Genomic DNA, 204,858 nt, shown 5'->3' with positions numbered 1-204,858 from the left:
CGATCGGCTCGACGTCACCCTTTTCGGCAACCTCCAGACGCGCACTCAAATCATCAATCTTGCGCAGTGCCTCGGTGATGATCGCCCGACGATCCGACGGCGCAGCAGTCATCGCGCTCACCCCACCCCCCTACAACCGATAGTCGTCAACCTCGATCACCCAGTGCCGAAGCCCCGACTCGGCGGCCGTCGTCATACGCAGACATCCATACGGCTGAACTCGGCTTGTTGATAACGCTCCACGCACGCAGAACGACGCACCTTGCCACTCGTGGTGATCGGGATCGAACCTGGCGGCACGAACACCAGATCTGCGGCCCGCACGCCGTGCGAACGCGAAATTGCAGACGCCACCCTGCGTTTGACGTCTCGGATACGATCCCGCATCTCGTCCGCGGAGCTGTCCCGTGTCTTGAACTCGATGATCGCGACCAGTTGCTCGCTTCGCTCGCCTGGGACAGATATCGCGGCGACGCGACCTCCGGTGGTCTCTTGGATCGTGGCCTCGATGTCGTCGGGATAGTGATTGCGGCCATCGACTATCAGCAGGTCCTTGATCCGGCCGACGATGAACAGCTCACCGTCCGATATGACACCCAGATCGCCGGTCCGCAGCCAGGGTCCGTGGGGCGTTCCTACCGCAGGCTCTACTATTTGGCCGCCGAAGGTGCGCTCGGAGGCCTCTGGGTTATGCCAGTAGCCGGCAGCGATGTTGTCGCCGTGTACCCAGATCTCGCCGACCTTGCCCGCCGGGTTCTCCACCCGTGTCTCCGAGTCGACGATCCGCAACGTGGTGGCCCTCGGTGCACCGTAGCTGACCAGTTCCACCCCGCCTCCGCTGCTGCATCGCTTTGCATGTCCGGCCGACAACTTCTCGTAGTCAAACCACGCCGTCGTCGGGGGGCGCTCGGGTGCCAGCGACGTCACATACAGGGTCGCTTCGGCTAAGCCGTAGGACGGCAGCAGCGCGGTGCCGGGAAGGTTGAAGCGGGCGAATCGCTCGGTGAACCGTCGGATCGTCGCCGCGTGGATGCGTTCGCTGCCACTTATGATGCTCTGCACGTTGGCCAGGTCGCAGCCGGCCATGTCGTCGTCGGTCGTCCGTCGCGCTGCCAGTTCAAACGCGAAGTTCGGCGCTGCCGAGAACGACCGCGTATGCCCACCCAGCAGTTGGATCCACCGCGCGGGCTTCTGCAGAAACGCCATGGGGCTCGTCACTATCGCGTGTATCCCTGCCGCGACCGGCGCGAAGATACCCAGGAGCAAGCCCATGTCGTGGTAGAACGGCAGCCACGACACGGGTGTGATGTCGGGAGGTGGAAAGCCACCGAATGCCTCGAAGTAGTCGGAGAACACCTGGTCGAGGTTCGCGACGATGTTTCTGTGCGTCACGACGACACCGGCCGGCTGACGAGTCGAGCCCGAGGTGTATTGCAGCAGAGCGATTTTGGCTTGCGCGGCCCTGTTCGCGTTCAGCGTTGGCTGCGCCTCCAGGTCGAGGGCATCGATCTCGATCAGCGCCACCGTAGCCAGGTCTTGCTCGGCACGAGTGGACGCAATGACGTCACTGACGACAGCTGACGTCGTCAGAATCGCGACCGGCGAGCAGTCCCTCAGGGCCGCCGATACGCGTTCGTCGTGCGTGCCGGACATCGGGACGGACAGCGGGACCGCAACGTAGCCCGCCTCCATCGCCGCGAGGAATCCGACGATGTAGTCGAGGCCTTGCGGCGCGATGATCGCAACGCGGTCACCCGGCGCGCCGCACGAAGTTATTTCTGCTGCGAGCGACTGCACGCGCTGGTACACCTGGGACCAGGTCACGCTCTCGGCAAACCCCGCCGGGTCGAGTTCGTAGTCGATGAACGTGAAAGCATGCGCATCGGGTCGTCGCCGAGCCTGTTCTCGCAGTGCAGCGGGGATGGAGGATTCGATCACCGGCATCGCGACACCTTTCCGTTCTGATTGCTGGTCACGGAAAATGTCACGTTACAACGCCCTGGCGAATGTGTGTTGCCATTTTCTGAAATAGAAGTAGGCGCGTTCAGGCCAATTATTTGCATAGTGAAAAGCCGGAACAGAAGCCTTTGCAGCGCTCCCGTGAGATTTGATCATGTCAGGCGAAATTGCTGCAGGTCAAAGTGCTGACGGCGTTGCGCCGGGATGCTGCATGACGGCACATAATCTTTGCTAGCCTCTGCCATGTCGCGCATGGTGCTGCGAAGCGCCTCGGTGCGCGAGAGACGGGCCGCGCCCCCGATCGCGGCGGGCGGCCGCCACCGCATCCCACCCCTTCGCAGATGCGACCGCAACGTACTCCGCAGCGATACCGTAGCAGCGGCGCGGCGTACACTGCCACCTGTGCCGCGGCTAAACGCTGTTGCTAACTTTGGGTAGTTCGGCGCATCCTCCGATGAAAACTCTTAACTAACTGACGAGTAACGTTTGCTCAGGCACCAGAAGGATTGCCCACTCCACCGCCCGCCAACAGCTTGGCAACACAAGCGCTGGGTTAAGACAATCTCGACGCAGTGTCATCCCGACTTTGGCTCGTCCGTACGCCACAGTTCGTGACTCGGGATGACTAACCCTCTCCCGGTATCACGACAACATTCCCAATATTGGGATCGACCGATACTTTGCCAAATCGGCACGTCGGGGACTTTGCATCTGCGGAAACGGGACGTCGTATTAACGGCCGGCCCTCAGGGGCAAGCGCTTCTAAATACTAATGCGCGGAATTATGGTCCCGTATTTTAAAACGTTATTGACGTCGGCGTTGATTCGATTCAATAGTGGCAAAATCTTATTCGGTCAAATGGTCAAAGCCGCTGCACGGTGATCTTTCATTGACCGGCCGCGCGGTCTTTAGCTGGATGTATGTCGTGCAGCGGCGCAGGCGTGGTCGAGGTGAAGCGCGCCGATCGGCGGCGCCACCCAGATCGCGGGTAACGGCATTAACGTCGCGCTGATTGACCGTATCGGATGTCGGTGCCGTCAATTTGGGGACTTAGGCAATGCCACACGGATTCGCCACGGTCTTGAGGTAGTTGACAATCGCGACAATAAATTCAAAAGCTCAGATACGCGCGCGGCCAGCTATCGGCTATCGCAACACGACAGGATCTTCTCCTCGATGTCGCCGACCAACTGCGGCAAGTGGTCATCGAGATAGAAGTGGTGACCAGTGAATACCCGGGCGGTGAACTCGGCTGTCGTGCGCTCCGACCACGGCACCACCTTCTCGTAGGTGGCGACGTCGTCATTGTCGGCCAGATACGCGGAGATGGGACAGGACAAGGCAACATCGGGTGGGCAGTCATAGTTTGCTATGGCCCTCAGCCCGCGCAATGTGGGCAGGATCTTCGCCGCAAACTCCTCGTTCTCGAGGAACTCCGGGTTTGCGCCTGTCATCTCGCTGACCGCACTGAGCAGGCCGCGGTCGGACTCGGGGATGTAGTCATATCCGATCCGCCCCGGTGCGGCGCAGGCGGACACGAACAGAGCGCAAATCGGTGTTGCCGCCGCTTCGAAACGGCGCGCGACCTCGAACGCCAGCAGGGCGCCCATACTGTGGCCGAAGAAAGCGACCGGATCGTCAGAGCCTTTCGGTGCCGAAACCAACCGGCATGCCTGATCGGCGAGGTCCTCAATGCTCGTGAACGATGCGAGATCGTGCGTCCCGCGTTGTCCCGGATACTGCACCGCGATGCGTTGAACTTTGTCCGAGAACGTTTTCGCGAAAGGGACGTAATACTGTGCCGATCCCCCGGCATGCGGGAAGATGTACAGCTTCGGCTTTCCCCCGGTCACTCTGCACCCCCTACAGCAGATAGCGGTAGGCCGGCGAACCGGGCTCCAGCGTCTCGACGTGGATGTCGGAGGCCTTCATCCGCTCCAGCAGGCCCTCGAAGTCGGCGGCCGAGCCAAGCTCGATGCCGACCAGCGCCTCACCGGTGTCGCGGTTGTTGCGCTTGACGTACTCGAACAGCGTGATGTCGTCGTTGGGCCCCAGCACGGTGTCCAGAAAGCGCCGCAGCGCACCGGGTTCCTGCGGAAAGTCCACCAGGAAGTAGTGCTTGAGACCAAGGTGCACCAGCGAGCGTTCGAGCACCTCGTTGTAGCGCGAGACATCGTTGTTGCCGCCCGAAATCAGGCAGACCACAGTCGATTCCGGTTCGATGTCGGCTTCCATCAGCCCGGCCACCGACAGTGCGCCCGCCGGTTCGGCGATGATGCCCTCGTTCTGGTACAGGTCGAGCATCGCGGTGCACACCGCACCTTCGTCGACGGTGGTGATCGACACCATGTCGCCTGCCGCGGCCAGCGCCGCATACGGCCGTGCCCCCGCCCTGTTCACCGCCGCACCGTCGACGAACTGGTCGACGTGCTCGAGCGTGACCGGTTCTCCGGCGGCCAGTGCGGCGATCATCGCCGCGGCCCCCGCGGGTTCGACGCCCAACACCGATGTGTTCGTCGTCCGCTCGGCCAGATAAGTCGTGATACCCGAGATGCAGCCCCCGCCACCGACCGGGACGATCACCAAATCTGGCTCCTCGTCGAGTTGGTCGAGGATCTCGGCGGCGATGGTGCCCTGGCCTGCCATCGTGCGCAGGTCGTCGTAGGGCGGCACCAGCGTCGCGCCGGTCCTGGCGACATCGTCGAGCGCGGCAGCGGCGGCCTCGTCGTACGTCTTACCGATCGCGATCAGCTCGATGAACTCGCGGCCGTGGTAACAGATGCGGTCCCGCTTCTGTTTCGGCGTCTTCGCAGGCACATACACCCGGCCCTGGATGCCCATCGAGCGGCACGCCATCGCGAAGCCCTGGGCGTGATTACCCGCCGACGAACACACCACGCCGGCGGCGATCTCCTCGTCGGACAGCTGCATCAGCAGGTTGTGCGCACCGCGCAGCTTGTACGACCGGACTGCCTGGAGGTCCTCCCGCTTCAGGTAGACCGTCGCACCGGTGGCCTCCGAGAGCCGCTCGCTGTACTGCAGCGGGCTGCGCAGAACCACGCCGGAAATTCGCTGAGCGGCCTCGTCGATATCAGCCGCGGACAGCGGCGAGAACATGGGGCTACGGCTCAGTTCGGCGGACACCGAACAATAGTGCCACCAACCAGCGGTTATCCGGAAATCGGTGTCAGCACGAAGACCGGAATCTGCCGGTCCGTCTTGGTTTGGTACTCCGCATAGTCCGGCCAGGCCTCGACGGCGCGCTTCCACCACAGCGCCTTCTCGTCGCCGAAGACCTCGCGGGCCTCGTAGTCCTTGGTGATGTCGCCGTCTTGCAACTCGACGTGCGGATGCGCCTTGATGTTGTGATACCAGACCGGGTTCTTCGGTGCCCCGCCCAGCGACGCCACGACCGCGTACTGGCCGTCATGCTCGACCCGCATCAGCGGTGTCCTGCGGATCTTGCCGGTCTTGGCGCCGATCGTGGTCAGCAGGATGAGGGGCTTGCCCTTCATGTCGACACCATCGGTGCTGCCGGTCTCGGCGATCTTGTCGGCGTGCTCGCGCACCCAGTCCCACGGGCTTGGTTCATAGTCTCCGGAAAGTGGCATTCCGCCAGCTTAGACCCACTATCGAGGGGCGAATGCGGAGCGGCGTTTCGGTTGACCGAAAACTCACTTCCGAGCTATCGTCAAATGATGACCGTGCGGGACGAAGTCAGCATCGCCGGGGTGGCGTGGCCGGTGTACAAGCTGCTCGCGCTGGCGATCGCGTTGGTCGTCATGGTGATCGTCGCTGTCGCGACTAGCAGCGCCGCCCCATCTGTGCTGGCTGCCGCGGCAGCAGGCACCATGGTCTGGCTGACGCTGGGCGCGTTCCAGCGCCGTTAGGCCTCCACCAGCCGCCGCAGAGTTTCCAGGTCGGCCGCCACGGCCGCCACATCGGCATCGAACTGCTCATCGGTCATGCCGTCGCGCCGTCGCACGGTGAACAACACCTCACAGCGCGTCTCACCGACGCCGCCGGGGATCACCCGCAGCGGGTTGTACACCGCTTCGCCGGTCGGCAGCCGAACCACATGATCGAGCACGCCGAACGCGTTGGCCGGCGTGAACTCGACGGTCACTTGGCCCATCGGCGAGTCGGCGACCCAGCCGTCAGTGGTCTGCCGCAGTCCGCCTTCGGCAAGTCCCGCCGCCCACTTCGGCCAGGTCTGCGGGTCGGCGGCGAATTCATAGACGGTTTCGGGTCCGGCTTCGATCCATGTGCTCACGTGTCGCGACTCCATCTGTCCATCGTGGCGCACACACTGACCTGATGGACACCGCATCAGAACCGTCGAAAGCGGTCGACGAGTTGGTGACCCGCGCCGAACGCCTTGCTTCACACGCCGAACGCCACATCCCGTCGTGGCTGCGGCCGGGGATCCGGAGAGTCGGCTGCCGGTGCTTGCCGCCCTGATCGTCGCGATCACGCTGCAAATGGTGATCGCGAAGAGCTATGTGCTTGTGCCCAGGTGGCCGCTGGTCGCTGCCGAAGTTCTCCTGCTGGCCGTGCTCGTGGTGCTCAACCCGCTGCGCCTGACGCGTTCGACACTGCTCGGCAAGTACGCCACCTGGTTGCTTCTCGGCGCGATCACGCTGGATACCACGCTGTCAGCAATCGTGTTGGATGCCCGCATCATCTCGGGCGAGGTGAGCAATGACGCCGCCTTGCTGCTCGGCAGCGGTTCGGCGATCTTCGTCACCAACATCATCGTGTTCGGCATCTAGTACTGGGAACTGGACCGCGGTGGGCCGTTCGCGCGCCGCGCAGGCACCCGCCCGTACCCCGACTTCATGTTCCCTCAGATGGACCCCGACACCGCGAAGCTGGCCAAGCCCGGATGGCGGCCGACGTTCCTCGACTATCTCTACGTCAGCTTCACCAACGTGGTGGCGTTCTCGCCGACCGACACCATGCCGCTGTCGCGGTGGGCGAAGATGATGATGACCGTGCAGGCGATGGTCGCGCTGACCACTGCTGGGCTCGTAATCGCAAGGGCGGTGAACGTTTTGGGCTGACCGTTCAGCCGGAAAACAGGCGTAGGTTCACGGTCATGAGGATTGCAACCGCCGAACTGACGCCGCTCGAACAGACCGCTTTTCTCACCGAATACGCCAGGGCGCTGGACAGCCGGTCGCCGCGGCCCATTCTCGGCGACCGGCTTGCCGACGAGGTCGTCGGCAAAATCGATTACGACTTTGCCGGATTGGGCGTGCAGACCAGCGTGATCTGCCAAACGGCGTTGCGCGCGAAGATGCTCGACGACCGGGTGCGGGCCTTCATCCGAGAGCACCACGATGCCGTCGTCGTCGACCTCGGCGCCGGCCTGGACAGCGGGTTTCATCGGGTAAACCCACCTGACTCGGTCGACTGGTACAGCGTCGACCTGCCCGGTATTCTGGCGTTGCGCGACGAAGTGCTGCCGGCCGACCCGCATTCGCATGCGGTGCCGGTGTCGCTGGCCGAAAAGCATTGGCACGAAGAGATTCCGGCCGATCGTCCGGCGATGCTGGTGGCCGACGGGTTGTTCGCCTTTCTGTCGGAGGAGACGATCGTCGGGGTCTTCCGGGGGATCACCGAACACTTTCGGACGGGCGAATTGGCATTCAACGACTACGGCCGGATCGGCTGGGGCAGCAAGCTCGCGATCAGGTTCGCCCCGCAGAAGATGTTCAAGGATGTCGGAAGCCAGTAGGGCTATGCGGGTTTCAAGGATGCACACCACCCGCAGACGTGGAACCCGCGGATGACGCTCGTCGAGGAGGCCAGCCTGACCCACGCTCCCGAGGTCGACCTCTTTCCCGGCTGGATTCGCATCGCGACGAAGCTGTCCGGCAAGACCACGGCAGGTGCCCGCAAGGCCCGGATCCTGCGGTACGCGTTCTGAATAGCGCGCACGGAGGCGCTGAAACTACGGTTCTTGACGACTCCTCGGTGAAATTCGTCAGAAACCGTAGTTTCGACGGCGAACTAGCCGCCGAGGCAGCCCGGGCCCAGCAGTGCCTTGAGGTCGCCCATCAATGCCGACGACGGAGTCACCCGCAGCGAGGCGTCCAGTTCCAGTGTGGTGATCCGCTCACCGCTGATCAGTCGCAGATGCACCTGCGATGTGCCGGGGTGGCGGGCCAACACCTGTTTGAGCGCAGTCACCTTGTCGACGGTGCACTGCCGCGTCGGGAGGCTGACCGCCAGCGGCCGGTCCGCCTGCGCGCTGGAGAAGTCCGGCACCACGAGCTCATGTGCGATCAACGCGATGCGGTCATCGCGCGCGGCCACCTTCGCCTTCACGAGCACCACAGCGTCGTCGGTGATCTCGCCGCCGTACACCGAGTAGGTCTGGGGGAAGAACAGCACCTCGATGCCACCGGTGAGATCTTCCAATTGCGCTGAAGCCCAAGGCAAACCGTTCTTGTTGACCCGGCGGTTCACCGACGCGAGGATGCCGCCGACCACCACTTGGGCGTCGTTGGCGACGTCGCCGTCGAGGATGGCTGGAATCTGCGTGTCGACCTGCATGGCCAGCAGGTGCGCGACGCCGTTCAGCGGATGGCCCGACACATAGAGGCCCAGCATCTCGCGCTCGAGCGCCAACTTGTGCTTGTCCTCCCACTCCTCGTCGGGCACCTTGATGGTGAACACCGCGTCGGTCGCGGTGTCGGCGCCGCCGAAGAGGTCGAACTGGCCCATCGCCTCGGCCTTCTTGGTGCCGAGCACCGAGTCGACCGCATCGGTGTGAATCAGGAACAGCCCCTTGCGCGGGTGCCCCAGTGAGTCGAACGCGCCCGCCTTGATCAGCGACTCGGTCACCTTCTTGTTGCACGGACCGATGTCGATCTTGTTGAGGTAATCCGAGAAGTCGATGTACTTGCCCTTCTCGGTGCGTGTCGCGACGAGGGAGGAGACGACATTCGCCCCGACGTTGCGCACCGCCCCCAGGCCGTAGCGGATGTCCTCCCCTACCGAGGTGAAGTTCAGGCTCGACTCGTTGACGTCCGGCGGCAGCACCGTGATGCCCAACCGTCGGCAGTCGGCGAGGTAGACCGCGGCCTTGTCCTTGTCGTCGGCCACCGACGTGAGCAACCCGGCCATGTACTCGGCCGGATAGTTGGCCTTCAGATACGCGGTCCAGTAGGACACCAGCCCGTAACCGGCGGCATGCGATTTGTTGAACGCGTAGTCGGCGAACGGGAGCACGGTGTCCCACAGCGCCTTGATGGCCGCCGCCGAGAACCCGTTGGCCTTCATGCCCTCCGAGAAGCCCTCGTACTCCTTGTCGAGCACCTCACGCTTCTTCTTGCCCATGGCTTTTCGCAGAATGTCTGCTCGGGCGAGCGAGTAGCTGGCCACCTTCTGCGCGATGCGCATGATCTGCTCTTGATAGACGATCAGGCCGTACGTCTCGGCGAGGATCTCGCGCAGCGGCTCTTCGAGTTCGGGATGGATCGGCTTGATGGCCTGCTTGCCGTTCTTGCGGTCGGCGTAGTCATTGTGCGCGTTCATGCCCATTGGGCCGGGCCGATACAGCGCGATCACGGCGACGACGTCCTCGAACCCGGTCGGCTGCATGCGGCGCAGCAAGTCACGCATCGGCCCGCCGTCGAGCTGGAACACACCGAGGGTGTCACCGCGGCCGAGCAGTTGGTAGGTGGCCGGGTCGTCGAGCGGGACCGACTCCAGATCGAGCTCGATTCCCCTGTTGGCCTTGATGTTCTCCAGCGCGTCACCGATGATCGTCAGGTTCCGCAGGCCGAGGAAGTCCATCTTCAACAGGCCGATGGCCTCGCACGACGGGTAGTCCCAACCCGTGATGATCGCGCCGTCCTGGGGCCGTTTCCACAGCGGGATCGCCTCGGTGAGCGGCTCGCTGCTCATGATCACCGCGCAGGCGTGCACACCGGCGTTGCGGATCAGGCCCTCGAGCCCGCGGGCGGTTTCGTAGATGGTGCGGACGTCGGGGTCGGTGTCGATGAGCCCGCGGACCTCGGCGGCCTCTTTGTACCGCTCATGGCTGGAATCCGTGATGCCGGACAGCGGGATGTCCTTGGCCATGATCGGCGGCGGCAGCGCCTTTGTGATCCGGTCGGCGATCGCGAAGCCCGGCTGGCCGTAGTGGATGCGGGCCGAGTCCTTAAGCGCCGCTTTGGTTTTGATGGTGCCGAAGGTGATCACCTGGGCCACCCGGTCGCTGCCCCACTTGTCTGCGGCATAGCGCACCATCTCACCGCGGCGGCGGTCGTCGAAGTCGATGTCGATATCGGGCATCGACGCGCGCTCGGGGTTCAGGAACCGCTCGAACAGCAAGCCGTGCTCGATGGGGTCGATATCGGTGATCCGAAGCGCATACGCGACCAGCGACCCGGCAGCCGACCCGCGACCCGGGCCGACCCGGATGTCGACCGACCGGGCGTAGCTCACCAGGTCGGCCACGATCAGGAAGTAGGACGGGTACCCCTTGGCGCAGATGACGTCGATTTCGTATGCCGCGCGGTCGATGTAGGTCTGCGGCACGCCCGCCGGGAACCGCCGGGCCAGCCCCGCATCCACCTCGTGACGCAGCCAGGACGCCTGATCGTGTCCTTCGGGCACCGGGAAGATCGGCATCCGGTCGCGCAGCTCCCACACATCGGCGTACGACTGAACGCGCTCGGCGATCAACAGCGTGGAGTCGCAGGCGCCCGGGATGTCGTTGTCCCAGATCTGGCGCATCTCGGCGGCGGACTTGAGGAAGTAACCGTCGCCGTCGAATTTGAACCGGGTGGGATCAGACAGCGTCTTTCCGGTCTGCACACACAGCAGCGCCTCATGGTTGTGCGCGGCATCACGGGTGACGTAGTGGCAGTCGTTGGTGGCCAGCGGCGGGATGCCGAGCTTGCGGCCGATTTCCAGCAGCCCCTCGCGGACCCGGCGTTCGATGTCGAGGCCGTGGTCCATCAGCTCGAGGAAGTAGTTGTCGGCGCCGAAGATCTCACGCCACTTCGCCGCCGACTCCAGCGCCTCGCGGTCATGGCCCAGCCTCAGCCGGGTCTGCACCTCGCCGGACGGACAGCCGGTGGTGGCGATGATCCCCCGGGCGTGCTCGGCGATGAGCTCGGCGTCCATGCGTGCCCACTTGCCGAGCTGGCCCTCGAACGAGGCGAGCGACGACAGCTTGAAAAGGTTGCGCAACCCCGTCGCGTTCTCGGCCACCATGGTCATGTGGGTGTACGAGCCGCTGCCCGAGACGTCGTCGCTCTTCTGGCTGGGATCGCCCCACAAGATGCGCTTGGTCTCGAAGCGCGACCCCGGCGCGATGTAGGCCTCGATGCCGATGATCGGCTTGATGCCCGTCTCGGTGGCGGCGTTGTAGAACTCACTGGCGCCGAACATGTTTCCGTGGTCGGTCATCCCGATCGCGGGCATCTGCAGCCGTTGCGCCTCGGCGAGCATTGGCTTGACCTTCGCGGCACCGTCCAACATCGAGTATTCGGTGTGGTTGTGGAGGTGCACGAAGGAGTTCATAGGGACGCCAGTCTATGACCGGGGGCCGACAGATCTCGGCGTGTCGGCGTGCGTGTCTTTTGCCTCGGTTCGCTATTGCGGGAACCGGCGGGCGCCCGCCTCCAACGGCAGTCGCAGACCGTTCACCAGATAGCTCACCGTCCGGTAAGTGCCTGCCAACATGAGCAACTCCAGGATCGCTTCATCGCTGTGGCGCGCGGTCAATTGCTCCCAGATGTCGTCGGCGATCGCGCAGGTCTGCTGCAGGCTGTCACACAACCTGATGAGCACCCGGTCGTCGCCTGTCCAGCATGCGTCGTCGGGCCTGCCGCTCACCAGCGACGTGATCTGAGCATCTGTCAGCCCCGCCTTCGCCGCATACGCCGTCACGTGCACGCCCCACTCGTATTCGGCACCACACGAGGCTGTGACACGGTCGATGACGATCTCTCGTTGCCGGATGGTCAGATGCCCGCGGTCGAGAAGGCCGGAGTTGAAGAATTTGAAGAACAGGCGTCGATCACGAGCCATGACGAGGAACAGGAGCAGCGGCGGTGCTCCTCGCATGATCGCGTCGATTGCCTGGCGAATGTCGCGGTCGAGCGGCGAGGACGCCGGCGCGATCCTCGCGCTATGAGTTTTGTAGCGTGCCATGGCGGCACTCTACGCCGCGATGCTTCAAAAAGTGAAGCATGACTTCGCCGAGGATTGGTCCGCCGTCGTTCGCCGGTCGCGACGATGGTCAGTCGACCCGCGAGCGGCCGCGTCGAAACACCCGTTTGACCGTCGGCATTGGCCGCGATTCCCAACCGACCTGCGTGAGAATCCCGGCCGCGATGAAAGCAGCGACGAGGACTGCGAACCAGATGCCAACCATGCCAGGAACGCTATTGGCGCCCGCCAGGAAAGAAATCGGGTGTTTCCCTCGAAAAAGAGATCTTCCCTCGAGAAATATCTAGCACCGCCCCGTCCTGCGGCTGACCTGCGTGAAGAAGATCAGCCGGTCAGCCCCGGCCAGGTATGGCGCAGTTCATCGACGGGAACCGCGGTGGGCGCCGGCGGCGCGATGCTCAGCTGTCGGCCGTTCGTCTGGTGATCCAGCAATCCGCGCGTGATCAGTCGATGAAGTTGCTTGGCAACCATCGGCAAGTGGTTCTGATCCGCAATATATCCGGCGTAGAAACCCATTCCCAGAAATACAGCAAGCAACATGTTCACCACGGCGGGTGCATCCGTATCGACCGCGATCTCACCACGGGCGATGGCGTCGCCGACGATCGCGGTGTAGAAGGCGTGCACCGCCGACACCACGGGACCGGGTTGCCCCCGCAAGGTCGGACCGCGCTGCGATTCCAGCCTCGCGGTAATGGTGAACTGCAGCATCGACCGATCGGCGAACCCTGACCGGTGGGCCGAACTCACGAACCTGGACAGCTGATCAAGCAGCGTAGCTTCGCGTTTCGCTTGCGCAATGCAATCCGCGACAATCGAATACGTCTCCGCGATGAGGCAATCGTAGATCTCCTCGCGAGTGTGGAAGTAGTAGTGCATCGTCGGCCGGCTCAGCCCGGCACGAGAGGCGATCGCCTGAAAGTTGGCCGCCTCATAGCCTCTTTCGTTGATCACGTCGCGGGCCGCGCGCAGGATGCGCGCTCGTGTCTCTGCCGAATCGGCACCCACAGGGCGACCCCGCCCTCTGGCACCAGACAGCGGCTCCGCGTCAGACTCCACGAGCAAACGCTATGGCATAGCTACTCGCAGGTCAACCGGTCAAGTCTCGCAAACACCGCAAAAGGTAATTGGCCACCCCGGCGTCGGCGGTCAACGCGATGGCCCGGCGGAAGGCTTCCGCAGCCGCCGCGGGCATGCCGGCGGCGGCAAGCAGATGGGCGCGCGTCGTCCAGAACGGCTGGAAACCCTCGACGGCCGGGTCGTCGATCTTTTCCAGCGAGCGCAGTCCTGCTTCGGGTCCGTCGACCTCGCCGTCGACGGCCGCCGCGGCCACAGCCGCGCCGAGCGACGGCGCCACCCGCAACAGGGCGCGGTGCAGTTTTCTCAGCGCCGCCAGGTCGACGGTGCTGTGCACAGCCCTGGCGCAATGGGCGGACTGGATCGCCGCCTCGTACTGGAACCGACCGGGGGTGCCGTGCCGGTGCGCATACCGCAACAGCGCCTCACCTCGTGCGATCAACGCCGAGTCCCACCGCCCGGTGTCCTGTTCGTCGAGCGGAACAAATGAGCGGTCGGCGGTCCACCTAGCCGGTCGGCGCGCCTCCGACAGACAGACCAGGGCGGCCAGGCCGAGCACTTCCGGCTCCTCGGGCATCAACTCGACGAGCACCAGCGCCAGGTGTAGCGCCTCGGCGGCCAACGATTCGATTGGTGCGCCCTGTAGCGCAAGCTGCCAGTCGATCGAATATGCGCCGTAGACCGCCTCCAGGACGGCGGGCAGTCGCTCGGCGAGGTCGTCGCGCTCCGGAAGCACAAACGGGATGCCCGCATCACGGATGCGCTTCTTGGCGCGCACCAGCCGCTGCGCCATCGTCGCGGGCGGGACCGCGAACGCCCTTGCAATGGCCGCCGCCTCGACCCCGAGCACCGATTGCAGCATCAGCGCCGTCCGAACGTTCGGTGCGATCGCCGGATGAGCGCAGACAAGCATCAGCTCGAGCCGCCGGTCGGGGATTTCAGACATATCGTCGTCCAAAATCTCTGTCCGGCAGTCGGTTTCGGTCAGTACACGGGTCATCCGGTGGGCTGGAGACTTCCACAGGTCGCGCAACCGATTGCGCGCCACCGTCAGCACCCAGCCTTCGGGATTCGTCGGCATGCCGTCGAAGGGCCAGCGGGCCAGCGCGCGTTCGAGCGCATCCGCGAGCGCATCCTCGGCGGCGGCGATGTCACGCGTCGGCGCCACGAGGATGGCGAGCAGCTTTCCGTAGGAGTCCCGTGTCAGCGTTGCGACCCGGGCTCGCACATCGGCTGGCTCGGTCAGGGGGTGTACCACCCGCGATCGGCGGCGTATGTCCGCGCCACCGGACGGATCTCGATCCACCCCCAGCCGTTGGCGGGGTTGCGCTGCGCCCATTTGAGCGCCTCATCGAGGTTGTCGACGTCGATGACGAAGATGCCGCCGAGCTTCTCCTTGGTGTCGGCGAACGGCCCGTCCTGGATCTCCGGCGTGCCGGTATGTGCGGTCACGGTGGTGGTGGCGACGACGGATTCCAACACCTCGGTGTCGACGAGTACACCGGCGGCCGACAAGTCGTCGGCGTACTGGACGAAGGCCGCCATGGCCGGCGCCATGTCCTCCTCTGTCAACCCGATCTCAGTGCCCTCTTGGTAGTGCATCAGCAGGCAGTACCGCATGACTGGTTCCTTTCACCGAATCGAAGTCATCGCTGGCATGACGATTCAAGTGAGCGCCGATCGACACGCGCCCGCCACAACGCGTCGGCAGTGAATACGCCGAGCGCGACCCAGATCAACGCAAAGCCCAGCCACCTGGCCGGCGGCATCGGCTCGTGGCCGACCACCACGCCCCAGGTCAGCTGCATCGCCGGGGTGAGATAGAACAGCAGGCCCACCGTCACCAACGGCAATCGCTGGGCCGCCGCCGCGAACAGCAACAGCGGCACCGCGGTCAGCACGCCGGACAACACCATCAGCGCGATATGGCCTGCGCCATGGTTGGCGAACGTCGCGTGGCCGGTTGACTCCATGGCTGCGATGAACACCAGCGCCGGCGGTGTCGCGATCGCGGCTTCCACGCCCACGCTGACCCGCGGATCCACCGGCACCACCTTTTTGACCGCGCCGTACAGGCCGAACGACAACGCCAGCCCGAGCCCGATCAGCGGCGGTTCCCCCACTTCGACAGTCAGCACCACCACCGCCACTACCGCGACGGCCAGCGCCGCGAACTGCGCACGGTTGAGCCGCTCATGGAAGATCAGCAAGCCCAACGCGACGGTGACTAGCGGGTTGATGAAGTAGCCGAGTGCGGCGTCGACGACGTGGCCGTTGTTCACGGCATAGATGTAGATCACCCAGTTGACCGAGATCAGCGCGGACGCGAAGGTCAGCAACAGCCAGGTGCGGCCCGACATCGACCGAAGGTCCGCGAGTCGGCGCACCGCCGCGATGACCACCACCATCAACGCGAAGCACCACACGATGCGGTGCGCCAGGACTTCGAACGCTCCAGCGGGCTTCAGCAGCGGGAAGAAGGCCGGAAACAGCCCCCACGACGCGTATGCGCCGATACCGAACAACAACCCCGACCGACGTGACTTCTCTCCCGAGTCGCTTCGCTCCTGCCCTCCGAAGTCGCTCACAGTTCGTGGTTGCGCAACACGTCGAGCGCGTGCTGCAGATCGGCAGGATACGGGCTGGTGATCTCGACGCGGCGACCGTCGGCGGGATGGGCGAACGCCAGCGATCGCGCGTGCAGCCATTGACGTTCCAGGCCAAGCTTTTTCGCCAAGGTGGGATCGGCGCCGTAGGTGATGTCCCCCGCGCAGGGATGGTGCAGCGCCGCAAAGTGCACCCGGATCTGGTGCGTGCGCCCGGTCTCCAGTTCGATGTCGAGCAGACTGGCCGCCTGGTGCGCCTCCAGCGTGTCGTAATGCGTGACGCTGTGCCTGCCGTGTTCGGTGACCGCGAACTTCCAGTCGTGCCCGCGGTGCCTGCCGATCGGCGCGTCGATGGTTCCGCTGGACGGATCCGGATGCCCCTGAACCAATGCGTGGTAACGCTTTTCGACGGTGCGCTGCTTGAACGCCCGCTTCAGCACGGTGTAGGCGCGTTCAGAGAGCGCCACCACCATGACACCGGAAGTGCCCACGTCGAGGCGATGCACGATGCCCTGCCGCTCGTGAATGCCGGACGTGCTGATGCGGAAGCCCGCAGCGGCAAGACCGCCGAGCACGGTCGGCCCGTGCCAGCCGACCGTCGCGTGCGCGGCCACCCCCGGCGGCTTGTCGACGGCGACGATGTCGGCATCGGAATACAGGACCGTCATGCCTTCGATTTCGACCGGCGTATTCTCCACCGACGCGGGCGCTTCCGGTAGCCGCACCTCCAGCCATGCGCCCGCCGTGAGCCTGTCGGACTTGCCCGCCCGGGCGCCGTCCACCTCGACGCCCCCGTCCTCGGCCAGCGCTGCCGCCGCGGTGCGCGACAGCCCGAGAAGCCGCGCCAACCCGGCATCGACGCGCATCCCCGCCAGTCCCTCGGGGACTGGCATCGACCGACTCGTCACTCGGACGGGTCGGCCTTGCGACGGCCGACGGTGTCGAAGTCAAAACCGAAGAGCGACAAGGCAACCAACAGAATCGCTCCGCCGACCACCGACGGGTCGGCGACGTTGAACACCGGCCACCAGCCGATCGACAGGAAGTCGACCACATGTCCGCGCAACGGACCAGGTGAGCGGAAGAATCTGTCGACCAGATTGCCCATCGCACCGCCGAGGATCATGCCCAGTCCGATCGCCCACCACGGCGAGACCAGTCGTCTGCCCATCCAGATGATGCCGATCACCACACCGGTGGCGATCAACGTCAATAGCCAGGTGTAGCCGGTCGCCATCGAGAACGCCGCCCCGGAATTGCGCACCAAGGTCCAGGTGATGGTGTCTCCGACGATCGACACCGGCTGCCCCGGGGTCAGCAACCTCACCGCGAGGACCTTTGTGACGATGTCAAGGACAAGCACCACCGCCGCGACGCCGAGCAGCAGGCGCAGTCGCTTCCTGGCAGGCGGTGCCGGTGCGGCCGCGTCGGTCACGGGGTCCGCCGTCCCCGGCGATTCATCGGTCACTCCCCCATCATCGCAGGAGACTCGTTTTGCGATGATTTCCCCTATGGGTCGCCTGGTCGTCGTCACCACCGGAGGCACCATCGCCACCAGCAGCGGCGAGGACGGGATCAGGCGGCCGACCCGTAGCGGCGCGGATCTGACCGTCGGCCTCGACGTCGACGTGGTCGACGTGATGTCGGTCGACAGTTCGCAGCTGACACCCGCGCATTGGGATCGGATCCGCGACGCGGTGCTGTCTGCCTGCAAGGACGCCGGGGCCGACGGCGTCGTCGTTACGCACGGCACCGACACCATGGAAGAGACCGCCTTGTGGCTGGAACTCACGTACGACGGCGCGGTCCCCGTGGTGATGACCGGTGCGCTGCACAGCGCCGACGCGCCGGATGCCGACGGGCCTGCCAATCTGCGGGACGCACTCGCGCTGGCAGGCAGCCCGGAGGCCCGCGGTCTCGGCGTGCTCGTCACACTCGCGGGCACGGTATGGCACCCACTGGGCCTGCAGAAGGCCGTGACCGGTGACCTGCGGGGGTTCACGGGCGACCTGCTCGGCGCCGTCGTCGACGGGTGGTTCCTGCCCGAGCGCCGCAAAGAGCGGCCCTACCTCGGGCCGCTGTCCGGGGCCGAGGCGCCACGGGTCGACATCATCGCGGTGTATCCGGGCTCGGACGCCGTCGCGATGGACGCCTGTGTGGCGGCGGGCGCCCGCGGCATCGTGCTGCAGGCCGTCGGCTCGGGAAATGCGGGCGCGGCCGTGATCGACGGCGTGCGGCGGCACTGCCGCGACGGAGTGACGGTCGCAGTGTCCACCCGGGTGCCCGGCGGCAGGGTGAGCGCAGGCTACGGGCCGGGCAGAGACCTGGTGGATGCGGGAGCGATCGTGGTCCCCCGACTGCCGGCCTCGCAAGCCCGGGTGTTGGCGATGGCCGCGCTGGCGGCGGGCACACCCGTCGAGGGCGCCGTCGCCCGCTGGGGCTGACGGAACGGAGCAATGGAGGCCAGGTGCGTCCCTGGGAGACCTCCAACCACCACGGCTTCCCACGGCCGGTTCCTACGGCTGGTAGCGGCTCAGTTCGCTGATGTAGTCGGGCCAGTCGAGGCTGTCGACGGGATTGGCCCGCGCAATCCCCGACTCGTCGTCGGGAAGGGTGCGCGCGGGTCCCGGCCCGGTGCTGCGGGTCTCGAACCGCACCGTCATCACGCCGTGCCCGGCCCCCTGAATCCAGCCGTGGCCGTAGTCGATGTGCGAGACGTCGTCGCCGATCCGCCAAGCGGGCGCAGTGGCGGCGAGATCGGTGACCGTTGGCGGCAGGCTGGTGTTGTTCGACACCTCTTCGGCCGCCAGCTCGAGGTCCGGGAACAGCGACTCCTGGCGTACGTCGGATAGTCCCGAAAACCCAACGCCGACAAGGCGAATGGGGCCGATATCGACCGGATCGAGAAGCAGCCGCCTTGCCATCGCGATCAGCGTCGGTGCATCGGTTGTCGCATAGGGCAGCGTGGCCGAACGCGTCAGGATGCTCATGTCGGATTTCTTCAGCTTGACGGTGACGGTGCGCGCGCCGCGGCCGTCCTTCTCCAGTCGAGTGTGGGCATGCTCGCCGATGGGCCCCAGCGCCTCGCGCAACTGATCGAGCGTCGTCAGGTCTTCGGGAAACGTGGATTCGGCGCTGATCTGTTTGGCCGGCGCGTTCTCCGCGACGGGCCGGTCGTCGACGCCCTTGGCCAACCGGTGCAGCGCCCCACCAACAGCCGTGCCGAGGATGTTGGCGGCCTCGGCGTCGGTAAGCGCGGCGAGTTGACCGATGGTCTCGATCCCGAGCCGGTGCAGCTTCTCCTCGGCGACAGGTCCGATGCCCCACAGCCGACGCACCGGAAGGCCGTGCAGTAGACGGGTTTCCTCGTCGCGGCGCACCACCCGGATGCCGTCGGGTTTGGCCAGATCGGATGCGATCTTGGCGATCTGCTTGCCGGATCCGGCGCCGACGGAGGCCACGAGGCCGGTCTCTTCGTGGATCCTGCCCTTCAGATGCCGGCAGAACGCCTCGACGTCCCCGGCGTTCGCGCCAGCCAGTTCCGCGGGTTCGCCGAACGCCTCGTCGAACGACAGCTGTTCGAGGACGGGCACGAGCGTGCGCACCGTCTCGAACACGCGACGGCTCGCCACCCCGTAGACCACGCCGCGCGGCGGAAGAACAACGGCCGCGGCGCCAACGAGGCGGCGAGCCTGGTGCATGGGCATCGCAGACCGTGCGCCGTACACCCGCGACTCGTAACTGGCGCCGGCCACCACGCCACGTCCGCCGAGACCGCCGACCAGCACAGGGCGTCCGCGCAGGGTCGGCCGGGTCAACTGCTCCACGGACGCGAAGAACGCATCCATGTCGAAGTGCAGCACCCAGCGGTCCATGGCGCCGATGCTAAGTGGCCTCATCGACATTGTTTGGCCCCAGACCAGACTTATGCGACGCGAATGGCTCATTTGCGTGCCGTAAGCCTGATTTCGTCACGCCTTCTCGATCGCCACCCGCACGCTATCGCCGATTTGGGTGCCGTCGGCCGGCTCGCCGAATTCGAAGCTGGTGGCCAGAATCTCGCGGGCGATCAACTCGCTATGTGCCCGGGCCCACGGTTCGCGTTCGGGAGGCACCGCGATGGTTACCCGGATCCGGTCCGACACATCGAGTCCCGTCGACTTGCGCAGGTCCTGCAGTTCGCGGATGCGGTCCTTGGCCCAGCCCTCGGCCTCCAGTTCGTCGGTCACGGTGCCGTCGAGCACCACCAGTCCGGCACCGTCGGGCAGCGCCGCGGTGTATTCGGGGTCGGCGGCGACCAGCCGCGAGCTGTACTCGTCGGGGCGCAGCACCGCCGGACCCGCCTTCAGTGTCCCGTCGGGATTGGCCACCGCCTCGCCCGCCTTGACTGCCCTGATCGCGGCCTGCACGTCCTTGCCCAGCCGCGGCCCCGCGACCTTGGCGTTGACCGTCAACTCGAACCGGCCGTACGTGTCGATGTCATCCGTCAGCTCGACCGCCTTGACGTTGAGTTCGTCGGCCAAGAGGTCAACGAACGGCGTCAACCGTTGCGGATTGTCCACCGCCACAGTCAGTTTCGGCAGCGGCAACCGAACCCGCAGCTTCTTCGCCTTGCGCAGTGACGATGCCGCCGACGCGACCTCGCGAACCAGGTCCATGTCGGCCACCAGGTCCGGATCGGCGGGCACAACGCCCGCCTCCGGCCAGTCGGTGAGATGAACCGACCGCTCGCCGGTCACCCCGCGCCAGATCACCTCGGTGATCAGCGGCAGCAAAGGCGCCGCCAGCCTGCCCGTCACCTCGAGCACTGTGTGCAGGGTGTCGATCGCGTCGGGGTCTTCGTCCCAGAACCGCTGACGCGACCGCCGCACATACCAATTCGTCAACGCCTCGGTGAACTGCCGCAGGTGATCACACGCACCGAAGATGTCGCATACGTCCAGCGAGGTCGTCAGATCGTCGCGCAACTCGGCGAGCTTAGCGAGGATGTAGCGGTCCAGCACATGCGGCGAGTCGGTGCGCCAGGTGCCCTTCTTCGGCGCGTACAGCGCCAGGAACGTGTACGCGTTCCACAGCGGCAACAACACCTGCCGGACGCCCTCGCGGATGCCCTGCTCGGTGACGATCAGGTTGCCGCCGCGCAAAATCGGCGACGCCATCAGGAACCACCGCATCGCGTCTGAGCCGTCGCGGTCGAACACTTCGGTCACGTCGGGGTAGTTCCGCAGCGACTTGCTCATCTTCTGGCCGTCGTTGCCCAACACGATGCCATGTGCCACACAGGTTTTGAACGCAGGGCGGTCGAAGAGCGCGGTTGCCAGCACGTGCAGGGTGTAGAACCAGCCGCGGGTCTGACCGATGTACTCGACGATGAAGTCGCCGGGAAAATGCGTTTCGAACCACGCCTGGTTCTCGAACGGATAGTGCACCTGTCCGTACGGCATCGATCCGGAGTCGAACCAGACATCGAAGACGTCCTCGATACGCCGCATCGTCGAGCGGCCGGTTGGGTCATCGGGGTTGGGCCGGGTCAGCTCGTCGATATACGGCCGATGCAGGTTGTCCGGGCGAACCCCGAAGTCGCGCTCCAGTTCGTCGAGGCTGCCGTACACGTCGATCCGCGGGTACTCCGGGTCGTCGGATTTCCACACCGGAATCGGGCTGCCCCAGTACCGGTTTCGCGAGATCGACCAGTCCCGTGCGCCTGACAGCCACTTGCCGAACTGGCCGTCTTTGACGTGCTCGGGATACCAGGTGATGTCCTCATTGAGTGCGACCATCCGGTCCCGGAAGTCGGTGACCTTGATGAACCATGACGAAACGGCCCGGTAGATCAACGGGTTTCGGCATCGCCAGCAGTGCGGGTAGGAGTGCTCGTAGGTTTCGTGGCGCAGCAGCACCGCACCGTTGACCGCCGCCGCCCGTCCCTGGTTCTTCAGGTCGCGGATGATCTGCGGGTTCGCGTCGAACACATGCTGGCCGGCGTAATCGGGCACGGTCTTGTCGAAGCGGCCCCTGGCGTCAACCGGTGTGACGGCGGAAATCCCGGCAGGCTGCGTCGTCGCCATGTCGTCCTCGCCGTACGCCGGTGACATGTGCACGATGCCGGTGCCGTCGTCGGTGCTGACGAAGTCGGCGGGCAACACGCGGAACGAGTTCGGCGCGTCCATGAAATACGGGAACGGCGGCAGATAGTGGGTGTCAACCAGCTCTCTGCCGGTGTAGGTGGCCAGCACTTCTGGCTCTTCACCGAGTTCGCGGGCGTAGGCCGCCAGCCGTGCCTGCGCGAGCACGTAGCGCAGGCCGTCGGGACCATTGACAACGACGTAGGTGACGTCGGGACCCACCGCGACCGCCTGGTTCGACGGCAGCGTCCATGGTGTGGTCGTCCAGATCAACAGGTAGGCGCCCTCTAGCGGACCCTCGCTGATCTTGAAGCCGACAATGATCGCCGGGTCCTGACGGCTTTGATAGACGTCGTCGTCCATCCGCAGTTCGTGGTTGGACAGCGGCGTCTCGTCGTTCCAGCAGTACGGCAGCACCCGATTGCCTTCGTACGCAAAGCCTTTGTCCCACAGCTGCTTGAACGCCCAGATCACCGACTCCATGAAGCCGAGATCCAACGTCTTGTAATCGTTGTCGAAGTCGACCCAGCGGGCTTGGCGGGTGACGTACGCGCGCCATTCGTTGGTGTACTTGAGCACCGACTCGCGGCAGGCCTCGTTGAACTTTTCGATGCCCATCTCTTCGATCTGGGCCTTGTCGGCGATGCCGAGCTGGCGCTGCACCTCGAGTTCGGCGGGCAGACCATGGGTGTCCCAGCCGAACCGGCGCTCGACCTTGTAACCGCGCATCGTGCGATACCGGGGCACGATGTCCTTCACATAACCGGTCAGCAGATGCCCGTAATGCGGCAGGCCGTTGGCGAACGGTGGGCCGTCGTAGAAGACGTACTCCGGAGCGCCGTCGCGCTGCGCGATGCTCGCGCGGAAAGTGTCGTCCTTTTGCCAGTAGTCAAGGACGTCCAACTCGAGTTCCGGGAACTTCGGGGCTCCGGATGTCGGCTTCGGATATGCGGTCACTGTGGTGCGTTGTCTCCATGCCCAATGTGCGGCCTCCGGCTCGGACGCCAACTGTCGGCACGGGGACGACGTCGCGCCGGTGCGCGAGCGCCGCGGTACCACCCCGCTTGCGCACAGTCTTGTGCGCCGCTCAACTGCGGGCGATGACGGGCCCCACCCGTTCGGGTCTACTTGGCTGGTTCAGCTGTTCTTCCGAAGGCTCCCCGGTGATGGCCGGATCGACGCCGCTGACTCAATTCTAATGATCAGCGCAAATCGGCTATCCGGCGCGCGGCGTGAACGTGTAGGTCTCGCCGTGCGCGAGGTAGATGAACTCCGTGCTGGTCGCCGAATTCTCGGCGGCCTTCCTGAAGTCCTCGAGTCCCGAGCGGAACACCGAGAAGTCGTTGTAATGAATCGGGATCGCGGTGTGAGGTCTGGTGATCTCCACAGCCTGCACCCCCTGCTCTCCCGTCATCGTGACGACGGTGACGAGGAACGTCGTGCCGCCGGTGTGGATCAGGCCGAGGTCGATGTCGGGATAGCGGCGGGGAATCTCCTCGAGGCTGTCGACCAGCATGGTGTCGCCGGTGATGTAGAGCCGATAGAGGCGATCGCCGTTTCGGCAGAAATCCAGCATGTGGCCGTTGACCGGCATCAGCAGTTCCTCGACGGCGTCGTCGGTCGCATGTTTACCCGGCATCGCCGTGATCGTCACGCTGGCCTCGCCCTTGCGGACTTCAAGCGATTCCCAGGTCTCCAAAGGGTGCCCCCGCTTGAAGCCGAGCGCGCTGAGCTTGTCCACCGCGTCGGCCGTCGACACGATGGGCAGGTTCTTGTCGAGTTCCTCCGCGGCCACGTCGTCGAAATGGTCGCCGTGGTAGTGCGACAAGACGATCACATCGAGCGGGGGCAGATCGGCGATCTGGCAGGCGGGCTCCACCTCGCGCCTGGCCCAGATGCCGTGCCCGAGGTCGACGTGCTCACCCTTGTGCAGGAACGCCGGGTCGGTCAGGATGGTCAGCCCGCCGAAGCGGATCAGAACGGTGGCGTTGCCGATGAAATAGACATCGCCTTCGTCGAAGTTCGCCGTCGCGCCATCTGCCAGTTCGAGAGATGCCATAGTGGGTGCTCCTTTGCGAAGGTTTCTATGGCTTAGTGAACGCGCGGAGTGGCGTGAAGCGCTCGCAGGTTAGCCCGCGAACCCACGCAACGGGCCAGGCGGCAATTTCGTCAGGCCCGTTCGAGCAAGAAGTACAGGAACTTGCCGCTTGCGCGTTGCCGCTTGCCGTTCATGATCCCCATCAGCGTGTCGTCGTCGACCTTCTTGAAGTGATCGAGGACGGGTTGGCCGTCGTAGACCATGGTGGCGGTGACTTCGCCGCGGAACGCAACGTCCCACAGGCTGGCCCCGCCTCGACTCAACTCCTTGTTGGAGAACAGACGTCCTTCGTCGTCATAGCACACGATCGGTTCGACGTCGTCGACCGAGTTGAAGTGCTTGCCGTACCAGCGCGCTGCAGCCAGCTGGCCGTTCATCTTGTGCCCGGTGTGGAACTCGTCGCCCTTCCAACGGCCCAGAATGTCCACGGACCGGACGGTGGCCAGAGCCGATCAGATCTCGTCGAGTTGTGCCGGGTCCACGAGGCGTTCGCCGCGTAGTTCGCCGAACCGGATACGAGCCTTGTCGCGATCCATGGCGTCCCTTCCGTTGCCAAGCCACGTCGTTGGGCAACGGGACATTAGCAGTCACGCGCGGGCACGCGTCCAACCGCGTAGCGTCGCGACATGAGCGATCACACGTACCGAATCATCGAGATCGTCGGCAGCTCGCCGGACAGTATCGACGCTGCCATCCGCAATGGGATATCACGGGCTTCGGAGACGATGCGCGGCCTGGACTGGTTCGAGGTGCAGTCAGTCCGAGGGCATCTCGAGGACGGCGCCATCGGGCATTTTCAGGTCACGCTCAAGGTCGGCTTCCGCCTGGAAGATGCCCGATGACGTCACACCGGGGCGGCGGCGTCTGAAGTCATCTCGAAGAGCGCCCGCGGGAACTGCTCGGTGAGCTCTTCGATGGTGTACCGGTCGAACCTGGTGGTGTCGTACACCCAGTCCAGGTGGAGCAGACCTTCCGCGCGGTACACCCGCAGTTCGAGCGCGTAGCCCAGACCGGGCGGCGTCTCGTACGACGGGTCGGTGCCGTCGGCCAACTCGCCGATGCAGTTGAGGAAGACCTCCGACGACAAGGTTTCCAACGGTGCCTGCGACGCGTTGAGCATCCGGTGTACGTCGCGCAGCATGCCGGTCGGACTTGCTTGCTGATTGGACGCACACAACAGCGGGATCGCGTGCAGCAGCCAACGCCGTTCACCGGTGACGTCGACCGCGACGACGCCCTCACCGATGGTGCGAGCGATCGTCCGCCCGAGCGCGGCAAGCAAGAGCTCGTCGGCGGCCACGCCCAGCCATTCCGTTGCTCCGTCAACTTCCGCCGTCATCTCCTCGGAAGGAACCGTGCACAGTGTGTCGAGGACCGGGGCGGTGCCTTCGGCAATGTCATGGTCGACGACCCGCAACGTCGGCAAGGCCATGGTGTCGACTGGATACGTCAAGGGGCTGGTGTGATCAGCTACATACGGAGCAACCATGTAGCTAACCGTACACCGGTTTCCCAGAAATGGGAGAGTCCTCCCAAAACTGTGACGCCAGTGTCAATAACGGCTATTACCTCCGATTTGTGAACGTTGCTACCCAAACCCGGGACGCAGGCCTTATGGTGGAGGAATGCCACGGACCGATGAAAACGGTAGACAGCTCAAGGCGTTGCTTGACTATCTCCTCGATGGCGAAATTGATGCCAAGGACATTTATGACGCCCTTGGCATCTCGAGCAGCACCTATTACCGGCGAATCAAAGAAGCCGATTACCCCAATGCCGAGGAGCTTCGTCGAGTAGCGGATCGGTTCATGCTCAGCTATCCCGACCTGCAAATCCAATTCGGGTTGATGAGCCGCCAAGAGGTGTGGAGCTACATCGAATCGGCCCCGTTCACGATGACGGCCGTGCAGGACGCGGTCGAAACCAAGCAGACCACCCGCCCGCCGAAACTGTCCGAGATGAAGCCGAGGGCGGACGCGCCTCCACTTTAGGGCGGACAGGCCGTACACTTTGCTGAAAAGCTCAGTACTAAGGCATCTCTCATGGCTCTGGCAACTCTCATAGCGATCACCCTGGGGTGTATCGCGTGGAGTCTGTGGATCCGTCGCGTCACGTGGTCGTGCCGCTGGGAAGTCGCCGCCACGCTCAACATCGCCTTGCAAGGCATCGCGGTGATCCTGATGTCGCCATTGGCCTCGGAAACCCTCGGCCACTGGCTGCATGCTTTGACCGGCATGTGGAATCTCGAGGACTACATCGGGCACGACGCTTACATCGTCGCCGCCTCGGCCGTCGTCTACAACGCGCTGGGCCGACTCGCCGACGATCACGCGATGCAGACGTCATTCAAGCAGTACGTAGAGCGGCCGGCCACGTTGTGCATTCCGCTGCTGCTGGTGACGTTCTCGCTCGGCAACGGAGCCAGGGTGTACCGGCCCGACTTCTTCGAAGTGCCCACCGACTTCTGGCTGAACACGTACTGGCTGCTGCTCTGCGGCATGTTGATCTATCTGCTGACCTACGGCGCACGGGCGCTGCTGATCCTGCGCCAAGACCCGCGGTCGCGGAAGATCGCGAACATCTACCTGGTCGCCTCCGCGAGCGGCATCCTGGCCTGCATGGTGCGAATCGTCACCGCCTACGTGCCACCGCTTCAGACGGTCGAGGGCGGCACGCTGGTGTGGATCTTCGCCTGCGGCTGTGGCGCCGGGTTCGCGCTGACCTCGGCGCAGTCCTGGCGCATCAAGACCAAGTGGTTCACCCGCGCCAATAACTAGCCCGCGACGGGCCTCGGCATCTCGTATGGTGCGCCGAAGACGGGCGTGATCTGATAGCCGCGCTTGCGTGCCTGTGCGGCGTCGCGGCTGATCAGAGCGTGCAGTCCGGCGAACACCGCCTGGTCGAGGACCATCCGGGTGAGCAGGCGGTTGTGCACGAATCCGAACGACAGCCCTGACGCCGGATCGGCCCACCCCACCGAACCCGCGAGTCCTGCGTGCCCGAAGCCGGGCATCAGCCCCGGCGGGATGGGCAACGAGTGATAGCCGAGGTGGAAGCTCAACGGCATGAAAAGGTTGCGGTCAGGCAGGAAGCTTGGTTTGCCGGTGAGCCCCGCCGTGAGCTCCTTGGAAAGGAACTGGGTGCCGTCGATGCGGCCGCCGTTGGCGAGCGCCGCGTACATCTTGGCCAGGCTTCGCGCGGTAGCGACTCCGTTCGCCGCCGGGATCTCGGAGTCCAAGAACGGCGTGTCGCCCTGCACGACGGCTTTCATCCCGGGGAAGTACATCGACCCGAACCCCCCGGAGTACTTCAGTGCGGCGATCCGCGGCGCGACGAAGTTGAAGATCGGGTTGCTGAATGTGCCCTGCGGCGCGAGGATCTGCGCGGCGCGCGTCGGCGACTCGGCCGGCGGACGGCCGAGATGCAGCCCGTCGGTGTTCAGCGGCTCGGCGAGTTCCTCGCGGATCAGCACGCGCATGCTCTTGCCGGTGACGGCGCGGGCAAGTCCCGACATCAGCCAGCCGTACGTCAGCGCGTGGTACGCCGGTTTGCCGTAGAGCACCTTGTTCACCGACGCCGCCGCCAGGCGGGCCTCCATCGCATGATGGTCCAGCAGCTCGGCCTTGCTCACCCCGTTGAGCTGAGACAGGCCCGCGCGGTGGCGCATCACGTCACGGACAGTGATGTGGCCCTTGCCGTTGGCGGCGAACTCCGGCCAGTACTCGGCGACGGGAGTGTCGTAACTGATCAGCCCGCGGTCGGCGAGCCGGTGGACGACGGTCGACGCCAACCCCTTGGTGACCGACCACACCATCGCGCCGGTGTCGGCAGTCCAGTACTCAGTGCCGCGCCGGTCGGAATATCCGGTCCAGACGTCGACGACGGGGTCACCGTGCAAGTAGATCGCCAGCGCGCCGCCGCCGACCCGCTTACCCGGGAACAGCTGGCGAAACGCACGGACCGTGCAGGCGAAGTTCGAGTCGGCCGCACCCTGTATGCCGTGCGGGAGCGCCGCGCTGCGCCCGCCGTTTTTGACACCCGTCACGATATTGAATTTACCTGCAACCCCGGCAAATAAAAGAAGTGTTACCAATTAGTTAGATCTTGGCTCTTCAGCGGCGTCGAGCAGGCGCTGAGCAGCAAGCGCGGGCGTCAGTTCGCCTTCGCGCACCTGCCGTTCCACCTCCGCGCGAATTCCGCGAACGTCGGGGTGCGACAGGACGCGGTCCAGCACCGCGTCGCGCACCATCGACCATGTCCAATCCACTCGCTGCGCACGCCGACGGGCCTCGAACTCCCCGGCGTCACTGAGCACCTGCCGATGTTTTTCCACCGTGTCCCACAGCTCCGCCACGCCGCGGCCCTCCAACGCGCTCATCGTCAAAACCGGTGGGCGCCAAAGCGTTTCGCGTGGATAGATGAGACGGATGGCGCCGGCCAGTTCGCGGGCCGCCTTCTTGGCTTCGACCGCATGCTCGCCGTCGGCCTTATTGACCACCACGATGTCGGCGAGTTCCAGCACGCCTTTCTTGATGCCCTGCAGTTGGTCGCCGGTGCGCGCCAACGTCAGGAACACGAACGTGTCGACCATGTTGGCGACCGTCACCTCGGACTGGCCGACGCCGACGGTTTCCACCAGGATCACGTCGAAACCAGCGGCCTCGAGCAGGACAATCGTCTCGCGGGTGGCTTTGGCCACGCCGCCGAGCGTCCCCGATGTCGGCGACGGCCGGATGTAGGCGTCGGGGTGCACCGCGAGCTTGGCCATCCTGGTCTTGTCGCCGAGGATCGAGCCGCCGGTGCGGGTCGACGACGGGTCGACGGCGAGCACGGCGACGCGGTGCCCCTGTTCGATCAGGTACATGCCCAGCGCCTCGATCGCCGTCGACTTACCGACGCCCGGCACCCCGGTGATGCCGACGTGCAAGGACGATTCGGCGTTGCCGGCTTCACCCGTCAAGTCCAGCAGTAACTGTTGCGCCTGCTCGCGATGGTCGGGCCGGGTCGACTCCACCAGCGTGATGGCCCTCGGCAGCGCGGTGCGGTCACCGCTGCGGACGGCCGCGGCCAATTCTTCGACCGGGGTCATCTAGCTCAGGTGGTAGCCGAGCTGCTCGGCCAGCTTCTGCAGCAGGCCGATCGCGGCGTCGGCAATCACCGTGCCCGGAGGGAAGATCGCGGTGGCGCCCGCGGCGTACAACTCGTCGAAGTCGCCGGGCGGGATGACACCGCCGACCACGACCATGATGTCCGGCCTGCCCACTTCGGCGAGGGCGTCGCGCAGCGCGGGCACCAGGGTGAGGTGGCCCGCCGCAAGCGACGACACACCGACGACGTGTACGTCGTTGTCAGCGGCCTGGCGCGCGACTTCTTCAGGGGTGGAGAACAGTGAGCCCACGTCGACGTCAAAGCCGATGTCCGCGAACGCCGTTGCGATCACCTTCTGCCCGCGGTCATGCCCGTCCTGGCCCATCTTGGCGACCAGAATGCGCGGCCTGCGGCCGTCGGCCTCGGCGAATTTCTCGACGAGCTCGTTGGCTTGCGCTATGTTGCTGACCTTTCCGACTTCATCGCGGTAGACCCCGGCGATGGTACGGATTTCTGCCTGGTGGCGTCCCCAAACCTTCTCCAGGGCATCGGAAATCTCGCCGACGGTGGCCTTGGCCCGTGCGGCGTTGATCGCGAGCTCGAGCAGATTGCCTTCTTCGGTTTGAGCGGCGGCGCTGAGCTCGGCGAGGGCGGCCGCGACGGCGTTCGGGTCGCGGTCGGCGCGTAGCTGCTCGAGCTTGGCGATCTGCTCGGCACGCACCCGGCTGTTCTCGACCTTGAGCACCTCGATCTCGTGGTCCTCATCCACCTGGTACTTGTTGACCCCGATCACCGGCTGCTGGCCCGAGTCGATGCGGGCCTGGGTGCGAGCAGCGGCCTCTTCGATGCGCATCTTCGGGACCCCGTCGCTGATCGCCTGCGCCATCCCGCCGTGCTCGTTGACTTCTTTGATGTGCGCACGCACCCTGTTCGCGAGCTGATGCGTCAACCACTCGACGTAATACGAGCCGCCCCACGGGTCGATCGGCCGCGTGGTGCCCGACTCCTGCTGCAGCAGCAGCTGGGTGTTGCGCGCGATGCGGGCCGAGAAATCGGTCGGCAGCGCCAGCGCCTCGTCGAGCGCATTGGTGTGCAGCGACTGGGTGTGCCCCTGGGTGGCGGCCATCGCCTCGACGCAGGTTCTTGCGACGTTGTTGAACGGATCCTGCGCGGTCAGCGACCAACCCGACGTCTGCGAATGCGTGCGCAGCGAAAGGGATTTCGCGTCCTGGGGGCCGAACTCGGCGACCAGCTCACTCCACAGCAACCGGCCCGCCCGCAGCTTGGCGACCTCCATGAAGAAGTTCATCCCGATGCCCCAGAAGAACGACAGCCTAGGCGCGAACTTGTCGATGTCCAGGCCTGCGTCCAGCCCCGCCTTGATGTATTCCACGCCGTCGGCCAGCGTGTACGCCAGCTCCAAATCGGCTGTCGCACCGGCTTCTTGAATGTGATACCCGGAGATCGAAATCGAGTTGAACTTCGGCATCTTGGCGCTGGTGTAGCCGAAGATGTCGGAGATGATCCGCATCGACGCCTTGGGCGGGTAGATGTAGGTGTTGCGGACCATGAACTCTTTGAGGATGTCGTTCTGGATGGTCCCCGCCAGCTTCTCCGGCGGCACACCCTGCTCCTCGGCGGCCACCACATACAACGCCAGAATGGGCAGCACCGCGCCGTTCATAGTCATCGAGACCGACACCGACGACAGGTCGATGCCGTCGAACAGCTGGCGCATGTCGAGGATGGAATCGATTGCGACGCCTGCCATTCCGACGTCACCCTGTACCCGTGGATGATCGGAGTCATAACCGCGGTGGGTGGCCAGATCGAATGCCACCGACAGACCTTTCTGCCCCGCAGCGAGGTTACGCCGGTAGAACGCGTTGGACTCGGCGGCGGTGGAGAAGCCGGCGTACTGGCGGATGGTCCACGGCTGGTTGACGTACATGGTCGGGTAGGGACCTCGGATGTACGGCGGCGCACCGGGCAGGCTGTCCAGCGGGTAGCCGGCAGCAACGACGGCATCGCGGTCGGCACCGATGTAGACCGGCTTGACGGCGATGCCCTCCGGTGTCGCCCAGTCCACTTGGTCCGGCGAGTAGCCGTGCGCGGCGGCCGCGGCTTCGACCGCTTCGGCAACGGCGGCTTCGGTCGCCGGTTCGCTCTTGAGCTCACCGTGCAGGGGTACGTCGGCGAAGCTGCCGATACCGGTGGTCGCAGTCATCTCATGCCCCCAATCGGGTGAGCAGGTCGGAGAGCGTCGTGACCGCGTCCATCTTGGCGGTCAGGTAGCCGTCTGGTTTCGAATCTGCTTCGGCCACAGCCTTTTCCGGGCCCGCCAGCAGTACGTGTGACACTCCTGCGTTGCGGGCCGTGTCGACGGCGGCCGAGGCCTCGGTGGCGTAGCGGGCATCGGTGCCGCAAATCACCGCGATCGGGAAAGACTCGGCGCTCGTGTCCTGCAACACCGCCTCGATCCCGCCGGACGCCAGCAGATTGGTGGCGAAAGTCGTGCGGACGTTGTGTTCGGCCAGTGGGCCCAGTGGCAGCAGCAACACCGTCGGCCGCGATCCGGTCTTCTCCAGATACGCGTCCGACCGGTTCCGAAGTGCCTCGAACCCCGCGGCGTAACGCACCACCGCCTCGAGACCATCACCTTGTGGAAGCGGCGGTTCCGCGAGATTCGGATATTCGTTGACGCCGGTGATCGCGGTACGCCGGTGTGCGATGTCGTCGGCGCGGCGGTGGGCCACCTGGTTGATCTCGTTGACCACGTAGTCACGGGCCGCGTCGAAGCCGCCTCGAGATTCGATGTCCTGGAAGTGTTTCCACGCCTGCTCGGCCAGGCTCTTGGTGAGGTCCTCGACGAACCACGACCCGCCTGCCGGGTCGAGCACCCGACCGATGTGCGACTCTTCGAGCAGGAGCAGTTGGGTGTTGCGGGCGATGCGTCGCGCGAAACTCGGCGCCGTGCCGGGGAAGCCGCCGGGAATCGCGACGTCGAAGGGATGGACCAGCACGGTGTCCGCGCCCCCTGTACCGGCGGAGAACGCCGCCACCGTGGCGCGCAGCATGTTCACCCACGGATCCCGTTGCGTCATCATCGGCAGTGACGTGACCGCATGCAGGCGGGCTGCGCCTGCCTCGGGCTCCCCGACCACCTCGGCCACCCGCGCCCACAGTTGCCGGGCTGCACGCAGCTTGGCGATCGTCATGAACTGGTCGTCGTCGGCAGCGAAGCGGAAGCTGATCTGCCGCAGCGCATCTCGAGTTGTCAGACCACCGTCACCGAGCAGGCGCAGATAACTGACCGCGGCACCGATGCTCGCCGCCAGTTCCCACGATGCGCTGGCACCGAGATTGTGGAAGGCGGGACCGTCGACGGTGATCGCCCGCACACCGCCGCGGTATCCGGCCACCTTGGCCGCCGCTGCGACGACGTCGGCGACGCCGGGCGCCGGCTGCGCACTCAACGGCGCCGTCAACGGGTCGCCGCCCAGATCCACCGACAACCGCGACCGCTGATCGGCGTCCAGATCGGTCAACAGCGCGAGCACCGCGTCCACCGCGGCCTGGTAGTCGGCACCGGCATCGAGCACCACCGGTACAAGGTCGAGGAAGACGCCGTCGAGCAGCCGATCCAGGTCTGTCGCCGCGCCCGCGACGCGCAGCACCAGCGCGCTGACGCCCTCGGTCAGAGCCAGCAGCACGGCACCGTTCGCGTCTGCGGCGGTCGACCCGTTCGCGGGAAACGCCTCGGCCACCCGCCATCCGGCCTTGACGTCGCGTAGCGCGTCGCCGCCCCTGACGAACGGCCACTGCCCCGGCAGCGCGGCTTCTGGCAGCGCATCGAACGAGGTGTACAGCGGGCGGACCGGAAACCCTTCGTAGGTCGGCGAGTCCAGCAGCCGCTCGGGCTCGGCGAGCAAATCCGCCGGGTCGCGCCTGGTGCTCTTGGCCAGGACGCCGGCTACCGCCGTGCGCCACCTCGCGATATCGGAATCCGTAACGCCGGGTTTCTGCACAGCCATCAGGCTAAATGATCGCCATCACAGCGCCGCTCGCTGGTGGGTCGACTCACAGCGCCGCTGAGAGCGTGGCCGCTTCCCGCTGCCCGTAGTCTTGGTAGGCGTGAAACCCGTCGTCAGCACCCTGCGTGCGCTGCGTGCCGCTGTGCTGTCGACGGCGTCCTCGGTTTCGCCCCGCCGCTTCATCGCGATCCTCACAGCAATTGTGATTCTGATCGCAATTGCGGTACTCGTTCCGCTGCCGACGGCCCTTCAAGTGCGTGATTGGGCGACGTCGGCCGGTCCGTGGTTCCCGCTGGCCTTCCTCGCCGCCCACATCCTGGTGACGGTTTTCCCGTTTCCGCGCACCGTCTTCACGCTGACCGCCGGCCTGCTATTCGGCCCCTACCTCGGCGTCCCCCTGGCGGTGCTGGCCAGCACCGTCAGCGCCGTCATCGCGCTGCTGCTGGTGCGCGCCGCGGGCTGGCAACTGAGCCGCCTGGTCCAGCACGACCGGGTGGAATCCGTCGACGCCCGGCTACGCGAGCGAGGCTGGCCCACCGTGATCTCGATGCGGATGATCCCCGCGATGCCGTTCTCGGTCGTCAACTATGCGTGCGGCGCGTCGGCGGTGCGGGTGCTGCCGTACACGCTGGCCACGCTGGTCGGGTTGCTGCCGGGCACCGCCGCTGTGGTCATCCTCGGCGACGCACTCACCGGCAATGTCAGCCCGCTGCTGTTCGTGGTGTCGTTGTGTACTGCGAGCGTCGGTATCGCCGGGCTGATCTACGAGATCCGCACCCACCGGCGCCAGCACCGCGCCCGCCAACCCGAGTCGGCTCGAGACAACGCGCCTGCGACCACCTGTTAGCGATCGCAAATAGAGGCCAAAAGGCCGTAACCGTGCTCCCCCGCTGTGGGAACTCTGGGTCGTCGAGGGCCTGAGCAACGATCGATGGGCGATGCTGCTCAAGGAGCACCACTGCATCGCGGACGGGCTTGCCATTGCCCACATGGTCGCGGGCCTTGCTGACGGCGGATTGCGCAATAGCTCTGTGCTGCAATGCAATACAGAAGCGGAATCCGCTGCAGGCCCATCGCTGTCGGATCTGAACCCGGTCACGTGGCTGCGTGGACTCGCCCGTGTCTCGGCGGACCTTCTCCGGCCCTCTGCGCCGACACCGCTGTGCGGTCCCGGTGAGCAACCTGCGCCGGTACGGCGCAGCCAGTGCGTCGTTGAAGGACATCCGGCAGGTGTGCGACGTGTTCTCTGTCAGCGTCACCGATGTCGCGCTGGCGGCGCTCACCGACAGCTACCGCAAATACCTGATCGGCCGCGGTCTGCAACCGTCGCAGGCGATGCTGCCCCTTCTTCCTGTCGAGGAGGCAAACCCGGTTCAGCAACTCCGTGTTTGCACTCCCGCCTGGCCAACGCTGAACCGAAAAGCGGCACCATCGGATCAGCGGTCGACCGGGTGCCCTTTCCCGTCACGTCGTGGGCTCTGCGATTTCTGGCGCGGTTGCCGCGTCCCGGCGTCGCCCCCGTCACCGCCGGCGTGCCGGGGCGGTGCGATCCGCTGCAAGTCATGGGTCGACGAGTGGTGTCGGTGATCCCAACTCCCGGGCTCGCGACGGGTTCGCGCACAGGCGTGTCGGTGCTCAGTTATGCCGACGACGTGTATCGCGGCATCCTGACCGACTTCGAGGCGGTGCCTGACGTCGACACGCTTACTCGTGGGGTCGAGGCTGCGGTACGCCGTCTGATCGCAACAGCAAGCGGCGCAAGCCGATCCGCGATTACAGGGGACTGTCGCTGATCATCAGCGCATAGCTACAGCGAGTGCGCTCCCCCATCACGGGTGATCGGCGCGGTGGCTCCCGTCGGTGGCGGGGTCAACGACGGCGGCGCCGCGTAGCCCGGGCCGGCGACCGGCGTGCGCGCCTCGGCCTCCGCCTTCGCGACGGCCTGGGCGATCGCCGGATCGGTCTGCGTCGAGAACCAGTCGGCGACCTCGTCGGAGTCGTCCTCCGGCTTGGGCAGGTCGTCATCGACTTCAGACGGGGTGTAGCGGAACACGCCGTCCTCGCCGGGCGCGCCGAGCAACTTGGTGAATCCCTGTAGTGCCGAACCGAAGTCGCTGGGCACCAGCCACACCTTGTTGGCCTCGCCCTTGGCCATCTGCGGCAGCGTCTGCAAGTACTGATAGGCCAGCATCTCCGGGGTGGGCCTGCCGGCCTTGATGGCGGCGAACGTCTTCTCGATGGCCTTCGCCTGACCTTGGGCCTGCAGGTACTGGGCGGCGCGTTCACCCTGTGCCCGCAGGATCCGCGACTGGCGGTCGGCTTCAGCAGCCAGGATCGCCGCCTGCTTGGCCCCCTCCGCCGCCAGGATCTGCGACTGCTTCTGGCCCTCGGCCTGCTTGATCGAGGCCTCCCGGGTGCCCTCCGCGGTCAGGATCATCGCGCGCTTCTCGCGGTCGGCGCGCATCTGCTTTTCCATCGAGTCCTGGATCGACGGCGGCGGGTCGATGCTGCGCAGCTCCACTCGTGCGACGCGCAGCCCCCACCGACCGGTGGCCTCGTCGAGCACACCGCGTAGTTGGGCGTTGATCTGGTCGCGGGAGGTCAGCGTCTGCTCCAGGGTCATGCCGCCCACCACGTTGCGCAAGGTGGTCGTGGTCAACTGTTCGACGCCGACGATGTAGTTGCTGATCTGATACACCGCTGCCTGCGGATTGGTGACCTGGAAGTACACCACCGTATCGATGTTCACCGTCAGGTTGTCCTCGGTGATCACCGGCTGCGGCGGGAACGACACCACCCGCTCGCGCAAGTCCACTCGGGCGCGAATCTTGTCGATGAATGGCAACAGCAGCGTCAGCTGGCCCGACACCGTCTTGCTGTAGCGGCCCAGCCGTTCAATGACGGCGGCCTCGGCCTGCGGGATCAGCGCGATCGACTTGGCAACGATGATGGCGGCGAAAACCACCAACACCCCGACCAGAATGAGGCCGGCGACGGCACCTTCCATGCGGGTTCCTTCCCTAGTGTGTCCAGTGTTCTCTAGACGAGCTTTTGGACGACCGCGGTGGCGCCATCTATGTGCACGACGGTGACGTGGTCACCCGGTTCGTAGACATCGTCGTGGTTGTACGGGCGCGCCGTCCAGATTTCGCCGTCGAGTTTCACCTGGCCCTCATGGCGCGCCACCCGGTCCAGCACCAGCGCGCTCTTGCCTTCGAGCGCCTTCACCGGCTCGGGCAGACCCTTGCCCGACATGAAATGCCGCCTCAACGCGGGGCGCACCAGGACGAGCAGAAGCACCGAGACGACGAGGAACACCGCGCCGTGCACCCATAGATCATCGAAGACCAGGCTGGAACCGGCTGCGGCCAGCGCACCGCCGCCGAGCATGAGCAGAAACAGGTCGCCGGTGAGCGCTTCGGCCCCCGCCAGACCCACTGCGGCGATTAGCCAGATCAGCGCGACGGGCATGCCGTCAGCCTATCGCGTAGCCGACTCAATGAGCGGCTAACAACTACACTGCGAGGATCATGTGGTGCCCCAGTGTTTCCCTGTCCGTCTGGGCCAACGCCTGGCTTGCGGGCGCGGCCGCGCCCGACGATGTGCTCGATGCGTTATCGCAATGGGCACCAAAGCATTCGGTGACCGCCTACGACGCCGTTGCGGCCGGCCGCACCGGTTTGCCATGGCCCGACCTGAACGACGCGGGCGCGGTGTCGCTGCTGCAGACGGTGCGCACGACCGCGGGAAAGGGCTTGTCGGCACCGGCCATCGGCGTGGTGTTGCCGGTGCCCGGCGACGTGCGCGGGTTGCCGGCGGGCACCCAATTCCAGCGCGACGCGGTGACAGCCGGTGAGGCCGTGATCATCGGCCGCGACACGTCGACCGCAGTGGGTCTTGTCCCGGAATTCGAATACGACGAACTGCACGACGAGTCCGATTACGAGCCTGAACCCACATCATTGTCGTGGACCGTGTACTCCGTGTCGGCCGGAGTCCCCGACGAATACCACGACCTCGGTGACGCAGAACTCACACTGCGCAACGCCGTGCGGTCGGCGGCCGACGCGCTCGGGGCGATCCGCGCCGCGGGTTCCGATGTGGCCGACCCCCGTGGCCTCGTCGAGCAGGTGCTGGAAAGCAGCCGAGGCCACCGGGTGCCCGACCACGCGCCGTCACGCGCGGTGCGCGTGCTCGAGAACGCCGCCTACATCGACGCGATCGTCACGGTCAGTTCAGGGCTGATCCCGATCGGGCTGCAGACGTCGTCGGAGGTCCAGATCGCCAGCGACGCGTTGCGCCCGCTGTCATCAGTGGTGCGGTCCGCGCGGATGGCGGCGGTCAGCGCGATCCTTTACTCCGCCTGGCAATAGCGCTACGCGGCGCCCTGGTCGGCGTCGGCATGCTCGCCGTCGTTCGCGCCACCCGCATCGGGGTCCGCCGCGCCAGCGGGGTTCGAGTCAGCGGCGTCCGCATTCACGTGCGTGCCGACGTCGGGCGGCTGGGAATCCTTGGTGCCCGACGGATCTGCGGTGGCTTTCGTGTCGTCGAGTCGGCTGACCAGTGGGTTGACCTTCTTGACGTTGAGTCGCACGTGGCTGTTTTCCCGTTTCGCGGGCGCCTTGACCGTCGTCGTGCCCTGGTCGTCTGCTTCGACTGTATTCTTCTGCGCCGAAACAGGATTCGCGTCGTTGTCTGGCCTGGCGCCCTCGTCACCTGAATCCTTGCCGACGTCGGAGTCCGCCACCTTTGCGTCGGCGATCTGAAGGTTGACCACCCGAGCGTTATCCGTTTGGTCCACGACTTCGATACTGGATACCTCCTTCGCCTGCGCGGCCAACGGCGAGACGAACGGCGACGGGAAAACAGGTGCAGGCAGCGCATTCAACACCGCGGTCAACGCACCATCAAGCCCGTTCTTGACGGCAGCGACGACACCGCCGATCGGAGGCACGGCGGTCTTGATCACCCCGTCGATGAGGGGTTCGATCGCGAGCGAATAGATCGAGTCGATGGCCACGGGGTTCGAGAACGGATTTATCAAGCTGTACGCCAGATAACTGGCGAGCCCGGGAATGTCGGCAGGCGTGTTGATGGCGGACTGCGCGACGCTCAACAGCGTGTTCGGCGCTTGGCCGGCGAACATCAACCCGCCCCAAATTGACACGCCGACACTGTCAACCGCGGTCAGGAAGCCGTTCGTGAGGTTGTCGACGAGCGGTGAGAGCACTGCCGCATTGATGGCGTTGATCCCGGCCGTCGGATCGGGTAGCAGGCCGCCCAATCGGCCCGGATCAATGAATTGGAAGATCGCGGCGTAGGCGTCGGCGATGGGTTGACCCAACTCCGGCGGGAGCAGACCGGTAATCGTATTGATCAACGGAGACGGGATGTCGAAAAGATCGAGCAATTCCAACGTGACAACCGCACTTGCGATACTCGCTGCCAATCCCGGGTTGTCAATCAGCGCCCGCACCCAGCGCGCGTCGAAATTCGGCTCGACACCGACAAAGAACAATGCGTTGCTGATGGTCTCGCCGGTCGCATCCAAGGTGGCCGCGAAGCCATCCAGCAGATCGTTGATCAACGCCTTCTGCTCGACGGCTATTGTTCGCTCAGCGACCGCAACCGGCCGGCTGATATCGGGCGGCGAAATGACGACGGGAGCAGCCACGAGAGCGGCAGCACCAGCGATGACGATGCCATTGGTGACGTAGGGTTTGAGACTGAGTTGCATGATGATCCCCCGGCCGTTAGTTAGCTGACGATATGCCAGAAAGTAGCTGAACATCTGCTGTAAAGCGGCAATATCGACCGCAATCCCGTGCTTGGGCGCCCCCGGTAATTGCACAATCAAGTAATTGACGCGCGAAATAATTCGCTAAATTTGACGCACAGTGTTCGCGCAGATGGGGCGACCGACGCCGACCCGAATATTTCGCAATCACCGATTGCCGATCAAAAACAGCGAAACGGAGCGCATTCTTTGCCGACGCACAAAAGCAGCAATGCGCCCGGGTGGCTGTCGGGGCAATGGATGGTCGACCGCGAGTGACTCTCGCTGAATTGCTGCGCGGGCCGACCCAGCTCGCAAATTGTTATCCGCAGTGCGGCGTGCACACGACGCCGTCGACCGAAAAACCTTGTAGCGGCGGCGCGTCAGGGCCGAACACCCGCGCAGGTTCACTACCCGCACGGACCTCTTCGATCAACTCGGCGACAAGTCGGGCGAACCGAGGATCGGCGTTCGGCGTCGCCGCCCTCGCGAACGCGATACCGAGTTCCGATGCTTGCTGCGCCAATTCGTGGTCCAGATCCCACACCACCTCGATGTGATCGGACACGAAGCCGATGGGGCAGACGATCACCGCCGTGGTGCCGGCCTCGGCCAATTCCGCTAGGTGATCGCCGATATCGGGTTCCAGCCACGGCACCTGCGGCGGGCCTGACCGCGACTGCCACACCTGGTCGTAGTCGTCGTAGCCGGCAGCGGCGGCCACCAGACGGGATGCATGGCCCACTTGGCGGCTGTATAGGTCCGCGCCACAACGGTTTCGGGCAGCAAGTGGAATGGAATGCGCGGTGAACACCAGTCGGGCATTGTCGGGCACCGTGCTGGCTGCCGTCCTGATGCCTTCGGCGAACATCTCCACGAACAACGGGTGGTCGAAGTACTGTCGCAGCTTCACCAGGCCAGGCGCCCCCTCGCCTGCCGCGGCCCTGGCGCGTGCGATGTCCTCGACATACTGGGTGCAGCTGGAGTAGCCGCCCCATGCGGAGGTGGCGAAGACAGCGGCGTGGCGAATGCCGTTGTCCCGCATAATCGCAACCGTGTCCTCGACGTACGGCTCCCAGTTCCGGTTGCCGAAGTACACCGGCAGGTCGATCTCGGCTTCTATCGCGGTGATCAGCTCGCGATTGATGCCGTTGATCGGGGAGACACCGCCGAAATGCAGGTAGTGCTCGGCAACCGACGCCAGCCGTTCACGAGGGATGCCTCGGCCGCGGGTGACGTTCTCCAGGAACGGCATCACATGTTCGGGCGCCTCGGGTCCGCCGAAGGACAGGAGCAGAAGCGCGTCAAAGTCCGTTGCTCTTCGCGCAAGCGGCTCATCGGCGTGCATCAGAGCAACTGCGTGCTGGCGCCGCCGTCGGCGTAGATGATGGTCCCCGTGGTGGCGGGCAGCCAGTCCGAGAGCAGCGCGCACACCGTCTTGGCCACCGGCGTCGGGTCCTTCATGTTCCAGCCGATCGGCGCGCGCTGATCCCAGCCCTCTTCGAGCAGTTGCATCTGGGCGCCGGCCTCCTCGCCGAGTGCCCCGCCGACGATAGCGCTCATTGCCAGGGTGCGAATCGGTCCTGCCGCAACGAGATTCGACCGTACGCCATACTTACCGGCCTCACGTGCCACGAACCGGTTCACCGACTCCAGGGCACTCTTGGCCACGGTCATCCAGTTGTAGGCAGGCATCGCGCGCGTCGGGTCGAAGTCCATGCCGACGATGCCGCCGCCTGGATTCATGATCGGCAGCAGCGCCTTGGCCAGTGAGGCGTAGGAGTACGCAGAGATGTGGATGCCCTTGGCGACATCCTCATACGGCGCGTCGAAGAACGGGTTGATGCCCATTCCGGTCTGCGGCATGTAGCCGATGGAGTGCACCACGCCGTCGAGCCTGTTGCCGTCCCCGATCACCTCGGTCACGCGGTCGGCGAGCGTATTGAGGTGCTCATCGTTCTGCACGTCGAGCTCCAGCAGCGGCGCCTTGTGCGGCAGTCGGTCGGCGATGCGCTGGATGAGCTTCATCCGGTCGAATCCGGTGAGCACCAGTTCTGCGCCGGCCTCCTGCGCCACCTTCGCGATGTGGAACGCGATCGACGAGTCGGTGATGATCCCCGTGACGAGGATGCGCTTGCCTTCAAGAAGTCCTGCCATGTCCTGGTTTTCCTTTCTAGTGGCCCATGCCCATGCCGCCGTCGACCGGGATCACGGCGCCTGCGATGTAGCTGGCATCCTCTGACGCCAGGAAGCTGACGGCACCCGCGACGTCCTCGGCGGTGCCGACCCGCTTGGCAGGGATGAAGTCCAGGGCGCCCTCCTGGATCCGCTCGTCGAGCGCACGGGTCATCTCGGTGTCGATGTAACCCGGCGCAACCACGTTGGCAGTGACGCCGGCCTTGGAAAGCTCCCTCGAGATCGAGCGGGCCATGCCGATCAGGCCGGCCTTGGCGGCCGCGTAGTTGGCCTGGTTGCCGATACCCCACATACCGGACACCGATCCGATGAAGATGATTCGGCCGAACCGCTTGCGCTGCATGCTGCGCGACGCCCGTTGCGCCACCCGGAACGCGCCGGTGAGGTTGGCGTTGATGACCTCGGTGAAGCGCTCCTCGGTCATCCGAATGAGGAACGCGTCCTTGGAAATCCCTGCATTCGAGACGAGCACCTCAACCGGGCCCTGGTGCTCCTCGACCTCCCTGAACGCGCGGTCGACAGCCTCGCTGTCGGTGACGTCGCACACGACGCCGAACAGCCCGTCGGGCGCGCCGGACCCGCGGTGCGTGACCGCGACCTTGTGACCGTCGGCGGCCAAGCGCTGGGCGATGGCCAGTCCGATGCCCCGGTTTCCACCGGTGACCAGAACGGAACGGGGCACAAAATCAGCCATTGTTGTTTCTGCTCCTCGCGTCCGCAGTCATGCAGGCCAACTTAGTGCCTTGGACGCAAACTTAAGAAATCGCCTTAGTTAGTTCGGCAGCCGCCGGTTGATCACCAACGCCGCGATCGCGGCCAGCGCCAACACGAACGCACCCAGCCGCAGCCAGCCCGCACTCGCGTCACCCTTGCGCGTCTCGTAGCCGATCTGCTCCTGCAGGTTGGTGAAGACCTCCTTGAGCTGTTCCAGGCTGTCCGCGGTGTAGGACTGGCCATTCGACAGCTGAGCGACCTTCTTGAGCATCGCGTCGTCCACCGGCACGGGCGTGCGCTGATCGTTCATCTCGACATAGCCGTACGGGGTGCCGAAGGACACCGTCGAGATTCCCACCCCCTGGTCCTTCGCGGCGCGCGCGGCGGTGTAGGCACCCTTCGGGTTGTCCGGGTTCGACGGCACCGTCTCCTTGCCGTCCGACATCAACACGATGCGGGCCGGCGGCGGTGTGTCGCCACCTCCGATCACCGCGCCGACGGTGTTGATGGCCTGCAGCGCGGTGAAGATCGCCTCGCCGGTCGCGGTCCGGTCGGCGACCTGCAGCTTGTCGATCGCGTTCTTCGATGCATCACGATTGGTGGTCGGTGAGACCAGCACAGTGGCCGTGCCCGCATAAGAAATCAGCCCAAGGTTGATCCCCGGCGTCATCTGATCGACGAATTGCTTGGCCGCTTCCTGGGCGGCAGCCATCCGGCTTGGCGAGATGTCGGTGGCCCGCATCGACTGGGACACGTCGATGACCAACATCACCACAGCGCGGTTGCGCGGGATCCGCACGTCGTGCGTCGGACCCGCCATCGCGATCGTGAACGACACCAGCGACACCATCAGCAGGATCGTCGCCAGATGCCGCCAGCGCGAAGGCCGTTTGGGCGCAACACTTTCCAGCAATTCGGTGTTGGCGAACCGTTGCAGTCGCTTGCGCCGGGACCGCTGGACGCCGATATACAGCACGACGAGTCCCGCCACGACGAACAGGAACAGGAAGTACCAGACGTGGTCGAAGCCCGTCAGCGTCATCGGTCCGAGCAATGGAAGTGTCATGAGCCTCAGTTGGGTAGTCGGCGGTTGATCAGCATGGCTGTCAGCGCCGCCAGCGCCAGCACCAGCGCGCCCAGCCGCAGCCAGCCTGCGCTCGCGTCACCCTTGCGGGTCTCGTAGCCGATCTGCTCCTGCAGGTTGGTGAAGACCTCCTTGAGCTGTTCGAGGCTCGACGCGGTGTAGGACTCGCCACCGGACAATTCGGCGATCTTCTTGAGCATCTCGTCGTCGACCGGCACGGGCTGCCGCTGGTCGTTGATCTCGACGTAGCCGTACGGGGTGCCGAAGGACACCGTCGAGATCGGCACGCCCTGGTCCTTGGCCGTGCGCGCGGCGGTGTAGGCGCCCTTGGGGTTGTCCGGGTTCGACGGCACCGTCTCCTTGCCGTCCGACATCAACACGATGCGGGCCGGCGGCGGTTCATCGCCACCGCCGATCACCGCCCCCACGGTGGCGATCGCTTGCAGCGCAGTGAAGATGCCCTCGCCGGTTGCGGTGCGGTCCGCTAGTTGAAGTTTGTCGATCGCGGCCTTCGACGCCTCCCGATTGGTGGTCGGCGAGACCAGCACGGTCGCCGTGCCTGCGTAGGCGATCAAGCCCAGGTTGATGCCGGGAGTCAGCTGATCGGCGAATTGCTTGGCCGCCTCCTGCGCCGCGGCGAGCCGGTTCGGCGACACGTCGGTGGCTCGCATTGACTGCGACACGTCGACGACCAACATCACCACCGCGCGGTTGCGCGGTATCCGGACGTCGTGCGTCGGGCCGGCCATCGCCACGGTGAACATCAGCAGTGACAACACCAGCAAGATCGCAGGCAGATGACGCCAGCGCGAAGGACGTTTCGGCGCAACGCTTTCCAGCAACTCCATGTTCGCGAAGCGAAGCATCCGGCGGTGCCTGGCCAGCTGCACCAGGACGTACAGCACGACGATTGCGGCGACGGCGATCAGGAACAGAAAAAACCAGGCGTGTTCGAAACCCGAAAGCGTCATCGGGCCGAGCAACGGTAATGTCATGCGCCAGTTGTCATTTCGTTGGATTAACCCAGACCGGCGAGCGCTCCGCGGCGGCGGTTGGCAACGAAGCGGACGACGTCGGCGATCCAGTCTCTGTCGGTGCGCAGCGACAGCAACGGCGCGTCACAGCGTCGCAGCGTGCGGGCGACCTCGGCGCGATGCGCTGCCGCCGCCTTCTCGAAGTCCTCGCGCAGCTGCTCGTCGATGGTGAATTCCCGGGTGACACCGGTTTCGGTGTCCTGCAGGATGACATCGCCGACGGGCGGCAGTTCGACATCGCGCGGATCGAGAACCTCGATGCCGAGCATCTCATGCCTGCCCGCGATCGCCCGCAGCGGGCGCATCCAGTTGATCGGGCCGAGAAAGTCGCTGATGATCACCGCCATGCCGCGCCGGCGCTCAGGCCTGCGCAGCGCGTCGATCGCCGCGGCAAGGTCGCCGCGGACCCCAGGCGGCGCCTTGGGCATGGTGGCGATCGTGCGCAGCAGTTCCTGCTCGTGCATGCGGCCCGACAACGCGGGGACCCGACGCACCGAATCGCCGTTGGCGATGATCGCGCCGATCCGGTTGCCGCCGCCACTGTTGAGGAAAGTGATCGCCGCCGCCGCCGCTACCGCCAAATCGCGCTTCTCGCAGCCTGTGGTGCCGAAGTCCAGGCTCGCCGACATGTCGACCACCAACCACGTCTCGAGCTCGCGGTCGGCAATCATCTGCCGCACATGGGGATGGGTGGTGCGCGCGGTGACCGACCAGTCCATCCGCCGGACGTCGTCGCCTGGCTGATACAGCCGCGACTCCCCGGGTTCCGAGCCAGGGCCGGGAAGCAGGCCGAGGTGGTCGCCGTGCAGCACGCCGTCGAGCTTGCGGCGAACGGTCAGCTCGAGCTTGCGCAGTGCTGCCGTCAGCGCGGGATCACGGATCTCCCCGCGCTTCAACGACGGAAGATCGACCCCTCGTCTAGAGGTAGTCACCGATTACCGGCGGTGGCCGCTGCGGTCGGCATCACCGGCGGCACCGAATGTCCTTGCTGCGGAATGGCATTCACCTGCGGCAGCGCCACCGTCTGGAGGATCCGGTTGATCACGGTCTCCGCCGAGATCTCGTCGGCCAGCGCGTCGTAGGTCAGTACCAACCGGTGTCGCAGCACGTCGGGGATCACCTCGACGACGTCTTGCGGGATCACATAGTCACGGCCACGCACCAGCGCCAACGCGCGCGCCGCCGCGATGATGCCCAGCGATGCACGCGGTGAGGCCCCGTAGGCAATCCAGGCCTTCGCGTCGGGCATGCCGAATTTCTCCGGCGCGCGTGTGGCGGTGACGATGCGCACCACATAGTCGACCAGCGCGTGATGCACGAAGTTGTTGGCCGCCACGTCCTGAAGGCGCAGCAGATCGCCCGGGGCAAGGATCTGCTTGGGTTCCGGCGGCTTGACGCCCATCCGGTACACGATCTCGCGCTCCTCCTCAGGAGACGGGTAGTCGATGTTGAGCTTGAACAGGAAGCGGTCCCGCTGGGCTTCCGGCAGCGCGTAGACGCCTTCCTGCTCGATCGGGTTCTGCGTGGCCATCACCAGGAACGGCGCAGGCAGCGGGAAGGTCTTGCCGCCGATCGAGATCTTGCGCTCGGCCATCACCTCGAGCAGCGCCGACTGCACCTTGGCGGGCGCGCGGTTGATCTCGTCGGCGAGCAGGAAGTTGACCACCACCGGGCCGAGCTCGATGTCGAATTCCTCCTTGCCCTGCCGGTAGATGCGGGTACCGATGATGTCGGTGGGCACCAGGTCCGGGGTGAACTGAATGCGGGCGAAGGTGCCGCCGACCACCTTGGCGAACGTCTCGACGGCCAGCGTCTTGGCCACGCCAGGCACACCTTCGAGAAGGACGTGTCCCTTGGCGAGCAGTCCGACCAGCATCCGCTCGACCAGTTGGTCCTGTCCGACGATGATCCGCTTGACCTCGAAGATGGCGCGTTCGAGGGTGTGCACCTCCTGCTGGAGGCCTCCGTTGTTCGGCGGCGCGGCATGCGTGCCGGGGGTCCCGGGGTTGTAGGCCTGGGTGGGAGCCTGTCCGGAAAAGCCCCCAGCGCCCTGCGGTGGCCCACTCGGTGACGTCATCAACGGTCCTTCCACATCAATCAAGACGCTGGTCGCGGCGGCGCCGGCCGGAGTTGGCCACACGCTCGTCGTCAACTATTCCAGGCGCTCCGGAATCCGTCGACGTTGCCTAGCGAAGTGTCGGCACACAGAACAGCATTCATCAGAAGTGCTCAGGTTCAACTCAGGACGCGCTCAGGAATCGATCATGCGGGACAGGTGGGGCGACATTCCGGCGGTGCGCACGGGGCTGACCGTGACGTGGCCTGCGGCACTGGACGCCTCGAGCATCTTGCCGCCGCCGAGGAAGATGGCGACGTGCTGGCTGCCGCCGGGCCCGTAGAAAATCAGGTCACCGCGCTTGGCCTGCGACGGCGGAATGGGGCGCCCGGTGTTGTACTGGTCGCCCGAATACTTGGGAATCTGCACGCCGACCCCGGCGAAGGCATAGCGGGTCAACCCCGAACAGTCATAGCCGATCTTGCCCGCGTCCTGGTCCACCCCGGCGCTCGGCCCGGTCAACGACCCGCCACCCCACGAGTACGGCACACCCATCTGCGAACCGGCGCGGCGGATCACGTACTCGATCGCCTGGGGGCCCCGCACCCTTCCACCGGCAGGCATGGCCGCGGCAGCAGGACTTCCGCCAAGACCGATGCTGGCCAGGAACTGCTGGCCGAGATTCTGGGTGGTCTGAATGGCCAACTGGCTCACCGAGAACGCCGCGTTCGCCGCTGCAACCGGATCGCCGGGCGCACCCGAACTGATGATCTTCGGAAGCGTCGGATCCCACTGCCCGTCGTCGGGCGCGGCCAGCGCGGGGACGGCAACGCCGAGAAGCAGCGCGAGGGAAACCAGTAGTCCAATTGTTAAGCGGCGCAGGAGAATCACCATTCGATCATTCGGGTCACGTAGGGCGTCATACCGCTGGTGCGCACCGGCGAGACCTTGACGACGGACCCCGTGTACGGGGCCTCGAGCATCTGGCCATCGCCCAGGTACATCGCCACGTGCTGACTGGCGTTGGGGCCGTAGAAGATCATGTCGCCCCTGCGCATCTGCGAGGACGGCACTTTGCGGCCCGCGTTGTACTGGGAACCGGAGTAGTGGTCGAGCTTGATGCCGACTCCGGCGAACATGTAGAGCATCAATCCGGAACAGTCGAAACCCACTGTGTTGGCGCCGGAGTCGATTCCGCGGCTGGCGCCCGCGGCGTTGCCGCCACCCCACGAATACGGCGTGCCTCGCACCGCAAGGCCGCGGTTGATCACGTATTCGGTGGCCTGCCTGCCGTACACGCGCGGAATCGCGCCGTTGGTGTAGCCACTCGGTGTCGGCAGCAGACCGATCGACTGCAGGAAGTTGCGTCCCATCTGCTGGGTCACCTGCGCCGACGTCGACATGTACCCGAGGATCGTGTTGATGATCGCGATCGGGTCACCGCTGACGAAGGCACTCGGAATCGCGGGCAGCGTGGGATCCCACACCGAGTCCCAATTGCCTGCCCCCGCACGCGCACCCGGCGCGCGATCCCAGTTGGCGTTCGCGTCACCGACCGCCGCCGCGGCCGGTTGGGCGGCCGGCTTTGCAGTCGCAGGCGCCGACCAGTTTCTGGCTTCGTCGAGTTTGGCTTGCGCGGCCGCGCGTTCGGCCGTCAACCGGTCAAGGTCGCCCTGCTGGGATTTGAACGTCTGCTGGGCGTTGGTCAACGCCGTCACCGCGTTCTGCTGACTGGCCTCGGCATCGGTCACGGCCTTGTCCGCGTTCTGCTTGGCCAGTCGCGCGGCCGATTCCTTGTTCACCTGTTCGGTGCGGGCCCGCTGCAGGTTCGTCATCACCTGCTGCGCGCTGACCGACAACGTCTGCCCGGCGGCCGCGGTGTTGATCATGTCGACCGGATCCGCAGCGGTCAGGTACGAGTTCGACGGCCCATTGACATACGTTGCGGCAGCGAAGGTGTCGAAACGCTGCTGCGCGGCCGTGATCGCGGTGTTGGCGTCCGCAACGCGCTGTGCGCTGGCATCCACTTCCCGCTGAGCGGCGGCGGCGTTGTCCCTCGCCGCCTGCACGTCGACGATCGCCTTGTTGACGCTTTCTTGCTGCGCCTGAATGGCGGCGCCGAGTTCCTGCAGCTTCTGGTTCGCGTTGGCGACCGCCGCCACGAGCGCACCGACGGAGTCGGGACTACCCGGTTGCGCGACGGCGAGGCCGGGGGTCGCGAGCAGCATGCCGATGGCAAGCGTGACCGCGCGGACCCGAGGGGTGCGTCTCATTCGGCTCGTGTCTCCTATGGCTCACACGCGAACGTGTCGGCACATTTTGCGTGGGCAGCTGTGTGCAGTCACAAAATTCACAACTGCAACATCTGCCACCGAATGCACGCTACGTCACATCTGACGCTAAGGAAACTTTAGTAACAAATTACAAGTCTGTAATTGAATTAAGCGTTATGCCGCTGTGACATTTCCATTTGCCGAACCGGGGTCAACGCGGCCGAAGGTGCGGCCTGTCGGGCGCGTTTACGCCTGCTCGCGCTTCGCTTTGACTTGCAGTACGCGGGTGCCGACAACCGCGGCAATCACGGCCAACACGACGACAATCGTGAATGGCGTCCAGGGAAAATGCGATGTCGTCAACTCGCTGACGAAATTCTTCGACGACTGCACGGCATCCGGTGTCTTCGCGACGTCCTGACCGGCCTCCAGAGTGACCCGGTCGTACACCGGGCTGTAGGTGCCCGCCCAGCCAGGGCTGATCACCAACACGGTGGAACCCGGATACGCCTTGCCCACCTCAGTGGCGATGTCCCGCAATGGGGTGTCGATCGGCGGACTCTGGTCGAGTACCACGATCTTCAGATCGATGCCCTTGTGTTTGGCATCGGCGACGACGTCGGCCAGGCCGGCCTTGTTCTGACTCGGCGATGCACTCACACCGTCGTCTCGGACGTCGGCGAGCACCAGATCCATACAGGCGTCGGGCGGAGTCGAGGCGTCCTTGCCCACCGTCGCGCACACCTGGGGTGGGATGTACGTCGGCGGAAACGGAATCACCTGCTGTCCGGTCACACGGGCACGGTACGCGATGAGTGGGTATGCGGGTGACAGCACGCACCCGTGAGGACGAGACTGGAAAGACCCCTCGGGGGCATTGCAGGACAAGCGTACTGTTAAAGTTGTGAGCGCCGACGACACAGCCCGTCGCGGCGGTATCCAAGCCGGGAGTTGATGTGAGCAGCAAAGATTCGGTTAATTCGTCCTTGAACTCTTTTGGTGCCCGCGACACGTTGGAGGTCGGGGACAAGAGCTATCAGATCTACCGCCTTGACGCGGTGCCCGGAACCGAGAAATTGCCGTACAGCCTCAAGGTGCTCGCCGAGAATCTGCTGCGCACCGAGGACGGCGCCAACATCACCAAGGACCACATCGAGGCGATCGCCAACTGGGATCCGTCCGCCGAGCCGAGCGTCGAGATCCAGTTCACCCCTGCTCGAGTGATCATGCAGGACTTCACCGGGGTGCCCTGCATCGTCGACCTGGCCACCATGCGTGAGGCGGTCGGTGATTTGGGCGGCGACCCGGAAAAGGTCAACCCGCTGGCGCCCGCCGACCTGGTCATCGACCATTCGGTGATCGCCGACCTGTTCGGCCGCGCGGACGCCTTCGAGCGCAACGTGGAGATCGAATACGAGCGCAACGGCGAGCGCTACCAGTTCCTGCGCTGGGGTCAGGGCGCGTTCAATGACTTCAAGGTGGTCCCGCCGGGCACCGGCATCGTGCACCAGGTCAACATCGAGTATCTGGCCAGTGTCGTGATGAACCGTGACGGTGTCGCCTATCCGGATACCTGCGTCGGCACCGACAGCCACACGACGATGGAGAACGGTCTCGGCGTGCTGGGCTGGGGCGTCGGCGGTATCGAGGCGGAGGCGGCCATGCTGGGTCAACCGGTGTCGATGCTCATCCCCCGTGTCGTCGGCTTCAAGCTGACCGGCGAACGACCCGCGGGCGTGACCGCCACCGACATCGTGCTCACCGTCACCGAGATGCTGCGCAAGCATGGCGTAGTCGGCAAGTTCGTCGAGTTCTACGGCGAGGGTGTGGCCGAGGTGCCACTGGCCAACCGCGCCACGCTCGGCAACATGAGCCCCGAATTCGGTTCTACCGCAGCGATTTTCCCGATCGACCAGGTCACCATCGACTATCTGAAGATGACGGGCCGCAACGAGGAGCAGCTGGCACTCGTCGAGGCGTATGCCAAGGAACAAGGAATGTGGCACGACCCGAAGCGGGAGCCGAAGTACTCCGAGTACATTGAGCTCGACCTGGGCGACGTGGTGGCATCGATCGCCGGGCCGAAGCGGCCGCAGGACCGCATCGCGCTTTCCGACGCAAAGTCCGCCTTCCGCAAGGACATTCACAACTACGTCGAAGACAACATGCCCACCGAGCACACCAAGCTCGATGAGGCCGTCGAGGAGACGTTCCCGGCCAGCGACCCGGCGTCCAGCCTGGCGTTCGCCGACGACGACGCCATCGTGCCGTCGGCCGCCGTCGGTGCCAACGGCAGGCCGACCAATCCGGTCGAGGTGAAATGCGAGGGCCGCGGCGAGTTCGTGCTCGACCACGGCGCGGTGGTGATCGCGGCGATCACGTCGTGCACCAACACCTCCAACCCCGAGGTGATGCTCGGTGCGGCGCTGTTGGCCAAGAAGGCGGTCGAGAAGGGCCTTACCTCCAAGCCGTGGGTGAAGACCACGATGGCGCCCGGTTCGCAGGTCGTCACCGACTACTACGACAAAGCAGGGCTATGGCCGTACCTGGAGAAGCTCGGCTTCTATCTGGTCGGCTACGGCTGCACGACGTGCATCGGCAACTCGGGCCCGCTGCCCGATGAGATCAGCAAGGCGATCAACGACTGCGACCTCTCGGTCAGCGCGGTGCTGTCGGGTAATCGCAACTTCGAGGGCCGCATCAATCCCGACGTGAAGATGAATTACCTCGCGTCGCCTCCGCTGGTCATCGCCTACGCGCTGGCGGGCACGATGGACTTCGACTTCGAGAGCGAGCCGCTCGGTAAGGACACTGATGGCAACGAGGTGTTCCTGAAGGACATCTGGCCGTCGCAGAAGGACATCAACGACACGATCGCCTCGGCGATCAACACAGAGATGTTCACCAAGAACTACGCGGACGTGTTCAAGGGCGACGACCGGTGGCGCAATCTGCCCACTCCGAGCGGCAACACCTTCGAGTGGGCCGACGATTCGACGTACGTGCGCAAGCCTCCGTACTTCGACGGGATGCCCGCGGAGCCCGAGCCGGTGACCGACATCAAGGGCGCCAGGGTGCTTGCGCTGCTGGGCGATTCGGTGACCACCGACCACATCTCCCCCGCCGGCAGCATCAAGCCCGGCACGCCTGCCGCGCAGTACCTCGACGAGCACGGGGTCGACAAGAAGGACTACAACTCGTACGGTTCGCGGCGCGGTAATCACGAGGTGATGATCCGCGGCACGTTCGCCAACATCCGGTTGCGCAACCAGCTGCTCGACGACGTCTCCGGCGGCTACACCCGTGACTTCACCAACGGCGGCGAGCAGGCGTTCATCTACGACGCCGCACAAAACTATGCGGCGCAGGACATCCCGCTGGTGGTCCTCGGCGGGAAGGAGTACGGGTCGGGTTCGTCACGCGACTGGGCGGCCAAGGGAACCAGCCTGCTGGGCGTGCGCGCGGTCATCGCCGAGTCGTTCGAGCGCATCCACCGTTCGAACCTCATCGGCATGGGTGTCATTCCGTTGCAGTTCCCCGAAGGCGAGTCGGCGGCGTCGCTGAAGTTGGACGGCACCGAGACGTTCGACATCACCGGCATCGAGGCGCTCAACGACGGGGAGGGCAAAGGCAAGACGCCGAAGACGGTGCATGTGAAGGCCACCAAGGAGGACGGCAACGCAGTCGAGTTCGACGCGGTGGTGCGCATCGACACGCCCGGCGAGGCCGATTACTACCGCAACGGCGGCATCCTGCAGTACGTGCTGCGCGGCATGCTGAAGTCGTAAGCGCTCACATGCCGCGGGTGACCGAAGACCATCTGGCGGCGCGCCGTCGCCAGATCCTCGACGGAGCCAGGCGCTGCTTCGCGGAGTACGGCTATGACAAGGCGACCGTGCGGCGGCTCGAGCAGACGATCGGGCTGTCGCGCGGCGCCATCTTCCATCACTTCCGCGACAAGGACACGTTGTTCTTCGAGTTGGCCCGCGAGGACGCGGAACGGATGGCCGACGTCGCGTCCCGCGAGGGCCTCATTCAAGTGATGCGTGACATGCTGGCCGCGCCCGACCAGTTCGACTGGCTGGCCACCCGGTTGGAGATCGCGCGCAAGTTGCGCAACGACCCGGCGTTCAACCGCGGTTGGTCCGAGCGGTCCGCCGAATTGTCGGCGGCCACCACAGCGAGGTTGCGCAGACAGAAGCAAGCGGGACGGCTACGTGACGACGTCCCGAGCGCGGTTCTGCAGACGTACCTGGACCTGGTGCTCGACGGACTTGTCGCGCGACTGGCTTCCGGGGACGACCCCGAAAGGCTCAGCGCCGTACTGGACCTCGTCGAGGCGTCAGTCCGGCAGCAACCGTCCTAGCTCGCTTTGCGGCTCCGATGGTTGGGGCCGCCACGGCTACGCATCGTCGTGCCCGACTCGCGCAGCATGCTGTGAATGGACCCGTACGAGCGACCGGTGGTGGCCACCAACGAACGAATGCTCGCGCCCCCCTCGTAAGCGCTGCGCAACTCGTCCAGCACTTGCTCCCGGGACTTGTTCATTTTCTTCATCGACATCTCCCCGCTGTGGATGCCCCGACGCATACCCAGCGTAGGAAGGCTTCACACACAGCGGGCGAAATTGGTGAAACGGTTCGCAATTCGACCACCAGAAGCGGCCGAGCAGCGCGGTACTGCTACGCCAACTCGATCAGGTCGCGATACTCGTCGGACCAGAAGTCCTCGGTGCCGTCGGGCAGCAGCACCACTCGTTGCGGGTCGAGCGCTTCGGCGGCACCGGGATCGTGCGTCACCAACACCACCGCGCCGGCGTAGCTGCGCAACGCGTCAAGCACTTGCTCGCGCGATGCGGGGTCGAGGTTGTTGGTCGGTTCGTCGAGCAGAAGCACATTCGCGGTCGACGCCACGAGGCCCGCCAGCGCGAGCCGCGTCTTCTCACCACCGGACAACGTACCCGCGGGCTGGTCAAGCTGCGCACCGCTGAACATGAACGCGCCCAACAGACCCCGCAGATCCTGTTCACCCGTGTCGGGTGCGGCGTGGCGGATGTTCTCCCACACCGTCGCCATGTTGTCGAGCGTGTCGTGCTCCTGCGCAAAGTAGCCGATCTTCATTCCATGGCCGGGTTCCAGCGCACCCGAGTCCGGCGTCTCGACGCCGGCCAGCAGCCGCAGCAGCGTGGTCTTGCCCGCGCCGTTCAGGCCGAGCACCACGACACGCGAGCCGCGATCTATCGCGAGGTCCACGCCGGTGAACACCTCGAGTGAGCCGTAATTCTTCGTCAGGCCTTTCGCGACCAGCGGGGTGCGGCCACACGGTGCGGGCGTCGGGAACTTGATCCTGGCTACCTTGTCGGCCACCCGTTCCTCGTCGAGGGCGGCCATCATCCGGTCGGCACGCCGCAGCATGTTCTGTGCGGCAACGGCTTTGGTGGCTTTGGCGCCCATCTTGGCGGCCTGGCTCCGCAGGGCTGAAGCCTTGCGTTCGGCGTTGGCGCGCTCACGGCGGCGACGCTGTTCATCGGTCGCGCGCGCGTCGAGGTACTTCTGCCAGCCCATGTTGTAGACGTCGACCTCGCCGCGGACGGCGTCGAGGAACCACACCCGGTTGACGACGTCGGCGAGCAGTTCGACGTTGTGGCTGATCACCACGAGCCCGCCGGTGTGCCCACGCAGGAAGTCACGCAGCCAGCCAAGCGAGTCGGCATCGAGGTGGTTGGTCGGCTCGTCGAGCAACAGCGTGGTATCCGAGCCCGAACCTGTGTCGCTCGCCGCGAACAGGATTCTGGACAGCTCGACGCGGCGGCGCTGCCCGCCGGACAGCGTGCGAAGTGGTTGCGTGAGAACACGTTCCGGCAGGCCGAGGCTGGCGCAGATTCGGCCCGCCTCGCTTTCGGCGGCGTACCCGCCGAGCGCGGCGAACCGTTCCTCCAGTTGGCCGTAGCGGCGCACCGCACGGTCGCGGGTGGCGTCGTCGGCCACCTCGGCCATCAACGCCTGCTGCTTCTCGAGGTCGGCAAGCAAAGTGTCAAGGCCGCGTGCGGAAAGCACCCGATCACGGGCCAGCACCTCGAGGTTGCCCTCCTTGGGATCCTGTGGCAGGTAGCCGATTTCCCCGCTGCGGGCGATCGTGCCCGCGTACGGTTCGCCCTCGCCCGCCAGGATGCGCATGGTCGTGGTCTTGCCCGCGCCATTTCGGCCGACGAGCCCGATCCGGTCACCGGGTTGCACCCGCAACGCCGTGCCGTCGGTGGACAGCAGCGTGCGCGCGCCGGCACGGACCTCCAGGTCCGTCGCGGTGATCATCGGCGCCACTCCTCCTCATCGCTCCGCGATGCATCGTCGCTTCGCGAGGCACCGTCGCTCCGCGATGCATCGTCGCCGGCGGTGATCATCGGCGCCACTCCTCCTCATCGCTCCGCGATGCATCGTCGCCGGCGGTGATCATGCGCTGCTGCTCCCCTACTTACTTGTCGTCGGTGAAAACCGGCGCCCGATTCTCGGCGCGCGCCGCGACGGCTTCTTCGAAGTTGCCGGTGAGCAAACGGACGAAGAGCTGTCCCAGGCCCTCGGCCTGCATGTGCCCCTCCAGGCTAGCGGCGTCCAGTCCACTCCAAAGTGTGCGCTTGGTCAACTCGATTCCCGGCCGCGAGAATGCCGCGATCTTCTCCCCCAATTGGTAGCAAACGTCGAGCAGTTCGTCGTCGCCGACGGTTCGAGACACCAGCCCGATACGCTCGGCCTCGTCGGCGTGAACGTCGCGTCCGGTCAGCATCAGTTCGAAAGCCCTCGACGTGCCGATCGCGCGCGGCAGCAGATACGAGAGCCCGAGTTCGCTGGCGGTAAGGCCGTTGTTGATGCCCGCAGCGCGGAAATACGCCCCGGCACCTGCGACTCGAATGTCGCAGGCAAGTGCCAGACACAACCCCCCGCCGATCGCCGCGCCATTCACTGCGGCGATCACCGGCTGGTGCATTTTGCGCAGTGCCAGAATCACGTCGTCGAGGACCTCCATCGACCGGAGCGCGAACGTCGGCCGGGTCAGCCCGTCGATATGGGGAACGGAACCGGCCGATTTGTGATCGGCACCCGACGAGAACCCTCGACCCGCACCTGTGAGCACGATCACCCGGGTGTCGTTGTCATAGGTCAGCTCGTCGAGCGCCTTCTTGAGCGGAACCATGACGTCGAACGCCATCGAGTTCATCCGCTCCGGCCGGTTGAGTGTGACCAGTGCGACGTGCGGGCGCGGCTTATCTACTAGGACGAAGTTCACCCGTGCACGCTATCGCGCGCACTGTTTCAGTTTGCTTCGTCGTTGTTTTGCGCGGCGATCGCGGCGTCGATGTCGAACTCTTTGACCCGCTGCACCAATTCCTCGAGTGCGGCAGGAGGAAGCGCACCTGGCTGGTTGAACACCAGCTTGCCCTTCTTGAACGCCATCAGCGTCGGGATCGACCGGATATCCGCAGCAGCGGCGAGCTGCTGCTCGGCCTCGGTGTCGACCTTCGCGTACACCACATCCGGGTGCTCCTCGGACGACGCGGCGAAGGTCGGCGCGAACGCCCGACACGGGCCACACCAGGACGCCCAGAAATCCACCAGCACGATTTCGTTGTCGTTGATGGTGTCGTTGAACTGTTCGGCGGTGATGTCTCGCGTAGTCACGATGTTCCTAACGCTGGGGTAAATCTGGATGTTCCCACGATATGGGCGGTGCAAACGACTCGATGTCGATCAGCGGAAGTCCGCTCAGCGTCGTCGGTCGCATCACAACTCCATCTGGCCGCGCCGGAAAAACTCGGCGATATGCGCTGTGAGCGTGTCGACGTCGTGCGCGGGGTCGAGCGGGTAGACCGCCCCGAACGGCGCGTTCCAGAACGGACCTGTGCGCTGGGTCCACGGACTGACATAGGCGTACGGCGTCGGGTGGTAATCGTCGCCCACGGACACGCCGTAGTTGACCTCGTCGTCGGTGGCGGCCACATCGAAGTGTTCGGGCCAGAGCACCGGATGCCGGTCGGGTAAGACGGTTTTGATCGCGTGCCCGCCCGCGTAGTGACTCCGGCAGATCCAGCCGGCCGCATGGCCGTCGATGTCGAGGACCGCGTCTGCGGGCAGGGCGTCGACGATCTCGTACGCCCCGTCGGGCGGCGCGGCATGTACGCCCGCAGCCTTCGCCAGCGCGTCGACCCGGCCGGCGAGCGCGGCCGCACCGTTGGGCCAGACCAACTCAGCGCCGCGCACGGAAAGCGGAATCGCCACACCGGCGAAACCGTCGGGACGCACCGCTAGCCGGATGGTGCCCGCAGCACGATACTGCGGCCCGGCGATCAGGCTCTCCGCGATTCCACGCAACTGCCGGCGGGTTTCGACGTAGACCTTGCCGAAACCGTCAGACATAGTGACCCCTCTCGGCCGTGTCGTACCAAAATCTCGCCTCAACGCTACAGCCGGTTCTCAGCAAACGAGAAGCAAAGGCGCAGAAGCGAACTGGCTGACCGGTTTACGATCTACACGTGGGGGTTGACCGGCGTACGGTGTTGGCCGCGGTCGCCACAGGGGTGGCCGCCGCGATCATCCGGCCACCAATGGCGCGCGCCGCCGGGGCGCCCGTTGGGGTGGTGATGCGGTTGCCCGGTAACGGCAATCAGATGGCATTGACCGTCGACGACGGGGCGAACAGCGCGGTCGTCGCCGCTTTCGGTCAATTTTGCCGCGACACCGGAACCCGGCTGACCTTCTTCGTCAATGGCGCGAACCCTTCGTGGACCGACAACGCCGCCGCGCTGCGCCCGATGGTGGATTCGGGTCAGATCCAGGTGGGCAACCACACCTGGTCGCATCCCTACCTCAACCGCATCAGCCTGGCGGCGGTCCGTGACCAGATCCAGCGCAACGCCGACTTCCTGCGCAGCACCTTCGGCGTCGACGGCACTCCGTACTTCCGGCCGCCCTATGGTGTGCATACCGCCGACACCGACCGGGTGGCCGCGGACCTCGGCTACCCGACGATCACGCTGTGGAGCGGCACCATCGGCGACTCGCTGCCCGAGACCGCAGCCAACCTGATCGCAAGCGCAGCGCAATCATTCGCGCCGCAGCAGATCATCCTCGCGCATGCAAACCTGCCGACAGTCACGCGTTGCTTCACCCAACTCAGTCAGCTGATCGCGAGCCGCAACCTGCAGACCGTCACGCTCAACGACGCGTTCAGCTGAGCGGCTTCTCGAACCAGTGATGGGCGTACGGCTCGTCGTTGAACGGTTCGACCTCGCGGTAGCCGGAGGTCTCGTACATCCGGATGGCTTCCGGCAGCTCGTTGCGAGTCTCGAGGCGCATCAGACGAACACCTTCGGCTCGCGCACGGGCCTCCAACTCGTAGAGCAGGCGGCGGCCCAGCCCGAGACCGCGGACAGCGGGCGCCACCCACATCCGCTTGACCAGGCCGACGGCGTCAGGGTGGAAGATCAACGCGCCGCAACCGACCGGCTGGCCGTGTATGGAGGCGACGAGTAAAAGCCCTGCGGGCGGCGTCATTTCGGCGTCGGCAACCGGGCTGACGGCCGGGTCGTATCCGTCGCTGAACCGGACCGCGAGTTCGGCGTAATAGGTCTGCAGGCAGTGCCTGGCGTCGCGGTGGCGCGGATCGCACTGGTGAACTTCGACCGTGGATGCGGTCAGCAGACGCTCGACTTCCGCCATGGCGGTGACGAGTTTTGCGCGCTGCCCGTCGTTGAGGGGTTGCAGAATCGCCGCTGCCGCGTCGTTGGACCGTCGGTCCAGCGCGGCGAGTTCACGACGCCCAGCAGCGGTGAGTCGGGCGATCCGGATGCGGCCGTCGGCCGGGCTGGGTTCGACGACCACGTGGCCCGCGGCCTCCAGCGCGCGCAGCAGGCGGCTGACGTAACCGGAGTCGAGGTCGAGGCGTTCCCGCAGGGACCGGACGTCGCATCCGTCGACGCCGATCTCCCACAGCAGCCGGTTCTGGCCAAGTGAGCGGTCACTGGCCAGGAAATTCTCGTTGAGCACTCCAATCCGCTGTGTGACGGTGCGGTTGAATCGCCTGACCTGTGCGACCATCTCCGTCGTCATTTCTCTGACCTTAGTCAGAGACCTCTCGGATGGCCACAGCCTTTTCGCACCGCCTCCCGAGGTCGGCACAAGACCGGCCGTCGATCGTGACAGTCATGCGATACGCCGTATGCGCCCTTGTCGCTGTCATTGTGTTGGCGGTGGCGGGCTGCGGTTCGTCGACGGACGGGGCCGCATCTGCCACCTCGTCTGCACCACCACCGACCTCGGCCCCGGCCGCAAAAGCCAAAGATCACGTCGCAGGGATGGTTTCGTCATTGTCCGGCACCGCAATTCAGGTCATACAGCAAAACGGCGGTACGACAGTCGATTTCACCACCTCAACCAAGATCTGGTCGATATCTCGCGGACAACTGTCCGATGTCTCGGCGGGCGGGTGCGTCATCGTCCGCCCGACACCCGACACCCGACAGCGACACCGGCAGCGGCACGGTGACCGCGGCGGCCGTGCAGATCATCGCATCGTCGAACGGCGGCCAGTGTCCAGATCCGCGCGGACATCGGCGGGTGGCCGGCGCGGTCGCCACCATATCCGGCGACACTTTCACGTTCGCGGCGACCGGCACCGCGGCACAGATGTCGGTGTCGGTCACGGACATGACCCGATACGTGAAGCGTCTGGCTGCGGACGCTCAGGCGATCAGCCCGGGGTGAGTGCTTGTCCGCCATTGGAACCAAGGACAGCGCCGGGGCGTTGCAGGCATCATCGATCACGGTCAGGCCTGCGCGGCAGGGTTCGTGCCCTGCTCCGCGAGGATGACCCTGGCGGCCTCGGCCGCGCGGCCGCCGTTGGCGAGCAACTCGTCTCGCCGTTTGGGCCACCAGAACATCTCGACCGACAGCGCCACCAGGTAGATGAAGGACGCAATCGCGTTTCCCCATGAGCCGTTGACGGCGTCCCACGCTGTCAGTGCCACCGCGACCACCAGAACGAGCGGCAGCACCCATCGGAACGCGCGCGCCTGCTCGGCCGCTTTGCGCATGCCGACGCTGTAGTCGATGACCGGCTGGGCCAGCAACGCGTCGACGGTGCGCTCCCCGCCGCGCGCGGTGCGTACCACAGTCACCCGATCCTCACCCGAGAGTTGCTCGGCGCCAGGCCAATAACGCGCCATCCGGCGGGGCAGCCAGATGGCGTAGATCAGCCCGATGACGACGAAGCCGATGATCGCGGCCAGCAGCATTCCCGAGTCGATCCACGACATCACGGCCAACATCAGGCCGACTCCGCCGCCGAGGATCATCGCCCGGCGGAAGTAACCGCCTCGCCAAACGAAAGCAGGGACCGTGACCACGGGTCGATTGTGACCGGCAGAGCGGCCGCCGAAGAGCGGATCGACGCGATCAGGTCAGACGGTGAAACCCAGCGCCCGCAACTGTTCGCGACCGTCCTCGGTGATCTTGTCCGGACCCCACGGCGGATTCCACACCCAGTTGATCCTGATCTCATCGACAAGTCCGGCACCGACCAGCGCCGTGCGCGACTGATCCTCGATCACATCGGTCAGCGGGCAGGCCGCCGACGTCAGCGTCATGTCGATCAACGCGACGTTGCCTTGTTCGCCCTTCTCGACATTCAGGTCGTACACGAGGCCGAGGTCGACGACGTTGATGCCGAGTTCGGGATCGACGACGTCGCGCATCGCCTCCTCGAGGTCGGCGAGCAGTTCGTCGTTAGGCACTGCAGTGTCGCTCATCCGCGGTCTCCTCACTGGCTTGCGCAAGCGCGTCCTTGAAAGCCATCCAACCCAGCAGGGCGCATTTCACCCGGGCCGGGTACTTCGCGACACCGGCGAATGCGATGCCGTCTCCGATTACCTCTTCGTCGCCCTCGACCGTGCCGCGCGAGGACACCATCTCGGTGAACGCCGCTACGGTCTTCATGGCATCGCCGACGCTCTGCCCGATCACCTGGTCAGTCAGCACGGAGGTGGAGGCCTGGCTTATGGAACAACCCTGGCCGTCGTACGAAATGTCGGTCACGGTGTCGCCGTCGTCGCTCAGCGTCACCCGCAACCGGACCTCGTCACCGCACGTGGGGTTGACCTGAAAGGACTCCGCGTTGAAGGGATCCCGTAGCCCGCGATGATGCGGTCGCTTGTAGTGATCGAGGATCACTTCCTGATACATCTGCTCGAGTCTCATGCGAAGAACTCCACGGCGCGCTTCACGCCTGCCACCAAACGGTCGACCTCGTCGAGGGTGTTGTAGACGGCGAACGACGCGCGCGCAGTCGCAGCGATGCCGAACCGGCGATGCAGCGGCCATGCGCAGTGGTGGCCGACCCTCACCGCGACACCGTCGTCGTCGAGCACCTGACCGACATCGTGGGCGTGCACACCGTCGAGCACGAAAGACACCGGCGAGCCTCGGTTCTCGAGGGATGTGGGCCCGATGATCCGCACCCCGTCGATGCCGGACAGGCCGGCCAGGGCAGCAGCCACCAACTCGTGCTCATGTGCCTCGACGGCCGCCATCCCGATGTCGTGCAGATACCTGGCCGCGGCGGCCAATCCGACGACCTGCGACGTCATCGGGGTGCCTGCTTCGAACCGTTGCGGCGCAGGCGCGTAGGTGGTCTGCTCCATCGTCACGGTCTCGATCATCGAACCGCCGGTGATGAACGGCGGCATCGCGTCGAGCAATTCGCCACGGCCGTACAGCACGCCGATGCCGTTGGGACCCAGCATCTTGTGCCCGGAAAACGCGCCGAAGTCGACTCCGAGTGCGTGGAAGTCCACCGGTTGGTGCGGCACCGACTGGCACGCGTCGAGCAACGTCAGCGCACCGACCGCTTTGGCCCTGGCGACCAGGTCGCTCACCGGTGCCATGGCGCCGGTGACATTCGAATGATGACTGAAGACAACCACTTTCACACGGTCGTCAAGCACAAGCGAATCGAGGTCGATGCGGCCGTCGTCGGTGACCGAGTACCACTTCAGGGTCGCGCCGGTTCGCCGCGCCAGTTCCTGCCATGGAATCAGGTTCGCGTGGTGCTCCAACTCGGTGGTGACGATGACGTCGCCAGGTCCTACCGCGTACTCGAATCGGTTGTCGCCCAGCACGTAGGCAATTAGGTTGATTGCCTCGGTGGCGTTCTTGGTGAACACCAATTCGTCGGGCGCGGCGCCGACAAACGCCGCGATGTCGGTGCGGCCCTGCTCGTAGGCGTCGGTGGCCTCTTCCATCAGTTGGTGGGCGCCGCGATGCACCGCGCCGTTCGACGTGGTCAGGAAATCACGTTCGGCGTCCAGCACCTGCACCGGGCGCTGAGACGTCGCACCGGAGTCCAAATACGCCAACTGGCTTCCGCCGCGCATCACCCGCTTCAAAATCGGGAAGTCAGCCCGGATCCTGGCGGTGTCCACAGCGGTCATTGTCAGGCTCCGACCGCCTGGGTGAAGCGCACGTACCCGTTCTCTTCGAGTTCATCCGCAAGTTCCGGCCCGCCGGACTCGACAATGCGTCCGCCGACGAAGACGTGCACGAACTGCGGCCGGATGTATCGAAGAATGCGGGTGTAGTGGGTGATCAGCAGCACGCCACCGTTCTCGGCTTCGGCGTAGCGATTGACGCCCTCGCTCACGACGCGCAGCGCGTCGACGTCGAGGCCGGAGTCGGTCTCGTCGAGAATCGCGATCTTGGGCTTCAGCAGCGACAGCTGAAGGATCTCGTGGCGCTTCTTCTCGCCACCCGAAAAGCCTTCATTGACACTGCGTTCCGAGAACGACGGGTCGATGTCGAGACCCTCCATCGCGGCCTTGACCTCTTTGACCCAGTGCCTCAGCTTCGGCGCTTCGCCGCGGACCGCGGTCGCCGCGGTGCGCAGGAAGTTCGACATCGACACACCAGGCACCTCGACCGGGTACTGCATCGCGAGGAACAAGCCCGCGCGGGCCCGCTCGTCCACGCTCATCTCCAGAACATCCTGGCCGTCGAGCGTGATCGAACCGGACGTGACCGTGTACTTCGGATGCCCGGCGATCGCATACGACAAGGTGGACTTGCCGGAACCGTTGGGCCCCATCAACGCGTGCGTCTCCCCCGAATTCACGGTGAGGTCGACGCCCTTGAGGATCGGGATATCTGTCCCGTCTTCCGCGGAGACGACGCTGACGTGCAGGTCCTTGATTTCCAGTGTGGTCATTACGCAGTGATTCCTTCGGTTAGCTCAAGTTCGTGTTCGATGGCCGCGGTGAGGCGTTCGCGCACTGCGGGCACGGCGATCTTGGCGATGATCTCGCCGAAGAAGCCGCGCACCACCAGGCGTCGGGCCTGGTCCTCGGGGATGCCGCGGGCCTGCAGATAAAACAGTTGCTCATCGTCGAAACGCCCGGTGGCACTCGCGTGTCCGGCGCCGACGATCTCACCGGTCTCGATCTCCAGGTTCGGCACCGAGTCGGCGCGGGCGCCGTCGGTGAGTACGAGGTTGCGGTTGGTCTCGAAGGTGTCGGTACCGGTGGCCTCTGCGCGGATCAACACGTCGCCGATCCATACCGTGTGTGCGTCGGGCTTCTTCGAGTCCGGATCACCTTGCAGCGCACCCTTGTACGTGACGTGCGAGCGGCAATTCGGCTGCGCATGGTCGACCAGCAGTCGCGATTCGAAGTGCTGGCCGTCGTCGGCGAAGTACAGGCCGAGCAACTCGGCGTCGCCGCCTGGCGCACAGAACCGCGTTCTGGCAGTCAACCGCACCAGGTCACCGCCCAGCGTCACCGCGACGTGGCGCAGCACCGCATCTCTGCCGAGCGACGCGTGATGGGTGCTGACGTGCACCGCATCGTCGGCCCAGTCTGCGATGGAAACGACCGTCAACCTCGCGGCGTCGCCGACGACGAATTCGACGTTGTCGGCGTAGGTTCCGCTGCCGCGCTGGTCGATGACCACCACCGCATCGGCGAGTTCGCCGAGCCGGATCTGCAGATGCCCGTACGCAGTCGCGCCTTCGCCGGGGCCGGTCACGGTGATCTCGATCGGTTCCTCGACAACTCCGTCGACCGTGACCAGTGTCGCCTGGTTGAACGACGAGAATGCCTGCGCGGCAACCCGGTCGGCCGGCACGCCGGCCTGGCCGAGCCGTTCGTCGCCGCGGCGCACAACCTCCGTCGTCACGCCGGGACGCTCGGTGACGTCGATGGTGGCGGCTCCGGTCGCGGCGGCCGAGCCGTCGTGCAGCCCGCGCAGCCGCCGCAGTGGGGTGAACCGCCAGATCTCGTCGCGGCCGTGCGGCACCTCGAAGGCGTCGACATCGAACGACGAGAACAGCTCTCCCTTGTTGATTCCCTCGACAGCTGTTGTCAGGTCCTGTCCCACTAGATTTCTTCCCGTCGCTTTGCTCGCCCCACTAGCCGACCGCGCCTTCCATCTGCAGCTCGATCAGCCGGTTGAGCTCCAGCGCATACTCCATCGGCAGTTCCTTGGCGATCGGCTCGACGAAGCCGCGCACCACCATGGCCATCGCCTCGTCCTCGGTCATGCCGCGGCTCATCAGGTAGAACAGCTGGTCCTCGCTGACCTTCGACACCGTGGCCTCGTGACCCATCGTGACGTCATCCTCGCGGATGTCGACATACGGGTAGGTGTCGCTGCGGCTGATCGTATCCACCAGCAGCGCATCGCATTTCACGCTCGAGCGGGAACCGTGTGCGCCCTTGTTGACCTGGACCAGGCCACGGTAGGACGCGCGACCGCCTGCCCGGGCCACCGACTTGGACACGATGTTGCTCGACGTGTTGGGCGCGAGGTGCAGCATCTTGGCGCCGGTGTCCTGGTGTTGCCCCTCACCCGCGAACGCCACCGACAACACCTCGCCCTTGGCGTGCTCGCCGGTCATCCACACCGCCGGGTACTTCATGGTGACCTTGGAGCCGATGTTGCCGTCGACCCACTCCATGGTGGCGCCTGCCTCGGCCCGGGCTCGCTTGGTGACCAGGTTGTAGACGTTGTTCGACCAGTTCTGGATCGTCGTGTAGCGGCACCGGCCACCCGGCTTGACAATGATCTCGACGACCGCGGAGTGCAGTGAATCGCTCTTGTAGATCGGTGCGGTACAGCCTTCGACGTAGTGCACATAGGCGCCTTCGTCGACGATGATCAGCGTCCGCTCGAACTGGCCCATGTTCTCGGTGTTGATCCGGAAGTAGGCCTGCAGCGGGATGTCGACGTGCACACCGGGCGGCACGTAGATGAATGAACCGCCCGACCACACAGCGGTATTCAGGGCGGAGAACTTGTTGTCGCCTGCCGGGATCACGGTACCGAAGTACTGCTTGAAGACCTCCGGATGTTCCTTGAGCGCGGTGTCGGTGTCGAGGAAGATCACGCCGAGCGCTTCGAGATCCTCGCGGATCTGGTGGTAGACCACCTCGGACTCGTACTGCGCGGCAACGCCGGACACCAGGCGCTGCTTTTCCGCCTCGGGGATGCCGAGCTTGTCGTAGGTGTTGCGGATGTCCTCGGGCAGGTCATCCCATGTCGCGGCCTGCTTCTCGGTGGAGCGCACGAAGTACTTGATGTTGTCGAAGTCGATGCCCTCGAGGTTCGAGCCCCAATGCGGCATCGGCTTCTTGTCGAATGTGCGCAGCGCGCGTAGCCGGGTCTCGAGCATCCATTCCGGCTCGTTCTTCTTGGCCGAGATGTCGCGCACCACCGCTTCGGACAGCCCGCGCTGCGCGCTGGCGCCCGCCTCGTCGGAGTCCACCCAGCCGTAGCCGTACCGGCTCAGCGAGGCGATGGCCTCATCCTGGCTGAGCGGTTCGCCCACCTTGTGGACCTCGGGGGTGGTCGTCATGTCGACGCTCCTTGCTTGCTCGTGGTTTTTCCGACGCGGGCTGTGCGCCGGACCGATCTTGGCTTCTCTGGTGTCAGCGGGACGTGAGTGGTGCAAGCGCAGTCGCCGTTGACGATGGTCGCCAGCCGCTGCACGTGGGTGCCCAGGATCTCGGCGAACGCCTCCCGCTCCGTCTCGCACAGCTCGGGAAACTCCTCCGCGACGTGCGATACCGGGCAGTGGTGCTGACACAGCTGGATACCGTGGATCGGCCCCTCCACCGGCGTCACCGACGTCACTGTCGTCACGTAACCGGCGTCGGTCAGCGCCGTCGCGACCCTGTTCGCCTTCGTCTCAACGTCATCAGGGCCGTCGGTTACTCCCGACAGGATGCTGTCGATCCTGCGGCGCGCGAACGTACGGACGGCGTCGTCGCCGCCCAACTCGCGCAATTGGCGGATCGCGGCGACAGCGAGATCGTCGTAGGTGTGCTCGAGCTTCGCCCTGCCCTGGGCCGTGAGCCGGTACCGCTTGGCAGGCCTGCCACGTCCGTGGTGCTGCCAGGCCGCGGCCGCACTGGACTGCGCGTCGCCCGCCTCCATCAGGGCGTCCAGATGTCTGCGTACACCGGCGGCGGAGATGCCGAGACGGTCGCCGATCTCACCGGCGGTGATGGGTCCGGATTCCAGCAAAAGCTGGACGATCGCGCCACGCGTGCGGCCATCGCTGGATGTCGCCGCCGTCGCGGCTCCGTCAGCTTCTGGACCGAATTTCACAACACTATTGTGACGGAATTCCGAAACCCGGTAAAGCAAGGGTCCCCTTACGGTGACGGGAACCATACCGGTGGCGGTTACGCTGCTGGGATGGCGTGGCGCCTGCGGTCTCTCAGCACGTCGATTGCCGGATGGCACGGCGACGAACGCGCTGTCGGCTCCCCGCTCAACGACGCCGAGTTGATCGCCTTCCGGCGGACCCGGCTGTTCGGGGCCACCGGCACGGTGTTGATGGCGATCGGTGCCCTCGGCGTCGGTGCTCGACCCGTGGTGCAGGATCCGACGTTCGGGGTTCGGCTGCTGAACCTGCCGTCGCGCATCCAGACGGTGTCGTTGACGATGACCACCACGGGCGCCGTGATGATGGCGTTGGCCTGGCTGATGCTCGGTCGCTTCACCCTCGGCGACCGGCGGATGACGCGAAGTCAACTCGACCGCACCCTGCTGCTGTGGGTGCTGCCGCTGCTCATCGCGCCGCCGATGTACAGCAGGGACGTGTATTCGTATCTGGCGCAGAGCGAGATCTCGTTGCAGGGCCTCGACCCGTATCGCGTCGGACCCGCACCGGGGCTCGGCCTCGACCACGTGTTCACGCTGTCGGTGCCCAACATGTGGCGAGACACCCCTGCGCCCTACGGGCCGCTGTTCCTGTGGATCGGTCAGGGCATCTCGGCGCTGACGGGCGAGAACATCGTCGAGGCGGTGCTGTGTCATCGGCTCGTGGTGCTGCTCGGCGTCGGCATGATCGTCTGGGCCGTGCCACGGCTGGCCCGCCGCTGCGGCGTCGCCGAAGTGAGCGCGCTGTGGCTCGGTGCCGCCAATCCGCTGCTGATCATGCATCTGGTCGCGGGCATCCACAACGAGGCGCTGATGCTCGGCTTGATGCTGGCGGGTACGGAGTACGCGTTGCGCGGCGTAAACGCGATCAACCCGCTGCTGCCGAAACCGTGGGCATGGCCCCGCGACCACGACGGCTGGGCCCGGTGGCTGCCAATGGCGAACCTTCTGGTCGGCATCGTGCTGATCACCCTGTCGTCACAGGTGAAGTTGCCCTCACTGCTGGCACTCGGCTTCGTCGCGATGGCGCTGGCCTGCCGTTGGGGCGGCACCGTCAAGGCGTTCCTGATCGCGGGCGGATCCCTCACCGCGGTCTCGGTGGCCGTGATGGCGTTGATCGGCTGGGCCAGCGGACTGGGCTTCGGCTGGCTGTTCACCCTCGGCACCGCCAACGTGGTCCGCAGTTGGATGTCGCTGCCGACCCTGTTGGCGCTTGGCACCGGCCAGGTCGGGATCCTGCTCGGTCTCGGCGACCACACGACCGCAGTGCTCGGCCTGACCCGTGCGATCGGCGTGTTCACGATCGCGATCGTCGTCAGCTTCCTGCTGCTCGCCGTGCTGCGCGGCAGACTTCATCCGGTCGGCGGACTCGGCGTCGCCCTCGGCATGACCGTGCTGCTGTTCCCGGTGGTGCAGCCGTGGTACGTGCTGTGGGCGGTGATCCCGCTCGCCGCATGGGCCACCCGGCCGCCGTTCCGCACCGCCACCATCGTCGTCACCCTTGTCGTCGGCATCTTCGGTCCGACGGCCAACGGTGACCGCTTCACCCTGTTCCAGATCCTGCTCGCGGTCATCGCGAGCACGCTGATCGTCGTCATCCTCATCGGCATCACCTACTACCGCCTGCCGTGGCGAAAGCTCCCCGACGCGGGCCCCGCGCCGGTGCCACGACCAACCGACATCGTCGAACCGGCAATACCGGCAGCGCAGCTTGCCAAGCCCGGCGCTTACGCTGAATCCCCGTGACCTCCGAGTCCAGTGCCGTTGGCTCCCCGCGCGAGCGCTCGTCGGCCGTGCCCGTGCGTCTGCGCGGTGTGATCAAGCGGTACGGATCGACGACGGCTGTGTCCGAACTCGATCTCGACGTACACGCTGCCGAGGTGCTTGCCCTGCTGGGACCCAACGGCGCGGGCAAGACCACCACGATCGAGATGTGCGAAGGCTTTCTCAAGCCCGACGCAGGCAGCATCGAGATTCTCGGGCTGGATCCCGTCGCCGACAACGCGCGGGTACGCGAGCGCATCGGCGTGATGCTGCAGGGCGGTGGCGGCTATCCCGCCGCAAGGGCGGGCGAGATGCTGAACTTGGTCGCGTCGTACGCGGCCAACCCGCTGGATACGAAGTGGCTGATGGACACGCTCGGCCTGACCGAAGCGGCACGCACCACCTACCGACGGCTTTCCGGCGGACAACAGCAGCGACTGGCCCTGGCGTGCGCGGTGGTAGGCCGCCCCGAACTGGTGTTCCTCGACGAGCCCACCGCAGGCATGGACGCGCACGCGCGAATCGTGGTGTGGGAGTTGATCAACGGCCTGCGCCGCGACGGCGTCACCGTGGTGCTGACCACACATCAGCTGACCGAGGCAGAGGAACTGGCCGACCGGATCGTGATCATCGACCACGGCGTCGCGGTGGCCACCGGCACACCCGCGGAGTTGATGCGCAGCGGCGCCGAGAACCAGTTGCGGTTCCGCGCGCCGCGGATGCTCGACCTTTCGCTGCTGATCTCGGCGCTGCCAGAAAGCTACAAGGCCGCGGAGACCTCCCCTGGTGAGTACCTGGTCGAGGGCCACATCGATCCTCAGGTGCTTGCCACCGTCACCGCATGGTGCGCGCGGCTGGACGTACTCGCCACCGACATGCGCGTCGAGCAGCGCAGCCTCGAGGACGTCTTCCTCGACCTGACCGGAAGGGAGCTGCGATCGTGACCAATCTGTTTGCACCAGGCACGTTTTCGCCTGACCCCCGGCCCGCGACCGTGCAGAAGATGCTGGCCGCGCAGTTCGGCCTCGAACTCAAGCTGTTGCTGCGCAACGGCGAACAACTGCTGCTCACCATGTTCATCCCGATCACCCTCTTGATCGGGCTGACGCTACTGCCGCTCGGCTCGTTCGGGCCGAACCGGGCAGCCACCTTCGTACCGGCGATCATGGCGCTGGCGGTCATCTCGACGGCGTTCACCGGACAGGCCATCGCGGTCGCGTTCGACCGGCGCTACGGGGCGCTCAAACGGCTGGGCGCCACGGCGCTGCCGGTGTGGGGCATCATCGCAGGCAAGTCGCTGGCCGTGGTCACCGTGGTGTTTCTGCAGTCAATCCTGTTGGGCGCCATCGGGTTCGCGCTCGGCTGGCGGCCGCACATTTTGGGCTTGGCGCTTGGCGCGGTGATCATCGCGCTCGGCACCGCGGGATTCGCGGCACTCGGTCTGCTGCTCGGCGGCACACTCAAAGCGGAGATCGTGCTGGCCATCGCCAACCTGTTGTGGTTCATCTTCGCCGGATTGGGTGCGTTGACGCTTGAAGGTGGGATGGTGCCGCACGGCGTGCAGTGGGTGGCCCGGTTGACGCCATCAGGCGCGTTGACCGAAGCATTGTCGCAAGCGATGGCGCTGTCGGTGGACTGGTTCGGCATCGCCGTGCTCGCGGCGTGGGGCGCTGCGGCAGGGCTGTGCGCGCTGCGCTGGTTCCGCTTCACCTGAGCTCGCGAAATGCACCTTTTGCAGGCCTCTACTCGAACTTCTTCTGCAAAACGTGCGTCTCGGCGGCCGGATGACCCGCTACTACGGGCTGTAGTTGCCGTCCTCTACCATCGGAACGTGCGACGCGCATTTCTGCGAGTGGTCGACCTGCTGCCCATGCCGAGCCTGCGGGTCCAGCGCGTGATCGCCGCTGCCGTCATCCTGACCCAGGGCGGTATCGCCGTGACGGGTGCCATCGTGCGCGTCACGGCATCGGGTCTGGGGTGCCCGACGTGGCCGCAATGCTTCCCCGGCAGCTTCGTGCCCGTCCCCCACGCCGAGGTCGCGGTCGTCCACCAGGCTGTTGAGTTCGGCAACCGGATGATCACCTTCCTGGTGGTGTTGACAGCCGTGCTGGCGGTGCTGGCCGTGACCCGTGCCCGCCGTCGCCGTGAAGTGCTGATCTACGCGTGGCTGATGCCGGCGTCGACGGTGGTGCAGGCCGTGATCGGCGGCATCACCGTGCTGACCGGATTGTTGTGGTGGACGGTCGCCATTCACCTGCTGGCGTCGATGACCATGGTGTGGCTGGCCGTCCTGCTGTACGTCAAGATCGGCGAACCCGACAACGGCGTCTCGACACCCGTGGCGCCGAAGCCGCTGCGCCAGTTGACCGTTGTGACTGCCGTTGTGCTGGCCGCGCAACTTGTCAGCGGCACGCTGGTGACCGGCGCGGGCCCGCACGCCGGCGACAAGAGCATCACCCAGCCGGTGCCTCGGCTACACGTCGAGATCACCACGCTGGTGCACATGCACTCGTCGCTGCTCGTCGGGTACCTGGCGCTGCTCATCGGCCTCGGCTTCGGCCTGCTCGCAGTGCACGCGCCGCGGCCCGTGATGCTGCGGCTGGGGGTGCTGCTGGTGCTGGTCGTCACACAGGGGGTCGTCGGCACCGTGCAGTTCTTCACCGGTGTGCCCGCCGCGCTGGTGGCCGTGCACGTGCTCGGTGCGGCGGCCTGCACCGCGGCCACCGCCGCGCTATGGGCGTCGATGCGAGAGCGGGCCGAGCCCTAGCCGCTCCAGGGCTGACTCCACCCCGACTGCGAACTCGCGCTGCTGTCGTGTCCGCGTAATCGCGTCCAACTGTCGCCAGCCCAGCGACGGCTCGACCAATTCCACCTCGAGGACATGCGCGTCGCGTCGGTCGCCGATCACGTCCACGCGTGCGTACAGCAAATCAGCGACTCCGATGCCGAGATGGGCGGCCGAGGCGGCCAACGCGGCATGCCCGAGGTCCCACAGCTCGAAGTCGGGATCGGCGGGCGTCAGCGTCTCCTGGGCGTACGTGCCGGACTCGTCGAACACCGGAGCACGGCCGGGCGCACGCAGGATCGGGCCCTTGGTGAAGGCGTGCGACTGCCTGCCACCGATGAACACCAGCGCGGTTTCGCCGTGCTCGACCCTGCGGTCGTAGGGCTGCACCAGCACCGTGCGGCCCTCGGCGTGCAGCGCCGCAGCATGTGCGCGCGCCTCATCGTGGTCCGAAAACCGAAGCGTATCAACCGATCCCGCGCCGATCGCGGGCTTGACCACCACTTCGCCCGCCGGCAACGCCACCCCATCCCCCGGCGGGAAGAACCGGCTGGGCACCGCTGGAACGCCTGCCGCCGCGAGGTCGGCGAGATAGCGCTTGTCGGTGTTCCACTGCACGACCTGCGGCGGATTGAGCAGATTGCGTACCTGCCGCGTCCAGGCCAGGAATTCGTCGAGGCGGTCGATGTAGTCCCACGCCGCGCGCAGGATCACCAGATCGGCCTTCAGTGTCTGCGTGTCGTCCCACGACAGCCAGCGGGCATGCAACCCGCGGTGGCGCAACGCCTCGACCAGCCCGTCGTCGTCGCCGTCGCCCTCCGGCAACGCCGGGCACGCGGCCAGCACGATGCGCGGATGGAACACGTCGGGCTTGGCGAGCTTCACCTTGGCAGGATAGAGCGCATGAAGGCCATTGAAGTCGCCGAGACCGGCGGACCGGAAGTCCTGAACTACGTCGACACCGACAAGCCCTCCCCGGGACCGGGCGAGGTGGTGATCAAGGCCGAAGCCATCGGCGTGAACTTCATCGACACGTATTTCCGGACGGGGCTGTACCCGCGCGAGCTGCCGTTCGTGCTGGGCACGGAGGTGTGCGGCACCGTCGAGGCGGTCGGCGAGGACGTGGCGGCGTTGAGCCCCGGCGACCGCGTCGTCACCGCGCAGGCCGTGGGCGCGTACGCCGAATATTGTGTCGCCCCTGCCGATTTCTGCGCCTACGTGCCGGAAGGGGTCGGTGCCGACGTGGCCGCCGCGTCGCTGTTGAAGGGGATGACCGCGCACTACCTGATCAAGTCGACGTACCCGGTCCAGGAGGGCGACGCGGTGCTGGTGCACGCAGGTGCCGGCGGCGTCGGACTGATCCTGACCCAATGGGCCACCAGCCTGGCCGTGCGGGTGATCACCACGGTGTCGACGCCCGAGAAGCGGGAATTGTCGCGCAAGGCGGGCGCCGTGGAGGTGCTCGGTTATCCCGATGACCCGGAGGCGTTCGGCGCCACGATCAAGGACCTCACCGACGGCGGTGTCGCCGCGGTCTACGACGGTGTCGGCGCGGACACCTTCGAGGCGAGCCTTGCCAGTTGCCGGGTCCGCGGCACGGTCGCATTGTTCGGCGCGTCCAGCGGTCCGGTCCCCCCATTCGATCCGCAGCGGCTCAACGCGGCGGGTTCACTGTTCCTGACCAGGCCCACACTTGTGCACCACACCCGGACACCTGACGAATTCGCTTGGCGGGCAGGAGAATTGCTCGACGCGATCGCCTCGGGCACCATCAATATCATGGTCAGCGAGCACTATCGGCTCGAGGACGCCGAGCAGGCCCACCGCGACCTGCAGGGCCGCAAGACCGTCGGCTCCGTGGTTCTAGTGCCCTAGCAGCCTCGGCAGCGCCAGGGCCGAATCCACCGCAAGCGCAAGGAACACCACGGCGAGATAGTTGTTCGACTGCAGGAACAACCGCAGCGGCTTCACCGGCTCACCGCGACGCACACCGGCGTAAAGCTGATGCGCCATCACCAGGAACCAGGCGCCTGCCAGGATGGCCACCGACGCGTACAGCCAGCCCGTCGCCAGCGCGAGCGCCAGCGTCGCAAGCACCGTCAACCAGGTGTAGACCAGGATCTGCTTGGTGACCTGCCGCTCGGTGGCCACGGCGGGCAGCATCGGCACCCCGGCCGCCTGGTAGTCCTCCTTGTAGCGCATGGCCAGCGCCCAAGTGTGCGGCGGGGTCCAGAAGAAGATGATCGCGAACATCACCAGCGCCGGCCACTGGATGGTCCCGGTCACCGCCGACCAGCCGATCATCACCGGCATGCAGCCTGCGGCTCCGCCCCACACCACGTTCTGCGAGGTGCGCCGTTTCAGCAGCAGGGTGTAGATCAGCACATAGAACGCGATGGTCGCGCCTGCCAGATGCGCGGACAGCATGTTCGTCGTCCACCACAGCCAGAAGAACGACCCCACCGACAGCGCGAGCCCGAACACCAGGGCATGGCTGCGCGGCACCGTGTCCCTGGCCAAGGGTCTGCGGGAGGTGCGCTTCATCTTCTTGTCGATGTCGGCGTCGGCCACGCAGTTGAGCGTGTTGGCGCCCGCCGCGGCCAGCAGGCCGCCGAACAAGGTGTTGAGGATCAACAGCGGATCGACCGTACCGCGGTGCGCCAGCAGCATCGCGGGAATCGTGGTGACGAGCAGAAGCTCGATCACCCGCGGCTTGGTCAACGCCAGGTAGCCGGCAAGCGTGGTGCGGATGCGATTCGGCGTCCCTTGGACAGGACCGCCCTCGCGAACTCTCACGCACTTACTCCTCAGGATCACCGCGGCTGCGCGGCTTCTACTACAGACGATGGTAGACCGCGTGTAAACGCCTTCCTAATCGTCCCCCACGCCCCTGCATCGGATGACTATCCCGCACTAGGGTGTTTTTTAGACAAGCAGTTCGCGGAGCCCCGCCCTCGATAAGGAGTTCGCCACGTGACCACTCTCGACGAGATCTCTGCCCTGACCCGCCCGAACCACCCCGATGACTGGACCGAGCTGGACTCCAGGGCTGTAGACACCGTCAGAGTGTTGGCGGCGGACGCGGTGCACAAGGTGGGCAACGGTCACCCCGGTACGGCGATGAGCCTCGCCCCGTTGGCGTACACCCTTTTCCAGCGCGAGATGCGCCACGACCCCAGCGACGTGCACTGGCTGGGCCGTGATCGCTTCGTGCTGTCGGCGGGCCACAGCAGCCTGACCCTCTACATCCAGCTGTACCTGGGCGGTTTCGGGCTCGAGCTGTCCGACCTCGAGTCGCTGCGGACCTGGAAGAGCAAGACCCCGGGCCATCCGGAGTTCCGCCACACCAAGGGCGTGGAGATCACCACCGGACCGCTCGGTCAGGGCTTGGCGTCGGCGGTCGGCATGGCCATGGCGTCGCGCTACGAGCGGGGTCTGTTCGACCCCGACGCCGCGCCGGGCACCAGCCCGTTCGATCACTACATCTATGTGATCGCCTCGGACGGCGACATCGAGGAAGGTGTCACCAGCGAAGCGTCGTCGTTGGCGGGCACCCAGCATCTCGGCAACCTGATCGTGTTCTATGACCACAACCAGATCTCGATCGAGGACGACACCAACATCGCCTTGAGCGAGGACACCGCCGCGCGTTACCGCGCCTATGGCTGGCACGTGCAGGAGGTCGAGGGCGGTGAGAACGTCCTCGGCATTCAGGAGGCCATCGAGCAGGCCAAGGCCGTCACCGACAGGCCGTCGTTCATCGCGCTGCGCACCGTCATCGGCTACCCGGCGCCGAATCTGATGAACACCGGCAAGGCGCACGGCGCCGACCTGGGCGCCGACGAGGTCGCCGCCGTCAAGAAGATCCTCGGGTTCGACCCGGACAATTCGTTCGACGTGAGCGACGAGGTCATCGAGCACACCCGCAAGCTGGTGGACCGCGGTAAGGAGGCCCACGAGAAGTGGCAGAGCGAGTTCGACGCGTGGGCGCAGCGTGAGCCCGAGCGCAAGGCGCTGCTGGACCGGCTGACCGCACAGGAGCTGCCCGAGGGTTGGGACGCCGACCTGACCCATTGGGAGCCGGGCTCCAAGCCGCTGGCCACCCGAGCCGCGTTCGGTCAGGTTCTCAACGACGTAGCGCCGAACTTGCCCGAATTGTGGGGCGGCTCAGCGGATCTCGCGGGCAGTAACAACACCACCATCAAGGGTGTGAAATCGTTCGGCCCGCCCTCGATCTCCACCAAGGAGTTCAGCGCCGATCCGTACGGGCGCGTGCTGCACTTCGGCGTCCGCGAGCACGCCATGGGTGCGATCCTGTCCGGCATCGTGCTGCACGGACCCACCCGCGCGTTCGGCGGCACGTTCCTGCAGTTCTCCGATTACATGCGGCCCGCGGTGCGGTTGGCGTCGCTGATGGACATCGACACCATCTACATCTGGACGCACGACTCGATCGGCCTCGGCGAGGACGGTCCCACCCACCAGCCGATCGAACATCTGGCGGCGCTGCGGGCGATCCCGAACCTGTCGGTGGTGCGACCGGGCGACGCGAACGAGACCGCCTATGCGTGGCGCAGCATCCTGGCCCGCGGTAACGGCAGCGGTCCGGTTGGTTTCATCTTGACCCGGCAGGGCATCCCGGTGCTGGAGGGCACCAGCGCCGAAGGGGTGGCCAAGGGTGGATACGTACTGGGCGGCACTCCCGACGAGGATCCCGACGTGGTGTTGATCGGCACCGGATCGGAACTGCAAGTGGCGGTGGGCGCACAGAAGATTCTGGCGGACAAGGGAATCACCGCGAGCGTGGTGTCGATGCCGTGTGTCGAGTGGTTCGAGTCGCAGCCTGCGGAGTACCGCGACAAGGTTCTCCCCCCGGCCGTGTCGGCACGCGTCGCCGTCGAGGCCGCCGTGGCGCAGAGCTGGTACAAGCTGGTCGGCGACACGGGCGAGATCGTCTCGATCGAGCACTACGGCGAATCCGCCGACGACAAGACGCTGTTCCGCGAATTCGGCTTCACCCCTGAGGCTGTGGTTGCGGCCGCGGAGCGAGCACTGGACAACTGACTTCAGACAAGATGTGAAAGGCAACACAATGGCTCAGAATCCCAATCTTGCAGCCCTGTCCGCCGCGGGTGTCTCCGTGTGGCTGGACGACCTGTCGCGAGACCGGCTCCAGACCGGCAACCTGCAAGAGTTGATCGACACCAAGAGCGTGGTGGGCGTGACCACGAATCCTTCTATCTTCCAGGCGGCACTGTCCAAGGGCACCGCCTATGACGCGCAGGTCAAAGAACTGGCCGAGCGCGGCGCCGACGTGGATGCGACCGTCCGCACCGTCACCACCGACGACGTCCGCAACGCATGCGATGTGCTGGCCAAGCAGTACGAGCAGTCCGATGGCGTCGACGGCCGGGTGTCGATCGAGGTCGATCCGCGACTGGCGCAAGATACCGACAAGACGATCCTCCAGGCGATCGAGCTGTGGAAGATCGTCGACCGGCCCAACCTCTTCATCAAGATCCCGGCCACCCAGGCAGGCCTGCCCGCGATCACTGCTGCTCTGGCAGAAGGTATTTCGGTCAACGTGACCTTGATCTTCTCGGTCGAGCGGCACCGCGCGGTGATGGACGCGTACTTGGCAGGTTTGGAGAAGGCCAAGGAAGCCGGACACGATCTGTCGAAGATCCATTCCGTGGCCTCGTTCTTCGTCTCGCGCGTCGACACCGAGATCGACAAGCGGCTGGAGAAGATCGGGAGCGAGGAGGCGTTGGCTCTGCGCGGCAAGGCCGGTGTGGCCAACGCCCGGCTGGCTTATGCGGCATACGAAGAGGTGTTCGTCGGCGGTTCGCGCTTCGAGGCCCTTGCGGCCGACGGCGCGCGGGTACAGCGGCCGCTGTGGGCGTCGACCGGGGTCAAGAACCCGGAGTACTCCGACACCCTGTACGTCACCGAGCTGGTGGCACCGAACACCGTGAACACCATGCCGGAGAAGACGATTGACGCGGTGGCCGACCACGGCGTCATCACCGGCGACACCGTCACAGGGACGGCGGACGCGGCCCAGGCTCTGTTCGATCAGCTGGCGGGAGTCGGCATCGATCTACCGGACGTGTTCAGGCTGCTCGAGGACGAGGGCGTGGAGAAGTTCGAGAAGTCGTGGCACGAATTGCTCGACGCCACGCAAGGTCAGCTCGACGCAGCCAAGAAATGAGGGATTGGCAGAATCCGCTGCGCGACAAGCGCGACAAGCGGATGCCGCGGATCCCTGGGCCCTGCGGGGTGGTGATCTTCGGCGTCACAGGAGACCTCGCCCGCAAGAAGTTGATGCCCGCGATCTACGACCTCGCGAATCGCGGATTGTTGCCCGCGACCTTCGCACTGGTCGGGTTCGGTCGAAGGGACTGGACCCACGACGCGTTCGCCGACGTCGTGTTGGAAAGCGTCAAGCAACACGCCCGTACGCCGTTCCGCCAGGAAGTCTGGGACCGCCTGGCCGAGGGCATCCGGTTCGTGCAGGGCAACTTCGATGACCCCGCGTCGTTCGGCAAGCTCGCCGAGCAGCTCGACAAACTCGACGCCGAACGAGGTACAGGCGGCAATCACGCGTTCTATCTGTCCATCCCGCCGAAGGCCTTCCAGGAGGTGTGCGAACAGCTGCAGCAGTCAGGACTCGCTCGTCCTCAGGAGGGGCGCTGGAGTCGCGTCGTCATCGAGAAGCCGTTCGGCCACGATCTGGACAGCGCGCGTGAACTCAACGAGGTGGTCAACAGCGTCTTCCCCGAGGAGGCGGTGTTCCGCATCGACCACTATCTGGGCAAGGAAACTGTTCAGAACATTCTGGCGCTGCGGTTCGCAAACGAGTTGTACGAGCCGATCTGGAACAACAACTACGTCGACAGTGTGCAGATCACCATGGCCGAAGACATCGGCCTCGGTGGTCGTGGCGGGTATTACGACGGCGTCGGGGCGGCCCGCGACGTGATCCAGAATCACTTGATCCAGTTGATGGCGCTCACCGCGATGGAGGAGCCGGTCAGTTTCAGTCCGCATGAACTGCAGGCGGAGAAGATCAAGGTGCTTTCGGCGACCCGCCCGATGCAGCCGTTCGATCAGACCACCGCACGCGGTCAGTACTCCGCAGGTTGGCAAGGCAGCGAGAAGGTGGTGGGGCTGCTCGAGGAGGACGGGTTCTCGAAGGACTCCACCACCGAGACGTACGCGGCGATCACCCTCGAGATCGACACCCGCCGTTGGGCCGGCGTGCCGTTCTTCCTCCGGACCGGAAAACGGCTGGGGCGCAGGGTCACCGAGATCGCACTGATCTTCAAGCGGGCGCCGCACCTACCGTTCGACAAGACGATGACCGAGGAACTCGGCCAGAATGCGTTGGTGATTCGGGTACAGCCCGACGAGGGCATCACCACGCGGTTCGGTTCCAAGGTCCCCGGTAGCGCCATGGAGGTCCGCGACGTCAACATGGACTTCTCGTATGGTTCGGCGTTCGCCGAGGACTCGCCTGAGGCTTATGAGCGGTTGATCCTCGACGTCCTGCTCGGTGAGCCGTCTCTGTTCCCGGTGAACCGGGAGGTCGAATTCTCGTGGGAGATACTGGATCCGGTACTCGACTACTGGGCATCGAACGGCAAGCCGGACGCATACGAGTCAGGCACGTGGGGCCCCGCGTCGGCTGACGAGATGATGCATCGCATGGGCAGGGAATGGAGGCGGCCGTAAATGATTGTCGACCTGCCCGATACGACAACCAACGACATCAACAAGAAGATCACCGGCCTTCGCGAGGAGGGTGGCGCCATCACCTTGAGCCGCGTGCTCACGCTGGTGATCTCGTTGCATGCCGACGACCTCCTTGAAGATTCCATCGAAGCGGCGAACTTCGCGAGCCGCGAACACCCGTGCCGCGTGATCGTTGTCGTCCCCGGTGACCGCAATGCCGCCGAGTCGCGACTCGATGCGCAACTCCGGGTGGGCGCGGATGCCGGTGCCGGTGAGGTGGTAGCGCTGCGTCTGCACGGTGCGCTCGCCGACCACGCCAGCAGCGTGGTGCTGCCGTTCCTGCTTCCCGACACCCCGGTGGTCGCGTGGTGGCCAGCCGGCGGGCCGGATGTTCCGGCTCAGGACCCGTTGGGCCAGTTGGCGGTTCGCCGGATAACCAACGCAACGGATTGTGCCGACCCGATGGCCGCCATCAAGAGCCGGCTGCAGGGCTACACGTCGGGTGACACGGATCTGGCGTGGGCGCGCATCACGTACTGGCGTGCGCTGCTGGCATCGGCGGTGGACCAGGAGCCTCATGAGCCGATCACCTCCGCGCTGGTGTCGGGTCTGAAGGAGGAGCCGTCGCTCGACGTGCTGGCGGGCTGGCTCGCCGAGCGCATCGACGGTCCTGTGCAGCGTGCGGTTGGCGAGCTGAAGGTGGAACTGGTCCGTCACAGCGAGACGATCACGCTGCGGCGGCCGCAGACGGGTGTCACCGCGACCCTGACCCGCAGCAGCAGGCCGGAGGCGCGAATTCCGTTGGCGCGCAGGGAAGCCAAGGAATGCCTCGCCGAGGACCTGCGCAGACTGGACGCCGACGAGATCTACCACGAGGCACTGCAGGGCATCGAGAAAGTGCAGTACATATGAGTGTGTCGGTACACAGATACCCGGACGCCGACGCGCTCGTCGCGGCGGCCGGCGACCGACTGGCCCAAGAAATCACGTCGGTGATCCAGTTCCGCGGTCGAGCGTCGATCGTCTTGACGGGCGGCGGCACCGGCATCGGATTGCTGAAGCGCCTCGCCGAACGTGGCGACCAGATCGACTGGTCCAGAGTGCACTTCTACTGGGGCGACGACCGGTTCGTGCCGGAAGACGACGATGAACGCAATGACAAGCAGGCCCGTGAGGCGCTGCTCGACCATATCGACATCCCGGCCGCCAACGTGCATCCGATGCCTGCCAGCGGTGCTGCGTTCGGCGATGATCTGGACGCGGCCGCGCGGGACTATGAGCAGGTCCTCGCGGCGAACGCCGAAGCGGGAGAACCCGCACCGGTTTTCGACGTACATCTGCTGGGCATGGGGCCCGAGGGGCACATCAACTCGCTGTTCCCCGACACGCCTGCGGTGCGCGAAATCGACCGACTGGTGCTGGGCGTGCCCGACTCCCCCAAGCCGCCCCCGCGCCGAATCACGTTGACGCTGCCCGCTATTGCGCGGTCGCGGGAGGTCTGGTTGGTGGTGTCTGGTGCGGGCAAGGCCGACGCGGTCGCGGCGGCCATCGACGGCGCCGACCCGGTGGACGTGCCCGCTGCCGGAGCCGTCGGCAGAGACCAGACGGTGTGGCTGCTCGACGAGGACGCCGCCTCCAAGCTCTAGGCCCGCCGAGACCACGCAATATGACGGATTTCGAGGGATTGGCGTCATAATCCGTAGTCTCGCGGCGGGTTGTCCGCGTCGTCGCTCTGGTGGGTTTGCGCGTCGACGTATCCCTCGAGGTAATCGCTGATACGTCGGCTCACCTCAGCGCCGACTACACGGGGATTGTTACCACACTGCATGCTGATTCAGACGACGACTTCGCTTCTGCGGTTCCATCGGTGTGGTCATAATGACCTTCATGGCAGACAAGGGCGGCAAGCCGGTTCGTACCGGGCCCGAACGGATCCGCAAGCTTGCCCAGGCGGCGCTGAACGCGGATGTCACGGTGGAGCAGGTCGACACCATCCTGGAGGGCTTGGGCGAGACTCTGATCGACTTGAACAACTCGACAGCCACCCTTGACGCCACGCTGGAGCGGTTCAACGAGACGATCAATCAGATCAACGAACTCGCGCCCCGCCTGTTCGCGATGGTCGATCGGTTGGAAGGCATTGTCGCCCGCGTCGAGCGCATCGTTGATCTCGGTGAAGCCGCGGTCGCACCGATCGCCGCGACCGAGTCCGCGGTGCGTGGCGTCGTCAATCGGGTGCGCCGCTCCGCCGGGCTGTAACGGGCAGGCTCATAGCGCATTCTTGACCACCGCGCCGTCCTTGACGATTACGGCGATGTTCTTCGCAGGGTCTGACAACAACCCGAGATCCGCTATGGGGTCGCCGTCGATCAGTAGCAGGTCTGCCCATGCGCCCACGCTGATCTCGCCGAGCCTGGCCGCCTTGTACGGGTCGCGTTCGCCGGCGAGCCGAAACAGGCTGGCATTTCCCGACGTCACCATCTTGAGCGCTTCGACGTTGCTCATGTAGTCGCCGAGTCGGGTCAGCATCTCGCTCTGCCTGCCTGTCAGTTCGGGTTCGAAGAGCAGATCGGTTCCCCACGCCGTCTTGACGCCGTGCTTGCGCGCCCAGGCGTACAGCTGATCCGTGCCCGCGCAGATCTCGCGGTTCTTCTCGGCGTTCTCCGGGTTGGGGAAAGTGTGGTCGTGTTCGGCGAACGGTTGGGTGGACAGCCAGACATCGCGCTCGGCGAGCATGCCGACAGTCGGTTCGTCGGCCAGGTGGCCGTGCTCGATCGACTTCACCCCCGCCTCGACTGCACGGTGAATTCCCGCGACGGTGTACACATGGGTGGCGACGTAGGTGCCGTAGTCCTTCGCGGCATCGACGGCCGCACCAAGTTCTCGCGGGGTGAATTGCATCGTGTACAGCGGGTCATATGCCGACGCCACGCCGCCGCCCGCCATGAGCTTGATCTGCGAGGCGCCTTGGCGAAGCTGCTCACGAACGGCAGCCAGGACGCGGGTCTCGCCGTCGGCGACCCGCATCATTCCGATCTGCTCGGCCCGGGACTCCTCGCCACCCAGCGCGGTGGGCCTGGTAGACCATCCCGAAGTCGCCGTGCCCCGCGGTCTGTGAGATCGCGGCCTGACTGGGATAGATGCGTGGTCCGAGGGCGGGCTCGCTGTCGATCACGTTCTTGATGCCCGCGGTGTCGCCTGCCATGTCCCGAACCGTGGTGAATCCGCGGAGCAACGTTTCCTTGGCGCGGGCGAGGGTGCTTGCGATCAGCTGAGATTGGGACGCCAGCATCATGTCGAACATGGTGTTGGCCATCCCCATCAGGTGCACGTGGGCGTCGCTCATGCCGGGCATCAACACCCTGTCGGTGCCATCGATGACGACGGTGGTCGAGTCTTCCGCGATCGGCGATGTCTCGACCGCGGCGACCTTCGTTCCCTCGATCAGGACGTGGCCCGCGAAGTGATGGTCGGTCAATCCGTCGAAGATTCGGACATTCTTGATCAGCAGCCGAGCCATGACTCCCGAGGTTAGCCGCTGTTTCGCAACGCGGTGGCCAACCCGCTCATGGTCAGCAGGATGCCGCGCTTGACCAGATCGTCGTCATCCCCAGACCGGTACCGCCGCAACAATTCCACCTGCAGATGGTTCAGCGGTTCCAGATAGGGGAAGCGGTTGAACACCGACCGAGCCAGCGCCGGGTTGTCGGCAAGCAAGTCGTCGTGGCCGGTGATCAGCTTGTGCATACGGATGGTGCGGTCGTGTTCCTCGACGATCTTGTCGAACACCCTCTTGCGCAGCGCCACGTCATCGACCAGTTCGGAGTAGCGCGCCGCCAATCCCATGTCCGCCTTGGCCAACACCTGTGCCATGTTCGACAGCACGGTGCGGAAAAACGGCCACCGGCGATAGAGGTCCTGCAGCACTTCCAATCGGCCGTCGCCTTCGGCGATCCAGGTCTCGAACGCGGTTCCGGTGCCGTACCAGCCGGGCAGCATCACCCGCGACTGGCTCCACGCCAACACCCAGGGGATGGCCCGCAAGTCGGAGATCGACGTCGTCGGCTTACGCGACGTCGGCCTGCTACCGATGTTCAGCGCCCCGATCTCGCTCACCGGTGTCGATGCCTTGAAGTACTCGACGAAACCCGGTGTGTCATGGACCAATTCAGCGTAGGCGCGTTGGGCCCTCGCGGCCACGTCATCTAGCACCTCGTAGGCCGGCCCGGCGGCATCGCCGAGCCCTTCGACGTCGAGCAGCGTGGCCTCAAGCGTCGCGGCCAACAGCGTCTCGAGGTTGCGGTGCGCAATCCGCGGTTCGGCGTACTTGGCGGCGATCACCTCGCCCTGTTCGGTCAGGCGCAGCGATCCGTTCACCGCGCCAGGTGGCTGGGCCAGGATGGCGTCGTAGCTCGGCCCGCCGCCGCGACCGACCGTTCCCCCGCGACCATGGAACAGCCGCAACCGGATTCCGGTCTTGCGCGCCGACTCTACCAGATCCAGCTCGGCACGGTACAGCGCCCAGTTCGCGGCCAGGTAGCCGCCGTCCTTGTTGGAGTCGGAATACCCGAGCATCACTTCCTGGCTGTCGCCCCGGGAGCTCACCACCGCGCGATACAGCGGAATGTCAAGCACCGATTCGAGAATGGTCGAACCGCGTTGCAGATCGTCGATCGTCTCGAACAACGGGACGATGCCGACAGGCGCGTACGGCGTGTCACCTGAGGCGTCGAGCAGCCCGACCTCCTTGAGCAGAATCGCCGCCTCGAGCATGTCCGAAACCGACTGGCACATCGAGATGATGTAGTTCGGCACCGCCTGCGGTCCGAACACACCGACCGCATGCGAAGCGGCGGCCACGATGTCGAGTTCCTTGCGGGCCAACTCCGACAACCCGGCGTCGTCCCTTGTCAGCGGTCTGCGAGTGGCCAGTTCGGCGACCAGCAGCTCGACGCGGTCCGGTTCGGGAAGCGAGCGATAGTCCGGATGCACACCGGCCCACGCCAGAAGTTCGGCGACAACTTCTTCGTGCACATCGGAGTTCTGCCGCAGGTCGAGGCCGGACAGGTGAAAGCCGAAGACGTGCACGGCTTCCCGTAGCCTGGCCAGTCGATCATCGGCGAGCACCCCGCTGCTGTTGCCCCGCAATGATTGATCGATGACGTCGAGGTCGGCGAGCAGTTCGGCAGGAGTCGAGTAGCGCTGGAGGCCCAGATCGAGTTCGTGCTCGGGTTGGCTGTCCAGTATCTCTGCCGCCGTCGCGGTGAGTCGGCCGTGGATCACCCTCAACGCGCGACGGTACGGTTCGTCGGCGCGGACAGGCTCGTCGCAGTCGCCCGCCAGTGCGTTGAGCTCGTCGCTGATGTTCACCAGTCGCGCCGACATCGACAATTCCTGTTCCAGCGCGGTGATTTCGGTGAAGTAGTGCTCCAGCGCGGTATAGGCGGCCCTGCCGGTGGCCAGCCGGACCACGTCGCCGGTGACGTTCGGATTACCGTCGCGGTCACCACCAATCCAGGACCCTGGCCGCAGAATCGGCTGCTCGAGCAGGTGCGCGTCGGGCCAGCGCGCCTGCAGCGCCGTGCGGACCTCGGCGTTGACCTTCGGGATGACGTCGAGGAACGCCGCCTGGTAGTAGCGCAAGCCCGTTTCGATCTCGTCTTGGATCTTCAACCGCGACAATCGATTCAGCGCGGTCTGCCACAGCGTGAAGATGTGCCGACGCAGCTCCCGATTGATGTCGCGGCCATCATCGGTCTCACTGTGCCCGTGCAGACGCAGCCGCATCAATTCAGTGATTCGGTGTTGAGCGTCGAACACCGTGCGGCGCCGCGTCTCGGTGGGATGCGCGGTGATCACCGGCGACACCAACGCTCCCTTGAGCGCTTCGGCGACCGTGGCCGAGTCGAGATCGGCGGAATCGAGTTTGAGGTAGGTGGCGGCCAGGCTGCTGTTTTGCGGTGGCTCCCCCGCGGCGACGTGCGCGGCTCTGCGGCGTTCACGGTGGATGTCCTCGGCGACGTTGGCCAGCAGGGCGAAGTGACTGAACGCCCGGATGACGGGGACGGCCATGCGGATGTCGATGCCGTCGAACATCCGCGCCAGTTCGGCGCGGTCGATCTCCGACCGCCGTACCCGAAACGATTCCACGCGCGCCCTCTCGACGAGGTCGAACACCTCCTCGCCGTTCTGCTCCCTGACCGTGTCGCCCAAGATGGTGCCCAGCAGCCGGATGTCCTCCCTCATCGGCTCGGTCGCCTCGCGACCGACCTGGGTGCGCCGCACCGAACCGATCGGGGCGAGCGCGACGTCCGGTCCTTCTGCCATCCCTCAAGTATCGACGTGCGCGCAGGAGCCTGCATGGCGAGGCCCTAATGCTGCGGCAGCACGATTGGAGTCGGTGTGGCGCTGGTGCTCGTCGTCACTTTTACCGGCGCGGGCTTCTGTCCGTACGGCATGACGATCGGCGTCGTCGATTTGGTGTCGCTGTCCTTGGTGTCGCTGTCCGAATCGGACTTCAATTGCGGCGGCCAGTCCACCGATGTCGGCGGCCAGCTTTCCGCGTTGCCCGATCCCGACTGACCGGGAGGTGAGCATCCGGCGCCGGCCCCGAAATCACCAGCCGTGGTGCAGTCGGCGTTGGCGATCGCGATGGGAACGCAGCCGGCGATGACCGAAAGTGCTACTGCCGCAAGCCAAATCCGCAAGGCCCTCATATCGTGAGAATGTCCCCGTAGGTGTTCACGCTGTCGTCGGATTTGTCCGTGTCGATCATCGCCGTCGCGAAGAACCGCACGGCCACCTGCCCACCGCAGCCATCCACCTTGACGTGGGCGTCGTGCACGACGATCTCGCCGGAGCGGCCCTTGAGTTCCTTCTTGCCCAACCCGAGATTGGTGATGTTGCCGGGCAGCAGGTTGATCGAAGCGTTTCCACCGATATCCGCGTACGGGCCAACGATATTCAGTAGGTTGCCGCCGTTGAAGCCGGGGCTGACGCCCGCGTCGGCGTCGAACCCCACACTGCCGCCTTCGCTGAGGTCCACCTGACACCCCAACTGAAGACCGAAGACCAGCGTTCCCGAGTTCACCGCCGAGTTGCCGTTGCCGTCGATGGTCGCCGCGGCTTTGCCGGTGACGAAGCCCTCCCTGGTGAACGCGGTGGCGGCCATGTTCGGCACGGAGTTGATGGTCATTCTGGTCAGCGCGGCACTCAGGTGCCAGCCGTCGTCGGTGACCGCGGACTGCGTGACGTCGGCAACCGGCAGCGGGTCCGCCGCCGCCATCCCGTCACTGAGGCAGAGAAAGCCAACACCGACCGCGCCAGCACGGAGAAGTCTGAGCACGGCGCGATCCTAGGGACGGGTCCTGAAGGGTTCCTGTCATCCGCCTTACGCAGCGGCGATGAACAGGATCGCGATCAGAAGCAGACAGCTCCCGACGAGGATGACAACGGGCCAAACGCCGTTGTAGCGCTGCGGCGGTGGGCCGAGCGAACCCCGGCTGAACGTGAATATCGGCGCCCGGTATTCGAGCTCGACGTACGCACCCGGCGGCACATCGACGGTGTAGTCCGCGGGGCCGGTTCTGCGTGGAAAGAAGTACTTCGTGTGCACATGCACGTGGTGGCTGCCTGTCGCGGCGGGCACCGCTGTGCGGCCCCACCCCGCGACGGAAGCCTCGACACCGTCAACGAAGATCCGCGGTTCGAAGAAGTCGAAGAACGTACCGAAGGCCCTGTTGTAGACGGCGGTGACCGCGACACCCTCGGGAGCCGCGTAATAGGACCGCGGCGCGGACATCGCCTAGCTGTATTTGATCAGCAGCGCGACGGCGACGATCGACACCAGCCAGATGCCCGTCACGAAAAGCGTCAGTCGGTCGAGGTTCTTCTCGACGACGGTCGACCCGGACAAGCTGGACTGAACGCCGCCACCGAACAGGGTGGACAGGCCACCGCCCTTGGCGCGGTGCAGCAGGACCAGGAGCACGACCAGCACACTGGTCACGATCAGCGTGATCTGGAGGGCCAATTCCATGGCCGCCAGACTACAGGCCGCTCAGGCCACCTCAGGGCAGGGGGCCACCAGCGGCGATGGCCGACAGCGTGGCGAACTGCTCACCGTCCAGCGACGCCCCGCCGACCAGCGCGCCGTCCACATCCTCCTGCGCGACGATTTCGCCGACGTTCTTGGCGTTGACTGAGCCGCCGTAGAGCACCCGCACGCTGGCCGCGGCCTGTGGTGACGCCAGCCTGCCCAGTTCGTCGCGAATGGCCTTGCACACCTCTTGCGCGTCGGCCGCGCTGGCCACCCGGCCGGTGCCGATGGCCCACACCGGCTCGTAGGCGATCACGGAGTTGCCGATCTGCTCGGCCGTCAGCCCCGCCAGCGAGCCCCGCAGCTGAGTCACGCAGTACTCGACGTGGTTGCCCGCCTCGCGGATGTCGAGCTGCTCGCCCATGCAGATGATCGGCGTGAGGCCGTGCTTGAACGCCGCAGCGGCCTTGGCCGCCACCAGCGCGTCGTCCTCGTGGTGATAGGTGCGCCGTTCCGAGTGCCCGACGACGACGTAGGTGCAGCCGAGCTTGGCCAGGAAGGCACCGCTGATCTCGCCGGTGTACGCGCCGGCGTCGTGCTGCGAAACGTCCTGTGCGCCGTAGGTCAACCGCAGCTTGTCGCCGTCGACGAGGGTCTGCACGCTACGCAGGTCGGTGAACGGCGGCAGCACTGCGACGTCGACCTTGTCGAAGTACTTGTCCGGCAGCGAAAACGCGATCTTCTGCACGAGTGCGATCGCCTCGAAGTGGTTGAGATTCATCTTCCAGTTGCCGGCGATCAGCGGCTTACGGCTCATGTTCTCGAGGCCTTTCAGTCGTCCAGAACTGCGATACCGGGGAGCGTCTTGCCCTCAAGGTATTCCAGCGAAGCCCCGCCGCCCGTGGAAATGTGCGAGAAGCCGTCCTCGGGCAGGCTGAGCTGGCGTACCGCGGCCGCGGAGTCTCCGCCGCCGACGACGCTGAACGCACCCTTGCCAGTGGCAGCGATGATCGCCTCCGCGACGCCTTTGGTTCCCGCGGCGAACGCAGGGAACTCGAAGACACCCATCGGGCCGTTCCAGAAGATCGTCTTGGCGTTGGACAGCAGCGTGGTGAACCGCTCCACCGAGCCGGGTCCGATGTCCAAGCCCATCTTGTCGTCTGGAATGCGGTCTGCGGGAACAGTCTCCGACGGCGAATCGGCTTTGAACTCGTCGGCGACAACGATGTCCACCGGCACATGGATCACGTCGCCGTAGTCCTCCAGCAGCTTGCGGCAGGTGTCGACCATGCCCTCTTCGAGCAGCGACTTGCCCACTGAAACACCCTGGGAGGCAAGGAAAGTGAAGCACATGCCACCGCCGATGACGACGCTGTCCGCCTTGGTCGCCAGGTTCTCGATGACGGCCAGCTTGTCCGACACCTTCGAGCCGCCGAGCACCACCGCATACGGCCGCTCGGTTGAGCTGGTCAGCTGTTCGAGTACTTTGATCTCGGCAGCCACCAGCGTGCCTGCATAGTGGGGCAGCAACGTCGCGACATCGTAGACCGACGCCTGCTTGCGGTGCACGACACCGAAGCCGTCGGACACGAAAGCACCGTCATCCCCGACCAATTCGACCAACGCCTTGGCCAGTGCAAGCCGCTCGGCGTCGTCCTTGCTGGTCTCCCTGGCGTCGAAGCGGATGTTCTCCAGCAGCAGGATGTCGCCGTCGGTCAGGCCTTCGGCCCGGGCCAGCGCGTCGGTTCCGACCACGTCGCCCGCCAACTGGACGTGCCGACCGAGCTTCTCCCCCAACGCTTCCGCAACCGGTGCGAGCGAGAACTGCGGGTCCGGTCCGCCCTTCGGCCGTCCGAGGTGCGCGGTGACGATCACCTTGGCGCCCGCGTCGGACAGCGCCTGCAGCGTCGGCACCGAGGCGATGATGCGGCCTGGATCGGTGATAGTGCGGTTGTCGTCGAGCGGAACGTTCAGGTCGGAGCGTACGAGCACGCCCCGACCCGAAACCCCTTCTGCGAGTAGGTCGGAGAGGTTCTTGATCGAAGACACTGCCACTGGTTTACAGCGACTTGCCGACCAGCGCGACCAGGTCGACGAGGCGGTTGGAGTAACCCCACTCGTTGTCGTACCAGGACACCGTCTTGGCTTGGTTGTCGATCACCTTGGTCAGCCCGGCGTCGAAGATCGAGCTGTGCGGATCGGTGACGATGTCGCTGGACACGATCGGGGCGTCGTAGTACTTGAGGATGCCCTTGAGCGGGCCGTCGGCGGCGGCCTTGAACGCCGCGTTGATCTCGCCGGCGGTGGCCGACTTGGACAGTTCCGCGGTCAGATCGGTGCACGAACCGGTCGGGATCGGCACGCGCAGTGCGTAGCCGTCGAGCTTGCCCTTCAGTTCAGGCAGCACCAGGCCGATGGCCTTGGCGGCGCCTGTCGAGGTCGGCACGATGTTCAGCGCGGCGGCGCGGGCGCGGCGCAAATCCTTGTGCGGGCCGTCCTGCAGGTTCTGGTCCTGGGTGTAGGCGTGCACGGTGGTCATCAGGCCCCTGACGATGCCGAACTCATCGTTGAGCACCTTGGCCAGCGGGCCGAGGCAGTTCGTGGTGCACGAGGCGTTGGAGATGATGTTCTGGCTGCCGTCGTACTTGTCGTCGTTGACGCCGAGCACGATCGTGATGTCCTCGTCGGTGGCGGGCGCGGAGATGATCACCTTCTTGGCGCCGGCGTCCAGGTGGCCCTTGGCCTTGGCGGCGTTGGTGAAGATGCCGGTGGACTCGACGACGACGTCGACGCCCAGGTCACCCCAGGGCAGGGCGGCTGGTCCCTCTTTGACCTCCAGCGCCTTGATCTTGGCGCTGCCGATGACGATGGTGTCCTCACCCTCGAGGCTGATCTCCTCGGGGTAGCGGCCCAGGATCGAGTCGAACTTGAGCAGGTGCGCCAGGCTGGCGTTGTCGGTGAGGTCGTTGACGGCAATGACCTCGATGTCGGTGCTCTTGCCCTCGGCTTTCTGTGCAGCCAGGGCCCGGTAGAAGTTGCGTCCGATGCGGCCGAAGCCGTTTACGCCGACACGGATGGTCACTTTGTGTCTCCTCTTAGTCGCCTTATCGCGTTGCCCAGCCTAGTGGTGTGATAACCGCCACGCGCGGGCTGGTCAGTGCACCGCCGAACTCTGGTCGGCATCGGGACTGCCCAGCCATCTCCGGCGCAAGTGCGGCAACGTCCCGTTCTGCTCGAGCTCCTCCTGCGCGACGCTGATCCGAGCGAGCAACGCCTGGTCAGCCAGGCCGACCGCGATCGCGATGGTTTCCACGGTGATGCCGCGCTGGACCACCTCGACACCGGGAATCGGTTTGACCAGTTCGGTCAGGACCGGTGCGAGCTTCATGACCGCGTCGCAGTCGCCGGAGGTGAGGTCGGTCAGTGCGGTGCGGATGCTGCCGTAGTCGTAGACACGGACGGCGGCCGCCTTGCCGCCGGCGACGAGTTCGTCGGCGATGGCCTGGCTGGTGTTGCCCTGCTGGACGCCGATGGTGAGGCCGTGCAAGTCCTCGATGGTCTTGACCTCGGGTAGCCGCCTGGTGTCGACGGCGAGCGACTGCCCGGAGATCAGGTAGGGCGGGACGAACTGCGCCTTGGCCTCGCGGTCGGGGGTGACGGTGGTGCCGGCCGCGACGCAGTCGTACGCCGAACCGATGCCGGCGAAGATGCCGTTGAAATCTGCGCCTTCATACGAAACGAATTCAACTGTGGCGCCTAGGGCTTCGGCGATCGCGGTCATCAGGTCGATGTCCAGTCCGCCGTTGCCCGGCATGCCGTTGAACGGCGGATCGGGAAAGGCTGCGCCGACCCTCAGCGTCTCCATGGCCTCAATCTTCACCGAGCGTGGAGTTATTGCACGCTTTTCCACGGGAAGCGTGCGTTAAGTGGCCACTGCCCGCCACGCTCAGGCGTCTTCGAGCAGATCCGGCGTCACCGCTGATTCAGTGTCCGGGATGCCGTCCTGCTTGGCCTTGCGATCGGCCATCGACAGCAACCGCCGGATACGTCCTGCCACAGCGTCTTTCGTCATCGGAGGGTCGGCGAGCCGACCCAGCTCCTCGAGCGACGCCTGCCGGTGCTCGACCCGCAGCTTGCCCGCCGCGGCCAGATGATCAGGAACGGTGTCGCCCAATATCTCCAGCGCCCGCTCGACCCGAGCGGCCGCAGCCACCGCCGCCCGCGCCGACCGCCGCAGATTGGCGTCATCGAAGTTGGCCAACCGGTTGGCCGTGGCGCGCACCTCGCGGCGCATCCGGCGCTCCTCCCAGGTCAGCCGGGTGTCCTGCGCGCCCATCCGGGTCAGCAATGCCCCGATCGCTTCCCCGTCGCGCACTACCACGCGGTCGCTCCCGCGCACCTCGCGCGCTTTGGCGCTGACTCCGAGTCGGCGCGCCGCGCCGACCAACGCCAACGCCGCCTCCGGTCCGGGGCAACTCACCTCCAGCGCCGACGACCGTCCCGGCTCGGTCAGCGACCCGTGCGCCAAAAACGCTCCGCGCCAAGCTGCTTCGGCGTCAGCCACGCTGCCGCCGACCACCTGTGCCGGCAGCCCTCGCACCGGCCTGCCACGCAGATCGAGCAGGCCTGTTTGCCTCGCCAATGCTTCCCCGTCTTTGGCCACCCGCACCACGTAGCGGGTGCTCTTGCGGATGCCGCTCGCCGACAACACGTGCACGACCGCGTTGTAGCCGTACAGGTCATAGATGTCCTTGCGCAGCCGCCGCGCGATGATCCCGAGGTCCACCTCGGCCTCGACCACCACCCGGCCGGACACGATGTGCAGGCCGCCCGCAAACCGGAGCAGGGACGCCACCTCGGCGCGGCGGGCGCTCACCGAATTGACCACCAAACGGCTCAGCTCGTCCTTGACCTCGGCCGTCATCGCCACGGGTCGTCACCTCTCGGTCCGTTCACTGTCGGTGTGGGCATGGTCGGCTCCTGGATGTCGCGGGTAGGCGCCATGCCACGGACACGCACACCTTCCAAAGCCGCGGCCAACCTCGCCGGGTCATGTAAAGGTGTACCAGGTCTAGACACCTCAGCAAACTCAACTTCGGCATTCAGAATCAGTGCCGTCCGTCGCAACTGATCGCGCTCGCGCTCGCTGGGCACCCTGCTGGAATCGACGATGATGTCGTTGACGGAGAACCCGGGCGCGTGCTGAGCCAGCACGTGGATATGCCGTTCCACGGAGAATCCTGCGGTCTCCCCCGGCTCGGCTACCAGATTCAGCACCAGGGCGCGGCGGGCCGTCGTGGCCTGTAGCGCCGCAGCCAGTTGGGGCACCAGCACATGCGGAATCACACTGGTGAACCACGAACCTGGGCCGAGCACCACCAGATCGGCCGCCATGATCGCGTCGACCGCCTGCCGGGTGGCGGGCGGATCGGCGGGCAACAGCCGGACCCGTCGCACCTGACCCACCGTGGTGGCGATCGCCACCTGGCCGCGGATCACCCGGAACATCCGCGGATCGGATTCGAGGCCGGACACATCGGCCTCGATGCCCAGCCCCATCGGGCACATCGGCAGCACCCGGCCCTTGAGGCCGAGCACACGGCCCAGCTCATCGAGTGCTGCCACCGGATCCGCCAGCACCTCGTTGAGCCCAGCCAGTATCAGGTTGCCGATGGGGTGCCCGGCAAGCGCGCCGCTGCCGCCAAACCGGTGCTGAATGATGGTGGCCCACAGGCGGCCATGTGGACTGTCAGATGCCAATGCTGCCAACGCCATTCGCAGGTCACCCGGCGGCACTACATCCAGCTCGCTGCGCAACCGCCCGGACGATCCGCCGTCGTCGGCGACCGTGACAATCGCAGTGACGTACGGAGTGAGCCTGCGCGCAGCCGACAGCGTGGCATAGAGCCCGTGCCCACCACCCAGTGCGACGATCCGCGGGCTCATCTGTCCTCCTCGCGTGTGGAGAAGTTCATTCGCGGCCCAGATCCCGGTGCAGCACCCGCACCGTGAGTTCATCGTCCTGCAGTTTCGACGCCAGCGCCTCGGCCATGGCGACACTGCGGTGCTTGCCGCCGGTGCAACCGATGGCAACGGTCATGTAGCGCTTCCCTTCCCGCCGATAGCCGTCGATCACCACATCGAGCAGCTGATGGTAGGTATCCAAGAACTCCGCGGCACCCGGCTGCCCCAACACGTAGTCGCGCACGGCGGGATGCTGACCCGTGTGCGGCCGCAGTTCGTCTACCCAGTGCGGGTTCGGCAGGAACCTGACGTCCATCACGGTGTCGGCGTCCATCGGCAGCCCGTATTTGTAGCCGAATGACTCGACAGTGACGCTGGTCTGGGCAACGGCCTCGCCGCCGAACGCACGCTCGATGCTTTCTCGCAGCGCGGGCACGGACAGCTTGGACGTATCGATCACCAGATCGGCCACCGCGCGCAACGGCGCGAGCAACTGCCGTTCTGCGGCGATGCCCTCGGCCAGAGTTTGATCTCCCTGCAATGGATGACTACGTCGATTCTGCTCGTAGCGGCGCACCAGGATGTCGTCGGACGCCTCAAGGAACAGCACCCGAGGGGAGATGTTGCGGGTGGCCAGATCGTTGCGCACCCAGTCCAGATCGCCGGTGAATCCACGCGATCGAACGTCCATCACCACCGCGAGTTGCGTGATGCGCGAACCGGCCGCCAGGCCGAGCTCGACCATCTGCGCGATGAGCTCCGGCGGTAGATTGTCCGCGACATACCACCCGAGGTCCTCGAGTACCTTCGCCGCGGTGCCGCGCCCTGCGCCGGACAGCCCGGTGACAAGCACCACGTCAATGCCGGATTCGGCCCTGTCCTCGCCCGCGCTGTCGCGCAGTTCCTCTTGCATGTGTTCTGTCATCCCGATGCTCTGGTCTGATCATTGCCGATAACCGGGTCCGGCGCTTCGGAATCGGGCGGTACACCGAGCGCTTCCAGCACCGCCTTGGCGGTTGCCACGCCGATCCCCGGCACCGCGGTGATCTCATCGACGGTGGCCTGCTTGAGCCGAGCCAAGGAGCCGAAGTGGGTGACAAGCGCCTTACGCCGGTGCTCCCCCAGTCCGCGGACCGAGTCCAGCGCCGAGGCCGTCATCCGCTTCGAACGCTTGCTGCGGTGGTAGGCGATCGCAAACCGGTGTGCTTCGTCACGTACCCGTTGCAGCAGGTAGAGTCCCTCGCTGTTGCGGGGCATGATGACGGGGTCGGGTTCGGACGGCACCCAGACCTCCTCCAGCCGTTTCGCCAGCCCGATGACGGCAACGTCGGACACACCGAGATCATCGAGCACCGCCTGTGCCGCGTTGACCTGTGGCGCGCCACCGTCGACCACGTAGAGGTTCGGTGGGTACGCGAACTTTCGCGACTTTCCTTCTGGCGCAAGCTCAGTCGGATGCTGCGTATCGTGCAGGTGGCGGTAGAACCGGCGTCGCGTGACCTCGGCGATCGACGCCACGTCATCGGATCGGCCCTCGCCTGCCGCCTCCCGGATGGCGTAGTGACGGTAGTCCGATTTGCGCGGCAACCCGTCCTCGAAAACCACCAGCGACGCGACCACGTCCGTGCCCATCACGTGGCTGATGTCGACGCACTCGATGCGCAGCGGCGCCTCGGCCAACCCGAGCGCGTCCTGGATGCTTTGCAGCGCAGCGGTTCTCGCAGTGAAGTCGCCTGCCCGCTTGAGCTTGTGCTGATTGAGCGCATCCTGGGCGTTGCGCTTCACGGTTTCGGCGAGTGCGCGTTTGTCACCGCGCTGGGCCACCCGCAGCGACACCCGCGAACCCCGCAGTTGCGACAGCCAGGTGGCCAGTTCGTCGGCGTTTTCCGGCAGGCACGGCACCAGCACCTGTCTCGGCACCGGGTTGAGCGATTCGTCGGCAGCCCCGTCGAGTTCGGCCTGGTCGCCGTAGAACTGCGTCAGGAACTGCTCGACGAGTTGACCCTCGCCCGATTCGCCTGGCTCGCCTGACTTTTCGACGATCCACCCGCGTTGGCCTCTCACGCGTCCGCCACGGACATGGAACACCTGGACCGCCGCTTCCAGTTCGTCGTCGGCGAACGCCACCACGTCGGCGTCGGTTCCGTCGCCGAACACCACCGCCTGCTTCTCGAGCGCCCGCTTCAGCGCGGAGATGTTGTCGCGCAGCCGGGCCGCGCGCTCGAAATCCAGTTCCGCGGCGGCCGCGTTCATCTGCTGCTCCATGTCGCGGGCCAACCGGTCGGTCTTGCCCGCGAGGAAGTCGCAGAAGTCGTTGACGATCTGCCGGTGTTCGTCGGCAGTCACCCGCTCGACGCACGGCGCCGAGCACTTGTCGATGTATCCGAGCAGGCAGGGGCGCCCGATCTGGCTGTGCCGCTTGAAGACTCCCGCAGAGCACGTACGTGCCGGAAAGACTCGGGTCAGCAGGTCGAGCGTCTCGCGGATGGCCCACGCATGGGAATACGGCCCGAAGTAGCGCACGCCCTTGCGTCGCGCGCCGCGGTACACCATCAGGCGGGGGTACTCCTCGTTCAGCGTGACGGCCAGCACCGGGTAGGACTTGTCGTCGCGGTAGCGGATGTTGAACCGCGGATCGAACTCCTTGATCCAGTTGTATTCGAGCTGCAGCGCCTCGACTTCGGTGGTCACCACCGTCCACTCGACGCTGCCCGCGGCCATCACCATCTGTCGGGTGCGAGGCGCAAGCCCGGCGATGTCGGCGAAGTAGGAGTTCAGCCGGCTGCGCAAGCTCTTGGCCTTGCCGACGTAGATCACCCTGCCGTGCGGATCCCGGAACCGGTAGACACCGGGCTCGACGGGAATCGACCCGGGGGCAGGCCGGTACGTCGCTGGATCGGGCACGGATTCCAGGTTACTGCCGCCGTCATACGGCTCCGATGAACTACCGTCTAGTGATGCGGATCCTGGCGCCGCTCGCAGCTGTGATCTTGGTCCTTGCCGGTTGTGCCGCCGAGCAGAACGCGTCACCACCCGCCCCAGCCAGGCCGTGCGCGATCGTCGCCAACGGGACGCCTGCCCCCAAGACGTCGGCAGCGCCCGCGGCTGGGCCTGCCACGACGTCCAAGAACGTCTCCACCAACCCCGAGGTGGCCACTGGCTACCGCAAGGACATGACACCGGTACGGACGTCCCATTTCGCGGTGGTCACCGCCAATCCGCTGGCCACGCAGGCCGCCTGCGAAGTGCTGAGCAAGGGCGGTACCGCCGCCGACGCCCTGGTCACCGCACAGGCGGTGCTCGGCTTGGTCGAGCCCCAGTCCTCCGGCATCGGCGGCGGGGGCTTCCTGCTGTACTACGACGCCGCAGCGGGGTCGGTGCAGGCCTACGACGGCCGCGAGGTGGCGCCGAAGGCGGCCACCGAGAACTACCTACGCTGGATCTCCGACTCCGACCGCACCGAGCCCAAGCCCGACGCCCGCGCGTCCGGGCGGTCCATCGGGGTGCCGGGCATCCTGCGGCTGCTGCAGGACGTCCACACCGAGCACGGCAAGACGGCGTGGCGCGACCTGTTCGCCCCCGCGGTCGCGATGGCCGACGACGGCTTCGACATCAGTCCGCGGCTGGCCGCCGCGATTGTCGACGCCGCCCCGCAGCTGAAAGTCGACCCGAACGCGTCGGCGTACTTCCTCAACCCCGACGGCTCCCCGAAGTCATCTGGCACCAAGCTGACCAACCCCGCATACTCAAAAACCCTGGGAGTCATCGCATCCGATCCGCAGTCCTTCTACACCGGCGACATCAGCCGTGACATCGTGGCCGCGGCTGTGGACACCAGCGGCGGACGAACCCCGAGCTTGATGACGCTCGACGATCTGTCCGGCTACGCGGCCAAGAGCCGAGAACCGTTGTGCACGCCGTACCGCGGTAAGGAGATCTGCGGTATGCCACCGCCGTCCTCGGGCGGCATTGCGGTGGCGGCAACGCTGGGCATGCTCGAACATTTCCCGATGGCCGATCACAAACCCACCAACGTCGACCTCAACGGAGGCAGACCCACGGTGATGGGCGTTCACCTCATCGCGGAAGCCGAGCGCCTGGCCTACGCCGACCGCGACAAGTACGTTGCCGACACCGATTTCGTGCCTCTACCCGGCGGTTCGCCCGACACCCTTCTCGGAAGTGACTACCTGGCGGGACGGGCGGCCCTCATCTCGACCCAGCGCACCATGGGCACCGCGAAGCCAGGTGAATTCGGGCCGCCCGCGCCACCCGCGCCGCCGACACCCGAACACGGCACCAGCCAGATCAGCATCGTCGACGGGCAGGGCAACGCGGCCGCGCTCACCACCACCGTGGAGTCGGCATTCGGCTCGTTCCACATGGTGGACGGGTTCATCCTGAACAATCAGCTCACCGACTTCTCCGCTGAGCCGGAGAAGGACGGAGTGCCGGTAGCCAATCGGGTCCAGCCGGGAAAGCGCCCACGCAGTTCCATGGCGCCGACATTAGTGTTCACGCAGACAGATGCGGTCCAGTCCAAGCGACAGCTATACGCAGTGCTGGGTTCACCCGGCGGTTCGGTGATCATCCAATTTGTCGTGAAAACACTTGTCGGAATGATCGATTGGGGTCTGGATCCTCAACAGGCGGTGTCGGCAGTGGATTTCGGAGCCGCGAATTCACCCAAGACCAACGTCGACGGTGAGCACCCCGCTATCGACACGTCCGGCCCGCCGGGACAGGCGGGGGATCGCGATCCACTGGTGCAAGGTCTGCGGCGACTCGGGCATCAGGTCGACATCGCCGATCAGTCCAGCGGCTTGTCAGCGATCTCGCTGGACAGACCCGGCTGGATCGGTGGCGCTGACCCCCGCCGCGAGGGCCTCGTCATGGGCGATACCCGGTGACAAGTGTGGCGGCCCGCGTCGCCAGACTGACCGAGTCGGACTGGCGCGTGTTCGCTGGAGTGCGGTTGCGCGCGTTGACCGATTCCCTCGGCGAAGGAGACCCGCAGTTCCGGCAGGAATCGGCGTTCACCGCCGCGCAGTGGCGCCGCAGGCTCCGCGAGCACGCCCAATTCGCTGTGTTCATCGGCGACCGGCCCGTCGGGCTGATCGGTGCGCAGCAGGAAAGCGCGGACACGGTGTACCTGTATTCCCTGTGGCTCGATCCCGCGGTCCGCGGTCAGCGCCTGGCGCGTCCACTGGTAGCTGCGGCGGTGGAGTGGGCCCGCGACCGAAGTGCTCGCACCGTGACCCTGCGCGTAGCACAGGACAATACGGTGGCCCGTGGGGTGTACGCGGGCCTCGGCTTCACCCTGGAGGCAGGCGAAAGCCCAAGCGAGCGTGGCGAAGTCTCGATGTCACTCAGAATGAATTGATGTCCGGCCGGTAGCGCACCAAAAGCTCGCGCACCCTGTTCATCGCATCGACGGCGCGCTCCTTGTCAACGGCTTGGATTGCCATCACCGGGATGTATTCGTCGTCAGGCAGGTCGACCCTGGCCCAGCGCGCGCCACGAGGAAACGAGACGTCGACCACTTCAGACCACGGAATCAACCTGTAGCTGAGCAGGTTTCGGACCGCGACGCCGGAGGCGCCGACGCGAAGCCGCGGCCGGGCGAACAGCAAAACGGCGCATGCGATCACGACCCCGAGCAGCGCGATCGCCACCTGGTCCGCGGTCTGGAACACCACACCCGTTGAGGAAATCTTCAGCAATGCCCCGACGGCGACGTGGGCGATCACTATCAGTGCGGCCGCCCCGTATGCGAAATACGGTGTCAGATGCGGCCGTATCTCCACATCCCAGTGCTCGATGCCTCGGCTCATGTCCTCAGTTCGCGCAGCGTCAGCGCCGTCGACAACGCAGCGGCCGCGGCCTGCGCGCCCTTGTCCTCAGCAGAGTCCGGCAGCCCCGCCCGGTCAAGAGCCTGCTGTTCGGTGTTCGTCGTCAGCACGCCGTTGGCCACGGGAGTCGACGCATCCAGCGACACCCGCGTCAGACCTTGAGTGACCGCGTCGCAGACGTAGTCGAAATGCGGTGTCTCGCCGCGGATTACCACACCGAGTGCCACCACGGCGTCGTGGTCGGCAGCCAACGCCTGTGCCACCACTGGGATCTCGATCGCTCCTAGTACCCGCACTACGGTGGGGTCGTCGATGCCCGCGTCAGCGGCCACCTTTCGAGCGCCGTCTAGCAGCGCATCGCAGATCGTCTCGTGCCATGTGCTGGCGACAATGCCCAGCCTTATGCCCGATGCGTCCAGATCCGGCAGATCGGGGACGCCGGTACCACTCATAGCGCTCCGCCGAACTCGCCGGGCACCGCCTCGTCGTAGTCGTCAAGACCGGTCAGGTCGTGACCCATCCGGTCGCGTTTGGTCATCAGGTACCGGATGTTTTCGGCGTTGGCCCGGACGGGCAGGGGCACCCGCTCGATGATGTGCAGGCCGTAGCCGTCGAGGCCGACGCGCTTCGCGGGGTTGTTGGTCAGCAACCGCATGGACCGCACGCCGAGGTCGACCAGGATCTGGGCGCCGATGCCGTAGTCGCGGGCGTCGGCGGGCAGGCCCAGCTTGAGGTTGGCGTCGACGGTGTCCTCGCCGGCGTCCTGCAACTGGTACGCCTGCAGCTTGTGCATCAGTCCGATGCCGCGACCCTCGTGGCCGCGCATGTACAGCACCACGCCGCGGCCCTCGCGAGCCACCATCGCCAGCGCCGCATCCAGTTGCGGGCCGCAGTCGCAGCGGCGGGACCCGAAGACGTCGCCGGTGAGGCACTCGGAGTGCACGCGTACCAACACGTCATGGCCGTCGCCGTGCGGTCCGGCGATGTCACCGCGAACCAGGGCCACATGCTCGACATCGTCGTAGATGCTGGTGTAGCCGACTGCGCGGAATTCACCGTGCCGGGTCGGAATGCGCGCCTCTGCGACGCGTTCGATGTGCTTCTCGTGCTTGCGCCGCCATTCGATCAGGTCGGCGATCGAGATCAGCGCGAGGTCGTGTTCGTCGGCGAAGATCCTCAGCTCGTCGGTCTGGGCCATCGCGCCTTCGTCCTTCTGGCTGACGATCTCGCAGATCGCACCTGCAGGCTGAAGGCCCGCGAGCCGGGCGAGGTCGACGGCCGCCTCGGTGTGGCCGGGCCTGCGCAGCACTCCGCCGTCCTTGGCCCGCAGCGGCACCACGTGGCCGGGCTTGGTGAAATCCTCAACGGCGCTTGACGGATCGGCGAGCAGCCGCATGGTCGTGGCGCGGTCGGAAGCCGAGATACCGGTCCCGACACCGTTTTTCGCGTCAACCGTGACCGTGTATGCGGTGCCGTGCTTGTCCTGGTTGACCGCGTACATCGGCAACAACCCGAGTCGGTCGCAGATCGCGCCGTCCAGGGGCACACACAGATAGCCGGAGGTGTAGCGGACCATGAAGGCGACGAGTTCCGGAGTCGCCTTCTCCGCGGCGAAGATGAGGTCGCCCTCGTTCTCCCGATCCTCGTCGTCGATGACGACGACGGCCTTGCCCGCGGCGATATCGGCAACCGCCCTCTCCACGGAGTCCAGCCTCGTCATCACAACAGTATGAACCACGACGGCGGAATAGTTATTGCCGCTCCCCTGACCTGCGCTTTGGCCTAAATCGTCAGAGTGATCGGCACGTTGCCGCCATGCCCGTCGGACATGGTGACCACGAAGGTCTTGCCACCCTCGGCGAGCAGGCTGACGAGGGTGACGGTGTTGCCGAGGACCACCGGCAGGTTCACCAGCCCGCCCGACGGCAGCGACGTGACGGCCAACGTCAGCGGGTCGTCGTCGGCGTCGGACATGCCGTTGATCGTCCACGTCTTCGTCAGGCCGAGGAGGCCGCCGGTTGACTTGGTCACGCTGGTGTAGGTCGGGGCGTTGTTCTGGGGCGTGATGGCGAATGCGCCGCTGCTGAATGTCTTGATGCCGCCGTGGCCGTCGTCGACGGTGATGGTGATGGTGTCCTGTTTGACGGCGGTGCTCGCGTTGTCGGCGGCCGCCGCATGGCGGGCCTCCAACGTCGGCGTGTAGGTGAAGGTGGTGCCGTCGAAGGTGACCATGCCCTTGCCTGCGGTGCCGGAATAGGTCAGGGTGTCGCGGTCGGCATCGGTGATCCCCGTCACAGCGCCTGAGATGATGCCATTTCCGTTGGCACTGGGGAACGTCGCGCTACCACCCTGCGGTGCGCTGTTGAGAGACAAGATGTTCACCGACACGGTCGCGACCGTGATCGACCGGCCGTTGGCGTCGGTGCCCTTGATGGTGAACGAGTCCGTCTTGTCCGCGGCCGTCGCGTTGGTCGCCGCTGCGGCGTGACGCGCCTCGGGCGTCGGCGTGTAGATGAAGCCGCCCGTCGGCGTGACGAACACAGTGCCCTTCGACGACGGTCCGGTGCCGATCGAGTAAGTCAGCAGTCCGCTGTCGCCGGCGGGGATGTTCAGCCCCCCGCTATAGGCGCCGTTGGCCGGATTGGTGCCCGCTCCCGTCACTTCGATCCCGAGGTCAGCGCCGACCGACACCGTGGTCTGGACCGCGCCGTGCACGCCGTCGTCGACGGTCACCACGAAAGTGTCTGTGCGGTCCGGAATTCCGAGGATGTTGTGGCCGGAGACCGCAGGGATGTAGGTCCAATCTCCTGTCGTGGTGTTCAGGCTGACGATGCCGCCGAGGCTGGTGAACGCCGACGTCGTGGTCGCGCCCGCGGTGTTGCCGTTCGCGAGGCTGAACGTCCGCCCGGCGACGCTGTCCCCGAATCCGCCGCGCACCACACCGATGCTGTCCCGCGCGCCCACGATCGCGTTGGGCACGTCGAGATTGACTGTGTAAGAGGTGGTGTGGCCGTTGGGGGCGTAGAAGTGATCGCCGACGCCGGTGTCGTCGAAGGTGATGGTGAATGAATTCGGTCCGCCGCCGCCGAGTAGAGGTGGGGTGTAAACGTACGTGTACTGGTTGGTCAGCGGCACGTTCGTCACCACGACGAGGCCGCCGTTGGTCGGCTGCGTGTAGGTGAACGTGAGCGGATCGCCGTCCGGATCGGTTGCCACGAGGGTGCCGGTGATGGTGCCCAGCACCGGAACCTGCAGCGCCGGAGTCGGTTGCGTGACGACCGGAAGGTGGTTCAGCGCAATCTCGGTGAGCCGCTGATACGCCGCGACCAGCACCATGTAGATCGGGATCGCGATCGGGTTGGGCACCGGTCCGGACAGCGCCATTTGAAGCGCCCGGCCCAACACGACGACGACGGCGACGGCCACCCTCGTCGGTGACACGCCGGGGATGGTGGGGTACGGCGGCAGCGTCACCGTCGGAAGTCCCAGAGTGCTCAGTGCCGTCGGTGGTGACGCGGCCGTCGTTCGAGCCGCGGGCGCTGACGACGTATCCGTGGTTTTCGGCTCAGCTGTCAGTGCCGCGGCATCGACCGTTGCACCGGTGTCGGGCTCTACGGCCGCGATCTTCTCGTCCGACACCGTCCGCACTGCGGCCGTGGACGACTTCTGCTTGTCGTCGGGTGCCGCCGTCGCTTCTGGCGTGGGAGTCGTTGTCTCCAATTGGGTTTCGTCGTGTTCGACCGGCTTCGGGTTCTCCGAAGTCGGCTCGCCGGTCTGCGTTGGCGTCGTGGTTGACGAGTTTTCGTTGGTGACTGTGGTTCCCGAACCACCGGAGGCGCTGACCGTCGATGTCGGTCCATCACCGGAAGTCGTGCTCGTCGTGGTCTGCGACCCCGGCGACCCCGAAGAAGAGGATGTCGTGGTGCTCGTGGTGGTCGCCGTCGATGGCCCCGACTGCGTTGCTGTGGTGGCGCCGGAGACCCCTGTTGCACCGGACGCCGTCGTGTCGGAAGGTGTTGTGCCCGAATTGGATGCAGTCGTCTCTTTGGCGCCGGTGTCGCTATCCGGTGAGCCCGACGTGGAGTTTTCGTCGGTGGTGGCGGACGCGACGCCGTGGCCCGTGGTGGCCACCGCGATGCCGAGGCCGACGGCGACCGCTAACCCGCTGGTGCGCCCGGCTCTGGCGCGGCGCTTCGCGTGCCTGCCACGCTTAGCTGCAGACATGTCATGCTCCCGACTCCCCCGAGTGACGGTTCATTTGGCCCGGAGGCCGGTACATGAATTTTCAAATTAACTGCGACGGAACTTAACATGCGCGTCAATAACTGGCAAGGATCGTTCGCAAACCGTACTACCGTGTCGAGCCGGTCCTGCTCTCCGTCGATTTCTGCGCAGTGAGCTGGGACGACGCCGCAGAACTTGCGGTTTCCCGGTGCCCGAGGGCAAATCGACTTCCAGGTAGCGGCCAGTGGGTTCAAGCCCAAATCAGGTCACGCGCGAACAGGCATAGCGAGACGGTTGCCCCGGTGCGACCTCGCGACACCGGAAGCTGAAAAGACGGCTGTCAGGTGTTGCCGGTGGCACTGCCTTCATCGGTCGAACCGAGCAGGCGCTCCACATACTTCGCGATGATGTCGACCTCGAGGTTGACCCGGGTGCCGACCTCGGCCCTGCCAAGTGTGGTGAGTTCCAGCGTCGTCGGGATCAACGACACCTCGAACCAGTCGTGGCCGAGACCGGAAACCGTGAGCGAGATTCCGTCGACAGTGATCGACCCCTTATCGACCACGTAACGAGATAGCGCTGTGGGCAACGCAATCCGGATGACGTCCCAATGTTCGGACGGGGTCCGCCCGACGACGTGTCCGGTCCCGTCGACATGGCCCTGCACGATATGCCCGCCGAGGCGGCTGTTGAGCGCCGCCGCCCGCTCCAGGTTCACGTGGCTGCCGACGCCGACGCCGCGCAGGCTTGACCGGTTCAGGGTCTCCCCTATCACGTCCGCGCTGAAGGCGCCGCCCGGTAGCACTTCGACGACGGTCAGGCACACCCCGTTGACCGCGATCGAATCACCGTGCCCGGCGTCGGAGGTCACGACGGGACCGCGGATGACAAGGCGAGCCGAGTCGCCGAGTTCGTCCTTGCTGAGGACCTCGCCCAGCTCTTCGACGATTCCGGTGAACACGAGGCCAGAGTAACCAGCTGCACAGCTGTGTCGAAAGTCCAGTTCGGAAGCCACGTTTCCACTTCGACCGGCAGCACGCGGAACGCGTCGGTGTGAACGCACCCTCTACGATGCAGTCATGCAGACGCGCCTCTTGGCCATCTCCGCCGCCCTTTTCGCCGCCGTCGCCCTACTCGCAGGGTGCTCATCGAGCTCGCAGGACTCGTCCAATCTGCCCGACGCGGCCACCCTGCTGAAGCAGTCCAGTGAGACCACGAAGGCCCAGACGAGCGTGCACCTGAAGCTGTCAGTGCAAGGCCAGATCCAGAACCTGCCGATCGAGACACTCGAAGGCGACCTGACCAACAAGCCCGCCGTGGCCGCCCAGGGCACCGCCAACATCATCTTCCTGGGCCAGCGCCTCGAGGGCGTCGACTTCGTGGTCGCCGACGGCAACCTGTTCGGCGCCATCACCAAAGGCAGCTTCCAGGACTTCGGTCCGGCCGCTGACATCTACGATGTGTCGGCACTGCTGAACCCCGACACCGGCCTCGGCAACATCCTGGCGAACTTCTCGAACCCGAAGTCCGACGGACGCGAATCCATCGGCGGTGTCGACGCAGTCCGCATCAAGGGCGACATCAGCGCCGAAGCCGTCAACAAGATCGCGCCGCAGCTCTCGGCTACTGGGTTCGTTCCTGGCACCGCCTGGGTCCGCGAGGACGGCGACCACGAACTGGTGCAGGTCAAGCTGGAGGCTTCGCCGAACAACAGCATCACGATGACGTGCAGCGATTGGGGCAAGCCGGTCAGCGTCACCAAGCCCACGGTCTGATCTGATGCGCGTTTCGCCCCAAGTCGCTGCGCCGGCAACGTCCGGCAGGCGGGTCGCGATCAGCGCAGGCAGCCTCGCGGTGCTGCTCGGCGCCCTGGACACCTATGTCGTGGTCACGATCATGACCGACATCATGAAAGACGTCGGCATCGGGATCAATCAGATCCAGCGAGTCACCCCCATCGTCACCTGGTATCTGCTCGGATACATCGCGGCCATGCCGCTGCTCGGCCGGGCGTCGGACCGGTTCGGGCGCAAACACGTCCTACAGATCAGCCTGGCCGGGTTCGCAATCGGCTCGGTGGTCACCGCGCTGTCGAACGACCTCTTGCAGCTGATCATCGGACGCGCGATCCAGGGCGTGGCGAGCGGCGCGCTACTGCCGGTGACACTGGCGCTGGCCGCCGATCTGTGGTCAGCCCGCAACCGGGCGGCAGTTCTCGGCGGGGTGGGCGCCGCCCAGGAACTCGGCAGCGTGCTGGGTCCGCTCTACGGCGTTGCGGTGGTCTGGGCGCTCAACACCTGGCGCGACGTGTTCTGGATCAACGTTCCGCTCGTCGTGATCGCGATGGTGATGATCCACTTCAGCCTGCCGTCGAAGGAGGAGTCGGAGCACCCGGAGAAAGTCGACGTGATCGGCGGCGTGTTGCTCGCCATCACCCTGGGCCTGGCCACTTGGGGTCTGTACAACCCGTCGCCCGATGGCAAGCAGGTGCTGCCGAGTTACGGCCCGCCGCTGCTGATCGGCGCGCTGGTGGGGTGCGCGGCGTTCTTCGTGTGGGAGAAGGTCGCCCGCACCCGGCTCATCGAACCGGCGGGTGTGCACTTCCGACCGTTCCTGTGCGCACTGGGCGCCTCGCTTGCCGCAGGCGCGGCGCTGATGGTGACGCTGGTCAACGTGGAACTGTTCGGGCAGGGCGTGCTCGGCCTCGACAAGAACGGCGCCGCCGCGCTGCTGCTGCGGTTTTTGATCGCGCTCCCGATCGGCGCCCTGCTGGGCGGCTGGATCGCGACCAAGATCGGCGATCGGATCGTCGCCTTCGTTGGCCTGATCATCGCCGCAGGCGGCTACTGGCTGATTTCCAAGTGGCCCGTCGACCTGCTGGCCGCTCGGCACGACCTCGGGCTGCTCAGCGTGCCGGTGCTCGACACCGACCTTGCCATCGCGGGCCTGGGACTTGGCCTGGTGATCGGCCCGCTGACATCGGCAACCCTGCGGGTGGTGCCCGCCGCACAGCACGGCATCGCGTCGGCCGCGGTCGTCGTCGCCAGGATGATCGGGATGCTGATCGGCATCGCGGCGCTGAGCGCCTGGGGGCTGTACCGCTTCAACCAGCACCTGGCCAGCCTGCCCGCCGGAACCGGCAACAGCCTTGCCGAGCGACTGGCCGCCCAGGCCGCCCGCGTCCGCACGGCCTACGTCATGCAGTACGGCGAGATCTTCGGGATCACGGCATTGGTCTGCGTCATCGGAGCGCTGCTGGGCCTGCTGATCAGCGGCAGGCATGAGCGCGCCGACGAGCCCACTGTCGAGGCGGATGACACGGAAATCACCACGCTCACAAGTGAGCCGCCGCCCGGCAAGCACCGGGCGCCCTAGGCGGTCAGCAGCGCTCGACTCCCCTGCGGATCAGCTGGGGCTCCTGGGTCTTAGCCTGCTCATCGGTTGTCAGGTTTCGCAGCACGTCGCAAACGATTCCCTTGAGGCTTTTCGGGTCTACGGGCCGAGTACTGAGCCAGTCCTGCAGTGCAGTCATGCTCGTCGTCCTTTGTTAGTGCTCACCAGGCGGCAACTCTCGTCGGTGAAAGCGCATTGGCACGAGTGTACCGATGAGAGTCCCTGATTGGTCGGTTGCCGCGCCGGGTAAGCGTGCGAAGGACAACCATTTGAGGAGGCAGAATTCATGGCAACTTCACTGAATGGCAAGACTATTGCGTTTCTGGTAGCGCCCGAGGGTGTCGAACAAGTTGAACTGACGCAACCTTGGCAGGCCGTCAAAGAGGCAGGCGGCACACCCGAATTGGTCTCGACCGAGGTGGGCAAGATCCAGGCGTTCAACCATCTGACACCGGCGGACACGTTCGAGGCGGACAAGTCGGCCGACAGCGTTTCCTCCTCCGATTACGACGGGCTGGTGCTTCCCGGTGGCGTGGCCAATCCTGACTTCCTGCGTACCAACGCGGCGGCGGTTGCGTTCGCGAAGGGTTTCTTCGATGCGGGCAAGCCGGTCGCCGTGATCTGCCACGGACCGTGGACGCTGATCGAAGCCGACGCCGTGCGTGGCCGGACGATGACGTCGTGGCCGAGCGTGCAGACCGATCTGCGCAATGCGGGCGCCAATTGGGTCGACGAAGAAGTGGTCGAATGCTCTCGGGGGCCAAACACGTTGGTGTCCAGCCGCAAGCCCGACGACCTGCCCGCGTTCTGCCGAACCCTGATCGGAGCGTTCGCGAAAGGGAAGTCATAACTTGAAACTCCGCCCGTAAGTGTTGAGGCGTCGGTAACCTCGCGGACATGCTGATCGCCGCACTGCGCGATATGCAGTGGCGCAAACGGCGCTTCGTCATCGCGATCCTCTCCACGAGCATCATCTTCGCGATGACGCTCGTGTTGACGGGGCTGGCGAACGGGTTCCGGGTGGAAGCCGAGCAGACTGTCGACTCGCTTGGCGTCGACCAATTCGTGGTCAAGGCGGGTGCCTCTGGCCCGTTCGTCGGTGCCACCCCGTTCGCCCCCGTTGACGTACGGCGCATCGCGGCGAGTCCCGGTGTGGTGGCGGCTGCCCCGCTCGTGTACGCGGGCGGCACAGCCACCATCGGTGACACGACGCGCAATGTCGACATCTTCGGCGCACCCGAGCGCGGTCCTGGCATGCCGGCGGTGTCTAAAGGTCGGCCTGCCTCGACGCCCGATGAGGTCGCGGTATCCAGCACACTGGACCTCGATGTCGGCGATGACATCGAAATCGCTTCCCGCACACTGCGTATCGTCGGTATCGTGGAGAACTCGACGGCGCTGGCCAACCTGCCGAACGTGTTCCTCAGCACCGAAGGCGCGCAACGACTCGTGTACGGCGCCCAACCGCTGGCGGCCTCGATCGGTGTTCGCGGCACGCTGGCCCAGGTGCCGCCCGGCTATCACATCATCGACCGCGACGGCGCCATCGCCGACCTGCTCCGTCCGTTGAAGGTCGCCGTGAACTCGATCACGATCGTTGCGATCATGCTGTGGGTGGTCGCGGCACTCGTCGTCGGATCCGTCATCTACCTCTCCGCGCTTGAACGGATTCGAGATTTCGCGGTTTTCAAGGCAATTGGCGTACCCACCCGCAACATCGCGGCCGGCCTGGCGATGCAGGCCGTGGTGATCGCGTTGCTTGCCGCGCTCGTCGGAGTCCTGCTTTCGATGGCCCTCGGCCCGCTGTTTCCGATGAAGGTGATCGTGCCGGCGGCAGCCTACGCGGCTTTGCCGATGATCGCGGTCGTGGTCGGGTTGATCGCCAGCGCCAGCGGATTGCAGCGCGCGGTCTCGGTGGATCCCGCCATCGCGTTCGGAGGTCCGTGACCGTGGGGGATCTCAGCATCCAAAACCTCGTGGTCGAGTACCCAAGCGGCGCAGACACAGTCCGCCCGATCGACGGGTTCGACCTGGACGTGGCGGCAGGCTCACTGGTGATCCTGATGGGTCCGAGCGGCTGCGGAAAAACAACACTGCTGTCCTGTCTGGGCGGGATCCTCCGACCGAGCGGCGGAGCCATCAAGTTCGGCGACGTCGACGTGACGGCGCTCGATGCTCGCGGCCTGTCGACATACCGCCGCCAGACCGTCGGCATCGTATTTCAGGCATTCAACCTCGTGCCGAGCCTGACCGCGGCGGAAAACGTGATGATCCCGATGCTCGCGGCGGGCATGTCGCGTCGCGCCGCCTTCAAGAAGGCCGAACAAATGCTGTCCCGGGTCGGTCTGCAGGACCGCATGTCGCATCGGCCCGGCGACCTGAGCGGCGGACAGCAGCAGCGCGTCGCGGTCGCCCGCGCTATCGCCCTCGACCCGCCGCTGATACTGGCCGACGAACCGACCGCACACCTGGACTTCATCCAGGTCGAGGAGGTGTTGCGGCTGATCCGCGAACTCGCGTCAGGCGATCGCATGGTGGTGGTCGCCACCCATGACAGCCGCATTCTGCCGTTGGCGGATCGAGTCGTCGACCTCGTACCCGATTTCATCTCGATGGACCGGCCGGGCGACACCGTGAAACTGCCCGAGGGCGACGTGTTGTTCGAGCAGGGCACCATGGGCGATCTGATCTACGTGGTATCCAGCGGCGAACTCGAAATCGTGCGCGAATTGCCGGGCGGCGGTGAGGAACTGCTGAAGACGGTGACGAAAGGCGACTACTTCGGCGAGATCGGGCCGCTGTTTCACCTGCCCCGTAACGCGACGGCCCGCGCACGCTGCGATGCGACGGTGATCGGGTACACGGTGCAGGCCTTCAGGGAGCGACTCGGCGCGGGCGGTGTGCGCGACCTCATCGAACACCGTCCGCTGGACGCCGATGAAATCGCTTCGCCTACGCAGGGATGAGGCTGAGCCGCAGATCCGGCCCGATCGGCTCGATGCCGTCGAATCGCCAGCGCTGCGCGTGCGCGATCGACAGAACGCCCACGTCGTCGACGGCGGTAATAGGTCCGCCCAACAGAATTGGTGCCACGTAAGCGAGAATCCGGTCGATCGTGCCTGCCCGCAGGAACGCGCCCGCCAGGGTCGGTCCGCCCTCCAAAATCACGTCGGTGCGGTCCGACAACGCCTTGATCACTTCGTGGGGATCGCGGGTGCGGATCACCATCGTCCGCGAGTCGTCGTTGAGAACCCTTGCCTCAGAGGAGATCTCGCGTTCTCCGACGACGACCCGAAGCGGCTGACGCACCGCGAGGGAACCGTCTGGCAGCCGCGCGGTCAGCACCGGGTCGTCGACGAACACCGTCCCGGTGCCGACGATGATCGCGTCCGCGGCGGCCCGCCGCCGATGCACGTCGGCACGCGCGGCCTCACTGGTGATCCATTGACTGGTGCCGTCGGCGGCGGCGCTGCGGCCGTCCACGCTGGTGGCGTATTTCCATGTGATGTGCGGCATTCCGGTCCGCTGCTTGTGCAACCACTCCCGAAGCGGACCACCCGCAACCAGCTCGGTCAGCAGACCCGCCTCGACCTTGATGCCGGACTGAGCAAGGCGCGCCGCACCACCCGCTGCTTGTGGGTTCGGATCGGCGACAGCGAAGGCCACCCGCGAAATCCCGGCAGCGACAAGGGCGTCCACACACGGCGGCGTCCTGCCGAAGTGGTTGCACGGCTCCAGTGTCACCACGGCGGTGCCACCGACGGCACGTTGCCCGGCCCTGCGCAACGCCACCACCTCGGCGTGCGGACCACCGGGCGGTTGCGTTGCTCCGACGCCGGCGATCTCGTCATCGCGGTCCAGGATGACCGCGCCAACCGGCGGATTCGGATACGTGGTGCCCTTGACCCGGTCGGCCTGCTCGACCGCGAGCCGCATCGCGGAGTCCAGGTTCATAACCGCAAATGCTTGGACGCCGAGGCGGCCTGCCTGCGCAGCGACTCCACCGCCGCGGCGGGATCCTCTGCGCTGTACACAGCCGACCCCGCGACGAAGCAGTCCACCCCTGCCAGCGCCGCCTCTTCGATGGTGTCCTCGTTGATGCCGCCGTCGATCTCGACCACGATCGTCAACTCACCGGAATCGACGAGCCTGCGCACGATGCCGACCTTGGGCAGCACCTCCGGAATGAACTTCTGCCCGCCGAAACCCGGTTCCACCGACATGATCAGCACCGTGTCGAAGTGCGGCAGTATCTCGAGATACGGATCGATCGGCGTGCCGGGCTTGACGGAAAGGCCGGCCTTGGCCCCCGCGGCGCGGATATCCCTCGCGACGCCGACGGGGTTGTCGGTGGCCTCGGCGTGGATTGTGACGTTGTACGCGCCCGCCTCCGCGTACGGGGGCGCCCATTTGTCGGGGTTCTCGATCATCAGATGGCAGTCCATGGGGATGTCGGTGCGCTTGAGCAACGCCTCCACGACCGGCAACCCGATGGTCAGGTTCGGCACAAAGTGGTTGTCCATCACATCGACGTGCAGCCAGTCGGCGCCCGTCACGGCCGCGGCTTCGTCACCGAGCTCGGCGAAGTCGGCGGCCAGGATCGACGGCGCGATGAGGGGTCCTGCCATGGCGCTACCTTATCGTTGGCTCTTCGCGCGAGCGCTCATCGCTATCGTTGGCTCTTCGCGCGAGCGCTCATCGCTATCGTTGGCTCTTCGCGGGAGCGCTCATCGCTCCACCAAAAGGGCGGCCGCGAACATCGCATCGGTGCCGTGCCGGTGCGGCCAGAGCTGCACATAGGGGCCGTCGCCGAGGTTGTCGACCGGATCGAACAGCGGACGGGTGTCCAGCGCCCTGACGGGATGGCGGCGCAGCGCGTCGGCGACGATGCCGACCGTCTCGGCCAGATGCGGTGAACACGTCGCGTACAGCACCACCCCACCGGGTCGGGTGAGCCGGATCGCCGAGGCCAGCAGCTCCCGCTGCAGCCTGGCCAGCATCGGCACGTCACCCGGTTGCCTACGCCAGCGGGCCTCCGGCCTGCGCCGCAGCGCACCAAGCCCGGTGCACGGGGCGTCGACCAGCACCCTGTCGAAGCCGGGCTCGAGCCCCGGATCGCGGCCGTCGACGCGCAGCACCTCGACCGGTAGGCCGCGGGTGTTCTCCTCGACCATGTCGGCGCGCCTGGCGGCGGGTTCGACCGCCGTCACTCGCGCATCCTCGCCGAGGGCGGCGAGCAGCGCCGTCTTGCCACCGGGGCCCGAGCACAGGTCGAGCCAGCGGCCGGTGTCGGGGCCATCCAGCTCGGCCAGGGTCAGCGCCCTGGCCACCAGTTGGCTGCCTTCGTCCTGTACCAGCGCGGCGCCGTCACGGACCGGATCCAACCGGCCCGGGTCGCCACCGGGCAGGTAGACGGCATACGGCGAGTAGCGCCCGACGGTGCCGTCGACCTGCGCGGCCAGCTCCTCGGCGGTCAGCACACCGGGGCGCGCGGCCAGGTGCACCGACGGCCGGTCGTCGTCGCTGGCCAACAACGCATCCAACTCCCCCGCGGACACGCCGAGTGCGTCGGCGAAAGCCTGGGCAACCCAGCGAGGATGCGCATGGACGAGCGCCGCATGGCCCACCGGGTCGCTGCCAGCGGGCGGGGCGAGTTCGGCAACCCACGACGCCTCGTCGCGCCCGGCGATGCTACGCAGCACGCCATTGACGAAACCCGCCCGCGCTGAGTCGAATTCGATGCCCGCCTGCTCGACGGTGGTGGACACCGCGGCGTGCTGTTCGACCCTGGTACGCAGCAGTTGATAAGCGCCAAGGCGCAACAAGTCCAGCAAAACGGGGTCGATCTTCTCGGGTGGCCGGCCGGCAGCCGCGGCGATGATCGCGTCGAGCAGGCCGCGGGTGCGGCATGTGCCGTAGGCGAGTTCGGTGGCGAATGCGGCGTCGCGGCCTGTGATTCCGCGCTCACGCAACAGTGCGGGCAGCGCGAGGTTGGCGTAGGCGTCTCGCTGCGAGACCGCGCGCAGCACGTCGAAGGCTGCACGGCGGGCCGGATCCAGCGGTTTGCGTCGCGGTGGGCGTTTGTCGCGTGGCTTGGTCATCGCGCCTTGGTCGTTTCGTCGAGGCGAGCGCCGCGAGCCCAGTCGGCGGCGTTCATCATCTTCTTCCCCGGTGGCTGAATCTGCCCAAGCCGCACCGACTGTGATCCGGTGCCGACGTACACTCCAGCACGCTCGACCCGAATCGTGCCGGGCGACAAGCTTTCTGATGCGTCACCGACGGTGACGGGGCCGACCTTGATGCGCAGGTCGCCGATCATGGTCCATGCGCCGGGGTTCGGCGTGACGGCCCGGATTCGACGATCGACGACGTGCGCGGGCAGATCCCACCTGATCCGTGCGTCTTCGACGGTCACCTTGGGTGCGACGGTGACGCCGTCGGCGGGTTGCGGCACCGGAGTCAGCGATGCGTCGGCGATGCCGTCGAGCGTCGTCTCCAGCAGCGCGGCACCGGAAACCGACAGCCGCTCGAGTAGATCGCCCGCGGTGTCCGTGGGTCGCACGGTCTCGGTCACCACGCCGTAGACCGGACCGGAATCGAGCGCGGGTTCGATCTGGAAGGTCGTGGCCCCGGTCACCGTGTCGCCTGCCGCAATGGCCGCCTGCACGGGTGCGGCGCCACGCCACGCGGGCAGCAGCGAGAAGTGCAGATTGACCCAGCCATGCGCAGGCACCGCAAGCAGTCGCTCGGACAACAGCGCGCCGTAGGCCACCACCCCGCAGACGTCGGGAGCCAACCCTGTGAGCTCCGCGATGAACTCCTCGGAGTTCGGGCGGGGTGGCCGCAGCACCGGGATGTCGTGTTCGGCCGCCAGTTGCGCCACCGGCGACGGCGTCGGCTTGCCGTGCCGACCCTTCGCGGCGTCCGGGCGGGTCAGCACCGCGACCACCTCGTGACGCGGCGATTCGATCAGCCGGCGCAGCGACGGCAGCGCCGGCTCTGGGGTGCCTGCGAAGACGATGCGCATCGCGCCAAGTGTAGGGAGGCTACTTCAGCAGCTAGCGAGGCGTCTGGTAGTACTCGCGCTCCGACACGCCCGCCATCGGTGCCACGAACATCCACGGGATGGTGGTGATCAACCGGTTCAGTGTGGCCACCGCGTCGTTGTAGTACTGGCGCGCGAACGCCAGCTTGTTCTCGGTGTCGGCGAGATTGTCCTGCAGGTTCAAAAAGTTGTTCGACGAGTTCAGCTGCGGATAGGCCTGCCCGAGCGCGAGCACCGGCGCCAGCGCCGTATCGAGTTCCTTCTCCGCCTCGCTGCGCTGCGCCACCGATTTCCCTGCCGTCGCCGATGTCAACGCCGCACGCGCATCGGTGACATGGTCGAGGATGCCCTTCTCGTGTGCTGCGAACGTCTCGACGATGTGCACCAAGCTTTGAATCAGCGACGCGCGGCGGGTCAACTCGACGTCGATGCCGGAGAGCGCCTCGGCGACGCGGACGTCGGCCGTCCGGATCTTGTTGTAGCCCAACACGAACCCGATCAGCACGAGCAGCGCGAGCGCCAGCACGAGAATCAACAGGAAGCTCACCATGATCCACCCCCTCCGCCACCGCCGCCGCCTCCGCCGCCGCCACCGCTCGAGCCACCACCTCCGCTGCTCGAGGAGGACGACGACTGGGACGCGGTGTACGCGCCGATCGACGACGACAACGCCGACTCGAAGCTGTCGAAACGCGGGCCGCTGGAACCACCGCTGAAGCCTGCCGAGGTTCCCGACGACGAGTTGTACCAATCCGGTTGCGGCGCGGGCGCTCCCATCGTGGTCTCATACTTCTTCGCCCACAGCGCCGCCACGCCGGCCGCGACGGCGAACGGCACATACGCGGTGTACAGGTCCTTGCGCGCGCCGAAGTCGAATCGGGCTTCAGCGGAGTCAGTGGCCAGCATGCGGTGGAATCCACCTGCCCGTGACCACAATTCGCGACCGGCGTCGGTGCGCCGGGTACCGACGCCGTCGGCCCATGCGCCGATGGACAACAGGAAAAACGCCGCGAAGGGCAGCCCCCACATGGTGGTCGGGAAGCCCCATCGAAAGAACGCGCACACCATCAGCAGGAACGCGACGGCATTGGCGGTGCGCACCCACATCTCGTTCTTGCGCTTGACCATCAACTCGTTGTCGAAGGCCCATTTCTTGACTGCAGCGGCCATGTCGGTCTTGGCCTTGCTGAGCCTCTGCCCCGATTTGGCGGTGCGCTTGGCCTCGAACTCACCGCCCCTGTTCATCACCCGCAGTGCCGACCCGACCGCGACGCTGACCGGATCGACGTCTGCCCATGCACTGCGTTCGGCGAGACTTCTTATTCTCCAGTGCTTCTCGTTGACCTGCTTGAGCTCGATCAGCCCGCGTTCGGCGAGATAGAACAACGTCGCAGTGAGACCGTTCTTGGCAACGGACTCGGTGCGGATGTATTCGGTCTGCACCGGCCCGAGGCCCGACGGCGGCGAATACTGCAACGGGAACCCGGGCGACGGTTCGACGGTGGTGCGGTACCACAGGACGGCGCCGAAGCCGAAAGCCGCTGTCAGGCCGAGCATCCAGACCACACCGGCGACCTTCTGGCCGAGGATGCGGTCCCAGGTGTACGACCACGGCAGGCTGATTCGCGGGGGCGTCGGGACGTCGACACCGGCACGCAGGGTGACCGGGGTACGGGGGTCGAGGTCGGTCGCGGTCAACCTGACCGTGTCGCCGTCGACGCTGAGGTCGCAGGTGCGGCCGACGCCGTAGCCGACCGAGCACTGGGCGCGGCCGACGCTGCCCGGCAACGTCACAGTGGCGTCGACGTGGCGGATCTCGTTGTTCCACGACGGTGCAATGACATTCCAGAAGAACACCGACGGCGACTCCGACGGAGCACCAGTGCCCGCGGCGAACGTTTTGTCCGCACCGGTGGAGCCGGGATCGAGCACGCCGCGGATGCGGTAGCGGATCTCGAACACGTGGGTGCCATAGATGAGGTAGCTGTCCGGATCGCCGATCTTGGCCACTCGGAAGCGTTCGCCGTCCTCCCAGAGCATTTGGTAGGAGGCAGGTTCGCCGTCGAGCACGACCGAAGTGATGTCCGGGGTCTGCCGCACCCGCGGGCTGTTCTGATTCGCGATATCCCAGTACCTGAAGAGGCCGTGGCGGCCGCTGGGAAATTCGGCGGTGATGGTCTCCACGGCGTCGAGGTCACCGTCGCTGTTGACGACGAAGTCGACCCGATAGTTGCTGAACACCACGGGATCGGAAACGTCGGATGCTTGCGAGCCGCCGTTGAACACCAGCGGCCACAACAACCCAAAAGTGATGAGCGCCAATGGGATCAGCCACTTGAACAGCCGCCCCATGGCCACCTCCCTGCCTGCGCGAGTCGCCGCGTCCGAACTACCCTATGTGCAACGGGTCGATTTGCACACGCGTTGGCTGTTGGTCGTGTCGCGCGCTGAGCACCCCGGTGGCCCTACGCATCGCGGCCGCAAGTGCCAGACCGCCGTCGCGGGGCATCCGTACCAGGGTCCTGCTCACCGGTTCGTCGGCGGCGACACCCGGCGGCCTGCGGGCGCCGGTCGGCAGGTCAACGGGGCCGAGCAGTTGCGCGGTGTCGGGTAGTTCCGCGGTGTCGAGGAGCGCGTCGACGGCTGCGGCAGTGCCGTCCACCGCGGCGATGTGCACGGCGGGCGGCAGCCCGACGTCGGCGCGCGCTTCGAATTCGGCGTCGGCGTGCCCCACCGGATCCCACCGGATCAGCGCCTGCACGGTCGGGATTGCCGACTCGGCCACTACCGCGACGGTCCCGCCCTCGCCGCGCGGGCGTACCAGCGCGGCCGCGGCCATCCAGCGCCGCAGCGTGTCCTCGGCGGCGCGCAGATCCTGGCGTCCCAGCAGGGCCCACGCGTCCAGCAGCAGCGCCGCGCCGTAGCCGCCCGCCGCCACCGGTTCGGCGCCCGGCGTCGCGACGACGACGGCGGGTTCATCGCCCACCGCCGCGATCATCGATTCACCGCCGGAGGTGATGACCGGCGTACCCGCGAACGCCCTTCCGAGTTCTTCGGCGGTGCGCCTGGCGCCGATGACCACCGCGCGCACGACGTCGGACCCGCACCGGACGCAGCGCAGAACGGGGTCCTCCCGGCCGCACCAGCGGCACACCGCGCCCGCGGTGTCCCGATCGGGCAGCGACAGCGGGCCGGTGCAATGCCTGCATCGGGCAACCGTGCGGCAGCGCGCACACGCCAGCGCGGGCACGTAGCCGCGTCGCGGCACCTGAACAAGCACCGGGAGGCCGGCGTGCAGCGCCGTGCGCGCGGCACGCAGCGCGACCGACGGCAGTCGTGCGGTGCGGGCCGCGGGATCGCGCTCTTGCTCGTGGCCGCTGTCATCGAGCGCCACCACGCGCGGCGACCGGGCACGCACGACGGGACGGGCCGCCACCAGGTCGTGGGCCCACCGACTACGCACCAGCGCCTGCGCTTCCGCGGTGCGGGCATAGCCGCCGATCAGCGCCGCACAACGCAATTGGTGGGCGCGCAGCATTGCCACCTCACGGGCGTGCGGATACGGCGCGCGGGGTTCGGACAGGGTGTCGTCACCGTCATCCCACACCATGACCAGGCCGAGGTCGGCAACGGGCGCGAACACAGCGCTACGGGTTCCGATCACCATGCGCGCGCCGCCGCGCAGCACCGAAAGCCACCGGCGGTAGCGTTGGGCGGGGCCGAGGCCGGCAGACAGTGCGGCCACCCGCTCCTCGTCGATCAACCGAATCGCACTGGCCGACAACGCATCCACGTCGCGTTGGTCGGGTACGATCGCCAGCACACCGCGACCGGAACTCACCGTCACCGCGGCCGCTTCTGCGAGCCGGTCGGTCCACTTCTCCCCCGGCAACGCCTGCCAGACGGCGCGCGCAGCGCGGCCGTCGCCGAGAGCGCCGAGGAACTGTTCGCCGCGTCCGTAACTCGACCACGAAGCACTGTCGACGGGTTTCACTGCGAGCGGCGCGAGTTCGGATACGACCTGCTTCTCGACGTTGGCGTGCCGCGGCGGCACCGCGAGCCGCAACACGTCGGCGCGCGTGCCCGCATACCGCGCTGCGACGGCGTCGACGAGACGACGGACATCCGGAGTCAGCACCTGTTCGGCAGAGACGACACGGTCCAGCCAGCCCAGCTTGCCGATATGGTCGGTGTCCGAGCGTCTTTCGAGCACGAATGCGTCAACCAGTCTGCCGTGGAAGCGGACTCGGACGCGCACCCCCGGCTGCGCGTCATCGGACTGGTCGGCCGACACCAGGTAGTCGAATTCGCGATCCAGATGCGGGACCGTCAGCATGGGCAGCACACGAGCGATGGGCTCGTGCTCGGCGTGCTGGCGGGTGCTCGTCACTTGCGACCGAAGAAGAAGCCTGCCGAGATGAGCACGATCGAGGCGGCGTAGGCCCACCAGATCGGCACGGCAAGCGCTTCCGTGTTTGTTGGTGCCAGCACGAACTTACCGATGCCGATCATTCCGTCGGACACCGCGAAGCACACCGCGCCGAGCGCCGTCCACGGCGTCGGCAGCCGCGCCAGCAGCGCGGCGCACACCATCGCACCGAGCACCGCGATGTAGACCGTCACGGGCACGGCCATGCCCTCGGCCAGCAACCGCGGCCAGAACCAGACCAGCAGCACAATGCAGGCCACCACCACGACGGCGGCTGCGGCCAGTCGCGGACCCGATCGGGCCACCAGTGGGATGAGCGCCGCGAGGAAGCACAGGTGGGCGAGTAGAAAGGCGGCGAGGCCGAACACGAACGACGGCTGCCACCACGGCAGCGCCAGCAGGAAGTCGCCGGCGGCGGAGCACAGCAGGGCGGCGAGCAGCCAGCGTCGTTCCCTGGTGATCGGGTGGGTCAGCGCGGCGGCCGCAAGCAGGACCGCGGTCAGCGCCTTGACTGCGGGCTGAAGGAAGAACTGGCCCGTCAGTTCGGCGCCCGACGGCACCCGCACCGCGATGGCGATCAGGAACACGCCGTAGCAGACACCAACGACGGCGGCCGCCACCCAGAACATCCGCGTTCGCACATGTGCGTACGGTGTTCCCGTGTCCGTTGCCAAGCCCGCGGTCGACGCCATCCTGCTGAAGGTACTAAAGGCCGTTCCGTTTCAGTTGACAACCGAGGGCGGCGTCGACGCCGCCCGGCAGAGGTTCCGCGACCTGCCGCGTCGGGCGGTGCATCCGGAGGTGCGCACGGAGGATCGCATCATCGACGGATCCACAGGCCCGGTCCCGATTCGGATCTACCGGCCGCCCACCACGCAGCAGACGCCACCGGTGGTCGTCTTCGTACATGGTGGCGGGTGGTGCGTCGGCGACCTTGACAGCTACGACGGCGAAGCGCGCAACCACGCGGTCGGCGCGGATGCAGTCGTGGTGTCGGTGGATTATCGGCTGGCCCCGGAACACCCGTACCCCGCCGCGGTCGAAGACGCTTGGGCTGCAACACAATGGGTGGCGGCGAACGCCGACGAACTGGGCGTCGATTCCGACCGGATGGCCGTGGCGGGTGACTCTGCGGGCGGTAACCTTGCGGCGGTGATGGCAATGTTGGCTCGCGATGCGAGCGGGCCGCCGATCCGTTTCCAGCTGCTGTGGTATCCGGCGACCACGTGGGACACCTCGCTGCCGTCGTTCACCGAGAACGCAGACGCGCCGCTGCTCGACCTCCGGGCGGTGACCGGGTTATCTCGTTGGTACATAGGCGATTTGAACCTCGCCGAGATGCCGGTGACGCTGGCGCCCGGGCGGTCCGAGGACCTGACGGGGCTACCCCCGGCATATATCGCGGTCGCGGGTCACGACCCGCTGCGTGACGACGGCGCCCGCTATGCCGAATTGCTCAGCGCGGCCGGTGTGCCGGTGGAACTACACAACGCGCAGACCCTGATCCACGGCTATCTCGGCTACGCGGGTGTGGTGCCCGCTGCCACCGCCGCAGCGGAACGGGGATTGTCGGCGTTACGCGGGGCGTTACATCCGTCATGACGCCAGCGCCCTGGTGGATTTGAACCTGTCGCGGTAGGCCTTCGGCGAGATGCCGAGCTGGCTGACGAACACCCGCCGCAACGTCTCGGCGCTGCCGAAGCCCGCCAGCCGGGCGGAATCGGTGACCGAGCGACCGGCGTCGAGCGCCGACCGCGCAGCATCGATTCGGATCATCTCCACATAGCGCGCCGGTGTGGTGCCGAATTCGCTCTGGAACAGCCGCGTCAGTTGGCGGGTACTGATAGCTGCTTGCGCGGCAAGGGTTTTCACGGTGTGATCGGCGCCGGGGTCAGCGGCTATCGCCTCGGTGACCGCGCGTAGCTGCGACCGCTCGGGCGGCCGTGACTCGACGAGCACGGAGAACTGCGATTGCCCGCCTGCCCGTTTCAAGTACACCACCAGCGAACGGGCCACATCGCGGACGAGGTCGGCACCGTGGTCGTCCTCGACGAGTGCCAATGCCAGGTCGATGCCCGCCGACACCCCCGCCGAGGTGTAGAGGTCACCGTCGCGGACGAAGATCGCGTCCGGCTCGACAGTGATTTGCGGGTATGCCCGCGACAGCAGCCCGGTCTGCCGCCAATGGGTGGTCGCGCGACGGCCGTCGAGTAGACCGGCTTGCGCAAGGATGAACGACCCCGTGCAGATGGACGCCATTCGGCGGGTGCGCGGGCACAATGCCTTCACCGCTGCGACGAGTTGCGGGTCGATCGGTCGGCCGACCAGGTCGTCACCGCCGGACACCACGACGGTATCGACGTTCTCCACCGCGCCGATCGCCGTCGACACCGCGAGCCGGCTGCCGACCGAGGTGACCACGTCGCGGCCGTCGACCGACGCCATCACCACCCGGTACGACGCCCCGAATCGGTTCGCCTCCGCGAACACCTCCGCGGGCCCGGCGACGTCGAGCAGTTTCATACCGTCGAACACCACGAATACGACGACGCGATCAGCTGGCATGCCACCAGCATATGTCGTTTTCTGTGGGAAAAATGGCTCAACGGACACTGCATGCCGGGGCCGCAGCGGACCAAAACTGAAGCCATGACAACACAGACCATCGCGGGGATCGCGATACCAGACACCCAACTCGTACGAGACACCACCGAATACATCCGCGACACGGAAAACGACCTGCTGTACAACCACTCCCGGCGCGTTTTCCTGTTCGGCGCGCTGCAGGGCAAGCGGCGCGGGCTCGATCCCGATCTGGAACTGCTGTACGTCGGGGCGATGTTCCACGACATCGGCTTGACGGAGGGGTACCGCGACTCGATGGTGCGGTTCGAGGTCGACGGCGCCAACGCGGCCGAAAAGTTCCTGCGCGATCACGGTTGCGACGATGCGACGGTGCGCAAGGTGTGGCTCTCCATCGCGCTGCACACCACACCAGGGATTCCCGAGTTCCTCGACCCTGAGATCGCCCTGGTCACCGCTGGCGTCGAGACCGACGTTCTCGGCATCGGCCGCGACGACCTGACGGCAGAAGACCGTGATGCGGTCACCGCGGCGCATCCGAGGCCGGACTTCAAACGACGCATCCTGCAGGCGTTCAACCAGGGCATGGCGCACCGGCCGGCAACCACGTTCGGCACCGTCAACGACGACGTGCTGGCCTATTTCGATCCAGCGTTCGTCCGCGACGACTTCGTCGAGATCATTCGCAACAACAGTTGGCCCGAGTAAGCTCCCGGCGATTCCGATTCGGAGGTTTACATTCGGTATATGTCCTCCGTGCCCGATTACGACACCGTCATTGTGGGCGCCGGTTTCTCCGGCATCGGCACCGCCATCAACCTGGACAAAGCCGGCCTCGGCGACTACCTGGTCGTCGAGGCGGCCGACGGGCCCGGCGGCACCTGGTACTGGAACACGTATCCCGGTATCGCGGTTGACATTCCGTCATTCTCCTATCAGTTCTCCTTCGAGCAGAGCCCGCGCTGGTCGCGGACCTACGCACCGGGACGCGAACTGCAGGCCTACGCCGAGCACTGCGTCGACAAGTACGGGCTGCGACCCAGGATTCGGTTCAAGACCAAGGTGCTCGGCGCGGACTTCGACGACAAGCACAACCTCTGGCACATCCGCATCGATCCCGGCGGCGAGGTGACGGCCAGGTTCCTGGTCAACGCCTCCGGGGTGCTGATCACGCCGAAACTTCCCGACATCGACGGAGTCGATTCGTTCGCGGGCGTCACCATGCACACCGCACGCTGGGATCACAGCCAGGACCTGACCGGCAAGCGCGTCGCGGTCATCGGCACCGGTGCGTCAGCGGTCCAGGTGATTCCCGAGATTGCGCCAATCGTCAAGCAGCTGACCGTTTTTCAGCGCACCCCGATATGGTGCTTTCCGAAGTTCGACGTGCCGTTGTCGGCGTGGACCAAGCGGCTGATGCGGCTGCCGGGCGGGCACACGGTGCAGCGGCTCCTCAGCCAGGCCTATGTCGAGCTCACGTTCACGCTGCCCGCGCAGTACTTCACCATCAACCCGATGGCCAAGAACATGGCCAAGGCCGGCGAGGCGTATCTGCGCAAGCAGGTCAAAGATCCTGAGGTGCGGGACAAGCTGACGCCGCGATATGCCGTCGGTTGCAAGCGGCCCGGCTTCCACAACACCTATCTGTCGGCGTTCAATCGCCACAACGTCCGGCTGGTCACCGAACCGATCGACAAGATCACCGGGTCCGGGGTGGCCACCGAGGACGGCGACAGCCACGACATCGACGTGCTGATCCTGGCGACCGGTTTCAAGGTCATGGACACCGACGAGCTACCGACATATCCGGTTACCGGTCCTGGCGGCCGGTCGTGGAGCCGCTACTGGGACGAGCACCGCCTGCAGGCCTACGAAGGCGTCAGCGTGCCCGGCTTCCCGAACTTCTTCATGGTGTTCGGGCCCTACGGTTATGTCGGAAACTCCTACTTCGCGCTGATCGAATCGCAGACGCACCACATCGTGCGATGCCTGAAACAGGCTCGGCGCAAGCACGCCAGCCGCGTCGAGGTGACGCAGGAGGCCAACGACCGCTACTTCGCCGAGATGATGCGTAAACGCCACCGACAGATCTTCTGGCAGGACAGCTGCAGGCTGGCCAACAGCTACTACTTCGACAAGAACGGCGACGTGCCGCTGCGGCCGGCCAGCACACTCGAGACGATCTGGCGCAGCCGCCGCTTCCCGCTAGCGGATTACGAATTCAGTTCCTAGCGCGAGCAGACGTAAAACTGCCCTATTTCGTCGACAAAAGGTCAGTTTTGCGTCTGCTCGGCAAGCAACTAGACGGCGGCCTTCAGTTCGTCGACCTTGTTGAGCTGCTCCCACGGCAGTTCGACGTCGGTGCGGCCGAAGTGGCCGTACGCCGCGGTCTGCGCGTAGATCGGGCGCAACAGATCCAGGTCGCGGACGATCGCGCCGGGTCGCAGATCGAACACCGACGTGATGGCCTTCTCGATACGGGCCGGGTCCACGGTCTCGCTGCCGAAGGTCTCCACGAACAGTCCGACCGGGGCCGCCTTGCCGATCGCGTAGGCCACCTGCACCTCGACGCGCTCGGCCAGGCCGGCTGCAACCACGTTCTTTGCCACCCAGCGCATCGCGTAGGCGGCGGAACGGTCCACCTTTGACGGATCCTTGCCGGAGAACGCGCCGCCGCCGTGGCGGGCCCAGCCGCCATAGGTGTCGACGATGATCTTGCGGCCGGTCAGGCCGGCGTCGCCCATCGGGCCGCCGAGCACGAACTTGCCGGTCGGGTTGACCAGCAATCGGAAGTCAGAAGTGTCCATCGTGTCGTGGTTCAGATCGGCCAGCACGGTGTTGACGACCTTCTCCCGGATGTCCGGGGTCAGGGTGGCGTCCAGGTCGATGCCCGCAGCGTGCTGCGTCGAGAGCACGACGGTGTCGAGACGCACCGGCGTCGTGCCGTCGTACTGCACGGTGACCTGTGTCTTGCCGTCGGGCCTCAGGTAGCCAAGCACGCCGTTCTTGCGCACCTCGGTCAGCCTGCGCGACAGGCGGTGGGCCAGCGCGATCGGCAACGGCATCAGCTCAGGGGTGTCCTTGATCGCGTAGCCGAACATCAGGCCCTGGTCGCCGGCGCCCTGGGCGTCCAGCGGATCGCCTGCGCCCTCGACGCGGGTCTCGTGCGCGGTGTCGACGCCCTGGGCGATATCCGGCGACTGCTTACCGATACCGATGTTCACACCGCAGGTCTCGCCGTCGAAGCCCTTTTCCGACGAGTCGTAGCCGATGTTGAGGATGCGGGCGCGCACGGTGTTGGTGATGTCGGCGAAGGCCTCCTTGGCCTGTGTGGTCACCTCGCCGACGACGTGTACCTGGCCGGTGGTGACAAGGGTCTCCACGGCGACCCGCGATTTCGGATCGTCGGCGAGCAACGCGTCCAGCACCGAGTCGCTGATGGCATCGCAGATCTTGTCGGGGTGGCCCTCGGTTACCGACTCACTGGTAAACAGCCGAGCATCGCTCACGGTTCGAACCCTTTCCGAAACTTAGTCAATCGAATTATATGCCTGCCTCGGTGCAGCCAAGCGTGCGCCTCCCGCTCGCGCAACCCTTGTCTGGAGCCTGAAGCTGCGCTCGCTTGTCCTGCCGCTACCCGCCGTTGTTGTGCAGGAAGGCCACGATCGCGTCCACAATACGGCTGGCCATCAGAGTCTTCGAACCGTGCTCCAGTGCCGATTCGGTTCCGTCCGACGCAAGCAGCCAGCCGTCGTTGCTGTCGACTTCGAACGCCCGATTCTCACCGACGGCATTGACCACGAGCAAATCGCAGCCTTTCCGTTTCAATTTCGAGCGGGCGTGGAAGAGCACATCGCCGTTCGTGTCGCCCGTTTCGGCAGCGAACCCCACGATGGCCCGCATGTTGGGCAGCTGGCCGTCGGCACGAGCCCGCACGGCACCGGCGAGCACGTCATCGGTGCGGGTCAGCTCGATGACGGGGGCCGCCGCATTGGGATCGGCGGACTTCTTGATCTTGCTGGTCTGCACGTTGGTCGGCCGGAAGTCAGCGACCGCGGCGGCCATCACCAGCACATGCGCATCGGGCGCGTGCTTCGAGACGGCGTCTTTGAGCTGTGCGGCGGAGCCGATGTGGACGACCTCGACACCAGCCGGGTCGATCAGCCCGGCCGTGTTGCCGGCGATCAGCGTGACCTCCGCGCCGCGCTGCGCCATCACCCGCGCCATCGCGTAGCCCTGCTTGCCCGAGCTGCGGTTGCCGATGAAACGCACCGGGTCGATCGTCTCGCGGGTGCCCCCGGCACTGACCAGCACCTTGACGCCGGCCAGGTCGTAAGGCAGCGCATCGCCGCGTTCGAGCAACAGCCCGGCGAGCGTGGTGATCTCCTCGGCCTCCGGCAACCGGCCAGCACCGCTGTCGGCTCCGGTGAGCCGGCCCGAGGCGGGCTCCAAAACGATTGCGCCCCTTCGCCTCAACGTCGCGACGTTGTCGACAGTGGCGGCGTGGAACCACATTTCGGTGTGCATGGCGGGTGCGAACATCACCGGACAGCGCGCGGTCAGAAGCGTCGCGGTCAGCAGATCGTCGGCGCGTCCCGCCACCGCGCGAGCCAGCAGGTCAGCGGTGGCAGGCGCCACCACCACGAGGTCGGCCTCCTGGCCGAAGCGAACGTGCGGCACCTGATGGACGTCATCCCAGACGCCGGTGTGCACGGGGTTGCCGGACAGTGCCTCGAACGTCGCGGCGCCGATGAAGCGCAGCGCAGACTCTGTCGGCACGACGCGAACGGAGTGTCCGGCTTCGGTCAGCTGGCGGACGACCGTGGCCGCCTTGTACGCGGCGATGCCACCGGCGACGCCGACGATGACCCGCTTGCGGTCCGTCACCGGATCGGTCGCTCTTCGCCCAAGTGGCTCATCGTCCGGCCCTAGCTACTCGCCCTCGGTGTGCTCGAGCAGGTCTTCGTGGATCTCGCGCATTGCGATGGACAGCGGCTTTTCCTGCAGCCCGGGTTCGACCAGCGGACCGACGTACTCGAGGATGCCGTCGCCCAGTTGGTTGTAGTAGTCGTTGATCTGGCGCGCCCGCTTGGCGGCGTAGATCACCAGCGCATATTTGCTCGATGCGCGGGACAGCAGTTCGTCGATAGGCGGGTTGGTGATGCCCAACGGCGTGTCGTACGCGCTGGCTGTGATACCGCTGGACGGGTCGAGGTCGTCCACAGCGGCCAGTGGCGCGTCGGCGTGCGGGGTGCTCACGAAAAAATCTCCTGGGGTTTAGGTGGCTCTCGGGCGGGATGGCGTCCGGCGACGGGCGCTCAACGAGTCCCGCCCACCAGCAAGGATACCAATTCGTTGCAGGCGGATTCCAATTCACTGTTCACCACGACGACATCGAAGTCGCCCTGCGCGGCCAATTCCGCCCTGGCGGTGGCGAGTCGGCGGGCCATCACCTCGGCCGATTCGGTACCCCGCCCCGTCAATCGGCTCTCCAGCTCTTCCCAGCTGGGCGGCGCCAGGAACACCGTGGTGACCTCCGGCATCGCCTCCTTGACCGCCCGCGCGCCGGCCAGGTCGACTTCGATCAGAACGGGCCAGCCCGCCGCCTTCGCATCGCGGACGGGTGCCGCTGGCGTGCCTGATCTATGGAGTCCGCCGTGGATTTCCGCCCATTCCAGGAGTGCGCCGTCATCGATCAGCTGCTGGAACCGCTCGGCGGTGACGAATGTGTAGTCCACGCCGTCGACCTCACCGGGACGGGGCGCCCTGGTGGTCACGGACACGGAGAAGTGCAGGTCGGGAATCCTTTCCCGCAGGCAGCGGACGACTGTGGATTTCCCGACGGCTGACGGGCCGGACAGCACCACGACGCGGCTCATCGCAGAACTCTGCTCTTCGCGCGAGCGCTCATCGCTGTCCGGCCCCCCGGCCGGGGTTCACTAGTCGCTGGTGAAGTCGAACTTCTCCAGCAGCGCCTTGCGCTGACGGTCGCCCAGGCCGCGCAGCCGGCGGGTCGGGGCGATCTCGAGTTCGGTCATGATCTCCTGCGCTTTGACCTTGCCGACCTTGGGCAACGCCTCCAGAAGCGCAGAAACCTTCATCTTGCCCAAGACCTCGTCGGTCTCGGCATCCTTGAGCACCTGCTTGAGGTTGGTGCCGCCGCGCTTGAGCCGATCCTTGAGTTCGGCACGTGCTCGACGTGCGGCAGCAGCCTTCTCCAACGCTGCCGCGCGCTGTTCGTCGGTCAACTGGGGAAGGGCCACGGGTTCCTCCGTCTCGTCACCATGATCTGTTTTGTCTCGGCTGACCTAGAAACTTCCTAGAACCAGCCAGCGTGGACGACCGTACCCACGCAATCTGACGAAAGCGAACCCCACCCCCTGGTTGTTGGGTCAAAAGCCCAGCGTGTAGTGCGCGCGCACGGGCTGCAGGCATCGGCGTTTCACCGACCCCGAAGGTCGGCGTTTCTCACAGGTTCAGCGGAAATCCCTGCATTTCAAGGGTTTTCGTGTTTTGTGTCGGCCGTCACAGTTTCGGCTGGGCCGTGAGCTGGCGCGCCGGCCCGGATCAGGCGGCCGGCGAAAAATAAATTTTCCCTGGTCATGGTGTGTCGGGCGTGTCGCAGCCGGTCGGTTGACAGGTAACCGGCGACGAGGTTGGGCATTCAAATAACATCGCTGTGACTTCTGCGCCGGGTGTGGCAGAAGTTGTCAACTGTGGCGGAATTTCCGCTCGTGGGGACTCCTCATTCGACAACTACAGTGCGTAGTAGATAGCTGGGGCGAGGCGTACTAGTCGGGGGACGACTCATTGCGACGGGCTTTTCGGGCATCGCCGGCACTGGTCAGCGAACCTGCACTGCCACCGGTCATGCTCGCCGCGGCCGATCGGGCACCGAACCGATCGGGTTTGTCTGTGCCAAACCCGTTGCCACGGTGCTGGTTACGCCAGGTATGCCACTGCATCGCGGTAGCGCTCGGCCGCGGCCCGCAGGGCGGCCGCATCCGGACCCGCCCGCAGCACGTCGCGTGACACCGCGGGCAGCAACTGCCCACGCTGGGCCCCGCCGAAGCCACCGAGCCGGTCGGGTTGCCCTCCCTGCGCACCGACGCCCGGCACCAACACCGGACCGCCGAGTGCGCTGAGGTCGGGCGGCGAGGTCAGCGTGGCGCCGACGACGACGCCGACCGAGCCGGGATCGGGCGACGACGCACGGTTGATCGCGGCGGCGCAGTCCACGATCGACTGCGCGACTGTGCCCGCGTCGGTCTTCGCCAGCTGGACGCCTGCGCCCTCCGGGTTCGACGTGGCGGCCAGCACGAACACCCCGCGGCCGTGCGCCGCCGCGGTGTCGAGAAGCGGCTGCAGTGAGTCGAAGCCGAGATACGGCGACGCTGTCACCGCGTCCGCCGCCAACGGTGAGTCGCCGGCCCAGGCGTCGGCATAGGCGGCCATCGTCGAGCCGATGTCGCCGCGTTTGGCGTCGGCAAGCACCAGCACACCCGACGACTGCAGCGCGGCGATGGTGCGCTCGAGCACCGCGAATCCTCTGGCGCCGAACGCCTCGAAGAACGCGACCTGCGGCTTGACGATCGCGAAATCGGCGAAGGCTCGCACACAGATGTCGCTGAACCTGGCCAGGCCGTCGCTGTCAGCCGACAGCCCCCACGCGTGCAGCAGTTCCTTGTGCGGGTCGATGCCCGGGCACAGCGGCCCGCGCCGCGACACGGCGTCGGCCAACCGCCGACCGAACCCGTCCACTACGGCCCTAGCACGCTGTGCAATTCCTGCAGTGACATCACACCGATGTCGCCACGAATGCCGGCCTCGATGCCCTGCACGGCCGCGGACGCGCCCTGCACGGTGGTCACACACGGGATGTTCATCGACACCGCGGCCGAGCGGATCTCATAGCCGTCGATGCGCGGGCCGGAGTTGCCGTAGGGCGTGTTGATCACCATGTCGACCTCGCCCGCCCTGATCGCGTCGACGGCCGACAGTTCCGGACGTCCCTCGCTGGGCTCTTCGAAGTGCTTGCGCACCTCGTCACAGGGAATGCCGTTGCGTCGCAACATCTCTGCGGTCCCCTCGGTGGCCAGCACCCGGAACCCGAGATCCGCCAGCCGCTTCACCGGGAACACCAGTGAGCGCTTGTCTCGGTTTGCCACCGAGACGAACACCGTGCCGTTGGCGGGCAGCGAACCGTAGGCGGCGGTCTGGCTCTTGGCGAACGCGCTGCCGAAGTCGTGGTCGATGCCCATCACCTCGCCCGTCGACTTCATCTCCGGGCCCAGCAGGGAGTCGACCTGGGCACCGTCGGTTTTGCGGAACCGGTTGAACGGCAGCACTGCCTCCTTCACCGCGACCGGCGCGTTGCGGGCAGTGGTGGCACCGTCGCCCGTCTTGACCAAGATGCCCTCGTCGCGCAGCTGCGCAATGGTGGCGCCAAGCATGATTCGCGCGCAGGCCTTCGCGAGCGGCACGGCCGTGGCCTTGGACACGAACGGCACCGTCCGGCTGGCACGCGGATTGGCCTCCAGCACATAGAGCACGTCGTCTTTGAGTGCGTACTGCACGTTGAGCAGGCCGACTACTCCGATGCCGTGGGCGATCGCCTCGGTCGCCCGCCGCACCTGCTCAATGTCGCTGCGGCCCAAAGTGACTGGCGGAAGCGCGCATGCCGAGTCACCTGAGTGGATGCCGGCTTCCTCGATGTGCTCCATGATGCCGCCGATGTACACCTCGGTGCCGTCGCAGAGCGCGTCGACATCGATCTCGATGGCGTCCTCGAGGAACCGGTCGACCAGCACCGGATGCTCGGGCGACAACTGGGTGGCGCGGGTGATGTAGCGCTTCAGGGTTTCTTCGTCGTAGACGATCTCCATGCCGCGACCGCCGAGCACGTATGACGGCCGCACCAGCACCGGATAGCCGATGTCAGCGGCGATGCGTCGCGCCTGCTCGAAGCTGATCGCCGTGCCGAACCGCGGCGCGGGCAGTCCCGCGTTGGTCAGCACTTCGCCGAACGCGCCTCGGTCCTCCGCCAAGTCGATGGCCCTAGGACTTGTGCCCACGATCGGCACGCCCGCCTGTTCGAGGCGTTCAGCCAATCCCAGCGGAGTCTGCCCGCCGAGTTGCACGATCACGCCGACGACGCCGGGCCCCTTCCTACCAGAAACGGATTCGGCGTAGTAGATCTCCAGCACGTCCTCGAACGTCAGTGGTTCGAAGTACAGCCTGTCCGCGGTGTCGTAGTCGGTGGACACCGTCTCGGGGTTGCAGTTGACCATCACGGTCTCGAAACCGGCCTGGCTCAACGTGGTCGCCGCGTGCACGCAGCTGTAGTCGAATTCGATGCCCTGCCCGATCCGGTTCGGGCCGGAGCCGAGGATCAACACCTTCGGTTTCTCGGCCTGCGGGGCGACCTCGGTTTCGGCGGCCGGGTCGAGTTCGTAGCTGCTGTAGTGGTAGGGCGTCTTGGCCTCGAACTCGGCGGCACAGGTGTCGACGGTCTTGAAGACCGGGTGAATGCCGAGCCGCTGGCGCAGCGCACGCACGCCCATTTCGCCCGCCAATTCTGGTCGCAGCGCCGCGATTTGGCGGTCCGAGAGACCGAAGTGCTTGCTGCGGCGCAACAGCGCCTCGTCCAACACGGGCGCGTCCAGCAGTTCGGCGCGCAGCGCGACGAGCCCGGCGATCTGCTCGACGAACCAGGGGTCAACGCCAGACGCCGTCGCCACCTGCTCGACCGTCGCGCCCAAGCGCAGAGCGAGTTCGATGTCGTACAGCCGACCGTCAGTGGGCGTCTTGAGTCGCTCGAGCAGCTCGTCGACAGACAGCTCGGGGTCGGGCGCGGTCCAGAACCCGGCGCGGCCGGTCTCCAGTGAGCGCATCACCTTGCCGAGCGCCTCGATGAAGTTGCGGCCCAAAGACATCGCCTCGCCGACCGACTTCATCGTGGTGGTCAACGTGGGGTCGGCGCCGGGAAACTTCTCGAAGGCGAACCGCGGCGCCTTGACCACGACATAGTCCAGCGTCGGCTCGAAGCAGGCCGGGGTTTCCTTGGTGATGTCGTTGAGAATCTCGTCGAGTGTGTATCCGATCGCGAGCTTGGCGGCGATCTTGGCGATCGGGAAGCCGGTGGCCTTGGAGGCCAACGCCGACGACCGCGATACGCGGGGATTCATCTCGATGACGATGAGCCGGCCGTCGGCGGGGTTGACGGCGAACTGGATGTTGCAGCCGCCGGTGTCGACACCGACCTCGCGCAGGATCGCGATGCCCAGGTCGCGCATCGTCTGGTATTCGCGGTCGGTCAGGGTCATCGCGGGCGCCACGGTCACCGAGTCGCCGGTGTGCACGCCCATCGGGTCGACGTTTTCGATCGAGCAGACGACGACCACGTTGTCGTGGTGGTCACGCATCAGCTCGAGCTCGTATTCCTTCCACCCGTAGATGGATTCCTCGATCAGTACGTTGGCGCTCGGCGACGCGGCCAGCCCGTCGCCCGCCATCCGGTCGACGTCCTCAGCGGAGTACGCCATGCCAGAGCCGAGTCCGCCCATGGTGAACGACGGGCGCACCACCACCGGGAGCCCGAGTTCTTCGACGGTCTCCCGGACTTCGTCCATGCTGAAACACACGCGGGAGCGCGCGGATTCGCCACCGACCTTGGCGACGATGTCTTTGAAGCGCTGACGGTCCTCGCCGCGCTGAATGGCCTCGAAGTCCGCGCCGATCATCTCGACGTTGTACTTCTCGAGCACGCCGTTCTCGTACAGGGCGACAGCGGTGTTCAGCGCGGTCTGTCCGCCGAGCGTGGCCAGGACGGCGTCGATCCTGTTGCCGCGCTCCGCTTGCTGCTTGATGACCTTCTCGACGAATGCGGCCGTGATCGGCTCGACGTATGTGTGGTCGGCGTACTCGGGATCGGTCATGATCGTCGCCGGGTTGGAGTTGACCAGGCTCACCTGTAGGCCCTCGGCGCGCAGCACACGGCAGGCCTGGGTGCCGGAGTAGTCGAATTCGCAGGCCTGGCCGATGACGATCGGCCCAGAGCCGATCACCAACACGTGGTTGAGGTCATTGCGCCTCGGCATCTAGTGCTCCCCTTGTGCGCGAGCGACCGTGTTTGTACACGACACGCCGTAGATTTCTGTACAAAAGCGGTCACTCGCCACGGGAATCATCGCCCTCCGCCCATCAGGTCGACGAACTGGTCGAACAGGTATTCCGCATCATGTGGACCGGCAGCCGCCTCGGGGTGGTACTGCACCGAAAACGCGCGGCCGTCAACGAGTTTGATGCCCTCGACGACGCCGTCGTTGGCGCAGGTGTGGCTGACCTCAGCGGCGCCGAACGGGGTATCAAACCGCTCCCCCGCCTCGCCCTCTAAAGCGAACCCGTGATTCTGCGCGGTCACCGCGACCCGCCCGGTGGCGTGATCGATCACCGGCACATTGATGCCGCGGTGCCCGAACACCATCTTGTAGGTCGACCGGCCCAGGGCCCTGCCGAGGATCTGGTTGCCGAAGCAGATGCCGAACAGCGGAATGCCCGCGCCGAGCACCTCGCGGGTGACGCCGACGATGTGGTCGGCGGTCGCCGGATCGCCAGGTCCGTTGGACAGGAACACTCCGTCGGGGTTGAGGTCGGCGATCTGATCGAACTCCACCGTCGACGACAGCACGTGGCTGCGGATGCCGCGTCTGGCGAAGTTGCGGGGCGTGTTGGTCTTGATCCCGAGGTCGATGGCGGCGACGGTGAACCGTTGCGCCCCTTCGGGTTCCACTGTGTACATGGTGTCGGTGCTGACCTCGCCTGCGAGGTTGGCTCCTAGCATCGAGGGCTGGTTGCGGACCCTGGCGAGCAGTTCATCAGGGTCGGCGAGCGCGCCACCGGAGAACACACCGGCCTTCATCGAACCCAGGCTGCGCAGGTGTCGCACCACGGCGCGGGTGTCGATACCCGCGATCCCGACGATGCCCTGCCGCACCAGTTCGTCCTCGAGCGTGCCGGTGGCCCGCCAGTTCGACGCGCGCGGTGACGGGTCACGCACCGCGTAGCCGGCCACCCAGATCTTGTCGCCGCGGCTCTCGGCGTCCTCGTGGTTCCATCCGGTGTTGCCGATCTGCGGCGCCGTCGCGACGACGATCTGCCCGTGGTAGCTCGGGTCGGTCAGGGTCTCCTGGTAGCCCGACATTCCGGTGGAGAACACGGCCTCCCCCAGCGTCTGCCCGACGGCGCCGAACGGGGCGCCGGTGAAGATGCGGCCGTCCTCCAGGACAAGCACTGCCTTGTTCGACGTCACGCGGCGCCCTCCAGCCACCGGTCGTACTCGCGGCGGTCGTCGGCGCGGAATCCGGTGTCGATCTGGGCGCCCGACGGCAACCGCCACCGAATAGCCAGGATTCCTTCGTGCGTCATCACCTTGCCGGCCAGGCCCTTCTCCGTGCGGATCGCCTCGATCGCGTCGTCGGGTATCCAGATGGGCCCGGCACCGGTGCGCTGCAACATGATTCCTTCGGGATAGCGGGTCAGCACTGCCTTGGCGCGATAGCCGAGGTCACCTACCGCGATGCGGTCCAGCCAGTTGGGCGTCAGCGTGCTGCCGACGTAGAGGCCCTTGGTCGCGGAAATCAGCGCCGGACCGACGGTATCCGGTAGCTGCGGCAACGTGCCAATCAATTGTGCCTGACGCTGGGCTCGATGCAGCCAGCCGCGCATCATCTGCCGGATCACCAACGCGATCAGCACGGCCAGCACCGCGGCGATCACCAGCATCGTGACGAGCGTGCCGGTGTTCATGCGCGATCCGCCTGCGCTACTCGCTGGGTGTTCATGCGCGATCCGCCTGCGCTACTCGCTGGGTGTTCACGCGCGATCCGCCTCCGCTACTCGCTTGAAGTTCATGCCGGGCTCTTCCCGTCCCGCGCGGTCACCTTGCCGCGCAGCATCGTCAGGGTGACGGTGGCCGGCAATTCCATCGATTCGAACGGCGTGTTGTCCGACCGGCTGGCCAGCGCGCCCCCCTCCACGGTCCAGGTGGCGTCGGGGTCGACGACGGTCAGGTTGGCCGGTTCGCCGATCTCCAGTGGCCGGCCCTGATCAGGCAATCCGACTATGCGCGCCGGGTTTTCACTCATCACCCGAGCGACGTCGCGCCACGTCAGCAGCCCGCTCCGCACCATCGTCTCGACCACCACGGACAGCGCGGTCTGCAGGCCGAGCATGCCGGGGCGCGCGTGCGCGAACTCACACATTTTTTCGTGTTCGGCGTGCGGGGCGTGGTCGGTGGCGACACAGTCGATCACGCCGTCGGCAAGCGCCTGGCGCAGCGCCGCGGCGTCTGAGGCCTCACGCAGGGGTGGGTTGACGCGGTTGCGGCCGTCGTAGGTGGCCAGTCGACCGTCGTCGAGCAGCAGGTGATGAGGTGTGACTTCGGCTGTGATCGAAATGCCTTGTGATTTCGCCCACTTGATGATCTCGACCGTCCCTGCAGTGGACGCATGGCAGATGTGCACCCGCGCTCCCGCGTCACGGGCCAGCAAGGCGTCGCGCGCGACGATCGACTCTTCCGCCGCGCGCGGCCAGCCGGCCAGCCCCAGCCGAGCCGCGTTGGGCCCCTCGTGCGCGACGGCCCCGACCGTCAGGCGCGGCTCTTCGGCGTGCTGGGCGATCAGCACACCCAGGCCGGTCGCATACTCCAGAGCGCGCCGCATGATCAGCGGGTCGTCCACGCAGATGCCGTCGTCGGAGAACATCCGCACCTGTCCGACACCCCCGGCCATCAACCCCATCTCGGTGAGCTGCTTGCCCGCCAGCCCCATCGTGACCGCCCCCACGGGGTGCACGTCGACCAGCCCGACGTGTTGGCCGCGGTGCCAGACGTGGTCGGTGACGACCGAACTGTCGGCGACCGGGTTCGTGTTGGCCATCGCGAAAACCGCGGTATAACCACCCAAAGCAGCTGCGGCCGAACCTGTTTCGATATCCTCGGCGTACTCCCGACCCGGCTCCCGGAGGTGGGTGTGCAGGTCCACGAAGCCAGGTAGCAGCACCTGGCCGGTGGCATCGAAGACATCGGCGTCGTCGGGCGCGGTCAGGTCCGGCCCGATGTCGGCGATCTGGCCGTCGGCGGCAAGCACGTCGACGCGGTCGCCGTCGCCGTAGAGTCGCACCCCTCGAATCAAGACACTCATACGCCGACCGCCTCCTCCGCGCCGACCAACAGATGGAACAGCACAGCCATCCGGATGTGCACGCCGTTGGAAACCTGTTGCAGCACAGCCGATTGCGTGGAGTCAGCCACCGAAAACGCGATCTCCATGCCGCGGACCATCGGCCCCGGATGCAGCACCACGGCGTTGCCGGGCAGCTTCGCCTGGCGTTTCTCGGAGAGACCGTAGAGCACCGAGTACTCGCGGGCGGACGGGAAGAAGCCGCCGTTCATCCGCTCCGCCTGCACGCGCAGCATCAGCACCGCGTCGGCGAGGGGCAGTTCGGCGTCGAGGTCGTGCGAGACGGTGACCGGCCAGTCGGTTACCCCGACCGGGAGCAGCGTTGGCGGCGCGACAAGCACCACTTCGGCACCGAGGGTGGCCAGCAGCAGCACGTTGGACCGTGCCACCCGGCTGTGCAGGACGTCGCCGACGATCACCACCCGCTTGCCCTCGATGCTGCCGAGTCGCTGCCGGATCGTCAGCGCGTCGAGTAGCGCCTGGGTCGGATGTTCGTGGGTGCCGTCGCCGGCGTTGATCACCACAGGACCCCCGTGCTCGCCGGCCGTCCACTCGGCAAGCTGCTGGGCCGCGCCGGAGGCGGGGTGGCGGATGATCAGCGCGTCCGCCCCCGCCGCCCGCAGGGTCAAGGCGGTGTCGCGCAGTGATTCCCCTTTGGCCACGGACGATCCCGACGAGCTGACGTTGATGACGTCGGCGCTCATCCACTTTCCGGCGACCTCGAATGACACCCGGGTGCGAGTGGAGTTCTCGTAGAACATCGTGATGATCGTCCGGCCGCGCAGAGTCGGCAGCTTCTTGACCTCGCGGCCGAGCAGTGCCTGGCTGAAGCGATCGGCGTCGTCGAGGATCGCTAGCGCGTCGTCGCGGGACAGGTCGCCGGCCGACAGCAGATGCTTCATGATTGTGTCCTCTTCGCGCGAGCGCTCATCAACGGGCCGGCCCTCCTTGGGGTGCCAGAGTGATGCCGTCGGTTCCATCTATTTCGGAGAGCCGGACCTTGACGTTCTCGCTGCGCGACGTCGGCACGTTCTTGCCGACGTAGTCGGCACGCAAGGGCAGCTCCCGGTGCCCGCGGTCGACGAGGACGGCTAACTGCACGGCGCGCGGCCTGCCGATATCACGCAGCGCGTCGAGCGCAGAACGGACCGACCGTCCGGTGTAGAGCACGTCGTCGACGAGGACCACCAGCGCACCGTCGATGCCGCCCTGGGGGATCGAGGTGTCTTCGAGCGGGCGTGGCGGCTTGGAGTCGAGGTCGTCGCGGTAGAGCGTGATGTCCAGCGCGCCGTGCGGAATGGTGACGTCCGCGAACTCTTTGATCTTGGCGGCCAGCCGGGTGGCCAGCGTGACGCCCCTGGTCGGGATTCCCAGCAGGATGACGTTCGGAGAACCGGCTGGATCATCCAGCGCGGTCTTTTCGATGATCTGGTGGGCGATGCGGGAGATGGTCCTGCCGACGTCTGCCGCGGACATCAATTCCCGGTCGGTGCCTGATGAGGCTGCACTAGAGCCCAAGTGACCCTGACCTCCTTCTCCGCCTCTCTGGACGGATCGTTAAAGGACGTCGAACTTCGCGGGCAGCTTAGCACCGGTGGTCGGTTACACCGCTATTGACCCGACCGTGACGGCATACATCTTTCCGTCGGCGTAGTCGGTCACGTAGACCGACCCGTTCGGGCCGACGGTGATGTAGCGGGCGAACGCGGGCACGAAGCCGGTCCAGTAGTCGGGAAGAATCACGATCGGGCTGCGGCCGCCGGTGGACTGGTCGGTGCTGAACCTTCCGACTGGCATGTTGGTCGTCCTGTCGATGACGGTGACGGTCATGTTGTCCGAATTCGCCACGTAGAGGTTGTTCCCACTGACCACCACATCCTGTGCACCGAGGGGCACCAGAATTCGTGCGATCTGCTTGTTGTAGTTGGGACTGGTCAGATCCGTGTCGATCACTGCCACTGCGCTGTAGCCGCCGGTGATCATCCAGTTCGATCCGGTGGAGTCGGTGAAGAAGGATCCGGAGGGCTGACCGCCGACGCCGCGCTGGGCGATCGTCACGCCGTACGTGACGTATGCGCGCTTGCCGTCGGGGCTCAGCGCAACGTTGCCGACGCTGTTCGTGTACTCCTGGTAGGAGCCGTCTCCGGTGAACACAGGGCCGACCGTCACATTGGTGGCCGACATCGTCGTCGTGTTGATGACAGTCAGACTGCCGCCCTGGGTTCCGTACAGGCGCGTGCCGTCTGGGCTGATTTCCAAATCGGTGAAGACCCCGAGTGGATTGGTACGCAGAAGGGTGTTGGCGTCGTTGGTGGTGTCGAACACGCTGATTGTGCCGTCAGTGGCATTGACGTAGAGGCGGTTTGGACTTGCGACCACCTCGGCGACCCGGTTCGGGTAGGTGAAGGTGTAGTCGTAGTAGCCGTCGTAGTAGCTGCCGTCCTGTACAGGCACGGTGATAGTGCTGATGACCGTATTGGTGTTCGGGTCGATCACCGACACCGTGTTGGACAGCGAGTTGGTCACGTAGACGCGCTGGCGTTGAGTGGTGTCCACCGCTGCGACGCTGATTGGACCAGAGCCCACGTCGATCGTCTTCACGACTTGCTTGGTCGCAGTGTCGATCACCGTTACGGAGTTGCTGTCATAGTTGACGACGTACGCATTGTTGTTCTTCAGAACGGCTACGCCACTTGGGCCGGTTCCGACGTCGACCGCGTTGTTCGTCGTCGGCGAGGTCGGCGGCAATGCAGCAGCGACTTGCACTGTGACCGTCGTGTTGACCGCCGCGGTCCCGTCGGTGACGTTGACGCTGAAGGTGTCGTAGTCCAACCCCGGGGTCTGGGCTGCCTGTGTCCGCGCCGCCTGGCTCGGGGTGTACGTGAAGTATCCGCTGCGTTGGTCAAACGTGACGGTGCCGCCTTGCGTCGGCGGCGATGCAACTGTGTAATTCAGCGTATCGCCATCGGCGTCTTGAACATTCACATACCCGGTAACGGTTCCAGTGACGGGGTCGACGGTGCGTGGAATCGTGCTACCCGGCACCCACGGTGCCCGGTTGGTCGTCTTCACGGACTGCATTATCGGAACCGTGAACGTGACGGAGTCGGAGGACTGCCCGTCACTGGCGATAACGGTGATGGTCGCAGAATCCCCACCTTGGGATGCGGCGGCGGCCGCACGAGCCGCCGCGGTCGGTGTAAAGGTGTAGCGCGAGCCCGAGAAGGTGACGGTGCCGCTGTTCGGCTGCACAGGGACGCTGTACGTCATCGGATCACCATCTGGATCAACGAAATTCAATGATCCGGAGACGGCACCCGACGAGTTGACGATGGTGTCCGCCGATGGCGTCCCGGCCACCGGCGCATGGTTGGGTGAGTTGGGCGGCAGGATCGGAACCGCGAACGTCACCGGTGTGGACAACTGACCGTCGCTTGCCACCACCGTGATACTCACCGCATCGGGGCCCTCCGAAATCGCCGCCGCATCGCGAGCGGCCTGATTGGGCGTGAACGTATACCTCGATCCGACGAGTGTGACGGTGCCGCTGGGGGGTTGTGTCGGGACACTGTACGTCATCGGATTTTGGTCGGGGTCAGTGAAATTGAGCAATCCCGAGATTGCGCCGGTAGTGCCGTTCTGCGTATCGATCGAGGGGGTTCCGGCCTGCGGCGCCCGGTTGGGCGTCGGCAGAACGGAAACAGTGATAGCGCTGGTTGTCACCGAGGCGCCGTAGGCGTCGGTGGCGCGGATGGTGAAGCCATCGGTTGCCGGCGTCTGGGCCGCGGCGTCGCGGGCCGCCTGTGTGGGCGTGTACGTATAGGTGCCCGCGGACGCGTTGAACGTGAGCGTGCCCTTCGTCGGTGCCGCGACGACGCTGTAGGACAGCGGATCACCGTCCCAGTCCTTGATGTTGACCGATCCGGTGATTGCGCCCATCGAATCTGCTGTGCCCACCGTTGGATTCGTGATTGCCACCGGTGCCGTGTTGCCCCGGTTGAGCTTGACTACCCGTACGGCTTTGTCGGCCATGTCGGTGATGACCAGGCTTCCGTCCGCGCGCACCGCGACGATGTGGTAGTTGGTCTCCGGGACGGCGTCGATCTGCACCGTGTTGATCACGGTGCGCGTCTTGGCGTTGATCACACTGAGCATGTCGTTGCCGTTGGCCACGTACAGCACACTTCCGTCCGTGCTGAACGTTATTCCCGCCGGTTTGGAGCCCACCGGAATCGCCGATCCCTCGAGCTTGTTGGTGGCGATGTTGATCACGGATACGGTATTCGACCCGCTATTCGTCACGTAGGCATAGCCATCGCGGATCGCGATCATCTCCGGCGTGGTCCCGACCTTGATCGAATCAACCGTTGTCGTCGATGGATTGGCGTCGATCAGCTTGTAGGTGTTGAGATCGACCACCGACACCGAATTGCCTGCGCGGCTGACCACATACAGCCGAGGCTGCCCGTTGACCGTGGTGAAAGCGATGCCGCGCGGATAGGCGCCAACCATGATCGCGTCGACGGCCGCGGTGGACGGATTCACGTCAACGACCTTGTTGGTGGTGGTATCGATCACCGAGACACTGCTGGACCCGTAGTTCGTGACATACAACCGAGTCCCTGTGTCGTTGAGCGCCATGAATTCGGGGCTCGTACCCACCTTGATCGAATCGACCGTCGCAGTCGACGGATTGACGTCGACGACTTTGTTGGTGGCGGTGTCAATCACCGACACCGTGCCGCTGGTTCGGTTGGTGACATAGACCTTTGAGCCGTCCGCGTTGGCGAGCACGCCGGTCGGCGCCGTACCGACAACGATCGCGCTGCCGACTACCGCACCCGTGGTGGTGTTGACGACCGTCACCGTATTGGTGCCCTGATTCGCCACATAAGCCAGATCACCCACCAGCGCAACGCCGTACGGATTCGCGCCTGTCAGGTTCGACGACGACGCCTGGTTCGCCAACACCGCCGGGAGTTTCGGCACGGTGACACTCACGGGCGTGACGCCGCCCTGGCCGTCATCGACGGTGACCGTGAACGTGTCGAAGTCCGGCGCCGACGTCGTCGCCGAAGCCAATCGGGACGCCACCGTCGGCGTGTAGCGGAACTGCCCGCCGCCCAAAGCCTCAACCGCTCCGCCCGTCGGCTGTCCGGACACGCTGTATGTCAGCGCATTGCCGTCGGCATCCGACGCGTTCAGAGCGACGACGACCGCTCCGGTGCCTTGATCGGGCGCACTCACTGCGGGAGCCGCCGTCGGCGCAGAATTCGGCACCGCGGCCGCCATCATCAAACTCGTCTGCGATGTATCGGCGGTTTTCGTCAACGTCCCGTCCTCGACCAAACCCTGTTTGGTCTGCCGACGCATCGCCGCGAGGCCGATGAGCGTGAGCGGCGAGTCACCCGGTATGGCCGGAGCGTCGCCGTCCGCCGCCGGCGCGAGACCGACGGCCGACAACAGGTCAGACTTCAACGGTGTCACATCAAAATCGGTCGCAGGCTTGACCTTCGGTGCATCCTGCACCGAAGCGATGCCCAGCGTCACCGACGTCGATACCGGCGCCGCGTCGGCGACCGACCCGACTGTGGATGCCGGATCGTTCGCCGGCTCAGACTGCGGTTTCGTCGGTTCCGCGCTGCGGGCGCTCGAATTCCCATCGGTGGAATCGGTGGTATTCGACTCGGTGCCGCTCGAGCGGACGCTTGACGCCTTCTTCTTCGGTTTCTTCGCCGAGGTCACCTCGTCCGATCTGTCGGTGCCCGCGTTTTTGCCTTTCGTAACGGCCGTTGTCGTGGATTTCTTGCTGTCGCCCGAGCCGTCGACGTCCTTGTGCACGACTGTGCCGGAGCCGCTGTCGGTGTCCCCTTCGTGCTCCCCGTCGGCTTCGTTCGACGCAGAGGACTGGGACGACTCGGAGGAGTCCGGTGACGACGGCTTTGCATCCGCCGGCGCTGACGACGACGAGTCCGTCGTGGAATCCGATGTGTCTGCCCACGCCGACCCGGGCGCTGTCGCGACCGCAACCCCGACTCCCAACGCCACTGCCAAACCACCAACCCGGCCGACGTACTTGGCGTAACCCATGCCGACACCCATCACGACCACCTCTTTGTCTCGAGCCGAAACAGCAGCTAGCGCCGCTTTACTATGGTCAGTCGCTGGCAGCGAACAGGATTAGGTAGTCGCATACTCGATTTCGCACTGGGTACGCTGACGCCGATGAAGCTCGACTCGAACCAGGCGTCCATCCGCGAGTCCATCGATGCCGGCCTACTGGCAGGCGCAGTCACGCTGGTCTGGCGCTCCGGCGAGGTGCTCCAGGTCAACGAACTCGGCCACCGCGATGTGCACGCCAACCTCCCGATGCAGCGCGACACGATTTTCCGGATCGCGTCGATGACCAAGCCCGTGACGGTCGCCGCGGCCATGTCCTTGGTAGACGAGGGCAGGCTGGCCCTCACCGATCCCGTCGCCAAGTGGCTGCCCGAGCTGGCGAACATGCGGGTGCTCGACACCCCCGGTGGGCCGCTCGACAAGGCGCATCCCGCGCGCAGACAGATCACCGTCGACGACCTGATGACCCACCGCAGTGGGCTCGCCTACTTCTTCTCGGTGACGGGCCCACTGGCGAAGGCGTATTCGCGGATCTCGCCGCGGCAGAACCCCGACCGCTGGCTGGCCGAGGTCGCCGCGTTGCCGCTACAGCATCAGCCGGGCGATCGCCTGACCTACAGCAACGCCACCGACGTTTTGGGCATTCTTCTGGAACGCATCGAAGGCAAGATCCTGCAAGATGTTCTGCGGGAGCGGGTGTTCGAGCCGCTCAAGATGGCGGACACCGCATTCTTCGTGGCGGCCCGCAATCGCGGTCGACTCGCCACGATGTACAAGCTCGAGGACGACGACGCCCTCAGTCATGACGCGATGGGTCCGCCGCCCATCGCCCCGCCGCCGTTCTGCATGGGCGGTGCGAATCTGTTCTCCACCGCCGACGACTATCTGCGGTTCGCTCGCATGCTGCTGGCCGGTGGCGAACTCGACGGTGTGCGCGTGTTGTCCGAGGCGTCGGTGCGATTGATGCGGACCGATCGGTTGAGCAGCGAACAGAAACAGCACCCGTTCCTCGGTATGCCGTTCTGGATCGGCCGCGGCTTCGGATTGAACCTGTCGGTGGTGACGGACCCGACCAAATCCCGTCAGCTGTTCGGGCCCGGCGGTCTCGGCACCTTCAGTTGGCCAGGCGCTTACGGCACGTGGTGGCAAGCGGATCCCAGCCAAGATCTCATCCTGATCTATCTGATTCAGAATCTGCCGAACTTCGGCGCCGAAGCCGCGGCCGCGGTGGCCGGAAATACCGCTTTGCTGAAACTTCAATCAACACAACCGAAATTCGTCCGCCGCACCTACCAAGCCCTTGACGTCTAGATGTCGTCCATTCTGATCAGTGGAGCCGGTATCGCAGGGCCCGCACTCGCGTTCTGGCTGACCAAACGCGGTCATCACGTGACCATCGTCGAAGTCGCCAACGGGATTCGCCCTGGCGGACAGACGGTCGATCTGCGGGGGGCGGGCGGCGATGTGGTGAACCGCATGGGGCTGATCGACCAGATGCGTCAGCGGTCGCTGGACCAGCGCGGTGTCGCCTGGATCAAAGCCGACGGCAGACGGCGCGCAGAGATGCCGGTCACCGCGTTCAACGGCAACGGCTTGGTGTCCAAGCTCGAGATCCTTCGCGGCGACCTGGTCGAGGTGCTGTACCAGGCCACCGAAGACCGGACGGACTACCGCTTCGGCACCCGTATCGACGAACTCAGCCAGACCGCTGATGCGGTGACGGCGGTGTTGAGCGACGGATCGACGATGTCCGTCGATCTGGTCGTCGGATGCGACGGCCCGCATTCCGCGGTGCGGCGGTTGGCATTCGGGCCCGAGGACCAGTTCGTCAAGCCGCTCGGCGGATACAACGCGTGGTTCACCGCGCGGGACACCGTCGGCCTCGACGGCTGGTATGTGATGTATCAGGCCCCAGGGCTGAACGCGTCCATGCGGCCGTCACACGACCCGGCGCTGTGCAAGGCCGGTCTTGCCTTCCGCTCCCAACCCATCACCTATGACCGGCGCAACGCTGAAGAGCAACGCACCTTGCTCGCACAGCATTTCGCGGGGGCCGGTTGGCAGTGCGACGCGCTGCTTGCCGCCGCCGCGACTGCCGACGACTTCTACTTCGACGCGTTCACCCAGGTGCACATGCCGACCATCTCGCAGGGCCGCGTCACGCTGGTAGGCGACGCCGGATACTGCGCCTCGCCGCTCAGCGGCATGGGCACCAGCCTCGCCCTGGTCGGCGCTTACGTGCTCGCAGGGGAACTCGGACCTGCCGAAACCCTTGACGCTGCCCGCATCGACGCAGCCTTGGGCAGCTACGCGGTAATCATGCGGCCCTACATCGACCGGTGTCAGGACCTACCCAACGGCATCGACGGCTACCTGCCTAAGTCTGCGAGCGATATTGCGATCACCGCACAAGTGATGAAGTGGATGCAACGCTGGCCGTTCCGCCCGGTGGCCGAGAGGAAATGGTTCACCACCGCCGACGCCATCGAACTGCCGGACTACCCGGCGGTCTGACCGCAGCCCTCCGCGGCAAGCAGCTTGGCCTCGGCGATCCGGTACACGCCGTCCAGGGCCGCCTCCTCGACACCCACGTATTCACTGACCACTTCGGGAGCGACGCCGGCATCCCTCAACCGCAGTGCCAGCGAGTACGGCAACGGCAGCTTGCGCAGAGCGCGCTCATGCGCAGTCAGTTCATCGTCCACCTCGTCAGCTTGCGCCGACTTCGTGGACAGGCAGTAGGTAGCCGCATACTCGATTTTCTCGGACGTCATTTCTGCACAGTCGCTAGGGCGGAGTGGCGCCGGTGGGCAGCATCGCGGCCAGTTCCTCCCGGTCGGCCGCCCCGGTCTTGCTCATTGCGCGGTAGATGTGGCCCTCGACGGTGCGCACCGAGAGCGTCAACCGCTCGGCGATCGCACTGGAGGACAACCCGAGGCCGATCAACGCCGCGATCTCGCGTTCGCGGTCGCTCAGCGGCAACGACGTGGTTGCCCTCCGAAGCGCTGGTGTGCTGGCGTCACCGCATCGGCGCGCCAGTTCATTGGCGCGCGCCGAACACGTCAACGCCGACCCCCTCCGGCCCGCGCGGCGATGGGCCAGCGAAGCGTGCGCCGCGGCATCCATCGCCGCGATGAGATCGCCGATCTTCTCGAAGTCCTCTGATACCGCGAACAGCTGGGCCGTATCATCGCCGGACAGCGCTTGAGCGAAGCGAGCGGCCAGTTCGGCACGCGGGCCCTCCACGATGTTCGCCAATTCGCTGAGACGCGGCCCGTGAGAGCAGTCCCCGAATTGCGTCGCGGTCTGCAGGCACATCACTTCGGCGCCGAACTGCGCATTGCGCCTTGCTGTTTCGGCTCCCGTTACCGACTCGCCGACGGCCGTGCTCACCGCCTCCTGCGCAGCGGCCACCCACGCCCGCGCGATCGAGTACTCATAGTCCAGATACCGCCAGGCGGGATGGCGTCGCTCCTCCAGCGCGGCCAACGCCCGGGATGCCTCTGCCGCCGTTCCACGCTTTGCGACCGTCGTTGTCCGCGAGATCTGACACCGATAGCCCCAGCCATTGGACATACCGGGGTAATTCTCGACCAACCGATCGTGAAGGAGGGAATGCGCCTCATCCAGCGAACCCGCGCCAAGCGCGGCACGCCTCGCGACGGCGCCGATGACCGCGATGTACGGCTGGGTGACCGCGAGGGCTTCCCCCGCCCTGCCGCGAATCAGATCCGCTACCTTCTGCGCTTCGGCTATCCGACCGGCCAACACCAGCGCGCTGACGTGCGCGTCGGCGATGATGACGAAGGAGCGCATCGGAATGGGATATCCGGCGACTGCGGCCGCCACCGCCTCGTTCGTGCGCCCCGCTTCACCGCGGGCCACGGTGACAGCCCAGGCCGTCGCCCGCGCCGCGACCGTGTCGGGCAGGCGGCCGAAATCCCAATCGTGTGTCGGGACGGCCACCGCCGTGATCTCCCCCATCGCGGCCGCATACAGACAACGAAAGGCCTCGATCCAACGGTGCGCTTCCGGCGGCACCGCATCTGACGCGTCGTCGATCAGTCGAAGTGCACCTTCGGGGTCTCTGAGAGCGAAAAGTCGGTTGAACGCTCGCAGGAAGGCGAGTCTGGCTCGGTCGTCGCCCGTCGCGTCGCGCGGTGGGATGTTTTTCAGTACCTCTTCGGCGTCTTCGCCGCGGCCGAGCCACGTCAGCGCGTATGCGCGAATGAAGTGCGCTTCAGCGCCGCCTCCCGCAGCAACAGCGGCGCGCGCCAGTCGATCGCCCCAGGATGCTGCGCTCGTGAGTTGGGTCGACGAGTCCACGCCGACCAGCCAAAGGGCGCCCCGCGCCGCTCTGACCAGAAGGTCCGCATCGGGGGGTAGATCGGATTCGAGGCTCAACGAAGCGCGGCGAACCAGCACCTGAATGTCGTCACGGTCCTCGCACGCGCGAGTTCGGCGGCAACCAGGCCGCGCAGCCGACGCAGCCGTGTGGCTGCCGCCCTGTTCCTGCGGACCTCACCGTAAAGGGGGTGCGCGATTCGAACCTCGATCCGGCCATCGATGTTGTTCAGCGTGATGAGGCCGCGAGTGTCCGCCTCTTCGACCGCTTCGGCGTCGGTGATCCTGGTCAACGCGCCGAGTTCGAGCGGTTCGCCGACGGCGATCGCGTCGACGACGTCACTGACCGCCGCCGGCAGGCGGCCCATCCGCGAATCGATCAGCTCGATGAGGCCCGGCGGTAGAACCGCGTCGCCGAACCATCGCCAGTCGCCGTCCCGCAGAGCCAGCCTGCCGTCCTCGATCTCCCGTTCGACGATGTTGCGCAGATACAACGCATTGCCACGGGTGAGCCGCCACAGTCGAAGCGCGGCTTCTGAGTCAACAGGGCCGCCCAGCATTGCGACCAGCAGCGCCTTCGTCTCCTCGAGCGACAGCGGCTGCAGGTCGAGACGATCAAACTGCGCTGCACGCGAAACATCTTGTACCGCAGCGGGGATCGGCTCACCGTCGCGCACGGTGAGGACCACTTTGGCGGCCCTTCGCTGGACTACCTGATGTATGACGAACGCGGACAAATCGTCGACGAGATGCGCGTCGTCCACCCCTAGCACCACGGGCGTGCCCGGCGGAGCGGCGGTCAGCGATTCGATCGCACCCCGAACAAGCTCCAGACTGTCGGTCGACGACGAATCAGCCCAGGCCGCCAACACACCCAGCGGCAGCGCCTTTGCCGAGGACGTCCCGACCGCCCACCGGACTTCGCATCCGTCGGCGGCGGCGGCTTGCAGTGCGTCCCGCGCGATTCGGCTCTTGCCGACGCCCGCCGCGCCGTGCACGACTATCCCGGCAACATCTGGTTCGGCGATCGCGGCTGCGATCGTTCGCATCTCCTCAGTGCGTCCTGTCAAGGGCCACGCAAAGCGCACAGATTTAGCCTAGAAGGCACCACTGGATTGCCGCACGACGTATATACAACATTCATGGACCGCAGTGCCATGGAACATCTGGTGTCGCGGCACATTCGCGCCGAGGGCGCGGGTGACGTCGACGCGGCGATCTCGGTGTATACGGATGACGTCGAACACGATGTCGTCGGGTTTCCCGGCAGTCCGCACCATGGGAAGGACGGCGCCAGGCTCTTCTACGAAGAGTTGACGGCAAATTTCCGCACGGAGGCAGAGGAAGTGCTGCACCGGTTCTTTGCCGAGGACACGATGATTCTCGAACAGAAAATGACGGGCGCGGTGATCGGTTCGATGCTCGGATTGCCAGGCCATGGTAGGAGGATCAGCTTCCGCATCTTGCATGTCTTCGAATTCCGCGACGGGTTGATCAGCAGGGAGAACGTCTGGCTCGACGGCGCGGCCATCGTCAACCAGCTCAGCTAGTGGCCAGGGCCTTGCGAGCGTAGGCACGGACATCGGCGTCACCGTCGTCGAGTGCGACCTGCAGTGCCTCGCGCGCCGCGGGTTCAGCCTGCGCCCATGCACTCAGGGTGAGCACCGCCGCTTTTCGCACGTCGAGGTGCTGATCGGTGAGCGCTGCTGCCAGTGTCGGCACGGCAACCGCGGGTGCCGCTCCAGCCAACGCTCTTGCGGCGCCCTCCCGCACCTGCCAAGCCGGCTCCACGAGCGCACGACACACCTCGGCCATATCGTCGTCGCCGCAACCCACGGCACCAAGGGCGGCCAGCGCCGCCGAGCGGACCAAGGGGTCATGGTCTCCAACCAACCGGCGTACCGCTTGCGCTCCCGCGCGCAGGGTGGCAAGCCCGTTGGCGGCCGCGATCCTGACTTCGCGGTTGTCGTCGCCCGCTGCGGTGGCCACCCCATCGGCATCATCGACGGAGACCAAAGCCCGCACGGCTTCAATACGCACCCGATGGTCCGGGTCGGCCAGCGCGCGCCTGTACTGTCGCTGCCCGCCGGCCCGGCGCGCGGCAAGCAGATACATCACGACGGCACGAACCACTGGATCGGACGAAAGCAACTGTTCGGCAATGTCTTCGGGTGACGGCAGCACCTCGACCAGTTCCCGTACGCTGTCGGCGGCGGTTCCGCGCACCCCGGCGTCGACGTCGCCGAGCGCAGTGAGCAGCGCATCCGCATAGCCGTCGGGGAGGTTTTCGACGAGCGTCGCGACGGCAGTCTTACGCACGCCCGAATCAGTGTCGGTGAGGAAAGTGGCCAGCTCGGCGACTGAGGGTGACTCCAGCGCAAGCACTTCGGCGATGCGCGGCGACGGCGGCTGGCTTGCACCGGCGGGCCGCAGCCGGGAAGCGGTGGTGGCAGGCGCCCGCCCAACTGCAAGCCCAGGCTGGTCGACGTGTTGCACCAGATCATCCGACGGCAGATGGTCGAGGCCGGGCACAGGTACGAAGTACGGTGCGACGGGCCGCTTCAGGAACTCCATCGAGCCGTCGACGCTCTTGCGCAGGTTCAGGTGGTAGCGCCAGTGCTCGTCGTCGCGGTCCGGTATGTCGGCGCGTTCGTGATAAAGCCCCCACCGCGACTCGGTCCGGGTGAGTGACGACCGGGCGGCCATCTCTGCACAGTCGCGGATGAACGACACCTCGACGGCGCGCATCAACTCGTGCGGCGTGGTGGCGCCCATGTCGGCGATCTCATTTGCCATCCGCTCGAAGGTCTGCACGGCGATGGACAACTTCGTCGCGGTCTTGGGCGGTGCGACATAGTCGTTGACGAACCGGCGCAGTTTGTATTCCACCTGTGGTTGCGGCGGCCCGTCGGGCTGGTGCAGCGGGCGGTAGACGAGTTCGTGTGCCTCTTTGAGTTGATCCTGCGGAAGTGCTTCAGGTGCAGGCACTTTCGCGACCGTCGATGCGGCATGTTCGCCGGCCAGGTCGCCGTAGACGAACGCCCCGATCATGTAATTGTGCGGTACGCAGGCCAGATCCCCCGCCGCATACAAACCAGGCACCGTGGTGCGGGCGTGTTCGTCCACCCATACGCCCGACGCGGAATGACCACTGCACAAACCGATCTCGGAAATGTGCATCTCGACATCGTGGGTGCGGTAGTCGTGTCCGCGGTTGGCGTGGAACGTGCCTCTGGTCGGCCGCTCGGTGGTGTGCAGAATGTTCTCGAGCGCGGTCAGCGTCTCGTCCGGCAGGTGCGAGACCTTCAGATAGATGGGCCCGCGCGCGGACTCGATCTCCCGTTTCACCTCGGACATCATCTGACCGGACCAGTAATCCGAGTCGACGAACCGCTCCCCGAGCGCATTGACCTGGTAGCCGCCAAACGGATTGGCGACGTATGCGCACGCCGGGCCGTTGTAGTCCTTGATAAGCGGGTTGACCTGGAAGCACTCGATCCCCGACAGTTCGGCGCCTGCGTGATACGCCATCGAGTAGCCGTCACCGGCGTTCGTCGGGTTCTCGTACGTGCCGTACAGGTAACCCGATGCGGGCAAGCCCAGCCGGCCGCACGCACCGGTCGCCAGGATGACCGCCTTGGCCGCGACGGCGACGAACTCCCCCGTGCGGGAGTTCAGCGCGGCCGCACCGACTGCTCGACCCTCCTGCGTCAGCACACGCACCGGCATCAATCGGTTCTCGATAGTGATCTTCTCGCGCATCGACCGCTGTCGAAGTACCCGATACAACGCCTTCTTGACGTCCTTGCCCTCCGGCATCGGCAGCACGTAGGACCCGGACCGGTGCACGCGACGCACCGCGTACTCGCCGTGCTCGTCCTTTTCGAACTTGACACCGTAGCGTTCGAGGCGCTGCACCATGGCGAAGCCGCGCGTCGCGGTCTGATAGATGGTGCGCTGGTTGACGATTCCGTCGTTCGCGCGGGTGATCTCCGCGACGTAGTCTTCGGGGCTGGCCTTCCCGGGGATGACTGCGTTGTTCACCCCGTCCATGCCCATGGCCAGCGCACCCGAATGTCGCACATGCGCCTTCTCCAGAAGCAGGACTCGGGCACCGTTCTCGGCGGCGGTCAGTGCGGCCATGGTGCCCGCGGTGCCGCCGCCGATCACCAGCACATCACAGTCCAGCCGGGCCGTGTCGGCCAATTCGGGCATCTGCATCATGAGTGATCCAATGCCGTGATGATCTCGGCCCGGAGCGCTTGACGCCCAACGTCGCCGGTGCGTGGATCTGGCACGTCGATGAGTGCGCGCACGGGCTTGCCGACACGGCCGAGCACGGCGACACGGTCACCGAGGATCAGGGCCTCGTCGACGTCATGGGTGACGAAGACGATCGTTGTCGGATGAGCCCGCCAGGTGTCGATCAGCAACCGCTGCATCGCTGCGCGAGTCTGAGTGTCCAGGGCGGCGAACGGTTCGTCCATCATCACGGCCCTGGGCGCGCCCGCCAGCCCTCGGGCCAACTGCACACGTTGGCGCATACCGCCAGACAGGCTCTTCGGTAGGTAGTGACCAAACCCAGTCAGGCCCACTTCCTCGATCCAGTGTTCGGCCTGTCTACGCCGACCGGCACGCGGCACACCGCGCAGTTGCAGCGCCAGTTCGATGTTGGAACGCACTGTGCGCCAGGGCAACAACGCACTGTCCTGAAACACCATGCCGCGGTCGCGGGACGTGGTGGTGACTTCTTGCCCGTCGGCCAGCACCCGACCGGAGTCCGGTCGGAGCAGACCGGCCAGGGTGCGCAGCACGGTCGACTTACCGCATCCCGACGGGCCGGTGAGTACCAGGATCTCGCCCGGTTCCACCGTGAGGGTCAACCCGTCGACGACCGGCGCCCCGGTATACGACAGCCGGACGCCGTCGATTTCCAGCCGCAAGCCTTGCGCAACAGCTGTCGTCATCGCACGTTCTCCTCGCCACGGGGAAGCCAGCGGGTGGCACGCCTGCCGATCACTTCGACGGCGGCGGCGGTGCCGAAGCCAAGCACGCCGATCGTGATGATGCCGACGAACACGTCGGGGTAGTTCAGCACCGTGTAGGCCTGCCAGGTCCGGTATCCCACTCCCAGTCGCCCCGAGATCATCTCGGCGGACACCACGCAAATCCACGCCACTCCCATGCCGACCGACAACCCGCCGAACAGGCCGGGCAGGATCCCGGGTAACACGACCCGGCGCAACACATCCCAGCTGTTGCCGCCGAATGTGCGAACCGAGTCCTCCCAGATCGTCGGCAGCGCGCGCACAGCGTGTCGAGTGCTCACCATGATCGGGAAGTACGCGGCGAGGAAGGTGATGAACACGATCCCCGCCTCATCGGTCGGAAACAGCAGGATCGCGACCGGAACCATCGCGATCGCCGGGACGGGCCGCGCCAGTTCGGTCAGCGGACCGAGTACGTCCGAGAACAGTGCCGAGCGGCCGAGCAGGATCCCTGTGACGACACCGATGGCCGCAGCGAGCCCGAATCCGGTCAAGATCCGGATCAGCGATTGCCCGAGATCGAGCCAGTACTCGTGCGTGCCAAGGCGATTGACGAACGCCGAGGCGATCTCGGTGACGGTCGGCAGAGTATCAAACCGCAACCACAACCTGGCGTGGTTGGCGGTGAGCACCTGCCAGAGCGCGATGGCTGCGATGACGCTGGCCAGCCGTACCAATCGACGCCGCCACTGCGAAGCCTGCCGCTGGCGGCGGATGGCAGGCGGCGCGGCTACCGCTGCTCCGAGCACCCCTGGAACAACGGCATCAGCGGTGGTCATACGGCGCCCACCAACGCCTGCTGGTAATCAACGGTGGCGCTGCCGGGGTGAGCCGCGACGTATCGCTGTGCGCCTACCGGGGTCCCGAACGGCAGATAGTTCTGGCCGTCACGCACCCACGCTGCCTTGTCGGCGAACCACCGCGTGCCCAATTCGGTGTCGGGCACATAGGCGGCTCGGATTTTCGAGCCCTTCGCGGTCGCGTCCCGCACGGCCTTCAGCAGACAGGTCGGATTCGATGCCGCTTGGGTGGCGGGCGCCCCGTCGAGCCACAGTTCGCTGGCTTTCGCGGGGTCGTCGACCGGTGAGTTGCAGACGGTGTCTGTCCCGCCGAGCGCCGACGGGTTCGCGGTCGCGGCGACGGCCTTGCCGTAGTCCTGGTTTCGTGCGGCGAATGCCGCTTTCAGTGGCGCGTCCTCAACGAATCCCGCGACGTCGAGGTCGGCGAAGTCGCCGATCGACTTCAGGTAGGGCACATCGCCTTTCAGCGCCTCGACGAGCGAGGGTTTGAGCGTGGTGTCAAACGATGTGCCGCCGGGCCCGTTGTACAGATAGACGACCTCCTGCGGCAGTCCGCTACCGTCGGCGACGATCTTGGCCGCCTCCAGCGGCTTGCTGTTGAGGAAGTCGGTCGCATCGAGCTGCGCCTGCAGGAAGGCGTCGAGCACCTCCGGATGCTCGGTGGCGTACGCACGGCGGGCGACGACCCCGTGCAGGGTGGGATAGTTCAGCTCGCCGCCGTCGTACAGCAGGCGGGCCTTACCCTGGAACACCAGCAACCCCGGCCACGCGACGAATTGCGAAAGTCCCTGCACCTGACCCGATTCCAGTGCCGACGCACCCACCTGGGGCTGCTGGTTGAGCACCTCGACAGCGGTCTTCGGATCGACTCCGGCCTTGGTCAGCGCCTGGACGAGCATGCCGTGGCCCGCGGAACCGACGCTGGCGGACACCTTCTGACCAACCAGGTCCGTCAGATTCTGCGAGGGCGAATTCGGCGCCACCACAACCATGTTCAGCGCGCCCTTGGGGTTGTATCCCGTCACCGACACCATCTCGGTGCGGGCGCGTTCGTTGGCCTGGGTCTTGGACCCGTTGATCAGCATCGGGTAATCGCCCATGGAGCCGATGTCGATCTTCTCGGCGACCATCTGTGCGGTGATCGGCGCGCCGGTGTCGTAGTCCTGCCACGTCACGTTGTACTTGGTGCCGGTGCGGGTGGTGATGTCATTGAGCCTGCGCTCGAGGTATCCCTGCGCGCGCAGCAGCGTGCCTGCCGTGACGGTGTTGATGGTCTTCGACTGGTAGCCGATGACGACGTTGACGACGTTGCCCGACGGTTGACTGGCCGAGTCGAGCGAGCAACCGGTGGCCGCGACCGCGAGGAGGGCAGCGATCGCGACGAGACGAACCAAGCGTTTCTTCATGTTCGGGGTCCTCAGCGGATCAGGTACGGCATGTTGACGGTGACGGCGCCGGTCGGACAACGGGCGGCACAGGGGCCGCAGTACCAACACTCGTCGACATGCATGTACGCCTTGCCGTTGTCGGGGTTGATCGCCAGCGAGTCGAGCGGACAGATGTCCACGCACAGGGTGCAGCCCTCGATACACAGCGACTCGTCGATCGTCACGGGCACATCGGCGCGTTGGTTCACCAGCGTCATGGTTTGCTCCTGATCAGGTTGCCGCGCATGGTGATTCGGTCACCGCGCATCCGGATGTATTCGAGGTCGACGGGCTTGCCGTCGTCGAGGCTGGTGAGCCGCTCCAGCATCAGCAGCGGTGCGCCGTCGGGCACCTGCAGGGTCGCCGCGGAATGCGGATCCGCCGAAACCGCCTCCAGTGCAAGCGTCGCCGCACCGAGGCGGTGCCCGCTGACCTGTTCGATGAGCGCGAACACGTCGTTGGTTTCCAGCGGATGCTCGAGCACCTCCGCGCCGAGTTCGGGTACAAGGTAGGTCAGGTCTAGGCTCAGCGGCAGGTCGCCGAGGTAGCGAAGCCGCTCGATGTAGACGACCTGCGCGCCAGGCGTGAGCTGCAGCCGTCGCGCGACGGCGGGCGGCGCTGCCAGGTGCAGCACCGCGCGCACCTCGTTGCGCACCTCGCCGTAGTCCTTGAACGTCTCCTTGAGCCCGACAAGCGCGTCGAGGCCGTGGTCGTATTTGCGGACCGCGACGTGCGTGCCGGTCTTGGGTCCGCGGTCGATGAGGCCCTCGTTCTTGAGCACGGTGAGGGCCTCACGAATGGTGTTCCTGGAGACGAAGAACTCCGCGGCCAACTCTGCTTCGGTGGGCAGTCCGTCGTCGTATGCGCCGGTGTGGATCTGATGGCGCAGCACATCAGCGACCTGGCGCGCACGATCGGCGCGGGGCCGCTTCATCGGCGTCGGCTCAGCTGACACGTCAAGCACGCTAAGAGGGCGGGCATGGCCGCCGCAGCACACGGATATCGACCTCGGCGCCGGCCGGCTGATTCCGCCACTGCGGGTCGACGGCTACCAGGCGAAAGAGCGGTCCCCGGCCGCCATTGCGCCAGTTGTCGGCACCGCGAACTTTACAATCGCGCTGAGCAGAACTCCCGGCTCCCTACCTCCCGCGAGCGTGCGGGTCTGCCCGCCAACACGCCGCAACTTGCGGACATTTCGCGCACGCTCATGCCGCCTGAGCGCGGCGCAAGTGCGCATCGATACGGGCAACGAACTCCCACGCTCGATAGCGGACGTCCTCGAACACGATCGACATGATGACCCACCCGGCAGCTTCCAGCGCCTCACGCCGTCTGCGGTCGCGTTTCATTGCGTCGGGCTGGCTGTGCCAGTCGAGCCCGTCATACTCGACGGCGAGGCGATGCTCGGGCCACGCGAAGTCGACGCGCCTGCGGTCGCCGTTTCCGTCGATGATCTGGTACTGCAGCTGCGGGACCGGCAGGCCACCGTCGATCATCGCCAGCCGCGCTTTGCTTTCCATCGGAGATTCCGCCAGCGGGTCGGACAATGGAATCAGCTCGCGCATGGCGACGATGCCGCGTCGCCCGGCCTGCGCGAGGGCCGCCCGCCACAATTCAGCGCGCCCGCACGCTCCGCTGCGTAACGCCGCGTCCAGGGTGGCCAACGCCCGTGGCCGCCGCAGCCCGCGAGCGACCTCTACGGCAGTCCACGGCGCAGACGTGGCGGACCTGCCGTCGACCGACACCAGCGGAGCGCCTTCGCGGCGATGCACGACCAGGCCATCCGCATTACGCAGCTGACCCCCCGCCGGATTCAGCACATGCAGGTCGACGGTGTTCTCGGTATCGAAGCCGTACGTCGCGGCCGCGGTACCCAGGCACAGGGACACGGTTGTCCCCGTTGACAGGTCGAGTCCACGCAGCCGAAGCTCGTCGGTCGGTTCGCCAAGGCAATAGATGCCTTGCCACATCCTTTCCAGCACACCGCGATTCACTGCGTTGTCGAACTGGCGTCTGGTGGTCAGTGCCAGTATCTGGCCGCTGGTGGCCACACCGCCCTGGGTTTCGAAGAGCTCCTCGATTGCCGAATTCATGCGTGCATCGTCGGGAGCGATCGACGGCCCGCGGTAGCCCCTCAACCAGCATCTGTGGATGGATGCGAGTTTGTGCACAACCGGTGCGCCGCGAATGTGCGCCAAATGCCCGCGATTCGCGGCGTGTCGGCGGGCAGACACGCACGCTCGCGGAAAGGAGTCAGCCCGTGACTACTGCATGCACCGGGACAGCACGCGACCGAACTGTAGGAGACGCTGCATCTGAGCCAGGCCACCGTTGCCGACCGACTTGTAGTAGCGGAACGACTCGCAATAGATGTCGGTTTCGGTGACGGACTTCTGCCGCGACCGGGTGACCAGTTGGGTGTACATCCGCAGCCGCACTTCGGACAGCCGGCGCGTGTCATCGCCGAGCACCTCGTATTCGGCCGTCAGCACGTGATCGGTGATCGTCGACAGCAGGATCGTCCGCACGGACGCATTGAGCACCCGCCGTTCCCGGTCCTCTGTACCCGCAAGCTCGTCGTCGGCCCGCCACATGATCAGCCGCTGGCCGTCGGTGAGCACAATCTCTTGCCAGAGCGCCTCGCCCCACGACTCGTCGCTGGACCCCCGCGACATGATGAACGACTTGATCGCGGAAAGGTCGACGACCGAACGGATTTGGTCCATCGCCAGCTCGGGATCGCGCAGGTACACGCGGGCTGCCTCCTCGAGACTGGAGTACGGTGCCCAATCCTGCGGTACGCCCATCAGCTGCCCGCTGTGTCTCCGCCGGCCCCGCGCATCGCTGCCGACGCCGCACGGATCTGCGGCGTCACCAGCATCACTTGGCCGAGTACGCCGTTGACGAAGCCAGGCGAATCGTCAGTCGACAACTGCTTGGCCAACTCCACCGCCTCGTCGACGGCGACCGGTTCTGGCACGTCTTCCGCGTGCAGCAGTTCCCACACCGCCACCCGCAGGATCGCCCTGTCGACGGCGGGCAACCGGTCCAGCGTCCAGCCCTGCAGATGCGACGAGATGAGGTCGTCGATGTGCGCCGCGTTCTCGGTGACGCCATGTGCCACCGTCACCGTGTACGCGTTGAGCGGAGACACGTCGGGTTCCTTGTCCGCCAACGCATTTCGCGCCTCAGCCACCTCCGCCGGGGTCAGCCCTCGCGCCTCGGCCTCGAACAGCAGGTCGACGGCACGCTTGCGGGCCTGATGGCGGCCACGGTCCGGCCGACCAGTGCGGCCACGGTCGGGCCGACCAGTACGGCCGGGGTCCCCTTTGCGGTCAGGCATTCACCCGGCCCAGATAGCTGCCGTCACGCGAGTCGATCTTCAGCTTGTCGCCGGTGTTGATGAACAGCGGCACCTGGATCTCGGCGCCCGTCTCGACGGTGGCGGGCTTGGTGCCCGCGCTGGACCGGTCACCCTGCAAACCGGGCTCGGTGTGGGTGACCTCGAGTTCGACGGTCACCGGCAGTTCCAGGTACAGCGGTGCGCCGTCGTGGAACGCGATCTGCACCGGCATGCTCTCCAGCAGGTATTTGGCGGCGTCGCCGACCAGCGTCTCGGGCAGGTGGTGCTGCTCGTAGTCCTGGGAGTCCATGAACACGAAGTCGGCGCCGTCGCGGTACAGGTAGGTGTGGTCACGCCGGTCGACCGTGGCGGTCTCCACCTTCACGCCGGCGTTGTAGGTCTTGTCGACGACCTTGCCGGACAGCACGTTCTTCAGCTTGGTCCGCACGAAGGCCGGCCCCTTGCCGGGCTTGACGTGCTGGAACTCGACGATCTGCCACAACTGGCCGTCGATCTGCAGGACGAGGCCGTTCTTGAAGTCAGCGGTCGTTGCCACTTGGGTTGTCTCCTCTAGAGGATCGCCAGTTCTTTCGGGAACCGGGTGAGTAAGTCTGGGGCCTTGAGGGGGTCGCTGCCAACGATCAGCGTGTCCTCGATTCGGACGCCGCCGTGGTCGGGCAGGTAGACACCTGGTTCCACGGTCACCGCAGAGCCAGCAAGCAGTGTACCGGCGGCTGACGCGCTGATTCCCGGCGCTTCGTGGATCTGTAGTCCGACGCCGTGGCCGAGTCCGTGGCTGAAGTTGTCGGCGTATCCCGCGTCGGCGATCACCTGCCGCGAAGCGGCGTCCACATCCCTGAGGGTGGTGCCGGGTGCAAGCGCGTCACGGCCCGCCCCCTGCGCCGCGGCGACCAGTTCATACAGGTCGCGCTGCCACTGTGCAGCCGGCGCCAGCACAAAGGTGCGCGTCATATCGGAGTGGTAGCCGCAGACAAGCGCGCCGAAGTCGATCTTGACGAAGTCGCCCGCGGCGAGCACCGCGTCCGTCGGCCGGTGGTGCGGAATCGCCGAGTTCGCGCCCGCCGCCACGATGGTTTCGAACGAGACCCCGTCGGCGCCGTGGTCGAGCATCAACGACTCCAGTTCACGGCCCGCCTCTTTCTCTGTGCGGCCTGCGCACAGCCCGCCGCGGTCGACCAGATCCGTCAGTGCGGCGTCGGCGGCTTCGCAGGCCAGGCGCAGCAGGGCGATCTCCCCGGCGTCCTTGACCTCGCGCAGCGCCTCGACGGTCCCCGCGGCCCGGACCAACTCGACGTGGTCGCCCGCGGCCTTGCGTAGCGTCGCGAACCCGTCGACGGTCACCACATGGCTTTCGAAGCCGACCCGACCGGCCCCGTCCTTGGCGGCGCGCGCGGCCAGATGCGGCCCGCAGGCCCGCTCGATCACGACCTCCGCGTCGGGGGCCTGCTGCGCGGCCTGCGTCCGATAACGGCCGTCAGTGGCGAGCACCGGCGTTTCGCTGTCGACACGGATGAGCAGCGCAGCATTCGAACCTGTGAAGCCGGACAGGTACCGCACGTTGACCAGGTCGGAGACCAGCATCGCATCCAGTTCGGCGTCGGCAAGCCGTTGCCGCAGACGGTCCCGGCGCTGTGAAATAGTCACAGTTGGAGAACCTACTCGCTAAGGTGCCCATGAGCTCCGAAGGCGACAACGGCCGAGGACCGGTGGGCCCACGCCCGCAGGGCAGGGGACGAGGAGGAGTCGAGGCATGAGTAAGTGGTTATTGCGCGGACTGGTATTCGCGGCCCTGATGGTCATCGTGCGATTGCTGCAGGGAGCGATGATCAACACGTGGGAGACCAAGGCGGCATTGATCAGCATCGTGCTGGTGGTGCTCTACGCCGTCGCGGTGTTCATCTGGGGACTCTCCGACGGCCGCGCCGACGCCAAGGCCAACCCCGACCCCGACCGCCGCGGCGATCTGGCGATGACGTGGCTGCTGGCCGGTCTGTTCGCGGGTGTGGTCAGCGGCGCGGTGGCCTGGTTCATCTCGCTGTTCTACAAGAGCCTCTACGTCGAGGCGCTGCTCAACGAGCTCACCACGTTCGCAGCCTTCACCGCGCTGGTGGTCTTCCTGTTCGCGATCGCTGGCGTCGCGCTTGGCCGCTGGCTGGTGGACCGCAAGGCACCCGAGGTGTCGCGCCATGGAACCTCGGCCACCGATGACGACAGGGCCGACACCGACGTCTTCGCCGCGGTGCGCCACGACGGAGGCACCGACGAGACCGCACCCACCGGAGTGCGCCGCGAGGAACAGTCCTAGTCGAGGCTCGCCAGGTATCGCAGCGCCAGCACGTAGCCCTGCACCCCGAGGCCGACGATCACGCCGGTGGCCACCGCGCTGAGATACGAATGGTGCCGGAACTCCTCGCGGGTGTGCACGTTGGAGATGTGCACCTCGACCAGCGGCGCACCCAGTTCCGCGCACGCGTCGCGCAGCGCCACCGAGGTGTGCGTCAACGCCCCCGCGTTCAGCACCACGGGGTCGCCCGCATCCGCCGCGGCATGGATCCAGTTCAACAGATCGGCTTCGCTGTCGCTTTGCCGCACAACGGCTTTGAGTCCCAACCCCTCGGCCTCACGCTCGATCAGCGCCACCAACTCATCGTGCGTGGTGCTGCCGTAGACCTCGGGTTCGCGACGGCCGAGCCTGCCGAGATTGGGGCCGTTGAGCACCAGAACGGTCTGAAACTTCATGACGTCACCTCGGCGTAGGCCGCCGCCACCAACGACGGATCCGGTCCCTCGAGGCGTCCTGGCTTGGCAAGCCCGTCGAGGACCACGAATCGCACTACCCCTGCCCGCGTCTTCTTGTCGCCCGCCATGTATTCGAGCAACTGTGGCAGGGCGTCGGCGTCGTAGCTGACGGGTAGGCCCAGCGAGGCGAGGATCGACCGGTGCCGGTTGGCGGTGTCGTCGTCGAGACGGCCCGCCAGCCTGCCCAATTCGGCGGCGAACACCAGGCCCACCGATACCGCGGCGCCGTGCCGCCACTGGTAGCGCTCACGTCGCTCGATCGCGTGCGCAAGGGTGTGGCCGTAGTTGAGGATCTCGCGCAGTTGCGATTCCTTTTCGTCGGCCGCGACGACCTCGGCCTTCACCGCGACCGCGCGCCGGATCAATTCCGGCAACACCGTGCCGGACGGATCGAGCGCCGCTTGCGGGTCGGCCTCGATGAGATCGAGGATCACCGGATCGGCGATGAAACCGGCCTTCACTATTTCGGCCATTCCCGCGACGATCTCGTTGCGCGGCAACGTCTCCAGCGTGGCCAGATCGATGAGCACCGCGGCCGGCTGATGGAAGGAACCGACAAGGTTCTTGCCCGCATCGGTGTTGATACCGGTCTTACCGCCGACCGCGGCGTCGACCATGCCCAAAAGCGTGGTCGGGACGTGCACGATGTCGACGCCACGCAGCCAGGTGGCGGCGGCGAACCCTGCGACGTCGGTGGCCGCTCCCCCGCCGAGGCTGACGAGTGCGTCCTTGCGGCCGATCCCGATGCGCCCCAGCACCTCCCAGATGAACCCGACGACCGGCAGCTCCTTTCCGCCCTCGGCATCGGGGATCTCAATCCGGTGCGCGTCGATGCCGCTGTCCGACAGGGTGCTTCGAATTGCCTCCGCGGTCTGCGCCAACACCGGCTGGTGCAGGATCGCCACCTTGTGCCTGCCCGCGAGCACCCGCTGGAGTTCACCGAGCAGGCCGGTTCCGATGATGACGGGATACGGCGGTTCGACAAGGACGTCGACGGTCACCGGTTCAGTCACGGTGTCCTCCCCCTGTCCTTCGGCCGGGGGCTCCCCCCGGGCTTCGGGCGGCGACCGCCGCAGGCGTCGGAGGGGCCTCAGTGCTCGGTTTGGCAGCCAGCGACGACGGCCCACGCCGCCACGACGGCCTTCGCCTGCGGCGGCGCTGCTGGCGCGGCGCGGCGGGATTCTCGAGTCGATCCACAATGTGCCGCACCACCGCGCCCGGATTGCGTCGGTTCGTGTTTACCCGCATGGTGGCCACCTGCCGGTACAGCGGAACCCGTTCTGCCATCAGGGATTTGAACTTCTCGGCGCGATCCGGGCCCGCGAGCAACGGCCGCACGGTGCTGCCTCCAGTGCGGCGCACTCCCTCGGCCGCGCTGATCTCCAGATAAATCACGGTGTGTCCGGCCAGCGCATCACGCACCCCGGCGGTGGTGACGGCGCCACCGCCCAACGACAGCACCCCGTCATGAGTTTGCAGCGCCGACCTGATCACGTCTTCTTCGATCCGCCGGAACTCCTTCTCACCGTCGGTGGCGAAGATGTCGGCGATGGTGCGATCGGTGGCCTCCACGATCGCGGCGTCGGTGTCGAGCATCGACACCCCGAGCGCCTTGGCCAGTCGCCGCCCGATCGTCGACTTGCCCGATCCGGGCAACCCGACCAGCACTGCGCGCGGCGCCATCAGCCCGACGCCTGCGCGGGTTCGGTGGCCGGCTCCCGCGTTCGCACCGCGCGCAGGTAGCTGTCGATGTTGGCCCGCGTCTCGGCGAGCGAGTCACCGCCGAACTTCTCAAGCGTTGCCCGCGCCAGCACCAGGGCGACCATGGTTTCGACGACGACGCCGGCGGCGGGCACCGCGCACACATCGGAACGCTGATGAATCGCGACGGCTTCCTCGCCGGTGGCCATGTCGACGGTGGCCAGCGCGCGCGGCACGGTGGAGATCGGCTTCATCGCGGCGCGCACGCGCACCGGTTGTCCGTTGGTCATGCCGCCCTCAAGCCCACCGGCCCGGTTCGTCGACCGCATCACGCCGTCGGGCCCGGGGTGGATCTCATCGTGGGCGACGCTGCCGCGACGCCGCGCGGTCTCGAAACCGTCACCGATTTCGACGCCCTTGATCGCCTGGATGCCCATCACGGCCGCGGCCAACTGACTGTCCAGGCGGTTGTCGCCACTGGTGAAGGAGCCGAGGCCGACCGGGAGCCCGTGTGCGACCACCTCCACCACGCCGCCGAGCGTGTCGCCGTCTTTCTTGGCGGCCTCGATCTCGGCGATCATCAGCTTTTCGGTCTCTTCGTCGAACGCCCGGACCGGGCTGGCGTCGATGGCGGCCAGGTCCGACGCCAGCGGCGGCGGCCCGTCGTAGGGCTTGGATGCCCCGATGGAAACGACGTGCGACACCACCTCGACGCCGAGCACCTCGCGCAGGAACGCCTTCGCGATGGTGCCCGCGGCGACGCGGGCGGCGGTTTCGCGGGCACTGGCCCGTTCGAGCACCGGGCGGGCATCGTCGAAGCCGTACTTGAGCATGCCTGCGTAGTCGGCGTGGCCCGGTCGCGGACGGGTCAGCGGCGCGTTGCGCGCGACGTCGAGTTCGGCCGCGTCGACGGGGTCGGGTGCCATCACCGTCTCCCACTTGGGCCACTCCGTGTTGCCGATCTCGATGGCGATCGGACCGCCGAGCGTCACACCGTGCCGGACACCGGCAAGCATGGTGACCTGGTCCTGCTCGAACTTCATCCGCGCGCCGCGGCCGTAGCCGAGGCGGCGGCGCGCCAGTTGGGCAGCTATCTCGTCGCTGGTGACGCGGACGCCGGCGACCATGCCCTCGACCACGGCCACCAGCGCGCGACCGTGGGATTCACCAGCTGTAGTCCATCGCAACACGCGACCCATTTTCGCACGTCGGAGCGCAAGCCCCGAATCAGCCGATCGCCAGGCCCTTCAGAACCCGGCCGATCTCGGCCACCGCTTCCCGATGTGCGGCGTTCTGATCCTCTGCGCGGGCGACGATCATCGCGGTTTCGCAGAGCGCCCCATACAGGAAGTGGGCCAGTGGGCCGGGCTTGCGCGGCGCGATTCTGCCCGCCTCGGCGGCGACAATCAATTGGGCGCCGCCACTGGGCAGCAGCTCATCGCGTAGCTTGGGCCCTTCGATGACACCGCTGGTGGCCACGAATCGTCCGGCCACCAAGACGTGGGGAAATCGGTTGAGTCGGTCGCAATCGACGTGCACGTCGAACAAGTGCACCATGGGCAGCGCGGCGACGCGGGGCAGCGGGCCCTCCGGTGTCCCCGTGGTCATGCCGTCATCGCGCCCAACGCGGCTTGCAGTTGCATCGAGTCGACTGATACGTCTTTGCACGTCATCAGTCCGTCTGCGGACACGTCGACGATCGAAGAACGAGTCGAGTTGTTGACGAGAACTTTGGTTGGCCTTCCAGGCGCTCTGAGAAACAAACAGAGCCGCTACGCGTGCCCAGGCCGGCAATTGTGGATGGGCCGTATTCCCAGCTGGTGAAGTAGGGGACGAGCCGATCCGAGCACCTAGCCAACCTTGTCTGGTGACAAACCACAGCGGTCACAAATCATGCGCCGCTACCGTCACAGGCACAGTTTGCCGCGTGGATGACTGCTCCACGAGGACGAAGGAGCCTCGAAGAGCGACGCCGCATCCGAACGCCCCACGCATGTTGGGTTTAGCTACCGCCTAATCCCCCGGACATGGTTTCATGGCAACTATCATCGGCCGGTGCTGCCGGTACCGATCAAAGATGCAGATCGAGGTAGAAGCCCGAACTGCCGTCCCGATAGTCCATAAGTGGCGCGCTGCGATGCCAGTGACTTCGAGGTCTAGCGGGCCGTAGTTCCCAGACAAGCGAGTCGCGATAGACCGCTACGCGACTACCGGGCGACTCAGCCGGTAGTGCGATCGACATCACATATGAACCCGGCATACGTGGGGATTTGCGTGGCAGTGCGATAGCAAAGGGATCACAAACACTATTGACCACATCAGCAAACTAGTATAATCCTCCACGCAGGACTGAACAGCCATTGGGGGCTCTGATGGCGGGTAATGCGGAGACTGACCCTCTTAATAGTGGGAAGACTCCAGACCTAGCGCAATCCGCCATGTGTCTCGGACACACTTCACATCCTAGAAGTCGAACATGCTGAGGGGCGGGACCGCTGCAAACCATCCTGACTGTTATCGACGGAGTGTCGCCTCGCGGCAGGTATCTCACACCGATGCCAGGGTGCCGTGATCAAGACCCTTACCGTTGTTGGAACGCGGCCCGAGGCGATCAAGATGGCGCCGATCGTCACGGTTCTCTCGGCCTGTCCGACCTTTGAGTCGAAGATCTGCGTCACGGCGCAGCACCGGAGTCTGGTGGATGAGGTGCTCGATCTGTGGCGAATCGTGCCCGACTACGACCTCGACGTTATGCGCCACGCGCAAGCTCTTTCCGACGTCACAATTGCCGTCCTCGACGGCATCGGCCGGATTCTTGAGCAGGACCCGCCCGATGTTGTCCTTGTCCAGGGAGACACGACCACAGCGATGGCCGCTGCGCTTGCCGCCTTCTACCAACTCATTCCTGTAGCGCACGTCGAGGCCGGGCTGCGCACGTGGGACAGCGCCAACCCGTTTCCAGAGGAGGTGAACCGGCGGGTCATCGGCGCGATCGCCGCGCTGCATTTCGCGCCAACGCAGACGGCGGCGGCGAATCTCCTTCGAGAAGGCGTGGCCGGAAACACTGTACATATCACCGGCAATACCATTGTCGACGCGACACTGGAGATAACCCGGATGCTCTGTGGGCAGCCCGATCCCGTCGTCGAGGGCGTGCCGATTGGCGAGAAGCGAATCGTCCTTGTGACAGCACACCGACGCGAGAACCAACTGAAGGGAATGGAGGATATCTGTCGCGCCGTGCTTCGACTGCGACATCTCCACAACGACGTCCACTTCGTCGTACCCACACACCCAAACCCGGTCGTAAGCGAACTGTTCCACAGGCTGCTCGGAGGTCATAACGGAATCACGGTCACGCCAGCACTTTCATACCCCCAACTTCTGTGGACGCTGCGCCACAGCCATCTTGTGCTGACAGATTCAGGGGGCCTCCAGGAGGAAGCCTCCTTGTTCGAACGACCCGTGCTCGTGTTACGGCAGACGACTGAACGGATAGAGGGAATACATTCCGGCTTGGCGCGCCTCGTAGGGACCGACCCAGGCACGGTCGTCGCAGCGGCGAGCGAACTCCTGGCCAATCGTGGCGAATACCACGCTGGGTGTCGGGCGCCGAATTTGTACGGTGACGGACGGGCGGCCCGTCGGATTGTCGAACTTTTGAGGCAGCGATTTCTCGGCGGCCGTCCGTCTGAGCCGGAGTTCCGCGGGCAACTTCATATTCCGAAATTCGAACCGGTCGTTCCACAGTTGGATTCTCAGGAGCCCGACCCAAGGACACAGTTCTTCGACATGTCGGAGGTCTGGCCTCGGCAGAACGTTAGGCGCTGATGATCGTGTCCGTTCCGACGCTTACGTCGCCGCCTGGCCTTAATGAGCTCAAACGCCGTTTACGGTCCTGGCTGACGTGCTCCGCGGCGAACTCGGACGGGGCGTTTGTGGGGTGGATCGATAGGAAGACGGGTCGCCCGTCTTTCGAGTATCCCGAGATTACTGGCTATGCATTGACTTTTCTCGCCGGCCTCGACGATCTCACTGATGAGGAGCACGCTCTCGGTTGTCGAGCCGCTCGCTGGCTGCTCGAACGACTGGCATATGGCCGCACGGCACCCCATGAGCGGTATGGGGTGGGGCTCGAGTATTCCTTCGATCTCGCAATGATCTCGACTGGGCTGCAGCGATTCGGAGCTGTCATCAGCGATGACGAACTCGTTGCCACTGGCCGGGTCGTCGCAGGCCGACTTGCGGGCGAGGTAGCCGCACACGGTTGGCTTGAGCCGCTCACGCGAAGCTCGCGGAATACTGGGCGATCCGCGTGGTCGACGCGCGGGCACGCACACCTTCTTAAGGCAACGCAATGCCTTCTGCTCGCCGACAGGGGTGGCGTGGCTGGGTCCCGTGATGCCGCAGACGCAATCGTGACGCGCGGAGTCGCTGACCTCCAGGCAGACGGCCGCTTCCGAACGGATCCCGATGCCTCCACCACCATGGTTCACCCGCATCTGTACGCGGTAGAGGGCTTGTGGATCTATGCAAGGGGCACGGGCGACAGTGTGGCGGACGCCTGCGCCAGAAGCGCGATGGCATGGGCCTGGTCACAACAGACACAGAGCGGAGGGTTTCCACGGTGGGTGGCGGAGCGCCGCAGCGACAAAGAAAGCATCGCACCTGAGCAAGGCGACGTCACCGCCCAAGCCGTGCGCGCTGCCGCACTCATGGGCATTCGTGGTGCGAACGTAGGACAGGCGGTCTTGTGGTTGGGCCGGTCGGCGGTTCAGGTCAGCGAGGGGTGCGCCATCGCGTATCAGCCAACAACTCCGCCTGCTCACCTAAATGCATGGGCGACGATGTCTGCTCATCAAGCACTCGATGCACTTAGCGGACGGGAGCTGAAGTGGGATGAACTGGTCTGACGTCACATCCCTCATGACCCCGGGCCCCGGTTCTACCGCGATAGGCACGCTCATTGTGGGAGCAGGGCCTGCTGCGCTCAGCGTCTTGCACGAAGCATCGCTACATCCCGGTTCCGTCTTGAGACCCATATGCCTTATTGCCGATGCGCCTCTGCATAGACTTGGTGCCGGCAGACTTGCCGACTACTTCGTCACCTCCGACACTGCCGGCAGTGTGTTTCTCGAGGTGGCCGATGTCGATGGAACCGCTTTGTCGCCAGCCGGTCGCGTGACCGCTCAGAACCTGCTCAAGGCTTGCTCGACAAGCGATCCAGTGCCACGCCCTACAGCAGCAGAAGTCCTCGCGCTCGGTGCCGGACAGCTTGTCGATCGCCTGCTAACGGCGGACAACTGCGTCGTCATTTCCGGCTCAGTTTCGCGAGTTTGGCCAGCGAAGGGTGGGTTCTTGACACGAGTGGAGAGTGCAGACAAATCGCTTGAGTTGCACGCGCGCCATGTAGTTCTTGCAGTCGGTGGCCGCCCATGGACTCCGCCGCGGCTGGAAGCTCTCGTAGACAGCGCATCCACGCTGATCCACAGCGATGCACTGCTCCGCCGACAATCGCTGCCAAAGGACTTTGGACGTGTCACGATTGTCGGCGGCGCGCACAGCGCTTTTGCCACCGCCACCGACTTGCTCGCCAACGATCCCGATCATCGACTTCATGAGGGCGCGGTCCGATTAGTACACCGCGCGCCGGTACGGATGACATATTCCGACGTTGCCACCGCCGTCGCTGATGGTGCCGCTGTTAGCGAGCACGACGTATGTCTGATCAGCAAGCGGGTGCACCGCTTCGCCGGACTCCGCGGCGAATCCGCCCGCCTATGGCAGCGGGCACGCGATGGTCAAGAGCGGCGTGTGGAGTTGGTGTGCGCGCATAATTTCGAGACCACCGCTCGATATTGCCGCGGTGTGGATCTGGCGGTCGCAGCTACTGGGTACGTCAAAGCTGCCATCGATCTGCTCCCGGGCCTGTTCGAACTCGACGGAGACCAACGCGACCGCAAGCCGCACCCGCGCATCGATCGCTTTGGGAAGTTCATCCAGAGCACTGGACAGCCCGTCGACGGTCTGTACTGCGTAGGGCTTGGAGCCGGGCACCGTCGGGTCGCGGGGAGCGGCGGCGAGGCGTCGTTTGAAGGGTCTGTCGACGGTGTCTGGTACTACCAAAAGATCGTTGCGCCAGCGGTCATTGCGAGTATCACCAGTCCGCGAACAGCTGACTCCTACACTACGGCCGGAATGCAGACGCGGTCATGAGCCGTACCAGGGCTCGCTACCCAGCCGCAAGATCGAGCGGGAGCGCCACTGACTGGTTACTGGGCGAGACTGTAAGCGTCGTCATCCCGGCCCTGAATGAATCTGCCAACCTCAAGCATGTTCTACCGCGCATCCCGAATTGGGTGCACCAGGTCATCCTCGTCGACGACGGATCAACGGACGGGACTCCTCACGTTGCCCGCCAGCTGATGCCGGGCATCCAAGTAGTCGCGAATTGGCGGCCACGCGGCAAAGGCAACGCGCTTCGGACTGGGTTCGATCATGCAGATGGATCGCTCATCGTACAGATCGACGCCGATGGCAGCGAGGCGCCGGAGGAGATCATTCGCTTTGTTGCCGCACTGCTGAGCGGTGCCGAGGTTGCCAAGGGCTCCCGCTTCCTAACAGGTGGCGGTACGTCGGACATGACCTTGATGCGCAAGTTGGGAAACACAGGCTTTCTTCGCCTTTGCGGCTTACTCTATGGCGTTCGGTGGACCGACTTCTGTCACGGCTACATCGGCTTCCGTGCCAGCGCCCTACGCCGCCTCGAGCTAGACGCATCGGGCTTCGACATTGAGGCCCAAATCGTACTGCGCGCGGCGGACCGTGGATTGGCCATCTGCGAGGTTCCGTGCTTCGAGCATGCGCGCGTGGCGGGAAAGGGCCATCTGAGGACGTTTCCCGACGGTTGGCGCGTGCTAAAGAGAATCGCTCAAGAGAAGTATGGGGCAGGGCACCGTCGTTAAGCCACGCATACGGATCTACGGTCGACCGCGGAACTCGAGAGGGCTGCCAGCTGGAGGAGACCCGTGTGATGGGACTCGCCGACTCGCTGATAGCCCGTATCGTCAAACAGCGTGACCTGATCGCCGCCATGGACGAGCACTGCCGGTCCATGGCGGCTCGTGTCACCAGTCGTGACGAGAACGTCAGCGTCGAAGTCGATGGCTATGGATCGATGACGGGGTTGTGGCTCGGGCTCAACGCCCCCACGCTCGGAACCGAAAGACTGTCAAAACTCGTCGTCGAGACCGCCCACCCGGCCACCATCGTGGTGGCGGACCGGCAGGAATTTCTTTCCGCGGAGTTCAACCCACGCATAGCCGAGCTACGAGCACCGCTAACACGTTAAGACGGTAACACTTTCGAACGTCAGGAGTCATAACGTTGCCAACTAAGCACGCCAGCCTCACCCGAGCAGACCCAGCGGCAGGGATACGGTCAGGCATTCGCGGATGCGCGAGCCACATCTCGGGCCCAGCGCGGCCAACGCCGTTGTCAGCAACGCGATTTCGCGGACCTCGATTATTCGGATTCACGCCCAACTGCACGACCCTGTGCCGGCCCCCGGTCCGACCGGGTTGTCGAGCTTCGGTCACGCCCGTGCAGGCGCGGACCAACCGCATCGCGAGGTCGGCGAGTCGGCGCAGCCGTCGTCGCAGGCGTAGCTCAGAACACCGCCGGCGCCGCGGCACAAACCGCGGCTATACACATCGACGGCCCGTGCGGCATGGGTTTTGTGGAATGGCGCAGCAGCATGATGACGGCCCACCCAGCGGTCAACAAGGGTGCGCCCAGAGCCGCTAGTAGCCAGACATCACGACCGAAAGTTGCTGTCAATCCGCCGATACCAATCGCCAGCTTCGCGTCTCCGGCTCCCATCGCTGTAGGTGCGACGATGTGCACGACGGCGTACAACGCGAACAAGGCGACCGCACCGAGCGTTGCAGGGATACCGCGGCCATGCACCGCCGCCGCCGCGAGGACCACCACCGCACCGGGCAGCGTCAGCCAGTTGGGAAGCCGCCGAGTGCGCACGTCATAAACGCTGAGCGCCGTCAGCCACACCACCACGCCGATACCGGTTATCCCCGCCCCCATGCATCGAGGCTAACGTCGGTTCGGTGCATCGAGCGTCACCAATTGGCCCGGCTCTGCTGGTCGTGGTGGCGGCGATCAGCCAGGAGGTCGGCGCCGCGTTCGCGGTGGGGTTGTTCACGGCACTCGGCGCCATCGGGGCCGTATTCGTCCGGTTCTTCGTCGCGGGCCTCGTGCTGTGCGTTGCGGTCCGGCCACGACTGCGCGGCCTCGCCGGCCGGGCCTGGCTGTCCGCGGCCGCGCTCGCCGCCACGTTGACGGTGATGAACGTGTGCTTCTACAACGCACTGACCCGCATCCCGCTCGGGATCGCGGTGACCGTGGAAGCCCTTGGACCGTTGGCGCTTTCAGTAATCGTCAGCCGGCGCGCCACCGCCTGGTTGTGGGCCCTGCTGGCGCTGCTCGGCGTCGCGCTGCTGAGTCTGACCGGCGTCCGGATCGGTCGCCTCGACCCCGTGGGACTCGGGTTCGCGGCGGCCGCAGGCGCGAGCTGGGCTGGCTACATCCTGGCGTCGGCCCGCGCAGGTTCGGACTTTCCGAAGCTTGACGGGCTCGCCCTGGCCACTGCGATCGGCGCCGTGGTCACGTTGCCGTTCGCCGCGGTGGCGGTTGACGTCGATGACGCGCTGCACTGGCAGGTGTTGGGACTAGGGGCGATCGTCGGGCTGATGTCCTCGGTGATCCCCTACTCGCTCGAGCTGGTCTCGCTGCGCCGCCTGCCCGCCGAGACGTTCGCGATCCTGACCTGTCTGTCGCCGGTCGTGGCGGCGATCGCGGGCTGGCTGGTCCTGGGGCAGCACCTGGCGGTCACCGGCTACGTGGCGATCGTGCTTGTCACCGTCGCCAGTATCGCAGCAGTCCATACGGCGCGGGATCGATTGGCGCACAGCGAAACTCGCTTGATCGCCGGCTAGTCGCCCAGCGCCACCCTCATCGCTTCGACGGGCGCGGGCAGGCCGGTGAACTGTTCGACCTGCGCGAACGCCTGATGCAGCAGCATCTGCAGTCCGCCGACGACCCGGCCTCCGGTGGACTGGACCGCCGCCGCCAACGGGGTCGGCCACGGGTCGTAAATGGCGTCGAGCAGCAGTGGTGTAATGACGGTGTCCGCATATTCGGCGCCCACGTCGGCAGGGATGGTGCTGACGACGACGTCCGCGGACACGCTGTGCCCGAGCGCCACCCAGCGAATGTCGACGCCGAACTTCGAGCCGAGCTCCACCAGCGGGACGGCCTTGTCCCTGCTGCGCGCCACCACCGAAATGTCCCGCACACCAAGCTCGTAAAGGGCCACAACCACAGCGGGTGCCGTGCCGCCCGAGCCCAACACCGCGGCCCTGCCGCTCACCGGCCCGAGGGCCCCCTTCACCCCGTCGACATCAGTGTTGTCGGCTCGCCACCCCGAGGCCGTCCGCACCAGCGTGTTGGCCGAGCCCACGAGTTCCGCTCGCGCAGTCCGTTCGTCGGCGAACCGCAATGCCGCGAACTTCCCGGGCATCGTCACGGAGACACCCACCCATTCCGGTCCGAAACCAGCCACCAGACCGGGCAATTGGTCGGCAGTGCACTCGATGCGGTCATAAGTCCAGCCGTCGAGTCCCAACGCGCGGTAGGCGGCTCGGTGGAGTTGTGGCGACCGGGAGTGAGCAATCGGCGACCCGAGGACCGCGGCTTTGCGCGGGCTATCGAGCGGAGTCGAGGACACCGTTGCGTCTGGCCAGTTCGATGTTCGCGAGATGCTGCTCGTAATCGCGGGTGAACAGAGTCGTGCCCTGCATGTCGACGGTGACGAAGTACAGCCAGTCCCCCGGTGCGGGTTGCTCCGCCGCCGCCAGTGCCGGCTGGCCCGGTGAGCAGATCGGAGTGGCGGGAAGGCCGGGCCGCACATAGGTATTCCAGTCGGTGTGCTGTGCGCGGTCTGCGTCGGTGGTGGCGACCTCGATGCGGTCCAACGGGTAGTTCACCGACGAGTCGAATTCGAGCGTCCGGTTTTCCTGCAACCGGTTGTAGATCACCCTCGCCACCTTCACGAAGTCGTCCGGCTTGGATTCGCGCTGCACCAACGAGCCGACCGTGAGGATCTGATACGGCGACATGTTCATCGCCTTCGCCGTGTCGAGCAGGCCGCCCTGCGCATACTGCGTCGCGCTGGCTCCGATCAGCGTGGCCAGGATGTCCTGCGCCGACCCCGACGGATCGATGTTCCAGGTGCCGGGCGCGATCAGCCCCTCCAGCCGCCGGTGGTCGTTGCCCATCCCGGTGACCGCGTTGATCGCCCACTCAGGCACCGAAAGCGACGACGGCGCAACGTTTCCGGCCGCCTTCTTCAGGTCATCCGTCGCGACGCAATGCCGGTCGCCGTCGAGGTTCACACACGTCGCCCGCGAAATGAGGCTGAAGATGCCGTCGGTGACCGCGTTGGTCTTCACGTCCTGTACGTCGTCGAGCTGGCGTCCTTCGGGTATCACGAGCTTGCCGACGCGGTTTTGCGGATCGGAGAGTCGGGCAACAGCGTTGGATGCCGGTATCTCGGTGCGCACCTTGTAGAAACCAGGTTGGATGGCCGAGATCGCCGAGTTGCCCTGCGCCGCGGCCACGAACGCCTTGACCGTCGCCACCACCTTGTGGCTTTCCAGGGTCTTGCCGATCGCGGTGGTGGAGTCGCCGTCACGAATCTGGATGACCACATCGTTGACGCCGTCGCCGGTGTAGTCGTTGCCGCCGCCGAACAGCGAATGCCACATCTTCGATCCCAAGAACACCGCGCCGACGACGACCACGATCAGCAGCGCAAGCGCGAACCCGGTGGCGAACCGCCGCTTGCGCTTACTGCGGGCTTGTCGGATCCGGTCTGAGCGCGACACTCGGCGCCGTGGCGGTCCCACCGCCACGGGTTCGGCCCGGTCACGACCCCAGTGGTTGTCAGTCATCCCCGGCCTCTCCGTGCGCGGCACCGAGTTCACTCGCTCTTTGCGTGCGCGATGCAGCGCGCCGTTGGTCCAGCCAATTCTGCAAGATTCCTACCGCCGCAGCCTGGTCGATCATCGCCCGCTGCCCCCTGACCCGGATGCCCGCATCACGCAGAGAGCGTTGCGCCGCAACGGTTGTCAGTCGTTCGTCGGACAACCGCACCGGGGTCGGCGCGATGCGCCGGGCAAGCTCGTCGGCCAACTCGATGGCGTCCCTCGCCGAGGAGCCGGCGCGGTCGGCAAGGGTGCGCGGTAGTCCCACCACCACCTCTACCGCCTCCAACTCGTTGGCCAACTGCGCGAGTCGACGCAGGTGTTTGCTCGTCCTGCTTCTCTTGTCCCGCTCCACCGTCTCGACCGGGGTCGCGAGAATCCCGTCAGGATCGCTCACGGCCACCCCGATGCGAACGGTACCCACGTCGATACCGAGTCGGCGCCCTCGCCCAGGATCCGCCGGTCGGAGGTCTGCCCCTGGCCGATCCGGTAAGCGGTGGTCGGTATCGGCCACGGGTTAGCTCCGGCCTATTTCGGCGCGCAGCGCGGCCAATGCCGCGTCGATGCCCGCCGCCCCCTTACCGGAACCCTGTGCCAGATCGGCCTTGCCGCCCCCGCGGCCGTTGACCGCCGCACTCAACTGCTTGATCAACTGGTTGGCCGCCAGCCCGAGGTCCTGCGCGGCGGGGTTGGCCGCCACCACGAACGGCACCGTGTCGTTTTCGCCCTCGGCGATCAAAGCGACGACGGCAGGGTCGCCGCCGAGCTTGCCTTTGATGTCGCCGACGAGCGTGCGCAGATCCGCCGCCGACATTCCGCCGGCCATCCGCTGCGCCACGACACGCACCTTACCGATTTGCTCGGCGCCCGCGGCGGCATTCGCTGCGGCCGCGCGCGCGTTGGCCAACCGCATCTTGTCGAGTTCCTTCTCGGCGACGCGCAAGCGCTCAACGAGGTTGGCCACGCGCGCGGGAACTTCCTCCGACGGAACCTTCAGCGTCGACGCGAGACCGGCCATCAGGGCGCGTTCCTTCGCGAGATGGCGGAACGAGTCCAAACCCACGTAGGCCTCGACGCGGCGCACACCCGAGCCGACCGATGACTCGCCGAGGATCGTCACAGGACCGATCTGGGCCGAACTCCCGACGTGCGTACCGCCGCAGAGTTCAAGCGAGAACGGCCCGCCGATCTCGACGACCCGGACCTCGTCCGGGTAGTTCTCCCCGAACAAAGCCATCGCGCCCATCGCTTTGGCCTTGTCCAGTTCGGTGGTGAAACTGTGCACCTCGTAGTCGGCCTCGACCGCCTCGTTGGTCACTTCCTCGATCTGGCTGCGCTGGTCATCGCTCAAGGCGCCCTGCCAGTTGAAGTCGAACCGCAGATACCCCGGCCGATTCAGCGAGCCTGCTTGAACGGCGTTGGGGCCCAATACTTGCCGCAGCGCGGCATGCACCATGTGCGTGCCCGAATGGCCCTGCGTAGCGCCGTGCCGCCACCGCGGGTCGACGCTGGCGATGACGGTGTCACCCTCGACGAACTCACCCGATTCGACGTTGACGCGATGAGCCCACAGGGTTTTGGCGATCTTCTGCACGTCGGACACCGCAGCCTTGGCTGCCCCGGAGGCGCCCGATCCGCTGATGCTGCCCTCGTCGGCGATCTGGCCGCCGGACTCCGCATAAAACGGCGTGCGGTCGAGAATGAGTTCGACCCGCTCCTGGACACCCTCTCGTCCGGTATGGGTGACGACGGGCACGCGCTTGCCGTCGACGAAGATCCCGAGAATTCGTGCCTCGGAGGTCAACTCGTCGAAGCCGGTGAACTCCGTCGGGCCCGCGTCGACCAGCTCCCGGTATTCGGACAGGTCGGCATGTGCCTGCTTACGTGCCGCCGCGTCAGCCTTGGCGCGCTGCCGTTGTTCGGCCATCAGCGCACGGAAGCCGTCCTCGTCAACGGACAGGTCGGCTTCGGCGGCCATCTCCAGAGTCAGCTCGATCGGGAAGCCGTAGGTGTCGTGCAGTGTGAAGGCATCGCGGCCGGACAACTTGTCGGATCCCGAAGCCTTCGTCGCACGCGCAGCCTCGTCGAACAACCGCGAACCGGAGGAGAGCGTGCGGTTGAACGCGGTTTCCTCCGCGACCGCGATGCGCTGAATCCGGTCGAAGTCGGCGACGAGTTCGGGATACGACGGGCCCATCGCCTCGCGCACCGTAGCCATCAGCTCACCCATGATCGGATCGTCGACACCGAGCAGTTTGGCCGCCCGGATGATGCGGCGCAGCAGCCGTCGCAGCACGTAGCCGCGGCCCTCGTTGCCGGGGCTGACGCCATCGCCGATCAGGATCGCGGCGGTGCGACTGTGGTCGGCGATGATCCGGTAGCGCACGTCATCGTCGTGGTTGCCGACGTCGTAGCCGCGCGGCGCACGCGCGGCGACGGTGTCGATCACGGGACGCAGCAGGTCGGTCTCGTAGACGTTGTGCACGCCCTGGAGCAGGAACGCCACCCGTTCGACGCCCATGCCTGTGTCGATGTTCTTGCGCGGCAGCGGGCCGAGGATCTCGAAATCGTCCTTGCCGGTGCCTTCCCCGCGCTCGTTCTGCATGAACACGAGATTCCAGATCTCGATGTAGCGGTCCTCGTTCGCGACCGGCCCGCCCTCGACGCCGAATTCCGGGCCACGGTCGTAGTAGATCTCCGACGACGGACCGCACGGCCCGGGAATGCCCATCGACCAGTAGTTGTCGGCCATGCCGCGCCGCTGGATGCGCTCGGCAGGCAGCCCCGCGACCTCCTGCCACAGTCCGACGGCCTCGTCGTCATCCAAATACACGGTCGCCCAAAGTCTTTCGGGATCGAACCCGTAACCACCCTCTGCGATCGGATTGGTCAGCAGCGTCCAAGCCAACTCGATGGCCCGGCGCTTGAAGTAATCGCCGAACGAGAAGTTCCCCGCCATCTGGAAGAAGGTGTTGTGCCGGGTGGTGATGCCCACCTCGTCGATGTCCGGCGTCCGGATGCACTTCTGGATGCTGGTCGCCGTGTGGTACGGCGGGGTGCGCTGCCCCAAGAAGTAAGGCACGAACTGCACCATGCCCGCGTTGACGAACAGCAGGTTGGGGTCGTCGAGGATCACCGAGGCGCTGGGCACCTCGGTGTGGCCCGCCTTCACGAAGTGATCGAGGAAGCGCTTCCTGATCTCGTGTGTTTGCACGTTCCTACTGCCCCATCTTTTCAAGAGTCCCGATGTCACCTGCGACTATTCGACCGCACTACAGTACCGGTCGCCGCTGTCCCACAGACAAGCCAACGAACCGGCCTCGCGACAAGTGCCAGATCTACCCGCCGACGAAGGTCAACCGCACCTGACGCTGCCGATTGTCCCTGTTCAAGTCGACCAGTACGACGCTTTGCCAGGTGCCGAGCAGCGGTTCGCCATCTTGCACGGGAACGGTGATCGACGGCGCGACGAGTGCCGGCAGCACGTGATCAGCGCCGTGCCCCGGCGACCCGTGTCGATGACGGTAGCGGTCGTCGCGCGGCAACAGTTGTTCCAAAATGTCGACGAGATCGTCATCGGAGCCTGCGCCGGTCTCGATGATCGCCACGCCCGCCGTCGCGTGCGGCACGAAGACGTTGCACAGTCCCTCGCCGCGGCCGCCGCAGAACGTGCGGACCGCGTCGGTGAGGTCGACGATCGGTCGGCGTGCGGTGTCGACATCGAGCACCTCAGACTTCCCCGTGGTCACAAAACCCAGCCTACGGATCATCCTTTTGCAACCCGAAACGTTCCCGTTTTACTGCCCCGGTAGCCATTGAAACCCCAGCTCAACGGGAGGATTCTGAGATCGGTCCGGTGGCGTCATCGGGGCGCCGCCCCAACCGTCGATCGGGGGTGGATCGTGCACGCACGCACTACCAATATTCAGGCGCAGACGACATGCATCGATGCCGGAATCGCGCATGTGCGCGACGAAGTGATGCCGGCACTTGCCGCGATGGACGGATACGTCGGGCTGTCGCTGTTGGTCGATCGTGAGTCTGGTCGCTGCATTGCGACCAGTGCATGGCGGACCGAAGACGCCGAGAGCGCCAGCGCCGCGCAGATCGGGCCGGTTCGTGATCGGGCGGCCAAGGTTTTCGGGGGCACCGCGACAGCCGAGGCCTGGGAGATCGCGGTGCTGCACCGCGACCATCACTCGGCCAACGGCGCGTGCGCACGCGTCACCTGGATCAAGGTGCCGCCCGACCAGACCCACCGCGCGATGGAGTTCTACCGCACAGATGTGTTGCCGTCGCTGGAGGACCTGGAGGGTTTCTGCAGCGCCAGCTTCCTGATGAACCGCTCCGGGCGCGCCGTGTCGACGGCGACGTTCGACAGCAGGCAGGCCATGGAGCGCAACCGTGAGCAGGCGCGGGAACTGCGGAACACCCGAACCAGGGAACTGGGGGCCGACATCATCGACCTTTGCGAGTTCGAGCTCGCAATCGCCCACCTTCGGGTGCCCGAGATGGCCTGACCTGCCTGCCAAGCCTGCAGATTGACGCGCGCGTTTATTCGACGAACGACAGGGGTACCAAAGCTGCACCCATTACAGCTTTGGAGGAGCAATGACCATTACAGGTGTTATCACCGCGATTTTGATCGGCATCGTGGTCGGTGTGCTCGGCCGTCTGCTGGTTCCCGGCAAGCAGCCGATCGGCATGTTGGTGACGATCCTGGTCGGGATCGTGTCGGCGTTCATCGGTACCGCTATCGCTCGTGCGCTCGGCCTTCCCACCGCCACCTCGGGCATCGACTGGCTCGAACTCCTGTGCCAGGTGATCGTCGCGGCAATCGGCGTCGCACTCGTGTCGGCGTTGATGGGCCGTAGGCGCACTGGCCTCATGGGCGGCAGGCGTTCCGGTCTGATGCGCTAGCCGCACCCCCGGCGATCCCGGCTGGCCCCCACCGGCCGGGATCGTCTTTGTGCGGATAACGTCCTGCTGCTCCGTCTCGTTGAGCGGCCGCGCCTCAACCGGTCAGGCCGAGGCAATGTTCAGAGCGACGCCAGGAGTTCGTCGAGCTTTTCGTAGCCCTCGGTCATCCCGCCCTCCATCCCCGACGACAGCAGGCCGTCGCGCGCCTCGACAGTCGGGCAGATCGACCGGCCGCGCAATCTGCTGCGACCGCCGCCGAGATCCTCGAACCACATGAATTCGATGTTCACCAAGTCCGGCGCGCCCTCGAATTCGAAGGTCTGGATGATGAATTCGTTGTCCCGCACCTTGTGGAACACCCCGTTGAACCCGAACTCACCGCGGTCGGCCTTGTGTACGTAGCGGTAGCCGCCGCCGGTCTTGAACTCCCAGTGGTCGATCGTCATCTCGAGATCACGCGGTCCAAGCCACTGCTTGACCAGGTCCGGGTCGGCGTGTGCACGAAACAACGCCTGCACGTCAGCGTTGAAGTCGCGGGTGAACTCCATCGCCAATGTGTCGACCGGAGCGTTGAGGGTGAGCGGGTTGGTCACTTGTCTTGTCCTTTCTCGTCAGTCATTCGAGCCAGCAGGTCGTCCAGCCGGCGGTAGTTCCGTTCGGCGTCGAGTCGATATCGGTCGATCCAGGCGGTCATCCGCTCCAGCGCGGCGGCGTCGAGGTGCACCGGCCGTCGTTGCGCGTCGCGTGACCTGGTGACCAGGCCCGCCTGTTCGAGCACCTGAATGTGTTTGGACACCGCCTGTTTCGTGATGTCGAACGGCGCGGCCAACTCGTTGACCGTGGCCGGTCCACGGGATAGCCGGGCCACGATCGCGCGGCGCACCGGGTCGGCCAACGCCATGAAGGCGCGATCAAGCCAGCCCTCTGCATGGCCATCACTCCCCAATTATCAACCTTATGTTTGATCAATGCGTTGGTTGACTACCAACGTTAGACGGGGTTGCGGCCGGCGTCAAGAGTCCCGATTCGTCGAAATGCACGTTTTGTAGAGGAAGTGTGAGTACCGCCGTACAAAACGTGCATTTCGCGGCGCCGGGTGACCTAACGTTTCTTGCGGATGATGGCGCGCAGCTTGTCGAGACGGGTGGCGATTTCACGTTCGGCGCCGTGATTGGTGGGCCGGTAGTAGTCGACGCCGACGATCTCATCGGGCGGATACTGTTGCGGCACAACGCCATCCGGATCGTCATGGCTGTACTTGTAGCCGATGGCGTTGCCGAGTTTGGCCGCGCCCGAGTAGTGCCCGTCGCGAAGGTGAGCTGGCACGAGACCGGCCTTGCCGTTGCGAATGTCGCTCATCGCCGCGCCAAGCGCCGTCGTCACCGCGTTGGACTTCGGCGCGGTGGCGAGGTGCACGGTGGCGTGAGCCAGCGTCAGCTGCGCCTCCGGCATGCCGATCAGCTGCACCGTCTGCGCCGCGGCGACGGCGGTCTGCAGCGCCGTCGGATCGGCCATGCCGATGTCCTCGCTGGCCAGGATCATCAGCCTGCGGGCCACGAACCGAGGGTCCTCCCCCGCGACCAGCATGCGCGCCAGGTAGTGCAGGGCGGCGTCGACGTCGGAGCCGCGCACCGACTTGATGAACGCGCTGATCACGTCGTAGTGCTGGTCGCCGTCGCGGTCGTAGCGGACGGCGGCCTTGTCCAACGACTGTTCGATGGTGGCGACCGTCACCTTCTCCCCCGCTTCGGCGGCCACCTCGAGCGCGGTCAGCGCGCGCCGCGCATCGCCTGCCGAGAGCTGCACCAATAGCTCGACGGCGTCGTCGGTGACGTCGACCTGACCGCCGAGGCCGCGCGGATCGTCGATGGCCCTGCGCACCACCGTCCGCACGGCATCGCTGTCCAGCGGCTGCAACTGCAGGATCAACGACCGCGACAGCAGCGGCGCGACGACCGAGAACGACGGGTTCTCGGTCGTGGCCGCGACCAACAGAACCACCCGGTTCTCGACGGCCGAGAGCAGCGCGTCCTGCTGGGTCTTGGAGAACCGGTGCACCTCGTCGATGAACAACACGGTCTGCTCGCCGTGGGCGGCAGCGCGCCGCGCGATGTCTATGACGGCGCGGACTTCTTTGACGCCCGCTGACAACGCCGACAGCGCCTCGAACCTGCGGCCGGTCGCCTGCGAAATGAGGGACGCCAGCGTGGTCTTGCCCGTGCCGGGCGGGCCGTACAGGATGACCGAAGCCGCCCCCGAGCCCTCGACCATCCGGCGCAGCGGCGAGTTCGGCTTGAGCAGGTGGTCCTGGCCGACCACCTCGTCGAGGCTGGCCGGCCGCATCTTCACCGCCAGGGGCGCGGACGCGCCGACGGGCCCGCCCGCACTCGCGCTCGCCTCGCCTGGGACGTCAAACAGACCGTCGGACACTGTTCAGGAATACCACGGCAACCGGACATACGATCGGCCCGTGATGACCAAGCCCGTCAATCTGGCCGAAGCGCTCGAGTCCTTCGACGCGATCTACAGCCCGCGGATCGTCGCCAGCGTCAACGACTACGACGTCAGGATCGCCCACGCCAAGGGCGACCATTTATGGCATGTCCACGAGGACACCGACGAATTCTTCCTCGTCTTGGACGGCGAGTTCCACGTTGCCGTGCGGGACACCGAGGGCAACGAGACAACCGTGGTGCTGCAGCGGGGCGACACCTACGTCGTGCCCAAAGGAACCGAGCACAAGCCGTCGTCTCCTGGCGCCTCGATCCTGATGTTCGAGCCGCGCGGCACCTCGTCGACCGGCGATCGGCACGAGGGCGAAATTCCTGAGCACGTCGAGAGCACGACGGGTCACGCGCTCGGCTGAGCGGTCACGAAATCGATCAGCTCCTCGACGCGGCCGATCAGCGCGGGCTCGAGGTCGTTCCAGTCCCGCACCCTGCCGCGGATCCGCTGCCACGCCCGCGCGATGTCGGCCTGCTGGCTGTGCGGCCAGCCCAACGCCCCGCACACACCGTGCTTCCAGTCGGTCCCCCGCGGCACCACCGGCCAGGTCGAGATGCCGAGCCGCGCCGGTTTGACGGCCTGCCAGATGTCGATGAACGGATGACCGACCACCAGCGTGTGTGCGCCGCCGGGACCGCGACGGACCGCCTCCGCAATGCGGGCCTCTTTTGAGCCTGCCACCAGGTGGTCGACGAGAACGCCGAGCCGACGGCCCGGGCCGGGCCGGAACTCCTCGACGATGCCGGCGAGATCGTCGACGCCGCCCAGGTATTCGACGACCACGCCTTCAACGCGCAAGTCGTCGCCCCAGACCTGCTCGACCAGTTCGGCGTCGTGGCGGCCCTCGACGTAGATCCGGCTGGCCAGCGCCACCCTGGCCTTCGCCTTGACGGCAACGGACCCCGAGGCGGTGCGGGCGGGCATGTTCGGCGCCGCGCGCTTCGGCGGGGTGAGGATCACCGGCCTGCCGTCGATGAGGTAACCGGGCCCGATCGGGAACGGCTTGCGCCGCCCGTTGCGGTCCTCCAGTTCCATCCGGCCGTACTCGATGCGTACGACGGCGCCCACATAACCGGTCTGGGCGTCCTCGACGACCATGCCGATCTCCACCGGTTGTTCGGTCGAGCGGGGCTTGCGGTGCGGATTGTTGGCGAGCACGTCGGCGCCATAGCGATCAGCCACCGAGCGATCGTAGGGTCACAGGGGTGCTGCTCCATCGCGACACGGCCGAAGGCATTGCGAACGGTGACATCACACTTGTGCTGCGCCGCTGGGATGCGCCGCGAGCCAAGGCCGGGGGTACTCAGCGCACGGTGGCGGGCACCATCCGGATCGACGGCGTCGCCGAGCGTCCCGGCGGCTACCGGGTGACGGCCGCGCAGGCGCGTGCGGCGGGCTATCCGGACGCCAAGACCGCCCAGAAGGACCTCGACCGCCGCCCCGCCAAGCACACCTACCTCATCACGGTGTCCTACCTCGCACCCGACGAGCGACCAGACCTGGCGGCCGACGACCAGTTGTCCCCCTCCGACGTCGACACGATCGCGGCAAAGCTGTCGCGTTGGGACGCTGCGGCCGAAACTCCTTGGACGCGTGAATATCTGGAGATGATCGGCGCCAACGAGGCGGTGCGCGCACCGGATCTGGCCGCCCGCGTCGGCCTGGCGGTACCCCGGTTCAAGCGTCGGGTGCGTCAACTCAAGGGGCTCGGGCTGACCATCAGCCTCGACGTAGGCTATCGACTATCGCCGCGCGGAAAGGCTTTCCTGTGCAGATTGCGCTGACGCCCGACACCAAGTGGAACATCGCCACCGCAGACCTTGTCCCGGCCGCCGCCGCAGCGGGTTTCACCGCGGTGGGGATCAATGCCGGCCGGGTCGACGCCGCCGCGGTCGAGGCCTACGCCGGAGTTCGATGTCATGAGTTGCTGGCCTTCATCGTCGGCGACGACGAAGGCGCCATGATGTCGAGCGCCGAACAGTTGGCCGACCGGGCGCGGACGATCGGCGCGGAGTGGGTGCTGACGGTGTTCACCGCCGACGTGCCTGCGGGTTGGATCACGCGCTGCGCCAGACTGTTCGACGATGCGGGCGCGGGCATGGCCGTGGAATACACTCCGCTGGGCGCGATTCCGTTGATCAGCGACGGCATGGCATACGTGCGGGCTGGACGACATCGCCTACGTGCAGTTCACCGATGCGCTGGAACCCGAGTCTCGCGACCGGATGATCCGCGAGAGTCTGCACCGTCGCGCGTTGCCAGGTGATGGGATGCTGCCGTTGGACCGGATCGCCACAACCCTTCTCGACCGCGGCTGGGACGGCACTGTCAGCGTCGAGGTGCTCAGCGCCGAGCTTCGGCAGCTACCGGTCGACGTCTTGGTCGAACGGTTGTACACCACGACCGCCTCGTACTGGAGCTGAGCCGGCGGCGAAAGACAACGACGTGATCATCATGGCCGGTTACCCCACGACGCCATTCACGTCGAAGTGGGCTCATCGCCCATCGCTCAATCGCCGGCGTCGCGTTGTCGGCGGACCAGACTCAGGGCAAATCCGCGCCACTGAGTGCGCCACTGAGGGCAGTCGGCCGTAGCCTGCGCGTCGTGCAGTGGCCTGCCAGCAGCGGCTGATCTCGGTCTTGGCCGGAACGGACTGCCGTTCGCCGACTGTGGCGCGGTCACGTAGCGGACTCACTTGCTCGATGGCGAGCGGACGGGCAGGTCAGACACCTGCCTGAAGGCTCATTAGAACGGGTCAGTGCGGAGGGCGCGGGTAAGAAGGTGCTGCAAGAGGTCCTGCTCTTCGGGGTCCAGAGGGCTCAGGGGGGAGTCTTCGGAGAGCAACTCGAGGAGGCGTTCGCGGAGTTCGGCGCCCTTCGGAGTCACGACGAGCTGCTTGGCGCGGCGGTCATCGGGGTGCGGACGGCGTTCGAGATAGCCGAGCTCTTCGAGGCGATCTGCGACGAAGGTGGCGTTGGAGGGCTCGCAGCTCATCCGTTCGGCGAGTTCGCGCAGAGTCATGGGGCGAGTCAGCTCGCACAACGCGGTGCCCTGCGAGGCGGTCAGGCCGACGCTGGCCGCCCGGACGCGAAGGTGAACTTCGATGTGATTGGCCAAGCCTCTGACCAGGCCGCACACGAGACGGTCGGTTTGGGTTCGGGTCTCGCGCTCGGTGCCCACGACGCAATTTTAGTACAACTCAGATGATTGCAATTCAAACTATTCTAGTTGTAACTTGTTCCCCGACACGGCCGCCCAGCGGCACCCCTTCGAGCACAAGGCAGGACGAGATGGCCTCGATGACCGATTTCCACCGCATACGGCTGACCAGCGCACCCCGCGTTCGTTCACTCCGCTTGGGCGATCTGTGGGTCACTGATGTCCCAGATGGGCTGGCCCGGCTCAAACCGCGCGGTTGGCTGCCCGCCGCCACTGATGACGACTGGGCGGTGTACCACGACCATCTCGACGACGACGGTTTCCTTGTCGCCGGCATCAGCGGGTTGCTGGTCGAGCGAGGTGACCGGGCCCTGATCATCGACACCGGGTTCGGACCCGAGGCCTACGCGGACGACCCGACCAACCCAGTGCTGAAAAGCATCTACGGCGGTGAGCTGCTGGACAATCTGCGGCGGCTCGGCCGCGACCCCAGCCAAATCGAGGCCGTCGCCATCACCCACCTACACACCGATCATTTTGGGTGGTCCTCGAACCTCGCGCCCTACACCGACGCACTACCGTTCGGACACGCCACACACTTCGTCCCGGTGCCGGAGTGGGAGCGGCGGGATCTGGCCGCGGCGGGTGGGGCGACCGAGGAACGTCTGGCTGCCTTCGCACCCCGCGTCCGTACGGTCGAGGACGGCGAGGAGATCTTCCCCGGCGTGCGGGTATCGTTCGCGCCCGGCCACACCGTCGGCCACACCACCTACACCATCACCAGCGGCGGCCAGCGTCTCATTGCTCTCGGCGACGCGCTGGTCGCGCCAGTCCAGGTCACCCACCCTGAATGGGGGTGCGGAATCGACCATGACCCGGCCGAATCCGCCGAGCAACGCCGCCGCCTAGTACAAGAGCTGAGCCGCCCCGACACCATCGGCTACGGCTGCCACTTCGCCGATGTGGCCTTCGGACGCGCCGAGCGCCGCCCCGACGGCCGGTTCACTTGGATCCCCGTCGCCTGACTGTCGCAACATTTGATGCGGCCCGCAGAAGGGCGCGACCTTCACCGTCCCATTGCGGACGTCCAGATCAGAAAATTCCACAGGAGAAATCGATGCACTACAACAAATTTGGCAGGACCGGCCTTGACGTCTCGACGGTCTGCCTCGGCACTGCTCCGTTCGGCAAGCAGACGGACCCGGATGTGGCCCGCCAGATCCTCGACAAAGCCGACGATGCCGGCGTGAACTTCCTTGACACAGCGGATGGCTATCCAATGGGAAGCGACCTGAGCCTCGTCGGACGCACCGAGCAGATAGTCGGCGATTGGTTGCGGGGCAAAAGGGACCGATTCATCGTCGCCACCAAGGCCGGGCTAGCGATGGGTCGCTCGCCATGGGACCAGGGCGGCTCTCGCAAGCATCTTCTCGATGCCATCGACGGCTCGCTTAGCCGCCTTGGGACCGATTACGTCGATCTCTACCAACTACACTTCGATGATCCGGGCACTCCCCTGGACGAAACCCTCGAAGCTCTCGACACCATCGTCCGAACTGGTAAGGCCCGCTACGTCGGGGTGTCGAACTTTCTGGCCTACCGCCTCGCCCGTGCGGTCGGGCGCACTGAGACTCTTCGACTCTCACGGGTCAGTTCCGTTCAGCCCCGCTACAGCCTGTTGTTCAGGCAGATCGAGCGCGAACTTCTGCCCCTGGCAGGGGAAGAGGGCATCGCGGTCATCCCGTTCAACCCCCTCGCGGGTGGGTTGCTGAGCGGTAAGTACACACAAGACGTGACCCCGACCGAAGGTCGGTTCTCGACGCAGGTCGGCGCACAGTTCGCCGATCTGTACAACGAGCGGTACTGGCATCAAAGGGAATTCGACACCATCGAACGGCTGAAGACCGTCGCCGCCGAAATCGGGCAACCCCTGTCAACACTGTCCGTCGCCTGGGTGCTCGCCAACCCCGGGATCACCTCAGTCATTTTGGGAGCGAGCCGTCCCGATCAACTCTCCGACACTCTCGCCGCGGTCGATCTCAAACTGGATATCACCGTCAAAGCGACCCTTGACGACATCACCCACGAATACCGCTACGGTGACGCGGCGAAATGAGCTTCGGTCCATATGCAATCGGAATCACACACCACACCGCGTCCAGGAAAGCCGATGACCGGCTGAGCTACGACGCTCGTGCTCTGCGAGCGTGCGCAAAGTGCACGCGTGTCGCGGTGTGTCGCCGGGCAGACACGCACGCTCGCGGTAGTCAGGCGTTGAGTTCATCGATGATGGTGTGGATGAACCGCATCTTCTCGAGGACCGCGGGTGGCAGCACGAACGGATACAGATCCTCTCTGCCCATCGAACGGTTGATCATATTCAGCGCCCACGACAGCGGCAGCCACATGTCGATGATCGCGTCGAATCCGCTGGGCCCCAACATTCGACGCTCGAACGTCGCGGCGGCCCGCGCGAAGCCGAATGCGGCAGCGGTATCCAGTGTGTCGCGGATGTGCAGATAGTGGGCGAACGTCTCGGCCCAATCCTCAGCGGGATGCATCGTCGCGTAGGACGACACGTAGTCGTCCTCCCAACCGGCCGGCGCGCCCTCGTTGTAGTGGCGGTCCAACGCGGCCTGGTAGTCGGTGTCGGGATCGCCGAACAGTTCGCGGAACCGAGACGCGTACGCGTCCGACGGTTCGACGAGCCGATAGAAGTAGTAGTGGCCGATCTCATGGCGGAAGTGCCCGAGCAGGGTGCGGTAGGGCTCGTCCATCGCCACCCGCAGTTGTTCGCGGTGAACATCGTCACCCTCGGCGAGATCCAACGTGATGACCCCGTTGTGGTGGCCGGTGAAGACCTTTACCTGCCCGCTGGAGAGCAGATCGAACGCCAGCCCGAACTCCGGGTCTTCGTCGCGGCCCTCGATGGGAAGTTTCAGTCCGACGAGTTCGGCGATCAGTCTGCGCTTGGCTTTCTCCGCGGCGGCGAACGCCGTCAGTGCCTTGGCGTCGGCATCATTCGGGCGGGTTCGGGTCAGCGCGCACGACTGGCACAGCCGACCGACCGGGCCTTTCTCGACCAGCCAATTACATTCGGCGAGATTAAGATTCACGCATAGCTGATACTCACGGGCATCGACTGCGCCGGCGTGGTTGCCGCCGGGCGCTATCACCAGCAGCGCCATGTCCGACAGCGAGAAGCCAAGCGCACTCCCGCAATTCAGGCAGACCGAATTTTCGAAGGCCAGGTGCTGACCGCAACTTGGACAGAGGAAATCACGCACGCAGCACCCCGCCGTCGTATGGCGCCACATCGACGGACACCTCGATCACGCTGCTCTCGGCGTCGGTGAAGATGATGCCCCGCAACGGTGGCACATCAGCGTAGTCGCGGCCGAATCCGACTGTGATGTAGCGTTCGTCGACCATCTGGTCGTTGGTCGGATCCAATGCCAGCCATTGATTCTGTGGCGTCCACACCGACGCCCACGCGTGCGTCGCGTCGATGCCGATCATGCGTTCCCTCCCTGGCGGCGGGTCGGTGGCCAGGTAGCCGGATACATAGCTGGCAGCCAACCCGTTGACGCGCAGGCAGGCGATGGCCAACCGCGCAAAATCCTGACATACCCCTTCTCGGGCCGCCAAAACCTCGCTGACCTTGGTCGACACCGTGGTGGACCCGGACTGGTAGGCGAAGTCGGCGTAAATCCGTGACGTCAGGTCGCGCAGTACGTCGATCAGCGGCCGACCGGGCTCGAAACTCGGTGCGGCGTAGGCACGTAGCTCGTCGGTGATCTCGGGGGGATCCAGGTCGAGGGCGAACTCGGCGGCGAGTGCACCGTCGGCACCGACGGGCCTGGCGATCTCCCACGGTGCACGGGCCGACCCGCCGCCGTAGAGTTCGGGCGGCGGCGGGTCGACTTCCACGATCGAATTGCTGGCGATCGACAGCGTGCGGTGGCGCTGCGTGACATGGAAGTACGAGCTGATGTTGCCGTAGACGTCGCGGCTGGTGGAACTGTCGGCGGCCTCGGGCTCGATGATCAACTCGTGCGACAGACACCGTTGCCGTGACGAGTCGCGCGGGATCAAGAAGCCGCGCCCGTAGGAACTGGTGACGTCGTCCGAGTAGCGGTACATCGTGCTGTGCGAGATCCGGTAGCAGCGGCCCGACCCCGACTCGATGGGCCCGTCCGTCACGGCACGACTCGGAATTCGTCGGAGCCCCATAGATGCTGCATCTCGCCCGGCAGCGACAGGTGTGTTGCGGTGATGACGCCGGACAAGTCGCGGAGATCCCGGTCCATTCCGTCGAGCAACTCCGCGAGCCTGGCACGCGTGCCGTCCTCGACCTCTTCCAAGTCGGCAGGGTCGAGGCGGCGCAGTCGCGCGGTGATGTCGTCGACCAGTCGCTCGGGCCGCGACGACCCGGACGATCCGGGCAGCGCCTTGAGGTTCGCCCGCAGCCGCTCGAGCTGGAAGACCAGCGAGCGCGGGTTTTCGGTGTCGAACAACACCAGGTCCGCCACAGCAGCCACACTAACCTTGCCCAGGTTGCGCCGCCGATAGATGACCGCGGATTCGCACGCCACCAAAGTCGATTCGGTGATGGTCTGCTCCGCGCCCGCGCTGCGCACCGTTGTCAACGTGGCGCGCAGCAGCGCCACCAGCGCCAGCCCTCGTTCGATCCGTTTGCCGATGTCCATCATCGTCCAGCCGACATCCCGCACCATCGACTCGGCCGCGACACCGGACAGCGCCAGCATCCCCGCCAGCGTCAGGTTGTTCGTCGACGACAGGAACGCCTCTCCCTCGGTCTGCGATTCGGGCAGCGAGTCAGGCGCGTGCAGCAGCGCCCGCTCGACGGCCGCCAGCACCATCCAGGTGTCGTTGGACATCTGGTCACGCACCGAGCGGGCGGCGAGCCCGAGCCGCTCGACCGACTGCGCCAGCGACCCGGACCGGTGCCGGTCGGCGGTCAGCGACCACAAGGTGCTCGGGGCCGTCGCAACCATTTCCGCGTAGTCGCCGACCGTCCCGGTGTCGGTGCCCGTGACGTGGCCGAGCGCGGCCAAAAGCACCGGCACACATTCGCTGCCTTCCATCTCGCGGCGGTATCGGTACTCGTGATAGCGCTCGCGGGTGACGGTGAGCAACCGCGCCGTGTTCTCGGCGCGTTCGGCGTAGCGGCCGATCCAGAAGAGATCGGACAACACGCGTGGTGAGCTGACCGCACGGGTCGGACTCGGTGTCATCGCCGCAAGGTCAACCGGACTCGGGAGTGTCTCGACGGTGACGCGCGTTGGGCTTCGCACCCAGATATCTTTGGCGGCAACGGTATTCAGTCGGTACGCGGCATGTCCCCGGGCCAGCAGGTACCCCAGCCCACCGATCATCGGCGCGTAGCCGCTGCGCTGCGACACGGTGAACAACCGCATGCCCACGTCTGCCGATGACAACCCACCCGGGTAGTGAGCGGTCGGTGCGGTCGAGAACCGGGGCAGTTCCTGGCCGACCCACTGCCACGGGGTGGCCTCGATGCGCGTGCCCAGATCCTTGCGCTGGGCGGACGTCAACGCCGGTCCAACGATCGTCTTGCCGCCCGTTACCGACTTGATCAACAGCGACGACAAATTCGTAAGCAGGTGTGAGCGTTCGGTGTTGATGCCGGCCCAATACATGGGTGCGGTATTCAGCAGCGGTGTCTCACCGACCAACCGCTGCGCCAGTTCCGGCAGAAAGCGCAGCAGCCCAGGGCTTTCCAGGATGCCACTGCCCAAGGTGTTCACCACGGTCACCGCGCCGCGGCGCAACACCTCCACCAACCCGACGACGCCCAGCCGCGAATCTGCGCGCAGATCAAGGGGATCAGCGTACTCGGCGTCGACACGGCGCAACACCACGTCGACACGCTTGAGTGTGCCCATCGACCTCATCCACAGCTTGCCGTCCCGTACCACCAGATCGGCGCTCTCCACCAGTGGGAAGCCGAGCACGCTGGCGAGGTACGCCTGGTCGAACGCCGTCTCGGAGTGGATGCCGGGACTGAGCACCACGACCACCGGTTCCTCGGCCGACTCCGGCGCCGCGTCGATCAGTGCCAACCGCAGCGCCTGCGCCCACGGCGAAGCGGGCCGCGGGCCGATCCGCTCGTAGAGGTCCGGGATGGCGTGCGCGACCACCCGCCGGTCGGCGAGCGCATAGCCCGCCCCCGACGGCGCCTGGGTCCAGTCGGCGTTCACCCGGAAACTGCCGTCGGCGGACCGACTGATGTCGCAGCCGTGCAGGAACAGTTGATGCCGGCCCGGCACCTCGATGCCGCGCGCCGCCCTGATGTAGCCGGGATGGGCGAACAGCAACTGGGGCGGGAGCACGCCGCTGCTGATCGCGTGGCGGGGCCCGTACAGGTCGGTCAGCACCGCGTCGAGCAGCCGGGAGCGCTGCACAAGGCCGGCTTCCAGGGTGTCCCAGTCCGCGGACGACAGCACCAGCGGTAACGCGTCGAGGTGCCATGACCCCGGTTCGACGGTGCCGTCGCCGTTGGGTTGCGCTTGGCCGATGACCGAACCGTGCCGGTCCACCTGGATGTAGGTGATGCCGTCGTTGTCGACCGAACTGCGGACGATGGAGCGCAGGCGGTCAAGGCCGTCGCGGCCGCGCTCGCCGACGCATTCGGCAAGCTGCGTCCAGGCGGGACGGACATCGCCTGCCGCGTCGAGGAATTCGTCGTAGCCGGTGCCTGTCCGCTCGCCGCGCACGTCGAAAAGCGCCTGCTGAGAACGCGCGGCACGATACCGGGCGAGCAGGTTGTCGATATCGTGTATGTTCGGCGCGGGTCGGGCCATCACTGCAAAACGGTACGCACCCGGCGCGGATCCAGAATGCCTGGCGCGCCCACATCAGTAGATTGCTGCCCACGGTGCGGATCACATCACACCGACCGTGCTCGTGCTTGCCTGCGGCGATCCGCGACCTTGCGGACCCACAACACGACCACGCCGGCCACCACGATCCCGACCAGGTTGACGGCCAGCTGCGCGGCGGATTGGCCGGCGACGGCCCAGTCCCCCACTGTCGCCGCCACAACAGCGAACCCCGCGGCGGGCACCGTCGTGACCGAGATGAACACCCCAACCAGCGCAGCCGATTTCGCCGACACCAGCGACAGCATGCCCGCGGCCCCTGCGAACAGGGCGACCACCAAAGACAACGGTCCCACCTGGAAGATGAAGTCAACCTCGGACAGCTGGCGGGTGCTCTGCAGGGTGATCCAGCCCAGCGCCTCCCCGGCCAGCACCCCGAGCGCTGTGACGAGCATCGCCACCGGGAATCCGACGAACAACGCGACGGCGGCGCGACGCGCAAGGTAGGCTCGCCGACGCACAAGCGCGACGGCGAGCGCCGCCAAGGGACCGAACTCCGGACCGACCACCATCGCGCCGACCACGGTGACGGGCGAATCGTTGACCACACCGACTGCCGCGATCAAGCACGCCAGGCACAGGAAGGCCAGGTAGGCAGCGTTGAGGGTGGACTCCTCGCGCGTGCGCGCGGCGAGTTCGTCCCACACCACGGCGTCGGCGGGATCGCCCGCAGCTTCGTCCTCAGCGCGATAGGCCCGCGTCGACAGGACGGTGTCGACGACGTCGAGCGTGATCGCCCCGCGTTCCTTCACTCCCAGCGCCTTGAGCCCTTCGATGACGTCGTTGGCCGACTCCCTGGCGATGTCGGCGGTGATCTCGTCGCCACTCGGGTCGATCGCTGCCCCGCGGTGGACGACAAGATGCGCCACGCCGGGGTTCGCGGTCAACAGGTCGATGACCGACTCACGGAGTTCGGCCGGCGTGATCACCCGCAAATGCAACATGTCGGCACAGTAGCCAGCCGCTGCCGCAGGCTCCGAAACATTGGTCAAGGCGTTCTTGCAGAACGGCAACCACCGGCGTCGCCGCGGCGGATCATCAGTGGCATGGCTGCTTCTGATCCAACCTTCTACCGCAGCCCGGGGGCCGCCGTCGCGGCGGCGCCTGAGCAGCTTGCCTATGTTGTCGCATTCGATCCAGCGGGCCAGGCGAAAGACGCGCTCGCCGTGGTGGACTGCGACTCGTCCTCGTCGTCGTACGGTCGCGTCGTCGGCTGGTCCGAACTCCCGACGGCGGGCAATGAACTGCACCACTTCGGCTGGAACGCCTGCTCGAGCGCACTGTGCCACGAGGGCCACGACGGCCATTCCATAGAGCGGCGCTACCTCGTCGTTCCTGGCATCCGGTCATCCAACACCTTTGTGCTCGACACGCAACCGGATCCACGAAACCCGGTGCTGGCGTACACGATCAGCGCCGACGAACTCGCAGCCAAGGCCGGCTACTCTCGCCCGCACACCGTGCACTGCGGGCCCGGCGGCATCTTCATGTCCGCTCTCGGCGGCCCCAACGGTGACGATGGGCCCGGTGGTGTCGCACTGCTCGACCACGACACGTTCGAGGTCGTCGGGCCATGGGAAAAGGACCGCGGTGCACAGTTCTTCGCCTACGACGTGTGGTGGCATCTACGCCAGGACACCGTGATCACCTCGGAGTGGGCATCGCCGTCGATGATTGAGAACGGACTGAACCCCGAGGACTTGCTCGGCCGGAAGTTCGGGCACCACCTGAACTTCTGGAGCATGTCCGATCGCACCTTGACGCAGCGCATCGACCTGGGCGACCAGCACCAGATGGTGCTGGAATTGCGGCCCGCGCACGATCCGACGAAGACCTGGGGGTTCGCGGGAGTGGTGATCAGCGTCGAGGATCTGTCCGCCTCGGTGTGGCTATGGCACAGAGACGACGACCGGTGGGCCGTCGACAAAGTCATCACGATTCCTGCCGAACCCGCTGACGTCGACGACCTACCCCCCGCATTGAAGCCGTTCGGCGCGGTCCCGCCCCTGGTGTCCGACATCGACCTCTCGGTCGATGACCGCTGGCTCTATGTATCATGTTGGGGCACAGGCGAACTCAAGCAGTTTGAGGTGAGCGACCCGTTCCACCCGCGCGAGACGGCGTCCGTTCACCTCGGCGGCATAGTCCGGCGCGAACCGCATCCGGCCGAGCCGAGCCTGCGTCTGGCGGGTGGACCGCAGATGATCGAGATCAGCCGCGACGGCAAGCGGGTCTATGCCACCAACTCGCTCTACGCGGCATGGGATGAGGTCTTCTACCCCGACGGCGTCGGCGCGTGGATGGCCAAGCTGGACGCCGATGTAACGGCGGGCGGGCTGGTTGCCGACGCAAAATTCTTCCCCAACGGCGAGGAGTTTCACGGCTTGCGCGTGCACCAGACCCGGCTACAGGGCGGCGACGCGTCGAGCGATTCCTACTGCTTCACCGACTGAGCGTTCCCGCGAGTTGCACCACGAGTTCGTCGGAGGGCACGCGGTGTCCGTGTGCGCAACGGACTTCGACGGTGGCTTCGGCGCCGCAGTCCCGATGTGCAAGCTGCAGCGACGGGCTGTCCGGCAGGTGTCGCCCCCCCCATTGAAACAACGCCCACACCACCGGCATGAAATCGAGCCCGGCTTCGGTGAGCACGTACTCGTCGCGCGTACGCTGCCCCGGCTCTTTGTAGGGCCTTCGCTCCAGCAGCCCGACATCGACGAGTTCGGTGAGCCGGGCCGACACCGCCGCCTTGGTGACCCCGACGCGGCGCCAGAAGTCCTCGAAGCGGGTGGTGCCGTAGAAGGCCTCCCGCATGATCAGCATCGTCGACTTCGTCCCCAACAACGCCATGGTCTTCTCGACCGGGCACTTTCCCACTGCCGACCAGGCGTCGCGGTCGACGAGCGGACCCTGCAGCACTGTCATGCACGTCACTCCTCTTCTGGGTTGTTTCCACTATATGCAGGTGTTAAAGCTAGATATAGCGAGCAATACTCAGGGTGGAGTTCAGGAGGCAGCAATGGCCGGATATGCAGGCCGAGATGCGGTCATCGTGGGTGCGGTACGCACTCCGATCGGAAAGGGCAAGGCGGGCGGTGCGCTGCACGACGTGCTGCCTGTCGATCTGCTGGCGCACAGCCTGAAGGAACTGGTGCACCGGACCGGGGTCGACCCGGCGCAGATCGACGACGTCATCGCGGGCGCAGTCACCCAGGTGGGTGATCAGGCCGTCAACATCGCGCGCAACGCGCTGCTCGGGGCGGGCTTCCCCGAAGCTGTGCCTGGTACGACGGTCGACCGTCAGTGCGGCAGCAGTCAGCAGGCGATCAGCTTCGCCGCCCAGGGCGTGATCTCGGGGGCCTACGACATCGCCGTCGCCGCCGGTGTCGAATCGATGGGCCGGGTCCCGATGGGCTCGAGTGTGCTGCCCGGCAGCGACCCGTTCGGCCAGATGGCGCAACGCTATCCGGAAGGCCTTGTGCCGCAGGGCATAAGCGCGGAATTGATCGCCGCGAAGTGGGGGTTCTCCCGCCAGCAACTCGACGAGTTCTCCGCGGGCAGCCACGAAAAGGCGGCGGCGGCAACCAAAGAGGGCCGGTTCGACAACGAACTCGCGCCGATCGTGGGACTCACCACCGACGAGATCATCCGTCCCGGCACCACGGTGGAGACGCTCGCCGGGTTGAAACCTGCGTTCTACAACCCGGCCTATGAAGCCCGTTTCCCGCAGATCAAGTGGGAGATCACGGCGGGCAACTCGTCGCCGCTGTCCGATGGCAGCGCGGCCGTGCTGATCACCACCAGCGAGGTGGCACGCCGCCTCGGGCTGCGTCCCCTGGCTCGCATCCACACGGCGACCGTGGTCGGGTCGGATCCGCTCTACATGTTGACCGGTGTCATCCCGGCGACCGAAAAGGTCTTGCAACGAGCAGGTTTGATGCTCGACGACATCGACCTGTTCGAGGTCAACGAGGCGTTCGCGCCCGTCGTGCTGGCCTGGGCCAAGGACACCGGGGCCGACCTGGCGAAGACGAATGTCAACGGCGGTGCGATCGCGATCGGCCACCCACTGGGTGCCAGCGGTGCGCGCATCATGACGACGATGGTCAACGCGCTCGAGCAGCGCGGCGGACGCTACGCGCTACAGACGATGTGCGAAGCAGGTGGTATGGCCAACGCCACCATCATCGAGCGCCTCTAAGGCGTGCCCCCCAATTGCACTCAGGGTCGTTGATCCGATGCCCTTCACGGCCCTGGGTGCAATCTCTGTCGAGAGAGATTCCCATGACGAAGGTTCTGGTCACCACCGCCAACGGTGACACCGGACGGCCGATGGTCGAGTACCTACTGGGGTCCGGCGTCCCGGTGAGGGCAATGGTACGCAGCGATGACGCCCGCGCCCAACGCCTTCGTGATGCCGGTGCCGAAGTGGTTGTCGGCGATCTGTTGAGTTTTCGCGATGTGCGCGCAGCGCTTGACGGCGTGCAGCGCGCCTACTTCAACTTCCCGGTGGGCGAAGGCCTCGTCGAGGCGGCAGTGATGTTCGCCCAGGCAGCCAAGGAACATGACCTCGAACTGATCGTCAACATGTCGCACATTCAGTCGCGCCCCCACGCCCGCAGTAAGGCGACACAGAACCACTGGCTCTCCGAGCAGATCTTCGACTGGTCGGCCGTGCCGACCACCAATCTGCGGGTCACCTTTTTCATGGAGTGGTTGACGTACATCGCTGGTGTGATCCGAAACGGCCGCTACGTCATGCCTTTTGACCCCGACAGCCGTTTCGCCCCGATCGCGGGGCGCGACACCGCGGCGACCGCCGCCACCATCCTCGGCAAGCCCGAGGGCCACGGCGGCCGCACCTACACCCTGACCGGGCCCGTGGAATACAGCCACAGGGAACTGGCCGCAGAGGCCGGCCGCGCTCTCGGCAGGGACCTTCCGTACGAGCGAACCACCGTCGCGACGTTTTTGAATCTGCTCGACATCCCCGACGACACGGCCAAGCTCAGGCACTTCGAGGCCGTGACCATTGATCAGCAAGAGGGACGTCTGGCGGGCATCACCGACACGGCCCCGACCATCCTCGGACGGCGTGTGATGTCGGTCGAGGATTTCGTCAACGAAAACCGCGCGTTGTTCGAACTCGACTACGCCAGGCCGGCCTAGGCCCGCTGCAGTTCGAACAGCGGAATGACGCGACTCGTCTTCTCCTGGTACTCACCGAAACCGGGCGACAACGCCACCACCTTCGGGTAGGTCGCGTTGCGTTCTTCGGGAGGTAGCTCCCTCGCGATCACGTCATACGCGTCGGTGCCGACCTCGATGTGAGCTCGCGGGTTAGCCCGGAGGTTGTGCACCCAGTCCGGGTTGGTGTCGGCCCCGGCCTTTGAGCCGATGATGATCATCTTGCCGTCGATGGTCAGATAGGCCAGTGGATTCAGCCGCTGCTGTCCCGACTTGGCGCCCGTGGTGGTCAACAACAGCAGCGTCGCCCCTTCGAACGGCCCACCGACCACGCCGCCGTTGGCGCGAAACTCGTCGACGATGCTCGTGTTGAAGGCCTTCATGGCCTCGGCGTCCGGTATCTCGGTCATGACGCTTCAAGTTACCCGCGCGCGACATCATTTCTACCCAGAAATAAGACCCGCTGCAGTTCGAACAGCCCGAACACCCGAATGGTCCGCTGCCGATACTCGCCAAAAACGATTGCTGCGCGACGATCATCTTGCCGTCGATGGGGTCGTTGACCGCCTGCCACTCCTCGGCGTTCATAGATGATGTCACGCACCGCTCAACGCAGGCGCCGGGCGCCGCTATTCGATCGGCACCAATTCGAAGATCGGGATCACCCGGCTGACGTTCGCCTGAAAGACCTCGAACTGCGGCGCGATCGCCACCACCTTCGGCACGATTTCGTCGCGGTCGGCGCCGAGCAGTTCGCGCGCGAGGACGTCGAACGATTCCGTGCCGAGTTCGACGCGCGCGCGGCGGTTGGCCCGCAGGTTGTGCACCCATGCCGGGGTGACGTCCGCGCCGCCGTAACCCCCGATCACCACCAGCTTGCCGTCAATTCGCTTGCACGACAACGGTGAAAGACGCGGTTGACCCGACTTCGCGCCGGTGGTCGTCAGCAGTAAGAGTTCGTTGCCTTTGAACGCGTCGACTTCACCGGCGTTGGCGCGGAACTCCTCGGCGATCTTGGCGTTGAAAGCCTTCGTCGCTTCGGCGTCGGGGGGCTGAGTCATGCTCCATCCAGCTTGTGCACGCCGAGGTGTATTCCCGGGCATTCGAGTATTGCCGTACTCAGTACAGCAGATCGGTGCGGCGGGATCATCGAGTGATGACCGATACAGCCGGGACACCTGATGTAAACGTCGTCGTGGTCGGCGCCGGGATCGCGGGCCTCTACCTTGCCTACCGGCTGAGCAGGGCCGGCCACTCGATGCGGATCTTCGAAGCGGGCGACGACCTCGGCGGTACGTGGTATTGGAACCGGTATCCGGGTGCCAGGGTCGACATACCGACCATCGACTACATGTACAGCTTCGATCCCGATTGGCGCAGCGGCTGGCAGTGGTCGGAGAAGTACGCGACCCAGCCCGACATCCTTCGCTATTTGAACCATGTCGCCGAGAAGCACGACCTGCGCCGCCACATCACGTTCTCGACCAGGGTGCAGCGGGCCCTCTGGGACGATGAGTCCGCGCTGTGGCGCGTGCGCACCGATGCGGGCGACGAGGTCACGGCTCGATTCGTCGTGATGGCCACGGGTTGTTTGTCCATACCCAAGCCGCCGGACATCGATGGCCTCGAGCGCTTCGCCGGCGACGTGTACTTCACCAGCCGCTGGCCACATGACCCCGTCGACTTCACCGGCAAGCGCGTAGCGGTGATCGGCACGGGTTCTTCTGGGGTGCAATCGATCCCGATCATCGCCAAGCAGGCGGAGCAGGTGCTGGTGTTCCAGCGCACCGGCACCTTCTGCATCCCCGCGCACAACGGACCTGTCACACCGGAGATGCTCGTGCCGATCGAGGCGGAGGCCGAATACCGCGCCGCTGCGAAGGTGTCACCCAACGGCGTGCCGATGGAGCGCAACCTCAGCCCGACATTCAGCGTCTCGGAGGCCGACCGCCAACAACGCTATGAACAGATCTGGGAAATGGGGCTGTTGCTGCAGTCGTTCACCGTGTTCGCCGACGTGCTCAGCAATCCCGCCGCCAACCACGAGTTCGCCGAATTCGTCCGCAACAAGATTCGCAGCATCGTCGACGATCCCGCGACGGCGCGCGAACTGTGCCCCACGGAATACCCCATCGGGACGAAGCGGCCCTGCCTCGACACCGACTACTACGCCACCTACAACCTGCCGCACGTGCGCCTGGTCAACATCCGCAAGCATCCGATTCGACAGATCACCGAGACCGGAATCGACACCGCCGACGAAGCCTTCCCTGTCGACGTGATCGTGTTCGCGACCGGTTTCGACGCCGTCACCGGTGCCGTCACCGCCGTCGACATCAGGGGGCGTAACGGACTGGCGCTCAAGGACAAATGGGCAAGCGGGCCGAAGACGTATCTCGGGCTGACCACGGTCGGATTCCCCAACCTGTTCCTGATCACGGGCCCAGGCAGCCCGTCCGTGCTGTCGAACATGACCGTGTCGATCGAACAGCACGTCGATTGGGTGCTCGACTGCCTCGATGACATGTCCGCCAAGGGTTTCGCCGTCATCGAACCGACTGAGACAGCTGAGGCGGGATGGGTACAGCACGTCAACGACTGCGCCGACATCACCCTGTTCCCCACCGCAGACTCCTGGTACATGGGCGCCAACGTGCCCGGCAAGCCCCGGGTGTTCCTGCCGTACTGCGCCGGTGTCGACTTCTACCGCGCCACTTGCGAGGAGGTGGTCGCCCGCGACTATCTGGGCTTCACGCTGTCCGGCCCCAACGGCTCACAGTGCATCGACGGCGTGGTGCGCCGGCTGCAACCGGACGTCGAGATGGTGCTGATGGAGATCGCGGCGCTGAATCTACCGCCGATGGAGTCGATGGCGGCTGCCGACGCTCGCGTGTTTTATCTGCAGACGCTCGCCGATCGCCCGCCGGGGCCAGAGGTCGGCGAGCTTGTCGACGGTGAATTCCCCGGGGCTACAGGTGATCTCAGTTACCGGCTGTACCGGCCACCGTCACCAGGACCGCACCCTCTTGTGGTGTACTTCCACGGCGGGGGTTGGGTTCTCGGTGACGCTGTCTCGGATGACCCGCTGTGTCGCGACTTGTCCCTGCAAAGCGACGCGGTCGTCGTATCGGTGAACTACCGGCATGCACCCGAGCACCGGTTCCCTGCCGCCGTCGACGACGCGATGGCCGCGCTGCGGTGGGTCGCCGACAACGCCGAAACACTCGGCGGTCGGCCGGAGCAACTCGCGGTGGCCGGCTGGAGTTCAGGCGCGGGGCTGGCCGCAGTGGTCTGCCAACTCGCACACGACGCCGGCGGACCGCAGATCGCCGGACAGGCGCTTCTGACACCGGTGACCAGCGGCAGCACCGCGCTCGCGTCGTACACCGAGAACGCCGACGGCTACGGCTTGACGACACCCTCATGCAATGGTTCTACGACAACTACGTCGACGAGGCGCAGCGCAGCGATCCCCGCGTCGCACCGCTGTGTGCGGATGATCTGTCCGGGTTGCCGCCGGCGATGGTGGTGAGCGCCGAGTTCGACCCGCTGCGCGACGACGGGCGGGCATACGCCGCCGCGCTCACCGCGGCGGGCGTGCCGACCGAACATGTCGCCGCACGGGGCCACACGCACGCCTCGCTGACCATGGTGGACATCGTGCTTTCGGGTGCACCGATCCGCGCGCAGATGGCCGACGCACTGCGCCGGTTCTTCGTGACGGCGCGGACCCCTGAGCCTGCTTAGTCCTTCTTCTCCGGCTTCTCCGGCTTCTGCTGAATGTCGCCGCCATCGCGGCTCCGGGCGTCGATTCCCGACTCCTTGCGCTGCTGCGCCGTGATCGGTGCGGGCGCCCCGGTCAGCGGGTCGACACCGCCACCCGACTTCGGGAACGCGATCACCTCGCGGATCGAGTCCATGCCGGAAAGCAGCGCGTTGATGCGGTCCCATCCGAACGCGATGCCGCCGTGCGGCGGTGCACCAAAGGTGAATGCTTCAAACAGGAATCCGAACTTCTCCTCGGCTTCGGCCTTGTCGAGACCCATCACCGCGAACACCTTTTCCTGGACGTCGCGGCGGTGGATACGGATCGAGCCGCCGCCGATTTCGTTGCCGTTGCAGACCACGTCATAGGCGTCGGCGAGCACGGCCCCCGGATCGGTGTCGATGCTGTCGGAGAACTCCGGCTTGGGTGCGGTGAACGCGTGGTGCACAGCGGTCCACGCGCCCGAGCCGACCGCCACGTCACCGTGGGCGGTGGCCTCGTCGGCGGGTTCGAACAGCGGCGGGTCCACGATCCAGGTGAACGCCCACGCGTTCGGGTCGATCAGCTCCTGGCGCTTGGCGATCTCGATGCGGACCGCGCCGAGCAGTCCCCGAGACGACTTGGCCGGGCCCGCCGAGAAGAAGATGCAATCCCCTGGTGCGGCGCCGACATGCGCGGCCAGCCCGTCGCGCTCGGCTTCCGACAGGTTCTTGGCCACCGGGCCGCCCAGCTCGCCGTCGCCGCCTACCAGCACGTAAGCCAGACCGCGGTGCCCGCGCTGCTTGGCGAACTCCTGCCAGCCGTCCAGCGTGCGACGCGGCTGCGAGGCGCCGCCAGGCATGACGACGGCCCCGACGTAGGGCGCCTGGAACACGCGGAAGGACGTGTCCTTGAAGTAGTCAGTGCATTCGACCAGCGACAGCCCGAAACGCAGATCGGGTTTGTCCGAGCCGTAGAGCCTCATCGCGTCGGCATATGTCATGCGCGGCAGCGGAGTTGGCACGTCGTAGCCGATCAGCGCCCACAACGCCTTGATGATCTGTTCGGAGATCGCGATTACGTCCTCGCTGTCGACGAAGCTGAGCTCCATGTCCAGCTGGGTGAACTCCGGTTGGCGGTCGGCGCGGAAATCCTCGTCGCGGTAGCACCTGGCGATCTGATAGTAGCGCTCCATGCCCGCGACCATCAGCAGCTGCTTGAACAGCTGCGGGCTCTGCGGCAACGCGTAGAAGCTTCCCGGCTGCAGTCGCGCGGGCACCAGGAAGTCGCGGGCGCCTTCCGGTGTCGAGCGCGTCATCGTCGGCGTCTCGATCTCGACGAAGTCGTGCCGGGCCAGCACCTCGCGCGCCGCGGCATTTGCCTTGGAGCGCAACCGAATTGCGGCACCAGGACCCTCGCGGCGCAGATCCAGGTAGCGGTACTTCAGCCTGGCCTCTTCGCCGGCGGTCTCGTCGAGCTGGAATGGCAGCGGTGCGCTCTCCCCCAGCACCGTCAGCGACGTCGCATTGACCTCGATCTCACCGGTCGGAATTTCCGGGTTCTCGTTGCCTTGCGGGCGGACCTCGACCAGGCCGTCGACCGCGATGCAGAATTCCGCCCGCAGTCGGTGCGCCTGCGCCAGCACATCACCCTCGCGGAACACCACCTGCGACACCCCCGAGGCGTCGCGCAGGTCGATGAAGATGACGCCGCCGTGGTCACGGCGTCGCGCCACCCAGCCGGCAAGGGTCACCCTCTGCCCGGCATCGGTGGACCGCAACGAACCGGCGGCATGTGTGCGCAGCACGAGAACTCCCTGGGAAAGGCCTGACGACAGGACTGCCACAGTGTAGTGGGGCGTAACTTGGCGTCGTGGATGAGCGCTTGCGTGAAGACCATGAGCCGGCCAAGAGCATTGCACTGATCGGACCCGGCGCCATCGGTGCCACCGTCGCCGCCTATCTGCACACCGCGGGTCATTCGTTGCTGTTGTGTGGGCACACCGCGCGCGATGCGATCGAGGTTCGGCCCGAGCACCACGAGCCGATCGTGGTGCCGGGGCCGGTGCACACGGACCCGGCCGACGTCGAGGGACCGGTCGACGTCGTGTTCATCGCGGTCAAAGACACCCAGAACGACCAGGCAGGCGGCTGGCTGAAACGGCTGTGCGATGACCGCACGATCGTGTGCGCGTTGCAGAACGGAGTCGAACAGGTCGAGCGTGTCGGCCGGCTCTGCCCGTCCTCGACGGTTGTACCCGCGGCGATCTGGGTCTCGTCGGAGGTCCAGCCGGAGGGCTGGGTGCGGGTGCGCACGCAGCCTCGGCTGGTGCTGCCGGACAGCGAGGCGGCGGCGACGCTCGCAGAGTTGTTGCGCGGGGCAGGCGTCACGGTCGACTTGGATCCGGATTTCATCACCGCCGCGTGGCACAAGCTGCTGGTCAACGCCGTGGTCGGATTCATGGTGCTGACCGGGCGGCGCGCAGGCATCTTCCGTCTCGACGACGTCGCGACCCTAGGCCGCCGGTATCTGGCCGAATGCCTTGCCGTGGCACAGGCCGAGGGCGCCAACCTCGGCGTCGAGGTGATCGACGAAGTCATCGGGCTGCTGGCGCAGGGTCCGCCCGACATCACCACGTCGATGCTGACCGACCGCGAAGCGGGTCGCGCGCTGGAGTGGGACATCCGCAACGGCGTGGTCCTGCGCAAGGCGGCCGCGCACGGACTGGCCGCACCGATCAGCGAGGTGCTGGTGCCGCTGTTGGCGGCGGCCAGCGACGGCCCCGGCTAGGACACCGGCGAGGTCAGAGTTTTCGCACGCGTTTCAGGCGAATGTGTACCGGAACGTTTTCGGCGCCTCTCGGGAGATCAGTACAGACCCGCCCACGCCTTGCGGCGTTCCGCGTCGGGATCCTCGACGACCATGTCGCGCGCCGACAGGATGATGCGCGTGTAGCGGTGCTCGGTGTCGTACGCCGGCCAGTCGTGTCCGTTCGACCAGTGGATCTGGCCGGTGTCCCATCCCTGCGCGGCGAAGTCCAGCCAGGCGCGCTGCATGCGCCTGCCGACCGGCGGCTGCAACCGTCGGCCCAGCGGATGCAGCTTGCGCCCGATGAACGAGGCGTAGCTGTGCTGGATGTGCACGATCTCGCTGCCGTGCGTGGCGCCGAGGCCGAGAACCCGCAGGCTCCAACCGAAATGGTCGAAGCGGTACATGTGCGTCGGGGCGTGCGCGCTGTACGCATCGGCGAACGCCCACGCCGGGCCGCCGAACATGCAATCCGACCCGAACGCGACCAGCGCACGCCGCCGCGGATAGTCCGGGTACGCGGCGAGCACGCGCTCTCTGGCATCCGGTGCGACGCGGTTGAGGTAGGCGTCGATGGATGCGGTGGTGGTGGGCAGCATCGGGGGCTTGGTCCACGCGAACATCGACGCCTCGTGGCTGTTGGTGCCGATGATCAGCGGCACCCGCGCCAGCGTGCCCGCCCGCGCGGCGTCGACGGGATGGTCGGGCAACAGGTCGACGCCGTAGGTCAGGCCGTACGCCAGCGTCGGCGTCGTCGCCGCGCTCTTGAGTTGCAGCAGCCCCGCGGCGCGTCGCAACTGCCGCTGCGGCAGCGCCTTGACCTCGGCGGGGCGCACGCCAAGCCGCTCGAGGAACTCGTGCGCCCGCCTAGCCCGCAGGTCGCGATCGGCGATGAGCGGCAGCGCGGGGCTCTGGGCGATCGCGCGGCGGAAGAGGCCGTCGGCCGCCGGGCTGGCCAGCAGTGCCAGCACCGACGTCGCGCCCGCGGATTCGCCGAACACCGTCACCCGATCGGGATCACCGCCGAACGCCGCGATGTTGTCCCGAACCCATCGCAGAGCGGCCATCTGGTCACGCAGCGCGAGGTTGTCGTCGAACCCCTCGCCGAGGTCGCTGAGTTCGAAGCCGCCGAACACCCCGATCCGGTAGGTGATGTTGACCACCACCACGTTTCCGTTGGCCGCCAGCCGCGACCCGTTGTAGAGCTGGAACTGACCCGCGCCGTACACGAAGGCCCCACCCGGAATCCACACCATCACCGGAAGCGAGCCGCCGGTGCCCGGCGACCAGACCGTCAGCGTCAGACACGCCTCGTCGCGCACCTTCGGATCGTCGCGCCCGCCGCCGACGAACGACTTGCTCTGCGGCGGCAGCGGTCCGTGCTCGAGCGCGTCGCGCACGCCGGTCCACGGCCGCAGCGGCTCCGGCGCCAGGAATCGGCGTTCGCCAACAGGCTGCTGGGCATAGGGCACACCGCGCCAGACGTCCACCCCACCGTCGCTGGTGCCGCGCAGGTCTCCGAACGCGGTGTGCGCGATGGTCGAATGTCCAAGAAGGACTGCCACGCCCAAATCGTAGTGTGCAAAGCTGGGCACACCTGGGTCTGAACAAGGAGACGGAGCGGTGCGATGACCTTCAACGAGGGTATGCAGATCGACACGAGCAACATCTCCACGGGCGGCGGCCGCGGTCCCGGTCGCGGAATCGCGATCGGCGGTGGGCTCGGTGGTCTAATCATCGTCGTGCTCGCGCTGTTCCTCGGTGTCGACCCGAGTTCGGTCGTGCCCCAGCAACAACAGATCGACACGGGAGGCGTCCAGGCGCCGGGATACGACTTGAGCCATTGCAAGACCGGAGCGGACGCCAACAAATACGTGGAATGCCGAGTGGCGGCGACGACCAACTCGGTCGACGGTGTGTGGCCGCAACTGCTGCGCGGCTACACCCCGCCGCACACCGTGCTGTTCCATGGCTCGGTGCAGACCGGCTGCGGTCCCGCCGACACCTCTGTTGGCCCCTTCTACTGTCCGGTGGATCGAACCGCCTACTTCGATACCGACTTCTTCCAGGTGCTCGTTGACCAATTCGGTTCCAGCGGTGGCCCACTCGCGCAGGAGTACGTGGTGGCCCACGAATACGGCCACCATGTCCAGAACTTGCAGGGCATGCTGGGCCGTGCTCAACAGGATCCGGAGGGCGCCACCGGCGCGGGTGTGCGCACTGAACTTCAGGCAGACTGCTATGCGGGCGTCTGGGCCCACTACGCAGCGATCACCAAACAGGAGAGCACAGGCGTGCCATTTCTTGAACCGTTGAGCGACAAAGACATTGCCGACGCGCTGTCAGCGGCGTCCTCGGTGGGCGACGACCGGATCCAGAAGCAGGCCACCGGCCGGGTCAATCCGGAATCGTGGACACATGGGTCGTCGGCGCAGCGGCAGAAGTGGTTCACCGTCGGCTACCAGACCGGCGATCCCAACAAATGCGACACCTTCGCGACGAACAACATTGGCTAGGCGGCAAACGGCCGTAGACGCCGTCGCCGAACGTTACCTCGACACGTTCGCGTCGCTGGACCCATGCGCGGCAACGGAAATGGGCATCCTCGGCCACGATGACGACATCACGGACTACTCTCCCGACGGGGTCGAGGCCCGGGTCGAGGCGGCCCGCTCGGCATTGGCCGAACTCGACGGCGTGCCGGCCGCCGACGAGGTGGACCACGTCACGATCGCGGCGATGCGCGAACGACTGGGGTTGCAGATCGAATTACACGACGCCCGATTGGACGTCGGCGATCTCAACGTGATCGCCTCGCCGTTGCAGTCGATGCGCGACGTGTTCGACCTGATGGCCACCGACACCGACGACGACTGGGCGTTGGTCGGCACTCGCATGTCGAAGGTGCCCGCGCGGGCGGCCGGTTACGCCGATGCGCTACGGGCAGCGGTTACCGCGGGGCGGGCCCCCGCGGCCCGTCAGGTCGCCCGCGGCATCCAGCAGGCGGCCCAGATCCAACAACTGTTCGTCGACATGGTCGCCGACGCAGCGCCGAACAACGCTGTGCTGCATGCGGAACTGCAAAAGCACGCCTCCGCTGCCGCCGACGCGTACAGCGCGTTGGCAACAGTGCTCCGCGACGAGATCGCGCCGCGCGCCCGACTCGAGGACGCGTTCAGCCGTGCCGCTTACCAGCTGCTCTCTCGGCAGTTCCTCGGCACCTCTGTTGACCTCGACGAGACCTATCAGTGGGGTCTCGCGCAGTTAAAAACCATTGTCGCCGAACAAGAGTCGATCGCCAATCAACTCTATCCCGGACTCACGGTCGGCGAGGCGATCCGCCGACTCGACGAAGAACCCCGATATCTGGTGCACGGCACCGACGCGCTCCAGGTGTGGATGCAGGATCTGTCCGACCGCGCGGTGGAATCGCTGGCCGACACGCATTTCGACATCGCGCCCGCGCTGCGGACACTGGAGTGCCGGATCGCCCCGACGCACACCGGGGGCATCTACTACACGGGGCCGTCCGAAGACCTGAGCCGTCCAGGCCGGATGTGGTGGTCGGTCCCGCCCGGCGTCAGCACGTTCCGGACCTGGCAGGAGACCACCACGGTGTTCCACGAAGGCGTGCCGGGCCATCACCTGCAGGTCGGTCGCGCCGTCGTCTCGTCCGACCGACTGAACCGGTGGCGCCGGATGGGTTGCTGGGTGTCCGGTCACGGCGAGGGTTGGGCACTGTACGCCGAACGGTTGATGGCGGACCTCGGCTGGCTCGACGACGCTGGCAATCGGATGGGAATGCTCGACGCGCAACGCTTTCGGGCTGCACGTGTGGTTCTCGACATCGGCGTGCACTGCGGGCTGACAGCACCCGACGGCGGGCTGTGGGACGCCGAACGGGCGTGGGTGTTTCTGCAGTCGCACAGCGCGATGGCAGAGGAGAACCTGCGTTTCGAGTTGGACCGCTACCTGGGGTGGCCGGGGCAGGCGCCGTCGTACGCGATCGGACAGCGGATCTGGCAGCAACTGCGCGACGAGATGCTCGGCCGAGGGCTGGCCTTGAAGGAGTTCCACGGCCGCGCTCTGGACCTCGGTGGGCTGCCGCTCGATGTGCTGCGGTCGGCCCTGCTCACCGATTTCGCCGCTGGCTGATCCGCTACTCTGCCCGCGGCGCCGGGGATGCGCGAGGCAGCTGACACACTTGTGGCGTGACCACCGAACCCATCGAACCCGACACCAAGGACTGGACCTGGGTCCTCAGCCGCGCGTGTCCCGAGTGCGGCTTCGATCCCGCCGCGGTGCACCACTCGCAGGTCGCCGACCGGATCCGCGCCGACGCCACCGACTGGATGCAACGCCTTGGCGAACCCGATGCGGCGCAGCGTAGAAAGCCCGACGTGTGGTCCACGCTCGAGTACGGCTGCCACGTCCGCGATGTGCACCGCATCTTCGATCACCGCGTTCAACTGATGCTCACCGAAGACGAGCCGCAGTTCCCGAACTGGGATCAGGATGAGACCGCGATCGCTGACGACTACGCCTCCCAGGACCCTGCCACGGTCGCGACCGAATTGTTCGACGCCGCACACGTCGTGGCCGACACCTATGCCAACGTGCCCGCAGACTCTTGGTCGCGGCGCGGGTTGCGCAGCAACGGCAGCGAATTCACGATCGCCACCATCTCCGTCTACCACCTGCACGACATCGTCCACCACGCCTACGACGTCAGCCGTTGACCGCTTCGGCTTTCGACCGCGAGCAGACGCAAAGTTGCCTATTTTCGGCGGCGGTTTCTAGCGCTGGGTGCAACAGCTTCTTGTTGAGGGGTTGTCATGAGGGTTCCGCGTTATCCGTTTGTGGGTCGTCGGTTCTGGGA

General features: G+C 65.9%; 189 protein-coding genes and 8 pseudogenes. 63 read left to right on the top strand and 134 right to left on the bottom strand.

Annotated elements, in window-relative coordinates; translation table 11 throughout:
- From ACGFK1_RS24170 to ACGFK1_RS24150, 5 genes are all read right to left on the bottom strand, one after another.
- The coding region (locus tag ACGFK1_RS24170) for a hypothetical protein (protein ID WP_393435299.1) at window positions 1-112 on the bottom strand (112 nt) is incomplete at its 3' end.
- Window positions 113-192: 80 nt separating this feature from the next.
- Window positions 193-1,944 carry an AMP-binding protein gene (locus tag ACGFK1_RS24165; protein ID WP_393435268.1) on the bottom strand — a complete coding sequence of 584 codons (1,752 nt, stop codon included), beginning with the start codon at window positions 1,942-1,944 and terminating at the stop codon, window positions 193-195.
- A 1,155-nt stretch (window positions 1,945-3,099) separates the two neighbouring features.
- On the bottom strand, window positions 3,100-3,813 hold the full coding sequence (locus tag ACGFK1_RS24160) for a thioesterase II family protein (protein WP_393435266.1): 714 nt from the start codon (window positions 3,811-3,813) through the stop codon (window positions 3,100-3,102).
- Window positions 3,814-3,823: 10 nt separating this feature from the next.
- Window positions 3,824-5,104, bottom strand: a complete 1,281-nt coding sequence (gene ilvA, locus ACGFK1_RS24155; protein ID WP_393435263.1) for a threonine ammonia-lyase IlvA — start codon at window positions 5,102-5,104, stop codon at window positions 3,824-3,826.
- 26 nt (window positions 5,105-5,130) lie between these two features.
- Entirely contained in the window at window positions 5,131-5,571 is a 441-nt protein-coding gene (locus ACGFK1_RS24150) for a nitroreductase family deazaflavin-dependent oxidoreductase (protein WP_393435260.1), read from the bottom strand.
- 87 nt (window positions 5,572-5,658) lie between these two features.
- Between ACGFK1_RS24150 and ACGFK1_RS24145 the strand changes: the two genes are divergently transcribed.
- A complete protein-coding gene (locus ACGFK1_RS24145) occupies window positions 5,659-5,850 on the top strand; it encodes a hypothetical protein (RefSeq protein ID WP_393435257.1) in 192 nt (63 codons plus the stop codon).
- Here ACGFK1_RS24145 and ACGFK1_RS24140 read toward each other — a convergent pair.
- Complete coding sequence (locus ACGFK1_RS24140) at window positions 5,847-6,248, bottom strand: SRPBCC family protein (RefSeq protein WP_393435253.1); 402 nt, start codon at window positions 6,246-6,248, stop codon at window positions 5,847-5,849. The genes ACGFK1_RS24145 and ACGFK1_RS24140 overlap by 4 nt on opposite strands.
- 29 nt (window positions 6,249-6,277) lie before the next feature.
- Here ACGFK1_RS24140 and ACGFK1_RS24135 point away from each other — a divergent pair.
- Both ACGFK1_RS24135 and ACGFK1_RS24130 read left to right on the top strand, forming a co-directional pair.
- Window positions 6,278-7,023 (top strand): annotated as a pseudogene (locus tag ACGFK1_RS24135) (hypothetical protein).
- 35 nt (window positions 7,024-7,058) lie between these two features.
- Window positions 7,059-7,892: pseudogene (locus ACGFK1_RS24130) on the top strand (class I SAM-dependent methyltransferase).
- 83 nt (window positions 7,893-7,975) lie between these two features.
- Here ACGFK1_RS24130 and dnaE read toward each other — a convergent pair.
- From dnaE to lspA, 9 genes are all read right to left on the bottom strand, one after another.
- Window positions 7,976-11,503, bottom strand: a complete 3,528-nt coding sequence (gene dnaE, locus ACGFK1_RS24125; RefSeq protein ID WP_393435250.1) for a DNA polymerase III subunit alpha — start codon at window positions 11,501-11,503, stop codon at window positions 7,976-7,978.
- Between the two features lie 72 nt (window positions 11,504-11,575).
- Entirely contained in the window at window positions 11,576-12,136 is a 561-nt protein-coding gene (locus ACGFK1_RS24120) for a carboxymuconolactone decarboxylase family protein (protein ID WP_393435247.1), read from the bottom strand.
- A gap of 88 nt (window positions 12,137-12,224) precedes the next feature.
- Entirely contained in the window at window positions 12,225-12,359 is a 135-nt protein-coding gene (locus tag ACGFK1_RS24115) for a hypothetical protein (RefSeq protein ID WP_393435244.1), read from the bottom strand.
- A gap of 119 nt (window positions 12,360-12,478) precedes the next feature.
- Window positions 12,479-13,162, bottom strand: coding sequence for a TetR/AcrR family transcriptional regulator (locus ACGFK1_RS24110; protein WP_393435241.1), 684 nt, complete (start codon window positions 13,160-13,162; stop codon window positions 12,479-12,481).
- A gap of 82 nt (window positions 13,163-13,244) precedes the next feature.
- Window positions 13,245-14,459 carry an RNA polymerase sigma factor gene (locus ACGFK1_RS24105; RefSeq protein ID WP_393435238.1) on the bottom strand — a complete coding sequence of 405 codons (1,215 nt, stop codon included), beginning with the start codon at window positions 14,457-14,459 and terminating at the stop codon, window positions 13,245-13,247.
- A 14-nt stretch (window positions 14,460-14,473) separates the two neighbouring features.
- On the bottom strand, window positions 14,474-14,851 hold the full coding sequence (locus tag ACGFK1_RS24100) for a YciI family protein (protein WP_393435235.1): 378 nt from the start codon (window positions 14,849-14,851) through the stop codon (window positions 14,474-14,476).
- Window positions 14,852-14,877: 26 nt separating this feature from the next.
- Window positions 14,878-15,819 (bottom strand): EamA family transporter RarD, encoded by a 942-nt coding sequence (rarD, locus tag ACGFK1_RS24095; protein ID WP_393435232.1) that lies wholly within the window; start codon window positions 15,817-15,819, stop codon window positions 14,878-14,880.
- The gene (locus ACGFK1_RS24090; RefSeq protein ID WP_393435229.1) at window positions 15,816-16,745 is read right to left on the bottom strand and encodes an RluA family pseudouridine synthase; all 930 of its coding nucleotides are present in this window, start codon (window positions 16,743-16,745) and stop codon (window positions 15,816-15,818) included. Before ACGFK1_RS24090 ends, rarD begins: the two co-directional genes overlap by 4 nt.
- Entirely contained in the window at window positions 16,742-17,305 is a 564-nt protein-coding gene (gene lspA / locus ACGFK1_RS24085; RefSeq protein WP_393435227.1) for a signal peptidase II, read from the bottom strand. Before lspA ends, ACGFK1_RS24090 begins: the two co-directional genes overlap by 4 nt.
- 43 nt (window positions 17,306-17,348) lie before the next feature.
- On the opposite strand from lspA, the gene ACGFK1_RS24080 reads away from it, so the two are divergent.
- Window positions 17,349-18,281 carry an asparaginase gene (locus ACGFK1_RS24080; RefSeq protein ID WP_393435225.1) on the top strand — a complete coding sequence of 311 codons (933 nt, stop codon included), beginning with the start codon at window positions 17,349-17,351 and terminating at the stop codon, window positions 18,279-18,281.
- A 72-nt stretch (window positions 18,282-18,353) separates the two neighbouring features.
- Here the strand turns inward: ACGFK1_RS24080 and ACGFK1_RS24075 are convergent, their stop codons facing one another.
- The 4 genes and pseudogenes from ACGFK1_RS24075 to ACGFK1_RS24060 all read right to left on the bottom strand — a co-directional run bounded on the left by ACGFK1_RS24075 (window position 18,354) and on the right by ACGFK1_RS24060 (window position 24,596).
- Window positions 18,354-19,700 carry a DNA polymerase IV gene (locus tag ACGFK1_RS24075; RefSeq protein ID WP_393435297.1) on the bottom strand — a complete coding sequence of 449 codons (1,347 nt, stop codon included), beginning with the start codon at window positions 19,698-19,700 and terminating at the stop codon, window positions 18,354-18,356.
- Window positions 19,701-19,808: 108 nt separating this feature from the next.
- A complete protein-coding gene (gene ileS / locus ACGFK1_RS24070; RefSeq protein WP_393435223.1) occupies window positions 19,809-22,919 on the bottom strand; it encodes an isoleucine--tRNA ligase in 3,111 nt (1,036 codons plus the stop codon).
- Between the two features lie 259 nt (window positions 22,920-23,178).
- Window positions 23,179-24,021 carry an MBL fold metallo-hydrolase gene (locus tag ACGFK1_RS24065; protein WP_393435220.1) on the bottom strand — a complete coding sequence of 281 codons (843 nt, stop codon included), beginning with the start codon at window positions 24,019-24,021 and terminating at the stop codon, window positions 23,179-23,181.
- Window positions 24,022-24,131: 110 nt separating this feature from the next.
- A pseudogene (locus ACGFK1_RS24060) lies at window positions 24,132-24,596 on the bottom strand (DUF4334 domain-containing protein).
- Between the two features lie 90 nt (window positions 24,597-24,686).
- Between ACGFK1_RS24060 and ACGFK1_RS24055 the strand changes: the two are divergent.
- Window positions 24,687-24,902, top strand: coding sequence for a dodecin (locus ACGFK1_RS24055; RefSeq protein WP_393435218.1), 216 nt, complete (start codon window positions 24,687-24,689; stop codon window positions 24,900-24,902).
- 2 nt (window positions 24,903-24,904) lie between these two features.
- On the opposite strand, the gene ACGFK1_RS24050 is transcribed toward ACGFK1_RS24055, so the two are convergent.
- Window positions 24,905-25,549 carry a hypothetical protein gene (locus ACGFK1_RS24050; RefSeq protein ID WP_393435215.1) on the bottom strand — a complete coding sequence of 215 codons (645 nt, stop codon included), beginning with the start codon at window positions 25,547-25,549 and terminating at the stop codon, window positions 24,905-24,907.
- Window positions 25,550-25,685: 136 nt separating this feature from the next.
- Between ACGFK1_RS24050 and ACGFK1_RS24045 the strand changes: the two genes are divergently transcribed.
- The gene (locus tag ACGFK1_RS24045; RefSeq protein WP_393435212.1) at window positions 25,686-26,051 is read left to right on the top strand and encodes an XRE family transcriptional regulator; all 366 of its coding nucleotides are present in this window, start codon (window positions 25,686-25,688) and stop codon (window positions 26,049-26,051) included.
- A gap of 51 nt (window positions 26,052-26,102) precedes the next feature.
- On the top strand, window positions 26,103-26,837 hold the full coding sequence (locus ACGFK1_RS24040; protein WP_393435209.1) for a hypothetical protein: 735 nt from the start codon (window positions 26,103-26,105) through the stop codon (window positions 26,835-26,837).
- On the opposite strand, the gene ACGFK1_RS24035 is transcribed toward ACGFK1_RS24040, so the two are convergent.
- Genes ACGFK1_RS24035 through mutA form a run of 4 tightly spaced genes read right to left on the bottom strand, consistent with a single transcriptional unit; the run spans window position 26,834 to window position 33,182 of the window.
- A complete protein-coding gene (locus tag ACGFK1_RS24035) occupies window positions 26,834-28,105 on the bottom strand; it encodes a serine hydrolase domain-containing protein (RefSeq protein ID WP_393435207.1) in 1,272 nt (423 codons plus the stop codon). The genes ACGFK1_RS24040 and ACGFK1_RS24035 overlap by 4 nt on opposite strands.
- Window positions 28,106-28,153: 48 nt before the next feature.
- Window positions 28,154-29,149: a methylmalonyl Co-A mutase-associated GTPase MeaB gene (gene meaB, locus ACGFK1_RS24030; RefSeq protein WP_393435204.1), complete on the bottom strand. Its 996-nt coding sequence runs from the start codon at window positions 29,147-29,149 to the stop codon at window positions 28,154-28,156.
- A complete protein-coding gene (gene scpA, locus ACGFK1_RS24025) occupies window positions 29,150-31,375 on the bottom strand; it encodes a methylmalonyl-CoA mutase (protein WP_393435201.1) in 2,226 nt (741 codons plus the stop codon).
- Window position 31,376: 1 nt separating this feature from the next.
- Window positions 31,377-33,182 (bottom strand): methylmalonyl-CoA mutase small subunit, encoded by a 1,806-nt coding sequence (gene mutA / locus ACGFK1_RS24020; protein WP_393435198.1) that lies wholly within the window; start codon window positions 33,180-33,182, stop codon window positions 31,377-31,379.
- Between the two features lie 100 nt (window positions 33,183-33,282).
- Here mutA and ACGFK1_RS24015 point away from each other — a divergent pair, with 100 nt between their 5' ends.
- From ACGFK1_RS24015 to ACGFK1_RS24005, 3 genes and pseudogenes are all read left to right on the top strand, one after another.
- A complete protein-coding gene (locus tag ACGFK1_RS24015) occupies window positions 33,283-34,029 on the top strand; it encodes a TVP38/TMEM64 family protein (protein WP_393435195.1) in 747 nt (248 codons plus the stop codon).
- A gap of 43 nt (window positions 34,030-34,072) precedes the next feature.
- Window positions 34,073-34,228: pseudogene (locus ACGFK1_RS24010) on the top strand (wax ester/triacylglycerol synthase domain-containing protein); the annotation flags it as partial.
- A gap of 342 nt (window positions 34,229-34,570) precedes the next feature.
- The gene (locus ACGFK1_RS24005) at window positions 34,571-34,975 is read left to right on the top strand and encodes a WS/DGAT domain-containing protein (protein ID WP_393435192.1); all 405 of its coding nucleotides are present in this window, start codon (window positions 34,571-34,573) and stop codon (window positions 34,973-34,975) included.
- 14 nt (window positions 34,976-34,989) lie between these two features.
- Here ACGFK1_RS24005 and ACGFK1_RS24000 read toward each other — a convergent pair whose 3' ends face one another.
- Together ACGFK1_RS24000 and ACGFK1_RS23995 are read right to left on the bottom strand one after the other, a co-directional pair.
- Entirely contained in the window at window positions 34,990-36,189 is a 1,200-nt protein-coding gene (locus tag ACGFK1_RS24000) for an SPFH domain-containing protein (RefSeq protein ID WP_393435189.1), read from the bottom strand.
- Window positions 36,190-36,221: 32 nt separating this feature from the next.
- The gene (locus ACGFK1_RS23995) at window positions 36,222-36,653 is read right to left on the bottom strand and encodes an NfeD family protein (protein WP_393435186.1); all 432 of its coding nucleotides are present in this window, start codon (window positions 36,651-36,653) and stop codon (window positions 36,222-36,224) included.
- Window positions 36,654-36,712: 59 nt separating this feature from the next.
- On the opposite strand from ACGFK1_RS23995, the gene ACGFK1_RS23990 reads away from it, so the two are divergent.
- Window positions 36,713-37,555 (top strand): hypothetical protein, encoded by an 843-nt coding sequence (locus ACGFK1_RS23990; RefSeq protein WP_393435183.1) that lies wholly within the window; start codon window positions 36,713-36,715, stop codon window positions 37,553-37,555.
- 2 nt (window positions 37,556-37,557) lie between these two features.
- Here ACGFK1_RS23990 and ACGFK1_RS23985 read toward each other — a convergent pair whose 3' ends face one another.
- From ACGFK1_RS23985 to ACGFK1_RS23935, 11 genes are all read right to left on the bottom strand, one after another.
- Complete coding sequence (locus ACGFK1_RS23985; protein ID WP_393435180.1) at window positions 37,558-38,919, bottom strand: hypothetical protein; 1,362 nt, start codon at window positions 38,917-38,919, stop codon at window positions 37,558-37,560.
- Between the two features lie 361 nt (window positions 38,920-39,280).
- Window positions 39,281-40,306 carry a ferrochelatase gene (locus tag ACGFK1_RS23980; protein ID WP_393435178.1) on the bottom strand — a complete coding sequence of 342 codons (1,026 nt, stop codon included), beginning with the start codon at window positions 40,304-40,306 and terminating at the stop codon, window positions 39,281-39,283.
- Complete coding sequence (gene inhA, locus ACGFK1_RS23975) at window positions 40,306-41,115, bottom strand: NADH-dependent enoyl-ACP reductase InhA (RefSeq protein WP_393435176.1); 810 nt, start codon at window positions 41,113-41,115, stop codon at window positions 40,306-40,308. Before inhA ends, ACGFK1_RS23980 begins: the two co-directional genes overlap by 1 nt.
- 16 nt (window positions 41,116-41,131) lie before the next feature.
- A complete protein-coding gene (gene fabG1, locus ACGFK1_RS23970; protein WP_393435173.1) occupies window positions 41,132-41,848 on the bottom strand; it encodes a 3-oxoacyl-ACP reductase FabG1 in 717 nt (238 codons plus the stop codon).
- 78 nt (window positions 41,849-41,926) lie between these two features.
- Window positions 41,927-42,934: a VWA domain-containing protein gene (locus ACGFK1_RS23965; RefSeq protein ID WP_393435171.1), complete on the bottom strand. Its 1,008-nt coding sequence runs from the start codon at window positions 42,932-42,934 to the stop codon at window positions 41,927-41,929.
- Window positions 42,935-42,939: 5 nt separating this feature from the next.
- Window positions 42,940-43,947, bottom strand: coding sequence for a VWA domain-containing protein (locus tag ACGFK1_RS23960; protein ID WP_393435168.1), 1,008 nt, complete (start codon window positions 43,945-43,947; stop codon window positions 42,940-42,942).
- 23 nt (window positions 43,948-43,970) lie between these two features.
- The gene (locus ACGFK1_RS23955; RefSeq protein WP_393435165.1) at window positions 43,971-44,918 is read right to left on the bottom strand and encodes a DUF58 domain-containing protein; all 948 of its coding nucleotides are present in this window, start codon (window positions 44,916-44,918) and stop codon (window positions 43,971-43,973) included.
- On the bottom strand, window positions 44,915-46,063 hold the full coding sequence (locus ACGFK1_RS23950) for an AAA family ATPase (protein WP_393435162.1): 1,149 nt from the start codon (window positions 46,061-46,063) through the stop codon (window positions 44,915-44,917). Before ACGFK1_RS23950 ends, ACGFK1_RS23955 begins: the two co-directional genes overlap by 4 nt.
- Window positions 46,064-46,237: 174 nt before the next feature.
- A complete protein-coding gene (gene ripB, locus ACGFK1_RS23945; RefSeq protein WP_393435159.1) occupies window positions 46,238-46,936 on the bottom strand; it encodes an NlpC/P60 family peptidoglycan endopeptidase RipB in 699 nt (232 codons plus the stop codon).
- Window positions 46,930-48,315, bottom strand: a complete 1,386-nt coding sequence (gene ripA, locus ACGFK1_RS23940; protein WP_393435156.1) for an NlpC/P60 family peptidoglycan endopeptidase RipA — start codon at window positions 48,313-48,315, stop codon at window positions 46,930-46,932. Before ripA ends, ripB begins: the two co-directional genes overlap by 7 nt.
- A gap of 246 nt (window positions 48,316-48,561) precedes the next feature.
- Window positions 48,562-49,110 (bottom strand): DUF6676 family protein, encoded by a 549-nt coding sequence (locus ACGFK1_RS23935; RefSeq protein ID WP_393435153.1) that lies wholly within the window; start codon window positions 49,108-49,110, stop codon window positions 48,562-48,564.
- Between the two features lie 161 nt (window positions 49,111-49,271).
- On the opposite strand from ACGFK1_RS23935, the gene acnA reads away from it, so the two are divergent.
- Both acnA and ACGFK1_RS23925 read left to right on the top strand, forming a co-directional pair.
- Window positions 49,272-52,103 carry an aconitate hydratase AcnA gene (gene acnA / locus ACGFK1_RS23930; protein ID WP_393435150.1) on the top strand — a complete coding sequence of 944 codons (2,832 nt, stop codon included), beginning with the start codon at window positions 49,272-49,274 and terminating at the stop codon, window positions 52,101-52,103.
- Window positions 52,104-52,111: 8 nt separating this feature from the next.
- Entirely contained in the window at window positions 52,112-52,681 is a 570-nt protein-coding gene (locus tag ACGFK1_RS23925; protein WP_393435147.1) for a TetR/AcrR family transcriptional regulator, read from the top strand.
- Here the strand turns inward: ACGFK1_RS23925 and ACGFK1_RS23920 are convergent.
- The 5 genes from ACGFK1_RS23920 to ACGFK1_RS23900 all read right to left on the bottom strand — a co-directional run bounded on the left by ACGFK1_RS23920 (window position 52,678) and on the right by ACGFK1_RS23900 (window position 56,723).
- On the bottom strand, window positions 52,678-52,872 hold the full coding sequence (locus tag ACGFK1_RS23920; RefSeq protein ID WP_393435144.1) for a helix-turn-helix domain-containing protein: 195 nt from the start codon (window positions 52,870-52,872) through the stop codon (window positions 52,678-52,680). The genes ACGFK1_RS23925 and ACGFK1_RS23920 overlap by 4 nt on opposite strands.
- A gap of 125 nt (window positions 52,873-52,997) precedes the next feature.
- On the bottom strand, window positions 52,998-54,626 hold the full coding sequence (locus tag ACGFK1_RS23915) for an ABC-F family ATP-binding cassette domain-containing protein (RefSeq protein ID WP_393435141.1): 1,629 nt from the start codon (window positions 54,624-54,626) through the stop codon (window positions 52,998-53,000).
- A 160-nt stretch (window positions 54,627-54,786) separates the two neighbouring features.
- On the bottom strand, window positions 54,787-55,596 hold the full coding sequence (locus ACGFK1_RS23910; RefSeq protein ID WP_393435138.1) for an enoyl-CoA hydratase: 810 nt from the start codon (window positions 55,594-55,596) through the stop codon (window positions 54,787-54,789).
- A gap of 26 nt (window positions 55,597-55,622) precedes the next feature.
- Entirely contained in the window at window positions 55,623-55,988 is a 366-nt protein-coding gene (gene trxA, locus ACGFK1_RS23905) for a thioredoxin (protein ID WP_393435136.1), read from the bottom strand.
- 102 nt (window positions 55,989-56,090) lie between these two features.
- Window positions 56,091-56,723 carry a hypothetical protein gene (locus ACGFK1_RS23900; RefSeq protein WP_393435133.1) on the bottom strand — a complete coding sequence of 211 codons (633 nt, stop codon included), beginning with the start codon at window positions 56,721-56,723 and terminating at the stop codon, window positions 56,091-56,093.
- A gap of 116 nt (window positions 56,724-56,839) precedes the next feature.
- On the opposite strand from ACGFK1_RS23900, the gene ACGFK1_RS23895 reads away from it, so the two are divergent.
- Window positions 56,840-57,541, top strand: a complete 702-nt coding sequence (locus ACGFK1_RS23895) for a polysaccharide deacetylase family protein (RefSeq protein WP_393435130.1) — start codon at window positions 56,840-56,842, stop codon at window positions 57,539-57,541.
- Here ACGFK1_RS23895 and ACGFK1_RS23890 read toward each other — a convergent pair.
- The 10 genes from ACGFK1_RS23890 to ACGFK1_RS23845 all read right to left on the bottom strand — a co-directional run bounded on the left by ACGFK1_RS23890 (window position 57,534) and on the right by ACGFK1_RS23845 (window position 66,026).
- On the bottom strand, window positions 57,534-58,415 hold the full coding sequence (locus ACGFK1_RS23890) for a GNAT family N-acetyltransferase (RefSeq protein ID WP_393435127.1): 882 nt from the start codon (window positions 58,413-58,415) through the stop codon (window positions 57,534-57,536). The genes ACGFK1_RS23895 and ACGFK1_RS23890 overlap by 8 nt on opposite strands.
- A 320-nt stretch (window positions 58,416-58,735) precedes the next feature.
- Window positions 58,736-59,008: a hypothetical protein gene (locus tag ACGFK1_RS23885; RefSeq protein WP_393435125.1), complete on the bottom strand. Its 273-nt coding sequence runs from the start codon at window positions 59,006-59,008 to the stop codon at window positions 58,736-58,738.
- Between the two features lie 123 nt (window positions 59,009-59,131).
- Window positions 59,132-59,710: a hypothetical protein gene (locus ACGFK1_RS23880; RefSeq protein WP_393435122.1), complete on the bottom strand. Its 579-nt coding sequence runs from the start codon at window positions 59,708-59,710 to the stop codon at window positions 59,132-59,134.
- A gap of 54 nt (window positions 59,711-59,764) precedes the next feature.
- The gene (locus tag ACGFK1_RS23875) at window positions 59,765-60,112 is read right to left on the bottom strand and encodes a metal-sulfur cluster assembly factor (protein ID WP_067810395.1); all 348 of its coding nucleotides are present in this window, start codon (window positions 60,110-60,112) and stop codon (window positions 59,765-59,767) included.
- Window positions 60,090-60,560 carry a Fe-S cluster assembly sulfur transfer protein SufU gene (sufU, locus tag ACGFK1_RS23870; protein ID WP_393435119.1) on the bottom strand — a complete coding sequence of 157 codons (471 nt, stop codon included), beginning with the start codon at window positions 60,558-60,560 and terminating at the stop codon, window positions 60,090-60,092. Before sufU ends, ACGFK1_RS23875 begins: the two co-directional genes overlap by 23 nt.
- On the bottom strand, window positions 60,557-61,792 hold the full coding sequence (locus ACGFK1_RS23865) for a cysteine desulfurase (RefSeq protein WP_393435116.1): 1,236 nt from the start codon (window positions 61,790-61,792) through the stop codon (window positions 60,557-60,559). Before ACGFK1_RS23865 ends, sufU begins: the two co-directional genes overlap by 4 nt.
- Window positions 61,793-61,794: 2 nt before the next feature.
- The gene (gene sufC, locus ACGFK1_RS23860; RefSeq protein WP_393435113.1) at window positions 61,795-62,562 is read right to left on the bottom strand and encodes a Fe-S cluster assembly ATPase SufC; all 768 of its coding nucleotides are present in this window, start codon (window positions 62,560-62,562) and stop codon (window positions 61,795-61,797) included.
- The gene (gene sufD, locus ACGFK1_RS23855; RefSeq protein WP_393435110.1) at window positions 62,562-63,728 is read right to left on the bottom strand and encodes a Fe-S cluster assembly protein SufD; all 1,167 of its coding nucleotides are present in this window, start codon (window positions 63,726-63,728) and stop codon (window positions 62,562-62,564) included. The genes sufC and sufD overlap by 1 nt, the downstream gene beginning before the upstream one ends.
- A 31-nt stretch (window positions 63,729-63,759) precedes the next feature.
- Window positions 63,760-65,205, bottom strand: coding sequence for a Fe-S cluster assembly protein SufB (sufB, locus tag ACGFK1_RS23850; RefSeq protein WP_393435107.1), 1,446 nt, complete (start codon window positions 65,203-65,205; stop codon window positions 63,760-63,762).
- A complete protein-coding gene (locus tag ACGFK1_RS23845) occupies window positions 65,202-66,026 on the bottom strand; it encodes a helix-turn-helix transcriptional regulator (protein ID WP_393435104.1) in 825 nt (274 codons plus the stop codon). Before ACGFK1_RS23845 ends, sufB begins: the two co-directional genes overlap by 4 nt.
- A 24-nt stretch (window positions 66,027-66,050) precedes the next feature.
- Here ACGFK1_RS23845 and mptB point away from each other — a divergent pair, with 24 nt between their 5' ends.
- From mptB to ACGFK1_RS23825, 4 genes are all read left to right on the top strand, one after another.
- Entirely contained in the window at window positions 66,051-67,763 is a 1,713-nt protein-coding gene (mptB, locus tag ACGFK1_RS23840) for a polyprenol phosphomannose-dependent alpha 1,6 mannosyltransferase MptB (RefSeq protein ID WP_393435101.1), read from the top strand.
- A 47-nt stretch (window positions 67,764-67,810) separates the two neighbouring features.
- The gene (locus ACGFK1_RS23835; RefSeq protein WP_393435294.1) at window positions 67,811-68,725 is read left to right on the top strand and encodes an ABC transporter ATP-binding protein; all 915 of its coding nucleotides are present in this window, start codon (window positions 67,811-67,813) and stop codon (window positions 68,723-68,725) included.
- Window positions 68,719-69,495 carry an ABC transporter permease gene (locus tag ACGFK1_RS23830; RefSeq protein ID WP_393435291.1) on the top strand — a complete coding sequence of 259 codons (777 nt, stop codon included), beginning with the start codon at window positions 68,719-68,721 and terminating at the stop codon, window positions 69,493-69,495. Before ACGFK1_RS23835 ends, ACGFK1_RS23830 begins: the two co-directional genes overlap by 7 nt.
- Before the next feature lie 156 nt (window positions 69,496-69,651).
- Window positions 69,652-70,548, top strand: a complete 897-nt coding sequence (locus ACGFK1_RS23825) for a heme A synthase (RefSeq protein ID WP_393435289.1) — start codon at window positions 69,652-69,654, stop codon at window positions 70,546-70,548.
- Here the strand turns inward: ACGFK1_RS23825 and ACGFK1_RS23820 are convergent.
- Window positions 70,513-71,451, bottom strand: coding sequence for a RimK family alpha-L-glutamate ligase (locus tag ACGFK1_RS23820; RefSeq protein WP_393435099.1), 939 nt, complete (start codon window positions 71,449-71,451; stop codon window positions 70,513-70,515). The genes ACGFK1_RS23825 and ACGFK1_RS23820 overlap by 36 nt on opposite strands.
- 18 nt (window positions 71,452-71,469) lie before the next feature.
- Between ACGFK1_RS23820 and ACGFK1_RS23815 the strand changes: the two genes are divergently transcribed.
- On the top strand, window positions 71,470-72,441 hold the full coding sequence (locus ACGFK1_RS23815; protein ID WP_393435096.1) for a quinone oxidoreductase family protein: 972 nt from the start codon (window positions 71,470-71,472) through the stop codon (window positions 72,439-72,441).
- Here the strand turns inward: ACGFK1_RS23815 and ACGFK1_RS23810 are convergent.
- A pseudogene (locus ACGFK1_RS23810) lies at window positions 72,430-73,366 on the bottom strand (heme o synthase). The gene ACGFK1_RS23815 and the pseudogene ACGFK1_RS23810 overlap by 12 nt on opposite strands.
- A 173-nt stretch (window positions 73,367-73,539) precedes the next feature.
- On the opposite strand from ACGFK1_RS23810, the gene tkt reads away from it, so the two are divergent.
- The 6 genes from tkt to ACGFK1_RS23780 all read left to right on the top strand — a co-directional run bounded on the left by tkt (window position 73,540) and on the right by ACGFK1_RS23780 (window position 80,559).
- Complete coding sequence (tkt, locus tag ACGFK1_RS23805; protein ID WP_393435093.1) at window positions 73,540-75,630, top strand: transketolase; 2,091 nt, start codon at window positions 73,540-73,542, stop codon at window positions 75,628-75,630.
- A gap of 28 nt (window positions 75,631-75,658) precedes the next feature.
- Window positions 75,659-76,777, top strand: coding sequence for a transaldolase (gene tal / locus ACGFK1_RS23800; RefSeq protein WP_393435090.1), 1,119 nt, complete (start codon window positions 75,659-75,661; stop codon window positions 76,775-76,777).
- Complete coding sequence (gene zwf, locus ACGFK1_RS23795; RefSeq protein ID WP_393435087.1) at window positions 76,774-78,300, top strand: glucose-6-phosphate dehydrogenase; 1,527 nt, start codon at window positions 76,774-76,776, stop codon at window positions 78,298-78,300. Before tal ends, zwf begins: the two co-directional genes overlap by 4 nt.
- The gene (gene opcA, locus ACGFK1_RS23790) at window positions 78,301-79,212 is read left to right on the top strand and encodes a glucose-6-phosphate dehydrogenase assembly protein OpcA (RefSeq protein ID WP_393435085.1); all 912 of its coding nucleotides are present in this window, start codon (window positions 78,301-78,303) and stop codon (window positions 79,210-79,212) included.
- The gene (gene pgl, locus ACGFK1_RS23785) at window positions 79,209-79,946 is read left to right on the top strand and encodes a 6-phosphogluconolactonase (protein ID WP_393435082.1); all 738 of its coding nucleotides are present in this window, start codon (window positions 79,209-79,211) and stop codon (window positions 79,944-79,946) included. Before opcA ends, pgl begins: the two co-directional genes overlap by 4 nt.
- Window positions 79,947-80,187: 241 nt before the next feature.
- Window positions 80,188-80,559, top strand: coding sequence for an ATPase (locus tag ACGFK1_RS23780; RefSeq protein WP_393435079.1), 372 nt, complete (start codon window positions 80,188-80,190; stop codon window positions 80,557-80,559).
- 9 nt (window positions 80,560-80,568) lie between these two features.
- Here the strand turns inward: ACGFK1_RS23780 and ACGFK1_RS23775 are convergent.
- Both ACGFK1_RS23775 and ppc read right to left on the bottom strand, forming a co-directional pair.
- Window positions 80,569-81,820, bottom strand: a pseudogene (locus tag ACGFK1_RS23775) (amidohydrolase family protein).
- A gap of 11 nt (window positions 81,821-81,831) precedes the next feature.
- Window positions 81,832-84,627 carry a phosphoenolpyruvate carboxylase gene (ppc, locus tag ACGFK1_RS23770; protein WP_393435076.1) on the bottom strand — a complete coding sequence of 932 codons (2,796 nt, stop codon included), beginning with the start codon at window positions 84,625-84,627 and terminating at the stop codon, window positions 81,832-81,834.
- A 75-nt stretch (window positions 84,628-84,702) separates the two neighbouring features.
- Here ppc and ACGFK1_RS23765 point away from each other — a divergent pair, with 75 nt between their 5' ends.
- On the top strand, window positions 84,703-84,882 hold the full coding sequence (locus ACGFK1_RS23765) for a hypothetical protein (protein ID WP_393435073.1): 180 nt from the start codon (window positions 84,703-84,705) through the stop codon (window positions 84,880-84,882).
- Between the two features lie 130 nt (window positions 84,883-85,012).
- Here the strand turns inward: ACGFK1_RS23765 and ACGFK1_RS23760 are convergent, their stop codons facing one another.
- From ACGFK1_RS23760 to uvrC, 11 genes are all read right to left on the bottom strand, one after another.
- Entirely contained in the window at window positions 85,013-85,585 is a 573-nt protein-coding gene (locus tag ACGFK1_RS23760; protein WP_393435286.1) for an MspA family porin, read from the bottom strand.
- 105 nt (window positions 85,586-85,690) lie between these two features.
- Window positions 85,691-86,101: a hypothetical protein gene (locus ACGFK1_RS23755; protein ID WP_393435070.1), complete on the bottom strand. Its 411-nt coding sequence runs from the start codon at window positions 86,099-86,101 to the stop codon at window positions 85,691-85,693.
- A 3-nt stretch (window positions 86,102-86,104) separates the two neighbouring features.
- The gene (secG, locus tag ACGFK1_RS23750; RefSeq protein ID WP_393435067.1) at window positions 86,105-86,338 is read right to left on the bottom strand and encodes a preprotein translocase subunit SecG; all 234 of its coding nucleotides are present in this window, start codon (window positions 86,336-86,338) and stop codon (window positions 86,105-86,107) included.
- Between the two features lie 31 nt (window positions 86,339-86,369).
- A complete protein-coding gene (tpiA, locus tag ACGFK1_RS23745) occupies window positions 86,370-87,155 on the bottom strand; it encodes a triose-phosphate isomerase (protein ID WP_393435064.1) in 786 nt (261 codons plus the stop codon).
- A gap of 14 nt (window positions 87,156-87,169) precedes the next feature.
- Window positions 87,170-88,387 carry a phosphoglycerate kinase gene (locus ACGFK1_RS23740; protein WP_393435061.1) on the bottom strand — a complete coding sequence of 406 codons (1,218 nt, stop codon included), beginning with the start codon at window positions 88,385-88,387 and terminating at the stop codon, window positions 87,170-87,172.
- 10 nt (window positions 88,388-88,397) lie between these two features.
- Complete coding sequence (gap, locus tag ACGFK1_RS23735; protein WP_393435058.1) at window positions 88,398-89,420, bottom strand: type I glyceraldehyde-3-phosphate dehydrogenase; 1,023 nt, start codon at window positions 89,418-89,420, stop codon at window positions 88,398-88,400.
- Between the two features lie 72 nt (window positions 89,421-89,492).
- Entirely contained in the window at window positions 89,493-90,203 is a 711-nt protein-coding gene (locus tag ACGFK1_RS23730; RefSeq protein ID WP_393435055.1) for an ABC transporter substrate-binding protein, read from the bottom strand.
- A gap of 81 nt (window positions 90,204-90,284) precedes the next feature.
- On the bottom strand, window positions 90,285-91,262 hold the full coding sequence (whiA, locus tag ACGFK1_RS23725; protein WP_082965347.1) for a DNA-binding protein WhiA: 978 nt from the start codon (window positions 91,260-91,262) through the stop codon (window positions 90,285-90,287).
- The gene (gene yvcK / locus ACGFK1_RS23720; protein WP_393435052.1) at window positions 91,259-92,284 is read right to left on the bottom strand and encodes a uridine diphosphate-N-acetylglucosamine-binding protein YvcK; all 1,026 of its coding nucleotides are present in this window, start codon (window positions 92,282-92,284) and stop codon (window positions 91,259-91,261) included. Before yvcK ends, whiA begins: the two co-directional genes overlap by 4 nt.
- A 25-nt stretch (window positions 92,285-92,309) precedes the next feature.
- Entirely contained in the window at window positions 92,310-93,215 is a 906-nt protein-coding gene (gene rapZ / locus ACGFK1_RS23715; protein ID WP_393435283.1) for an RNase adapter RapZ, read from the bottom strand.
- Between the two features lie 8 nt (window positions 93,216-93,223).
- Window positions 93,224-95,206 carry an excinuclease ABC subunit UvrC gene (uvrC, locus tag ACGFK1_RS23710; protein WP_393435049.1) on the bottom strand — a complete coding sequence of 661 codons (1,983 nt, stop codon included), beginning with the start codon at window positions 95,204-95,206 and terminating at the stop codon, window positions 93,224-93,226.
- Window positions 95,207-95,259: 53 nt separating this feature from the next.
- Here uvrC and ACGFK1_RS23705 point away from each other — a divergent pair, with 53 nt between their 5' ends.
- Window positions 95,260-97,212 (top strand): gamma-glutamyltransferase family protein, encoded by a 1,953-nt coding sequence (locus tag ACGFK1_RS23705; protein WP_393435046.1) that lies wholly within the window; start codon window positions 95,260-95,262, stop codon window positions 97,210-97,212.
- Between the two features lie 5 nt (window positions 97,213-97,217).
- The gene (locus tag ACGFK1_RS23700; protein ID WP_393435281.1) at window positions 97,218-97,685 is read left to right on the top strand and encodes a GNAT family N-acetyltransferase; all 468 of its coding nucleotides are present in this window, start codon (window positions 97,218-97,220) and stop codon (window positions 97,683-97,685) included.
- On the opposite strand, the gene ACGFK1_RS23695 is transcribed toward ACGFK1_RS23700, so the two are convergent.
- From ACGFK1_RS23695 to ACGFK1_RS23675, 5 genes are all read right to left on the bottom strand, one after another.
- On the bottom strand, window positions 97,672-98,136 hold the full coding sequence (locus ACGFK1_RS23695; RefSeq protein ID WP_393435043.1) for a PH domain-containing protein: 465 nt from the start codon (window positions 98,134-98,136) through the stop codon (window positions 97,672-97,674). The two genes, ACGFK1_RS23700 and ACGFK1_RS23695, sit on opposite strands and share 14 nt — an antisense overlap.
- Window positions 98,133-98,606 (bottom strand): 6,7-dimethyl-8-ribityllumazine synthase, encoded by a 474-nt coding sequence (gene ribH, locus ACGFK1_RS23690; RefSeq protein ID WP_393435040.1) that lies wholly within the window; start codon window positions 98,604-98,606, stop codon window positions 98,133-98,135. Before ribH ends, ACGFK1_RS23695 begins: the two co-directional genes overlap by 4 nt.
- On the bottom strand, window positions 98,603-99,874 hold the full coding sequence (locus tag ACGFK1_RS23685) for a bifunctional 3,4-dihydroxy-2-butanone-4-phosphate synthase/GTP cyclohydrolase II (RefSeq protein ID WP_393435037.1): 1,272 nt from the start codon (window positions 99,872-99,874) through the stop codon (window positions 98,603-98,605). Before ACGFK1_RS23685 ends, ribH begins: the two co-directional genes overlap by 4 nt.
- A 62-nt stretch (window positions 99,875-99,936) precedes the next feature.
- Complete coding sequence (locus tag ACGFK1_RS23680; protein WP_393435034.1) at window positions 99,937-102,378, bottom strand: hypothetical protein; 2,442 nt, start codon at window positions 102,376-102,378, stop codon at window positions 99,937-99,939.
- A 340-nt stretch (window positions 102,379-102,718) separates the two neighbouring features.
- Window positions 102,719-103,339 (bottom strand): riboflavin synthase, encoded by a 621-nt coding sequence (locus ACGFK1_RS23675; protein ID WP_393435032.1) that lies wholly within the window; start codon window positions 103,337-103,339, stop codon window positions 102,719-102,721.
- Between the two features lie 118 nt (window positions 103,340-103,457).
- Between ACGFK1_RS23675 and ACGFK1_RS23670 the strand changes: the two genes are divergently transcribed.
- Entirely contained in the window at window positions 103,458-104,153 is a 696-nt protein-coding gene (locus tag ACGFK1_RS23670) for an LppX_LprAFG lipoprotein (RefSeq protein WP_393435029.1), read from the top strand.
- Between the two features lie 4 nt (window positions 104,154-104,157).
- Entirely contained in the window at window positions 104,158-105,753 is a 1,596-nt protein-coding gene (locus ACGFK1_RS23665) for an MFS transporter (RefSeq protein ID WP_393435026.1), read from the top strand.
- A gap of 4 nt (window positions 105,754-105,757) precedes the next feature.
- Here ACGFK1_RS23665 and ACGFK1_RS23660 read toward each other — a convergent pair whose 3' ends face one another.
- Window positions 105,758-105,910: a hypothetical protein gene (locus ACGFK1_RS23660; RefSeq protein ID WP_393435023.1), complete on the bottom strand. Its 153-nt coding sequence runs from the start codon at window positions 105,908-105,910 to the stop codon at window positions 105,758-105,760.
- A 147-nt stretch (window positions 105,911-106,057) separates the two neighbouring features.
- On the opposite strand from ACGFK1_RS23660, the gene ACGFK1_RS23655 reads away from it, so the two are divergent.
- Genes ACGFK1_RS23655 through ACGFK1_RS23645 form a run of 3 tightly spaced genes read left to right on the top strand, consistent with a single transcriptional unit; the run spans window position 106,058 to window position 108,737 of the window.
- Complete coding sequence (locus ACGFK1_RS23655) at window positions 106,058-106,621, top strand: type 1 glutamine amidotransferase domain-containing protein (RefSeq protein WP_393435020.1); 564 nt, start codon at window positions 106,058-106,060, stop codon at window positions 106,619-106,621.
- Between the two features lie 47 nt (window positions 106,622-106,668).
- Entirely contained in the window at window positions 106,669-107,718 is a 1,050-nt protein-coding gene (locus ACGFK1_RS23650) for an ABC transporter permease (RefSeq protein ID WP_393435017.1), read from the top strand.
- Window positions 107,719-107,720: 2 nt separating this feature from the next.
- Entirely contained in the window at window positions 107,721-108,737 is a 1,017-nt protein-coding gene (locus tag ACGFK1_RS23645; protein WP_393435014.1) for an ATP-binding cassette domain-containing protein, read from the top strand.
- On the opposite strand, the gene ribD is transcribed toward ACGFK1_RS23645, so the two are convergent.
- The 8 genes from ribD to ACGFK1_RS23605 all read right to left on the bottom strand — a co-directional run bounded on the left by ribD (window position 108,724) and on the right by ACGFK1_RS23605 (window position 117,937).
- Entirely contained in the window at window positions 108,724-109,725 is a 1,002-nt protein-coding gene (gene ribD, locus ACGFK1_RS23640; RefSeq protein WP_393435011.1) for a bifunctional diaminohydroxyphosphoribosylaminopyrimidine deaminase/5-amino-6-(5-phosphoribosylamino)uracil reductase RibD, read from the bottom strand. The genes ACGFK1_RS23645 and ribD overlap by 14 nt on opposite strands.
- A complete protein-coding gene (rpe, locus tag ACGFK1_RS23635; RefSeq protein WP_393435008.1) occupies window positions 109,722-110,399 on the bottom strand; it encodes a ribulose-phosphate 3-epimerase in 678 nt (225 codons plus the stop codon). The genes ribD and rpe overlap by 4 nt, the downstream gene beginning before the upstream one ends.
- Before the next feature lie 99 nt (window positions 110,400-110,498).
- The gene (locus ACGFK1_RS23630; RefSeq protein WP_393435005.1) at window positions 110,499-111,872 is read right to left on the bottom strand and encodes an RsmB/NOP family class I SAM-dependent RNA methyltransferase; all 1,374 of its coding nucleotides are present in this window, start codon (window positions 111,870-111,872) and stop codon (window positions 110,499-110,501) included.
- Entirely contained in the window at window positions 111,869-112,798 is a 930-nt protein-coding gene (fmt, locus tag ACGFK1_RS23625) for a methionyl-tRNA formyltransferase (protein ID WP_393435002.1), read from the bottom strand. Before fmt ends, ACGFK1_RS23630 begins: the two co-directional genes overlap by 4 nt.
- A 31-nt stretch (window positions 112,799-112,829) precedes the next feature.
- On the bottom strand, window positions 112,830-113,366 hold the full coding sequence (locus tag ACGFK1_RS23620; protein ID WP_393434999.1) for a LemA family protein: 537 nt from the start codon (window positions 113,364-113,366) through the stop codon (window positions 112,830-112,832).
- Window positions 113,360-115,168 (bottom strand): DUF2207 domain-containing protein, encoded by a 1,809-nt coding sequence (locus tag ACGFK1_RS23615; protein ID WP_393434996.1) that lies wholly within the window; start codon window positions 115,166-115,168, stop codon window positions 113,360-113,362. Before ACGFK1_RS23615 ends, ACGFK1_RS23620 begins: the two co-directional genes overlap by 7 nt.
- Window positions 115,169-115,205: 37 nt before the next feature.
- Window positions 115,206-117,206: a primosomal protein N' gene (locus tag ACGFK1_RS23610; RefSeq protein ID WP_393434993.1), complete on the bottom strand. Its 2,001-nt coding sequence runs from the start codon at window positions 117,204-117,206 to the stop codon at window positions 115,206-115,208.
- Window positions 117,203-117,937, bottom strand: a complete 735-nt coding sequence (locus ACGFK1_RS23605; protein WP_393434990.1) for a lysoplasmalogenase — start codon at window positions 117,935-117,937, stop codon at window positions 117,203-117,205. The genes ACGFK1_RS23610 and ACGFK1_RS23605 overlap by 4 nt, the downstream gene beginning before the upstream one ends.
- Here ACGFK1_RS23605 and ACGFK1_RS23600 point away from each other — a divergent pair.
- Window positions 117,906-118,847: an alpha/beta hydrolase gene (locus tag ACGFK1_RS23600; protein WP_393434987.1), complete on the top strand. Its 942-nt coding sequence runs from the start codon at window positions 117,906-117,908 to the stop codon at window positions 118,845-118,847. The genes ACGFK1_RS23605 and ACGFK1_RS23600 overlap by 32 nt on opposite strands.
- Here ACGFK1_RS23600 and ACGFK1_RS23595 read toward each other — a convergent pair.
- Window positions 118,842-119,810, bottom strand: coding sequence for a GlxA family transcriptional regulator (locus ACGFK1_RS23595; RefSeq protein WP_393434985.1), 969 nt, complete (start codon window positions 119,808-119,810; stop codon window positions 118,842-118,844). The two genes, ACGFK1_RS23600 and ACGFK1_RS23595, sit on opposite strands and share 6 nt — an antisense overlap.
- A gap of 84 nt (window positions 119,811-119,894) precedes the next feature.
- Between ACGFK1_RS23595 and ACGFK1_RS23590 the strand changes: the two genes are divergently transcribed.
- Window positions 119,895-120,536: an HD domain-containing protein gene (locus ACGFK1_RS23590; RefSeq protein WP_393434982.1), complete on the top strand. Its 642-nt coding sequence runs from the start codon at window positions 119,895-119,897 to the stop codon at window positions 120,534-120,536.
- 39 nt (window positions 120,537-120,575) lie between these two features.
- Window positions 120,576-122,060, top strand: coding sequence for a flavin-containing monooxygenase (locus ACGFK1_RS23585; RefSeq protein ID WP_393434979.1), 1,485 nt, complete (start codon window positions 120,576-120,578; stop codon window positions 122,058-122,060).
- A gap of 68 nt (window positions 122,061-122,128) precedes the next feature.
- Here the strand turns inward: ACGFK1_RS23585 and metK are convergent, their stop codons facing one another.
- The 13 genes from metK to ACGFK1_RS23520 all read right to left on the bottom strand — a co-directional run bounded on the left by metK (window position 122,129) and on the right by ACGFK1_RS23520 (window position 139,618).
- Window positions 122,129-123,337, bottom strand: a complete 1,209-nt coding sequence (gene metK / locus ACGFK1_RS23580) for a methionine adenosyltransferase (RefSeq protein WP_393434976.1) — start codon at window positions 123,335-123,337, stop codon at window positions 122,129-122,131.
- Between the two features lie 124 nt (window positions 123,338-123,461).
- The gene (gene coaBC / locus ACGFK1_RS23575) at window positions 123,462-124,715 is read right to left on the bottom strand and encodes a bifunctional phosphopantothenoylcysteine decarboxylase/phosphopantothenate--cysteine ligase CoaBC (RefSeq protein WP_393434973.1); all 1,254 of its coding nucleotides are present in this window, start codon (window positions 124,713-124,715) and stop codon (window positions 123,462-123,464) included.
- Between the two features lie 45 nt (window positions 124,716-124,760).
- Entirely contained in the window at window positions 124,761-125,087 is a 327-nt protein-coding gene (gene rpoZ / locus ACGFK1_RS23570; protein WP_393434971.1) for a DNA-directed RNA polymerase subunit omega, read from the bottom strand.
- A 59-nt stretch (window positions 125,088-125,146) separates the two neighbouring features.
- Window positions 125,147-125,707 (bottom strand): guanylate kinase, encoded by a 561-nt coding sequence (gmk, locus tag ACGFK1_RS23565; protein ID WP_393434968.1) that lies wholly within the window; start codon window positions 125,705-125,707, stop codon window positions 125,147-125,149.
- A gap of 60 nt (window positions 125,708-125,767) precedes the next feature.
- Entirely contained in the window at window positions 125,768-126,091 is a 324-nt protein-coding gene (mihF, locus tag ACGFK1_RS23560; protein ID WP_067811067.1) for an integration host factor, actinobacterial type, read from the bottom strand.
- A 679-nt stretch (window positions 126,092-126,770) separates the two neighbouring features.
- Window positions 126,771-127,589 (bottom strand): orotidine-5'-phosphate decarboxylase, encoded by an 819-nt coding sequence (gene pyrF / locus ACGFK1_RS23555; RefSeq protein WP_393434964.1) that lies wholly within the window; start codon window positions 127,587-127,589, stop codon window positions 126,771-126,773.
- Window positions 127,589-130,927: a carbamoyl-phosphate synthase large subunit gene (gene carB, locus ACGFK1_RS23550; RefSeq protein ID WP_393434961.1), complete on the bottom strand. Its 3,339-nt coding sequence runs from the start codon at window positions 130,925-130,927 to the stop codon at window positions 127,589-127,591. Before carB ends, pyrF begins: the two co-directional genes overlap by 1 nt.
- An 86-nt stretch (window positions 130,928-131,013) precedes the next feature.
- A complete protein-coding gene (carA, locus tag ACGFK1_RS23545; protein ID WP_393434958.1) occupies window positions 131,014-132,138 on the bottom strand; it encodes a glutamine-hydrolyzing carbamoyl-phosphate synthase small subunit in 1,125 nt (374 codons plus the stop codon).
- Window positions 132,135-132,635 carry a transporter gene (locus tag ACGFK1_RS23540; RefSeq protein WP_393434955.1) on the bottom strand — a complete coding sequence of 167 codons (501 nt, stop codon included), beginning with the start codon at window positions 132,633-132,635 and terminating at the stop codon, window positions 132,135-132,137. The genes carA and ACGFK1_RS23540 overlap by 4 nt, the downstream gene beginning before the upstream one ends.
- A 101-nt stretch (window positions 132,636-132,736) precedes the next feature.
- The gene (locus ACGFK1_RS23535; RefSeq protein ID WP_393434952.1) at window positions 132,737-134,029 is read right to left on the bottom strand and encodes a dihydroorotase; all 1,293 of its coding nucleotides are present in this window, start codon (window positions 134,027-134,029) and stop codon (window positions 132,737-132,739) included.
- A complete protein-coding gene (locus ACGFK1_RS23530) occupies window positions 134,026-134,970 on the bottom strand; it encodes an aspartate carbamoyltransferase catalytic subunit (RefSeq protein WP_393434949.1) in 945 nt (314 codons plus the stop codon). Before ACGFK1_RS23530 ends, ACGFK1_RS23535 begins: the two co-directional genes overlap by 4 nt.
- 28 nt (window positions 134,971-134,998) lie before the next feature.
- Window positions 134,999-135,586 (bottom strand): bifunctional pyr operon transcriptional regulator/uracil phosphoribosyltransferase PyrR, encoded by a 588-nt coding sequence (pyrR, locus tag ACGFK1_RS23525; RefSeq protein WP_393434946.1) that lies wholly within the window; start codon window positions 135,584-135,586, stop codon window positions 134,999-135,001.
- An 84-nt stretch (window positions 135,587-135,670) separates the two neighbouring features.
- Window positions 135,671-139,618 (bottom strand): Ig-like domain-containing protein, encoded by a 3,948-nt coding sequence (locus ACGFK1_RS23520; protein WP_393434944.1) that lies wholly within the window; start codon window positions 139,616-139,618, stop codon window positions 135,671-135,673.
- Here ACGFK1_RS23520 and ACGFK1_RS23515 point away from each other — a divergent pair.
- The 3 genes from ACGFK1_RS23515 (at window position 139,605) to ACGFK1_RS23505 (ending at window position 142,702) form a co-directional block, all read left to right on the top strand.
- Window positions 139,605-140,153, top strand: a complete 549-nt coding sequence (locus tag ACGFK1_RS23515) for a hypothetical protein (protein WP_393434941.1) — start codon at window positions 139,605-139,607, stop codon at window positions 140,151-140,153. The two genes, ACGFK1_RS23520 and ACGFK1_RS23515, sit on opposite strands and share 14 nt — an antisense overlap.
- 140 nt (window positions 140,154-140,293) lie before the next feature.
- Window positions 140,294-141,499, top strand: coding sequence for a serine hydrolase domain-containing protein (locus ACGFK1_RS23510; RefSeq protein ID WP_393434939.1), 1,206 nt, complete (start codon window positions 140,294-140,296; stop codon window positions 141,497-141,499).
- On the top strand, window positions 141,500-142,702 hold the full coding sequence (locus tag ACGFK1_RS23505) for an FAD-dependent monooxygenase (protein WP_393434936.1): 1,203 nt from the start codon (window positions 141,500-141,502) through the stop codon (window positions 142,700-142,702).
- On the opposite strand, the gene ACGFK1_RS23500 is transcribed toward ACGFK1_RS23505, so the two are convergent.
- The 3 genes from ACGFK1_RS23500 to ACGFK1_RS23490 are packed head-to-tail and all read right to left on the bottom strand — an operon-like array spanning window position 142,687 to window position 145,581.
- On the bottom strand, window positions 142,687-142,962 hold the full coding sequence (locus ACGFK1_RS23500) for a hypothetical protein (RefSeq protein ID WP_393434933.1): 276 nt from the start codon (window positions 142,960-142,962) through the stop codon (window positions 142,687-142,689). The two genes, ACGFK1_RS23505 and ACGFK1_RS23500, sit on opposite strands and share 16 nt — an antisense overlap.
- Window positions 142,963-142,975: 13 nt before the next feature.
- Window positions 142,976-144,613, bottom strand: coding sequence for a LuxR C-terminal-related transcriptional regulator (locus ACGFK1_RS23495; RefSeq protein ID WP_393434930.1), 1,638 nt, complete (start codon window positions 144,611-144,613; stop codon window positions 142,976-142,978).
- Entirely contained in the window at window positions 144,589-145,581 is a 993-nt protein-coding gene (locus ACGFK1_RS23490) for a hypothetical protein (protein ID WP_393434927.1), read from the bottom strand. Before ACGFK1_RS23490 ends, ACGFK1_RS23495 begins: the two co-directional genes overlap by 25 nt.
- 93 nt (window positions 145,582-145,674) lie before the next feature.
- Here ACGFK1_RS23490 and ACGFK1_RS23485 point away from each other — a divergent pair, with 93 nt between their 5' ends.
- On the top strand, window positions 145,675-146,082 hold the full coding sequence (locus ACGFK1_RS23485; RefSeq protein WP_393434924.1) for a nuclear transport factor 2 family protein: 408 nt from the start codon (window positions 145,675-145,677) through the stop codon (window positions 146,080-146,082).
- Here ACGFK1_RS23485 and ACGFK1_RS23480 read toward each other — a convergent pair.
- The 11 genes from ACGFK1_RS23480 to ACGFK1_RS23430 all read right to left on the bottom strand — a co-directional run bounded on the left by ACGFK1_RS23480 (window position 146,075) and on the right by ACGFK1_RS23430 (window position 156,815).
- Complete coding sequence (locus ACGFK1_RS23480; RefSeq protein WP_393434921.1) at window positions 146,075-148,756, bottom strand: fumarate reductase/succinate dehydrogenase flavoprotein subunit; 2,682 nt, start codon at window positions 148,754-148,756, stop codon at window positions 146,075-146,077. The two genes, ACGFK1_RS23485 and ACGFK1_RS23480, sit on opposite strands and share 8 nt — an antisense overlap.
- On the bottom strand, window positions 148,753-149,499 hold the full coding sequence (locus ACGFK1_RS23475; protein ID WP_393434919.1) for an ABC transporter ATP-binding protein: 747 nt from the start codon (window positions 149,497-149,499) through the stop codon (window positions 148,753-148,755). Before ACGFK1_RS23475 ends, ACGFK1_RS23480 begins: the two co-directional genes overlap by 4 nt.
- Window positions 149,496-150,359, bottom strand: coding sequence for an ABC transporter permease (locus ACGFK1_RS23470; protein WP_393434916.1), 864 nt, complete (start codon window positions 150,357-150,359; stop codon window positions 149,496-149,498). Before ACGFK1_RS23470 ends, ACGFK1_RS23475 begins: the two co-directional genes overlap by 4 nt.
- Window positions 150,356-151,786, bottom strand: coding sequence for an ABC transporter substrate-binding protein (locus tag ACGFK1_RS23465; protein WP_393434913.1), 1,431 nt, complete (start codon window positions 151,784-151,786; stop codon window positions 150,356-150,358). Before ACGFK1_RS23465 ends, ACGFK1_RS23470 begins: the two co-directional genes overlap by 4 nt.
- Before the next feature lie 11 nt (window positions 151,787-151,797).
- Window positions 151,798-152,025 carry a ferredoxin family protein gene (locus ACGFK1_RS23460; protein WP_067811131.1) on the bottom strand — a complete coding sequence of 76 codons (228 nt, stop codon included), beginning with the start codon at window positions 152,023-152,025 and terminating at the stop codon, window positions 151,798-151,800.
- Window positions 152,022-152,741: a GntR family transcriptional regulator gene (locus ACGFK1_RS23455; protein ID WP_393435278.1), complete on the bottom strand. Its 720-nt coding sequence runs from the start codon at window positions 152,739-152,741 to the stop codon at window positions 152,022-152,024. Before ACGFK1_RS23455 ends, ACGFK1_RS23460 begins: the two co-directional genes overlap by 4 nt.
- A gap of 271 nt (window positions 152,742-153,012) precedes the next feature.
- A complete protein-coding gene (locus tag ACGFK1_RS23450) occupies window positions 153,013-153,900 on the bottom strand; it encodes a DUF559 domain-containing protein (protein WP_393434910.1) in 888 nt (295 codons plus the stop codon).
- A 171-nt stretch (window positions 153,901-154,071) separates the two neighbouring features.
- Complete coding sequence (locus ACGFK1_RS23445) at window positions 154,072-154,614, bottom strand: hypothetical protein (protein WP_393434907.1); 543 nt, start codon at window positions 154,612-154,614, stop codon at window positions 154,072-154,074.
- Entirely contained in the window at window positions 154,614-155,150 is a 537-nt protein-coding gene (gene nusB, locus ACGFK1_RS23440; RefSeq protein ID WP_393434904.1) for a transcription antitermination factor NusB, read from the bottom strand. The genes ACGFK1_RS23445 and nusB overlap by 1 nt, the downstream gene beginning before the upstream one ends.
- Entirely contained in the window at window positions 155,143-155,706 is a 564-nt protein-coding gene (efp, locus tag ACGFK1_RS23435) for an elongation factor P (protein WP_393434901.1), read from the bottom strand. Before efp ends, nusB begins: the two co-directional genes overlap by 8 nt.
- Window positions 155,707-155,720: 14 nt before the next feature.
- Window positions 155,721-156,815 carry a M24 family metallopeptidase gene (locus ACGFK1_RS23430; RefSeq protein WP_393434898.1) on the bottom strand — a complete coding sequence of 365 codons (1,095 nt, stop codon included), beginning with the start codon at window positions 156,813-156,815 and terminating at the stop codon, window positions 155,721-155,723.
- Window positions 156,816-156,921: 106 nt separating this feature from the next.
- Between ACGFK1_RS23430 and ACGFK1_RS23425 the strand changes: the two genes are divergently transcribed.
- A complete protein-coding gene (locus tag ACGFK1_RS23425; RefSeq protein WP_393434895.1) occupies window positions 156,922-157,476 on the top strand; it encodes a B-4DMT family transporter in 555 nt (184 codons plus the stop codon).
- On the opposite strand, the gene aroQ is transcribed toward ACGFK1_RS23425, so the two are convergent.
- The 5 genes and pseudogenes from aroQ to ACGFK1_RS23400 all read right to left on the bottom strand — a co-directional run bounded on the left by aroQ (window position 157,473) and on the right by ACGFK1_RS23400 (window position 161,279).
- Window positions 157,473-157,910, bottom strand: a complete 438-nt coding sequence (aroQ, locus tag ACGFK1_RS23420; protein WP_393434892.1) for a type II 3-dehydroquinate dehydratase — start codon at window positions 157,908-157,910, stop codon at window positions 157,473-157,475. The two genes, ACGFK1_RS23425 and aroQ, sit on opposite strands and share 4 nt — an antisense overlap.
- Complete coding sequence (gene aroB, locus ACGFK1_RS23415) at window positions 157,907-158,983, bottom strand: 3-dehydroquinate synthase (RefSeq protein ID WP_393434890.1); 1,077 nt, start codon at window positions 158,981-158,983, stop codon at window positions 157,907-157,909. Before aroB ends, aroQ begins: the two co-directional genes overlap by 4 nt.
- A 160-nt stretch (window positions 158,984-159,143) precedes the next feature.
- Window positions 159,144-159,653, bottom strand: a pseudogene (locus ACGFK1_RS23410) (shikimate kinase); the annotation flags it as partial.
- Window positions 159,653-160,861 carry a chorismate synthase gene (gene aroC / locus ACGFK1_RS23405; RefSeq protein ID WP_393434887.1) on the bottom strand — a complete coding sequence of 403 codons (1,209 nt, stop codon included), beginning with the start codon at window positions 160,859-160,861 and terminating at the stop codon, window positions 159,653-159,655. The pseudogene ACGFK1_RS23410 and the gene aroC, both read right to left, overlap by 1 nt.
- A gap of 37 nt (window positions 160,862-160,898) precedes the next feature.
- Complete coding sequence (locus ACGFK1_RS23400; RefSeq protein ID WP_393434884.1) at window positions 160,899-161,279, bottom strand: hypothetical protein; 381 nt, start codon at window positions 161,277-161,279, stop codon at window positions 160,899-160,901.
- A gap of 960 nt (window positions 161,280-162,239) precedes the next feature.
- Here ACGFK1_RS23400 and wecB point away from each other — a divergent pair.
- From wecB to ACGFK1_RS23375, 5 genes are all read left to right on the top strand, one after another.
- Complete coding sequence (gene wecB / locus ACGFK1_RS23395) at window positions 162,240-163,502, top strand: non-hydrolyzing UDP-N-acetylglucosamine 2-epimerase (RefSeq protein ID WP_393434881.1); 1,263 nt, start codon at window positions 162,240-162,242, stop codon at window positions 163,500-163,502.
- Between the two features lie 1,068 nt (window positions 163,503-164,570).
- Window positions 164,571-165,887: a SidA/IucD/PvdA family monooxygenase gene (locus ACGFK1_RS23390; RefSeq protein ID WP_393434878.1), complete on the top strand. Its 1,317-nt coding sequence runs from the start codon at window positions 164,571-164,573 to the stop codon at window positions 165,885-165,887.
- On the top strand, window positions 165,884-166,636 hold the full coding sequence (locus ACGFK1_RS23385; protein ID WP_393434875.1) for a glycosyltransferase family 2 protein: 753 nt from the start codon (window positions 165,884-165,886) through the stop codon (window positions 166,634-166,636). Before ACGFK1_RS23390 ends, ACGFK1_RS23385 begins: the two co-directional genes overlap by 4 nt.
- A gap of 68 nt (window positions 166,637-166,704) precedes the next feature.
- Complete coding sequence (locus ACGFK1_RS23380; RefSeq protein WP_393434873.1) at window positions 166,705-167,022, top strand: hypothetical protein; 318 nt, start codon at window positions 166,705-166,707, stop codon at window positions 167,020-167,022.
- A 103-nt stretch (window positions 167,023-167,125) separates the two neighbouring features.
- Window positions 167,126-167,338 carry a hypothetical protein gene (locus ACGFK1_RS23375; protein WP_393434870.1) on the top strand — a complete coding sequence of 71 codons (213 nt, stop codon included), beginning with the start codon at window positions 167,126-167,128 and terminating at the stop codon, window positions 167,336-167,338.
- 1 nt (window position 167,339) lies between these two features.
- On the opposite strand, the gene ACGFK1_RS23370 is transcribed toward ACGFK1_RS23375, so the two are convergent.
- Complete coding sequence (locus ACGFK1_RS23370) at window positions 167,340-167,771, bottom strand: A24 family peptidase (protein WP_393434867.1); 432 nt, start codon at window positions 167,769-167,771, stop codon at window positions 167,340-167,342.
- Between the two features lie 23 nt (window positions 167,772-167,794).
- Here ACGFK1_RS23370 and ACGFK1_RS23365 point away from each other — a divergent pair, with 23 nt between their 5' ends.
- Window positions 167,795-168,682, top strand: a complete 888-nt coding sequence (locus ACGFK1_RS23365) for a DMT family transporter (protein WP_393434864.1) — start codon at window positions 167,795-167,797, stop codon at window positions 168,680-168,682.
- Here the strand turns inward: ACGFK1_RS23365 and ACGFK1_RS23360 are convergent.
- The 5 genes from ACGFK1_RS23360 to ACGFK1_RS23340 form a co-directional block, all read right to left on the bottom strand.
- Window positions 168,679-169,473, bottom strand: coding sequence for a shikimate dehydrogenase (locus ACGFK1_RS23360; protein WP_393434861.1), 795 nt, complete (start codon window positions 169,471-169,473; stop codon window positions 168,679-168,681). The two genes, ACGFK1_RS23365 and ACGFK1_RS23360, sit on opposite strands and share 4 nt — an antisense overlap.
- Window positions 169,451-170,698: an endolytic transglycosylase MltG gene (gene mltG / locus ACGFK1_RS23355; RefSeq protein ID WP_393434858.1), complete on the bottom strand. Its 1,248-nt coding sequence runs from the start codon at window positions 170,696-170,698 to the stop codon at window positions 169,451-169,453. The genes ACGFK1_RS23360 and mltG overlap by 23 nt, the downstream gene beginning before the upstream one ends.
- Window positions 170,691-171,245 carry a Holliday junction resolvase RuvX gene (gene ruvX / locus ACGFK1_RS23350; protein WP_393434855.1) on the bottom strand — a complete coding sequence of 185 codons (555 nt, stop codon included), beginning with the start codon at window positions 171,243-171,245 and terminating at the stop codon, window positions 170,691-170,693. The genes mltG and ruvX overlap by 8 nt, the downstream gene beginning before the upstream one ends.
- A 3-nt stretch (window positions 171,246-171,248) precedes the next feature.
- Entirely contained in the window at window positions 171,249-173,945 is a 2,697-nt protein-coding gene (alaS, locus tag ACGFK1_RS23345) for an alanine--tRNA ligase (protein WP_393434852.1), read from the bottom strand.
- Between the two features lie 124 nt (window positions 173,946-174,069).
- Window positions 174,070-174,459: a secondary thiamine-phosphate synthase enzyme YjbQ gene (locus ACGFK1_RS23340; RefSeq protein WP_393435276.1), complete on the bottom strand. Its 390-nt coding sequence runs from the start codon at window positions 174,457-174,459 to the stop codon at window positions 174,070-174,072.
- 174 nt (window positions 174,460-174,633) lie between these two features.
- Here ACGFK1_RS23340 and ACGFK1_RS23335 point away from each other — a divergent pair, with 174 nt between their 5' ends.
- Window positions 174,634-175,251 (top strand): hypothetical protein, encoded by a 618-nt coding sequence (locus ACGFK1_RS23335; protein ID WP_393434849.1) that lies wholly within the window; start codon window positions 174,634-174,636, stop codon window positions 175,249-175,251.
- A gap of 91 nt (window positions 175,252-175,342) precedes the next feature.
- Entirely contained in the window at window positions 175,343-175,651 is a 309-nt protein-coding gene (locus ACGFK1_RS23330) for a GlsB/YeaQ/YmgE family stress response membrane protein (protein WP_393434846.1), read from the top strand.
- A 119-nt stretch (window positions 175,652-175,770) separates the two neighbouring features.
- On the opposite strand, the gene ACGFK1_RS23325 is transcribed toward ACGFK1_RS23330, so the two are convergent.
- From ACGFK1_RS23325 to ACGFK1_RS23315, 3 genes are all read right to left on the bottom strand, one after another.
- Complete coding sequence (locus ACGFK1_RS23325; protein ID WP_393434843.1) at window positions 175,771-176,244, bottom strand: SRPBCC family protein; 474 nt, start codon at window positions 176,242-176,244, stop codon at window positions 175,771-175,773.
- Window positions 176,241-176,552, bottom strand: coding sequence for an ArsR/SmtB family transcription factor (locus ACGFK1_RS23320; RefSeq protein ID WP_393435273.1), 312 nt, complete (start codon window positions 176,550-176,552; stop codon window positions 176,241-176,243). The genes ACGFK1_RS23325 and ACGFK1_RS23320 overlap by 4 nt, the downstream gene beginning before the upstream one ends.
- Before the next feature lie 200 nt (window positions 176,553-176,752).
- Window positions 176,753-178,081, bottom strand: coding sequence for a replication-associated recombination protein A (locus ACGFK1_RS23315; RefSeq protein ID WP_393434840.1), 1,329 nt, complete (start codon window positions 178,079-178,081; stop codon window positions 176,753-176,755).
- 43 nt (window positions 178,082-178,124) lie between these two features.
- Here ACGFK1_RS23315 and ACGFK1_RS23310 point away from each other — a divergent pair, with 43 nt between their 5' ends.
- Entirely contained in the window at window positions 178,125-178,517 is a 393-nt protein-coding gene (locus ACGFK1_RS23310; protein ID WP_393434837.1) for a cupin domain-containing protein, read from the top strand.
- Here ACGFK1_RS23310 and ACGFK1_RS23305 read toward each other — a convergent pair.
- The gene (locus tag ACGFK1_RS23305) at window positions 178,502-179,338 is read right to left on the bottom strand and encodes a DUF3097 domain-containing protein (RefSeq protein WP_393434834.1); all 837 of its coding nucleotides are present in this window, start codon (window positions 179,336-179,338) and stop codon (window positions 178,502-178,504) included. The two genes, ACGFK1_RS23310 and ACGFK1_RS23305, sit on opposite strands and share 16 nt — an antisense overlap.
- A 23-nt stretch (window positions 179,339-179,361) precedes the next feature.
- Here ACGFK1_RS23305 and ACGFK1_RS23300 point away from each other — a divergent pair, with 23 nt between their 5' ends.
- Genes ACGFK1_RS23300 through ACGFK1_RS23290 form a run of 3 tightly spaced genes read left to right on the top strand, consistent with a single transcriptional unit; the run spans window position 179,362 to window position 180,579 of the window.
- A complete protein-coding gene (locus tag ACGFK1_RS23300; RefSeq protein ID WP_393434831.1) occupies window positions 179,362-179,940 on the top strand; it encodes a hypothetical protein in 579 nt (192 codons plus the stop codon).
- Complete coding sequence (locus ACGFK1_RS23295; protein WP_393434828.1) at window positions 179,925-180,422, top strand: hypothetical protein; 498 nt, start codon at window positions 179,925-179,927, stop codon at window positions 180,420-180,422. Before ACGFK1_RS23300 ends, ACGFK1_RS23295 begins: the two co-directional genes overlap by 16 nt.
- 4 nt (window positions 180,423-180,426) lie before the next feature.
- Window positions 180,427-180,579 carry a hypothetical protein gene (locus ACGFK1_RS23290; RefSeq protein WP_393434826.1) on the top strand — a complete coding sequence of 51 codons (153 nt, stop codon included), beginning with the start codon at window positions 180,427-180,429 and terminating at the stop codon, window positions 180,577-180,579.
- Between the two features lie 323 nt (window positions 180,580-180,902).
- Here ACGFK1_RS23290 and ACGFK1_RS23285 read toward each other — a convergent pair whose 3' ends face one another.
- A complete protein-coding gene (locus ACGFK1_RS23285; protein WP_393434823.1) occupies window positions 180,903-181,337 on the bottom strand; it encodes a MarR family winged helix-turn-helix transcriptional regulator in 435 nt (144 codons plus the stop codon).
- Between the two features lie 119 nt (window positions 181,338-181,456).
- On the opposite strand from ACGFK1_RS23285, the gene ACGFK1_RS23280 reads away from it, so the two are divergent.
- Together ACGFK1_RS23280 and ACGFK1_RS23275 are read left to right on the top strand one after the other, a co-directional pair.
- The gene (locus tag ACGFK1_RS23280; RefSeq protein WP_393434820.1) at window positions 181,457-182,341 is read left to right on the top strand and encodes an MBL fold metallo-hydrolase; all 885 of its coding nucleotides are present in this window, start codon (window positions 181,457-181,459) and stop codon (window positions 182,339-182,341) included.
- Window positions 182,342-182,433: 92 nt separating this feature from the next.
- Window positions 182,434-183,432 carry an aldo/keto reductase gene (locus ACGFK1_RS23275; protein WP_393434817.1) on the top strand — a complete coding sequence of 333 codons (999 nt, stop codon included), beginning with the start codon at window positions 182,434-182,436 and terminating at the stop codon, window positions 183,430-183,432.
- 151 nt (window positions 183,433-183,583) lie between these two features.
- Here the strand turns inward: ACGFK1_RS23275 and ACGFK1_RS23270 are convergent, their stop codons facing one another.
- The 4 genes from ACGFK1_RS23270 to ACGFK1_RS23255 all read right to left on the bottom strand — a co-directional run bounded on the left by ACGFK1_RS23270 (window position 183,584) and on the right by ACGFK1_RS23255 (window position 189,186).
- Window positions 183,584-184,603 carry a putative zinc-binding metallopeptidase gene (locus ACGFK1_RS23270; RefSeq protein WP_393434814.1) on the bottom strand — a complete coding sequence of 340 codons (1,020 nt, stop codon included), beginning with the start codon at window positions 184,601-184,603 and terminating at the stop codon, window positions 183,584-183,586.
- Window positions 184,596-185,549 (bottom strand): transglutaminase N-terminal domain-containing protein, encoded by a 954-nt coding sequence (locus ACGFK1_RS23265; protein WP_393434811.1) that lies wholly within the window; start codon window positions 185,547-185,549, stop codon window positions 184,596-184,598. The genes ACGFK1_RS23270 and ACGFK1_RS23265 overlap by 8 nt, the downstream gene beginning before the upstream one ends.
- Complete coding sequence (locus tag ACGFK1_RS23260; RefSeq protein WP_393435271.1) at window positions 185,516-188,164, bottom strand: circularly permuted type 2 ATP-grasp protein; 2,649 nt, start codon at window positions 188,162-188,164, stop codon at window positions 185,516-185,518. Before ACGFK1_RS23260 ends, ACGFK1_RS23265 begins: the two co-directional genes overlap by 34 nt.
- Window positions 188,165-188,250: 86 nt before the next feature.
- A complete protein-coding gene (locus tag ACGFK1_RS23255) occupies window positions 188,251-189,186 on the bottom strand; it encodes a DUF389 domain-containing protein (RefSeq protein ID WP_393434808.1) in 936 nt (311 codons plus the stop codon).
- Window positions 189,187-189,288: 102 nt separating this feature from the next.
- Between ACGFK1_RS23255 and ACGFK1_RS23250 the strand changes: the two genes are divergently transcribed.
- Window positions 189,289-190,695, top strand: coding sequence for a selenium-binding protein SBP56-related protein (locus tag ACGFK1_RS23250; RefSeq protein ID WP_393434805.1), 1,407 nt, complete (start codon window positions 189,289-189,291; stop codon window positions 190,693-190,695).
- On the opposite strand, the gene ACGFK1_RS23245 is transcribed toward ACGFK1_RS23250, so the two are convergent.
- Complete coding sequence (locus tag ACGFK1_RS23245) at window positions 190,685-191,164, bottom strand: winged helix-turn-helix transcriptional regulator (protein WP_393434802.1); 480 nt, start codon at window positions 191,162-191,164, stop codon at window positions 190,685-190,687. The two genes, ACGFK1_RS23250 and ACGFK1_RS23245, sit on opposite strands and share 11 nt — an antisense overlap.
- Before the next feature lie 94 nt (window positions 191,165-191,258).
- On the opposite strand from ACGFK1_RS23245, the gene ACGFK1_RS23240 reads away from it, so the two are divergent.
- Together ACGFK1_RS23240 and ACGFK1_RS23235 are read left to right on the top strand one after the other, a co-directional pair.
- Window positions 191,259-192,440: a thiolase family protein gene (locus tag ACGFK1_RS23240; protein ID WP_393434799.1), complete on the top strand. Its 1,182-nt coding sequence runs from the start codon at window positions 191,259-191,261 to the stop codon at window positions 192,438-192,440.
- An 83-nt stretch (window positions 192,441-192,523) separates the two neighbouring features.
- On the top strand, window positions 192,524-193,408 hold the full coding sequence (locus tag ACGFK1_RS23235; protein ID WP_393434792.1) for an NAD(P)H-binding protein: 885 nt from the start codon (window positions 192,524-192,526) through the stop codon (window positions 193,406-193,408).
- Here ACGFK1_RS23235 and ACGFK1_RS23230 read toward each other — a convergent pair.
- Window positions 193,405-193,836 carry a nitroreductase/quinone reductase family protein gene (locus ACGFK1_RS23230; protein WP_393434789.1) on the bottom strand — a complete coding sequence of 144 codons (432 nt, stop codon included), beginning with the start codon at window positions 193,834-193,836 and terminating at the stop codon, window positions 193,405-193,407. The genes ACGFK1_RS23235 and ACGFK1_RS23230 overlap by 4 nt on opposite strands.
- A gap of 219 nt (window positions 193,837-194,055) precedes the next feature.
- Window positions 194,056-194,487: a nitroreductase/quinone reductase family protein gene (locus ACGFK1_RS23225; protein WP_393434786.1), complete on the bottom strand. Its 432-nt coding sequence runs from the start codon at window positions 194,485-194,487 to the stop codon at window positions 194,056-194,058.
- 95 nt (window positions 194,488-194,582) lie between these two features.
- Between ACGFK1_RS23225 and ACGFK1_RS23220 the strand changes: the two are divergent.
- A pseudogene (locus ACGFK1_RS23220) lies at window positions 194,583-197,173 on the top strand (FAD-dependent oxidoreductase).
- On the opposite strand, the gene aspS reads toward ACGFK1_RS23220, so the two are convergent.
- Window positions 197,170-198,978, bottom strand: a complete 1,809-nt coding sequence (gene aspS, locus ACGFK1_RS23215) for an aspartate--tRNA ligase (protein WP_393434783.1) — start codon at window positions 198,976-198,978, stop codon at window positions 197,170-197,172. The pseudogene ACGFK1_RS23220 and the gene aspS overlap by 4 nt on opposite strands.
- Window positions 198,979-199,043: 65 nt before the next feature.
- On the opposite strand from aspS, the gene ACGFK1_RS23210 reads away from it, so the two are divergent.
- Complete coding sequence (locus ACGFK1_RS23210; protein ID WP_393434780.1) at window positions 199,044-199,961, top strand: oxidoreductase; 918 nt, start codon at window positions 199,044-199,046, stop codon at window positions 199,959-199,961.
- A 77-nt stretch (window positions 199,962-200,038) separates the two neighbouring features.
- Here ACGFK1_RS23210 and ACGFK1_RS23205 read toward each other — a convergent pair whose 3' ends face one another.
- Entirely contained in the window at window positions 200,039-201,544 is a 1,506-nt protein-coding gene (locus tag ACGFK1_RS23205; RefSeq protein WP_393434777.1) for a carboxylesterase/lipase family protein, read from the bottom strand.
- Window positions 201,545-201,607: 63 nt separating this feature from the next.
- On the opposite strand from ACGFK1_RS23205, the gene ACGFK1_RS23200 reads away from it, so the two are divergent.
- From ACGFK1_RS23200 to ACGFK1_RS23190, 3 genes are read left to right on the top strand one after another with little or no spacing between them, the layout of a single operon-like run.
- Window positions 201,608-202,495 carry a neutral zinc metallopeptidase gene (locus tag ACGFK1_RS23200; protein ID WP_393434774.1) on the top strand — a complete coding sequence of 296 codons (888 nt, stop codon included), beginning with the start codon at window positions 201,608-201,610 and terminating at the stop codon, window positions 202,493-202,495.
- Window positions 202,488-204,134, top strand: coding sequence for a DUF885 domain-containing protein (locus ACGFK1_RS23195; RefSeq protein WP_393434771.1), 1,647 nt, complete (start codon window positions 202,488-202,490; stop codon window positions 204,132-204,134). The genes ACGFK1_RS23200 and ACGFK1_RS23195 overlap by 8 nt, the downstream gene beginning before the upstream one ends.
- A 56-nt stretch (window positions 204,135-204,190) precedes the next feature.
- Complete coding sequence (locus ACGFK1_RS23190; RefSeq protein ID WP_393434768.1) at window positions 204,191-204,718, top strand: DinB family protein; 528 nt, start codon at window positions 204,191-204,193, stop codon at window positions 204,716-204,718.
- Window positions 204,719-204,858: the final 140 nt, after the last annotated feature.

It is taken from the genome of Mycobacterium sp. NPDC048908 (assembly GCF_043197955.1).
In the GTDB taxonomy this organism is placed as follows: domain Bacteria; phylum Actinomycetota; class Actinomycetes; order Mycobacteriales; family Mycobacteriaceae; genus Mycobacterium.
The sequence above is the reverse complement of the archived record's forward strand: the minus strand, read 5'-3'. Positions and strand labels throughout refer to the sequence as shown.

Excerpts from the sequence above, each read along its gene's own strand:
- ACGFK1_RS24165 (WP_393435268.1), bottom strand. The coding sequence starts at position 1,944 with ATGCCGGTGATCGAATCCTCCATCCCCGCTGCACTGCGAGAACAGGCT.
- ACGFK1_RS24150 (WP_393435260.1), bottom strand. The coding sequence starts at position 5,571 with ATGCCACTTTCCGGAGACTATGAACCAAGCCCGTGGGACTGGGTGCGC.
- ACGFK1_RS24145 (WP_393435257.1), top strand. The coding sequence starts at position 5,659 with ATGACCGTGCGGGACGAAGTCAGCATCGCCGGGGTGGCGTGGCCGGTG.
- ACGFK1_RS24140 (WP_393435253.1), bottom strand. The coding sequence starts at position 6,248 with ATGGAGTCGCGACACGTGAGCACATGGATCGAAGCCGGACCCGAAACC.
- dnaE (WP_393435250.1), bottom strand. The coding sequence starts at position 11,503 with ATGAACTCCTTCGTGCACCTCCACAACCACACCGAATACTCGATGTTG.
- ACGFK1_RS24120 (WP_393435247.1), bottom strand. The coding sequence starts at position 12,136 with ATGGCACGCTACAAAACTCATAGCGCGAGGATCGCGCCGGCGTCCTCG.
- ACGFK1_RS24115 (WP_393435244.1), bottom strand. The coding sequence starts at position 12,359 with ATGGTTGGCATCTGGTTCGCAGTCCTCGTCGCTGCTTTCATCGCGGCC.
- ACGFK1_RS24100 (WP_393435235.1), bottom strand. The coding sequence starts at position 14,851 with ATGCGGTACTGCCTGCTGATGCACTACCAAGAGGGCACTGAGATCGGG.
- ACGFK1_RS24080 (WP_393435225.1), top strand. The coding sequence starts at position 17,349 with ATGGGTCGCCTGGTCGTCGTCACCACCGGAGGCACCATCGCCACCAGC.
- ACGFK1_RS24065 (WP_393435220.1), bottom strand. The coding sequence starts at position 24,021 with ATGGCATCTCTCGAACTGGCAGATGGCGCGACGGCGAACTTCGACGAA.
- ACGFK1_RS24055 (WP_393435218.1), top strand. The coding sequence starts at position 24,687 with ATGAGCGATCACACGTACCGAATCATCGAGATCGTCGGCAGCTCGCCG.
- ACGFK1_RS24050 (WP_393435215.1), bottom strand. The coding sequence starts at position 25,549 with ATGGTTGCTCCGTATGTAGCTGATCACACCAGCCCCTTGACGTATCCA.
- ACGFK1_RS24045 (WP_393435212.1), top strand. The coding sequence starts at position 25,686 with ATGCCACGGACCGATGAAAACGGTAGACAGCTCAAGGCGTTGCTTGAC.
- ACGFK1_RS24040 (WP_393435209.1), top strand. The coding sequence starts at position 26,103 with ATGGCTCTGGCAACTCTCATAGCGATCACCCTGGGGTGTATCGCGTGG.
- meaB (WP_393435204.1), bottom strand. The coding sequence starts at position 29,149 with ATGACCCCGGTCGAAGAATTGGCCGCGGCCGTCCGCAGCGGTGACCGC.
- scpA (WP_393435201.1), bottom strand. The coding sequence starts at position 31,375 with ATGACTGCGACCACCGGTATCGGCAGCTTCGCCGACGTACCCCTGCAC.
- mutA (WP_393435198.1), bottom strand. The coding sequence starts at position 33,182 with ATGGCTGTGCAGAAACCCGGCGTTACGGATTCCGATATCGCGAGGTGG.
- ACGFK1_RS24000 (WP_393435189.1), bottom strand. The coding sequence starts at position 36,189 with ATGGAAGGTGCCGTCGCCGGCCTCATTCTGGTCGGGGTGTTGGTGGTT.
- ACGFK1_RS23995 (WP_393435186.1), bottom strand. The coding sequence starts at position 36,653 with ATGCCCGTCGCGCTGATCTGGCTAATCGCCGCAGTGGGTCTGGCGGGG.
- ACGFK1_RS23990 (WP_393435183.1), top strand. The coding sequence starts at position 36,713 with ATGTGGTGCCCCAGTGTTTCCCTGTCCGTCTGGGCCAACGCCTGGCTT.
- ACGFK1_RS23985 (WP_393435180.1), bottom strand. The coding sequence starts at position 38,919 with ATGCAACTCAGTCTCAAACCCTACGTCACCAATGGCATCGTCATCGCT.
- ACGFK1_RS23980 (WP_393435178.1), bottom strand. The coding sequence starts at position 40,306 with ATGCACGCCGATGAGCCGCTTGCGCGAAGAGCAACGGACTTTGACGCG.
- inhA (WP_393435176.1), bottom strand. The coding sequence starts at position 41,115 with ATGGCAGGACTTCTTGAAGGCAAGCGCATCCTCGTCACGGGGATCATC.
- fabG1 (WP_393435173.1), bottom strand. The coding sequence starts at position 41,848 with ATGGCTGATTTTGTGCCCCGTTCCGTTCTGGTCACCGGTGGAAACCGG.
- ACGFK1_RS23965 (WP_393435171.1), bottom strand. The coding sequence starts at position 42,934 with ATGACACTTCCATTGCTCGGACCGATGACGCTGACGGGCTTCGACCAC.
- ACGFK1_RS23960 (WP_393435168.1), bottom strand. The coding sequence starts at position 43,947 with ATGACATTACCGTTGCTCGGCCCGATGACGCTTTCGGGTTTCGAACAC.
- ACGFK1_RS23950 (WP_393435162.1), bottom strand. The coding sequence starts at position 46,063 with ATGACGTCACCGAGTGGGCCACCGCAGGGCGCTGGGGGCTTTTCCGGA.
- ripB (WP_393435159.1), bottom strand. The coding sequence starts at position 46,936 with ATGGTGATTCTCCTGCGCCGCTTAACAATTGGACTACTGGTTTCCCTC.
- ripA (WP_393435156.1), bottom strand. The coding sequence starts at position 48,315 with ATGAGACGCACCCCTCGGGTCCGCGCGGTCACGCTTGCCATCGGCATG.
- ACGFK1_RS23925 (WP_393435147.1), top strand. The coding sequence starts at position 52,112 with ATGCCGCGGGTGACCGAAGACCATCTGGCGGCGCGCCGTCGCCAGATC.
- ACGFK1_RS23920 (WP_393435144.1), bottom strand. The coding sequence starts at position 52,872 with ATGAAGAAAATGAACAAGTCCCGGGAGCAAGTGCTGGACGAGTTGCGC.
- ACGFK1_RS23915 (WP_393435141.1), bottom strand. The coding sequence starts at position 54,626 with ATGATCACCGCGACGGACCTGGAGGTCCGTGCCGGCGCGCGCACGCTG.
- ACGFK1_RS23900 (WP_393435133.1), bottom strand. The coding sequence starts at position 56,723 with ATGTCTGACGGTTTCGGCAAGGTCTACGTCGAAACCCGCCGGCAGTTG.
- ACGFK1_RS23890 (WP_393435127.1), bottom strand. The coding sequence starts at position 58,415 with ATGACGACGGAGATGGTCGCACAGGTCAGGCGATTCAACCGCACCGTC.
- ACGFK1_RS23875 (WP_067810395.1), bottom strand. The coding sequence starts at position 60,112 with ATGAGCGACACTGCAGTGCCTAACGACGAACTGCTCGCCGACCTCGAG.
- sufU (WP_393435119.1), bottom strand. The coding sequence starts at position 60,560 with ATGAGACTCGAGCAGATGTATCAGGAAGTGATCCTCGATCACTACAAG.
- ACGFK1_RS23865 (WP_393435116.1), bottom strand. The coding sequence starts at position 61,792 with ATGACCGCTGTGGACACCGCCAGGATCCGGGCTGACTTCCCGATTTTG.
- sufC (WP_393435113.1), bottom strand. The coding sequence starts at position 62,562 with ATGACCACACTGGAAATCAAGGACCTGCACGTCAGCGTCGTCTCCGCG.
- sufB (WP_393435107.1), bottom strand. The coding sequence starts at position 65,205 with ATGACGACCACCCCCGAGGTCCACAAGGTGGGCGAACCGCTCAGCCAG.
- ACGFK1_RS23845 (WP_393435104.1), bottom strand. The coding sequence starts at position 66,026 with ATGGTTCCCGTCACCGTAAGGGGACCCTTGCTTTACCGGGTTTCGGAA.
- mptB (WP_393435101.1), top strand. The coding sequence starts at position 66,051 with ATGGCGTGGCGCCTGCGGTCTCTCAGCACGTCGATTGCCGGATGGCAC.
- ACGFK1_RS23825 (WP_393435289.1), top strand. The coding sequence starts at position 69,652 with ATGCCGAGCCTGCGGGTCCAGCGCGTGATCGCCGCTGCCGTCATCCTG.
- ACGFK1_RS23815 (WP_393435096.1), top strand. The coding sequence starts at position 71,470 with ATGAAGGCCATTGAAGTCGCCGAGACCGGCGGACCGGAAGTCCTGAAC.
- tal (WP_393435090.1), top strand. The coding sequence starts at position 75,659 with ATGGCTCAGAATCCCAATCTTGCAGCCCTGTCCGCCGCGGGTGTCTCC.
- zwf (WP_393435087.1), top strand. The coding sequence starts at position 76,774 with ATGAGGGATTGGCAGAATCCGCTGCGCGACAAGCGCGACAAGCGGATG.
- opcA (WP_393435085.1), top strand. The coding sequence starts at position 78,301 with ATGATTGTCGACCTGCCCGATACGACAACCAACGACATCAACAAGAAG.
- pgl (WP_393435082.1), top strand. The coding sequence starts at position 79,209 with ATGAGTGTGTCGGTACACAGATACCCGGACGCCGACGCGCTCGTCGCG.
- ACGFK1_RS23780 (WP_393435079.1), top strand. The coding sequence starts at position 80,188 with ATGGCAGACAAGGGCGGCAAGCCGGTTCGTACCGGGCCCGAACGGATC.
- ppc (WP_393435076.1), bottom strand. The coding sequence starts at position 84,627 with ATGGCAGAAGGACCGGACGTCGCGCTCGCCCCGATCGGTTCGGTGCGG.
- ACGFK1_RS23760 (WP_393435286.1), bottom strand. The coding sequence starts at position 85,585 with ATGGCGGCGGCGGACCCGCTGCCGGTTGCCGACGTCACGCAGTCCGCG.
- ACGFK1_RS23755 (WP_393435070.1), bottom strand. The coding sequence starts at position 86,101 with ATGTCCGCGCCGCGGTCCTATTACGCGGCTCCCGAGGGTGTCGCGGTC.
- secG (WP_393435067.1), bottom strand. The coding sequence starts at position 86,338 with ATGGAATTGGCCCTCCAGATCACGCTGATCGTGACCAGTGTGCTGGTC.
- tpiA (WP_393435064.1), bottom strand. The coding sequence starts at position 87,155 with ATGAGCCGTAAGCCGCTGATCGCCGGCAACTGGAAGATGAATCTCAAC.
- ACGFK1_RS23730 (WP_393435055.1), bottom strand. The coding sequence starts at position 90,203 with ATGGAGACGCTGAGGGTCGGCGCAGCCTTTCCCGATCCGCCGTTCAAC.
- whiA (WP_082965347.1), bottom strand. The coding sequence starts at position 91,262 with ATGACGGCCGAGGTCAAGGACGAGCTGAGCCGTTTGGTGGTCAATTCG.
- yvcK (WP_393435052.1), bottom strand. The coding sequence starts at position 92,284 with ATGAGCCCGCGGATCGTCGCACTGGGTGGTGGGCACGGGCTCTATGCC.
- rapZ (WP_393435283.1), bottom strand. The coding sequence starts at position 93,215 with ATGCAAGAGGAACTGCGCGACAGCGCGGGCGAGGACAGGGCCGAATCC.
- ACGFK1_RS23705 (WP_393435046.1), top strand. The coding sequence starts at position 95,260 with ATGCGGATCCTGGCGCCGCTCGCAGCTGTGATCTTGGTCCTTGCCGGT.
- ACGFK1_RS23695 (WP_393435043.1), bottom strand. The coding sequence starts at position 98,136 with ATGAGCCGAGGCATCGAGCACTGGGATGTGGAGATACGGCCGCATCTG.
- ribH (WP_393435040.1), bottom strand. The coding sequence starts at position 98,606 with ATGAGTGGTACCGGCGTCCCCGATCTGCCGGATCTGGACGCATCGGGC.
- ACGFK1_RS23685 (WP_393435037.1), bottom strand. The coding sequence starts at position 99,874 with ATGACGAGGCTGGACTCCGTGGAGAGGGCGGTTGCCGATATCGCCGCG.
- ACGFK1_RS23680 (WP_393435034.1), bottom strand. The coding sequence starts at position 102,378 with ATGTCTGCAGCTAAGCGTGGCAGGCACGCGAAGCGCCGCGCCAGAGCC.
- ACGFK1_RS23670 (WP_393435029.1), top strand. The coding sequence starts at position 103,458 with ATGCAGACGCGCCTCTTGGCCATCTCCGCCGCCCTTTTCGCCGCCGTC.
- ACGFK1_RS23665 (WP_393435026.1), top strand. The coding sequence starts at position 104,158 with ATGCGCGTTTCGCCCCAAGTCGCTGCGCCGGCAACGTCCGGCAGGCGG.
- ACGFK1_RS23660 (WP_393435023.1), bottom strand. The coding sequence starts at position 105,910 with ATGACTGCACTGCAGGACTGGCTCAGTACTCGGCCCGTAGACCCGAAA.
- ACGFK1_RS23655 (WP_393435020.1), top strand. The coding sequence starts at position 106,058 with ATGGCAACTTCACTGAATGGCAAGACTATTGCGTTTCTGGTAGCGCCC.
- ACGFK1_RS23650 (WP_393435017.1), top strand. The coding sequence starts at position 106,669 with ATGCTGATCGCCGCACTGCGCGATATGCAGTGGCGCAAACGGCGCTTC.
- ribD (WP_393435011.1), bottom strand. The coding sequence starts at position 109,725 with ATGAACCTGGACTCCGCGATGCGGCTCGCGGTCGAGCAGGCCGACCGG.
- rpe (WP_393435008.1), bottom strand. The coding sequence starts at position 110,399 with ATGGCAGGACCCCTCATCGCGCCGTCGATCCTGGCCGCCGACTTCGCC.
- ACGFK1_RS23630 (WP_393435005.1), bottom strand. The coding sequence starts at position 111,872 with ATGACCAAGCCACGCGACAAACGCCCACCGCGACGCAAACCGCTGGAT.
- fmt (WP_393435002.1), bottom strand. The coding sequence starts at position 112,798 with ATGCGCATCGTCTTCGCAGGCACCCCAGAGCCGGCGCTGCCGTCGCTG.
- ACGFK1_RS23620 (WP_393434999.1), bottom strand. The coding sequence starts at position 113,366 with ATGGTGAGCTTCCTGTTGATTCTCGTGCTGGCGCTCGCGCTGCTCGTG.
- ACGFK1_RS23615 (WP_393434996.1), bottom strand. The coding sequence starts at position 115,168 with ATGGGGCGGCTGTTCAAGTGGCTGATCCCATTGGCGCTCATCACTTTT.
- ACGFK1_RS23605 (WP_393434990.1), bottom strand. The coding sequence starts at position 117,937 with ATGGCGTCGACCGCGGGCTTGGCAACGGACACGGGAACACCGTACGCA.
- ACGFK1_RS23595 (WP_393434985.1), bottom strand. The coding sequence starts at position 119,810 with ATGCCAGCTGATCGCGTCGTCGTATTCGTGGTGTTCGACGGTATGAAA.
- ACGFK1_RS23590 (WP_393434982.1), top strand. The coding sequence starts at position 119,895 with ATGACAACACAGACCATCGCGGGGATCGCGATACCAGACACCCAACTC.
- ACGFK1_RS23585 (WP_393434979.1), top strand. The coding sequence starts at position 120,576 with ATGTCCTCCGTGCCCGATTACGACACCGTCATTGTGGGCGCCGGTTTC.
- gmk (WP_393434968.1), bottom strand. The coding sequence starts at position 125,707 with ATGAGCCGCGTCGTGGTGCTGTCCGGCCCGTCAGCCGTCGGGAAATCC.
- carB (WP_393434961.1), bottom strand. The coding sequence starts at position 130,927 with ATGCCGAGGCGCAATGACCTCAACCACGTGTTGGTGATCGGCTCTGGG.
- ACGFK1_RS23540 (WP_393434955.1), bottom strand. The coding sequence starts at position 132,635 with ATGAACACCGGCACGCTCGTCACGATGCTGGTGATCGCCGCGGTGCTG.
- ACGFK1_RS23535 (WP_393434952.1), bottom strand. The coding sequence starts at position 134,029 with ATGAGTGTCTTGATTCGAGGGGTGCGACTCTACGGCGACGGCGACCGC.
- ACGFK1_RS23530 (WP_393434949.1), bottom strand. The coding sequence starts at position 134,970 with ATGAAGCATCTGCTGTCGGCCGGCGACCTGTCCCGCGACGACGCGCTA.
- ACGFK1_RS23515 (WP_393434941.1), top strand. The coding sequence starts at position 139,605 with ATGCCCAGCGTCACCGACGTCGATACCGGCGCCGCGTCGGCGACCGAC.
- ACGFK1_RS23510 (WP_393434939.1), top strand. The coding sequence starts at position 140,294 with ATGAAGCTCGACTCGAACCAGGCGTCCATCCGCGAGTCCATCGATGCC.
- ACGFK1_RS23505 (WP_393434936.1), top strand. The coding sequence starts at position 141,500 with ATGTCGTCCATTCTGATCAGTGGAGCCGGTATCGCAGGGCCCGCACTC.
- ACGFK1_RS23500 (WP_393434933.1), bottom strand. The coding sequence starts at position 142,962 with ATGACGTCCGAGAAAATCGAGTATGCGGCTACCTACTGCCTGTCCACG.
- ACGFK1_RS23490 (WP_393434927.1), bottom strand. The coding sequence starts at position 145,581 with ATGCGAACGATCGCAGCCGCGATCGCCGAACCAGATGTTGCCGGGATA.
- ACGFK1_RS23485 (WP_393434924.1), top strand. The coding sequence starts at position 145,675 with ATGGACCGCAGTGCCATGGAACATCTGGTGTCGCGGCACATTCGCGCC.
- ACGFK1_RS23480 (WP_393434921.1), bottom strand. The coding sequence starts at position 148,756 with ATGATGCAGATGCCCGAATTGGCCGACACGGCCCGGCTGGACTGTGAT.
- ACGFK1_RS23475 (WP_393434919.1), bottom strand. The coding sequence starts at position 149,499 with ATGACGACAGCTGTTGCGCAAGGCTTGCGGCTGGAAATCGACGGCGTC.
- ACGFK1_RS23470 (WP_393434916.1), bottom strand. The coding sequence starts at position 150,359 with ATGACCACCGCTGATGCCGTTGTTCCAGGGGTGCTCGGAGCAGCGGTA.
- ACGFK1_RS23465 (WP_393434913.1), bottom strand. The coding sequence starts at position 151,786 with ATGAAGAAACGCTTGGTTCGTCTCGTCGCGATCGCTGCCCTCCTCGCG.
- ACGFK1_RS23460 (WP_067811131.1), bottom strand. The coding sequence starts at position 152,025 with ATGACGCTGGTGAACCAACGCGCCGATGTGCCCGTGACGATCGACGAG.
- ACGFK1_RS23455 (WP_393435278.1), bottom strand. The coding sequence starts at position 152,741 with ATGAAGCGGCCCCGCGCCGATCGTGCGCGCCAGGTCGCTGATGTGCTG.
- ACGFK1_RS23450 (WP_393434910.1), bottom strand. The coding sequence starts at position 153,900 with ATGAATTCGGCAATCGAGGAGCTCTTCGAAACCCAGGGCGGTGTGGCC.
- ACGFK1_RS23445 (WP_393434907.1), bottom strand. The coding sequence starts at position 154,614 with ATGGGCGTACCGCAGGATTGGGCACCGTACTCCAGTCTCGAGGAGGCA.
- nusB (WP_393434904.1), bottom strand. The coding sequence starts at position 155,150 with ATGCCTGACCGCAAAGGGGACCCCGGCCGTACTGGTCGGCCCGACCGT.
- ACGFK1_RS23425 (WP_393434895.1), top strand. The coding sequence starts at position 156,922 with ATGAGTAAGTGGTTATTGCGCGGACTGGTATTCGCGGCCCTGATGGTC.
- aroQ (WP_393434892.1), bottom strand. The coding sequence starts at position 157,910 with ATGAAGTTTCAGACCGTTCTGGTGCTCAACGGCCCCAATCTCGGCAGG.
- ACGFK1_RS23400 (WP_393434884.1), bottom strand. The coding sequence starts at position 161,279 with ATGACCACGGGGACACCGGAGGGCCCGCTGCCCCGCGTCGCCGCGCTG.
- ACGFK1_RS23390 (WP_393434878.1), top strand. The coding sequence starts at position 164,571 with ATGAACTGGTCTGACGTCACATCCCTCATGACCCCGGGCCCCGGTTCT.
- ACGFK1_RS23385 (WP_393434875.1), top strand. The coding sequence starts at position 165,884 with ATGAGCCGTACCAGGGCTCGCTACCCAGCCGCAAGATCGAGCGGGAGC.
- ACGFK1_RS23380 (WP_393434873.1), top strand. The coding sequence starts at position 166,705 with ATGGGACTCGCCGACTCGCTGATAGCCCGTATCGTCAAACAGCGTGAC.
- ACGFK1_RS23375 (WP_393434870.1), top strand. The coding sequence starts at position 167,126 with ATGCGCGAGCCACATCTCGGGCCCAGCGCGGCCAACGCCGTTGTCAGC.
- ACGFK1_RS23370 (WP_393434867.1), bottom strand. The coding sequence starts at position 167,771 with ATGGGGGCGGGGATAACCGGTATCGGCGTGGTGGTGTGGCTGACGGCG.
- mltG (WP_393434858.1), bottom strand. The coding sequence starts at position 170,698 with ATGACTGACAACCACTGGGGTCGTGACCGGGCCGAACCCGTGGCGGTG.
- ACGFK1_RS23330 (WP_393434846.1), top strand. The coding sequence starts at position 175,343 with ATGACCATTACAGGTGTTATCACCGCGATTTTGATCGGCATCGTGGTC.
- ACGFK1_RS23320 (WP_393435273.1), bottom strand. The coding sequence starts at position 176,552 with ATGGCGTTGGCCGACCCGGTGCGCCGCGCGATCGTGGCCCGGCTATCC.
- ACGFK1_RS23310 (WP_393434837.1), top strand. The coding sequence starts at position 178,125 with ATGACCAAGCCCGTCAATCTGGCCGAAGCGCTCGAGTCCTTCGACGCG.
- ACGFK1_RS23290 (WP_393434826.1), top strand. The coding sequence starts at position 180,427 with ATGCTGCCGTTGGACCGGATCGCCACAACCCTTCTCGACCGCGGCTGG.
- ACGFK1_RS23280 (WP_393434820.1), top strand. The coding sequence starts at position 181,457 with ATGACCGATTTCCACCGCATACGGCTGACCAGCGCACCCCGCGTTCGT.
- ACGFK1_RS23275 (WP_393434817.1), top strand. The coding sequence starts at position 182,434 with ATGCACTACAACAAATTTGGCAGGACCGGCCTTGACGTCTCGACGGTC.
- ACGFK1_RS23265 (WP_393434811.1), bottom strand. The coding sequence starts at position 185,549 with ATGGGGCTCCGACGAATTCCGAGTCGTGCCGTGACGGACGGGCCCATC.
- ACGFK1_RS23260 (WP_393435271.1), bottom strand. The coding sequence starts at position 188,164 with ATGGCCCGACCCGCGCCGAACATACACGATATCGACAACCTGCTCGCC.
- ACGFK1_RS23255 (WP_393434808.1), bottom strand. The coding sequence starts at position 189,186 with ATGTTGCATTTGCGGGTGATCACGCCGGCCGAACTCCGTGAGTCGGTC.
- ACGFK1_RS23250 (WP_393434805.1), top strand. The coding sequence starts at position 189,289 with ATGGCTGCTTCTGATCCAACCTTCTACCGCAGCCCGGGGGCCGCCGTC.
- ACGFK1_RS23245 (WP_393434802.1), bottom strand. The coding sequence starts at position 191,164 with ATGACAGTGCTGCAGGGTCCGCTCGTCGACCGCGACGCCTGGTCGGCA.
- ACGFK1_RS23240 (WP_393434799.1), top strand. The coding sequence starts at position 191,259 with ATGGCCGGATATGCAGGCCGAGATGCGGTCATCGTGGGTGCGGTACGC.
- ACGFK1_RS23235 (WP_393434792.1), top strand. The coding sequence starts at position 192,524 with ATGACGAAGGTTCTGGTCACCACCGCCAACGGTGACACCGGACGGCCG.
- ACGFK1_RS23230 (WP_393434789.1), bottom strand. The coding sequence starts at position 193,836 with ATGACCGAGATACCGGACGCCGAGGCCATGAAGGCCTTCAACACGAGC.
- ACGFK1_RS23225 (WP_393434786.1), bottom strand. The coding sequence starts at position 194,487 with ATGACTCAGCCCCCCGACGCCGAAGCGACGAAGGCTTTCAACGCCAAG.
- ACGFK1_RS23200 (WP_393434774.1), top strand. The coding sequence starts at position 201,608 with ATGACCTTCAACGAGGGTATGCAGATCGACACGAGCAACATCTCCACG.